This window comes from Marinobacter sp. LM1 (assembly GCF_042763285.1).
Lineage (GTDB): Bacteria > Pseudomonadota > Gammaproteobacteria > Pseudomonadales > Oleiphilaceae > Marinobacter > Marinobacter nauticus.
In genome coordinates this window covers 3,613,048-3,840,530 of the sequence record NZ_CP114373.1, presented here as the reverse complement: position 1 = coordinate 3,840,530, position 227,483 = coordinate 3,613,048, and the positions used below count along the sequence as shown (strand labels likewise).

The window sequence follows — 227,483 nt, the reverse complement described above, 5'->3', positions numbered from 1 at the left end:
ACGTCGACCAAATCGCTTCCATTCTGAAGCAGAACCCGACCTGGAACGCCATCAACCCGAAGCACGCGGCCCGCATGCGCGCCCAGAACAAGTTCAAGACTGGTCTGGACATCGCCAAGTACACCGCCAAGATCATGCGTGAAGACATGGCTGCTTACGATGCCGATTCTTCCAAGTACACCCAGTCTCTGGGTTGCTGGCACGGTTTCATCGGCCAGCAGAAGATGATCTCCATCAAGAAGCACTTCGGTACCACCAAGCGTCGTTACCTGTACCTGTCTGGCTGGATGGTTGCTGCCCTGCGTTCCGAGTTCGGCCCGCTGCCTGACCAGTCCATGCACGAGAAGACTGCTGTTTCTGGTCTGATCGAAGAACTGTACACCTTCCTGCGTCAGGCCGATGCCTGGGAACTGAACCACCTGTTCCGCGCCCTGGAAGAAGCTGAAAACGCTGGCGACACTGCCAAGGCCGAAGAGCTGATCAAGCAGATCGACAACCACGAAACCCACGTTGTGCCCATCATTGCGGACATCGACGCTGGTTTCGGTAACGCCGAAGCGACCTACCTGCTGGCCAAGCAGATGATCGAAGCCGGTGCTTGCTGTATCCAGATCGAGAACCAGGTTTCTGACGAGAAGCAGTGTGGCCACCAGGACGGCAAAGTAACCGTTCCCCATGCCGACTTCCTGTCCAAGATCAACGCGGTTCGTCTGGCGTTCCTGGAACTGGGTGTGGACGACGGCGTGATCGTTGCCCGTACTGACTCCCTGGGTGCTGGTCTGACCAAGCAGATCGCTGTTACCAACGAGCCGGGCGACCTGGGCGACCAGTACAACAGCTTCCTGGACGGCGAGTACATCGACGACGCTTCCCAGATCGAGAACGGCGACGTTGTGATCAAGTCCAACGGCAAGCTGCTGAAGCCGAAGCGTCTGGCCTCTGGCCTGTTCTGCTTCAAGCCGGGTTCTGGCGAAGACCGTGTTGTTCTGGACTGCATCACCAGCCTGCAGAACGGCGCTGACATGCTGTGGATCGAAACCGAGAAGCCGCACGTTGGCCAGATCGCTGGCATGGTTAACCGCATCAAGGAAGTGGTGCCCGACGCCAAGCTGGTTTACAACAACAGCCCGTCCTTCAACTGGACTCTGAACTTCCGTCAGCAGGTATTCGATGCCATGCAGGAAGAAGGCAAAGACGTATCTGCCTACGACCGTGCCAAGCTGATGAGCGCCGAGTACGACAACACTGAGCTGGGTCAGCTGGCTGACGAGTGGTGCCGTAACTTCCAGCGTGATGCGTCCCGTGAAGCTGGTGTGTTCCATCACCTGATCACTCTGCCGACGTACCACACTGCGGCTCTGTCTACCGACAACCTGGCCAAAGGCTACTTCGGTGACGAAGGCATGCTGGCCTACGTTGCTGGCGTACAGCGTCAGGAAATCCGTCAGGGCATCGCTACCGTGAAGCACCAGGACATGGCCGGTTCCAACATCGGTGATGACCACAAAGAGTTCTTCGCTGGTGAAGCGGCTCTGAAAGCCGGTGGTAAAGACAACACCATGAACCAGTTCGGTTAATCGACCGGTTCAGGTTGTCCGGCAGGCACCCGCAGGTGCCTGCCAGCTACCAGAAACCCCGCATGGCTATCGCCCTGCGGGGTTTTGTTTTTTAACACTGGCGGATTTTTCCAGGTTGCTGATATTGGGGGACAAAAGCGAAATGGCTGATATGTAGCCACCGTTTGCTGTTTCACCAGCGCAACAGTTCGTCAGTTCACAGTTGTTTTCTGGTGTTCTTGAAATTTTTATTTCTCTTTATTTTTCAATGTCCTGAGTAATTTATTTGGCTTCTGGCACGGGAATCGCTCTTGTCTTCGGCGGGTCTGGACCTTGGCTTACCCGAATGCTGGCGGGATGGGTTGGACCCCTTTAAGCCAATACCATCAAAAGGACATGACATCATGAATACCAAGAAGAATCTGCTAGCCGCTGCCATCGCCATGAGCATGGGTATCTCCGGATTTGCACTGGCTGACCAGGGTGGGGACGGTGACCCCAACAACAATGCCAACGACAACTCCGCTGCCAATACCAACTATTCCGGTAACGCGGACTCTGGCAACGACAACTCCACCAACAACTCCGATAACTCGGACAGCTCCGATAACTCCAACAATTCAGACAACAGTACCGATGTGGCGGACTCTTTCAAGATCGCCGACAGTGGAAACGACATGTCTGATAACTCGAATAATTCGGACAACTCCAATAACTCCGATAATTCGAACAACTCGGATAATTCAGACAATTCGGACAGCAGCACCAACCTGAATGACGCCTTCAAGATTGCCGACAGCGGCAATACCGATGCGTCTGACAACTCCGATAATTCCGATAATTCGGACAACAGCACCAGTGTCAACGATGCCTTCAAGATTGCCGACAGTGGCAATACCGATGCGTCTGACAACTCCGATAACTCGGATAACTCTGACAACAGCACCACCGTCAGCGATTCGTTCAAGGTTGCTGATAGTGGCAATGACATGTCAGACAACTCGGATAACTCCGATAATTCGGACAACTCAGATAACTCTGACAATTCCGATAACAGCACCAACGTGAACGATGCCTTCAAGATTGCCGATAGTGGCAACACCGATGCATCGGATAACTCGGATAACTCCGACAATTCGGACAACTCAGATAACTCTGACAACTCCGATAATTCAGACAACAGCACCAACGTGAACGATTCGTTCAAGATCGCGGACAGTGGCAACAGTGACAGTTCTGACAACTCCACCAACGCTACCGATTCCTACAACAGTGACAGCAGTGACAACTCAGACAACAGCGCCACCACGCTGAACCTGTCGTTGGAAGTGTTCATGAACGATGCAGAGCTTAACGGCTCGGTCTCTGGCACCAATGTCACCTATGGCAGCGCCAACGGTGAAGGTTCCTATGTGGATACCCGCACTGGTAACGAGATCAGTGGTGGCTCCGCCAACTTCACCGGCGTCGGGGCATTTGCCCAGAATGCTGGCGTTGGCAGCGTAACCCAGGCCAATGTAAGCGTAATGTCCAACCTGAGTACCGGTGGTGGCAGCAACTGAGACAGGTCGGGCTGCCCGGCCAGGGCAGCCCGGTTTTGTCGGGAGATGTGTCATGGCCAGATTCATCAACAGGATGCTGATGGCTGCGCTGGTGTCTGTGGCGTCCGCAAGCTGGGCCGGGGATTGGCCTGATGCGGAACCAATGAGTGCTGATCAGTTGGAGGCTGCCAGCGGGCGACAGGGAATTCCGCTCCAGTGGCAACTCAATGAGTCAGAACAGAACGCTCTGGTCTCTGGCAATGTGTTGTCTGGCCCGGTCAAGACGGGAGACAACCGTATCAGTGATCAGGCTTTCGGCAACATGAGCGGCATTGCCACCGTCATCCAGAACACCGGCAACCAGGTGGTCATTCAGGACAGCACGCAAATCAATATTCTCATCAACCATTGAGGAGGGGCGGCCGCCATGGCTACCAATCGCATCGGGAACCGTCAGGAACGCAGCCGTCAGGTGCGGTCGGCAACTCCCGTAGCGCCCAGGCGTGGCGGCCTTTCCCGCCGGTCGCTTTTCAGGTGTTGTCTGGCCGGTGTGATGGCCGGAATGTTGTCAACCGCCGGTCACGCCGGAACCGTGCTGGTCCCCGGGCCTGCCGGGGATGTTCCGGTGTCTGTCACCAGTTTTCAGAATCAGCGATTTTCGGCTGTGTTCCAGCAGGAATACGATTTCAGCTGTGGCTCGGCGGCACTGGCATCGTTGTTGTCTTTTCACTACGGCGATGAGGTCAGTGAGCAGGAAGTATTTCAAGGCATGTGGACTCTGGCGGATCAGGACAAAGTGCGTCAGCAGGGCTTCTCCATGTTGGATATGAAGCGTTATCTGGAGTCCGAAGGTTATCTGGCGGACGGATTCCGCATGCCGCTAGCCGGCCTTCGGGATCAGGTTCGCGTTCCGGTAATTGCTCTGGTAACGCTGGGAGGTTATCGGCATTTTGTGGTGATCAAGGGCATCAGTGATCAGGAAGTGCTGGTGGGCGATCCGGCCCGGGGGCTTAAAGCCTACAGTTGGGCAGAATTTCAGGAGCATTGGGATGGCTCCGCCTTCGTGATACGCAGCCATCTGGATATGGGGCGAGCCAGTTTTCTGGATCGGGACGACTGGCCGGGCCTGGCCCGGGCACCTCTATTCAAGGGGCTTGGCTCGCCGGCATTGGGACATACCCTGCCATACTGGCCCAGTACACAGGAGTGGTAAGACCATGGTTAAAGGATGGGCTGTTCTGATTACTCTGAGTCTGCTAGCCGGGCCGGTTCATGCCGAGCTGAGACTACCTGTTACCAGCCTGGCGGATACCGAGCTGGATCAGCTCCGGGGCGGCTTTGTGATGAACAATCTGGAGATCTCCATTGGCCTTGAGCAGGTACTGGCCGTGAACGGTCAGACCCTGGTTGTAAATCGCCTGACCATTCCGAATTTGAACGATCCCATGGCCGCAGACCGCCTGAGCACCCAGTTGGCATCCATTCGGGGAGCCTGGGAGAGCGAAGCAGGGCAGCTGGCGCTTGATACCGCCGTGGCCGGCTCGGTTGGCTGGATGACGGTTATCCAGAACAGTCTGAACGGAACCACCATCCAGAATATCCGGCAGTTGAATATTGAACTGAACAACCTCGGCGGCGCCTATCGGTTGCCACGGGATTTCAGTCTGCCTATGTTGCCGTGATCAGTTTCAGAGATTGATCGGTAGCTTGAGGGTGATCTCACTGTTCGGTGCGTTGTCGGTGACTCCCACCGCCACCGTCAGGCTCATGGTGGTTGAGGACGAAAGCCGGTGCGACAGCCCAAAAGACAGTGAACCCACCTGAATTCGGTCGAAGTTGGACGAGAACAGGTCGTTGCCATGTTCAAAGGTGGTTTTGCGAATGACCGAGTGATCATAGCCCAGGCTGAACGAAGTGCGTTCATTAAACGCAAAGCCCATTCCGAAGCCGAATCTCACCACGTCGCCGGGGTCGACGGTGCCACCGTTTTCAAAGCCCTGCTCTTCCTTGATAGTCCAGGCGTAACTCAGGTTTCCGAACAGAACTGCCGGGTCGCTAGGGTAGATAAAGGAAAGTCCCGGTTCCACTGCCCAGAAGCCTGAACCGGTGGGGCGGTTGGCCAGCTCTACCCCGATGGGGTTGCCGCTGCTGTCGGTAATGATTCGCTGGTCGACATCGTAGGGGCCTTCGCCGGTGGGTGCCCGGGTCCGGAAAGTACCGATCAGGTAGGGCCAGCCATCGAGGCCATCGTTGAGCTGGTAACGTATCGATAACTCGGCATCACCGATGCCATCACCGGACGATTCCCGGACGGTATCGACTGGCGTTCCCTGAAACACTTCCCGTTCCCGAAGGTCTTCCCGAATGCTCAGGTAGGGCACCCGCAGGCTGCCTTCCAGCCGGCTGGTGAAACCGTATTTCAGGGACAGCGCGCTGACAAAGATATCGCGCTGGATCTCGGAGATATTGATCAAACCCACCAACAGGGCCGGAATGACTGTGTACCCCTCAACCGCCACGCGGGTGGCGTTACTGTGGGCATGGGAAAACGATGGCTCGATGGTAAATCGCCCGGGCCGGGTGACGATACCCCGGTCTGCGGTAATGGAAGCAATGGTAGTTGCGCTGTCCTGGGCCGCAGCTTCCCGCTGCTCGGCGGTGCCGGTGGTGCGTTCATCCGGGGCAGGGGGGGCGGCCAGGGCGAGCGGGGTGAGGCATAGGCTGAAGCTGAACAGGGCCAGACGTTTCATGACAGATCTCCATGATCGCGTTTCTTGGAAAGGCCGTGGTTCGATGGTGGTTGCAGCTGGTGTTTTTCCAGCAGTCGGTAAAACGAGACTCGGGAAATATTCAGAAGCCTCGCGGCCGCCGAGACGTTGTGATGCGTCAGGGCGAGGCTGGTCGCGATGGCCTCCTGGTCCGCCCGGGCTCTGTATGCCTCCAGGCTGAACTGATCGATGTGTGTGGGTAATTTGACCGGGGGCAAGCCCAGGTCTTCGGGCTGGATGCTTAATTGCCGGGCAAGCAGGACGGCTTGCCGAAGCCGGTTCTGCAGTTCCCGCAGATTACCCGGCCAGGAATGTGCGGCCATGGCCAGCAAGGTGGCGTTGCCAAGCCGGTAGTGTTCTCCCTCCGATGTGCCCAGGGCCCGTTGGGCCAGATATGGCAGGTCTTCCAGACGGTCTCTGAGCGGTGGCAGGGTTACCGTGAGGTTGCCAAGCCGATAGAACACGTCGCTTCTGAAGCTGCCCTCTGCGACTTTCTGGTCCAGTTGGGTATTACAGGTGGCGATCACCCGCACATCGACTCGCACGGCATGATTCGAGCCCACGGGTTCGATTGTGCCTTCCTCCAGGAAGCGCAGGATGGCAGATTGCTGCATAAGGCCAAGCTCATCGGCACCCAATAGCACCAGGGAGCCGCCGTTGGCGGCTTCGATACGACCTTTTCTGGATTTCAGTGCGTGCGTGAAGGCACCGCGCTCATGGCCGAACAGTTCGCTCTGGGTCAGGGGCTCGGGTAGCGCGGCGCAGTTGATGACCGCTATGGGGCCATGGTGGCGCGGCGAGTGTTCATGGATAAACCGGGCTGCTGCCTCCTTGCCGGTGCCGTTTTCCCCGTAGACGATGACGGGTTCCTGAGTTGCGGCGAAGCGTCGCAACAGGCTGCGGGCCTGACGAATAGCCGGTGACGGACCATCCAGTACATAGTCCTGGTAACTGAGCAGTTCCGGGCCAGTCAGGTTCGCGCTCAGGGCGTGCATGCCCCACATATGGCCAAGGCTATTGATCAGTCGTTGATGATCCAGTGGAAGAGTGTGGTAATCCTGGCAGTAGTCGCGGATCAGGCGGCACACCATCGCGTTGTTCAGTTGCTGTCGCCCGACCACCGCCAACCAGGTGGTTACCGGTAGCATTTCCAGCCAGCCTTTGGTGTTTTCCAGGGTGGGTGGGTCCTGGTCGGCGAGAACACAGACCCCAACGGGTTTGCCCAGGTAGTCGGGCATTGGGAGCACGGGGGCATGCTGACTATTGATGACGGTCATCTGCCAGCCAGGAAGGTTGGGCAGCTGTGTGTTTTCAGCATCAGGGGCCGCCGACAACCAGACAAGCGGTCGTTTCTGTTCCATAGCTTTGCTCCGGCAAAGGGACTGAACAACCGACAACGCTGTATTCGAAAACGAGAGGGGACTGCTGCGGGAACTGCTATAGTCGACCACGACCCTGTGACCTGCCTGGGCTTCCATGCAGGTAATGTCTCAGCTGATCGATAGCAGGTTTTGCACCAGAATCGGGTAATCCCGTTAATACAGATGCTTGCTAATGGTTCCCGAGCTGGCGCGGGCTCGATCTGTAAAACTTATTGACGGTTATGGAGGAAGTCGAGGGGCATGGTAGCGGATCAATGGATTGTATTTGCCGTTCTGCTTGTCACCCTGGCAGCGTTTATCTGGAACCGGTTGCGGTTTGATGTTGTCGCCATGCTGGCGCTGCTGGCGGTGGCCATTGCGGGACTGGTGCCGGTTGACAGCGTATTCGCCGGTTTCGGACACCCGGCCGTGATTACCGTGGCGGCGGTGCTGGTTATCAGCCAGGGGCTGGTTAACGGTGGTGTGGTAGACGAGGTGGCGCGGCTGCTGGCCCGGGTGGGGAACAATGCCGTGATTCAGGTGCTGACCCTGACCCTCGTGGTGGCCGTGTGTTCGGCATTTATCAACAATGTGGGGGCACTGGCGCTTCTGATGCCGGTCGCCATCTGGATGTCCCGGGAAGCCGGGCGGTCGCCTTCACTGCTGCTCATGCCTCTGGCGTTCGGGTCGCTGCTGGGCGGCACCATTACGCTGATCGGTACCCCGCCCAACATCATCATTGCCAGCTATCGAGAGGCGGGCACCTTCGGGCTATTTGACTTTGCGCCGGTGGGGCTGGCCATTAGCCTGGCGGGTATCGTCTTTATCGGATTGATCGGCTGGCGTCTGACACCGAAACGGGAGGACCCGGCCGCCGGCGAGAAACTGTTCAGCGTGGGCGATTACCTGACGGAGCTGAAACTGACCGAAGGTTCTGACTATGCCGGTAGCACCCTGCACAACCTGCTGACGGCCGGAGATAGCCAGAACAATCTGGTGGTCTTGTCGTTGATCCGCGATGACAAAACAACGCCGGCACCCTCAACTTTTACCATTCTGCGTGAAAACGATGTCCTGCTGGTGGAAGCCGATACCGAGAGTCTGGGCGAGTTTCTGGAGATCACCGGTCTGACGTTGGCTTCGGGCGCCCCGAACGAGGAAGAAAAGGATGGCACCGGAGGCAAAGGGCGTCGGCAACAGGCGGAGGATGAGCTGGTTGCCGGCGATGCCCGCTTGATCGAGGCGGTTGTGACACCCGGTTCACAGCTGGTCGGCCGTACCGCAAACCGTCTGAATCTTCGGGAGCGCTACAGTGTCAACGTCGTGGCCGTCGCCCGGCAGGGCCACCGTCTCAAACAGCGGCTGGCGGATATCCGTTTTCGTTCCGGTGATATCCTGCTGGTGCAGGGCTTCGAGGAGACGCTTCCGGCTAATCTGAGGACGCTGGGCTGTCTGCCGCTGGCTGAACGGGGGCTGGCGTTTGGCCGGGAGAAACGCCTCGGACTGGCCGGTGGGCTGTTTGCCGTTGCCATCCTCGTTATTGTCGCCGGCTGGGTGACGCCTCCCGTTGCGCTGGTGGCGTGTGCGGTCGCCATGGTGCTGGCCGGACTGCTGGAAGCCAGTGATGCCTACAAGGCCATCGACTGGTCGGTGGTGGTATTGCTGGCGGCGATGATTCCGGTGGGGCAGGCCCTGGAGACCACCGGCGGCGCCGATCTTATCGCCCGTCAGATTCTGGCCATCGGTGAGGGACAGGCGCCCTGGCTGGTGCTGTCGATTATTCTGATTGGCACCATGTTGTTATCCAATGTGGTGAACAATGCCGCGGCGGCCATTCTGGTCGCACCCATTGCCCTGGGTGTTGCTGGTCAGTTGGGGCTGTCGTCGGACGCAACGCTGATGGCCGTCGCCATCGGCGCATCCTGCGCGTTTCTGACCCCGATAGGGCATCAATCCAATGCTCTGGTCATGGAACCCGCGGGTTACCGGTTCGGCGATTATTGGCGCCTGGGGTTGCCACTGTCTGTGGTGGTCACCGCCACGGCGGTGCCGGTTATTCTCTGGGTATGGGGCTGACTGGAGCTCAGGCGTCGGGCTTGCCCAGCAGACCGCTGAAAACGGTTTCTACCAGCACCGGCGCAACCTCCCCCAGAGGCAGGCGTTCAGGTTTGGCGAGCCAGTCAAAGAACAGTCCCAGCATCTGGGTATGCACCAGATAGCCCGCCAGTTCCGGGCTCAGGCCCGGACGCAGTTTTTTCGCGTTTTCAGGACTGCGGAAAATGTCGGTCACAAAGGCAATTCCCTCTTCCGCGAGCTCCCGGTGTTTGTTCAGCGCCTGATCAGATTCGTTGCGGTGGAAGAGGATGTAGTACACCCGGAAGTACTGTTCGTCTTCGGCCAGCTTGCTGAGAGCGATAACGCAGAGATGCTTCAGGTTGGTCAGGCTGTCCTGGCTGATGGCCGCTTCATCGAGCATTTCGCCGAGCGGCGCGCGAACCCGCTCCAGCATGGCATCCAGGATGTCCTGCTTGTTGCGGAAGTGCCAGTAGACCGCGCCCCGGGTTACACCGGCGGTACGGGCAATTTCTTCCAGCGATGCCCGGGCAACGCCTTTCTCCATGAACATGCTCTCGGCGGCATCGAGCAGGGATTCGCGGGTGGCTTCCGCCTCGGCTTTTGTCTTTCTCGCCATGATGAAGTCTTCCGGTGGTGTGTTGCGCCGGCTTTGTCCCGGCCCGTCAGGGTATGAACCGCTTGCGGGAACTACGTAAGTATACCTGAAGACAGTTTACATACATACATGGATGAATGTATCTTGCCTGATCTTACCGATTGCCACTCCGGGCTGGCTGGCCCGGACACATTTACATAATTGATGACACGATCTGTTTCGGTGTTCAGGAGAGCGCGCCATGCCCGTTGAAATGTCTCATCGCCCTAACGCCCGCAAGGGGCTGCTTTTTGCTGGTTTGTCGACACTGCTGATGCTAACGGGGTGCAGCGGTCAGGATGGTGAAGGCCAGCAGGCCGGCGCGGGCGGGATGCCTCCGGCGGCGGTTGTGGTGCAACAGGCGACGCTGGCCGATGTCACGGTGAGGCAGGATTACGCCGGCCGTGCCCGGGGTGCCCGGGAGGTGGAAGTCCGGGCTCGCATCAGCGGCATTCTGGAACAGCGGCTATACGAAGAAGGCCAGATGGTGCGGGAAGGTGATGCCTTGTTCCGCATAGATCGCAAGCCCGCAGCGGCGGCACTGCAGCGAGCCCGGGCCCAGCGCCAGGTTGCCGAAGCGGATGTTCAGCAAGCGGAGCGGGAATGGAACCGTATTTCCTCCTTGTTTGAGCGTAACGCCGTCAGTGAACGGGATCGGGATTCAGCCCAGTCTGCACTGGAACTGGCCCGGGCCAACCTGGCGGTGGCCAATGCCGGCGTGGCCCAGGCTGAACTGGATCTCGGCTACACCGATGTCACGGCGCCAATCAGCGGCGTGACCAGTCTGGAGGATTTTCCGGAGGGTAGCCTGATCGATACCGGCACCCTGCTGACCACCATTGTTCAGCTGGACCCGGTTCACGTTCGCTTTGCGCTGCCGGAAAACGACGCCAACATTCGCCGTGCTGCTCGTGAGGGCATGGTACGGGCAGACCAGGAACAGAATGTCTCGGCGCGCCTGGTTCTGGCCGACGGCAGCGAATACGGCCTTGATGGCCGCATCGACTTTACCGCTTCAACCCTCGACCCCCGCACCGGCACGGTGTCGGCCCGAGCCGTGTTCCCGAATCCGGAGCATGTGATTGTGCCAGGGCAGTTTGTCCGGGTACGGGTGGAACTGCAGAGTTTTGACGATGTGATTACCGTGCCCGAGAAGGCGGTAACCCAGGGGCAGAATGGCCCCGTGGTCTATGTGGTTGATGAAGAAAGCAAAGCCCGGGTCCGGCAGGTGGAGCTTGGGCCGGTGAGTGATAGCCGGCAAATCCTTCTGAGCGGCCTGGAAGCAGGCGATCGCTACATTGTCAGTGGTCTGGTGAACCTCCGTGATGGCGCCGCCGTCAACGTCACCAATCCGGATAGCCCGGAGGAGGCCAAGTGATGCTGAGAACATTCATCGACCGGCCGATCTTCGCATCGGTTATCTCGATCATCATTACCCTTGGCGGGGCGCTGGCCCTGCTGGGTTTGCCGGTGGAACAGTACCCCAACGTGGTACCGCCTCAGGTGGTGGTGGACGGCCGCTTCCCGGGAGCCAGTGCAGATGTGATTTCAGATTCGGTGGTGGCGCCGCTTGAGCAGGAAATCAACGGCGTGGACGACATGATCTACATGGAATCCAGTGCCACTGACTCCGGCAGTTTTCGGGTGACGGTGTCGTTTGAAATCGGTACCGATCCGGACCAGGCTACGATCAACGTCAACAACCGCGTGCAGCAGGCTTTGGCCCGGTTGCCCCAGACCGTCCGGGACCAGGGCCTGAAGGTGGAATCCCGTTCCACCTCAATCCTGCAGGTGATTACCCTGTCCTCACCGGACAACTCCATGGATGTGGTGGAGATTTCCAACTACGCGCTGCTGAACGTGCTGGATGAGCTGGTGCGCCTGCCCGGCATCGGGGACGCCTCGCTGTTTGGCGCCCAGGATTACTCCATGCGTATCTGGCTGCGCCCGGACAAACTGGCCCAGTTCGAGCTGACGCCGGCGGATGTGGCCGGAGCGTTGCGGGCCCAGAATGCCCAGTTTGCCGCTGGCCGGATCGGGGCAGAGCCGGCGCCGGAAGGCCAGGCGTTCACCTTCAGCGTGTCCGCTCCGGGCCGGCTCACCAGCCCGGAAGAATTTGGCGAAGTGATTCTTCGCAGTGATGATCAGGGCGCGTCGTTGCGCCTGAAAGATGTGGCACGGATAGAGCTGGGTGCCCAGAACTACGATTTCGCCGCCATCTACAACGGCGGAGCCACCGTGCCTATGGGGGTGTATCTGCAGCCGGGCGCCAATGCGCTGGATGCAGCGGAAGCCGTCAACGAAGCCATGAAGGAAATTGCCGACCGTTTCCCGGAAGGCCTCGAATACAATGTTCCCTACGACACCACCCGCTTCATTGATATCTCCATTCAGGAGGTGATCTCCACCTTCATCGTGGCGGTGCTGCTGGTGGTTGTGGTGACCTTCCTGTTCCTGCAGCATTTCAACGCCACGCTGATTCCGTTGATCGCCATTCCGGTATCCCTGGTGGGCACTTTTGCCGGCATGCAGGCCATGGGGTTCTCGGTCAACCTGCTGACCCTGTTTGGCTTGATACTGGCCATCGGTGTGGTGGTGGATAACGCCATCATCATCATGGAAAACGCGGAACGGCTGATCAAGGAAGAGGGCATGTCGCCCTACAATGCCGCCGTGACTACGGTCAGCCAGGTATCCGGGGCCGTGGTGGCGTCCACACTGGTGCTGGTGGCGGTGTTTGCACCGGTTGCGTTCCTGGGTGGGCTCAGCGGTGAACTCTACCGGCAGTTTGCCATCACCATTGCGGTATCTGTGGTGATCTCCGGTGTCGTGGCTCTGACGCTGACACCCGCCATGTGTGCCCTGTTGCTCGGCCATGAAGGCAAACAGCTCACCGTATTCCGCTGGTTTGATGCCGGTTTCGACAAGGTCACCAATGGTTTCTCGGCGGTGGTGGACTGGCTTCTGCGCCACGCTGTGATCGGCGTGCTGCTGTTTGCCGCCATGATTGGTGGTACCGTTTTCCTGCTCAACAAGATGCCGTCCGGGCTGGTGCCCCAGGAAGACCAGGGTTTTGTGCTGACGGCTTATTCATTACCGGCCACGTCCTCCCTCAGTCGCACCGAAGCTACCCGGGACGAGCTGGCGCAGAACATGCTGCAGCTGCCTGAGGTGAAAGACGTTGTCGCCTTTGCCGGTTTTGACATTATTTCCAGTGCCTTGCGCACCAACAGCGGTGTCGCGTTCGTAACGCTGGAGGACTGGGCTGAGCGGGAAGGCGAAGGTCAGGGCGCGGCCGATATTGCCAACAAGATTATGGGTATCGGGTTTGGCATGCCGGAAGCCTTTGTTATTGCCTTCACCCCGCCACCGATCCAGGGGCTGTCGACCACCGGTGGCGTGGAAGGTTACATCCAGGCCCGTGGTGGCCGGACACCGGCCGAGATCAAGGCGATGGCCGACCGGTTCAGCCAGGCTGCGAATCAGCGCCCGGAACTGACCAACGTCCGGGTGACCCTGGATACCGGCATTCCCCGCTATCAGGCGATTGTTGACCGGGAAAAAGCCCAGGCGGCAGGTGTGCCGGTTGATCAGATATTCACCACCATGCAGAGCACGTTTGGCGGCCTGTATGTGAACGACTTTACCCTGCAGGGGCGGAACTGGCAGGTGACACTGCAGTCTGAAGGCGAATTCCGAAGCCACCCGGATGACCTGCGCAAGGTGTTTGTGCGTTCCTCCTATGGGGAGATGATTCCCCTGAGCTCACTCGTGGAGCTGGAGCGGGTGAGCGGACCGGACATCCTGAACCGCTTTAACGTCTACCCCGCGGCCAAACTGCTTGCGGACCCGACGCCGGGCCACACCACGGGCGAAGCCCTGACCGCGCTGCAGGAAGTTGCCAATCAGCAGTTTGACCGAAACACGTTGCTGGGTTGGACCGGTGAAGCCTATCAGCTGCAGGACTCTGCGGACTCCGGCACGCTCGCCTTTGGCATGGGGCTGCTACTGGTGTTTCTGATCCTCGCCGCCCAATACGAGCGCTGGGGTTTGCCGGTGGCAGTGGCTACCGCGGTACCCTTCGGGGTATTCGGGGCAGCACTGGCCTCGCTGTTGCGTGGCTTCCCCAACGACATCTACTTCCAGGTAGGGTTGCTGGTGCTGATTGGCCTGGCGGCGAAAAACGCGATTCTGATCGTTGAGTTCGCCGCCCAGAACCGGCAAACGGGCATGAGCTCGTTTGAGGCGGCCAGCACCGCAGCCCGCCAGCGCTTCCGGGCGATCATGATGACCGCGCTGACGTTCATCGTGGGTTCTTTGCCGCTGGCATTCAGTACCGGCGCGGGTGCCGTGAGCCGGCAGGAAATCGGTACCGTGGTGGTTGGCGGCATGCTGGTGGCCAGTACCCTGGCCCTGTTCTTCGTGCCCTTGTTCTACAAGCTGATCGAAGACCTGGCGGACTGGCGGCGCAAACGCAAGAAGACCGCCTGAGGTGGCCTGATTTCCGTCGCCTATCGTGCTGATAGCGACCGAACCGCCGTGGGTTTTTGCCCTCGGCGGTCTTTTTCTTTGGTACTCTTCACTGGAGTATGAAGCCGCGTCGGGAAGGCGTGTCCAAAAACCGCTCCTTGCGGCACATCCATGTGGCGCTTCTGCTCCGCCATCCATGGCTCCGCACATTTTCGGACACGCCTTCCCGACACGTCTTCCCATACCTTGGGAATAACACGAGAGAGCGTGGCACTAATGGCGGTTGACGACATGAAACCTCAGCTTCTGGCCGAACTTGAGCTGGCTCGCAGCCGGACCGAACAGCTGATTATTACCTTGCCTGAAGAGAAACTGAATGTTCCGTATCATCCGGGCGTGAACCCACCGCTCTGGGAAATGGGCCACGCCGCCTTCTTCTACGAAGTCTTTGTCTTCAACCTGCTGGACGGAACGACCAGCTATGATCCTTCCATGGATGACCTTTGGGATTCATTCCATGTCGATCACAAAGATCGCTGGAGTCGGGATCTGTTTCCGGGCCGGGAGGAAACTCTCAAGTATTTCAACACCATCTACGACCGGGTTGCCGAACGCATCAAGGGTGGGGAGCTGAGCGACCAGGAGCTGTATCTCTACCGCTACGCCATTTATCACCAGAACATGCACATCGAGTCGCTCATCTGGTGTCGGCAGACAGTCGGCTATCCGGCGCCTTTGGATTACAAAGGTGATCGGCCTGCTCCGGGCGAGTCGATCAGCGGTGATGCTCAGATCCCGGCCGGTCGCTGGGTGATTGGCATGCCCGGTGAGTCGCAACAGTACGCGACCGAAGACTTTGCCTTTGATGCCGAGAAGCCCCGTTTTGAGGTAGAGCTGCCGGCGTTTGCCATCAGTCGCACGCTGGTGAGCAACCGGGAATTCCAGGCGTTTGTAGACGATGATGGTTACAGGCGTCCCGAACTCTGGTCGTTCGGCGGCCGCAAGTGGCTGGAATCGGAGCAGGACGTCAACCTGATCCATGGGGTTGGCGAGCCAATGATGCGGCTGCCCCGACATCCGCAGTATTGGCGGTGGCATGACGAACAGTGGCAGGTACGGGTGTTCGACCGCTGGCTGCCGTTGCAGCCAGACGCCCCGGTTAGCCATGTCAGCTACTGGGAGGCGGAAGCCTTCTGTACCTGGGCCGGGAGGCGGTTGCCGACCGAGTATGAATGGGAAGTGGCGGCGCTGGGCAATAAACCCGGTGAGCCGTTCAGGCGTTTTCCGTGGGGTAATGAGTCACCGGATGCTGTGCGGGCGGATATGGATGCCCGGACCATGGCTCGCAACCCGGTGTCGGATTACCCGGCCGGCGATAGCCTGTTTGGCTGCCGGCAGATGGTGGGTTCGGTGTGGGAATGGACCAGCAACGAGTTCCTGCCCTATGACGGCTTCAAGGTGGATATGTACCCGTTCATGTCGACCCTGCAGTTTGCCACGCACAAAGTCACCAAGGGCGGTAGCTGTGCCACCTCATCCAACCTGATCCGTGGCACCTACCGGCAGGCGTATCTGCCGTTTCGCAGTGATGTTTACACCGGGTTCCGCACCTGCGCCGCCTGAATTCCTGATTTGTCCATAAGGTGACTTGCCAGGGCCACGCCGGTCTCACTCATCGTGAGGTAGGCATCATTGGCGCCGGCTTCGCGAATTTTTACGGCTTCATCGGCATACATGGTGTGCGCCACGATATAGCCCTCGAAGCCGAGCTTGCGCAGCATCCGCGCGGCGATAAGCTTGCCTTCGATGTCACTCATTGCCAGTACCACCGAGTTGAGTTCCGGCATGTGCAGACCTTCCCAAAAGGTGGTGTCTTCGGCGTCTGCAAAGACGACATTGCGCCCATCTTTCTGGTGTTTCTCGGTTTTGGCAGGGTCTGAGTCGATCCCCATGATTCGCGTTTCATGGGGCGCAAGCCAATCGTAAGCCGCAGTGCCTGTTCGCCCCATGCCCATCACCAGAACCCGTGTAGTACCCAGCGAGATAGGTTGCTCATCAGGATGACGTTTCTGACTCTCGAAACGAACCAGCTTGTGGGCAACATGCTCGTAAATACTGTGGGAAAACCGGTTGAGCGGCGCCGAAAATACAAACGACAGGGAAACCGATATCGCCAGCGGAACCAGCCATTCTGGCAGGGCAACACTGGCGACAATGAGCCCGAATTCACTGTAGTTTGTGAGTGACAGCGAGGTGAGGAAGCTACTGCGAGCCCGCAGGCGGAAAGCCAGCAGCAGGAAGTAGAACAGGATGCCTTTGAGTGGCAAGAGCAAGGCTGCTACTGCCGCAAAGATCAGAGCCTGCTGGTCTGGCAGGCCGTCAATGCCGATCTGCAGGAAAAAACCGACCAGGAAGATTTCTTTCACGCTCCAAAGGGACTTGGCCAGTTCCTGGGAACGGGGATGGTTGGCCAGCATGGCACCGAACACCAATGCACCCAATTCCGAGCTCAGACCCACGGCCTCAAACCCAAGGCCACCAACCACCAGGGCCAGCAGAAGCCCGAGCAGTACCAGCAGTTCGTCGTGCCCGCTGGCATCCAGCAGCCTGTAAAGCAGCGGCCTGAGCAACGGAAGGCCGAATACAATGACGGCCCATTCTGAGGGGGTTTTGCCGGCCGCGAGACTCATCACCACCAGTGCAATCAGATCCTGCATAATCAATATGCCAATAGCGACCCGGCCGTGGAAGGCTCTGAGTTCCCGTTTGCTTTCCAGTACCTTGGCGGCCAGTACGGTGCTGGAAAAGGACAGGGCGATCGCCAGCATCAGGGCCGTTGTCCAGTCCAGGTCAAAAATCAGGTAGAGGCCGGGGGCAAACACCACACAGGTAATCGCAAAGTGGAGCAGACTGCCGCCGATGACTTCCGGGCTGACAATGGAGCGTAGCTTCAGCTTCAGGCCGACTGTAAACAAGAGCAGCAAAACGCCAAGATGAGCAATGTGGGCCAGTACATCGGTGGGCTCTGCAGTGATGCTGGTAGTTGCGCTGAGGCCGCTGAGCACAAAGCCGGCGGCCAGATAGCCCACCAGCGGCGGCAAACCGATTCCCTTGACGAGAAGGCCGATAACAAAGGCAAAACTTATCCAGATGGCTTCAGGCATGGGCGAATCTTCTGACGACGGAATCCAAAGCTCTGAAGCCTACCTTTTTTTCGGGCTTAGCTGTAGTGGCGAATGGTTTCAGGGCTGCCGGTCGGCAAGAAAGTCCCGGAACAGGGCTGCCGATTCCTCCGGCGCCTCCACCATCGGCGCGTGGCCGATATCATCGAGAATGGCCTTGCGCGCGTTCGGGATAGCCTCAACAAAGACATCGGCATTGCGATAGTCAATTACCCGGTCGAGTTTGCCCCAGACCACCAGAACCGGCGCCTGGATGTTGGTGATGGCGTTGCGGAAATCCGGCTCGAAGCCGGTGTCTCGGATGGCCCGGAAAATGACTTCGTTGACTTCCCGGTTGGCGATGGCCTTTTCTTCCATCACGTCAAAGATCGGCCAGGGCACGAAAGGGCGTTTTTCCAGAGCGAAGTCCAGCAGGCGGTCGAAATCGCCTTCCCGTTTCGGGATGAGCGGGTTGTCGCCATCCATGACCAGGTCCACCAGCTCACTTTCATATTCGAAGATACCGGCAGGGTCGAACAGTACGGCTGTGTGAACCTGTTCTGGATGGGTGGCAGCGTAGAGGGCAGTGATGGCGCCGCCCATGGAGTTGCCCATCATGTGGAAGCGTTCCACCCCGAGCTCCTTCAGTATCTGGTGGACGTAATCTACCTGATCCTCAAAACGGTAGCCGATGTCCAGGGGTTTACTGCTGTCGCCATGGCCTGGCAGATCGAGGGCATAGATGTTGAACTCACCCTGGAACTCTTTGGCCAGACGGGTCCAGTTATCCTTGTTGGCGCCGAAGCCGTGAATCAGCACCAGGGTGTCGCCATCGACCGGTTCTTCACTGCGAAGGTAGGCAATGTCCAGATCGCCAACGGTGACCTGTGCGGCCTTCAGGCCGGCGCTTGAGCGTTCCCAGCCTATGGCGTTTTCGTAGATGCTCTGGCGGGAGCAGGCGCTGACCAGCAGGGTAACGGTCAGCAGCAGGAACAGCTTCAGGTGAGTGCGGCGCACAGGGAACTCCTTTTCGTTATGGCTATTATTGAATGCCAACACTAACCCATAAAAAAGCCCGGTCAATGACCGGGCTGACGCTGTTACTCGGCGAGCCGGAGCCTCAGCTCTGCTCCCGGGCAATGGCCCGGTAGGCAATGTCGTTGCGGTAGAACATGCCGTTCCAGCTGATTTTCTTTGCCAGCTCATAGGCCCGTTGCTGGGCTTCGGTGACGGTGTTGCCCAGAGCGGTAGCGCAGAGCACGCGGCCCCCGGCAGTGACGACATCGTCGCCGTTGAGTTTGGTGCCGGCGTGGAAGACCTTCTCACCTTCTGTTTCACCGTCCGGCAGGCCGGAGATGGCATCGCCCTTGTCGTAGCTGCCGGGATAGCCACCGGCAGCGAGTACGATGCCGACAGAGGCGCGTTCATCCCACTCGGAATCGCACGCGTCCAGCTTGCCATCCACGGCGGCCTGGCACAGTTCCACCAGGTCGGACTTCATGCGCAGCATGATCGGCTGGGTTTCCGGATCGCCAAAGCGGCAGTTGAACTCAATGACCTTGGGGGCACCGCTGGTATCGATCATCAGGCCGGCGTACAGGAAACCCTTGTACGAATGGCCTTCCGCCGCCATGCCGTTGACCGTGGGGTAGATCACCTCGTCCATGATCCGCTGGTGCACATCGGCAGTGACCACCGGGGCGGGAGAATAAGCTCCCATGCCACCGGTGTTGGGGCCGGTGTCGCCGTCGCCTACGCGCTTGTGGTCCTGGGACGTGGCCATGGCCAGTACGTTCTTGCCGTCGACCATCACGATGAAGGAGGCTTCTTCGCCGTCCAGAAACTCTTCCACCACCACGCGGCTGCCGGCATCGCCAAAGGCGTTGCCTGCGAGCATGTCGCGGATGGCATCTTCGGCTTCTGCCAGGGTCATGGCGACGATTACACCTTTACCGGCAGCCAGGCCGTCGGCTTTAACCACGATGGGTGCGCCTTTTTCACGCACGTAGGCGAGGGCCTCGTCGACATCGGTGAAATTGGCGTAGTCGGCGGTGGGAATCTTCTGGCGGGCCAGGAAGTCCTTGGTGAAGGCCTTGGAGCCTTCCAGCTGGGCGGCGCCAGCGCTGGGACCGAAGATGCGCAGGCCGCGCTCTTCAAACTTGTCCACCACGCCGGCCACCAGCGGGGCCTCCGGGCCAACGATGGTCAAGCCGACGTTGTTCTGCTCGGCGAAGTTGGCCAGGCCGTCCAGGTCCATCACGTCCAGGTCGACGTTTTCCAGATTCGGTTCCCGGGCGGTGCCGGCGTTACCCGGGGCGACAAACACTTTATCCGCTTGCGGTGACTGGGCGGCTTTCCACGCCAGAGCGTGCTCACGTCCGCCACTGCCAATAACCAGAATGTTCATGTGTTACTCCTGAGTTCTTTGATCAGTGACGGAAATGGCGCATGCCGGTGAAGACCATGGCAATGCCATGCTCGTTGGCGGCATCGATCACTTCCTGGTCGCGCATGGAGCCGCCTGGCTGAATCACGGCGGTAATGCCGGCTTCGGCCGCGGCATCGATGCCGTCACGGAACGGGAAGAATGCATCCGACGCCATGACGGAACCCTTCACTTCCAGGTTTTCGTCGGCGGCTTTGATGCCTGCAATCTTGGCGCTGTAGACGCGGCTCATCTGGCCGGCGCCGACGCCGATGGTGCGACCGGCTTTGGCATAGACAATAGCGTTGGATTTAACGTACTTGGCCACTTCCCAGGCGAACAGCAGGTCGTTGAGTTCCTGTTCGGTGGGCTGGCGCTCGGTGACCACTTTCACGTCTTCCATAGCTACCATGCCCAGGTCACGATCCTGCACCAGCAGGCCACCGGTCACCCGCTTGTAGTCCATGGTCTGGGCGCGTTCACCGTCGAATTCGCCGCAGGCCAGCAGGCGTACATTCTTCTTGGCGGCCACAATCTCGACCGCTTCCGGCGCTACGCTCGGGGCAATGATCACTTCCACGAACTGACGGTCCACGATGGCTTTGGCGGTTGCCGCATCCAGTTCCCGGTTAAAGGCGATGATGCCACCAAAGGCGGAGGTGGGGTCGGTGGCAAAGGCCAGGTCGTAGGCCTGCAGGATGTCGGCACCGATGGCCACGCCACAGGGATTGGCGTGCTTGACGATGACGCAGGCCGGGTCGGCGAAGGGTTTGACGCACTCCAGCGCCGCATCGGTGTCGGCCACGTTGTTGTAGCTCAGTTCCTTGCCCTGAAGCTGTTTGGCGGTGGCGACACAGGCTTCCTTCGGGTGGCGCTCGGCGTAGAAGGCAGCGCGCTGGTGCGGGTTCTCGCCGTAACGCATATCCTGAACTTTCACGAACTGGGCATTGAAGGTGCGGGGGAAGTCGGCGTTGTCGTTATCCGGGGTACGCCCGCCCAGATAGTTGGCAATAGCACCGTCGTAGCCGGCGGTGTGCTCGAAGGCCTTCACGGCGAGGTCGAAGCGGGTGCTGTAGGTCAGCTCGCCGTCGTTGTCCGCCAGTTCTTTCAGAACGCGGTTGTAGTCGGATGCGTTCACGACAATGGCAACATCGTTGTGGTTCTTGGCGGCGGCACGGACCATGGTAGGGCCGCCAATGTCGATGTTTTCAATGGCGGTGGCCAGGTCGCAGTCCGGGTTGGCCACGGTGTCCTCGAACGGGTACAGGTTCACCACCACCATGTCGATGGGGTTGATTCCGTGCTCAGCCATGATGGCATCGTCGGTGCCACGACGGCCTAGAATGCCGCCGTGGATTTTCGGGTGCAGGGTTTTGACCCGGCCATCCATCATTTCCGGGAAACCGGTGTAATCGGACACTTCGGTGACCGGTACCTTGTTTTCCTTGAGCAGGCGGAAAGTTCCGCCGGTGGAGAGCAGCTCAACGCCGCGTTCGGTGAGGGCACGGCCGAAATCGACGATGCCGGTTTTATCACTCACGCTGATCAGGGCGCGACGGACGGGGGTGTTTGCCTGGTTTGCCATGGGTCACTTTCTTCGCTGGTCAGATAAGCCGGATTGTAAGCCTGGGTGCAAATAACAAGGGCCTCGCGAACGCATCCGGGAGGCCCTTGTGGGGTCAGGTCTGATTATAGCAGACCGTATTGCTTGAGTTTCTTGCGCAGGGTGCCGCGATTCAGCCCGAGCATGGTGGATGCCTTGGTCTGGTTGTTGCGGGTGTATTTCATCACCTGCTCCAGCAGCGGGGCTTCCACCTCTGACAGTACCAGCTGGTACACGTCGGTTACCGGCGCGCCATCAAGTTGCTCAAAGTAGTTCTTCAGGGCAACTTCTACGCTGTCACGCAGGGTGACGCTGTTGCCGCTGTGGTTTACCGTGTGCAACTGATGCAGATCATCGTTGGCCGGGGTGCTTAGGGATTGATTTGCCAAAGTCTCAGCGGTCATGCTGCGAATACCTCTTCATTTCGTAAGCCTGCAAAATACTGTGCGATGCTGTCTTTCTGCTCCAGCGCATCATCGATGGCGTTGAAGCGTTGTCGGAACTGTTTGCTGTCATCATGGGACTGCAGATACCAGCCCACGTGTTTTCTGGCGATACGCACGCCCATCAATTCGCCGTAGAAACGGTGCAGTTCTTCCAGGTGCCCGGCGAGAATGCGCTCCACTTCATCCATGGGCGGTTGCGGCAGGTGTTCTCCGGTTTCCAGATAATGAAGTATCTCCCGGAAAATCCAGGGCCGGCCCTGGGCACCCCGGCCAATCAGCAAGCCGTCGGCACCGGTATGGCTGAGTACCTGCCGGGCCTTCTCCGGCGTGGTAATGTCGCCGTTGGCGAACACCGGTATGCCAACGCTGGCCTTGACCTGAGCGATGGTGTCGTACTCCGCGTCGCCGTTGTATTTGTCCGCGCGGGTGCGGCCGTGTACGGCCAGAGCCTGAATGCCGGCATCTTCCGCCATCCTGGCGATGACCGGGGCATTGCGGTTGTCTCTGTCCCAGCCGGTTCGCATTTTCAGGGTCACCGGCACATCTACCGCCTTCACCACGGCTTCCAGAATTTCCCGCACCAGCTTCTCGTCTTTCATCAGGGCCGAACCGGCGGCCTTGTTGCAGACTTTCTTGGCGGGACATCCCATGTTGATGTCGATGATCTGAGCACCGAATTCAGCGTTTTGCCGGGCGGCATCGGCCAGCATTTCGGGGTCGCCGCCAGCGATCTGGACCGATCTGGGCTCCGGTTCGCCTTCGTGATTCAGGCGAGTCCGGGATTTACGCGTATGCCAGAGCTTGCTGTCCGCTATGACCATTTCCGATACCGCCAGCCCGGCCCCCATTCGCCGACATAACAGCCGGAAAGGGCGATCGGTTACACCGGCCATGGGTGCAACAATCAGTGGGTTGGGCAGGGTGTACGGCCCGATTTTTGCCGTTGGCAGCATGATCTGAGTCCGTGTCACAGCGGGTTAAGCAAAATTCGGCTGGAGCGGCTGTTCAATTTCTGACCGCTCCGGTCTCCGAAGGGCGGTAATGATACCGCCGGGGGCAAGCTGATTGAAGGGGCGAAAGCGTTAAAAAATTGATTATTTTTCGCGCTTTCTGGTTGACTTTTGCGCTGTCAACTGTCGGCCCGCAGGCTATTGATTGGCGTCAAGGTGCCCAGGAGCGAAAGCTCAGATTGTAGTTGACGGCATCCCGCCCGGGGTCGCGTATCCGGATGGCGATCCGCACTGGCGTCTCCACCGGCATACTGGCAAGTTCTGCGGCCTCACCGGCCAGGTACTCTTCCGGTGTAAAGGTGCTTTGGGCCACCACATCGCCATTGAGGTTGGAGAAGGTCAGTGCGATGGCGGGGAATGGCTGCTCGAAGCCCGCGCGGTTGAGGATCACGGCATCGACAATGAGTTGATCCCGGTTCTCCGGGTCTGTGCGCACCACCAGCTTACGGCTCTGGATAGCCTCGACATTCACCAGGGGTTTGAGTTCACACCCGGCAATTTCGCAGCCCTTCTCGTAGAACGGGCGCAGCTGGGGAATGGCGGAAAGCCGGTCAAACTGGTACCAGGTAACCTGGGCAATCAGCACGCCCAGCAGGGCCACTACCGCCAGTACCCAGAACACGGTTCTGAGCCGGCCGCCGCCGTTCCCGATGGAGACCGGGTCGCGCCGCAGGTCATGGTAGAGGGTGTCTGGTGCCGCTTGCTTGCGGGTACGGCTGACAATCGGGTCGCCCACACGATCGTCATCTGCCAGGCTGAGGTCCGTGATATCCGGTTCCGTGGACGGCTCCGCTGAAGTGACCTCGTTGGCGGGCAGGGTTGTTTCATTGGACTCGCTGTCCTCACGGCGCAGCGGCTCCGGCCGTGTTTCGGCAGCAGGGGGCGTCTGAAGCGATGCCTGTTCCGGTTCGGGCTGCGGCTGGGCAGGACGCTGAGGCTTCGCTGATTCTGGCTGAGCCGATGGCTTGGCGGGCTCGTCGTCGTTGAGCATGGCCTCGGCCCAGCTCTCGTCGATATTCTGGTTTTCCGGCGTCAGGTCGTCGTCGCTGAAGCTGGATTCCTCGGGCTCGTCGAAATTGCGGAAGCTGTCGCTGAGCTCATCATCTGAGAACGTCAGTTTGCTGCCGGCATAGCGGCCTTCGGTGGCATCTTCCTCGGGGTTGTCCGCAAAGATCAGTTCCTCTTCATCGTCGAACCGGCCGGGCTTTGCTGCTTCGGTTTCAGGAGCGGATTTCGAGGGTGGCTGGCTGGTCCCGGCTTTATCCTTGCCGGAGACCACCTGATGTTCGACCGCATTGAAAATCTTCATGCAGTTCCCGCAGCGTACCTTGCCCCTGGCGACGCTCAGCTGTTCGTCTGTTACCCGAAAACGGGTTTCGCAGTTGGGGCATTGGGTCTGCAGGCTGCTCTGGGTCATGCTTCGTTCCTGAAAGCTCGATCTCTGGTCGATCACTACGATGGAGGCAGTTTAGACATAAACGCCTGTGTCGTCATCCGTCCTTGCGCCGTCCTGTGAGGCGTATCCAGTCTTCTTTCTGTTCCGGCTCGTCCATAATGAACCAGGGCTCATAGGCTTCCATCACGTCACGGGCCTGATTGAACAGGATGCCGGACAGTACCAGATCCCCGCCGGGCCTGGTCAGTTCGGCCAGTCTCGGTGCCAGGCCGATCAGCGGCTGGGCAAGGATATTGGCCAACATGATATCGGCTCGGGTGTCCGGATCGTTGCCGGGCAGGTACAAATCCAGGCGGTTATCTTCAACGCCATTCCGGCGGGCGTTGTCACGGCTGGCTTCCAGGGCTTGGGGATCGGTATCGACGCCAACGACATGTTCTGCCCCCAGTAACAGGGCGGCCAGGCCCAGAATGCCGGAGCCACAACCGTAGTCGGTCACTTGCTTGCCCGCGACATCCTGGCCGTCAAGCCATTCCAGGCACAGCGCGGTGGTCGGGTGGGTGCCGGTGCCGAAAGCCAGGCCGGGGTCGAGCAACAGGTTGGCGGCGTCCGGGTCTGGCGCCTCGTGCCAGCTGGGCACAATCCACAGGCGTTCACCGAACTGCAGCGGGTGGAAGTCGTCCATCCAGGCCCGCTCCCAGTCCTTGTCTTCCACCAGGGTAACGTCAATGTCGGCCAAAGACTGTTGGGTCTGCTGGTGCCAGGCGTCGCGAATCTCCGCCAGTAACTGTTCGATATTGCGATCAGACTGGAACAGGCCAGTGACGGTGGTCTGGCTCCAGAGGGGGGTGGTGCCCGGGTCGGGCTCGTACAGCGGCTGGTCGGCGGCGTCTTCCATGGAAACGGCGTCGGCGCCCATTTCCATTAACAGATCTTCCAGCTGATCCGCAGTGTCCGGATCAGCTGGAATCTGGAGTTGTATCCAGGGCATGGTTAATCCCGCATCAGTTTCTCAAGGTAGTGGATGGTGAAGTCTACCTGTTTAAAGCCACCATCGCGTACCAGTTTTCGATGCAGGGGTTGGTTGGTCTTGATGCCCTCGACCAGCATTTCGTCCAGCGCATTCTTCATGCGCCGGCGGGCGATCTCCCGGTCGTCGCCCCAGGTGATCAGTTTGGCCACCAGGGAATCGTAGTACGGCGGTACGGTGTAGCCGCTGTACAGGTGGGAATCCACGCGGATGCCGTTGCCGCCAGGAGCGTGGAAATGACTGATCTTGCCAGGGCTGGGAACGAAGGTTTTCGGGTCTTCGGCGTTGATCCGGCATTCAATGGCATGGCCGGAAATGTGGATCTGGTCCTGGCTGTATTGCAGTGGCAGACCGCTGGCAATACGCAGCTGCTCGCGCACAATGTCCACACCAGTGACCATCTCAGAGACCGGATGCTCAACCTGTACCCGCGTGTTCATTTCAATGAAGTAGAACTCGCCGTCCTGATACAGGAATTCGAAGGTGCCGGCGCCGACGTAGCCGATTTCCTTGCAGGCATCCACGCAGGCCTTGAGCGTTCGCTCGCGGGATTCCTGGTTGATGTTTGGCGCCGGCGCTTCTTCAATGACCTTCTGGTTGCGGCGCTGCATGGAGCAGTCCCGGTCACCCAGATGGATGACGTTGCCGTGCATGTCGGCCAGAACCTGGACTTCCACGTGGCGTGGGGTTTCCAGGAACTTCTCCAGATACACGGTGGGATCGCCGAAGGCATTCTTGGCTTCGCTCTGGGTGATCTGTACTGCTTTCAGCAGGGCGGCTTCAGAGTGCACCACCTGCATGCCTCGGCCACCACCACCAGAGGCCGCCTTGATCATCACCGGGTAGCCAATCTGCTTCGCCAGCTTGAGGGTGCGTTCGTCGTCGTCCGTTAGCGGGCCGTCGGAGCCGGGAACGGTGGGTACGCCGGCCTTTTTCATGGCTTCGATGGCGGACACCTTGTTACCCATCAGGCGGATGGTCTCTGCACGGGGGCCGATAAAGCGGAAACCGCTTTTTTCGACCTGCTCCGCGAAGTCGGCATTCTCGGCCAGGAAACCGTAACCCGGGTGAATGCCCACGGAATCGGTCACTTCAGCGGCGCTGATGATGGTCGGGATATTGAGGTAGCTGTCTGTGGCACTGTTCGGGCCAATGCAGACAGATTCGTCGGCAAGGCGAACGTGCATCAGGTCGCGGTCTACCTGGGAATGTACCGCCACCGTTTTGATGCCCAGCTCCTTGCACGCACGGAGAATACGCAGGGCGATTTCACCGCGGTTTGCGATCAGAACTTTTTCTAACATGGCCATGGTTAGCAATCACCGAATTCAGGAAATGACGACCAGGGGCTGGTCAAACTCAACCGGCTGGCCATTCTCGACCAGGATTTCGGTAACGGTACCGGCCTTGTCGGCTTCGATCTGGTTCATCATCTTCATGGCTTCAACGATGCAGATCACGTCGCCCACGTTAACTTTCTGGCCCACTTCAACAAAGGAGCTGGCGGTGGGGGACGGCGCACGGTAGAAGGTACCAACCATCGGGGATTTCACGGCGTGGCCGGAGAGCGCTGCTGGGGCTGAAGATTCCGCAGCCGGAGCGGCTTCAGCCGCAGGTGCCGGAGCTGGGGCAGCCTGGGGGGCTGGTGCCGCGTAATGGCTGACGTAATGTCCACCGGCGGCGGGCTCGCGACGGCGGGAAATGCGAACCGAATCGTCGCCTTCCTGGATCTCCAGTTCTTCGACGTCTGATTCCTCAAGGAGCTCAATGAGTTTCTTGATTTTGCGAATATCCATAACTGTTCCAGTCCCGTTTCTGTGTTCTATCGGTGAATTCGTTGCAGGGCTGCCTTCAGGGCGAGATCGTAGCCCTGGCTGCCCAGCCCGCAGATAACGCCTTCGGCGATATCTGAAAAATAAGAGTGATGGCGGAAAGGTTCCCGCGCATGCACGTTTGAAAGATGCACTTCAATAAAGGGAATGCCCGACGCCAGCATGGCATCCCGAAGGGCCACGCTGGTGTGGGTGAAGGCGGCGGGATTGATGATGATGAAATCCACCCCTTCAGCCCTGGCTTCATGCACTCTTTCTATCAATTCATATTCCGCGTTTGACTGCAGGTGTAACAGATGATGGCCTTTCTCAGCCGCCTTGCTGCGCAAGCGGTCGTCTATATCGGCCAGGGTTTCGTGGCCATAGACCTCGGGCTCTCGGGTTCCGAGCATATTCAGGTTCGGGCCGTGGAGCACAAGAATGGTCGACATGGTTCTGTCTGCCTTGATGGTTTTTTAACAGGATCGCCGAAGATGACGGCACGTTACCCCAATGGTGCGTGCTTGTTATCCCCAGATCAACACTTTTTGACAATCCTGCCGGTTGTCCATTGCTCTGAAAAGGTTACACAGCAACCTGCTGTCACGCGATGACATTTCGTTGATGACAATCATTGTTGATCATGGCGGTGAATGTCGGTATTCGACATTGGTTTCATGGGCCGGGCGATTGCCCGGCCCGGAAGGTCAGGTCTCAGCCAGGGTCACGCAGTTGCGGCCGTGCTCCTTGGAGGTATACAGGGCGCGGTCTGCGCGCTCGCACAGGGCCTGGGCGGTTTCACCCTGCCAGTCGGCAATACCGCAACTGAAGGTGACATTGAATTCCCGGTCGCCGGCCTGCTGGGTGAGCTCGGAGAAGCGCTCACGAATTTCGTTGAGGACATTGCGGGCATCGCCCGGGCGGGTGTTCGGCAGGATGATGGCGAACTCTTCTCCACCGTAGCGGCCAATATGATCGGTCTTGCGCAGACGTTGTTTCAGGAACATGGACAGGCTGCGCAGAATCCGGTCGCCAATCGGGTGGCCAAAGGTGTCGTTTACCTTCTTGAAGAAGTCGATATCGATCATGGCAAAGCACATGGGCTGATCTTTCTGGCGCGCACGCACGATTTCCTGCTCCAGCAGGTGCAGGGTGTGGGTGTGATTGAACAGGCCGGTCAGGCTGTCGCGGATCATCAGTGCCAGCAGTGAGCGGGCCCGCCGACCCCGGTTGTGCAGGGTCGCAATCAGGTGCTTGGGATCGATGGGCTTGGTCAGGAAGTCGTCACCGCCCAGGCTCATGGCGTGCAGCTGTTTGCTGACGTCCTCTTCCGCCGACAGGTAAATGATGGGAACACTGTGAAAGCGATCCTGCTGGCGGATGACACGGGCAATCTCCATGCCGGTGCAGCCGGGCATGTACATGTCCAGGATGATGATTTCCGGCGAGAACTCCTCCAGGGCATGAATGATCTGCATCGGGTCGGTGATGATGTGAGCGGTCATTCCCGCCTTTTTCAATACCGTTTCCATGTATTTGGCCTGGGCCCTGGAATCGTCCAGGACCAGAACCTTGTAGGGCTCGACAGTGTTGCCGTGGGTATAGGTTTCGATCTTTTCTATCAGTTGGCCGGGGTCCACCGCCGGGTAGAAGAACTCCTCCCCGCCGCAGCGGGAGGCGCGCAGCCGGGTTTCAATGCTGCCGTCCTCGTCGCTGACAAAAATGATGGGGATCGGAGTGTCGTGTTGCTCCTGCAGCTGTTCCACGGTCGCAATGCCGTCATTATCTCTGCCGCCGAAGCTGACATCCATCAGGATGGTTTCCGGTTTGCTGAGCGCACAGGCCTCAATCAGGTCTGCTGATGCGCTGAAGGCGGAAGCGCGAAAACCGAAAAATTCCAGTTGCCGGATCAGTCGTGAGGCCATCTCTTCGTTCGACAGGGCAATATAAACTGGTGTTCGACGATACTGCTGGGGCGCGCTGGAGGTGTCCTGGTCGGTGCGACGCTGGGTGGATAGGCGCAGATTCTCGGTGGCATCTTCCAGTGCCTTGGCTTTGGCATCGTCCAGGGGGGTGTCCTGATGCCAGTCCGTCAACAGGGACAGGATCAGCTCGCCGGCAGCCGCGTGGCTGTCCATCTCGAAACGCCGGGCATAACGAACGAGTTTGTCGGCTGCGGCAATCAGATCGTCCCGATGGGCTGGCGCCTGACTGCGGTCGTCGCGGATTTTCTGCCAGGTATCAAGCACCACCCGGGCCTGGGTGGTGACACGGCGGGCGAAATGCTGCCTGAGTTTCTCTTTCTGGCTCTCGTCGTTCATGGTGCTCCGGCCTGTCTGTCCAATTGTTGATCGCGATATCCGTCTGCGCGAATTTTTGCCATTTATGAGTTATACAGAGGCTTTATGGTCCTTGTGTAGAGTCTATAGTGTTTAATGTTGTGGGCGTAGGTTGCGCTATGTAAATGTTTGTCAACTCTGCGGCCCGGGTCACAGCTAACCTGATACTCGTTTCTCTGATGGAGCCCCGATGTGATGGCAGGGATGCTCGACAACTTTTATAACCGCAGGCAGCGAGGGGAAATTACCTTGCAGACCTTGCTGTTGCTATTCGCCGGCACTCTGCTGACGCTCACGCTGGTGGTTGCGTTCGTGACCAGCTATGGCTATTTCCGGGGCTATGTTGCCGATCAACTGTCCGCTCATGCCCGCGATGGTGCCACCGCAACCGGGCTTTCACTGTCCAATGCCATTGACGGTTCTGATCCGGTGGCCTCGGCGTCACTGATTGATGCGGTATTCGACAGTGGTCGTTACCTGGCTGTCGAATATCTGGGGCACGATGGTGAGATGATTGCCGGTCGGCGCATGCCGCTGCAGGCTAACCGCGCGCCAGAGTGGTTTGTTTCCCTGGCGGCATTGCCCTTGCCGGTAGCGGAAGCGGAGGTGGTCAGGGGCTGGAGCCGGTTGGGCAAGGTGCGGGTGGTGAGTCATCCCGGGCGGGCCTACGACGACCTCTGGCATATTTCTCTGGGGCTGCTGCTATCCGCCCTGGTGATCGCCACTGGTGGCTTGCTGGGGCTGTTTCTGTTACTCCGGAGGACTTTGAGGCCCTTGAAAGAGGTCGAGGCCCAGGCCCGGGCGCTTGGCCAGCGGGATTTCCGGAAGCGAGTGAGTATTCGCTCCACCCGGGAGCTGAACCGGGTGACAGAGGCTATGAACCAGATGGCGGATGACCTGGGTCAGTTATTCGAGGGGCAGGGCAAGCTTATCCAGCACTTGCGGCGCGTGAACAATGAAGATCCGGTGACCGGGTTGGCAAGCCGCAGCGCCTTTGACCAGCGCATGAAGGTGGAAGTGGAATCGGAAGAAAAATCGGCGCCCGGTGTTCTGATCATGCTCCAGCTGGCCTACTTCGCGGATTACAATCTGGCCTATGGCCGGGACGAGGGGGACCGATTGCTGCGTCAGGTTGCTGCCGGTATCCGTGCCTTTGTTGCCCGCCATGCTGAATCCTTCGCCGGGCGCAGAACCGGCGCGGAATTCGCCGTGTTTGTGCCCGGGGCTTCGGCAGCGGATGTGCGTATCTGGGCCGAGCAGCTGGTGCAGGAGTTGGATGGCATTTACTCCGATCTTTCCGCCCCGATGGATGCCCATGTGCATGCGGGCCTGGCTGTGGCGAGGCCTGATGAAGGTGTCAGAGCCTTGTTGGCCGCCGCGGATGAAGCCCTCCGGGCCGCCCAGCAACGAGAGGAGTCCTGCAGCCTGTTGCTTCCCGATTCCGGTGTTGAGAACCATCATAATATGGAGACCTGGCGCACCATTATTGCTCAGGCGATTCGGGAAGATAACCTGTCGCTCTGGCTCCAGCCAATGGTGCATGGTAACGATCAGTCACTGGTCCATTATCAGGTGTTCTCCCGTATTGATACCGCAGAGGGTGCTCTGAAAGCCGGGTTGTACGTGCCTGTGGCAGAACGCCTGGGGTTGTTGGCAGACATCGACCGAATGCTGATTGCCCGCGCGCTGGAGTGTCTTGAACGTCATCCGGAACGCGCGCTGGCGGTCTCACTGGGTAGCAGTTCGGTAGCCAGCAAGGACTTTCGAGACAATCTGGTGGCCATGCTTGCTCAGGCTGGGGGCGTAGCTGCTCGTTTGTGGGTGGGCATTGCGGAAGTGACCATTCACCACCACCGCAAAGCGGTCAGTGCCCTGGTGCGGGAGTTGTCTCGCCTCGGGGTGCCGGTATTGGTGGACCGGTTCGGCGTGGGCGGTGTGCCGTTCAGTTATCTCAAGCGGTTGCCGTTCAGGGCCGTTCGGATTGATCACAGCTTCATCCACAACCTGGACCGTCATGATGAAAACCGGTTCTGGCTGGAGTCGGTTGTGGGTATTGCCCATAGTCGGGGGGTGAAGGTGTACGCTACGGGAGTAGAAACCGCGGCGGAATACTCGGTACTCTGTAGACTGGGTATTGACGGCGCCATGGGCTACCATCTTGGCAGACCATTTGCCGCAGACACGTAATCAACAGGAGATCAGGAGTCTTATGCCTGGCAAGATCAGACAGTACTTCAGGGACAAGAAAGACGATGTGCAGGATTACACCGGCGGTAGCGGTGTTATTGGCAAGTTGGTGGTTGCCTTGCTGGTGGTCTACCTGCTGATTGCGATGGTTCTGGGTATCTACTGGAGCAGTGAGCCAGATACCTTTTCTGTACGTGATCACACCCGTACGCTGGCAAGCACCATGGATAGGGAGCCGGTGACCGGTTTTGCCTCCACCGCCACCATGATCCGTATTGCCGAGACCCTGCTGGATAAGCCCGGCGGTTATATTTCCAACGACATCGCGCCTCCCGGTCTGTGGATGGACAATATGCCGAACTGGGAATATGGCGTGCTGGTCCAGTTGCGGGATCTTTCCCGGGCGATGCGTAAGGATATCAGTCGTTCCCAGAGCCAGTCAGCGGAAGACCCGGATCTGACCATTGCCGAGCCCCAGTTCCACTTTGACAGTGAAAGCTGGGCCATTCCATCGACCGAGAACGAGTACCGGCGTGGTATCAATGCGCTCAAGCGCTATCTGAATCGCCTGTCCGATCCGGCCCAGGCGGACGCCCAGTTTTTTGCCCGGGCGGATAACCTGAACAACTGGCTGGCGGATCTGGAAACCCGGTTGGGTAGCCTGTCCCGCACGCTCAGCGAAAGCGTGGGCAAGGCGTCGGTGTCGGATGCCGTGGCTAATCTGAATCCGGATGATCCTCTGGCGGAAGAGACCGGTGGCGAGGATGTCAAAACCTCGTGGACCAAAATTGATGATGTCTTTTACGAGGCGCGAGGCAGTGCCTGGGCGTTGCTGCATATTTTCCGGGCGGTGGAAGTGGACTTCCGGAAGGTGTTGCAGGACAAGAACGCCATGGCGAGCGTAAAGCAGATCATTATCGAACTGGAGGGCACCCAGGCTTCCATGTGGAGTCCGGTGATTCTCAATGGCAGTGGTTTCGGTGTGCTGGCCAACCATTCGTTGACCATGGCGGCTTATCTGTCACGGGCGAATGCTGCGATCAGTGATATGCGGGACCTGTTGTCGCGGGGCTGATAAGCGCCGTTGTCTGAGCTTTGGCTCAGTGTCTAGTCCTGAAATAGGTTGACACCTATTTCTATTGAAACGCCCGGTGCACCGCATCGGGTGTTTTGTATTTCAAGGCAAGATGTGGTCGCCTTGTGTTATAGGTCTGAACGGACTGATCGACCATCTTTTGAGCTTCTGCAAGGTCTTTGGGGCGCGCCAGCAATAACTCCGTTTTTAGGATGCCGTTAACCCTCTCGGCCAGTGCATTTTGATAACAGTCATAGCCATCGGTCATTGAACAACGAATGCCGTGTTTGGCATGCAGCTGTTGGTATGCCATGGAGCAGTACTGGATTCCCCGATCCGAGTGATGAACGAGTTCTCCAGAGAGTTTCCTTCCCTTCAATGCCTTACGCATAGCTTGTATCACAGAATCCGTATGAAGGGTGTCATGGACATGGTAGCCCACGATTTTGCGAGAGAAAGCATCCGTAATCAGGCTGAGATAGGCCAAGCCCTGGTGAGTAGGTAAGTAGGTAATATCTGCCACCCAGACCTGCTCAGGCGCGGCTGGCACAACCTGCTCCGGACCCGGCTTAATAAGGTTGGGATGACAGCGAAAGTGGTGATGGCTATGCGTGGTTTTATGATAGGCCCGCTTTCGGGGAACCAGTTGTCGGTGTGCTCTTAGGAGGTCGAATAGTCGGTCCCGGCCCATGCGCAAAGGGGCATTCAGTTTCAGTAGCGAATGCAGTTTGCGGGTTCCCAGCCGAGGCTGATGCAGGCGCTCTTCCCGTACAAAGTCCAGCACCAAGAGATTGTGCGCCTTACGAGCCGCATCCGCTTTGAAGTACTGATAATAGGCCTGACGGGAAAAACCTAGATATCGGCAAGCCCGACTAACGTTCAGGCCTTGGATTTGTCTTTGTGCGAGGACTTGCCGGACCGCTTTTTTACAACGCGACAGCCATAGTCTTTTTGAAGCACATCCACAACGGATTCAAAGAATTGCGCTTTCTGGTTGGCCTCATCTAGCTGCTGCTCCAGCTCTTTGATGCGCTGCTCTGGTGTAAGTGGAAGATCCGATTTGTTCATCGCAGCCCCCTTGCGTACCAAGAGCATGGCCGCCGGGCTCCAATCCTGCTGACCATGCTTACGTAACCACGTTAGCACCGTCGAGCGTCCCTGGATACCATATCGTTCCTGGGCTTGCTTGTAAGTCATCTCGCCTTTTTCAACCTGGCCTACCACCGCCAATTTAAAGGCCAGGGAATAATCTCGCTGACTCCTCCGCCTCTTCGTGTTCATAACACCCTCCACAATTTCCAGTGAGAAGGTGTAAACCTTATTCAGGACGGGTCACAGGCACAAAAAAAGCCGGGCAGTCGTTAGACTTGCCCGGCTTTTTTATGTTCGAAGCGTGATCAGCCCTTGTAGGCGTTGATGGCGTCTTCGATAGCTTTCTTGGCGGCTGCAGCGTTGTCCCAGCCCTGCACTTTCACCCACTTGCCGGGCTCCAGAGTCTTGTAGTTCTCGAAGAAGTGACGGATCTGATCACGCAGCAGTTCCGGCAGGTCTTCGATTTCACGAACGTTGTGGTAGGTCTGGGTCAGCTTGTCGTGGGGCACGGCCACCAGTTTGGCATCACCACCGGCTTCGTCTTCCATGTTCAGTACGCCTACCGGGCGGCAACGAATAACCGAGCCAGCCTGCACCGGGTACGGGGTGACCACCAGGACGTCCAGTGGGTCGCCGTCGTCGGCCAGGGTGTGGGGGATGAAGCCGTAGTTGGCCGGGTAGAACATCGGAGTGGCCATGAAGCGGTCAACCAGCAGGGCGCCCATGTCCTTGTCCAGTTCGTACTTGACCGGAGAGCTGTTGGCCGGGATTTCGATGGCAACGTAGATGTCTTCTGGCGGGTTCTTGCCAGCGGGGATGTTGTCGAATTGCATGTGCGATCCTTCCTGGTACGTTAGGGTTCGTTTAACTGCGTTTAAAAAGTGGGCGCAATTATACGGAAGTCTCTTGCCATTCGAAACTAAACCTTGGTCGGTCCGAAAATAAACGAAATGCAATCTTTCGGGAATTTGATTGATCCTGGTGAACTGCTAATCTTGAGCAAGTTTTGATCGCCATTGAGCTCGATGAATCATGGCTTTATGTTTCATCAGGAAGAAGCTTGAATCAAGCAAAGGATGCACGGAATGCAAATTGGAAACGGACTCCAGTTTTCCTTGACGATTGGTGAACAGCCAGTCGACCTCTTTAAGGTTTTCGATTTCGAAGTGCGGGAAGCCTTGTCTGAGATTTTTTCTCTCACCATCAGCGCATTCAGCCAACAGTCAGGTATAGCTGCAGCCGACTTGCTTGAGCAGGAAGCCGAGTTGAGTGTCTTCCAGGACGGCGAGTTGCTTAGCCGGTTCCGTGGAGTGGTTGCAGAATTTGGCCGAGGTTCTGCGGGCCACCGGAGAACCGCTTATCGCCTCACTGTCCGCTCGCCTATCTGGAGGCTGGGGCTAGGGCGAAACAGCCGGATTTCTCAGCACCAGACGCCGGAACAGATCATTGGCGCTATGCTCGAGGAGCGCGGCATCACCGGTACTCGCTTCAATCTACTGCGCACGCCGGAAGAGCGGGAGTATTGTGTTCAGTATCGGGAGTCGGATCTGGCGTTTATTCAGCGACTGGCTGCAGAAGAAGGCTGGCACTATCGTGCTGAGCATGGCTCCGATGGCACCGAACTGATCCTGGCGGATCATCACCGCGAGGCGTTAGCGCTGCCTTCCGCTCTCTATAACGCAACGGCGGGTGGGGGCTCCAGGCAGCAGTGTGTGTTCGCCTTTGATACCCTGGATCGTGTCAGCGTTGCAGGGGTCGCCATGAAAGACTACACCTTCACGAATCCCGCCTACGGGCTGGATCACCTGGAGGTAGCTTCGGACCTCTCGAAACAGCGCCCGGATTATGAACATTTCGATTATCCGGGGCGGTATAAACAGGATGCGTCTGGCGCCCCATTTGCCAAGGCCCGCCTTGAGTCTCTGCGGAGCAATGCCTGCACCGCATCGGGCAAGAGTAACCGACCGGATTTCACTGCTGGCGGTCGGGTTGGTCTTGAGGGGCATTTCGATGATGCGGTCAATGGGGACTGGCTGTTGACCGAAGTGGTTCACCGAGGGGTTCAACCGCAGGCCTTGGAGGAGGATGCCGGCCAGGAGCCAACCACCTATACCAATGAGTTCAGCGCGGTTCCGGCCACCGTGAACTGGTGCCCGCCAAGCGACAACTGCCGCCCAATCATGGATGGGCCTCAAATAGCTCGAGTCACTGGACCTGAAGGCGAAGAAATCTATTGCGATCGCTATGGACGGGTTAAAGTGATTTTTCCCTGGGACCGGTATGGCCAGGACAACGAGCACAGCAGCGCCTGGTTACGGGTAAGCCAGGGTTGGGCTGGCGGGCAGTACGGTGTGGTGGCGCTGCCGCGGGTGGGGCATGAGGTCATCGTGAGCTTTCTGGATGGTGACCCGGATCAGCCTATTATTACAGGGCGAACCTATCATGCCACCAATATGCCGCCGTATAGCTTGCCCACCAACAGAACCAAAACGGTCCTCCGCACCCAAACCCACCAGGGTGGTGGTTACAACGAACTCAGCTTTGAGGACGAAAAAGACAAGCAGCTCGTTTATCTGAGGGCCCAGAAAGATCACGAGCTGGAGATATACAACAACCAGACCTGTTCCGTTGGTAATGATCGTGAAAAACACATCGGCAACGACCAGCGCCTGAACGTAACCCGTGACGAGCAGATAGATATTGGCCGCGACCAGAAAACCACCATTGGCCAGGATCAGACTCTGGATGTTACCCGTGATCGGTTTACCAACGTTGGCCGCCACTACCGCCTGGAAGTGACCGATCGCCGGCACGAATACAGCCATACCAATCATGACCTGGAAGTGGGTGGCCACTACACCCAGAAAGTGCAGGGCAAGGTATTGGTAGAGGCTGGTGAGAGCGCACTGATTCACACCCGGAATCTCACCCTCACCGGTAGCGAAAGTGTTGTGATTCAGGGCCCGGGGGGCAAAATCACCATTGGCTCCGGTGGCGTGACCATTGATTCACCGTCCATCAAACTGAACGGTCCGGTTGCGGTCTCAACCGGTGCGGTCTCTCAGATCAAAACCCTGGAAAGCGCGGCTCGGGAGGGGACGCCGCTGGTTGATATCTGCTCCGCGTGCGGGGACGGTGCATGAGTAACGCCAAGCGACGGCATGCGCTGATCCTCCAGGGCGTGCAGTGGTTGATACTGGATGCCGCCGCCTGTCCCGAACCCCTGTGGTTTGCCCGTGGTGCTGGCTTGGACACGCTTTCCCTGTTCCGTCAGCAGGACGAAGAGCTCGCCGACAGCGGCCCCTGGCTCATTGCGGTTGACGGAGAACCCGGGGCAATCGATGTGTGTTTGCAGAAAGATCCGCTGGGCCACGCCAGCCTTTGGATTGCGAGCTCCCTCGGACAGAAACAACTGGCGGATGCCTTGCGGGCGCGGGTGTATGCCCGTTTGCCTGGCGGAGAAACAACGCGGTTTCGGTGGCACGACCCGCGAGTGCTCAGCCCCTACCTGGAAGATTTGCCGCCTCTTCGCCGGGATGAGTTCCTGGCTCCTTTTGATGTGCTGATTCATGCCGATCTCAATCCGTACCAGCACCCATACCAATATCAGTTTTGGCAGCGCGACAAAGTCGGAGATAGTTTCGTGCGTGGTCACCTGTCGTTCATGGAGGAAATCTGATGGGTATTCCCGTTTCATTGAAAGGTCATTACCACATGTGCCCGATGTTTTCGGGTAACACGCCCCACGTTGGTGGCGGCATTGCCGAGGGCGATGGGGCCTTTACCGTCAACGGTACGCCGGTTGCCCTGCAGGACCATAAGTGTAACTGCAAAGTCGGCGGGCCCGACACCCTGAGCCAGGGTGCTCCCGGGTTGACCGTGAACGGCGTGCCAGTTGTGTTGCAGGGGAGCGCTACGGCTCACGGCGGCGTGGTGCTCGAAGGTGATCCAGCAGTAACGGTGGCCTGATGATGGCATGGACATTGACTCAGGAAGAGCTAGACCGCATGCCCAGCCAACAGCAACGAGTTCGCCAATATGCGTTGGCGCGCCACCTGTTGGAGTTGCCCGATCCACCGGAAGATTGGCCCGAATGCAAGGCGCAACTGGATACAGGCTTGACCCTCGCGGCAGAAGCCGGTTTTACGAGCCTGCCCGCAGTCACGCTCCTGCTGGAAGCGCTGCACTCCGTGCCTGACGCATTCGAGCATGCGGAGGTGCAAGGTTATCTGTATTCCGGAGCGCTCGAGCAGTTTCGGGCAGAGCGGGTACTGGAATGGGCAAGGGAGCACAAGCAACACAAGGAGAAAGTGGATGAGTTGTCATGAGGATTGCCAGTGCCGCCCGGGCGTTGTGGCTCTGGTGTTTGTGCCAGGGATTATGGGAACGAGGTTGAAAAACCGCAGGAGCGGGAGCTCTGTTTGGGATCCTGCTGCGGGCGCAGCTTTTGAAGGCCCCAGTGGTGCGGCCATCGAAATCAAAGCGCAGCGGGAACAGGAAATGGCTGATGCCCGGGCGGAGGACGACGACGGAAAGCTCGAAGCTATCGGTAAATGGTTCCGGCGCCGCTGGATTGGTGTGAAGGAACGTGGTGACGGCTTGGTTGAAAGAGGCCGGACGGCCCGCCGTTATGTGGGAGTGGTTCCTCGAGTCAGTGATTTTGTGTTTGCCGGGCCGGTAAAACGTAAGCAGTTATTGGTAAACGGTGATGCCAAGCGTCGAGGCACGCCTGTTGTTGAGCGCGATGATGACTTACTCGACGTGGATGAAGGTGCGGATGACTATTTTCGTACCTATACCGCGGTTCCCCCTGCCCAGATAGACGAAAAGCGCCAGCATGGTTGGGGTGAGGTGCACTGGGACAGCTACGGCCCCTTCCTGAAGTTTCTGGAGAACAAGGCCCGCACTTTGTCACGACTGTATCCTGGCTTGCGGTTCCCTGTGTTCGCTGTGGGCTACAACTGGATGTTGAGTAACGAAGCTGCGGGCGAGCGCCTGAAAAACCGGATTGGCGACTTCCGTCAACAAATCGTGGACCAGGACGAGCGTGGTATCGGCCCGGCAGACGTCAAGTTTCTGGTGATCAGCCATTCCATGGGTGGCTATGCCTCGCGGGCGGGCTTTTCCATGGCAGGGCTGGAAAGTGAGGTAGAGGCGGTCATACACGGCGCGATGCCGACTCATGGTAGCCCGGCGACTTATAAAAAGTTCCGGGCGGGTGAATCTGGAGCCGCCAAATTGGTGCTTGGTAAAAATGCTGCAGATGTGACGGCTATCCTCGGGTTCTGTCAGGGCGGGCTTGAGCTTTTGCCCAATCAGCTATATCGCACAGCGGATAACCAAGCGGAATGGCTGTACCTGAGAAGCGGGGATCAGGAACCGGAAATGATGGACATTGGGGTCGGGAGTTCGGTTTTTGATTTTTATTCCCGGTTTGATGTTTGGTATCGGATGATTCAGCCGGAGTTGTTGGCGCCGGAGATTGGGCGTGCTTACTCAGAAGGTAATCAGCTAGATGACTATGAATTCGCAATGGACCTGAGATTAAAGGAATGTTCTGATTTTCATCAGACGTTAGCAGATAGCTTCCATAACACCACTACCCTGGTCTACAGCAATAATGATAACGATCTTTCGTTTGACCGATGTACATGGGACGGTGGTGAAGTCTCAGACGGCGAAAGGGATGAATGGCAAGTTTACCGCAATGAGAATCATGCTGTTTTCTTCGGCGATGGTACGGTGAGTCTGTACGGGCCTCAGGAAAAGCAAAGACACGAGGCGGCTGTGGATGCTTGGTTGGAACAGGCTAAGTATGAGTACCATCCCCCACCCCCGCCTCAGGCCAATACGACGGAATATAAGCTGCAATCAGAAACGGCGCCGGGAGACGGCACCGTTCATGCGGGTGCGGGTGATCATCCCAGGTCTGCTAGTGGCCTCAAGCGGCTGGGTCTGCCCGCAACGGAGGAGCATCAGGGCTTTTTTAACTGCCCGGATGTCCGGGATCTGGTTATGGGGGAGTTGCAGATCCTGTTGCCGGACATACACCGAAAACTGGGAGGCTGAATGTCGCCGATTACCCGCAGTGCCCTGACTGGGCTTCTATTGCTGATACAAACTACACAAGGACTGGCCATGAGCAAGATGGAAATGCGAGAAGACGAACTCCCGGTATTCGAGTTTACGGAACACTGCGCAGGGCGATACCAGTTAGAGCTGCCTGCGGATATGAAACTGATCGATAGCGGTTACAACGACGAGTTGATTCTGGCTTCGGTGTACCCACCAGACGAAGTGCGTCACGATACGGCGTATCGGGGGGAGTATCGGGTTGACGAGTGGCGATCGCGAGTGGAAGAAGTGCGCAATAAGGAAGTTGTCGAAACCCATTACGTGCATTCGGAACCGGAAGGTGACCTCAAAACCTTGGTTTACTATGCAGACAGACGAAAAATTCCAGGGATGCGAGAAAAGCCTGATCGCAGTCACAAGTTCGAAACTCACTTTCTAAAGGACTTCCCGCCCGCAAAAGCCGCCATTGCCATCCAAGGGCAGGGTGCACTGGGAAATGTCTCTCGAGATGAAGCTGATTACAAAGCCATCTACCACGAACGCCTGACCCAAATGCAAGAACGGGCGAACGCTCTGGAATACCACCCCTGGCCCCACAACAAACCAGGCGTGTGTCTGGACCGGGAGTTTGTGGTGGTGAACACGGTGACGCCCGAGCGAGAGGGCTATGCCATGGAGTTCTTCAACGGTAAACGTTCCCGTTTTGTGCTCATGGCTGGTACCTACCAAAGTGAGGCAGAACTGAAGGAAGAGAAGAGCCGAAACACCGGGATGCTGTCTTTCCTGGCCTCCAGCAAAATGACCGTCGCCGGACGCAAGGGTCGCCTGTTTATCAGCGATGGCAAGTACAGTGATACCGAGCGGGAATTCCGCTGGGTAGCCACGGACGGCGAGGTGAACAGCTTCCGCCACGGTCACTTTGAAATCGAAGGGTCGATCGAAATGAAAGACTACCCGGAGATGGCGCCGATGAAAGGCACGGATGTGATTGTCGGATTGTTAAAGGGTGTTCGGGAACGCCCTTACGGCATGCTGGATGTTAAGAAGTAGTTGGTTCGCTCCACATATTATCGCTTTGACAAGGATCGGTTGTGATGCAGTGGTTTATGGTGTTCATTGGAATAGTTTTCGGTTTAGTCATTGGAGCTGTGGCGGGCTGGTTTGTGGGATTGACACCGGTGGTCATCGAAACGTTTAATAGTCTGTTCTCACTGAAAAGGTCCGGTGACTTTTTTGGTGGCAATCTGAATGCTGTTGTTTTCACGCTGCCGGCACTGGCTATTCTGGGCTCAATAGTGGGTGGATATTTAGGATATCGTGCCGGTTGAAAACTGAAGACCAAACAGATCAGCCCTAAAGCCGGATCTGTTTGGCAATCAGCTCCTTCATGATTTCCGTGGTGCCGCCGCCGATCGACAGGATTTTGGCATCCCGGTACAGGCGCTCCACCACCGACTCCCGCATATATCCCATACCACCAAACAGCTGCACCGCCTCGCGGGTGACTTTTTCGCATACGTCCACAGAGAAATTCTTGGCCATGGCGACCTGTTTAATGGGGTTTTTACCGGCCTGCATCAGCGCCGCGCACCGATAGGTGTATTCCCGGGCGATGTCGATCTGGGTGGCCATGTCCACCAGCTTGTGGCGGGTTACCTGGAAGCCGGCAACGGGGCGGCCGAAGGCCTGGCGTTGTCTGGTGTAATCCAGAGCGGCTTCGTAGGCGATCTGGGCGGTCATGTAGGCCATGATGGACAGGCTCAGGCGTTCGGCCAGGAAGTTGCTCATGATGGCGATAAAGCCGGCGTTTTCGGCGCCGATCAGGCGGTCGGCCGGTACCCGGCAGTCCTCGAAGAAGAGTTCGGCGGTGTCGCTGGCCCACCAGCCCATTTTCCGGAGCTTGTTGCCGGTGGTGAAGCCTGGGGTGCCTTTGTCGATCAGCAGCAGGCTGATGCCGCCGTGGCCTTCGCCCCCGGTGCGCACGGCGACGGTGTAATGGTCGGCGCGGATACCGCTGGTGATGAAGGTTTTGCTGCCGTTGACGATGTAGTGGTCGCCGTCTTTTACGGCACGGGTTTTCAGGTTGGCGACGTCGGAGCCGCCACCGGGTTCGGTTACGGCCAGGGCGGCGATTTTTTCACCGCGCAGGACGGGCGGCACGATCTGTTCGCGAATGTCTTTTTTGGCCCACTTGGCCACCGGCGGCAGGCCGATATCCAGGGAGCCGATACTGGCCACGAAGCCGCCAGAGGTGGATCGCATCAGTTCCTCGGAAACCGCGACTTTCATAAAAATGTCGCCTTCACCGATGCCGCCCAGAGCTTCGGGGAAACCGATACCCAGCAGTCCGGCGTCGCCGGCGAGTTTATAGATTTCACGGGGGAATTCGCCGGCTTCTTCCCAGTCGTCGATGTGTGGCCGTACGTGGGTTTCGATGAATTTCCGGGCGGTTTGGCGCACCTGTTCATGGGTTTCGTTGAAGTAGTCAGACACGGATTGGCTCCCTGTGTTCTTGTTTTGCGATAAGGTGAGTGTCGCGCAACCCTGGTCACCAAGCAAGCGCTTGGTTTAGTTTTGTTCAGACAATAAAAAAGCTGGCCCGAATGGCCAGCTTGTCAGGCGGAGTGCCTTACTGGGGTTTATGCACCGCGGACAATGCTTTTCACGCCGTCACGGGTGCCGAGCAGCAGCAGGTCGGCCGGGCGGCGCGCGAACAGTCCGTTGGTGACAACGCCGACAATGTTATTGAGTTTTTCTTCCACCACCAGCGGGCGGGAGATATCCATGTTGTGGATGTCGATGATGATGTTGCCGTTGTCGGTGACAAAACCATCCCGGTAAACCGGATCGCCCCCGAGTTTTACGATCTCGCGGCCGACATGGCTGCGGGCCATGGGGATAACTTCCACGGGCAGCGGGAATTCTCCCAGGATGCCTACTTGCTTGGACTCATCGGCGATGCAGATAAAGGTCTTGGCGACGGCGGCCACAATCTTTTCCCGGGTCAGGGCACCGCCACCGCCTTTGATCAGTTCCAGGCTCTCGTTGGTTTCGTCGGCACCGTCGACGTAAAACTCGATTTCGTTGACGGCGTTGAGGTCGTATACCGGGATGCCGTGCTTTTTCAGTCGTTCGGCGGTTGCCTCGGAGCTTGCGACGGCGCCGTCGAAGTCGTTGCGGTATTCCGCCAGATAGTCGATGAAAAAGTTGGCGGTGCTGCCGGTGCCCACCCCGACAATGCTGCTCGGTTCCAGGTGAGGGGCGATGTGATCCACTGCAGCTTTGGCAACGGCTTGTTTCAGTTCGTCCTGGGTCATGGGGGGCTCCCGGAGGTTTGCGTTGAATTTGGGCACTATTATACGCCTGCAGCAACTCTGCTTATAGACGGCAAGCGTGCAAACTTTCTACACTGTGGGTTTTTCCTGATCACTCACCAGCAACCGGAACCATCATGCCGCAACGCTATATCAAGAAGATACTCGATGCGCGCGTCTACGACGTGGCCATCGAAACACCCCTGACTGAAGCCCGTAGTCTTTCCAAGCGCTTTGGCAACAATATTATGCTCAAGCGTGAAGACCTTCAGCCGGTGTTTTCCTTCAAGATTCGCGGCGCCTACAACCGGATTGCTCAGCTGTCGGAAGAACAAAAGGCCAAGGGAGTTATCTGCGCCTCCGCTGGCAATCATGCCCAGGGCGTGGCTCTGGCCGCCAAGAAGCTGGGCATCAAAGCCGTTATCGTGATGCCGCAGACGACCCCGGAGATCAAGGTACGCTCAGTTCGCGACCACGGTGCCAGAGTGGTTCTCAAGGGGGATGCTTTTGACGAGGCTGCGGCCCACGCCCAGGAGCTGATCCAGAAACACGGGTACACCTACATCCCGCCCTACGACGACCCGGACGTTATCGCCGGTCAGGGTACCGTGGCCATGGAGATCATGTGGCAGTTCAGCAAGCCGATTCACGCCATCTTTATCTGTGTTGGCGGCGGCGGGCTGATTGCCGGCATGGCCGCTTACATCAAGTACCTGCGCCCGGAAATCAAAGTGATCGGTGTGGAGCCGGAAGACTCCAACTGCCTGCAGGCGGCGATGAAGGCCGGTGAGCGTGTGGTGCTGGATGAGGTGGGCATCTTCGCCGATGGCGTGGCGGTCAAACAGATCGGTGAGTATCCCTGGGAAATCTGCAAGGATCACGTAGATGAAGTGATCACAGTGTCCACGGATGAGATCTGTGCGGCCATCAAGGATGTGTTTGAAGATACTCGCTCCATTGCCGAACCGGCAGGTGCTCTGGGTGTAGCGGGTATCAAGAAGTACATCGCGAGGGAAAAGATCGAGGATGAAAACCTGATTGCCACCCTCAGTGGTGCCAACATGAACTTCGACCGACTGCGCTATGTGTCCGAGCGCACCGAAGTGGGAGAGAAGCGCGAGGCGATTCTGGCGGTAACGATCCCGGAGAAGCCGGGCGCGTTCAAAACGTTCATCAATGCGCTGCACAAGCGCAGCATCACCGAGTTCAACTACCGCTATGCGGATGCTCAGAACGCCACCATTTTCGTGGGAATCCAGATTGCCGCTGGCGGACATGGCCGGGAAGAACTGGTGCAGGATCTTCGGGAAAGCGGGTACTCGGTGGTCGACCTTACCGACAGCGACCTGGCCAAGCAGCATATTCGCCATATGGTCGGGGGCCATGCACCGACGATTACCAATGAAAAGGTGTTCCAGTTTGAATTTCCCGAGCGCCCGGGAGCTTTGCTGAAGTTCCTGATGTCGCTGGGAACGCGCTGGAATATTTCCATGTTCCACTACCGCAATCATGGTGCGGCCTACAGCCGGGTGCTATTGGGCGCGCAGGTTGAGGACAATGAGGTGGCGGACTTTGAGGGCATGCTCGACAAGGTCGGTTTTCGTTATGAAAACATGACTGACAACGAGGCCTATCGGCTGTTTTTGGGAGCAGGCAACGGGCGTTCCACCTGAGGGTGGAACGCTACAACTCTTACATAACGGTAATCTGTCAAAAATTGTAAAAATCAAGTTACGTGTTAGTCTTTCGTCTAATTCTGCGAATCAGTAATAGTTGTCTGATTTTCCTGCCAATTGAATGAAAGAATAACGGGAATCCAAGAAATGGGGAGCAAGCCTGACATCATTCGTGCCATTGTGCTCATCTTTGCTGTCGGCCTTGTGATTACGGGTTTTACGTCCATTCAGGCGTCTGAGGACAAGCGTACCGACCGCGAAGCATCTGCAGTAGGCTATGTTCTGTCTGCCAATCAGGGTCTGAAACGGTAACAACGCTTATCCGTTACCACACCGTGTAAAGGCACATCCCAGGGCTCAATTGGCAACTGTTCCACGCGCTGAAAATCGTGGGCCAGGCCAACCAGCTTTGGTGCCATGCAGGGCCTGATCCGGCTGAACGCGAAGGTTCGGTCGTAGAAGCCGCCGCCCATACCCAGTCGCCCTCCGGTTTCGTCAAACCCTACCAATGGAAACAGCACCGCATCCAGTGCCCAGGCCGGCTTGCGTCTTGAGCGCGGGAACGGGGGTTCTGGAATGCCGAAGCGGTTTGCCGTCAGTTGCACTCCATCAAAATAGGGGCTGAAAACCAGCTTGCCCGTGTAGATCGGGTGCAGAATGGGCAGGTAGAACCGGATGCCTTTTTTGCGAGCCAGATCAATATACAGGGACGGGTCAATTTCGCCGTCGTTGGCCAGGTAGATGCCAATGTGGCGTGCCCGGTGCAGGTCGGGGTGCCTCAGCAGGTTAAGGGCGAGACGTTCGGAAGCTTGCCGCTGTTCTTCAAACGACAGACTTCTCCGTTTCTGGCGAAGAGTTTGGCGGAGCTGGCGGCGTGAGGCCCGATCATTGCCGGCGTCAAACGTCCTTGCTTGATGATGCGGATTCAAGATGGCGATTACCTGCTGCTGCGTCGTGAATTCGGCCTATGTTGTATCACATCAATAACGCCCCGTTAAAATTCTGCTAGTCTGCAGTCCGTTGTTTTTTCAGAGGCTGTATTCTGCCATGGATTTCCCCCGATACGCTCGCCTGTTGCTTCCTGCGGTTTTGATTGTTGCTTTGTCTGGTTGCGCGACCGGATCCCCCGAGGTTTACCGGGTGGGTGTTCGTGCGTTGGCTTCTGCTGAATATTCCGGTGCCCGCCACCATCTCCAGAGTTACCTTGACGGTGAGACCGAGAGTTATGAAAGCAGTCGGGCGCGCTATGAACTGGCTCGCTTAATGTATCTTGGCCTGGGCGGGCCAGCGGATGAGCAGGCAGCTGCCGAGTTGCTGGAGCGAGAGCTTCAGAAACCGTTTTCGGTCTACGAGCGCGAAGCGCGGCATTTGTTGGCGGAGATCTATCGGCGAGGGCAGGCAGAGAACCGTGATGTGTCCAGGTCGTTAGTGCTTCTCCGTGCGGCGGACTATCCGCGAGCCTTGATTGATCTCGCGATGATCTATTGGTCCGGGGAGCTGGTCGAGCAGGATCGCAAACAGGCGGTGGCACTGATCCCCGAAATCGGTGAGGTAGATAATGCTTCGAATCTGTTTCATCACCGGGCTCTGGCTGAATACTGCGGCTCCGACACCCGGGACAGGGTACCTGCCTGGGCCTGTCTGGATGAGGAAGGCGAGTTTATTCTCCAGAGTGCAGACGAGGTATGGCGCGCAAGTCGTCCGGACACCGATGCAGGCACCATGCGCTACCTGGCTACATTGTATCCGGCCCTGGTGGATCCCAGTGCGCAACGCCGGATAGCGTGGTACCGGTATGCCGGAGATAAAGGCAGCGCCCGCGCCCAGTACATGATGGCCCAAATATACGGAGCGCCAGATTCACCTTGGTTTAACCCTGCCGAAGCAGAGCAATGGCTGCAACGGTCTGCCGATCAGAACTACCCGAAAGCACTGCTGGCCCGAGGTGTGGCGCTGGCTCGCGGAAAGCAGCGTTCCGAGGCTGATTATCTTGAGGCGCTCGATCAGCTGGAGCGTGCGGCCGACCGGGGCGAGAAAGAGGCGAATCTCTGGTTGGCTCACCTGTATCTGAATCCCGAAGACGGGCGCTCGATGCAAGTGGGTCTGGCCGTTGCGCGTCTTGAACAGATAGAGCGAGAAGACGATCGGGCCAAGCACTTGCTGGCCGATATCTATCTCTCGAGCCTGCCGGGTATGGCCGAAGAACAGCATCGCCGAGCCTTGGATCTGTTGGAAAGCATGGCTTACCGGGATGCGGAGGCGGCCTACAAACTTGGTGCGATCTACAGTCAGGGGCTGGCCAGTATTCCGCCCAGTCTGGTGGATGCTGTAGGTTGGTTGAGGCGCGCCGCTGATAAGGGCCACCTGCCCGCACAGCTGCTTTTGGCGCGAGAGTTGCAGCAGGATGGCCGGGATGAGAGCGCTGCGAAAGCTCGCGAGCGGTTTGTATTTATGCCGGTTGCCGATGTGCCGGATAATCTGCGTCAAGCTGTCTCAAATGCGCGCTATAGACAGGCAATGTATTACGCCGGTCAGGCTGAGGTTCATGCAGAAGAAGTTCGACAGCTTCTGGAGAGGGCGGCGGAGGAGGAGAACATGGCCGCCCTGGCGTACCTCGGGCTGATGTACTACCGGGGTGAGCAGGTGGCCCCGGATGATGAGCTGGCCTATCAGTACCTGGAACGCTGGGATTCGCTGTATCAGCAACGAAAGGATCAGGCCAGGTCGGACGACTCAGTGTGGTCTGGACTGTTGTTCGATGAGCGGTTCGGTAACCAGGAGGTTCAGGACGCTTTGCTGCACTTGAGATTCAGGAAGTCGCAATCGGAGTAACGGTGAAAAGCTTCCCGGGCTGCCGTTATCGGATGTAGCCCTTGAACCCAGAAGTTCAAGGTCGGTGGCCGCTGTGACATATTAGGCTTTCCCCCTTGGGGGACATGCTCACAATGCCCTGAAGTAGCCACCTGGGTAATGCGCATCGGCTCGAGGACGTACCCGACCAGCGAACAGCCCAGGAAGTTGGTTCCATTATACGGGCAGGGCCGGGGAGGATTGCAACCCCGTTTCCGGATTCTTTCCGGATCAGTTGTCCGAAGGCTCTCCCAGCGCTTCATCAAGCCGGTTATCCATGGCACGCAGGATGCTGCTGGTGGCGTCTGACATGGTGTCGCGTTCCAGCAGTTCATGGGTGATGTTCAGGGCGGCCATCACGGCAATGCGCTCGGTACCGAATACCTTGCCGCTGGAGCGGATTTCACGCATTTTGGTGTCCAGATGCCGGGCCGCACGTAGAAGGGCTTCCTGCTCTTCCTGCGGACAGGCCACCAGGTATTCCTTGTCGAGAATCCTGACTTCCACGGTGGTTGGGGTCTGTGACATCAGTGGTGCTCCAGTGCCCGAAGACGGCCGATCATGGCTTCGATCTTGTTTTTGGCAAGATCGTTTTTGTGCATTAGCTGGGCCCGTTCCCGGTTCCAGTCGTCCTGCAGCTCCCTTAGCAGGGCGTTGTCTTTCTCCAGCTTGTCGCAGCGCTCGATCAGCTTGTCCAGCTTGTCCGCTAATGCCTGTACTTCGGACTGTTCCATGACCTGCCCAACATCGGTGATTTTGATGAGAGTTACTATAAGTGCGCGCGCCAGACCGGTCAATTTACCGCATTGTCATGGCGTGCCCGCCGTGAGGCCTGTCACCTTTTGCGTCAGTTCAGCTGGAATCCTGTGCCCCGAACCCCTGTTGTCGGCCTGCTCGCCAGGTGTTCAGTGCGGGCAGGGCGGACACTGCCAACGCAGAGAGCGGCACTGCCACCAGTAACAGCCACTCCTCCCGGGCCAGCGGCCGAAGCCGGATTTGCAGTCCGTAGTGTTCCAGTAGCCAGGGGCTGAGGCCGGCGATGGCGGCAGCGCCGAGCAGCAGGGCGAACAGGCAACTGGCCAGGGCAAGCCCGACGCACTCCAGGCTGTACAGGCCGGCAATCAGCCCCGGTGAAGCTCCGGTCGCTCGCAAAACGGCAATCTCCCGTTGCCGCTGGGCTTGCAGGGTGAGCAAAACCGCAATCAGTCCCACCAGGCTGGTGATCACGACAAAGCCGCTGATGCCCAGCAGGGCTTTTTCAAATTGCCCCATCATCCTCCAGAGCTCGCTCAGGGCCACACCCGGCAGGATGGCCGACAGAGGTTCCTCGCGGGCCTGGTTCAGCTCCCGTTGAACCTGGAAGGTGAGGATCGGGCGGTCCAGGCCAATGAACACGGCGGTGATGGTGTCCGGTGTGTAATCCCGGTTACGGGCCTGGTCGGCCGACAGGGTCCGGCCCGGGATGGCCACGCCGGATTCCCAGCCCACATGCATGGCTTCCATGGCTTCAAGGCTGATGTAAACCGCCTGGTCGACGGGCGTGCCGGTTGGCGCGAGAATGCCGGATACCCGGAATGGCAGGTCCTTGTGATTCGAGAAGCTGGTGCGGCCACCGCCATGGGAAAGGACCAGGTCGTCGTTCAGTTTATGGTCAAGCTGCCGTGCCACGCCGGCGCCGATCACCACGTCAAACAGGTCAGAAAACCAGTCTCCGCTCGCCAGGGTCAGCGGTTGGTCGTTGCCATAGCGGAAGCGGGCCAGGAACTGCTCGTTGGTGCTGACAACCCGAAAGCCGCGGTAGCTGTCGCCCAGGGAAATAGGTATCAGCCAGTCGATGCGGCTGTCCTCAGTCATGGACTGATAGGTGGACCAGCGAATGTTGTTGGTGGCATCACCGATGTGGAACACCGTGTAAAGCAGCAGATTCAGCTGGCCACTGCGGGCCCCTACGATAAGGTCGGTGCCGCTGATGGTACTGGTGAATGATTGTCGGATTTCTGTGCGCAGGTACTGGATGCCAAGCAGCAGGGTTACGCTCAGCGTCAGGGTCAGGCAAACGAGAGCCAGTACACGGCGCCGGTACCACAGACTGGCGGCGGAGAGGAAGATGGTGAGCTTGAGCTTGTTCATGGCGCCACCTCCAGGGCCATGCGATGATGAAAGTGCCTGGCCAGTGACTGATCGTGGCTGACAAATACAACCGAGCTGTTACTGCGCTCGGCCAGAGTTAGCAGTAGTTCAAGAAAGCGGTCCCGATTGTCGCTATCCAGAGCAGACGTGGGCTCATCTGCAAGAACGATCTCCGGAGCGCCGATCAGCGCGCGGGCGGCAGCCACCCTCTGCTGCTGGCCGATCGATAGCCGGGTCACTCCCTGGTGCCAGTGGCTTTGCGGAATGCCCAGTTGTGTCAGCAGGTGTTGGGCAGCTTCGGTGGCGGAGGGTATCGCACGCGAATGGCGCAGATTTGATAGCCGGCAAGGCAAAAGTGCATTGGTCACAGCGCTCAGATAGGGCACCAGGTTGAACTGCTGGAAGATGACGCCCATATGATCGGCGCGAAGTCGATCCCGGGCGCCGGCCTTCATGGTGGTCAGTTCCTGATTCAGCAGCTGAAGGCTGCCACGGCTGGGCGTGTGCATGCCTGCGAGTAGTCCCAACAGCGTACTTTTACCCGTACCACTGGGGCCGTGCAGGAACAGGTGTTCACCCCGTGTCAGCTGAATATCGGGGAAGGCCAGTTCTCGAGCCTGGTTTTGCCATCGGAAGTGCAGATTCCGGGTTCGGATGGCCAGAGTGTCCGGGCGGGAACTGTCCGGCGGTTGTCGTGTCTCGCTGTTCATATCCGTATCGTGCTCGCCGTTGTATGATGGCGCCGGTTGCTGATCTGGTTTTTTGGAGAACCCGTGTTGATGTTCACTGATGTTCTGTCCCGCAAGCTGCTTGCCTGTCTTGGACTGGGCTTGTTGTTATTGGTTTCCCTGGCGGTCCGTGCCGAGCCCCGGGAGATCGACTGGCTTGAGTTAATGCCTGCGGAAGATCTGGCGCTGCTCGAGACTATGCCGGAAATCGAACATGAGGGCGATGGCCCGCCCCTGTTGCCGGACGAAATCATGACCGGGCGGGTGGTTCCGGAAATGGGCAACGTCGTGGGCCGGATTCCGGGCTTTGTGGTACCTCTGAAAACCACGGACGATATGCGCATTCTCGAGTTCTTCCTGGTGCCCTACTACGGCGCCTGCATCCATGTGCCGCCACCACCCCCAAACCAGATCATCCACGTAAAATACCATGAAGGGTTTACCCTGGAGGCTCTATACGACCCGGTCTGGATCGAGGGGGAGCTGGTGATTGAGCGAACCGAGAATGATCTCGGCACTTCCTCCTATTCCATGGTGGCGCAGTCGGTAGAACCTTACACCGAGTAACGGTTCAGCGGCCAACCCGGAATTGCTGGTCGCCGGCTTCCAGTCTTGTGGCGCCTTGGCCTTCAGGGCCGATCCACTGAACATCCAGGTGTTCCAGTGCCGGAAAGTGCTTCGCCATCGGTGTGGTCAGTGTCTGGTGATCGGCAAGTCCGTCACAGGTCAGTGATTGGGTAATCTCGATATCGCTGTGGTCGTTTGCTTGCCCGTCCTCGTGGTCGTGGTCATGGTGTTCGTGCGCATGGTCACTGTGATGGCGGGTCGCCTCGGGCCACGAGCTGTGAACGCTGGCATCTTCCACGTTGCAGTTGCCATCCTCAGTGTTAATCAGAGGGGTCGACATCAGCCACTGCTCCAGATCCGCCAGTTGCCGATGCTGTTGCTCTGTGCGTGGCTCGTGCTCGAAGCCAAGCAGATTGTATGCGGGTGAGCGAAGGAAGACATCGGCGGTGTTGGTGTCTATGGCTACCTGGAGCTCCGCGTGGCCATGTTGATGGGCGCTGGGGTTGTTGGCCGCGCCCGCGGGCAGCGGAGCCAGTACGGCGCTTGCCAGTGCCACGGTCATGAGAGGCATAACGTATCTGCGCATCGGGTCATCCTGTCCATATCTGATATGTTATAACATTTTTGTCTGACGTGAAGATAAAAGCAACCCCGCCTGCCCGGGTATTCGTGCCAGGATTTCCCCAGAATGCTAGGATACGGTATTCGTCGGGGCACCGCCCCGGCGCGTATCTGAACGTACACCACCGATTTAAGGAAACGGCAGCTTCATGTCCGAAACCGATACCTCCGCCGCCCGTGCGGCTGAATTTGAACGCTGGGCCAACGTGTTTACCGCGCACAAGGCGTTCAGCCACCCCTCTGAGCTGCATGGCGTGCTCTGTGGCCGGCTGGCGGCAGGCTCCCGTATTGACGAGCCCGAGTGGCTGGCTATGGTTTGCGAACACATGGGGCTGGCTGATGAAGCGGCTGAAGAGTCGGATGACCTGGCCCCCTTTATGAACAGCGCCTACGGTAAAACGCTCAAGCAATTGCAGTCCACCGACATGAGTTTTCAGCCGTTGTTGCCAGATGACGACTATGCCATCGAACAACGACTGGAAGCCCTGGTGGCCTGGGTTCGAGGATTTCTGGAAGGAATGGCGCTGGCGGCCGGCGCTTCCCTTGGCCAGGCTCCGGATGAGATCCGGGAGCTGATCGAGGATATGGTGGCCATCAGCCAGCTGTCGGAGGACGAAGAATCCGACGACGAAAGTGAACAGCAACTGCTTGAAATTACCGAGTACGTGCGCCTTGGCGCGCTGGCGGTGTTCACCGAGTTCAATGAGCCGGAGAAGCCGGCAGGCGATTCGCCCACCCTGCACTGATCAGGAGCTATCATGGCTGTGACCATTCCCGTGAAAGAGTTTGCCGAGCGCCGTCGCAAGTTGATGGACCGGATGGCCCCGGACAGCATCGCCATTCTGCCTGCGGCGCCGGAGCGGGTGCGTAACCGCGATGTGTTACACCCGTTTCGTCAGGACAGCGATTTCCAGTATCTGACCGGCTTCGGCGAGCCCGAAGCGGTGTTGGCCCTGATTCCAGGCCGCGAGCATGGTGAAGCGGTTCTGTTCTGCAAGGAGAGGAATCCGGAGAAAGAGCTCTGGGATGGTTTTCTGGTGGGCCCTGAGGGCGCCATCGAACGTTACGGCTTCGATGATGCTTTCCCCATTGCGGATATCGACGATATTCTGCCCGGCATGATTGAAGGCCGAAGCCGGGTCTACTATCCGCTGGGCAAGGATCCGGCATTCGATAACCGGGTGATGGACTGGCTCAAGGTGATTCGCAGCAAGGTTCGTTCCGGAGCGCACCCCCCTGGGGAGCTGGTGGCGCTGGAGCACCTGCTGCATGATATGCGGCTGTACAAGAGTGCTGCCGAAATCAAGGTGATGGCAAAGGCCGGCCAGATCAGTGCCGAGGCCCACTGCCGGGCCATGAAGCGGGCTCGTCAGGGCGGGTATGAGTACAATCTTGAAGCTGAACTGATTCATACCTTTATGGAGCATGGTGCGCGCTCTACCGCTTATCCCTCCATCGTAGGTGGTGGTGCCAATGGCTGCATCCTGCACTACATCGAAAATGCGGCACCGCTGAAAGACGGCGACCTGGTACTGATAGACGCGGGTTGTGAGCTGGAATGCTACGCCTCGGACATCACCCGCACCTTCCCGGTCAGCGGCAAGTTCAGCCCGGAACAGAAGGCGCTTTACGAAGTGGTGTTGGCGGCCCAGTATGCGGCGATCGATGCGGTGAAGCCGGACAATCACTGGAACCAGCCCCATGAAGCGGCGCTGAAGGTGCTGACCCAGGGCCTGATCGATCTGGGCCTGCTCGCAGGCACCCTGGACGATGCTCTGGCCAACGAATCCTACAAACCTTTCTTTATGCACCGCACAGGCCACTGGCTGGGGCTGGATGTCCATGACGTTGGCGATTACAAGGTCGGCGATGCCTGGCGGGTACTGGAACCGGGGATGGCGTTGACCGTTGAGCCAGGGCTGTATATTGCGTCCGACAATACCGACGTCGAGCCGCGCTGGCGGGGTATTGGCATCCGTATTGAAGACGATGTGGTGGTCACCAAAGAGGGTTGCCGAAACCTGACCGAGGGCGTGCCGAAGACCATTGCCGATATTGAAGCTCTGATGGCGGACTGATTCAGTGAATACCGAGCGCGTGGATACTGACCTGATCATTGCCGGTGGCGGCCTGGCCGGGGCCACTCTGGCCCTGGCCCTGGCGCGCCTGGTGCCGGAACTGAAGGTAACGGTAGTTGAGGCGTTTCCGCTGTCACCAGAGGCGTTGCCGGAGGATTACCAGCCCAGCTATGACAGCCGGTCGACGGCACTGGCCTGGGGCTCCCGCCTGATCTTTGAGCAGTTGGGGCTGTGGCGGCAGTTGTCTGAGCACGCCATCCCGATCCGCCACATTCATGTTTCTGACCGGGGCCGTTTTGGTGCCACCCGCCTGCATGCCAACGAACACGGCCAGGATGCCCTGGGTTATGTGGCAGACAACCGCTGGATGGGCCTGTGCCTGATGCGGGCTTTGCTTGATACCAGAGTAAGCTGGCAGGCGCCGGCTCAAGTGGAAGGCATGAAGCCCGTGGCTGGCGGTGTCCGGGTGTCCATCCGTAAGGATGGCGCACAGAAGGAACTGACCGCTCGTTGTCTGGTGATCGCCGATGGCGGGCGTTCCGGGCTGCGGGAGAAGCTGGGCTTTGTAGCCCGCACCGAAGCCTATGGTCAGAACGCGCTGATAGCCAATGTCTCCACCAGTGACAGCCACCAGTTTACGGCTTACGAACGTTTTACCGAGGCCGGCCCCATGGCTTTGCTGCCTCATGGTTCACCTCAGCGGCCGGGGCATCAATCGGCCCTGGTCTGGACCCTGGAAGACGAGGCTCTGGACGAGATCCTGTCACTGTCGGATGAACAGAAATGCCGGAAACTGCAGGAACGGTTCGGCTGGCGCCTTGGGCGTTTTACCCACATTGGCCAGTGCCATCATTATCGCCTGAAACTGACCACGGTCGATGAACCTGCGCGCCCGGGTGTTGTGCTGGTTGGTAATGCCGCTCATGCCCTGCACCCGGTGGCTGGTCAGGGCTTTAACCTCGCCCTCAGGGGGTTGATGACCTTAGTGGAACAGTTTCGTCGGGCGGTTGATGAAGGGATTTCCATTGGTGAACTTTCGGTACTGGGGCGTTACCAACAAATGCATCGGCAGGACTGGCAGCAGACGGTGCAGTTCTCCGATTCCCTGATCCGGATATTTGGGCAGCCGCTGGCGCCCGTTGCCGCGGCCCGGGATGCAGGGCTGGTGGGGCTGGATCTGTTGCCGGGGGCCAAGCGCTGGTTCGCCCGCAAAGCCATGGGCACCGGTGGGCGCAAGCCGCTGGTAGGCTCCGGAGTGTCATCTTTCGAGGCGGAAAACCATGACAGGTGAGTCGGTGGGTGCGGCGTGTTTTGACATTCTGGTGGTTGGTGGCGGAATGGTCGGCTCGGCCCTGGCTCTGGGGTTGTCTCGGCAAGGCTGGAATACCGGGCTGGTGGAAGGAGCCCGGGTTCAGGATCTGTTGGCCCCGGGAGCGACCGCCAGCCATACCGATGACTTCGAGCCCCGGGTCAGCGCCATCTCCCTGGCCAGTGAGCAGCTGCTGGAGCGTCTACGGGCCTGGCGCCATGTCCAGGCCGGCAGGCATTGCGGCTATCGTGGCATGACGGTCTGGGATGCCGACGGCACCGGTCGAATTCGCTTCGATGCGGCTGAACTTCATGCTGATACCCTGGGTACCATTGTTGAGAACCGGTCGATTGTCCGCGCTTTGTTTACCGAGCTGGCGGACAGTAACGTTACGGTGATTGATGGTGTGCGTGTGCAGGGCTGGAGTGCCGGAGCCGGAATCCAGTTGGACGATGGCCGAACGCAGTCCGCCAAACTGGTGGTCGGGGCCGATGGTGCCCAGTCGCGGCTGCGCCAGTGGTCGGGACTGGCTACCCGGGAATGGGATTACGATCAGCAAGCGATTGTGTGCACCGTCCGTACCCGGCAGCCGCACCAGTACACTGCGTGGCAGCGTTTTTCGCCCACCGGGCCTCTGGCGTTTTTGCCGTTGTTGACGGAGTCTGGAGACGAGCACTATTGCTCTATCGTCTGGTCACAGGATACGGCGGAAGCCCGCCGCCTGATGGCGTTGGAGACCGAGCAATTCCGGTTGGAGCTGGAGCGGGCGATTGAGCAGCAGCTCGGGGTTATCGAATCCGTTTCGCGCCGCTTTGCGTTTCCGCTGCGTCAGCGTCATGCCAAGGAGTATGTTGCCGACGGCCTGGCACTGGTGGGCGATGCTGCCCATACCATTCACCCGCTCGCCGGCCAGGGTGCAAACCTTGGCTATGGCGATGTGTCGGCCCTCATGGGCGAGCTGGGGCGGGCCAAAGAGCTCGCACTTTCGCCGGCAGACCAGACCGTGTTGGCTCGTTATCAGCGCCGCCGTAAAGGCGAGAACCTGGCGATGATGGCGGCCATGGAGGGCTTCAAGCAGTTGTTTGCCCGGGATGAGCTGGCTATCCGGTGGTTGCGCAATACCGGTATGCGCTGGCTGGACAACCTGGCGCCGCTGAAGAACCGCATTGCCGCCGAGGCTATGGGTATAAAACGCTAACGGTTGTCCATTCTGAGTCGCCGGAACTGTTTTCCGGCGGCCTGTTTTCGTAAACTCCTCGCCTTCGTGTTCAATTTGCAAAGGAACTGTCTATGGCCGGCTCCAGCCTGCTCGTATTACTTGATGACATTGCTGCCGTACTGGATGACGTGGCGGTGATGACCAAAGCTGCTACCAAGAAAACCGCCGGTGTGCTGGGCGATGACCTGGCGTTGAATGCGCAGCAGGTTACCGGTGTTCGACCTGCCCGGGAAATCCCGGTGGTGTGGGCGGTCGCCAAGGGTTCGTTTATCAACAAGGCGATTCTGGTGCCGGCGGCACTGGCCATCAGCTTTTTTGTACCCTGGCTCATTACCCCGCTGTTGATGCTCGGTGGTGCTTTCCTGTGCTTTGAGGGGGCCGAGAAGCTGGTTCACAGGTTCCTGCACAAAGAGCAGGAAGAAAAGCACCGGCAAGAGCTGCGGGAGGCTCTGAAAAAGCCGGAGGTGGACCTTAAAGCTGTTGAGAAAGACAAGATCAAGGGCGCTGTCAGGACCGACTTTATTCTCTCCGCCGAAATCATCGCCATCACGTTAGGAACCGTGGCCGACAAGAGCTTCGGAATGCAGTTTGCGGTGCTGACCGTCGTGGCGTTGATGGTGACCGTCGGTGTGTATGGGCTGGTGGCGGGTATTGTGAAGCTGGACGACGCCGGCCTTTACCTGAGCCAGAAAGCAAGTGCCTTCGCCCAGAAGCTGGGGCAGGGCATTCTGTGGCTGGCGCCCTGGATGATGAAAACCCTGTCGGTACTGGGCACCATTGCAATGTTCCTGGTGGGCGGAGGTATTCTGACCCATGGTATACCGGCGGTGTACGGGGCCATTCACCATGCGGCCGGACTGATTTCTTCAGTGCCGGAAGTGCTGGTCACCACGGTCGGGGATGGCCTGTTTGGCCTGCTGGCCGGTGCTCTTCTGGTTCTTGTTATTACGCCCGTTGCGAAGCTCTGGGAGCGCCGGGCGGCGTAACCCTCGGCCGCCTGCCCGTTCACAGGCAGGCGTCAAACAGCCGGCTGATCAGCACCGGCACAGCGGTTTCCACCCGAAGAATCCTCGGGCCCAGATGCACGCTCTGGCAGCCGGCTTCCTCCAGCTTTCCGACTTCGTAATCGGTAAAGCCCCCTTCCGGACCAATGCACAGGGCGGCCGGCTCATTGAGGTGGGTGGGGCAGGGTGCCGCCATGCCCGGATGCGCCACCAGTGCCCGTTTGCCCTCTAGCAGTGTCGGTAGTTCATCCTCCACAAAGGGTTTAAACAGCTTGCGGATATGGACCTGAGGCATCAACGTGTCTTTGGCCTGTTCCAGGCCCAGGGTCAGGTTCTCTCTCAGATGATCCTCGGTTAGCCAGGGCGTTTGCCAGAAACTCTTTTCCACCTTGTAGCTGTTGATCAGCCAGAGATCCTTCACACCCAGAGAGGCGCAGGTCTGCAGTACCCGCCGGAACATCTTGGGCCGGGGCATAGCCAGTATCAGCGTGAGCGGCAAGGGAGCAGGGGGTTGCTGATCCAGGGTTACCAGCAATTCGGCCTCGGTCTCTGTCATTGACAGCACTTCAGCATGGCCCATCAGGCCGTTTACCCGGCCAGCCGGTATGCGATGGCCGGTGCCGGCTTTGAGCACCGTTTTCAGGTGCTCCAGCCGACGGCCGCGGAGACGCACCCGGTCCGGGGCGACGAAGTCTTCCTCAAACAGCAGGGCCAGATTCATCAGGCTTCGGGCTCTTCTCCGTCGGCCTCTGCCCGTTCCCGGTAGGCGAGGCGACCAAATATGATGCCGAACTCGAACAGAATCCACATGGGCACGGCCAGGAGCGTCTGGGAGATGATATCTGGTGGGGTCAGCAGCATGCCGATGATGAAACAGGCCACGACCACATAGGGGCGCTTGGCGGCCAGGTCTTGCGGAGTAGTGGCGCCGGTCAGAATCAGCAGTACCGTCGCAATGGGGATTTCAAACGCAATGCCGAAGGCAAAGAACATCTTGAGCACGAAGTTCAGATAACTGCTGATGTCAGGCAGTTCGACAATGCCCTCCGGGCCGATGGCGGTAAAGAAACCGAACACCAGCGGAAAGACCACGAAATAGGCGAAAGCCGCGCCAGCGTAGAACAACAGCACGGAAGTAAACAACAGCGGGAAGGCCAGGCGCTTTTCATGGGCATAGAGCCCGGGCGCCACAAAACTCCAGAGCTGGTAGAGAATGATCGGAATGGCGACAAATACCGCCAGAACCAGCGCCAGCTTCAGGGGCGCAAAGAAAGGCGAGGTGATGTCGGTGGCGATCATGGTCTGGCCGACCGGCAAAAGTTCGCGCAACGGCTGGGATAACAGCAGGTAGAGCTCGTTGGCAAATGGATAGATGACGGCGAAACAGATAATCACCGCCAACACCATTTTCAGTAGCCGGTTGCGTAGCTCGAGCAAATGCTCGATCAGGGGCATTTCCTGCTGTTCAGACGATGTCTGCTGGCCGTCTTGGGTGGCGCTCATGAATGCTTGTCCGAGGGGCTGGTCGGTGAGGATTCACTGGGTTGATCGCTGGCCGCCGTCTCATCCCTGACGGGTTCATGCGGAGGTTCGGGCTGTTCGCCCGCCTCCGGAGAGGGGGGCGTAACCCGCCGGGTTGCCGGTGCCGGCCTGGGCTTGCGGGTCTGATCGTCCGGCAGGATCATGTGCTCGTACTTTTTCGCCTCATCCAGGGCGCCGCGCACGGTCTTCTCCACATCGTCCAGGCCCACATCACCCGCCTTGCGCAGCTCCTCCCGGAGTTCTTCGGCCTTCAACTGCCGGTCCAGTTCACTGGTGAACTGGCTGACCATGCGCCGGGCGCCACCGATCCAGCGGCCAGCCGCCCGCGCCGCCGTAGGCAAACGCTCCGGGCCGAGCACGAGCAATGCAATCACGCCGCAGATCAGCAGCTCTAGAAAGCCGATGTCGAACATTCAGGGGGTGCTCAGCCTTGCTTTTCTTTGGGCTTGTCTTCCGCCTGGGCTTGTTGCTCGGCGTTCTGTTTTTCCAGCGGTTGCTGTTCGGCGTTCTTCTCTTCCTCGTCGTTCATGGATTTCTTGAATCCACGGATGGCGCCGCCGAGATCGCTGCCGATGTTCCGGAGTTTCTTGGTTCCGAATAACAGGATGACGATGCCAAGTACGATAAGAAGTTGCCAGATGCTGATACCCATGAGGGTTCCTCGTTCAAATGTTGCTGTTGCATGACATTGTACGCCAACCGCTACCCCTTGCGGAAATACCCCTTGGGGGTACTCCTTTACGGATTCCGGGAGGCTTTTTCTTCCAGGCCTGACAGGTCGAAGCGGCTGGCCAGTTCATCCAGAATATCCTTCGGGCCCAGGCCTAACCGTGACAGCATCACCAGGCTGTGAAACCAGAGGTCGGCCGTCTCGTACACCAGGTCCCGGGTTTCGCCGGAATGCTCTGCATCCTTGGCAGCGAGCAGCGTCTCGGTGCACTCTTCGCCCACCTTCTCCAGAATCTTGTTCAGCCCCTTGGCATGCAGGCTGGCGACGTAGGATGTGTCGGGATCCGCGTCTTTGCGGGCTTCCAGTACCTGTGCCAGGCGTTCCAGTACATCACTCACGGTGTCTGCTCCTCAGTTGCTGCCGTAGATGGTATTCGGGTCTTTGAGAACCGGATCGGCGCTCACCCACTGGCCATCTTTCAGGGTTCGGTAAAAACAGCTTCGCCGGCCAGTATGGCAGGCAATGCCACCTTTTTGTTCCACTTTCAGCAGCACCACATCGGCATCGCAGTCGAGCCTGATATCCCGGAGCACCTGCTGGTGCCCGGAGCTCTCGCCCTTGCGCCAGAGTTTGCCACGGGAACGGGACCAGTACACCGCCTGGCCTTCCTCAACCGTGAGCCGGAGAGATTCCCGGTTCATCCAGGCCATCATCAGGACATCGCCATTATCGGCGTCCTGGGCAATGGCTGGCACCAGGCCGTCTTCTGTCCATTGGATGTCGTCGAGCCAGTCAGGCTGTACGACGTTAGCGGGAGAATCTTGCATTTTTATGAATCCTGAATCTTTGATGGTTCAGCGACTGCCCCGGAGCATGACGCCTGCCGCTCCGGCAAGCAAGGCCCAGCTCCAGGCCGGCAGATCGGCCAGCCACTGCCCGGCGTGAGGCTGGCTCCCCACCAGGGCCGCGCCTGCCAGAACCAGGGCGATGAAGCCCCGGCGCCAACGGCGTTCGCTGCGCATTTGCTGCTCTTTCATCAGCGCCAGGGTTGCCCGGTTTTGCGCTTCGGTGGGGCCGCTGGAGCGTATCTGTAGTAGTGCGTCGTGAACCAACTGGGGCATCTCTGGCGATTGCTCGAGCCATGATGGCAGGTGGTTCTGCAGAGACTTGATCAGGCCGGACGGACCGATGCGTTTACGCATCCAGTCTTCCAGAAACGGCTGGGCGGTACTCCACAGGTCCAGGTCCGGATAGAGCTGGCGGCCAAGGCCTTCGACATTGAGCAGGGTTTTCTGTAACAGCACAAGTTGTGGCTGCACTTCCATGTTGAAGCGCCGAGCGGTCTGGAACAGGCGTAACAGGAAGTGACCAAAGGAAATATCCTTCAGGGGGCGCTCGAAGATGGGTTCGCACACCGTCCGAATGGCGGCCTCAAACTCGTTGACGCGGGTTTCCGGCGGCACCCAGCCAGACTGGATGTGCAGTTGTGCTACCTGGCGGTAATCCCGGCGGAAGAAGGCCAACAGGTTGCGGGCGAGATAGCTCTGGTCGTCGGGGGCCAGAGTGCCGACGATGCCGAAGTCGATGGCAATGTACTTCGGGTCGGCGGGATTGCTGACATCGACAAAGATATTGCCCGGATGCATGTCAGCATGGAAAAAGCTGTCACGGAATACCTGGGTAAAGAAGATCTCCACCCCTTTTTCCGCCAGTACCTTCATGTTGACGCCCGCCTTTTCAAGGGCGGGTACATCGGCAATAGGAATGCCGTGAATGCGTTCCATCACCAGCACCGATTTTCGGGTGTAATCCCAGTCGATAGAGGGGATGTAGATCAGCGGGGAGTTCTCGAAATTCCGGCGCAACTGGCTGGCGTTGGCGGCTTCCCGTTGCAGATCCAGTTCGTCATGGATGGTGGCGTCATAGTCTGCCACCACCTCCACGGGGTGCAGGCGCTTACCTTCAGACCAGTACTTTTCGAGCAGGCCGGCCATCAGGTACATCAGGCCCAGATCCTGGCGGATGACTTTTTCGATGCCGGGGCGCAAAACCTTGACCACCACCTTCTGGCCGTTGGGTAGGGTTGCGGCGTGCACCTGGGCCACCGACGCCGAGGCCATGGGGTCTGGACTGAACTCGGCAAACAGTTCCGAGACGGGCGCAGCCAACGATTTCTCGATAATGCCTCGGGCCTGTTCACTGGGGAACGGTGGAACCCTGTCCTGCAGCTGTTTCAGGGATTCGGCCATGTCATCCGGCAATAGATCCCGGCGCGTGGAGAGAATCTGTCCGAACTTGACGAAAACCGGGCCCAGCTCTTCCAGGGCCAGGCGCAGGCGGTCACCCCGGCTCAGTTTTGGCTGCGGGAACAGGTGCCAGGGTGCCAGCAAAAAAAAGATTTTCAGCGGTGTGGGCAGTTCAGACAAGGGCAGAAACGTGTCCAGCCGGTAGCGGCAGAATACCCAGGCAATTCGGAACAGGCGTTGCAGGCGGGTCACAGGGTCTCCGTATTGTTATCGCTGCCGGGAGCTTGCAGTTGCTTCAGCCGAGCCTCCAGGCGTTCGGTGCGCAGGCTCAGCTCATCGATATCCTGAAAGGTGGCCTCCAGCTCCCGCCGGCCGGGCAGAGTGCGGCTCTCTTCGTGGACATATTCCTCCACATTGGCGTTCATGGTGCTGAACGCCTGGCGGCTCCATTTGACCGCCTGGCGGATGCGTTTGCCGATGAAATGGGCCGGCACATCGCCCAGGTGGTTTGCCATGGCCGCTTCCCAATCCGGTTGCAGCTGGTTCAGGGCGCGCTGTAGCTGGTGGGCCAGGGCCGTGTCGCCCTCCACCGTCAGGCGTTCGTCGGCAAATACCCTCTCATCGCCCAGTGCCAGGGCGGCAAAGGCGACCGGTCGCCCGGTGATGATTAACGCCGGTTGCGGATCCGGCTGGCTGCGAACCTGCACCCGTTCGCCAACGCGATTCAGGGTCCAGTGCATGGTGACCGGGGCCGTAACGGTGAACTGAACCGGCCCGCCCAAGGCACCCAGCAAGGCGCGCTGGCCCGCCGGGTCCAGTGTCAGCGCCCGGTTCAGGGCGCCCTCTATAATGGCGCCTGTCGCAGACAGCAGGGTCGGGCCGGGGAACATCAGGGCTTGATTCCCACGTGCAGGGCCACGATGCCGCCGGTCATGTTGTAGTACTTGCAGTTCACCAGGCCGGCAGTTTCCATCATGCCCTTCAGGGTTTCCTGATCCGGATGCATGCGGATGGACTCGGCCAGGTACTTGTAGCTCTCGCTGTCCCCGGCAATCAGCTGGCCCATCAGGGGCAGGGCGGTGAAGGAATACGTGTCGTAGGCCTTGCTCAGCAGCGGGTTGGTGGGCTTGGAGAATTCCAGCACCATCAGCTTGCCGCCCGGCTTAAGTACCCGGGCCATATCCCGCAGGGCCTGATCCTTGTCGGTCACATTGCGCAGGCCGAAAGCAATAGACACCGCCTGGAAACTGTTGTCCGGGAACGGCAGGTGTTCGGCATCGGCCTGTACGTATTCGATGTTGCCGGCGTAACCCCGGTCGGTCAGGCGGCTGCGACCCACCTGCAGCATGGAGGCGTTGATATCGGCCAGCACCACTTTGCCGGACGGGCCCACAAGATCGGAAAACTTCATGGTCAGGTCGCCGGTACCGCCGGCAATGTCCAACACCTGATGGCCCGGGCGTACGCCGCTCAATTCAATAGTAAAGCGCTTCCACAGGCGGTGAATGCCCATGGACATCAGGTCGTTCATGAGGTCGTACTTGCCGGCGACACTGTGGAAAACCTGGGCCACCTGACCGGCCTTCTGGCTTTTCGGCACATTGCGAAAGCCGAAGTGGGTAACGTCGTCCTGGCCGTTGCCTTGGGTGCCCGGTGCTTGCTGCTCGCTCATGGAAGTTGGTCCTGTCAGAATCTAAGCCCTGTATTCTAACCTTTGAGGGGTTGGCTACAAGTTTATTGCCGGCTTACACTGTAAAACCGTTTCCAAATCACTGAGAAAACTGATTCATGTCTGTTATCGATATCCATCGCGCCCATTCCCTGGACAAGGAGCACGCCCGCGAGGCGGCCGAAACCCTGGCCAAGGATTTGTCCAAACAATTCGATGTCAATTACCAGTGGGAAGGCGATCTGCTGAAGTTCAAACGCAGCGGTGTCAAAGGGCAGCTGGATATTTCCGAGAACGACCTGCATATCCGGCTGGAGCTGGGGTTGATGCTTCGGCCCTTCAAATCCCGCATTGAGCAGGAGATTCACTCCCAGCTGGACCAGATCATCCAGGCCTGAATCCCGCTACAGGTCGTCCGGCAGGGAGAAAGGGGTCCGGTGGCCCGCCAGAATGTTGTTCATCACTCGTTGTTCCCGGCTGAGCAGGCGATCAATCAGCAGGTCGACCCGATCCATTTTCCGAAAGGCGCTGTAGCCCCGGTGCAGAAAGCTGTGCAAATCACCCAGATCGGCCATCTCGGCCGGGCCGCGGGTCATGGACAGTAGCCAACCGAGGGTGCGGTTGCGAACGTAGCGATCCAGTTCCTGCCCGGTTTCTGCCACCAGAGCCAGTTGTCGTTTGCGAATCGTTAGCTGGTTGCCGGCGCGATAAGCCTCGCAGTAACGCTCATCATCAAGACCTGTTGCCGAAAAGCCCTGCTGCGCAAGTATCTCTGCCAGCTCAAGATCGAGGCTCTGGGTAATCAGGTTGAGCTCGACCAGGCCGGCAAAGGTGGCCAGCAGGTGGTCGGGAAGCCATTTCACCATCTTCGGGAACACCCGATCGATGTTGTCGTCCCGGCGGGTCATGCCGGCAGGGGCATAGAGGTCGGTCAGCAGAAATTCCAGGCCGGTGTGGTAGCCCGGGTGACGGTATAAATCCTGGTGGGTGTTTTTTAGCCGCTCTGCCTGCCAGTCCGCCACCTGGTGGGCCTCGTCCCGAAGAGGATGCCTGGCCTTGTGTTGGCGGAAATCGTGGTATTCCAGCAGCAGGCGTTTCAGGCGGTGGGCGTTCTCAGTGTGCACATCCGTGGCAACCAGCCGCTCACGATACATTAAAGGCTCCATTCAACCGGGCAGAAAAGCGCCAGTTTAACGGAGCCTTGGATCTGGCGCACCTGCCCGTTACGGTTGAATTCAGCCCTGGGCGGCGGCCTCCAGGGTTTCCAGACCCGGCACCCATTCCTTGCTGTCCAGCGTGATGAAATGGCTGGGAGCTTCGGTTTCGACAATGCGCATGGTGGTGGGGCTGGTGCGGGCGCTGGCCAGCATGGCCTGGCGATCCAGTATTCGGTCGGTGGCCGGTATCAGGAAAGTCCCGTGGCGCACATGGCGATAGACCGAGGTGTCGGTGCGGGCCATCCATTCCATGATGTTCTCGATGTTGCGAACAATGGTCAGATGGTCTTTGGTGGCATAGAACAGTTTGCTCAGCAATTGGCGCTTGCGCGGGTTCATCTTGCCGAAGAAGGTCTGACCATAGGCCGACTGGGGGGCGCTGTTGATCAGACGAATCAACCAGGGCCACATGCCATGGCTGACTGGTTCGAGCAATGTGGTTACCAGAGCATGCAGTTTGCCCTGGGGTAAAACCGGCGCTTCCAGTACCACTTCCACGTTTTCGTAGAGCTCCGGCCACTGCCGGATAGCTTCAAGAATGACCGCGCCACCCCGGGAGTGGCCATGGATCCGGATGTTCTCGGTGCTGGGCAGGTTCTGCAACGACTGATTCAGGATGCAGGCGTCGTATTCGATGGTGCCTTCCAGGTGCTTGATGGGCACTTCCCAGGCCGGATTCTCTGGCGTTACACCGTTCACCGGGATGTGATAGTTGCTGCAGGTGAGCAAAATCAGTTCGGTGGTGGGGCCATCGTAGGCCTGGGTAAAGTAACAGTGATTCTCAAGAAAGCCATGCACGCCAATAACGGTGTGCTCTGCTGTGCCACTGTGATTACGCACAGACACAGCACCCCGGCCCACGCGGTAAACCCGGCCGGAAAACATTTCGGAATAGGCGCTTTCGATCGGTTTGATCAGCTTGCGAACATGACTGGCTTTCATGATTCATCTCCCTCCGGCCGCTTTTCGTTGTGTTATTGGTTTTGCTGAGCCGGTATGACATTTGTACCGTGAATGCCGAACGGGTTTAGTGGCGCCAGTGCCTTCAAAAATGGTGTGTTGAGGCCAATTGGCCGATCCGGGACACGGTTTTATAGCCATCGCACCGGACCATGTAGCCAGTATAGGACTGAACAGTTACTCACGTGTAATTTTTTGTAACTGTGCGCATGGTGTCCGAGGATGGAGCCGGTATCCGGACTCTGGCACAATGCCGGATTGGTTTTCTTTCATACAGGCACGCTATTGATCGGGGATAATCGGGTTTGAGCCAGGAGCAATCGCATCTCATGCTGCCTTCGGATTCAGCCTGGCTGGCTCTGGAACGGCCCGAAAACCCGATGACCATCACCATCATGCTGAGGATCGACGGGCTGACGCCGGGCCGTTTCCGGGAGTTTCTGGAGGTATACTGGCTGGCCTGGGAGCGGTTCCGTTGCCGCCCGGTATGGCGTGCCCCCGCCTGGTATTGGGAAAAAGACCTGACCTTCTCCGCGCCCCAGCATCTTGACGTGGCGCTGGACCGGTTCGAGCCGGAACAGTTGCAGGACTGGGTCTCGGAGCGCCTGAACGAGCCCTTACCGCTGTATCGTCCACGCTGGAAATTCTGGTTGGCCCCCAACGCACAGGGTGGCGCTGCGTTAGTTTTGAGGCTGCATCACTGTTACGCTGATGGCTTGTCCCTGCTGGGTATTTTTGACCGCCTGTGCCCGGCATCGCCGCGCCAGTATCCGGCCGTTTATGGATCAAAGGAGGAGCCTCGCGCAGGAGCCTGGATGGCGGCTGCCCAAAGCTGGCTGGAAGCTCGGATGGCAGAGGCGATTCCGGCTGTCTCAGGTTCTGTCGATACGCCATCAATGCCAGGCACTGGCAAGAGCATGGCAGGCCGTGCCCTGGAAAACAGTCTGCGCCTGGTGCACGAATTCAGTGAGTTTCTGGTGAGCCCAGAGGACTCTCCATCTGAGCTGAAGCGTCCGCTACTGGGCCGACGCAGCTGCCGCTGGTCCTCCCCGGTACGTTTGTCCCGCTTCCGAACCATTGCCCGGGCAACCAGTACAACCATCAACGATGTCCTGCTCGCCTGCGTGGCGGCGGCAGTCAAGCCCCGACTGGGCATGACCCCGGAGCAACTGGATGAGGCGGTGATGCACGCGGCCGTGCCGGTCGACATCCGGGCTCGCCTGCCCGACGGCGTGCGGCCGGAAGAGGGCGAGCCCGGTAACTGCTTCGGCACAGTGTTCGTGCCTTTGCCGGTGGATGGAGAGAGTGCCCTGGAGCGGTTGTTCCGGATCAAGCATGAAACCCGGAAACTGAAGAAAAGCTGGCAGCCTGGCCTGGCCTGGGGGCTAACCAGCTGCGCGGCACTGATTCCCGAACCGGGACGCAAGCCCCTGGCTGACCTGTTCTTCCGGAAGGCTTCGGCGGTGGTATCTAACGTTCCTGGCACTCCGGACACCCGCTATCTGGCTGGATGTGAGATCACCGAGCAGATGTTCTGGGTGCCTCAGGCCGGGGATATAGGGCTGGGTGTCAGCATTGTCAGCTATGGCGGACAAGTGCAGTTTGGTGTTGTGGCGGACGAGGCTGTGATGGCGGATCCTGCAGCCTTTGTTGAGGATTGCCTGAAAGAGCTGGAGCAGTTTCCCGGATAAACATGGAATGTTTCACTTCTCAGTTTGAATTGAGGTTGGGGTCAGTCAAACAAAGTCGCCGCTTCTGCGAACATCAAATCTGAGCGGCTGCCGGCGCGCTTCATAACAGCCAGTTGTTGCCCGAGTTTTCTCTTGAAGCTCGCCATGTCCGCTTTCGGTATCGCCGCGGCGGTGGGTATGTTGGCGGTAAGGGGGTCAACAGGTCGGCCGTTAATGTGAAACTCGAAGTGCAGGTGGGGGCCGGTGCTGCGCCCGGTATTTCCTGACAACGCAATTTTCTGGCCGCGCTCTATTGCGGCACCTTTACGAACCAGGATCTTATGGAGATGCAGGTACCGTGTGGTGTGCGTGCCCCCATGATCAATGTCGATGTACTTGCCCGCGTAAGGATGATTGCCGATCCGGGCCACAATACCGTCTCCGGTGCTGAGAATGGGCGTGCCTGTTGGCGTGGCAAGATCCACACCGTTGTGGGGGGAGATGCGTCCGGTCACCGGGTGCAATCGCCTGGGGTTGAAATGGGAGCTCACACGGTAACGCTTTGGGGTGGGCAGTCGCAGAAAAGCGGGCGTCACACTCTCGCCATTCTCATCGTAATAATTACCATCGTCATAAAGAAAGGCGTAATGAGTTCTGGCACTGCGATCCAGGGACAGGGCTTCGATGCGGGTCTTCCCGGTGCTTTCGGTGCCCGTCATTTCGTGGCCAATGATGACGGAAAACCGATCGCCAGCCCGGAGATCCCTGCGGAAATTGAGTTGGCTTCCCAGAAGCTGGTCAATCAGAAGAATCTGCGCCTGGGTTACGCCTGCTTGCATAGCTGAGGCGTAGAAACTGCCATTGATGGTGCCCCTGAGCACCTCGGAGACCCAAAAAGTCTCTTCTTCGAAGGTCTGATGCACGAAGGCGCCATCGGGTTGGCGCGAGTAGGTAACGTGGCGTGCCGGGTCAAGAAACAGGACCAGCTCTGAAAATTGTCCCTGCGCATCGAAGTTCAGGCCGATTCGGGTTCCGGGCCTCAGCGTTTCCAGATGCAGATACTCGGCGTCTGCTGCCAGAATCTCCTGAAGATCCTCCATGGGCGCGTTGTTTGCCCGGAAAATCCAGCTCAATGTGTCTCCGGGTTTGACGCGCCAATCAATGGTTTTTCCCGTCGGGGGCTCCGCCATCTGGTTCGCCTTGGTGGCTGCGGGATCGATGGCTCCGGACCGTGGCGTGGGGGCGTGGCTCGCGTTTTCCTTCTGGGCCGAGGACAGGTCGGCCAATGCCGGCGATGATTTGAGTGGCGTCAGGTTTAATACCAGCAGAGCGGCGGCCAGTGCACCAAGCACCAGTTTATGGGGCGTTGAAAACATGGTTTATAGCTTCATTAAAAGGGTCTTCATGCGGTGTTCTGTTTGCTCCGCACCAATGGCAAGGGCGGGGATTATAACAGTTGTGATCTCTAGCGTTATGATGACTTATCTCCAGGCAGGAAAGGGATCATTGAGGGTCTGCCAGAACTCCTTGCCCGCGCGGTTGGTGAGAATGTGGTTGAGAGCGGTGGTTTTACTCCTGCCTTTTCGCTATATGCCGCATGCACGGCCCTTTACTTGGGATATGTTATAACATAACATTCCGGCTTCGAAATGTTAGTGAATTTAATTTCATTCCTGTGTGCGGCAGGCGCGGAACACCGTATCCAGGTCATGCCAACCGGCTCGGTTGCGACTCTGAAGTGCAAAGTCTGGACCGGCTTTCCTGAAGCACTAGAAGTAATGTTATAACATTCAATAAGGAGTTCTTGATGTCTGATCAATTCCGCCAATTTCCCTTCAGCCTTCGACCGATCGCTACCTCTGTGCTGCTGCTCTCGGCAGCGATGCTGGCGGCCTGCGGCGGTAGCAGCAGCTCTGATGATGAGCACGAGCATACTGATATCGACACGGCGGGTCGTCTGGCCCTGTTCGATACAGACGCTTCGCAGCTCAAGGTTCTGGACCTCGACAACAGTGAAGTGATCGCATCCATGGCGATGGATGGCGAGGCCCCACGCCTCTATGCCTCCCCCGGCAACCGGTATGCCGTCGCCATTCAGCGGGGCGACGATCTGGTGTCGTTTGTTGACGGTGGGCTTTACACCGAGGACCACGGAGATCACATGCATGATTACGCAGAGACGCCGAGCATGCTGTCCCTGACCCTGAACGATCACAAACCGACGCACTACTCCTCTGGTGAAGCGGAAGGTGTCGTTTTCTTCGACGGCGGTGAGGCCGCAAGCTCAAAAGTGACCGTGTTTTCAGATGCGACGCTGGGAAGCGGCGCCACCGTGGCCAGCCTGCCGTTGGATAACAACATGCACGGCGTTGCCAAGATGATCGATGGCCACCTGTTTGTGACCTACCGGGACAGCTCGATTACGGACACCACTCTGCCGGCGGCTGTCGAGCGTTACCACCTGGACGGTTCCGACTTCGAATTTGAGGAACGCTACAGCCAGGCTTGCCCGAGGCTTCATGGCGCTGCCGCCAACGCCCATAGTCTTGGCTTCGGCTGCAGTGATGGCGTTCTGGTTATTGATCTGCACGAAGCTGGTTACCCCGCTACCAAACTGGCAAATCCCGAAAGCCTGGCGGAGGGCTCTCGCATCGGAACCGTGGTTGCCAATCACGATGTTGAGGAGTTGGTCGGCATTGCCGGTGACCGTCTGTTCGTGATCCATCCCAAATCAACCACTGAGGTTTACCACGAACTGGAACTTGGCGAGGGCGTGGGCCGCCTGGCCCAGGGCTTTACCACCCACGGCGACGTCTTCTATGTGCTCGGCGATGATGGTGGCCTGAGGCTGTTCGACCCCGCCAGCGACTGGGTGCTGATTACCACGGCTGAGCTGATGGACGCGCCGGGCGAAGGTGACACCCTCGCTGTCGCCGTATCTGCGGCTCAGGAACGCCTGTTCGTGCTGCACAACCAGTCTGTGCATGAGGTGGATGCCACCGATGGTGATGTGGTCCGGACCATCGATCTTGGATTCAGTGCTTCTGCAATCGTATGGCTGGGTCTGGCGGAAGAAGGCCACGACCACGGCGACGAGCACGACCACGATCACGAAGAAGAGCACTCACACTAATCTGCTTTGAATCCAGCAGGGCGCGTCGACACCTGGTGGCGCGCCCTGCGTTTTATCTCCGGAGTACCTATGTTTAAACGTTTTGCACCCTTTGCCATTCTCCCATTGGTCATGACAGCAGGCGGCGCAACCGCCAACGAACTTAATCCCGACGTCAGTGTGACACTGGACGGATACTACAAACAGAACGAGACCGCGCTGTCCCACCGTGAACAGGGCTTTGGCCTGGGCCACACAGAGCTGTCCCTGTCTTCCCCGATCGATGACCTGTTCTCCGGCCGACTCACCGCCGTGTTCGAAGAGCATGACGGTGAGAGTGAAGTGCTGATAGAGGAGGCGTATCTGCAGACGAACGGCTTGCCTTACGCACTCAATGTGCGGGCAGGGCGGTTCCTGTCGCAGGTTGGCTACCTGAACGGTCGCCACATGCACGAAGACGACTTCGTCGAACGCCCGGCTGCTTATCGCGCGATGCTTGGTAGTCATTACTACGATACTGGTGCGCGCCTGAATGTGCTGTTGCCAACCCCCTTTTTCTGGCAGGTCGGCGCAGAAGCCTTTGCCGGCGACCAGCTGACCGAGGGTGACGAGGACATTGGCGTTTACACGATTAATACACGTCTCGGTGGTGATATCAGCCTGTCCCAAAGCTGGCAGCTGGGTCTTTCCTGGCTCCGGAATCGCCACGCGAAATCAGCGGATACCGGAGACGGCAGCCACGATCATGACCATGGTCATGAAGAAGGGCATGACCACGGCCACAGTCATGGTGCCGGCTACACCAGCGAAAACCTTTACATTGCCGATCTGGTCTGGAAGTGGGCTCCCAATGGCAACAACCGTGAACAACAGCTGACACTCAGCGGCGAATACCTCTACGGGGACGAGCTGAACCAGTTTGCGGCGTCTGATGATACCAATGAAGGCTGGTACGTTTCCGGCGTTTACCAGTTCGCACCCCAGTGGTCGGCGGGTGTTCGTTATGGTGAGGTGGATCTTCAGGAAGCCCACGGTGATCACTTTCACAACCAGACCCTGGAAGAAACTGACGTGATGCTGTCCTGGTCCCGTTCCCATTTCTCCACGGTACGGCTGCAGTACACCCATCAGGAAGCGACCGGCTTCAGCAACGCCGACAATACCGTGATGGTGCAGTACATTATGTCGCTTGGTGCCCACGGCGCCCATGGGTACTGATATGACACTTCGTAACGCGGTTGCGGCACTTATGTTGATAGTGGCATCCGTCCCGGCCCAGGCCCAGCTTCGTGTGTTCGCCTGTGAACCTGAGTGGGCGGCCCTGGTTCGGGCGCTGGCACCGGATGCCGAGATCACCGCGGCGACCAGTCATCTCCAGGATCCGCATTACATTGAGGCACGGCCAAGCCTGATTGCGGCGGTGCGGCGCGCGGATATTGCTGTGTGCACCGGCGCTTCTCTGGAAGCCGGCTGGTTGCCCATGTTGCTTCAACGGGCGTCGAACGCGGACATTCAGACCGGACGCGTGGGACTGTTCTTTGCGGCCGACCATGCACAGCTGCATGCGCCCCACGATCACGTGGATCGCAGCATGGGCGACGTCCACCCTGAAGGTAATCCTCATGTGCACCTGTCGCCGGATCAGTTGCCAGAGATCGCCCGGGCTCTGGCCCAGCGCCTTGGCGAGATTGAGCCGCAGCAAGCGGCGGCGATCCAGGGCCGGTATATCCGCTGGCGGGGTGACTGGAATCGGGCCAGAACCGAATGGCGGGCCAGGGCAGAGGCGCTTGAAGGGCGATCCCTTGTGGTTCAGCACTCCAGCTTCAGCTACCTGTTACGCTGGCTGGGTGTGGAGGCGGCAGCGGATCTGGAACCAAAGCCGGGGCTGCCCCCCAGTGCCAGCCACCTGAGTCAGCTTCTGGCCGATCCCGCTCTTATGGAGGCGAGCGCCATCCTGATTACCAGCTATCAGGACCCTCAGCCTGCTGAATGGCTGGCGGAGCAAACCGGGCTGCCGGTTGTGGTGGTGCCTGGCACCGTCACGGGTGAAGCACCTACAGCGACCCTGAGCGGGCTGATCAGTGAGATTATCCGTCAGATTGAGTCGGCCGAACAGGGAGCCTCTGATGGCGGAATATGAATGGCTGCTCTTGCCAGCAGCCGGCAGTGCCATGCTCTGCCTGCTGCTGGTCCCGTTGGGTTACCAGGTGATTGCCCGAGGCGTGATCTTTGCCGACCTGGCCATTGCCCAGTGGGCGGCTCTCGGCACCCTGGCCGGGCTCTATTTCCTGCCCAACCACACGCTGGCCGGGGCACCGGTCAGCAGTCTGATGTTCGCGCTTCTCGCGTCCCTGGCTGTGCACCTGATCTTCAGGTTCCTGGCGGAAGCGAAAGAAGCCTGGATCGGTATCCTCTACGTGGTCGGGGCGAGCCTGGCCGTGCTTCTGGTCAGTGGCGATCCCCATGGGGCCCAGGCGCTGCAAAGAGCTGCTTCAGGTGACCTGCTGTGGTCAAGCCTACAGCTTGTGATCGCTATGGCAATATTGGCCGCGCTCGTGTGGCTACTTGGACTCTGGCGATCGGATTGGATGGCCGGAACCACATTCCTGCCGATTTTTGCTGTTGCAGTGACCTATGCCGTCTCACTGGCTGGCGTCTACGTGGTGTTTGCGACTCTGATCATTACGCCTTTGATGGTTGGCCTGCACCTGGGCCGGCGACCATTACAGGCGGCCTTGTGTGCCATCCTGGGCCATGGTTGCGCTATCGGGGTCTCGGTGATGCTTGATGTTCCGGTGGGTCCGGCCATTGTAGTGGGGGTTCTGGCAGTGGCGGGAATGTGGATTGCAGTGTGCGGTTTTAAGTCTACATTGAATCTGTAGGCGCACAATCGCGTTGATGGTCCACAAGCATAACAAGAGGTCATTGAGATGATTTACGCACAACCCGGAAAAGAAGGCTCCGTCGTTTCCTTCAAATCCCGTTACGAAAACTACATTGGCGGTGAGTGGGTGGCCCCGGTCAAGGGCCAGTACTTCGACAACGTCACCCCGGTAACCGGTGCCGTGTTCTGTGAAGCACCCCGTTCGACGGCCGAAGACATCGACCTGGCACTGGACGCCGCCCACAAGGCCGCACCGGCCTGGGGCAAAACGTCGCCCACCGAACGTTCCAATATCTTGCTGAAAATTGCCGATCGCATTGAGGCCAACCTGGAAAAGCTGGCGGTGGCTGAAACCTGGGATAACGGCAAGGCGGTTCGCGAAACCCTGAATGCCGACATCCCTCTGGCGGCCGACCACTTCCGTTACTTCGCCGGTTGTATCCGGGCCCAGGAAGGGCACATGAGCGAAATCGACCACAATACCGTGGCCTACCATTTTCACGAACCGCTGGGTGTGGTTGGTCAGATTATCCCCTGGAATTTCCCGCTGCTGATGGCCGCCTGGAAACTGGCCCCCTGCCTGGCTGCTGGTAACTGTACTGTGCTGAAGCCTGCCGAGCAGACTCCGGCCAGTATCCTGGTACTGATGGAAATCATCGGCGACCTGTTGCCACCGGGCGTAATCAACATTGTTAACGGCTACGGCATTGAAGCTGGCCAGGCCCTGGCCACCAGCAAGCGCATCGCCAAGATCGCCTTTACCGGCTCCACCCCGGTGGGTTCGCACATCCTCAAGTGCGCGGCTGAAAACATCATTCCGTCCACGGTTGAGCTGGGTGGCAAGTCCCCGAACATCTATTTCTCTGATGTGATGAAGGCAGAGCCGGAATTCATCGATAAGTGTGTGGAAGGCCTGGTGCTGGCATTCTTCAACCAGGGGGAGATCTGTACCTGCCCATCCCGGGCCCTGGTCCAGGAAGACATGTTTGAGGAGTTCATGCAGAAGGTTATTCAGCGCACCAAGGCCATTAAACGTGGCAATCCGCTGGATACCGACGTTCAGGTGGGTGCCCAGGCCTCGAAGGAGCAGTTCGACAAGATCATGTCGTACATGGAAATCGGTCGCCAGGAGGGCGCGGTGGTGCTGACCGGCGGTGACCGTGAGCATCTGGAAGGCGAGTTCAACAACGGCTTCTACATCCAGCCGACCTTGTTCAAGGGCGACAACAAGATGCGTGTGTTCCAGGAAGAAATCTTTGGGCCGGTGGTGGGTGTCACCACCTTCAAGACCGAGGAAGAAGCCCTGGCCATTGCCAACGACACCGAGTTCGGCCTGGGTGCCGGCGTGTGGACCCGCGATACCAACCTGGCCTACCGCATGGGCCGCAACATCCAGGCCGGCCGGGTCTGGATGAACTGTTACCACGCTTACCCGGCTCACGCCGCGTTCGGTGGTTACAAGAAATCCGGTATTGGCCGGGAAAACCACAAGATGATGCTGGAGCACTACCAGCAGACCAAGTGTATGTTGACCAGCTACGACACCAACCCTCTCGGGTTCTTCTGAATAATGTGGGTGCGCGGCCGCGGGTTTCCGTGGCCGCTTTGTTCGTCCAACTTTATATTTTGTAGACACTTGGTCTAATTTTTGGGATGTTAATTAGACGATCGGTCTAATTAAGGGTGATGGATGAATCAGCTACCAGTAAAGCGCCGACGGGGCAGACCGCCCAAATTCTCGGCAGCGAGTTATCAGAACACCCGGGATGCCTTGATTCAGGTGGGCCTGGGGGTGCTGACAGAGAAGGGCTACTCCTACACCGGCATAGACGAAATCCTGCGCCAGGCGGGAGTGCCCAAGGGCTCCTTCTACCATTACTTTGACAACAAGGAAGCTTTTGGCGCGGCTCTGATTGAAGCCTACGGGCGTTTTTTCGCCAACAAGCTGGAGCGTTCTTTATCCGACAGCAATCTCAGCCCCCTGGCGCGCATCCAGGCATTCGTAGACGATGCCAGGGCCGGTATGCACAGGTTCGGTTACCGGCGGGGTTGCCTGATCGGCAACCTGGGCCAGGAAATGGCCGCACTGCCGGAAAGTTTTCGAAGCTTGTTGCGCGAGGTATTTCAAGACTGGGAAGCCCGGGTCGCCCGGGTTCTCGAAGAAGCCCGACAGGCTGGCGAAATCTCAGGACATACTGAGCCGGAGCAGATGGCAAAGTTTTTCTGGATTGGCTGGGAAGGCGCAGTTTTGCGCGCCAAGCTTGAGCAATCCCCGCAACCGCTGGATCAGTTTGCCGAGGGTTTTATGGCGCTGGTTCGCAGTTGCTGATTCACGAAGTTCAATTCACGTTACTAGAATCCCTGGAGGCAACATGTTCAAAGCAATCCTGATTGAAGGCAGCCGTGGCGACCAACAGGTATCGCTGAAGTCCGTAGACGAGGCTCAGCTACCCGAAGGCGATGTGACCATTGATGTCGCCTACAGCACCCTGAACTACAAGGATGCCCTGGCCATTACCGGTCGCGCGCCCATCGCGAAAACCTATCCGATGGTTCCGGGCATCGACTTGGCTGGCGTGGTGACCGAATCGTCCAATCCCGACTTCAAGGCTGGAGACGAAGTGGTTCTCAACGGCTGGGGCGTGGGTGAGAAACACTGGGGCGGGCTGGCCCAGAAAGCCCGGTTGTCAGGTGACTGGCTGGTCCCGCTGCAGGCGCCATTCACGGCCCGCCAGGCCATGGCCATCGGCACTGCTGGTTACACCGCCATGCTGTGTGTCATCGCCTTGGAAAAGCACGGCGTTAAGCCAGAATCCGGCGACATCCTGGTAACCGGTGCTACAGGTGGTGTTGGCAGTGTGGCGGTCGCCATTCTGACCAAGCTGGGCTACTCGGTGACTGCGGTAACGGGCAGGCCGGAAGAGGAAGCCTACCTGAAATCCTTGGGCGCCAAACAGATTCTGGACCGGGCCGAGCTGAGTGAGCCGGGCAAACCGCTGGCCCGGGAAACCTGGGCCGGTGCAGTGGATGTGGCCGGCGGCCAGGTACTGGCCAATGTTTGTGCGGGTATGAAGTATCACGGGGTAGTGACCGCGTGTGGTCTGGCGGCCGGCATGGATTTCCCGGCGACGGTGGCGCCTTTCATTCTGCGTGGCGTGACCCTGTGTGGCATCGATAGTGTGATGGCGCCGAAAGCAGACCGGGTGTATGCCTGGAAGCGCCTGGCCGAGGATCTGTCTCCGGAACTGCTGGACAGCATGATCACCGAAGTGGCCTTTGATGATGCCATCGACGCCGCTGGCCGGCTGATGGATGGCAAGATTCGAGGCCGGATTGTGATTCCCGTGGCCGGGTAATTCCGGCCCGTCTCCCTAACGATACAAAGAAACAGAGGACGTACCATGCCAGCACAGAACGAATTGCCCATCAGCCGCTTCCCGGTGCCCGAGCTGGATGCTCTGCCGGAGGATATCCGCAGCCGCATTCTCAAGGTTCAGGAGAAGTCCGGTTTCATCCCCAATGTGTTCCTTGCGTTGGCGCACCGGCCAGCGGAGTTTCGGGCGTTCTTCGATTACCACGATGCCTTGATGGAAAAAGAGAGCAACCTCACCAAGGGTGAGCGTGAAATGATCGTGGTGGCCACCAGCAATCTGAACCAGTGCCAGTATTGTGTGGTGGCACACGGGGCAATCTTGCGGATCCGGGAAAAGAACCCGCTGGTGGCCGATCAGGTGGCCGTGAATTATCGCAAAGCCGATATCACCGAGCGTCAGAAGGCCATGCTGGATTTTGCTGTGAAGGTTTCCCAATCAGCGTACGAAGTCAACGACAGCGATTTTCAAACGCTGCACGAGCATGGCTTCACCGATGAGGACGCCTGGGACATTGCCGGCATCGCGGCCTTCTTCGGCCTGTCCAACCGCATGGCCAATGTCACCAGCATGCGCGCAAACCCCGAGTTCTACTCCCTGGGACGCTAGGTGTTAACGGCGCTCTCCCTCGATACTTTGTAATTTGTAGACGCTCTGGTATTCGGAGCGGCTACACTTACTGGCAGGCCAACCAGTAGGGAGAGCGTCCATGTATTCATCAGATAACAGCCTCACCAACCACGAAGTCACCATCTGCCTTGCCGGCGGCGCCGTGCTGGGGCCGTTCAATGCCACCTGGAGCCAGGACTCCGGCGGTGATGTGAGGGAGCTGGTGCGCCAGTACGATGCCTTTCTGCAGGGCGAGAAGCAGAGCCGCTTCAAGTTTCACCTGCACGACACCTACACCAATACCGTGCACACACTGATTCTGAATTTTGAGCAGGTGACCGGCATCTGCGACCATGTCCGCCTGAAATCCCATGGTAACGGCACCTGAGGGCCGCTGTGGGAAGCTATCGAGCGTGACATAAGGAGGATGTGATGACCGAGTTCAGAACTGAAAAAGACAGCCTGGGTGAGGTCCGGGTACCGGCCAGTGCGCTCTGGGGCGCGCAGACCCAGCGTGCGGTGGACAATTTTCCGGTCAGCGGGCAGCCGATGCCGCCCGAATTCATTGCCTCTGTGGTTCAGGTCAAACGTGCGGCGGCCCAGGCCAACGCGTCACTGGGCTTGCTGGAGCCGGAACTGCGTGATGCCATTTGTGACGCCTGCGACCGGTTGCTGAAAGGGGAACATGCGGATCAGTTTCCGGTGGACCGTTACCAGACCGGCTCCGGTACCAGCACCAACATGAACGTGAACGAGGTGATCTCGGCTCTGGCGCGCGAGCAGGGCGTGGAGGTAAATCCCAATGATCACGTCAACATGAGCCAGAGTTCCAACGACGTGATCCCGACTGCGATCCATGTCAGCGCAGTGCTGGCAGTGAAAAGCCGGCTGCTGCCGGCGCTGTCGCATCTCCGGGGAGTGATCTACGGCCGGGAGGCTGAACTGTCCGGGCAGGTGAAGACCGGGCGCACCCATCTGATGGATGCCATGCCGGTGACACTTGGCCAGGAGCTCAGAACCTGGCGGGAACAGGTCGCGGCGACCGAGCTTCGCCTTGAGCGGGCCATGGAGGACCTGGCGGCACTACCGCAGGGCGGTACCGCGGTCGGTACCGGGGTGAATGCCGCGTCGGAGTTTGCTGGCCAGTTTGTGAAGTTTCTGAAGCAGAATACGGGCTATCCGTTCCGGTCGCTGGAGCACAAGTTTCTGGGGCAGAGTGCGGTTGATGCGCCTGTGGCATTGTCTGCCCAGTTCCGTGGTGTGGCCGTGGTGTTCACCAAGATCGCCAATGACCTGCGCTGGATGAATAGTGGGCCGATCCATGGTCTGGCGGAAATCAACCTGCCGGCCTTGCAGCCGGGCAGCAGCATCATGCCTGGTAAGGTGAATCCGGTGATACCGGAATCGGTGGCGATGGTGAGTGCCCAGGTGACCGGGCTGGATGCGGCTGTCGCCATGGCGGGCCAGTCCGGCAACTTTCAGTTGAATGTAATGCTGCCACTGGTGGGCGCAAATCTGCTGGATATGTGCGGGTTGCTGGCCAATGCCTCGAACCTGCTGGCGGACAAGGCCCTGCAAGGGTTCACCGTTAACACCGAAAACCTGAACGCGGGGGTGGGTCGAAACCCGGTTCTGGTGACGGCATTGAACCCTGAAATCGGCTACGCCCTGGCCGCGGATATTGCCAAAGAGGCATACCGTAGCGGGCGCCCGGTTATCGACGTTGCCGAGGAGCGGAGCGGATTGAGCCGCAAACGGCTTGAGGAATTGATGAACCCGCTCAAGCTGACCCGGGGCGGACTGACCTGATCTGGCCGGCTGTTGACAGGGGAAAGCAGAGTGCTGTTGTCGCTTGAGTTGTTTGTCATGCTGGTGCTGGCCAACGGGTCTCCGGTGGTTGTGGCGCGGTTGTTTCATCAGCATGGCAGCTGGCCCCTCGATGGTGGCCGGCTGTGGCGCGATGGCCGACCGCTGCTGGGGCCCAGCAAAACCTGGCGTGGGCTGGTTTCTGGCGTTCTGACCTGCGCGCTGTTCGCCCTGTGGGTGGGTCTGGGCTGGTTGTTCGGAGCGCTGTTTGCTTTCCTGTCGCTGTGGGGCGATATGCTCAGCAGTTTCACCAAGCGCCGTATGGGATTGGCTTCCAGCGCCAGGGCGGTCTGGTTGGATCAGCTGCCCGAGGCGCTGTTACCTATGGTGATGGCCTGGTACTGGCTGCCGCTGCCACTGTGGGAGGCGGTCGCCGTTGCCCTTCTGTTCGCATTGTCCAATATGTTGTTCTCTCCGCTGTTTTACCGCCTCGGTATACGTAAACAGCCACACTGAACTCAGGGCCCGCGAGTGAGGGTGTGAATGGTCACTTCCGGGGGGCAGTTCAGACGCACATTCAGGACCGAAGTGCCGGCTCCCGGTGAGGTGTAACCCTGCATGCCGTTCACCTGCCAGAGCCCGCGGCCAAGGCGCCTCGGGCAATCGGAGTCGAGCGTCAGCGGGATGCCGCCAGGCAAACAGAGTTGCCCACCGTGGGTGTGGCCGCAGAGGAACAGGTCGTAACCGGCATGGGCGGCTTCCCGCCAGATTTCCGGCGTATGACTGAGTAACAGGCTGATTCCCCCTGCGGGTATATCGTCGCCGGCCCGGTGCAGGTTGTGAACCTTGTAGTAGTGGGCATCGTCCACGCCGGCCAGGTACAGGCGACTGTCGCCCCGCTCCAGCGGCACCATTTCATTCATCAGCAGGCGATAGCCCATGTCTTCAAGAGCCGGCACCATTCGTACACTGTCGTGGTTGCCCAGCACGGCATAGGCGTCGCCGTGAATGGCCTGGCGCAGTCTGGCCATACCGTCCAGAGCATCGTCTACAGGGCCCCAGGTGCGTTGGCGGTAATCGCCGGTCAGAACGCACAGATCGTAATCCAGCGGGGCGATTTGCCGTATAACTGCCTGCAGGTTCGCTTCGTCCATATCGACATGCAGGTCGGTCAGGTGAAGGATGCGGAAGCCTTCGAAGGCCGATGGGAGATCGGGCAACACGAAGGTGTTGTGCTCGGTGGTCAGTTTCAAACTGTTGGCCTGAGCCCGGCGTAGCAGGCCCACGGCCTTCAGGCAGAAACGAATCAGTCCCGGAGCGTTGGTCAGGTTTTCCAGATGGAACGAGCGCTTGTCCCGCCCGAACACCCGGGCTTCGGTTTCCCGCTCAATGCCGAGGCGTTGACGGGCATGGACGGGCCCGAGCCTCAGGCTCAGGCGGTAGTGGAGCAGCTCGTCCTGATCTTCCGATACGCGAACCCTTGCGGTCATGCTGTTATCCCTGATGCCGAGCGGAACCTTATCAGTGGTTCCTGTCTTAATTATGGTTGTTGCCCTGGGTAGTGCAAATTACAGGTGCTGATTTGGCTTTTCAGTATTGAGACGCCACAATCAGTGATCATTCGACGATGTATAGTGTACGGAGTGGCCCATGACCGATGCATGTAATCTGCCCGGCCTGAGTGTTCCCAGGAGTCGTTTCCCGGACCCTGAACAGGATCTGCCTGAAGCGGCCGGTGAGTCCCGGCTGGTGTTGGCGGGGGGCTGTTTCTGGTGTGTGGAAGCGGTCTTTCTGGCGGTTGACGGTGTTCAACGTGTGACCTCTGGTTATGCCGGCGGTGAAGCCAGTACCGCGAATTACGAGGCGGTCTGTACCGGGAAAACCGGGCACGCCGAAGTCATCGAGGTGCATTATGATCCGGCACGGGTCAGCTTCGGCCAACTGCTGAAGCTGTTCTTCTCGGTGGCCCATGATCCCACCCAGCTCAACCGACAGGGTAACGATGTCGGCAGCCAGTATCGCTCCGCGATATTCTATGAGACCCCAGAGCAGCACGATGTAGCCGAGGCGTATATCCGCCAGCTGGATGCCGCCGGCGTGTATCAGGATCGCATCGTGACCACCCTGGAGCCCCTGGAAGCCTTTTATCCGGCCGAGGAGCACCACCAGAACTTTGCCGCCCGTAATCCCTGGCAACCATACATCATGGCGGTAGCGGCACCGAAGATGGAAAAACTGGCCAACACCTGGCCCGAACAGCTGAAGCCCGAATTCAGCAAAGACGACCTGGACCAGGCTTGAGGAGGCTCCGATGTCTGTATCTGCAGCAGGCTATGACCTGACACCGTTAACCCGGGCAGAAGTGGAAGCCCGGGCCGAGCATCTTTCTGAGGAAGAACGCCGGGTGCTGCTTGATCACGGTACCGAGCGTCCCTTCTGTGGCACGTTGCTGGATAACAAAACGTCCGGCACCTATCACTGCCGGTTGTGTGATCTGCCGCTGTTCAGTTCCGATTCCAAGTTTGATTCCGGCACTGGTTGGCCAAGTTTTTTCCAGCCCTTCGACCCGGAGCATATCCGATACCTGGAGGACTCCAGTCTTGGAATGACCCGTATCGAAATTCGTTGCCCCCGTTGCGACAGTCACCTGGGCCACGTGTTCCCTGATGGGCCGCCACCTACCGGGCAGCGTTATTGTCTGAACTCCATTGCAATGGTGTTCTCTGAATCGAACTAGAGTCTGAATATCGCGAGCTCTTTGTTGCGGCTATAATGCGCCTTTCTTTTTAGGGCCGACCATCTGAAATCGGCTCTGGTGAAAGGTGATCGATGGTCAGACTGAAATTAAACCCGCTCACTGAATCGGCTACCCTGCTCCGACGTGCCGGCGTCGTGATTGGCTCCGTGGGGCTGACGGCGCTGTATTCGCTCTTGATCCTGTTGCGGGCGCTTTTCGGACGCCTGAACCGGCCGATTGTCGACAAATATTGCCGGGAATGGTCGGCGGCGTTGTTGCGGCTGGTTCGGGCGAGCCTGGTTGTTCGCGGAGAAGTGCCGGATTTCAACGATGGCCGGCGCTACATCATCATGAGCACCCATGCCAGCCACTACGACATCCCGGTCAGTTTCGTGTCGCTGCCAGGTTCAATCCGCATGCTCGCCAAAAAGGAGCTGTTCAGCATTCCTCTGCTGGGGCAGGCCATGAGGGCTGCCGAGTTTCCATCTATTGACCGTTCCCGTCGAAACCGGGCGGTGAAGGATCTCGAGAAAGCCCGTCAGATGATGGAAAGTGGCATTGTGTTGTGGGCAGCCCCGGAAGGGACCCGCTCTCCGGACGGTCAGCTGTTACCCTTCAAGAAAGGCTGCTTTCACCTGGCCCTGGATACTCAGGCTGTGATTGTACCGGTGGCGATTCGGGGGATTCATCGGGTGCTGCCCGCGCGCACCTGGCAGATTAACCTGGGGCAGCCGGTGGATGTGCGGGTGGGCACCCCCATCGACACGGCAGGAAAAAGCAAGGACGACATTGCGGAGATTATGGCGGGCGTGCGGGAGAATCTGGAGGAATTACTGGGCAATGGCGAGGCAGAATAAGCTGCCCCGCCGGCGATGCTCAGGCGGCGGAGACCACGGTAGAGAACAGATAGCCGGTGTAACCGATGTAAACGGCCAGCAGCAGGGCACCGTCAACCCTCGATACGAGCTTGCGCCAACCGGTCAGGCCGAAGCCCATGACCAGAAGCGCCAGAGTCAGGCCCAGCATTAACGTCCAGTCCCGATACAGCACCTCAGGGTCTACCGACAACGGTTGAATCGCCGCGGCGAGCCCCACCACGGCCAGGGTGTTGAAGATGCCTGAGCCCAGGATGTTGCCCAGAATCAGGTCGTGCTCGTTCTTCTTCACGGCGGCAATAGCTGAGGCCAGCTCCGGCAGGGATGTGCCGATAGCGACAATGGTCAGGCCTATGATCAGATCACTCACACCCAGGCTCTGGGCAATAGCGACCGCACCCCACACCAGAAGCCTTGAACTGACAATCAGCAGAATCAGCCCGATCACCAGCCAGATAATTGCGGTTTTCAGGGGCATGGGGTGGGCAACGATTTCGGACTCAGCATCCCCTCCAAGCGGGTCAGCTTTGCCACGTATCCCCTGATAGATGGACCAACCCATGACCGCGGCAAAGACGCCCAGAAGCACCCAGCCATCCAGTCGGCTCAGCTCTCCGTCGATCAGTTGCGCACCGGCAATCAGAGTGAGTACGACCAGTAGTGGCAGTTCTTTGCGGATCACCTGTGAGTGCACAGCGATCGGCGCGATGATGGCGGTCAGGCCAACAATCAGGGCGATGTTGGTGATATTGGAGCCGTACCCGTTTCCGAGAGCCAGGCCGGGGTTGCCGTCAGACGCAGCCATGGCAGAGACCGCAAGTTCCGGAGCAGAGGTGCCGAAGCCGATAATGACCATGCCGATCAGTAGCGTAGGCATGCCCAGGTGTTTCGCGGTGGCGGCGGCTCCTTCCACAAATTTGTCCGCGCTCCAGACCAGCAGGATCAGGCCGGCAATAACGGCACCGATGGCCATCAACATAGAGAAACCTCAAAAAGATTAACGTCGGAAACTCCGGCCCATGGCCCGGAGGAAAGTGTTTGGCGCACAAGATACCGTATTAGGGGGCGATTGGTCAGCACTGAGATGCGCGCCGTTGCAGGTAACTACGGATGATCCAATGGTTGGGCGCCGGGGTATCAGACTAAAGTGGCGCTGATATTGTTAACAAAACACGAGACAATCCCGGCAAAACGATAAGATGACGGGCAATGTGCCAACATACCGGTAATCGCACCACTGGTGCCAGCCGTGCCCGCAACCGACACGCATCAATTGATAATCGCAATTTATTCTTTCGGCGAAAATCGGGATAATTGCGCGCAATTTCAGACCGGAAGCTCACGGCAGCGCCGTCTACCTCGCGCCAGGCCGGCTTCCGACAGGCCACTTTGCTGATCGTGGAGTGGCAGCAGGCTTCAACACTAAGCTAGGGTGAAAACCAATGGCCGTTAGACAGGCAGATGTAGTGCTGGTCGGTGGGGGCGTCATGAGCGCGACCCTCGGCATGATGCTCAGGCAGCTGGATCCGTCCCTGGACATCGTCATGGTGGAACGTCTTGACCACGTTGCCCATGAGAGCACCGACGGATGGAACAATGCAGGTACCGGGCATGCCGGTTACTGCGAGCTGAACTACACCCCCGAAACCGATGATGGCGATGTCGAGATTGAGCGGGCGTTGAAAATCAATGCCCAGTTCGAGGTGTCGTTGCAGTTCTGGTCTTACCTGGTGGAGCAGGGCATCCTGCCGGAGCCGACTTCTTTCATTAATCGTACGCCACACCAGAGTTTCGTCTGGGGCGAGAAAGACGTGGCGTTTCTAAAGCGCCGTTACGAGCGTCTGAGCGGGCACCACCTGTTCCAGGAAATGGAATACACGGAAAGCCCGGAGGATCTCGAAGAGTGGATGCCGCTGGTGGTTCGCCACCGTGATCCTATGCAGCGTGTGGCCGCGACCCGAATCAAACATGGTTCCGACGTGGATTTCGGTTCACTGACCCGAAGCATGGTGAAATGGCTGGAAACCCAGCCCAACTTTGAACTGATGCTCAGCAGCCCGGTGCACTACATTGATCAGCGCGACAATGGCCGCTGGAAACTGCGGGTGAAAAACCAGAAAACCGGCGAACTGACCAAGCTGGAAGCCGGTTTCGTGTTCCTCGGTGCTGGTGGTGGCGCGCTGCCGTTGCTGCAGAAGTCTGGCATTGATGAGGCCCGCGGTTACGGTGGCTTCCCAGTCAGTGGTCAGTGGCTGGTGTGCCAGAAGCCGGACATCGTCAAGGAGCACCATTCTAAAGTGTACGGTAAGGCACCGATTGGCGCGCCGCCGATGTCTGTCCCGCACCTGGATACCCGCATCATCAATGGCGAACCTGCCCTGCTGTTCGGACCGTTTGCTGGCTTCACCACCCGCTTCCTGAAGCAGGGCTCCATCTTCGATCTGATTGGTTCGGTGCGCGCTACCAACCTGCGCCCGATGCTGTCAGTCAGCAAGAGCAATATGGACCTCACCCGTTATCTGATCGGCGAAGTGTTCCAATCCCATGCCGACCGTGTGAATTCCCTGCGCAACTTCTTCCCGGATGCCCGTGAAGATGACTGGAAGTTGCAGATGGCTGGCCAGCGGGTGCAGATTATCAAGCAGACCGAAGAGGGTGGTGGCAAGCTTGAGTTCGGCACCGAGATTGTCGCAGCTAAAGACGGCACCCTCGCCGCCTTGCTGGGTGCCTCTCCCGGGGCTTCTACTGCGGCTAACGCCATGATCAATGTGCTTGAGCGCTGCTTCCCGGAGAAGATCAGGAGCGAGCAGTGGCAGTCCCGCATGAAGGAGCTGGTGCCATCCTATGGCCAGTCTCTGGTGGATAATGAGGAGCTGCTCAACAGCGTTCGTGAACGGACCCTGTCAACGCTCAAGCTCAGGTAATGCTATCCTCTTGATTTGAGAATTCTCAGATCAAGAGGACAGTTATGGCCAATGATCATCGACAGGCGCTTAACGGCGCCGAAGTGTTTATCCGGGCACTTGAGAATGAGGGCGTAAAATACATTTTCGCCGTGCCCGGTGAAGAGAATCTCGCGTTCCTGGAAGCGTTACGCAATTCCAGTATCCGTCTGGTGCTGAACCGGCACGAACAGGCTGCCGGCTTCATGGCGGCGACCTATGGGCGACTGACCGGCCAGGTGGGGGTTTGCCTGTCCACCCTCGGGCCGGGCGCCACCAATCTGGTGACGGCCGCGGCCTACGCCCAGCTGGGCGGCATGCCCATGATGATGATCTCCGGGCAGAAGCCCATCAAGTCCTCCAAACAGGGGCTGTTCCAGATTCTGGATGTGGTGGATCTGATGCGGCCGCTCACCAAATACACCCGCCAGATCAGTAACGCCAACACCATCCCCGCCAAGGTTCGTGAAGCCTTTCGCCTTGCCTCGGAAGAACGCCCCGGTGCTGTGCACCTGGAGCTGCCTGAGGACATTGCCGAGGAATCCGCCGAAGCGGGCATTCATATCTTTAATCCCAGTGATGCCCGCCGGCCAACGGCCAGCGAGAAGAGCCTGGATATGGCCTGTGACATGCTGCGCAGGGCCCATCATCCACTGATCATGATTGGTGCCGGCGCCAATCGTAAACGGGTATCCAAAGCCTTGCTGCATCTGGTGGATGTGACGGGCATTCCGTTCTTCACCACTCAGATGGGTAAGGGCGTGATTGATGAGCGTCACCCCCGTTACATGGGGAATGCGGCCCTGTCCGCCGGCGATTTTGTTCACTGCGCCATCGACCGGGCGGATCTGGTGATTAATGTTGGCCACGATGTGGTGGAAAAGCCCCCGTTCTTCATGACGCCGGGCGGTAAAAAAGTCATCCATGTGAATTTCAGCGGAGCCGATGTCGATCCGGTGTATTTTCCGCAGCATGAGGTGGTGGGTGACATTGCCAACAGTGTGGAGTACATGGCCGAGCACTGCGGACAATGTGCCAACCACGATTTCACCGGCCTGATGGAAGTGAAACAGGCGGTCGACAAGCATCTTCAGGAACGGGCCACCGATGACCGCTTTCCGGTGATCCCCCAGCGCATTGTCCACGATGTGCGATCCGTGATGCCGGATGACGGCATCATTGCGCTGGATAATGGTATGTACAAACTCTGGTTTGCCCGTAACTACCCGGCTTACGACAACAACACCGTGCTGCTGGACAATTCTCTGGCCTCCATGGGCGCGGGCCTGCCCAGTGGTATGATGGCGGCCATGCTCTATCCGGAACTGAAGGTCATGTCGATCTGCGGCGATGGCGGCTTCATGATGAACAGCCAGGAGCTGGAGACGGCTGTTCGCCTTGGTCTGAACCTGGTGGTGCTGATCATCAACGACAGTGCGTATGGCATGATCAAATGGAAGCAGGGCCAGGATGGCTATGAAGATTTCGGGCTGGATTACCGCAACCCGGATTTCGTGAAGTACGCGGATTCCTACGGTGCCATTGGCCACAGGGTTACCCGTACCGAGGAGTTGCGCCCGACCCTCGAGCGCGCACTGGAGGCCGGTGGTGTCCACCTGGTGGATGTGCCGGTGGACTACAGCGAGAACCGGCGGGTCTTTGATGAAGAGCTGGCGGAGCTCACCTGCCGGCTTTAGCCGGCCTGGGCAGCTCCACGCAGCATGGCCTGTAACAGTTCATCTGCGTCAAACTTGGTCAGGGCCTCGTTGGCCCCGACCTGATTGGCGTAGCTCAGGCTCATCTCACTGTTCAGTGAGGTATGCAGGATAATGTAGGGTTGCTTGAGGCTGGCGTTATCCCGGACATCGAAGGTCAGCTCGTAGCCATCCAGCCCCGGCATCTCGATGTCGCTTACCAGAATCTCGATCGGGTGCCCCAGCTCGTGCTCTCTGAGCATCACCTGCAGGGCTTCATCGCCATTGGTGGTGACGTGGTAGCTGATGCCTTTGCTGTCCAGTACATCGCTCAGCTGTTTACGGGCCACCTGGGAATCGTCTACCAGCAGGATATTCAGAGACTTGAGCGTTTCGCTCTGAAGATCTGACAGTACAACATCCTGGGCATCCAGGGATTCCGGATACACCTTGGCCAGCAGCAACTCCACATCCAGTAGCTGGATAATGTCGCCATCCACATCCAGCAAGCCAGTAATAAAGGCATTGGTGCCCAGAGCCTTGGGCGGCGGCATCACGCTCTTCCAGTCTGTCTCGATAATCTGCTGAACACTACGCACCAGAAAACCGATTTCCTGGCGCTGGATGTCGGTAACAATGATGGAGGCTTTTTCCTGCTCCTCGCGGGTAAGCGCCGGGTAGCCTACGGCCGCAGACATATCAATGACCGGCACGGCCGAGCCCCGGAAGGTTGCGGTTCCGATCACGGCATGGTGGCTGTGGGGCAGTTTGGTTAATCGCTGAAACGGAAGTATTTCCCGGATTTTCAGAGTGCCAATGCCAAACAGCCGCGAGCCGAACAGGCGGAACAGCAGGAGTTTCTGGGACTGCTTCGCTTTGCTGGACATAAACCGATCCTTGCAAAAAAGATAAAAGCTCCTTGCCGGAGCTCACGGTAATGATTCGTGCACTGACGACCACAAAACAAGGTGCCAGCGATCAAAAGGTTATGTAGCAATAGTAGCAGCTTTATACGCAGCCATTCGTTATCAGCTTTGTATCAAATGGTGACAGGTTTTCAGCCCGTTCGGCTACCAGGGTAGGCTGGTGATCACAAGCCAGCCGGTGCCACCGGTGGTGGCGACGGCAACCAGAGCCAGCAGCCCGTCCCGGGCGACAATGGACAGCCCGAACGCCATCAGCGCCAGGCCACCGCCATTGGCACTGAAGGGGATAAGTTCCATCATCGGCATGGCAGCGGCCACCGCCATGCAAATCAGTGCCATCAGATACTGGCCTGCCCCGGAAACCAACCAGGGTAAGCGCCGCCGGGTCCAGCGATCGACAAATGCCGCCGGTTTGTCTGCCCATTGCAGGCCTTTAAACAGTGTCTGTTTGGAAATATGGCGGTTCGATAAACGGGAGGGAATCCAGACTGAGCGACGCTGGAACAGCAGCTGCCCCAAGGTGAGCAGAACCAGCAAGCCCAGTAAGGTGGGTACGCCGGGAATGTCGCCAATAAGCGGCGCCACCGTTACCAGGCCGGCCAGCAGGACCAGCGGGCCAAAAGAGCGCTCACCCACTGCGGTCATCAGATCCCCAACCGACACTCGGTCCTGATCCCGGGTATGGTCACGGATTCTGGCCACCAGCTCTGTGAGGCTTTCCGGGTCGTCTGGATGATTCACTGGGTGGACTCCCTCAAAAGAAGGAAATGCTCAATCAGTCGGATCATCAAGGTTTTCTGATTTGGCAGACTTTCGGCCGCCAGCAGGGCCAGGGCCACAAGGGTGTTGTCGTTAATCAATTGTTCCACTGGTCTAGCCAACAAAGCGGCTTTACGGCGCAGGTACCACAAAAATAGAAATGAGCCGCAGCGTTTATTGCCGTCGGCCAGCGGGTGATTCTTGATTACAAAGTATAGAAGGTGAGCTGCGCGTGTGGCGACGTTCGGATAAAAGAGTTCATCACCAAAGCCCTGCTCGATAGTCGCCAAAGCAGATGCCAGACCGACACCCCGTAACTGGCCGAACAGTTCCGTGGCGTCGCCTTTGGCCATCAGAGTCTGTTTAAGCTCGTTGATGGCTTTCACTGCCTCGTCCAGCCCCAGAGTCTGTATATTTGGTTGCCTAATACCGACTTCGGCAAGCTGCTGCTCGTCATAGCCTTGCAGCAAGCTCCAAGAGCGGGCGTAATCGCTGATCACCCGGGCGACGGCTTCTCCCTCGTTGGATACCAGGCCCTGGTTAGTGAGAGTGCGGCTGAGCAGGTCAACGGCTTGCTCGAACTCGATGCCGTGCTCCGCCAGACGGCGCTGGTTTAGGGTATAACCCTGAATCAGGTGGTCCTTGAGTACCTGGGTAGCCCACTGACGAAACTGGACACCACGCTGGGACTTCACACGATAGCCAACGGAAATGATAACGTCCAGTGAGTAAGAGGTAACGGGCTTGTCTGATTCAGCCAAACGGTTTCTTGGCCAATTGCCACTTCCAGCTGTGCCTGATCATCTTTTGATGTGAAGATTCTTACTTGATTTTGAGTCATGACATTTCCTTGTCGCTTTTTGCAAATCGATCAGATGCTAAGGGAAAACGGAAGGCCAGAAACGAAAAAAGCCCCTGAAATCAGGGGCTTTTCTCTTGCAAGGTGGTGGTGGAACACGGAGCCGAACCCGCGTCCGCATCCCGATCCAGATAGTAATGCCTTGACCTTGAGGGTGCGGATTCGACGATCTGGCCGCGTGGTACATCACAGGGGCGGATCAGTTCGAGCGATCTCTCCCCAGTCATGTTCAAACGTGAACGGCCGGGCGTGGCCGACAGTGTGCTGGATTCTGAGCACGCGGGCTTGTCCTGGGTCGGTGGTGTGTTCCAACACGTAATTGACATGCATCAAGTCATTGGGGGAGGCGGCTTGATAGCTGGAAAAAAGTGCCCACAGTGTGTAAGTGTGTGCAATGATCTGCAACAGATGAGCCGGAATGACAGGGTGTGCGTGGTGGAGCCATGAAAACAAGCCAGGATGCAATCCTGACGCTCGACGAACTGGCGGCGTACTTGAAGGTCGGCAAGCGCAGGCTTTACCGCCTGGCCGCGCAAGCGGAGATGCCGGCGTTCAAAGTGGGTGGGACATGGCGGTTTCGGCGAAACGACATCGATCGCTGGATTGCAGAGCGATCGCGACCTGCGACGCGAAAAGGAGGTGATGCGCGAAGATGAACAGCTCTGCTCGGACAGGTGTGCCGTATTGCCTGCGGGCCTAACCGGTCTGAACAGGCAAGCGGATTCGGTTTTTTCAATTAGCTCTGGAGGTGTGACATGAGTTTCGATCTGAAGAAATTGGCTCCCTGGAACTGGTTCAAGAATGAACAGGAAGAGCTACAAGCTGCTGCCTCGCTGCCTGTGCAGCGTAGTGATCAGCCGGTGGCTGGAGGCGCGGTCAGTCCGATCTTGCAGTTGCATCGCGAGATTGACCGGCTGTTTGATGACGCATTCCGCGGGTTTGGTTTTCCGGCGCTGGCGATGCCGCGCTGGCCGGCAGAGTGGCCGGGCATGCTGAAGCCGGCCGTGGATATCCAGGAAACCGACAAGCAGTACAGGATTGCTTTGGAGGTTCCAGGCGTCGAGGAGAAGGATATTCAGATCACGCTCGACAACGACGTGTTGGTGGTGCGCGGTGAAAAGCGCCAGGAGCAGGAGAAGAAAGATGGTGGCTTCCATCGGATCGAGCGGTCCTACGGCAGCTTTCAGCGTGCCCTGAACCTGCCCGGTGATGCCAACCAGGACACGATCAAGGCGGACTTCAAGAATGGCGTGCTCACCATCACGATGGACAAACGCGAGGCCAGTGCACCCAAGCAGGGACGTTCCATTCCCATCAACAGCTGAGCTCCACTGGCTCTACTCGCGTACTTGATCCATCAACTCGCAGACGATGTGCCATGACACGTGGCACATCGCTGCCTCAACAACTTCAAGAGCATCAGCATGGCCAGAAAACAATGCCAAGTCTGCGGCCAGCCCGCCACGGTGCGAGTGGAAGCCAACCTCAATGGTCGCCACAGCACCATGCTGCTCTGTGACAATCATTATCGACAACGCGTGCGCCAGCAGAAGCGCACTGTTTCTCCGCTGGAAGCCTTGTTTGGCGCGCGCAGCGGTCTGTTTGAGGACTTTCTGGGCAACGACTTTTTCCGTATTGGTGACGAGTCGACGACTGTTGCTGCCGATGCCGATGCCGATGCCGATGATGTGGTCGATGCCTCCTTTGGCGAACCGGCTTCGGCGGGGTCAGGTGCACCGCGCCGTCGAGGCGGCGGACTCGCTAGCCGCATCAGCGAGCAATCAGAGGCGTTGCTTCAGGAAGCCGCCAAGTATGCGGCCGAGTTCGGTCGTCCGGAAGTGGATACCGAGCACCTGCTTTTGGCACTGAACCACAGCGACGTAATCAAGACCATCCTTGGTCAGTTCAAGATCAAGGTCGATGATCTCACGCGACAGATCGAATCCGAAGCCAAGCGCGGTGACCAGCCGTTCGAGGGCGAAATTGGCGTGTCGCCGCGCGTCAAGGATGCACTGAGTCGTGCTTTCGTGGCGTCCAACGAACTGGGTCACTCGTATGTCGGCCCGGAGCACTTCCTGATCGGCTTGGCAGAGGAAGGCGAAGGATTGGCCGCCAACCTGCTGCGCCGATATGGCCTCACACCGCAGGCGCTGCGTCAACAGGTGAGCAAGGTGGTCGGCAAGGGGGCCGAGGACGGTCGCGCTGAGACGCCGACCAACACACCTGAGCTGGACAAGTACTCGCGTGACCTCACCAAAATGGCGCGTGACGGCAAGCTCGATCCGGTCATCGGCCGCGCACAGGAGATTGAGACCACCATCGAGGTGCTGGCCCGGCGCAAGAAGAACAATCCGGTGCTGATCGGCGAGCCGGGAGTGGGCAAGACAGCCATCGTCGAGGGGCTGGCGCAGCGCATGGTAGCCGGCGAAGTGCCCGAGACATTACGTGACAAGCGCTTGGTGGAGCTGAATACCAACGCGATGGTCGCAGGGGCCAAGTACCGGGGTGAGTTCGAGGAGCGTGTACAGAAGGTGCTCAAGGAAGTGACCGAGCACCAGGGCGAACTCATCTTGTTCATCGACGAGGTGCACACCATCGTTGGTGCGGGCCAGGGTGGCGGCGAAGGCGGGCTCGACGTGGCCAACGTCTTCAAGCCGATGATGGCGCGTGGTGAACTCAACCTGATCGGTGCCACCACGCTCAACGAGTACCAGAAGTACATTGAAAAGGATGCCGCGCTGGAGCGTCGCTTCCAGCCGGTGATGGTGCCCGAGCCGACGGTAGCACAGACCATGATGATCCTTCGTGGTCTGCGCGACACCTTCGAAGTGCACCACAAGGTCAGCATTACGGAGGACGCGATCATTGCGGCCGCTGAGCTCTCTGACCGGTATATCACGGCACGCTTTCTCCCCGACAAAGCCATCGACTTGTTGGATCAGGCCGCCGCACGCGTGAAGCTGTCGGCCACGGCGCGCCCGGTGGCTGTGCAGGAGCTTGAATCCGAACTGCACCAACTGCGCCGCGAGCAAGACTATGTGGCGGCACGCAAGCAGTACGACAAGGCTGCTGAACTTGGCAAGCGCATCGAGGCCAAGGAAGCCGAACTCAAGAAGCTCGTCGAAGACTGGGAGCGAGAGCGTGCTTCGGGCAGCGCCGAGGTTAAAGCCCAGCACGTAGCGCAGATCGTGTCGCGGCTAACCGGCATCCCGGTCAACGAACTGACGGTAGAGGAGCGCGAAAAGCTGCTGCACTTGGAGCAACGTCTACACGAGCGTTTGGTGGGGCAAGACGAGGCCGTGCGGGCGGTGGCCGACGCGGTACGACTGTCACGGGCAGGGCTGCGCGAAGGCAGCAAGCCGGTGGCTACGTTCCTCTTCCTCGGCCCGACCGGCGTGGGTAAGACCGAACTCGCCAAGGCTTTGGCTGAAGCCATCTACGGCGATGAGGGGGCGCTCTTGCGCATCGACATGTCTGAGTACGGCGAACGCCATACCGTCGCACGTTTGGTAGGTGCACCTCCGGGCTATGTCGGTTATGACGAAGGCGGACAACTCACGGAAAAAGTACGTCGCAAACCGTACAGTGTGTTGCTGCTCGATGAGATCGAGAAAGCACATCCCGATGTCTACAACATCCTGTTGCAGGTCTTCGACGATGGGCGCCTTACCGATGGCAAGGGACGGGTGGTGGACTTCACCAACACCATCATCATCGCCACATCTAATCTCGGCTCTGACATCATCCAGCGGCGCTTGAAGGCTCGCGATGCCGCAGGTGAGGAGTACGAAAAGACCAGGGCCGAAGTGATGGACGTGTTACGCGGGCACTTCCGCCCCGAGTTTCTCAACCGCATCGATGAGATCATCGTATTCCACGCCCTGGGCAAGGAGGAGATTCGCCATATCGTCGGCCTGCAGCTTGAGCGCGTGGCGCGCAACGCGGCCAGCCAAGGAGTAACACTGACTTACGACCAGGCGCTGATCGACCACTTTGCCCAAGAAGGCTACAAGCCCGAGTTTGGGGCGCGTGAACTCAAGCGATTGATTCGCAGCGAGTTGGAAACCGCGCTGGCGAGGGAAATGCTCGGTGGAGGCATCGGCAAGGACGATCACGCCAATGCACGCTGGGACGAGAAAGCTGAGCGCGTGAGCTTCGAGCGCAAGGAGCCGCCGGAGGCCCAGGTCGGGACGGAGAAACCCGACGAAGCCAAGACCGCCGAAGAGCCGCAGAGCGATACGGGCAAGACAGCGCGCAAGAAGAAACCGTCGAGCGGGCAAAAATGATGCATCGGGAGGCTCTAGTGGCCAACTCTAGCGCAGGGCTGGTACGGGTAGTCTCCCTTTCATCACTCGCGGCCACTGTCACCAAGGCGACGGGACATTGCGCCTTCGTGCAGTGGGTGGCGCGGCTCCTTACTGGCGGGTGCTTGCGCATTGAGTCAGCCTATGCGAGTGCCTGGGAACGCTGCGTACGCCCGCTTCCGATCCGGTTGGGCAACGGATTGGCGCGTCTGTTCGCACCCAATCCTTAGCGACTCGATTCTTGAGGGATGCCGATTATGGAGAAGAAAGATCAATGGAATATCGGTTACTGGATCGTCGCGATCCTCTTGTTGCTCATGTTGCAGGACTACTGGCAGGCGGCTCAGACGATCGAGCCCGTACCATACAGTGATTTCGAGAAGGCGCTGGCGGAGGGGCGTGTCGCCGAAGTGCTGGTGTCGGATCGCACGGTCACCGGGCGCCTGAAAGCGCCTGACAGCCGCGGCAAGACCACGATCGTAGCGACCCGCGTCGAACCCGACCTCGCAGATCGCCTGTCGAAATATGACGTGCCCTATGCCCGTGTGGTGGAAAGCACCTGGCTGCGTGATGTGCTCTCCTGGATTCTGCCGGCGGTGGCCTTCTTCGGCGTCTGGTTCTTTCTGTTCCGCCGCTTCGCCGAGAAGCAGGGCATGGGTGGCTTTCTGAGCATCGGCAAGAGCCGTGCCAAGGTATTCATGGAGAAGAACACTGGCGTGACCTTTGCCGATGTCGCTGGCGTCGATGAAGCCAAGGCGGAGTTGGTTGAGATCGGCGATTTCCTCAAGAATCCGCAGGAGTATGGACGGCTCGGGGCGCGCATCCCCAAGGGCGTGTTGCTGGTCGGCCCACCGGGCACCGGCAAGACATTGCTGGCCAAGGCTGTTGCCGGCGAGGCGGCGGTGCCCTTCTTCTCCATCTCCGGATCAGAATTTGTCGAGATGTTCGTGGGCGTGGGTGCGGCCCGTGTGCGCGACCTGTTCGAACAGGCGCGTGCGCAGGCGCCGGCGATCATCTTCATTGATGAGCTGGATGCTTTGGGTCGCGCACGCGGTGCCGGAGGACCGATCGGTGGACACGACGAGCGTGAGCAGACGCTGAACCAGTTGCTCACCGAAATGGATGGCTTCGACAGCTCGGTCGGGCTGATCATCCTTGCAGCCACCAACCGGCCGGAGATCCTCGATCAGGCCTTGCTTCGCGCCGGTCGCTTTGACCGTCAGGTGCTGGTGGACCGTCCCGACAAGACAGGTCGCCTGGAAATCCTGAAGGTCCATGTCAAGAAGATCACCCTGGCCCAAGGTGTAGATCTGGAACAGGTGGCGGCGCTGACCACCGGCTTTTCCGGCGCTGATCTGGCCAATCTCGTGAACGAAGCAGCGCTGAACGCGACGCGGCGCAAGGCGCAGGCTGTGGAACTGCAAGACTTCACCGCCGCCATCGAGCGCATCGTGGCCGGTCTGGAGAAGAAGAACCGCGTGCTCAATCCAAAGGAGCGGGAAACCGTGGCCTATCACGAGATGGGGCATGCACTGGTGGCGCTGGCGCTGCCCGGCACCGATCCGGTACACAAGATTTCAATCGTTCCGCGTGGCATCGGTGCACTCGGCTACACCCTGCAGCGGCCCACCGAAGACCGATTTCTGATGACACGTGCCGACCTGGAGCACAAGATCGCCGTGCTCCTGGGCGGGCGTGCGGCTGAGAAGCTCGTGTTTGGCGAGCTGTCCACAGGGGCTTCAGACGATCTCGCGCGGGCCACCGACATCGCCCGCGACATGATTACGCGCTTCGGCATGGATGAGAGCTTGGGGTACGTTGCTTTTGAGGCACAGAGGCCGCGTTTTCTTGATGCGCCTGAACTGGCACAGGGTGGCTGCCGGGTAGCCGAATCGACTCAGGCACGCATCGACCAAGCCATCCGTGACATTGTGATGGGTGTGTTTGATCGTGCATACCGAATTCTCGAAATTAACCGAGATGTGCTGGAGCGGTGCGCGCGCGAACTGCTCGCACGGGAAACGCTGGATGAATACAGCATCCGGGAACTGACGCAAGGGCTACAGCTCGAATCCCCAGGCCCAACTGCCGGAGCCATGACTTCCTCTGTGTCCCAAGGACCCACCTCATGAGTGACAGCGTTCATATCGTCTGCCCACACTGCCAATCCATCAATCGCGTGCCAGCCAACAAGTTGGCAGAGAAGCCCAATTGCGGGCGGTGCCAGCACCCGCTTTTCACCGGGGAACCCATCGAGCTGACTACAGCGACGGTAGAGGACATCACCGATCTCACGAGGGTAGAGCAGGCGCTGAACTCTATGCGCCGACAGCGAGAAGAGTTGGCCAGCCACGTTCCCGGTATGCTTTACCAATACCGTCTTCGTCCTGACGGCAGCTCGCACTTCCCTTATGCCAGTGCGAAGATACAGGACATATACGGGGTTGCACCGGAGGATGTTGTTGAAGATGCCACTCCTGCGTTCGCTGCGCTCCATCCTGAAGACCGCGACCGTGTGCATGAAACCATGCAGGCGTCGGGGCAGTCACTCGCGCTTTGGCATGACGAGTACCGGGTGCAGTTTCCAGACGGTCGGGTGATCTGGGTCGAAGGCGAGGCGTCGCCTGAAGCCATGCCTGATGGGAGCATCCTCTGGCACGGCTATATCCATGATGTCACCTCACGCAGAAGATCCGCGGAAGAGCTTCGCCTTGCGGCTACAGTTTTTGAGCACGCAGGAGAGGGCATCCTCGTTACGGACACTCAAGGCCACATTGTCAACGTCAATCGGGCGTTTACCGTGATCACTGGTTATGCGCGGGAGGAAGTAGTGGGTCAGACACCTCGTCTGCTCGAGTCCGATCGCTATGACGATGAGTTCTATCAGACCGTTGGGCAGGCTCTACGTGAGCACGACTATTGGCACGGAGAGCTCTGGTGCCGACGCAAGAACGGCAGTCAGTTTGCCGCGCTGCTGACGATCAGTGCGGTCCCGGATATGCGGGGCAATATCGAGCATTACGCCGCCATGTTTTCCGACATCACAGCGCTGAAGGAGAACCAGCAACAGCTTGAACGCGTTGCTCATTACGACCTGCTCACCGGCTTGCCCAATCGACTATTGCTTGGAGACCGCCTTAAGCAGGCCATTCGTCAGACACGTCGGCGTGGCATGCACCTGGCGGTTGTCTTCATCGATCTGGATGGATTCAAGAAGGTCAACGACCAGCACGGCCACGCAGTCGGCGACAAATTGCTTTCCGTCCTGTCCAGGCGTATGACGCAGGTGTTGCGCGAAGACGATACCTTGGCCCGCCTTGGTGGTGATGAGTTTGTCGCTATTCTGGTCGACCTGCCGGATAGTTCCGTCAGCGTACCGATTCTCGAGCGCCTGATCGAGGTGGCTTCACAGCCCGTACCGATTGGTGACGCACTGTGCGAGGTGAGCGCGAGTATCGGTGTGAGCTATTACCCGCAAGGCGAAGATATCGACGCCGACCAACTGCTGCGGCAGGCAGATCAGGCTATGTATCGTGCCAAGCAAGCCGGCAAGAATCGATATCACGTTTTCGATACGGAGAAGGATTGTACGCTGCGCACCCGTCACGAAGGATTTGACAGCATAGAGAATGCACTTGCCAATGGGCAGTTTCTGCTTTATTACCAACCTAAGGTCAACATGCGCACCGGTGAGGTGCTGGGCGCCGAAGCCTTGATCCGCTGGCAACATCCGACGCGTGGCTTGTTATCTCCTGCCTCCTTCATACCCATCATTGAGAACCATCCGCTCGGGATTGACGTGGGGGAATGGACCATCGAGGCTGCGCTGACCCAGATCGAAGTTTGGCGCAAGGCCGGCCTACATGTCCCGATCAGCGTGAATATCGGTGCGCGACACTTGCTGCAACCGGACTTCATCATGCATCTACGGGGTATGTTGTCACGACATCCCGGCGCCCGGCCGCAAGACCTTGAACTGGAAATCCTCGAAACCAGCGCCGTGGAGGACTTCGTTCAGGTGTCTCAGTTGATGGCCCAGTGCGGGAGGATGGGATTGCGTTTTGCCCTCGACGATTTCGGCAGCGGCTATTCATCGCTGACCTATCTGAAGCGCCTGCCCGCGTACCTGCTCAAGATCGACCAGGGGTTTATACGCGACATGCTCGAGGATCCGGACGATATCGCCATCCTGGATGCGCTACTGGCACTGGCAAGGTCGTTTGGCAGAAACTGCATCGCGGAGGGAGTCGAATCCATTCAGCATGGTGAAATGCTGCTGCGTCTGGGATGCGAGTGGGGCCAGGGTTATGCCATCGGGCATCCGATGCCGGCGCATGAATTCGAGCAATGGCTACACACCTGGCAGGTACCCTTATCCTGGAAGGGATTCAAACCTGACAGTCGCTCCGCGCTGCCCGTGCCGTTCACATACGCCGACCACCGGGTCTGGATTTCCCAGATGATCGACTATCTGTCAGGTAAGACCCAAGTGCCGCCTCAACCCGAAGCACTCCAATACTGGCGGGATCAAAGTGGCCGCCCTACGTTCTTCGGCAAGGACCCTGATGATCAGGTCGATGTCCTGCATCAGAGCATCCAGCAGTTAGCGAACACCCTGAGTGAAATGAAAAATGCCGGCCGTGTCGAGGCATTGAGGGCTGGCATCGACAAGTTGCAACATTTGCAGGCGGATCTGCTGGGATTGCTGCCGCCAGACCAGAAGCCGGCTTGATGCCATGCACGGGACAAAGGGTTGACGTGCAAAAGGCTGATCGAGTCGTCTTCTCGCACTCCCCGTTCCATTAAGGTTTCATCGAAAGAGAGAGCAACGCTTATGCATAAAGAATCTGGCCACACGACCCTTGACGAGATACGCTCCCAGTGGCGGCTGATGACGGTTTACGAGCGCTTCGAGCAGGTCGTCGCCCTCGTTCTGTCAGCGGTAATTGCCGTCATCATCGTGGTGTCGCTGTTCCAGCTCATCGCTATCGTCTTCACGCTGCTGGTCCTCGATGCCTTCAATCCCCTGGATCACAAGGTATTCCAGAATGTGTTCGGCATGATCATGACGCTCCTGATCGCGATGGAATTCAAACATTCGATCGTCAGAGTGGCGCTGCGTAAGGAAAGCATCATCCAGGTCAAGACCGTCATTCTGATCGCGATCCTGGCACTGGCCCGCAAGTTCATCATCCTTGGCCCTGACGTTGATCCTGCCAAAGTGGCCGCCCTGGCGGGGACGATACTGGCCTTGGGTCTGACCTATTGGCTCATGCGTGAACGCGACGACCGGATGAGCGAGCAATTGGACCATGGCTCTTTATAGTCTAGACGATCGACACGATGCCAGGTCGAGGCACCGCTGGCTCAATCGCTTTCAAACCGCGCTGCTGGTTTTGACCCTGGTGGGGATCGCAGCAACCGCTGGTAGTCTGCTGTTCGGCGAGATTGGCCTTTGGCTGGCACTGGCAACCTGCGCATTGACCCTGCTGATCGAGCCTGTCGCCGCCCCTGCGATGACCTTGCGCCTCTATGGCGCCCGTCCCTTGCATTACCAGGAAGCCCCCGCAATCTGGTCGCTGTTGCGGGAGTTGGCCGTGCGCGCCGGATTACCGAATACGCCGGTTCCCCACTATGTGCCCAGCGGCATCGTCAACGCTTTTGCTACTGGTTCGCGACGCCATGCCTCTATTGCCCTCACTGATGGCCTGCTCCGCAGCCTGAGTATCCGGGAACTGCAAGCCGTGCTGGCGCATGAGGTCGCGCACATCGCTCAAGACGATCTGCGTGTCATGGGTCTGGCTGATTCGATCAGCCGGCTCACGAGCCTGCTGGCATTGCTGGGTCAGATTACGCTCCTGATCAGTATGCCGGCGCTGTTGGCCGGTACCGTAGAAATTAACTGGCTTGGCTTACTGCTGTTGGCCGCTTCGCCGCAACTGGCACTGCTCGCGCAGTTGGGCCTGTCACGCGTGCGAGAGTTCGATGCCGACCGGATGGCCGTAGAGCTGACGGGGGATCCGCACGGACTCGCCTCGGCGCTGGCGAAGATCGAACGGGTGAGCCGCTCGTGGCGCGCCTGGATGTTGCCCGGTTGGGGCAATCCCGAACCGTCCTGGTTGCGCACGCATCCGACGACAGAGGATCGTATCGCGCGCCTGATGGAGTTGGCGCCTCAGTCATCGCAGACCCTGCCGTTCCAAACGGAATATCTCGTACCAAGGTCGTTCGCCCCGATGCGCCCACCACGCCGGGGCCTGAGCGGCCTTTGGCGCTAAATCACTCGAAAGGAACCCCCGTCATGGCTTACCCCGATCCTTACCCACAACGCCCAGCTCCGGATCAATTCGTCCGGCGGTGGCTCTTCATCACTACGTGCGTTGCCGCACTCATGCTGTTCTGGCAGTTCCTGCCCGCCATCGAAGCCTGGTTCAGCCCGCGCGAAGCCGCTGAGCGCACCGTCACGCCGCGTGGCGATCTGGCCGCAGACGAACAGGCCACCATCGAACTGTTCGAGAAATCCCGAGCATCGGTGGTCTACATCACCACCGCGCAGCTGGTGCGCGACGTCTGGACGCGCAATGTCTTCTCCGTGCCCCGTGGCACGGGATCGGGCTTCATCTGGGACGACGCCGGCCACGTCGTCACCAACTTCCATGTTATCCAGGGCGCGTCCGAAGCCACCGTCAAACTCGCCGATGGCCGCGACTACCGGGCCGCACTGGTGGGGGCTAGCCCAGCACACGACATCGCCGTACTCAAGATCGGCGTCGGCTTCAAACGCCCGCCTGCAGTGCCGGTCGGCACCAGCGCCGACCTCAAGGTGGGACAGAAAGTGTTTGCTATCGGCAACCCCTTTGGCCTGGACTGGACGCTCACCACCGGCATCGTCTCCGCGCTCGACCGCTCGTTACCGGGAGAAGCGGGCGGCCCGGCTATTGATCACCTGATCCAGACCGACGCCGCCATTAACCCCGGCAACTCGGGCGGCCCCCTGCTCGATTCGGCCGGGCGGCTTATCGGCATCAACACGGCGATCTACAGCCCCTCCGGCGCCTCGGCCGGGATCGGTTTTGCAGTGCCGGTGGACACCGTCATGCGGGTAGTGCCGCAACTCATCAAGACCGGCAAATACATCCGCCCGGCGCTTGGCATCGAGGTGGACGAACAGCTCAATCAGCGCCTGCTTGCACTGACCGGAAACAAGGGCGTGTTCGTGCTGCGTGTCACCCCCGGCTCTGCAGCACACAAAGCCGGGCTCGCTGGGGTCGAGATTACCCCGCAAGGCATCGTGCCCGGCGACCGCATCGTTCGCATCGACGGCACGGCGATCGACGATGTGGCCAACCTGCTCGCCTGGCTCGACGACAGGAAGGTCGGCGATGTGGTGGTCTTGTCCGTGGAACGGGCCGGCAAATCGCGAGAGGTGCAGGTGGAGTTGCAGCCCGGGATTTGATTCAGTTGAATCTCTGGTTCATGCGGCGTCGCAGAGGTGGCCGTACCCAATCGTCCAGAACCCTGCCGGGCAGATCTAGGGGACGGCAGTGATCTCGATTCCGCGTTTCACCTTACGTTCGAATCCCTCGGTATAGTAATTCATTACTCACCTTGTCCAGTGGTTAGATAAGGCTTCCGCCTGCTCCATAATCAACTCAATCGCCGCTGGCGCCTTGTCTGGCGGGTACTTGTACCGCTGCAACGTCCGCCGCACCAGAATCCTAAGCTTGGCCCGCACGCTCTCCCGCACCTGCCAGTCTACCGTGGTGGATTTGCGCAGCTTGTCGGTGATCTCCACGGCGATCTTTTTAAGGGTTTCGTCGCCCAGCTCCCGCACGGCGCTTTCGTTGCTGGCCAGAGCGTCGTAGAAGGCCACTTCGTCCGGGTTCAGACCGAGGGCGGCATCCCGCTCCATTTCTGCCTGGAACTGCTTGGCCATGGCGATCAGCTCTTCGATCACCTGGGCTGTCTCGATGCCCCGGTTGTTGTACTTGCGCAGCGTCTCCTGCAGACGGTCGGCGTACTTCTTCTCCTGGACCACGTTGTTGCGGGTCTTGGCCTTGATGTCGTCTTTGAGCAGCTTTTCCAGCAGTTCCACGGCGAAGTTCTTGTAGGGCATCTGCCGAACGTCTTCCAGGAACTCATCAGAGAGCAGGCCGATGTTGGGCTTGTCCAGGCCGCACAGGGCGAAGACATCCGTTACCCCTTCGGCCACCAGCGCGTTGTCCAGGATCTGCTTCAGGGCGGTGTTCTTCTCTTCCTCGGTCAGCTTCTTGTCTACGCTGGTGAACTTGGTGATGGCCGTCTTCACCTGAGACAGGAACGCCACCTCCTTCTGAAGCGCCTGGGCTTCGTCCAGGGTGGCGCACAGGGAGAAGGCTTTGTTCATGGCCAGCACGGTATCCAGGAAGCGCTTTTTGCCGTCTTCCAGGCTGAGCACATAGTTCGCGGTGGCCAGCAGAACCTTGCGGGGCTCGGTGTCAAAACCGCTATAGCTGAATCCCTTACCTTTGGGGCCGGGCGCAAACATGCCGTGGATGATGTCCAGCTTTTCCAGCAGGATGGCATAGGCTTCCTCGGCACTGTGGGTGGGGGAGCCCTTGCCCTTGGCGTCGGTGTAGGTTTTCAGGGCCTGCTTGAGCTCGTTGGCGATGCCGATGTAATCCACCACCAGCCCGCCGGGCTTGTCCTTGAACACGCGGTTTACCCGGGCGATGGCCTGCATCAGGTTGTGGCCTTTCATGGGCTTGTCCACATACATGGTGTGACAGCAGGGCGCATCGAAGCCGGTCAGCCACATATCCCGAACGATCACCAGCCTGAGCGGGTCGTTGATGTCCTTGAAGCGCTTCTCGAACCGTTTTTTGGTCTGCTTGTTGTGGATGTGCGGTTGCAGCAGCGCGCGATCAGAGGCGGAGCCGGTCATCACGATCTTGATGGCGCCTTTCTCGGGATCATCGTCGTGCCATTCCGGGCGCAGGGCGACAATCTCGTTATACAGGTGAACCGCAATCTCCCGGCTCATGGCCACAATCATGGCCTTGCCGTCTATGGTGCTGGAGCGGGTTTCAAAGTGGTTTACCAGGTCTTCCGCCACCTGCTTCAGGCGCGGGCCGGCGCCGACCAGCTTCTCCAGCCGGCTCCACTCGCCCTTGGTTTTCTCGCGGCTGCCAACGTCTTCGTCGTCTTCAACCACTTCCTCCACCTGATCCGACAATTCCTCGATCTGTTCGCGGTTGATGTCGAGTTTGGCCAGGCGGGATTCGTAGAAGATGGGCACGGTCGCACCATCGTCCACCGCGTCCTGGATGTCGTAGATCGACACGTAATCGCCGAACACGGCCCGGGTGTCTTTGTCTTCGCTCTCGATGGGGGTGCCGGTAAAGCCGATGAACGAGGCATTGGGCAGGGCATCGCGCATGTGGCGGGCGTAGCCGAACTTGTAGGTGCCGTCCTTCTTGAGGGTGGCTTTCAGGCCGTACTGGCTGCGGTGGGCTTCGTCTGAGATCACCACGATGTTGTGGCGGTCGTTCAGAATCGGGTGGCCGGATTCGTCATTCAGGAGGGCAAACTTCTGTACCGTGGTGAAGATGATGCCGCCGGATTCCCGCTCCGCCAGCAAGCGGCGCAGGGTATCCCGGTCATCGGCCTGCACCGGTTCCTGCTTCAACAATTCCCGGGCCGCGCTGAAGGTGGCGAACAACTGGCCGTCCAGATCGTTTCGGTCGGTGACGACGATCAGCGTGGGGTTGTTCATCTCCGGCTGTTGCAGCAGCTTGCCGGCGTAACAGCACATAGAAATGCTTTTGCCAGAGCCCTGGGTGTGCCACACCACGCCGGCCTTTTTGCTGCCGGGCAGAACCTCGTCGCCGTAGGTGGCGCGCTTCTCTTGAATACCATTGCCACTCATATCCCGGGCGGCAATTACGGTTGCGCGAACCGCCTCACGCACCGCGTGGAACTGGTGGTAGCCGGCAATCTTCTTGATCAGCTTGTCGGAGTCCGTCTCGAAGATCACGAAGTAGCGGATGTAATCCAGAAACAGCTCCCGGTCGAAGAAGCCTCGCACCATGGTTTCCAGCTGCCACTCCAGCAGGGGCTTGTCGTCCTCATGCTTGATGGTGCGCCAGGGCATGTAGCGTTCCTGGCTGGCGGTTAGGGAACCCACACGGGCCAGATAGCCGTCGCTGATGATGGCCGCCTCGTTGTAGGCAAACAGATCGGAGCATTCGTCTTTGTAAGTCTGGATCTGGTTGTAGGCATCCCAGATGTTCACGTTCTCGGCGCCGGGGCTCTTCAGCTCCAGCACTGCCAGGGGCAGGCCGTTGATAAAGCAGATCACATCCGGCCGGCGGAGCTGCTTGGAGCCTTCTAGGGTGAACTGGTTGATGGCCCGGAAGCGGTTGGCGGACAGGTCGCCGAAGTCCACCAGAAAGGCCTGATCGTGAACTACCTTGTCGTCGCGCTTGTACTCCACCGGTACACCATCCAGCAGCAGGCGGTGAAAGGCCCGGTTGCTGATCACCACATCCAGGCTTTCCGGTTTGCGGACAACGGCCACAGCTTGCTCAACGGCGCTCTGGGGCAGGTGAGGGTTGATGCGGCGAATAGCCGCCTCAAGATCCGCCAGCAACAATACCTGCCGGTAATCGGCCCGTTCCGGGGCCTCGCCATCCGGTGCCAGGTCTGGCCCGTGGGCGATCTCCCAGCCGCCTTCGGCAAACCATTCCAGGCATTGTTGTTCCAGCTGATCTTCAGTCACTCCGTACTTCCTTACTTAAACGGATTCATTCAGGGCGCGGCCAAGAAAACACGCGCAATTTCAAGAGAGTTGGCCAGAGTATGGTCGATAGCAGGCTAAACGGCCAGAGTCTGCATCTGGTTATAGCGGAACCGTCTATTTCGATTGTTTCGTTTGTTTCGTTTAGGACGCATAATATGGCCATACCGTTTGTTGTTTACTTTAAGGGGGCTGCGATGTCTGCTCAAAAAATTGTACATTTGCCGACGGCGGCCGAGGTGGAACAGGCCAAGCTCTCCAGTCGCACCTTATCCAAGTACGCGGATGCGGATCGGGTTCAGCTTTCGCTCCGTGGCAGTAACGGCGAGACTGACGAGCTGGTGCTGCCCGGGCATGTGCTACAAATTCTGCTGGACGTGCTGGCGGAAGTGTCCCAGGGCAATGCCATCAGCCTGATCCCCTATCACCAGGAAATCAGCACACAGGATGCGGCTAACCTCTTGAACGTCAGTCGCCCCTTCCTCGTGAGGCTGCTGGAGTCTGGTGATATACCCTTCCGGAAGGTGGGTGCCCATCGACGGGTTAAGCTGCAGGATGTCCTGAGCTACAAGGAACAGATAGATCGCCAACGGCACGCCGCACTGGATGAATTGGCCGAACTGTCACAGGACGAGGGAATGGGGTACTGACAGGCAATGAGCAAATTCACCGTCGTTTACGATGCCTGCGTACTCTATCCCGCCCCCTTGCGGGATGCGCTGATGCGACTGGCATTGACAGATTTGTTCAAAGCGCATTGGACGGACCACATACACGACGAGTGGATCAACGCGCTGTTGAGGGCGAAGAAACATTCGCCGGATAGCTTGTTGCGGGCGAGGGAACTGATGGATCGGCATGTGCGCGATGCCAAAGTGTACGGTTACGAGCCGCTGATCGAAGGGCTAAGCCTGCCGGACCCGGACGATCGCCACGTGCTGGCCGCTGCCATCCGTTGTAACGCCAACGCCATCATTACCTTCAATTTGAAGGATTTTCCTGAAGCCGCGCTTCGCCAGTACGATATCGAAGTTATCCACCCGGATGACTTTATTCTCTACCAGATCGACATGGCGCCAACACTGTGTTGCCGCGCCTTTCAGGCCCAGCGGTCGGCGCTTAAGAATCCGCCACTCAGTGTCGATACCTTTTTGGCAACGCTGCAAAAGCAGCAATTGCCCCAGACGGTTTCGAAGCTTCGGGAGTTTGCGGATTTCCTTTAGCCATGGGTTCCAGAATGGAACCTATGCTCTTTCAGCTCTTCGGCGCGAGTGGCGCAACTACCGAGAGATCCTCGGTGGTTGCCGGTTTCGAATCTGCGCGTTTGGTCGCTGATCGAACGTTCCGGAAATACCGGAGAGTTCCCGCCCCCTTTATTTCGGCAGTAAGTGCAAAATTTGCAACAACTGAACTCCTAAGGATTCTTTAGTAGTTCCCGGCTTGTCTGATTCAGCAATATGCAGTTTGTGCATATTACTCATCTTTTCCCTCGACAGTAATTCGGGCATCAGTCATCCGCCGCCACCACCGTCCAGACTCGTTTTAGCGGCAGCTGGGCTTTCAGCTCATCGTCCAGCTTGTCGTATACCGCGAACAGCTCATCCAGCAAGTCATCCTGAGACTATAACCGCAGACGGAAGAAGCTGCTGGCCATGTCCTTCTGCACATTCTGTTTGAACCCGCCCCAGGCGACAAACAGACCATGGTCGGCGTTGAACTTCGACATGGCTCCCAAGAGCTTGTCCACAGTGGGCCTGTCCACCGTTCCAGTGCCGGACTTCACCTCCACACAGATGGTTTGGCTACCGAAGCCCATCATGCCGTTGGAAGCCAGAATATCTGCACCTCCGTCCGCGCCTTCGGGGCTCTGCCAAATGGTGTAGCCCTGCGCTTTGAGGATGGCTCCTACCAGTCTGGTTAACTCATGGCCTTTGAATTTCTGCTCAATCAGACTGACCACCTGTTGCTTGGCCAGGTCTGCCAGATTGAAATCGAATCCGTCATCACCGGATACATCATCGGCATCGTGGTTAGTAGACTGGCCGGTGTGCTGGATCACTGACTTGGTGTTCTCAGCCTGCCAGCCAGCCTTGTGCATGGCCTGCAGGCGCAGCAGTGCGTTGTTGCGCCTGATGCGGCAGATAGTCATGAACGCGCCGAAGCTGTAGAGCAGGTCTTGCCCAAAGTGAGAGCGGGGGATCTCCTGCCCAAACCACTCGACGGACCGCCAGTGGAAGAAGGGATCCGGGCCTTTGGCGTTATGAACGTAGTCCCCCGTTATCTTCCCGACATACACCACAGGCTGTTTTTTGGAGGGGAGCACCACCCAGTCACCGGCTTGCATCGTTTTGACGAATGGCCAGATTTGGCTGCTGTGGTTCTGTAACCGCTTCAGCTTTTCATTCGGGTAAGTCTGCTCAAGCAGTTCCAGGAGGGACTGCCGGTTATCCAGTTTCGACAGATCTTCACCAAGCTCATCCCAAGTCAGATAGATTCGGCCTTCGTCGAGAAATTTTTGCTCGAATTCGCCATGAGATCCTGCTCGGGTTAACCACAGTTCCATTAGTTGATCTCCTCTTGCGGAATCAGCTCTTCTTCCGTCATTTGATACTCTGCATCACTAACGGAGAGTTCGCCGGATAGGAGCTTGGGTAGCAAAGTATCTCTGAGACTTGCCAGTGATTGGGCTTGCCATATGTTTTTTGACTGCATGCGATACATCGCCTCAGTATGCTGTGAGTAAACAGCTCTGAGTTCGCTTTTTGGAAGAATTACGTCCATTGCCGCAACTTGCTTTGGCTGAGCTCTTTGTCTGCTACCAGTCGAACCTGTTACACGAATCATAATCCCGCTTTGGAAAGGCTCAGAGGTAATCATTCCGGCTATGAACGCTCTATGCTGAGGTTCTAGCGGTACAAACTGCATGAATTCTGTGGAGCAGATTGCAGCGTCTGGATTCTGTACATCAGGTATCCACGTGCGAGGAAAGTGTGGATTCAACTTGGACGAAAGCACCGCGGTTGGGTAGACCTTGTACTTGTTACTTTTGATGTCAGCTCCAGTCTCAAAAGCTGGCGTCGCTCCTTCGTCGAAAGCAGGGATGCTGTAGTGCTCCCAGGCCTTCTCTGGATCTTGGGCGGGCTTAACCGAAGTGGTGTCTAATCTAGCGATGCTCAAGAAGGGCGCGATCGTCCACCCCTCCGGAATCTCCCCCAACTCACTGTCCTGCATAGCCGACGGAAACAGCTCGGCGGTGGCGCGGAGTTCGGCGTATTGCTCGGGTCGTTCGGCCTGGAGGCGGGTTAGCTCTGCTTCACTTTTGCCGGAAATGGCCTGCATGGCGGCGAGCAGGGCATCTTCCTCGCTGCCGCCGGCTTCCAGTGCGGCGATCTTGGCTTTGACCGGCTCGAAATCGACAAACCAGCTTTTGAAGATGGCCTGGGCCATTTGTTCGAGGGTTTGGTTGATATGTGAGTTTAGGATCTCTTTTTCATCGAGAGCAGTTGCCGTAGTCACAATCTTTCGTTGTTCGTGCCAAGGGGGTAGCTCTATCTCGAGGTTCTGGAGCCGTTTTGTATCGAGTTTTCCGGCTCCAATACCTGTGTGTTCGACCATTTCCAGCAGCAGCTGCTCATTGGCTTTTAGCCAATAATACAAATACAGTTCGTCAGTTACTTGGCCTGCAATCAGCTCTGGTTTTACTCTGATTGCCTTTACATCCTGATTGAAGGCAACCTCGCGCTCAGCAATGCCAACAGGAATTCGTTTATGAAGCGTGCTCCCTCTTACAAGCAGAAGAATTGACCCTTTAGGGGCAAGCCGAGAACCAGCCTCGAGACCTTCCGTTGTGATTTTCAGGTCAGAGTCAAAGTAGCGAGAGCCGCCCATGGATGAGGCGCTAATCCACGGTATGTCTTCACCCCAATATTCAGGTTTTTTCTTTGAGGGTGTGCCCCCAGAGAACCAGTCGGTGAGATCGCCAAGCCTGTGAGACATTGCTACAGAACTCATTCGTAGTCTCTCCTTGCAGCTCTGTAAGCTTGTTGCGGCGAATTCGGAGTGTCGGGCAACGTCATCACAATGCGCTTCTCAGCTAGCAGAGGGCGAAGATAATTCTGTCGAATGGTTTCCGCGTTACGCGAGAGTAGCAGTGCAAGTTCCTCAACTCGCCAGTCACGTTGTTCGCAAAGTGCTACGACCAGATCCCTTACTTGTTCCGGAGGGTGTCGCTGACCGAGCGCTCCGACCCGAGCGGCCAGGTTTCCCGGCAGCTGGTCAAATAACGTGTCCCGAGCTTCCTGATCAGGGTTACCGGATTGTAGTTCCGGCTTACTGGATAACGGCTCTGACTTACTAGATAACGGCGTTTGCTTACTAGATAACGGCTCTGACTTACTCGATAAGCCGTCTTCGGAACCGATTAATTTGCCTGTTGGCTGGTAGTAAGTGGCTGACCCACGCCCCTGTTGAGTAAGTAGCCCGAAATCCCGAAGTCGTCGCAGGGTAGCGCTTGCGGTCAGGGGGTCTACTTTGTTGAGGGCGCGATAGGTGGCATTGTCGATAACACCGGCTTCCCTAGCTACGATCAGCGCCCGGGCCTCCTCGTCAGAAAGGTGAAGATCTTTAAATCTTGCCAGCCACCGGATGTCGTCCTCTCCAAGAAAGTGGTGGAACAGGAATTGTGTGACGAACTGGTCCTGACCTCGGTCAGACTCGAACAGTGGAGGTGCAAGACCTGCGGCATCCATTACCTCGCGAATGGCTCGAATCCCGCTACCTTTGGTTTCTGCAAAACGGGTTTCATGTAGAACAGCGGCGAGTACCGGGTTCCTCGGCATGGAACCGGGCTCCCCCAGGTGCTCGGGTGATTTCAAAGAGAAGCCCGGATTGCGGATTTCCAATCGGTTTGCGTAGCGGATGATTTGTACTGGTGCCTGTGTTCGGTAGCTGCGGTGCATCAGAGCGTTAACCAAGGCTTCCCGCAGAGCTCTCTGTGGAAGAACCGGTTTATCAACACGCTGTAACTCCCCTTCTTCGAGGCCAAAGGCTTTTGGGAGGTCATCGAGAACCGCTGCCTGTGCCCGTCTGAGGAGGCTGAACATGGGGGCCCGAATTTCCACTGTATCAAAGCGCCGGTCCGGATTCGGCACCCATTCGCGGCCGGGTACCCGAATATAATCAACGCGCGTCATCGGGAAGCAGCGTCGTAGGGCTATCGATTTTCCAAACAGCAGCAGGCCCGCAACGGTTGGTTGCCATTGCCCGTTTCCGTTGCGACGAACCGCTTTCAGAGCCTGCAAAAGTTCACTATCTGACCAACGCAGTTCTTCCGCGTCCGCGTTAACCTCTGCCCGGGCCTTTCGATAGTCTTCGACGGCTGCATCGTCAATGTCTTCCATTGAGGCATCAGAGACGATTCCGGCATCAAAGCTCTCTTGCTGACGCGATTGGTAGAAAACAGCCATGTCGTCTTCGGTGCATCGCTGGTCTGTGCTACCAATGCGACGGAATGCCCCGCGTGGGAGTCCGGTTGCCGTAAAGTAAATGGGCTTGTCCTGTGGGGAGGCTTCCGGAACACTAACGACGATAACCGCCTTATCGTTTAGCCACTCTGTTGTGATATCAACTCTAAGAGGGAGGTTGAACTTTGTTGCGCACTGGCTCGCGATGTCACTGCTGACCTTGTCTGGGTCAGTTATTCCCTCGACCTCGTAGCCCGGGAAAAGTGCCATTTCCTCCCGTACGACACCCAATAGCAACCAACCGCCCCCCAGATCTGGTTCATTTGCCAGTGCGCAGATCGTTTCGAGAATCGACTTGCCGGCTTCGCTTGCACGTTTGGCTTCTATCTTTTCATGTTCGTCCAGGAGGTTCAGGTTCTCCAACAATTGGGCGGCGTTCATGATTCAGTACCCCATAGGCCCAGAGCGGACAGGTTCGACTTAATCTCAATTTCCAGCCGCTGACTCTCCGAAAATTGCTCCCGCAGCTGCCCGGTCAACCGCGCCATCTTCTCGGCAAACGGCTCGCCGTCGTCTTCCTGCTCCTGAGCACCCACATAGCGCCCCGGCGTCAGCACAAAGTCGTGCTTTCTGATTTCGTCCAGGCTGGCGGATTTGCAGAAGCCGGCGACGTCCTCATAACCCTCACCACGCTGCCAGGCATGGAAGGTGTCGGCGATCTTGGCGATGTCGTCGTTGGTGAAGTCCCGCAGCACCCGATCCCGCATGAAGCCCAGGTTGCGGGCGTCGATGAACAGGAACTCTTCCCGGCGGTCGCGCTTTTTCTCGTTGCGCACCATGCCGTTGGCTTTGTCTTTGGTCAGAAACCAGATACACGCCGGGATCTGGGTGTTGGTGAACAGCTGGCCGGGCAGGGCGACCATGCATTCCACGAGGTCTTCCTCTACCAGGCGCTTACGGATTTCGCCTTCGTTGTTAGTGTTGGAACTCATGGAGCCGTTGGCCAGCAGCAGGGCCATGCTGCCCGTGGGCGCCAGGTGGTGGAGCATGTGCTGCATCCAGCCGAAGTTGGCGTTGCCCTTGGGCGGGGTGCCGTACTTCCAGCGCACGTCGTCGGCCAGGGATTCGCTCCACCAGTCTTTGATGTTGAACGGCGGGTTGGCCATGACGAAGTCGGCACGCAGGTCTGGGTGCTGGTCGTCCAGGAAGGTATCGGCGTTCTTCTTGCCGAAGTTGAAGTCGATGCCCCGGATGGCCATGTTCATGGCGGCCAGCTTCCAGGTGGTGGGGTTGGACTCCTGTCCGTACACGGAGATGTGCTTTTTCTGCTCGCTGGCGTCGTAGTGCTGTTCGCTGGCGTGTTCTTCGATGAACTTGTCGCTGGAGACAAAAAATCCGCCGGAGCCCATGGCTGGGTCGTATACGCGGCCTGAGTAGGGCTGCAGCATTTCGACAATCAGGGTGACGATGCTCTTGGGGGTGTAATACTGGCCGCCCTGCTTGCCTTCAGCCAGAGCGAACTGGCCCAGGAAGTATTCGTACACATGGCCGAGAATGTCTTTGCTGTGCAGGTGCAGTTTCTCGCCTTCGAACACCGGCCGGGTGAATGAGGTGTCGGAGAAGGTGTTGATCAGGCCCAGCAGCTTGTCGTTGTCCAGCTGGTACTGGCTGATGCGGTTGAGAATGCCCTTGAGCTTGGCGTTGCTCTTCTCGATTTCTTCCAGGGCGTTGTCGATCAGCCAGGACACGGAGCGCAGCTTTACGTCGTTACCGGCATCGTCCTGCCAGAGCACAGTGCCCACGGGCAGCACGGCTTTCTCTTTCAGGGTGCTCCAGCGGGCCGGCTTGGGCACCCAGAACACGTTGGCTTCGCGGTAGTAATCTAATACTTCCAGCTCTTCCAGCAGGGCTTGTTGGTAGTCCTCGTCGCCGTCGTAGTCTTCCGGCGGCAGGTAGTAGATGTCGTCGTTCTCGTCCTTGAACCGCTCCAGCAATTCTTCCTGGCGCTCCTCGAAGGCATCGGAGACGTACTTCAGGAAGATCAGGCCCAGCACTACGTGCTTGTAGTTGGCGGCATCCAGGTTGGCGCGGAGCTTGTCGGCGGCTTTCCAGAGTTTGTCGTCCAGGGCTTTGAGGAATTGCTGTTCCGTGTTGTTCATTGCTCGGTTGTTCCCTATGAGAAGTTACGGCTTTCGTTCTCTGTTAAAGCGTAAAGGCACGGAGCGACAGGCTGTGTCGGTTCGTGCCTTGGATTGTTCCGGAGCGTAACGGGCAATACCGGGGGTGTATTGCTTGCTAACCACTCGATATAGGGTTGTTTTACGTCAGTTGGTGGGGTTAGGCAAGGTTAAGCGCCGATGACACCTGAAGAAAAAACGGAAGGTCAGAAACGAAAAAAGCCCCTGAAATCAGGGGCTTTTTTCTGGAAGGTGGTGGAGACGGCGGGAATCGAACCCGCGTCCGCCAGCACTAGGCCTTGAGATCTACATGCTTAGTGTCCTTCTATTGTTTTAACCTCAAGCGACCCGAAGGCCAGGGTGCAAGAGGCGAGCTCTTTAATCTTAGCCGAACACCAGTGAGCTCTGGTGAACGGAGCAGCCTATAAGCGATGACGTCCTGGGATGTTGCTACTGAGTTATAGGCGCCTCAGCCAGGACGACTGGAACGGCTTACGCCGCCAGTGCGTAGTTTTCGTCGTTTGCGACTATTACGTTGCAGCTTTGGATTTACGAGATTCGCTGCCATCTCGGCATGCACCCAAGGGTTCGTCACCGGCGTCGAAGCCAAGTCGTCCCCTTGTTATTTCAGTATATGTGTCCGGATTGCCAGACTTCAAGGCTTCTTTGTGTAACGGCGTTACTATTTGTACCTACGCCCGGCCTTGGTGAGCCTAGGAGGCCTGACGGAAACCGCCGGCGCCGGCTTTCGTGAGAGCAGCCTGATGCAGGTTCTCGAAGCTGTCACGGAAATAATCCATCACCTCGCCCGGGTCGGCTTTGATGCCTTTGTCGACGGTTATGCCGAACTGTACCGTGCCGGCGTAACTGAAAATGCTCATGCCTATACCTATGTTGCCGCTCTGGGGGACCCAGAACATGGGTTGAATCAGTTTGCTGCCCACCAGGTAAACCGCATGGCGTGGTCCGGGAACGTTGGTCAGAACTGCTGAGGCCTTGTTGCTGAGCAGGTCCAGTGCCCGGCGTTCGAGAATGTCCGGGCCGCGGCCAAACAGGTCCAGCAGGCTATAGGTTACCTGGGCTTGGTATGACCGTTTGAGCCGGTTCATGTTTTCCTGAACCTGGCGGAAACACATGATCGGATCCGTTACCTCAATAGGCAGGCACACCAGCACCAGGCCAAACTGATTGCCGAGGGTTTCGATGGGCTGGTCCAGTGGCCTCAGGTTGAAAGGAACGGCAACCCGAATGCCGCAGTCCGGAATGCTCTGGCCGTGCTCCGTAAAATGCCGGGTCAGCGCACCGGTCGCGGCGCAAAGCAATACGTCGTTGACGGTTCCCCCCAGTGTCCGCGCGCACTGTTTCACGGTTTCCAGTTCAAGGGGCTCGGCCCAGGCCACTTGTTTGCGGCCCAGCAGCGGGCTTTTCAGGCTGGTTTTCGGCTCGAAGGGGGCAAGTCCCAGTTTGGCCAGGTCCAGAACAATACCGCCGGCGGTGGTGGCCAGCTTCAGTGGGTAGTCAGGCTCTTTGCGAATGGAATCCACGAACAGGTTGGCCTGTCCCCAGGCCGCCTGAGTGCTGTCTACAATCCGGTGCAGGAACCGGCTGGCGGCGGTGCCGTTGGGTTTTGTGGGTAGCTTTGGGTGTGCAACGCGCTCTAGCTTGGGTTCAGGAGTGCGATCGGTCAGCGAAAGCAGTACCCGCACCAGTGAAATGCCATCGGCAATACAGTGGTGAATCCTGATTAACAGGGCGCAGCCGTTCTCATAGTTGTCGATGTAGTGTATCTGCCAGAGTGGCCGGCGGAAATCGAGAGCGGTGCTGTTGAAATCACTGGCCAGGGCCTGAAGCTCTCGCTTGCCGGCGTTTCCCGGCAGAGCGATGGTGTGCAGGTGGTTGTCCAGATCGAACAGGGGGTCGTCTTCCCAGTAGACCTTGTCACCTTTGTCAACGATGCGTTGCCGAAAGCGCCGGAATTTCAGGAAACGTTCTTCCAGGGTGCGCTTGAGTCGCTTGAGCGGAATGGGGTGTTCAAAGGCCAGTACCGCGGAAATCATCATGGGATTTTCCGGGGTATCCATGCGTAACCAGGAGCGATCGACCGAGGTCATGGCCGTCCGTTTTGCTGACATAAGCCCTCCCTAGGCTCTGAACCGGAGTCCGGGCCGCCTGGTACTGCCATCGGGGCCAACTGACGAAAGGCCTAAAAGTATAGGAGGCTTTTTGAAATCAGCAAAGAGGGTGCATATGCGACACAGTTTTGGTGTCAGGTGTTGGCCTCGCGCATGATGCGCTGTTTCTGGCGGTTCCAGTCACGCTCTTTCTCGGTAGCGCGTTTGTCGAACAGCTTCTTACCCTTCACCAGGGCGATCTCGCATTTTACCTTGTTCTTTTTCCAGTACAGGGCGAGGGGAATGCAGGTGTAACCCGCCTGATTCACCTGGCCGACAATCTTGGCGATTTCCTTGGCGTGCAGCAGCAGTTTGCGGGTGCGGGTCGGGTCCGCAATCACATGGGTAGAGGCGGTGTTCAGAGGCGTGATGTGGGAGCCCAGCAGCCAGGCCTCGCCATCCTTCAGCAGCACATAGGCATCAACCAGTTGTGCCTTGCCCGCACGCAACGACTTCACTTCCCAGCCAAGCAGGGCCAGGCCAGCCTCGAAGCGCTCCTCAATATGGTATTCGTGCTTCGCCTTCTTGTTCAGGGCGATGGTGTTGCTGGTTGGGGCGTTTGCTTTCTTCTTGCTCATGAATCCTGTCCGGGATCGGAAGAATGACGGTGCTGGTCTTGTCGGTACGCCAGCAAAGCGCGCATTGTAGCGCAGGAGTGCAAGAAGGGTCACGGATTCGCCGTCTGGCTAGGGTTTAGTGTCGTTCCTGCAGGCTTGCTTCGGCTACAATGATGCGCTCGTCACTGCCTGGGGAAGTAATGCTGCGCAAGTATCAGACGTCAATAGGGTCGTTTACCCGAAGATCCACCTTTTTCTGGGCTTCTGTGGGTGCCACGGTCGGCCTGGCCAATCTGTGGCAGTTTCCCTATCTGGCCAGTATCCACGGCGGCGGCTTGTTTATCTTGCTGTACCTGGCCTGTCTGCTGATTGTTACCCTGCCGCTGATGGTGACGGAGGCTGTGATTGGCCGTCATGCCCGGCATGGGATTGTGCTGGCCATGGACGGTATGGTGAAAAACGCTGGCTGCTCACCGTTCTGGCGACTGGCGGGGCCGCTTAGCATTCTTGCGGCGTTCGTGGTGCTCTCCTTTACCGCTGTTTTTGGCGGTATTGTTCTGGCTTACATCTTTTTCGGTGCAACTGACCGTTTCGAGGGTGCTTCGGCGGCCTCAGCAACTGCTGTTCTGTCGGAGCTGGTGTCGGACCCGGGCCACTATCGGCAGTTTATGGCCTGGCATGTTTTCTTCATGATTCTCGTGGTTGCGGTTTCTGCCCGTGGGGTGGTCAAGGGCCTGGAGCGATCGATGCGCATGATCGTACCCTGCACCCTGCTGTTGATGTTGGTGCTGTTCGGGCTGGCAGCAATGCGGGGGAGCTTGCAGTCCGGGATAGATCACGTTCTGGTGATGCGGCCGGAGCAGGTAACAGCGGCCAGTATCAAGGCAGCGTTCTTCCATGCTTTTTATACCTTGGGTCTCGGAATGGGGGTGTGGGCCATATTTGGCGCCTATTCCACCAGCCATACCCGCCTGAAACGCTCAATACTGGCTGTGGTGTTGATGGACACCCTGGTCGCCATCATGGCCGGATTGATGATGTTTTCAGTTGCAGCGGACGGTAGCAGCCTTGAGGGTGAACGGGGTTTCAGCCTGCTTTTTGTTTCCCTGCCGGTCGCGCTATCAGGCTTACCCTACAGTCAGGTGGTGATCGCGTCGGTTTTCCTGCTGGTGGTGCTGATTGTCTGGGCGACGGGTTTGTCTCTGCTCGAACCGGTGGTGGGATGGTTCCGGGAGTGGACCGGGGCGCCTCGGGGCTGGTCTGCGGTCATTGTCGGGCTTGCAGTCTGGTTCGCCGGGCTGGCTTCCCTGTTCTCCTTCAATCTGTGGGCCGATTACCGCATAGGCGGTGCCACTGTATTTCGATGGCTGGAACTGGTCGCCGGTGGCATTGTGATACCGGCGGTGGCTATTCTCATTGCCACATTTGCCGGCTGGTGTATCACCCGGCGCTTCGCGGCAACCATTCTGGGCAATGCGCCGGTTGTGTTCCGGAGAATCTGGTTCTGGGTCATGCGCCTGGTGCTTCCTGTTGTGGCGGCCTGGATCGGGCTACAGTACACGCTTTTCTCACTCGGCAGCCTGTGTGACAACGGCAGTGCTGCTATCTGGTGCCAGCAACCTACAGCGTCTGCTGAGGCGCAGAATAGGGCGCCTGAAGACAGTCCGGTTGAGGAAGATGTACCTCCGAAGACACCCGAAGAGGCCGTGCTGCCCGCGGAAAACGGGCAGCCCGAACCAGATGAAAATGCCCCCAAAGAGGGCGATATCCTTTATCATAGTGTCTGACTGGCCCGGCAGGGCTGGAACGAAGTCTGAAACGCAGGAAATCCGGTTTACATGGCACATCAGATCGACAAGACCGCATTGGTTATGCACTCGGCGGAGCGTATGTTCCACCTGGTCAATGACGTTGCCCGTTACCCTGAGTTCTTACCCTGGTGTGCCGGGGCAGAGGTCCACGAACAGAACGACGCTGAAATCATGGCTTCACTGGATATTTCCAAAGGGGGCGTTCGCCACCGGCTGACCACACGAAACCAGTTGCTGATGCCAGAGACCATTGAAATGAAGCTCGTGGACGGCCCGCTCAGAAATCTTACGGGGCGCTGGCACTTTCGAGCTCTGGACGATAACGCCTGCAAAGTAATCCTGACCCTGGAGTTCGAATTTTCAGGCTCGCTTTCACGAATGACTTTTGGCCCGGTATTTAATCAGGCGGCCAATACCATGGTGGATGCTTTCTGTCGTCGCGCAGATGAGGTTTATCGCGGAGGGATCGTGTGATGGAAGTGGAAGTGGCCTATGCCCGCCCGGACAAGCAGCAGATTGTGCCCGTGGTGGTGCCTCCGGGCACTACAGCCCTTGAAGCCGTGAAGCTCTCCAGGATTATCGAGATCTTTCCGGAGATTGATCCGGACACTATCGATATGGGGGTGTTCGGCAAGGTGGTAAAAACCCCGGCCGAGCATGTTCTGAGAGAAGGCGACCGGGTGGAGCTGTATCGCCCGCTCAAGATTGATCCCAAGCAGGCGCGCCTGAACCGGGCTAAAAAGAAAGCGTAAGCGCTAGTGTCCCGTCTGGCTAATTCCTTAATCTACTGCTTGCCTCTGAGGACTCTGACCAAGGCGCCAGTCTGCAGATGTGGTGGTTCCACATCAAGGACTGGCAACACAGGGCTCAGAGTCCTCAGAGACAAGCCCTCCGGGAGCTTCTGAAAAACCGAAGAACGTCGTTCTGCTGGCTCGATTTGGAACCACCAAACCTTCACCAGCACGCCTAGCTCTTCGGTTTTTCAGAAGCTCAGTAGGTTAAGGAATTAGCCAGACGGGACACTAGTAGGCTGGTGTTTCTTCCAGGAGCTGGGCTTCGTAGTGGCTCAGTTGATCATTCTCGTAGTAAACGATGATGCGCTGTTCTTCGATATCGTTGCCCCGGCGCTGAAAGGTGTAAACAAAGTATTCCCGGGACGGGTCGACGGGGTTCAGCATCAACGGGCTTCCCAGCAGAGCGTGAACCTGACTTCTGGGCATGCCTTCGGACAGCTCCTTCAGCTCCTCATCGGTGACAATGTTGCCCTGCTGGACATTGATTTTGTAAACGCCCGGAAAAACACAGCCGGACAAGGATAAAATGCTAATAAGAACGATAGCGGGGAGCTTTTGCATCGCCGGGGGAAATCCTCTATCTTGAATTCGCCTGCGTTGAGCAGGTGTGAAACGGGTCATCCGTCGTACTGCGGCTTTATCATACCGGAAGCCGTGAGGCACACCAAAGAGCGAATGGTAACATGTCATCTGAAAACGCCGAATTACGAAAAGTCGGTCTGAAGGTTACTCTGCCAAGGGTCAAGATCTTCAATATCCTTGAGAATGCCGAAGAACATCACCTGAGTGCTGAAGACGTTTATAAAAAGCTGCTGGACCAGGGCGATGACGTGGGCCTGGCGACAGTCTACCGGGTGCTGACCCAGTTCGAAGCTGCAGGCCTCGTGTTGCGTCATAATTTCGAAGGCGGTCACGCGGTGTTCGAGATGGCCGGCGATGATCATCACGACCACATGGTCTGCACCCAAACTGGCGAAGTTGTTGAGTTCGTCGATGAGGTTATCGAGGAGCGCCAGCAGAAGATTGCGGCAGAGCACGGCTATGAGATTGTCGATCACAGCCTGATCCTTTACGTGAAGCCACTGAAGTCCGATAAGAAGTAAAAAAAAGGGCCAGCGACAAGGCTGGCCCAGAAGCTCTCCGAAACGAGAGGGGGATTAGTGATGGGTTGCCTGGCCCTTTACAAACATCTCCCGGGCATGGGCTATGGTCTGTTCTGTCATGTCCACTCCGCCAAGCATCCTTGCAACTTCGCTGATCCGGCCCTGGTCATCCAGGGATTCGATGCGTGAATAGGTCGCGTCTTTTTCCGTAAATTTGCTGACGAACAAATGCTGATGGCACTGGGCCGCCACCTGCGGCAGGTGCGTGACGCACAGTACCTGGCCATTCTCGCCGAGTGCTCTCAGCAGGCGGCCTACGACCTCCGCGGTGCCGCCACCGATGCCGACATCCACCTCATCGAATACCAGAGTCGGTGTGGTGGAGGTTTGTGCCACAACCACCTGAATGGCCAGGCTTATGCGGGAAAGTTCACCGCCGGAAGCCACCTTGGCCAACGATCGGGCGGGTTGGCCCGGGTTGGCACTCACCAGGAATTCCACCTCTTCCATGCCGTGAGGGGCAGGTTCGTCATCACTGTTCCGGCTCAGGTGGCTGACAAACTGCACCGATGGCATGCTCAATTGTGCCAACTCCCGGGCGATTCGCTGGTCGAGCTCCATGGCGGCATTCCGGCGTGTTTCTGTCAGTTTGGTGGCCAGGGCGTCAAACCGTGCCCGCAGGTTTTCCAGCTCGGCCTGAAGCTGTTCCAGGCTGCCTTCACCGCCATCCAGTTCGGCCAGCTCCTGGCTCAGGCGTTGATGCAACTCCGGCAACTCCTCCGGGGTGATCCGGTGTTTGCGTGCCATCTGATAAATGGCGCTGAGCCGTTCTTCCACTTCGTTCAGTCGGACCGGGTCGGCTTCGTAGTCGTCTACGAAGCGGCGCAGGTTGTCGCCGGCTTCTGAAATCTGAATCTGTGCTTCGTTCAGCATCTGGATGGTGTCGGTCAGTGCCGGGACATCAACCGGCAGTTGCTCCAGTTGGAGCAGTGCCTGGCGCACCAGGTCTGCGGCCGAAACCTCATCTTCAGTGCATAGCAGGGCGGCCTGGTGGCTGCTGTGAAGTACGGCGTCGGCCTGGCTGAGCTGTGCCTGTTCGGTTTCCAGGGTTGTCTGTTCGTCCTCGCCCAGCGCCAACCTGTCCAGCTCTTCCACCTGATAGCGCAGCAGCTGCAAACGGGCCTCGGCCTCATCAGCATTGTGCTGGCGTTGCAGTAGTTTCTGGCGCGTCTGGTGCCAGGCTTTCCATGCAGATCGGGTTTCGTCGGCCAGGCTTTCCGCGCCGGCGAACTCGTCCAGCAGCTTTCGGTGGGTTTCCTTGCGCAGCAGGGATTGATGCTGGTGCTGACTGTGGATATCCATCAGCAGGCTGCCCAGTTCTTTCAATTGTGACAGCGGGCAGGGCTGGCCATTAATGAATGCCTTGGAGCGGCCGTCCTTGCTGATGGTCCGGCGCAGGATGCAATCGTCCTTGTCGTCCAGCTCATGGCTGTCCAGCCAGGACCGGGCTTCGGGGATGCGGGATATATCGAAGCTGGCGGTAATGTCGGCACGCTTGGCGCCATGGCGAACGGCGCCGGCATCGGCCCGGCCACCCATGGCCAGCCCCAGGGCATCGAGTACAATCGACTTGCCGGCGCCGGTTTCACCGGTCAGGGCTGTCATACCGCGGTTGAACTGCAGTTCAACCCTTTCTGCAATGGCGTAGTTCGATACCGTGAGTTGTGTGAGCATGCCGCAACCTCCGCTCGTTCTTGAGCAAGTGATAACTCTGACCACTGTTCGTTCATACAGTTGCTGTGAATATATACAGGGTTTTTCCGGTTTGCAAACAGGAATTGATGAAAACATCAAAGATTGCGTGGGTGACGGTTGAAACCCGGGAAGCGGGCCCCATATCGGTTCGCAAAGCGATTCTTTCCTGCTTTCTGGACAAGCGGGAGTGGTTATTTCTGCAGGCCTTCGTGGCCGTGAAAACGTTATCAGGAGTTGTCATGAGTGCTGACGAAAAGCGCAACGAACAGGTAGAAGAACGCAACGAGGCAGCAGAAGCTGCGGCGGAAGAGCAGGCTGCAGGTAACCAGGATGCCGAGCAGTCACCGGATCAGGGCTCCGAGCTGGATGTGCTGCAGCAGAAACTGCAGGAGTACCAGGAGCAGGCCTTGCGGGCACAGGCGGAGATGCAGAATGTCCGTCGCCGGGCCGAGATTGATGTGGAAAAAGCTCACAAGTTTGCGCTCGAGAAGTTTGTGAAAGAGCTGTTGCCGGTGGCCGACAGTCTGGAGAAGGCGGTCGAAAGCACCGAGGGTCACGAAAATGCAGGCGAGCTGGTTGCGTCCATTCGCGAAGGTGTGGAAATGACCCTGACGCTGTTCATGAACAGCCTGAAGAAATTCAACGTTGAACAGCTCAACCCGGTGGGTGAGCCGTTCGATCCGCAGCAGCACGAAGCCATGTCCATGGTGCCGGCGCCGGATGCCGAGCCTAACAGCGTGGTTGCGGTTGTGCAGAAAGGTTATCTGCTTAATGGCCGGGTGGTTCGTCCGGCGATGGTCGTAGTGGCCAAGGCAGAAGATGCGCCAAAAATCGACGAGCAGGCTTGAAAAGTCGAGCAGAGCGCCAATATAGCGATTAAACAGCAAAGGCCGGGGTAGGCATTCTCCGGAACAGCATTCAGAAAGATTTGGAGTGATTCGATGAGCAAGATTATTGGTATCGACCTGGGAACCACAAACTCCTGTGTGGCGATCATGGATGGCGACAAGGTAAAGGTGATTGAAAACGCAGAGGGTGATCGCACCACCCCGTCCATCATCGCCTACACCGATGACAACGAGACTCTGGTTGGCCAGTCAGCCAAGCGTCAGGCGGTGACCAACCCGCACAACACTCTTTACGCCATCAAGCGTCTGATTGGTCGTCGTTTTGAAGATGACGTGGTTCAGAAAGACATCAAGATGGTGCCCTACAAAATCGCCAAGGCAGACAACGGTGACGCCTGGGTTGAGGTAAAGGGTCAGAAAATGGCGCCGCCGCAGGTGTCTGCAGAAGTTCTGAAGAAAATGAAGAAGACTGCAGAAGACTACCTGGGTGAAAAGGTAACCGAAGCGGTGATCACCGTGCCTGCGTACTTCAATGACAGCCAACGCCAGGCGACCAAGGATGCTGGCAAGATTGCTGGCCTGGAAGTGAAGCGGATCATCAACGAGCCGACTGCTGCGGCCCTGGCTTATGGCCTGGACAAGAAGAGCGGTGATCGTACCGTTGCTGTGTACGACCTGGGTGGTGGTACTTTCGATCTGTCCATCATCGAAATTGCGGACGTAGACGGAGAGCACCAGTTCGAAGTACTGGCCACCAACGGTGACACTTTCCTGGGCGGTGAAGACTTCGACCTGAAAGTGATTGAATATCTGGCCGACCAGTTCAAGAAAGACAGCGGCATCGATCTTCGCGGCGACTCTCTGGCCATGCAGCGTCTGAAAGAAGCGGCCGAGAAGGCCAAGATCGAGCTCTCCAGCAGCCAGCAGACCGACGTAAACCTGCCGTACATCACTGCAGATGCGTCTGGTCCCAAGCACATGAACGTGAAGCTGACCCGTGCCAAGCTGGAGTCGCTGGTGGAAGACCTGGTTCAGCGCAGTCTGGAGCCCTGTAAGGTTGCTCTTCAGGATGCGGGCATGAAGGCTGGTGAAATCGACGAGGTTATTCTGGTCGGTGGTCAGACCCGTATGCCGCTGGTGCAGGAGAAAGTAAAAGAGTTCTTCGGCAAAGAGCCGCGTAAAGACGTGAACCCGGACGAGGCTGTAGCCATGGGGGCAGCGATTCAGGGCGCGGTACTGTCTGGCGACGTGAAAGACGTACTGCTGCTGGACGTAACCCCGCTGACCCTGGGTATCGAAACCATGGGTGGCGTGGCCACTCCGCTGATCGAGAAGAACACCACGATTCCGACCAAGAAATCGCAGACCTTCTCTACAGCGGATGACAACCAGACTGCAGTGACCATTCACGTGGTTCAGGGTGAGCGTAAGCAGGCGGCACAGAACAAGTCTCTGGGCCGTTTCGATCTGGCCGACATTCCGCCGGCACCGCGCGGTGTGCCGCAGATCGAAGTAACCTTCGATATTGATGCCAACGGTATCCTGAACGTGTCTGCCAAAGACAAGGCGACCGGCAAGGAACAGTCCATCGTGATCAAGGCCTCTTCTGGTCTGAACGATGACGAGATCGAGAAGATGGTTCGCGATGCCGAGGCCAATGCCGAGGAAGACCGCAAGTTCGAGGAGCTTGTCCAGGCCCGTAACCAGGGTGATGCCATGGTACACGCCGTGCGCAAGACCTTGAGTGAAGCCGGTGACAAGGTCTCCGACAGCGAGAAGGAGTCCATCGAGGCCGCCATTAAGGATCTGGAAGAGGCCCTCGAGGGTTCTGACAAGGAAGCGATCGAAGCCAAGACTCAAAAGCTGACCGAAGTGTCCTCTGAGCTGGCTCAGAAGATGTACGCGGATCAGGCCGACCAGGCTCAGCAGGCCGGTGGCCAGGAAGAAGGTCAGGCCAAGAGTGCTGACGACGCCGTCGATGCCGAGTTCGAGGAAGTCAAAGACGACGACAAGAAGTAATTCCGAGGTACATCAAGTAGTTGGGGAAACGCGGGCCGGGCTCGCGTTTTCCTCGTTATAAAAACAGGGTTTTGAAGCATGGCCAAGCGCGATTATTACGAAGTACTCGGGATCTCCCGGGATGCGGACGAAAAGGAAATTAAGCGGGCGTATCGAAAGCTCGCGATGAAGTACCACCCGGACCGTAACCCGGATGACAAAGATGCCGAGAACAAATTCAAAGAGGCCAGCGAAGCCTACGAAATCCTGGCGGACTCCAGTAAGCGCGCCGCCTACGACCAGTTTGGTCATGCCGGCGTAGACGGTCAGGCTGGCGGCGGCTTTGGTGGCGGTGGCGCCAGCTTCTCCGACATCTTTGGTGATGTGTTCGGTGACATCTTCGGTGGTGGTGGCCGTGGCCGAACCACCCGCGGTGCAGATCTTCGCTACACCCTGGAGCTGGATCTGGAAGAGGCCGTTAAGGGCAAAACCGTCAAGATCAACATCCCTGGCCATAAAGAATGTGAAGCCTGTGACGGCAGTGGCGCTGAAAAAGGCTCTCGCCCGGAAACCTGTGGCACCTGCCAGGGCATGGGTCAGGTCCGGATGCAGCAAGGCTTCTTCACCGTACAGCAAGCCTGTCCTACCTGTCGTGGCTCCGGTCAGATCATCAAGAACCCGTGTAAGAGCTGCCATGGCCAAGGTCGGGTGCGCCAGGAGAAAACCCTCTCCGTCAAGGTGCCGCCAGGTGTTGATACTGGCGACCGTATTCGCTTGTCCGGCGAAGGTGAGATGGGTGTAGATGGAGGGCCTCCTGGAGACCTTTATGTACAGGTCGCCGTTCGTGAGCATTCCATTTTCACCCGTGACGGTCGCAATCTTTACTGCGAAGTGCCCATCAGCATCGTCGACGCCACCCTCGGTGGCGAGCTGGAAGTACCAACGCTGGATGGTCGGGTAAAGCTCAAGATTCCGCCTGAGACCCAGACCGGCAAACTGTTCCGTCTGCGCAACAAAGGCGTCAGCCCGGTCCGCGGTGGCCCGGCCGGTGATTTGTTGTGCCGGGTGATTGTGGAAACGCCGGTGAACCTCACCAAACGCCAGAAAGAACTGCTGGAAGAATTCCAGCAAACCCTGGATGGTAACAACGGAACTCATCATGCCCCCAAGAAAACCTCATGGTTTGAGGGTGTGAAAAACTTCTTCGACGAAATGAAATTCTGAGGGTAGAGCAGATGAGGGTAGCGATCATCGGCGCCGCCGGGCGCATGGGTAAAGTGCTGATCGAAGCTGTCGACGGTACCGAAGGCCTTGAGCTCGGCGCTGCCATCGTCGAGCCGGGCAGCAGTCTGATTGGCGCCGACGCCGGTGAAATGACCGGCATCGGCAAAACCGGCGTAAAAATGGCCGCCAGCCTGGACGACGTCAAAGACGACTTCGACGTACTGGTGGACTTCACCTTCCCGGACCTGACCCTGGAAAACGCGAAGTTTTGCAGCGCTAACGGCAAAATGCTCGTGATCGGTACCACCGGCATGACCGACGCCGAAAAAGAGCAACTGGCCCTGGCCGCCGAAAACACTCCGGTCGTTTTTGCGCCCAACATGAGCGTGGGCGTCAATGTCGTCCTCAACCTGCTGCGCACCGCCGCCGCAACCTTGGGTGATGACTACGACGTGGAAATCATCGAAGCCCACCACCGCCACAAAAAAGACGCCCCCTCGGGCACAGCCCTGCGTATGGGTGAAGTGGTGGCTGATGCTCTCGGTCGCGACCTGAAAGAATGTGCGGTCTATGGCCGCGAAGGCTTCACCGGCGAACGCACCCGCAAGGAAATCGGCTTCGAGACCATCCGCGCCGGCGATGTGGTGGGTGACCACACCGTTCTGTTCGCCACCGAGGGCGAGCGCATTGAGATTACCCACAAGGCGAGCAGCCGGATGACGTTTGCTAAAGGCGCCATGCGTGCGGCGTTGTGGCTGAAGGGTAAGGCGGCAGGTCTTTACGACATGCAGGATGTTCTGAACCTGAAAAGTTGAGGTTGAGCTACATACTCAGAGGCTGCGGGAGCAGGGCACCTTCCCGAAAATTTCGAAGGCCATGGATGGCCGGAGAGAAGCGCACATGGAAGTGCTTGTAGCGGTTTTCGGGAAGGTGCCCTGCTTCCGTGGCCGGAGTTTGCGTCAGGCCGAGAGCAATTCGGCGTGGACAAAAAACGCCAAAATCGCTTACAATAAGGCGATTTGACTGCACCAAGCGTACCTTTGAAAAGTTTATAAAAGCGGGACCGGGTTTTTACCTTGTCTCGCTTTTTTGCAACCTGAGATTATGCGCTTGCGTTCCTGTTCGTGACGAACTTACGCCACTCGATGAGGATACAAGCCTTGAGCACACCAGCAATCCTTGCACTCGCAGACGGAAGCCTCTTCTACGGCACCGCCATCGGCGCAGACGGAGAAACCAGCGGCGAGGTAGTTTTCAACACTGCCATGACCGGCTACCAGGAAATCCTGACCGATCCGTCCTACTCCCGCCAGATCGTTACCCTGACGTATCCGCACATTGGCAACACCGGTGTTAACGAAGAAGACGTAGAATCCGACCGCATCCAGGCCGCTGGCCTGATCATCCGGGATCTGCCCCTGCTCGCCAGCAGCTGGCGAAACAAGGGTAGCCTTGATGACTACCTGCGAAGCAACAACATTGTTGGCATTGCGGACATCGACACCCGCCGTCTGACCCGCATCCTCCGGGACAAGGGCTCCCAGAATGGGGCCATCGTCGCTGGTGAAAACGCTACTGCCGAACGCGCACTGGAACTGGCTAACGCCTTTCCCGGCCTCAAAGGCATGGACCTGGCCAAAGAAGTCACCTGCAGCGAAGCCTACCAGTGGAATCAGGCCGAGTGGGATCTGGTAAGCGGCTACAGTGACCGCTCCGAAGGCAAATTCAAGGTGGTGGCCTGGGATTACGGCGTAAAATACAACATTCTCCGCATGCTCGCGGCCCGCGGTTGCGAGATCACCGTCGTGCCCGCGCAAACCCCGGCCTCTGATGTGCTGGCGATGAATCCCGATGGCATCTTCCTGTCCAACGGCCCGGGTGACCCCGAGCCCTGCGACTATGCTATCAAGGCCATTCAGGAAGTGCTGAAAACCGAGATTCCGGTATTCGGCATCTGCCTGGGCCACCAGCTGCTGGCCCTGGCCAGTGGTGCAAAAACCATGAAAATGGGTCACGGCCATCACGGTGCCAACCATCCGGTGCAGGACATTGCCAAAGGCACTGTGATGATTACCAGTCAGAACCACGGCTTTGCTGTGGATGAAACAACCCTGCCCGCCAATGTGGAAGCGACTCACAAATCGCTGTTTGACGGCACTCTGCAGGGCATTCGCCGCACCGATAAGCCGGCCTACAGCTTCCAGGGTCACCCGGAAGCCAGCCCGGGCCCCCACGATGTGGCTCCGCTGTTTGACGAGTTTATCCAGCTGATGGAAGCGCGATCTGCCTGAGGGCAAGGCCATCAACGATAGCTCACCGGCGCTGAATACCGCGCTGCAAGAATTCAAAAGTTGCTGACAGGTTTACCAAGACATGCCAAAACGTACCGACATTAAAAGCATCCTGATCCTGGGCGCCGGCCCCATCGTGATCGGGCAGGCGTGCGAATTCGACTACTCCGGAGCCCAGGCCTGTAAGGCGCTGCGCGAAGAGGGCTGCCGGGTGATCCTGGTGAACTCCAACCCGGCCACCATCATGACCGACCCGGCCATGGCCGATGCCACCTACATCGAACCGATCACCTGGAAGACGGTCGAAAAGATCATCGAAAAGGAAAAGCCGGACGCCCTGCTGCCCACCATGGGTGGTCAGACTGCACTGAACTGTGCGCTGGACCTGGAAAAGCACGGCGTGTTGGAGAAGCATAGCGTTGAAATGATCGGCGCTAACGCTGACACCATCGACAAGGCCGAAGACCGCGACCGCTTCGACAAGGCCATGAAGAAAATCGGTCTGGAGTGCCCGCGCGCGGCCATCGCCCATTCCATGGACGAAGCCTGGAAGATCTCCGAAGACATCGGTTTCCCGTGCATCATCCGTCCATCGTTCACCATGGGTGGTTCCGGCGGTGGTATCGCCTACAACAAGGACGAGTTCGAGGAAATCTGTACTCGTGGCCTGGACCTGTCGCCGACCAACGAACTGCTGATCGACGAATCCCTGATCGGCTGGAAAGAGTACGAGATGGAAGTTGTTCGCGACAAGAACGACAACTGCATCATCGTCTGTGCCATCGAGAACTTCGACGCCATGGGCGTGCACACCGGTGATTCCATTACGGTGGCCCCGGCCCAGACCCTCACCGACAAGGAATACCAGATCATGCGGAACGCCTCCCTGGCGGTCCTGCGGGAAATCGGTGTGGAAACCGGCGGCTCCAACGTCCAGTTCGGCATCAATCCGGACACCGGCCGCATGGTCGTTATCGAGATGAACCCCCGGGTGTCCCGTTCCTCAGCGCTGGCGTCCAAGGCCACTGGCTTCCCGATCGCCAAGGTGGCGGCCAAGCTGGCCGTGGGTTACACCCTTGATGAACTGCAGAACGAAATCACCGGCGGCGTCACCCCGGCCTCGTTCGAGCCGTCCATTGATTACGTGGTTACCAAGATTCCCCGGTTTACCTTCGAAAAATTCCCCCAGGCCGACGCCCGCCTGACCACCCAGATGAAGTCTGTGGGTGAGGTTATGGCCATTGGTCGGACCTTCCAGGAGTCGGTGCAAAAGGCATTGCGTGGCCTGGAAGTGGGTTCCGAAGGCTTCGATGAAAAGCTGGAAGATCTGGACTCCGAAAACAGCCGCGAAACCCTGACCCGGGAGTTGAACGTGCCTGGTGCCGAGCGAATCTGGTACATTGGCGATGCCTTCCGCGCCGGCATGACCGTGGACGAAGTGTTCCGCCATACCAAGGTAGACCCCTGGTACCTGGTGCAGATCGAGGACATCGTGCGCGAAGAACAGGCCCTCAAGTCGGCCGGTAAGGCCGATATCGACAAGGCCACCCTGTTCCGCCTCAAGCGCAAGGGCTTCTCCGATGCCCGCCTGGCCAAGCTGCTGGGCATTTCCGAAGTCAGCCTGCGCAAGCTACGCCATGATCTTGGCATCCGCCCGGTGTACAAGCGCGTGGATACCTGTGCGGCGGAATTTGCCTCCGATACCGCCTACATGTACTCCACCTATGAGGAAGAGTGCGAGGCAGAGCCGAGCGATCGCGAGAAGATTGTGGTCATCGGCGGTGGCCCCAACCGCATTGGTCAGGGCATCGAATTCGACTACTGCTGTGTGCACGCGGCCCTGGCCATGCGCGAGGATGGCTACGAGACCATCATGATCAACTGCAACCCGGAGACCGTGTCGACCGATTACGACACCTCCGACCGGTTGTATTTTGAGCCGATCACCCTGGAAGACGTTCTGGAAATCATCAACGTCGAGAAACCCAAGGGTGTGATTGTCCAGTACGGCGGTCAGACTCCGCTGAAACTGGCCCGTGGTCTGGAAGCCGCCGGTGTGCCCATCATCGGCACCAGCCCGGACGCCATCGACCGCGCCGAAGACCGCGAGCGCTTCCAGCAGATGATCCAGCGCCTGGGTCTGAAGCAGCCGGAGAACGCCACCGTGCGCAGCCACGAGGAAGGCATCGTGGCGGCCCGCGAGATTGGCTACCCGCTGGTGGTGCGCCCGTCGTACGTACTGGGTGGCCGGGCCATGGAGATCGTCTATGACGAAACCGAACTGGTGCGCTACATGCGTAACGCGGTGCTGGTCTCCAATGACAGCCCGGTTCTGCTTGATCACTTCCTGAATGCTGCCATCGAGGTGGATATCGATGCCATCAGTGACGGCACTGATGTTGTGATCGGCGGTATCATGCAGCACATTGAGCAGGCCGGTGTTCACTCCGGTGATTCCGCCTGCTCCCTGCCGCCCTACAGCCTGAGCAAGCAGGTGCAGGACGACATGCGCGAGGCCGTGAAGAAAATGGCCATCGAGCTGGATGTTATCGGCCTGATGAACGTGCAGCTGGCCTATCAGGATGGTGAGATCTACGTGATCGAAGTGAACCCCCGGGCTTCGCGTACCGTGCCGTTCGTGTCCAAGGCCATTGGGGTGTCGCTGGCGGCGGTCGCGGCCCGGGTTATGTCCGGCAAGAGCCTGAAAGAACTGAACTTCACTCAGGAAATCGTGCCGACCTACTACGCGGTGAAAGAGTCGGTGTTCCCGTTCAACAAGTTCCCGGCCGTGGACCCGATCCTCGGGCCGGAAATGAAATCCACCGGTGAGGTGATGGGCCTGGGCGACAGCTTTGATGAAGCCTTTGCCAAGGCCGCTCTGGCCGTGGGTGAGCGCTTGCCGGCCCAGGGTGTGGCCTTCATGTCCGTGCGCGATGTCGACAAGCCGGGTGCGGCCAGTGTCGCCCGCGACCTGGTGGATGCTGGCTTCAGGATCATTGCCACCACCGGCACCGCCAAAGCGCTGGAGGCGGAAGGCATTGCCGTTGAAAGGGTGAACAAGGTTCGTGAGGGTCGCCCGCACATTGTCGATGCCATCAAGAATGGTCAGGTTCAGCTGATTATCAATACCACGGAAGGTCGCAAGGCGATTTCTGACTCGGCGCAGATTCGCCAGTCTGCCTTGCAGACCAAAGTAACCTACACAACCACACTGGCAGGTGGCGAAGCTTTCTGTCGGGCCATCAAATTTGGCCCGGAACGCACCGTTCGTCGCCTCCAGGAACTACACGCAGGAAAGTAAGGCTATGGCTGACAGAGTACCGATGACCAAGACGGGCGAAGCCCGTCTGCGTGAGGAGCTGAAAAAGCTGAAGTCCGAGGATCGGCCGCGGGTGATTGCGGCCATTGCCGATGCCCGTGAGCACGGCGATCTGAAGGAAAATGCTGAGTACCATGCGGCCCGGGAGCAGCAGAGCTTTATCGAAGGTCGCATCCAGGAAATCGAAGGCAAGCTGTCCGTGGCCCAGGTGATTGATGTGACCACCATGGAGAACACCGGCAAGGTGATCTTTGGTACCACCGTGCATCTGGTTAACATGGAAACCGACGAAGAGGTTACCTACCAGATCGTGGGTGAAGATGAGGCGGACATCAAGGCGGGCAAGCTGTCGGTGTCCTCGCCGATCGCCCGCGCACTGATTGGTAAGAACGAAGGGGATGTGGTGGCGATCCGCATCCCCTCAGGTACCGTGGAGTACGAGATTTCCGAAGTGGAATATATCTGACTCGGTTGTGCTGATCGGGCACAAAGAAAAAGCCGGCACTGGGGAACCAGTCCGGCTTTTTCGCGTCTCAGCTTACGCTTATTTGTTGCGCAGCAGATTCGACAGCTTGGGGTTCGGTTTCTTCGCACGACGCAGAATGACGGCGATTTTACCGATCGTCTGGACCAGTTCGGCGCCGGAGCTTTCGCACAGAGCCTGAATGGCTTCCTGGCGGACTTCGCGATCCTGGCTGGCGACTTTGATCTTGATCAGCTCATGGTCGTTCAGGGCACGGTCCAGTTCGTCCTGCAGCCCTTCAGACAGGCCTTTGTCGCCAACGATGATGACGGGCTTCAGGTTGTGGGCAATAGCCCGGTATTCCCGGCGCTGTTCCGGTGACAGACTCATGATGTAATCTCTTAATAGGTGCAATTAACAAAAGGTCAGCGGTGAATCCGCTGGCAACCACGTATAATTCAGCGATTGTAACAGATAGCGACTCATGACAAATGGCCGTATTCACTTACAGAGGGTGTTGTAATTCCGGTCATGGCGTCCCATATAGGTAGTATCGCGATCGGTTCCGGATGGGCCGTTTCTGGTTTACCGGCGTACAATTGGTGTAAGGTGTCGGAAAAGGGTTGGCGGCCTTCAGGCGCTGATCCTGCAATTCACAGGTGATGATCCTTGAACGATATGGCAAAAAATCTGGTTCTCTGGCTAATCATAGCCGCCGTGCTGCTGATGGTGTTTCAGAATTTCTCTCCCACCACCACCGGCCAACAAGTTAACTATTCCCAGTTTGTCGAGATGGTCCAGCAGGGCCAGGTACGGCAGGTGACCATTGACGGTCTGCAGGTGCAGGGTGTCCGCAACGACGGCTCCCAGTTCCAGAGCATCCGGCCGCAGGTGTCTGACAACAAGCTGATGGATGACCTGCTCGCCAACAACGTCGAAGTGATCGGCAAGGAGCCCGAGCGCCAGAGCCTGTGGACGCAGCTGCTGGTAGCCGCGTTCCCGATTCTGATCATCATTGCATTGTTCGTGTTCTTCATGCGCCAGATGCAGGGCGGCGGTGGCGGCAAAGGCCCCATGTCGTTCGGCAAGAGCAAGGCGCGCCTGATGAGTGAAGACCAGATCAAAACCACGTTTTCCGATGTCGCGGGTGTCGACGAAGCCAAGGAAGACGTGAAAGAGCTGGTGGATTTCCTCCGGGATCCGAGCAAGTTCCAGCGCCTTGGTGGTCGCATCCCGAAGGGCGTATTGATGGTGGGCCCTCCCGGTACCGGTAAAACCCTGCTTGCCAAGGCCATCGCGGGCGAGGCCAAGGTGCCGTTCTTCTCTATCTCCGGCTCCGACTTTGTGGAAATGTTTGTGGGCGTGGGTGCCTCCCGTGTTCGCGACATGTTCGAGCAGGCGAAAAAACAGAGCCCCTGCATTATCTTCATCGATGAGATCGATGCGGTTGGCCGTCACCGTGGTGCTGGTATGGGTGGTGGTCACGACGAACGTGAGCAGACCCTCAACCAGCTACTGGTGGAAATGGACGGCTTCGAAGGCAATGAAGGCGTTATCGTGATTGCCGCCACCAACCGTCCGGACGTACTGGACCCGGCACTGCTGCGCCCGGGCCGGTTTGACCGCCAGGTGGTGGTGAGTCTGCCAGACATCATTGGCCGTGAGCAGATTCTGAAAGTGCACATGAAAAAAGTGCCGCTGGCCGACGGTATTGATCCTGCGGTTATTGCGCGGGGCACGCCGGGCTTTTCCGGTGCCGATCTTGCCAACCTGGTCAACGAAGCTGCGCTGTTTGCGGCCCGTCGTAATCAGCGCCTGGTTTCCATGGAAGAGTTGGAGCTGGCCAAGGACAAGATCATGATGGGCGCCGAGCGCAAGTCCATGGTGATGAGCGAAAAGGAAAAGCGGAATACGGCTTACCACGAGTCGGGGCACGCGATTGTGGGCCGTCTGATGCCTGAGCATGACCCGGTCTATAAAGTGAGTATTATTCCTCGTGGCCGCGCCCTGGGCGTGACCATGTTCCTGCCGGAAGAGGACAAGTACAGCCATTCCAAACGCTATCTGATCAGCTCGATCTGTAGCCTGTTTGGTGGCCGTATCGCGGAAGAGCTGACCCTGGGCTTCGATGGTGTCACCACTGGTGCGTCCAACGACATCGAGCGGGCCACGAGCCTGGCCCGGAATATGGTGACCCGCTGGGGGCTGTCCGAGAAGCTTGGTCCTCTCCAGTATGACACAGACAGTGAGGAACCCTTCCTTGGTCGTTCTGCGGGGCAGGCGCACACGGTGTACTCGCCAGAGACTGCCCAGCGGATTGATGAGGAAGTTCGCAATATCATTGATGAGTGCTACGAGAAGGCCAAGCAGATCCTGATTGATAACCGGGACAAGCTGGACATGATGGCCGAAGCACTGATGAAGTACGAAACCATTGATCGTTACCAGATTGATGACATCATGGCTGGCAAGGAGCCTCGCCCGCCCAAAAACTGGGGTGACAGTGGTCCCGCCGGAGGCGTGAAGGCTGAAGAGCCTGAGCAGGCGCCGGAGCCCAGAAGCTCCGACGATGGCCGGCAGCCCGGCGTAGGGCGTCCTGCCGGCGAGCACTGACGCGCCGTCAAAGCCTGAGTAACTGAATGCGCCGCCCGGGCCCCCGGGCGGCGTTTGTTTTTGTCTCTCCGAAAACTCTGCCTGTGGAAGTTGCGTTATGAAAATGAACTTTGCCGGTCGCGAACTGGATCTGTCTCGTTGCCACGTGATGGGTATTCTGAATGTCACCCCCGATTCGTTTTCCGATGGCGGACGCTTTAATTCCAGAGAATCGGCGCTTGTGCGGGCCAGGCAGATGGTCAATGACGGCGCTTCTTTTATTGATGTTGGAGGTGAGTCGACTCGCCCCGGCGCAAGCGAAGTCTCGACCCAGGAAGAGCTTGACCGCGTATGCCCGGTGGTCGAAGCCATTGCCAAAGAGCTGGATACCGTGATTTCGGTGGATACCAGCAATCCTGTGGTGATGGCTGAAACCGCCCGGCTTGGTGCGGGACTGATCAACGATGTTCGTGCCCTGCAGCGCGAGGGTGCGCCGGAAGTGGCTGCAAAAGCAGGCATTCCGGTGTGCATCATGCATATTCAGGGTGAGCCGGATACCATGCAGGACGATCCCCGGTATCGTAATGTGCGTCGGGACGTCAGCTCTTTTCTGACGGAGCGTATGCGGGTGGCTGAGCAGGTCGGTGTTCGTGCCGATAACATTATTCTTGATCCCGGCTTTGGCTTCGGCAAGAGCGTGGAGCATAACTATCAGCTGCTCGCTACCCTTGAGCAGTTGCATATTCTCGGACACCCGTTACTTGTCGGGGTCTCGCGAAAGTCCATGCTGGGAGCGGTCACGGGTCGCGATGTGAATGAAAGGTTGCCGGCCAGCCTCGCTGCCGCGACAATATCGGCCATGAAAGGGGCGAGCATCCTCAGGGTGCACGACGTTAGGGAAACTGTGGACGCCGTCAGGATCGTAACGGCAGTGAAGGAGGCAATCTGATGACCCAGCGCAAATACTTTGGTACCGATGGCATTCGTGGCCGGGTCGGAGACAGTCCGATTACGCCGGAGTTCATGCTGCATCTGGGTTGGGCTGCGGGGCAGGCATTCAAGCGTGCGGGCCAGCGCAACAGCGTACTGATCGGCAAGGATACCCGTTTGTCTGGCTATATGTTCGAATCGGCGCTGGAGGCTGGTCTGGCCGCGGCGGGTGTTGATGTGAAGTTGCTGGGGCCGATGCCGACACCGGCGATTGCCTACCTCACGCGAACTTTCCGGGCATCTGCCGGAATTGTCATCAGTGCCTCCCACAACCCTCATCATGATAACGGCATCAAATTCTTTTCTTCTGCCGGTACCAAACTGGACGACGCACTGGAAGCCGAGATTGAGCGCTGGCTGGACCAGCCTATCGAAGTGTGTGAGCCGGAAGAGTTGGGCAAGGCGAGCCGGGTAGACGATGCGCCCGGTCGCTATGTGGAATTCTGCAAAAGTACCGTGCCAAACGAGTTTACTCTCGACGGCATGCACCTGGTGCTTGACTGTGCTCACGGTGCTACCTACCACGTGGCGCCCAAAGTGTTCCGTGAGCTGGGGGCGAAAGTGACGGTGATTGGCGCGGAGCCAGATGGCCTGAACATCAACCTGAATGTTGGCTCTACCCATCTGGGCGCGCTGAAACAGGCGGTTGCCGAGAAAAAGGCTGATCTTGGTATTGCCTTCGACGGTGACGGCGACCGGGTGTTGATGGTGGATCGTGATGGTTCCGAAGTGGATGGCGACGAACTGTTGTATATCCTGGCTTCCCAGCGCCAGGCAGAAGGACGGCTGAACGGTGGTGTGGTTGGTACGTTAATGACCAACCTTGGTGTTGAGTTGGCTCTGCGCGAAATCGGCGTCGAGTTCGAGCGGGCCAAGGTTGGCGATCGTTATGTGATGGAGCGCCTGTTGGCCAATAACTGGCTGATTGGAGGCGAGGGTTCCGGGCATATGGTCATCCGGGATTGCACCACCACGGGTGACGGTATTGTCTCTGCGTTGCAGGTACTGCTGGCAGTGCGGAAGTCCGGCAAGACCATGGGAGAATTACGGGCAGGTATGAGCAAGCTGCCGCAGAAAATGATCAACGTACGCGTTGCCGAACGGTTTGATCCGTTGGGTAGGGCGGATATTGTTGAGGCCATGGCGCGGGCAGAGGCTTCGCTGGGTGATGCCGGGCGCATTCTGCTGCGGGCATCCGGCACCGAGCCGCTGATCAGAGTGATGGCCGAGGGCCAGAGCGCGGACGATATTACCCGGGTAGTGGAAGAGCTTGCCCTGGTGGTGGAGCGCTCAACACCCTGATTTCGAAGGGTGGTTGTGTACCGCGGGTGACTGCTGTATAGTTCCGCCTCCCTTTTGCTCGGGACTGTCGAGGACAGAGATGCGTCGCAGAATTGTTGCCGGAAACTGGAAAATGAACGGGTCGAAAGATCTGGTGAAACAGCTGGTTGGCGCAGTTTGCGAGCAGTCCGGTAATGTTGGCAAAGATGTGGAGGTGGTTATTATCCCTCCTGCGATCTATCTGGGCCAGGTTGCCGAGCAGGGAGGCGGGCGGATCACTACCGGTGCACAGAACGTGTCCCAGTGGCAATCTGGCGCATACACCGGAGAAATCTCCGCCGAAATGGCCCGCGATATGGGGTGTGGTTATGTGCTGGTGGGGCATTCCGAGCGCCGGCAGTTGTTTGGTGAGACGGATTCTGTGGCAGCCGCCAAGGTTGAGCAGGTTCTGTTGAGTGGCTTGGTTGCGGTGCTGTGTGTAGGTGAAACGCTCGCGGAGCGGGAAGCCGGTCAAGCCGAAGCGGTGGTTGCCGAGCAGGTTCGCAGTGGGTTGTCAGTTGTGGCTGATGATCAGTGGTTCAGGGTTGTTGTGGCGTATGAGCCGGTCTGGGCTATCGGAACCGGAAAAACCGCGACGGCAGACGATGCCCAGGCCATGCATTCGGAAATCCGCAAGGTGCTGGATGGTATGAATGCACCGGCTAATGAGATTTCGGTACTTTACGGCGGCAGTGTAAAAGCGGATAATGCTGCCGCTTTGTTTGCAGAGCCGGATATTGATGGCGGTCTCATCGGTGGTGCATCGTTGAAGGCCGAAGAATTTATCAGCATTTGCCGGTCTTTCCCGGCAGGTGTCTAAGCCGACACGTTTACGAGAGTCTGTATGGATTGGTTGGAAACACTGGTAGTTGTTGTTCACGTCGTGATCGCCGTGTCGCTGGTGGGCCTGGTTCTGATCCAGCAGGGCAAGGGTGCAGACGCCGGAGCGGCTTTCGGTGGTGGTGCGTCCCAGACCGTGTTTGGTAGTCAGGGCAGCGGAAGCTTCCTGACGCGGATGACCACTTTTATGGCGGTTATCTTTTTTGTGACAAGTTTTTCGCTGGCAATTTTTGCCAAGCAGCGCGCCGAAGTGGCTGGCGAGGCAGGTATTCCGGTTGTTCAGGAATCGTCTCAGTCAGGTGCGCAAGCTGAGCAGGCTCCCTCTGCTGATGAGCCTGCAGCTAACAGCGAATCCGAGGGTGGGGACGCGCTCCCCGAACTCGAGTAAAGAATGATGCCCGGGTGGTGAAACTGGTAGACACGCCATCTTGAGGGGGTGGTAGCGAAAGCTGTGCCGGTTCGAGTCCGGCCCCGGGCACCATATTAAAAGAAGACGGCTTGGCAAACCCAGGCCGTTTTTTTTGGTCAGTCCTTGACCAGTCCGCGTGGCGTCACTATACTCCCGCGGATATTGGAGCCTGCGAGCATCGAGGCTTCCAGGCAGGCCAGGTGTCTGTCGGCAGAGCGCTTGAAAGGGTTGGCGCTTTGCGAATTCTTGCAACAAAAGGCCCCATGTTTCAGGGGCTTTTTGATTAAGGGGCCTGGCGCAAAGGGCCCTGGTGCATAAAAGGGCTGATTAACAGCCCTTTTTTTGTTTTTGTACCCTGAAAATTCGGAAACGGAGGCGGCGACACTTGTCAGCCAAACTGAAACAACTGGAAGACATCCTGCGCCCGGTGGTCGAGGGTCTGGGTTATGAGTTCTGGGGAATTGAATTCCGCTCCCATGGACACCATTCCAAGCTTCGGGTGTTTATTGATGATGCCGAGAACGGCATCGCGATCGACGACTGCGAGAAAGTCAGTCGTCAGGTCAGCGGGGTAATGGATGTGGAAGACCCCATCCAGACAGAATATACGCTGGAAGTGTCTTCGCCCGGTATGGACCGGCCGCTGTTCCGGCTGGAGCAGTACGAGGCATTTATTGGTCATAAAGTGCAGATCAAGCTGCGTATGGCGTTTGAGGGCCGGCGCAAATTCCTGGGCCTGATCAAAGGGGTGGAGGGCGACGACGTGGTAGTTGTAGTAGATGGCCACGAATACCTGTTGCCCTTCGACAGTATCGAAAAAGCCAACATCGTGCCGGTTTTCGAGTGACACATTCGAATAAATCTATAGATGTATCGTTTATTTTGAGGGCAGGGCAATCCCATGAGTAAAGAGATCTTGCTGGTAGTGGAATCCGTCTCGAACGAGAAAGGTGTCGAGAAGGATGTGATTTTCGAGGCGATTGAACTCGCACTCGCTACCGCTGCCAAGAAACGTTATGAAGACGAAGAGGCGGATATCCGGGTTGCCATTGATCGCCGCACCGGAGAATACGAAACCTTCCGCCGCTGGCTGGTGGTCGATAATGATGCCGTTCCTGCGTTGGGCACTGAGCTGACCCTGCAGGAAGCGGAAGAGATCGACACCAATCTGAAGCCGGGTGATATGTACGAAGAGAAGGTGGAGTCTGTGGCGTTCGGGCGCATTGGTGCCCAGGCGGCCAAGCAGATCATCTTCCAGAAAGTGCGCGAAGCCGAGCGCATGAAGATTGTCGACAGCTACCGCGATCGTATCGGTGAGCTGGTGTCCGGTACCGTCAAGAAGGTGACCCGGGACAATGTGATTGTGGATCTGGGTGGCAACGCAGAAGCTCTGCTTCCCCGTGAGCACCTGATTCCCCGTGAAACCTTCCGGATGGGCGACCGCGTTCGTGCTCTGCTGCTGGAGATTCGCACCGATCATCGCGGACCACAGCTGATTCTGAGCCGTACCGATTCGCAAATGCTGATCGAGCTTTTCCGCATCGAGGTTCCCGAGATTGCCGAGGAACTGATCGAGATTCGCGGTGCCGCTCGCGATCCGGGCTCCCGGGCCAAGATTGCGGTGAAGACCAACGACCGCCGTATTGATCCGGTTGGCGCTTGTGTTGGTATGCGGGGCTCCCGCGTACAGGCAGTGTCTAATGAGCTGGGCGGTGAGCGTGTGGATATCGTGCTTTACGACGATAACCCGGCTCAGTTGGTCATCAACGCGATGGCGCCTGCTGAGGTCGCCTCCATTGTCATGGATGAAGACCGTCACACCATGGATGTAGCCGTTGCCGAAGATAACCTGGCGCAGGCCATTGGCCGGAACGGCCAGAACGTTCGTCTGGCGACCGAGCTGACCGGTTGGACCCTGAACGTGATGACGGAAGAAGAAGCCGGTGAGCGCCAGGAGCAGGAATACAACCGCCTGCTTGAACACTTTACCGCTCATCTGGATGTTGATGAAGAATTTGCCGGTGTTCTTATCGAGGAAGGCTTTACCTCCATTGAAGAGGTGGCCTACGTACCGATGGAAGAAATGCTGGCGATTGAGGGCTTTGACGAGGAAACCGTCACTGAATTGCGCCGTCGTGCCAAAGACGTATTGCTGAACCAGGCGCTGGCCAGTGAAGAAGCCCTGGAGGGCGCTGAGCCCGAAGACGATCTTCTGAACATGGACGGCATGGACCGGGCGCTGGCATTCAAGCTTGCCGGCATGGGCGTGCGCACAATGGAAGATCTGGCGGAGCAGTCGATTGATGAGCTGCTCGAAATTGAAGGTATGGATGAAGAGCGTGCTGGTCAGTTGATTATGACTGCGCGCGCACCCTGGTTTGAAGACCAGGCCTGATTCGGGAGAGGAGGACCAGTATGGCTGAAGTAACGGTAAAACAACTGGCCGCAGATGTAGGCGCTCCCGTGGATCGTTTGCTGAAGCAGATCGTGGAAGCGGGCCTGAAAGCCCGCAGCGAAAACGACGCTGTCACCAGCGATGAGAAGCAGCAGTTGCTGGCCTATCTGAGAAAAAACCATGGCGAGGCGGAAGCTGAACCGCGGAAGATTACACTCAAGCGCAAGACCACGACGACGCTTAAGGCCGGCAAGGCCAAGACTGTCAACGTAGAAGTGCGCAAGCGCCGCACCTATATCAAGCGTGCAGAGCTGCAACCCGAACCGGAAGCTGAGGCGCCGGTAGCGGAAGAGCCGGTACAGGCACCGGCCGAAGAGCAGGCACCGGTGGAAGAAACGCCGAAGGTCGCAGCGGAAGCTGCACCTGCCGAAGCCCCCGAAACGGAAGCTCCGGCCGCAGCGGAAACCGAAGCCAAAGCTGCTCCGGAACCTGCTGCAGAATCCGCAGAGCCTGCCATCGCGCCGGAGGATATTCCCATGCCTCCGCCTGAGGATGAAGGTCGGGATCGCAAGCCGAAGAAGAAAAAAGAGAAGGTGCGTGAGCGCGGCGATGATATTGAAGAAGGCAAGCCGAAGAAGAAGCAGGCTGGCCATCGCGGTCCTCGCAGCCGTCCGGTAGAAGAACCGGTAGTACTGAGCGAAGACGAAGAGGAAACCACTCTTCGCAAGCCGCTGCGGGCCAAAAAGAAACCGAAAGAAAAGCGTCATGCTTTCGAGAGGCCCACAAAGCCCATGGTCAGAGAAGTACAGATTCCGGAAACCATCACCGTTGGTGATCTCGCCCAGCGCATGGCCGTCAAGTCCGCTGATGTTATCAAGACCCTGATGGGTATGGGGGTGATGGCAACCATCAATCAGGCGCTGGATCAGGAAACGGCGATCCTGGTTACCGAAGAGCTGGGTCACAAGCCCAAGGCGGTGAGTGAGGATGCCTTCGAAGAGGAAGTTCTGAGCGAAATCACCGGCCCGGATGAAGGCAAAGAGAAGATCAAGCGCGCGCCGGTTGTCAGTGTTATGGGTCACGTTGACCATGGCAAGACCTCGCTGCTGGACCATATCCGCCGCGCCAAGGTTGCTGCCGGTGAGTCCGGTGGTATTACCCAGCACATTGGTGCTTACCATGTAGAAACTGAACACGGCATGGTGTCCTTCCTGGATACCCCGGGCCACGCCGCATTTACCGCCATGCGTGCTCGTGGTGCCCAGTGTACCGACATCGTTATCCTGGTGGTGGCAGCCGACGACGGTGTTATGCCTCAAACCAAGGAAGCCGTTGAGCACGCCCGTTCTGCCGGCGTACCGATCGTGGTTGCCATCAACAAGATGGACAAGGAAGAAGCCGATCCGGACCGCATCAAGAACGAGCTTTCAGCTCTGGAAGTCATTCCGGAAGACTGGGGCGGCGACGTTCAGTTCGTGCCTGTTTCTGCACACACCGGAATGGGTATCGATGACCTCTTGGAAGCCGTCTTGCTGCAGGCTGAAATCCTTGAGCTGGAAGCGTCCCCGGATGCAGCGGCGAAAGGGGTTGTGGTTGAATCCAGCCTGGAACGCGGCCGTGGTTCTGTTGCTACCGTGCTGGTTCAGAACGGTACGCTTCGCCAGGGCGACATGGTGGTGGCCGGTTCCTTCTTCGGTAAGGTGCGCGCCATGACCGACGAAGCCGGGCGCCAGGTCAAAGAAGCCGGCCCGTCGATTCCGGTCGAGATTCTGGGCCTGAACGGCACGCCAGACGCCGGTGACGAATTCTTCGCTGTGGCAGACGAGAAAAAAGCCAAAGAGCTGGCTGAATTCCGTCAGACCCGCGAGCGTGAGCAACGTCTCCAGCGCCAGCAAGCTGCCAAGCTCGAGAACATGTTCGAGAATATGGGCAAGGACGAGGTCAAGACCCTCAACGTTGTGCTCAAGACCGACGTGCGTGGTTCTCTGGAAGCCATTACCAAGGCTCTGCAGGACCTGGGCAACGACGAGGTTCAGGTGAAAATTGTTTCGTCTGGTGTTGGCGGTATCGCCGAGACCGACGTCAGCCTGGCCATGGCCACCAACGCCGTTATTTTCGGCTTCAACGTGCGTGCGGATACCGCATCCAAGCGTCTGGTTGAGCAGGAAGGTCTGGATCTGCGCTATTACAGCATCATCTATAACCTGATTGATGATGTGAAAGCGGCTTTGACAGGCATGCTCAAGCCGGAATTCCGCGAAGATATCGTGGGCATTGCCGATGTGCGTGACGTATTCCGTTCGCCGAAATTCGGTCAGGTGGCTGGCTGTATGGTGACTGAGGGCACCGTATACCGTAATAAGCCGATCCGCGTACTGCGTGACAACGTGGTGATCTTTGAAGGCGAGCTGGAATCCCTGCGTCGCTTCAAGGACGATGTGGCGGAAGTTCGCAACGGTATGGAATGTGGTATCGGTGTTAAAGGCTACGACGTGAAAGTGGGCGACCAGATCGAAGTATTCGATCGCGTCCGTGTTGAACGTCAGCTTGAGTCCACGGGGGCCTGATGGCACGGGAATACAGTCGCGTAGATCGCATCGGCGATCAGATGCAGCGAGAGCTGGCGCAGCTGATCCAGCGCGAGGTGAAGGATCCTCGCGTTGGTATGGTCACGGTTAATGATGTGAAAGTCAGCCGTGACCTAGGCTATGCCGATATCTATATTTCGTTGCTGTCCACCGAGGAGCTCACCGAAGATTCACCCGAAGTGCAGGACTCCCTGACGGTGTTGAACAAGGCCTCCGGGTTTCTGCGCGGGCAGGTTGGTCGCGCCATGAAATTGCGTGTGGTGCCCCATCTGCGGTTTCACTTCGACAAGCTGTTGGGGCAGAGCCGCAAGATGGATCGCCTGATCCGCGAAGCGGTTGGCGACAAGCCTGCCGTGCCCCGGGACGATAATGATGACCCGGTTTCCGATAACCCGGAGCGTGACGCTTGAGCCGAAGACGCAAAGGCCGTGACGTAAACGGCATCCTGGTAATCGACAAGCCCCAGGGCGTTACCTCCAACGGGATTTTGCAGCAGGTCAAGCGCCTGTATGGTGCGGCGAAGGCCGGCCATACCGGTGCGCTTGATCCGCTCGCCACTGGCGTGCTGCCCCTGTGTTTTGGCGAGGCCACCAAGTTCTCCCAGACCATGCTGGACAGCGACAAGGCGTATATCACCACCGCTCGCCTGGGCATCCGGACAGAAACCGGAGACAGCGAGGGGGCTGTGGTGGAAGAAAAGCCTGTGCCGTCGTTGAGTGAAGACGAAGTGGAAGCCGTGCTGGCCCGTTTCCGAGGCGACATTCAGCAGGTGCCCTCCATGTACTCGGCTCTGAAGCATCAGGGCAAACCTCTGTACGAATACGCCCGCGAAGGTATCGAAATTGAGCGCCCGGCCAGGCCGGTGACCATTTACGAGCTCAAGCTATTGGCGGTTCGGGAACAGGAGTTGGATCTGGCGGTTACCTGTACCAAGGGTACGTATATCCGCTCACTGGTTGAGGATATTGGCGAGGTTCTGGGCTGCGGAGCTCATGTCAGTGCTCTGCGCCGTACCCTGGCCTCCGGTTACACCCTGGCAAATGCCCACGATGTCAAAGACCTGGAAGCCATGCGCGAGCGCGGGGAGAGCCTGGATGGCCTGCTGCTGCCGCCGGAAACCGCCCTCACCATGTTTCCCGAGTACCGATTGTCCGGCGTGCCGCTGGTATCGATCTTGAACGGACAACCGGTTAGAATACCGGGTCAGCCTTTTGAAGGTTTCGTCCGCCTGTATGGCGAGCATTCCTTCGTAGGGCTGGCAGAAGCATTGCCGGAAGGCGATGGCACTCAACTGGTGCCTCGCCGTCTGGTCAAGAACAGCAAACGGTAAACGCCTTTTGCTGATTAGCCGGGCTGTAGAGATGCGCGGTTCGGCTGAATAGGTATGCATCGCAACCAATGAGGTGAAATATGGCACTGTCTGCCAGTGAGAAAGCTCAGATCGTTAAAGATTTTCAGCAAGGTGATGGCGATACCGGTTCCCCTGAGGTTCAGGTAGCTCTGCTGAGCGCCAACATCAACAAGCTGCAGGATCACTTCAAGGCCAACAAGCAGGATCACCATTCCCGCCGCGGCCTGATCCGGATGGTAAACCAGCGTCGTAAGCTGCTGGACTACCTCAAGCGTAAAAACGCTGACCGTTACCTGGACCTGATCCAGCGTCTGGGTCTGCGTCGCTAATCCGGTTTAGCGACCTGATGGCTGGCCCGGGGGTTCCCGGGTTCAGCCGTGCTTCTCTCCCGCTCCCTGCCTTGCTCATTCCGAACAAGCAGGAAGCGTTTTTTGCTGCAGTTGATTTGTCTGTGAAACCGAAGGATTTTCCCTGTCACAATGGAAAGCCGCTATTGATAGCAGGTTGTTGAAAAGCCCGGGAACTCTGGCCGGGGTTTTGCAACAGCCTGTTAGCTTTCAGACGGGTTGCCTTTCGGTTCACTGATCAGACTGCTGCAGTTGTTGGAAAATGGCGAATGAATGGGTCATTGGCCAGAATCAAAACCGCTGAAAATGCAGGAGTTTATTGTGGAACTGCAACCACGTATCAAGACATTTGAAATGGGTGGGGAAACCTTCACCCTGGAAACCGGTCGTATTGCCCGTCAGGCAACCGGCGCGGTACTGGTAAGCACCGGCGACACTGCCGTTCTGGGCACCGTTGTTGGCGCCAAAGAGCCCAAGCCGGGCCAGGGCTTCTTCCCCCTGACTGTGAACTACCAGGAAAAAACCTACGCCGCCGGTAAAATCCCGGGTGGCTTCTTCAAGCGTGAAGGTCGTCCGTCCGAGAAAGAGACCCTGACCTCCCGCCTGATCGACCGTCCGATTCGCCCGCTGTTCCCGAACGGCTACATGAACGAAGTTCAGGTTGTGCTGACGGTTATGTCTGCCAGCAAGAACCACGATCCGGATATCGCTGCCATGATTGCTGCATCTGCAGCCCTGGCCATCTCCGGTATCCCGTTCGACGGCCCGATTGGTGCTGCCCGTGTGGGTTACACCAACGAGAAAGGCTACTTCCTGAACCCGACCTTCGAAGAGCTGGGCAGCTCCCTGCTGGACATGGTTGTGGCCGGTACCGACGAAGCGGTACTGATGGTTGAGTCCGAGGCCAAGGGCCTGACTGAAGACCAGATGCTGGGCGCCGTACTGTTCGCCCACCAGGAAATGCAGACTGCCATCAACGCCATCAAGGAATTTGCTGCTGAAAACGGCAAGCCGCGTTGGGAATGGCAGCCTGAGGCAGAGAACACAGATCTGCTGAGCGCCATCAAGGCCGAATTCGGTGGTGCCATCGAAGAAGCCTACGCGATTCGCGACAAGATGGCCCGTTACGAGCGTCTGGGTGAGATCAAATCTGCTGCCGTTGAAAAACTGGCCGGTGAAGAAGAAGGCCAGCCTTCCGAAGAGGAAGTGAAGAAGTACTTCGGCAAGGTCGAGAAGTCTGTCGTTCGTCTGCAGGTTATCGAAGGCAAGCCGCGTATCGATGGCCGTGACAACAAGACCGTTCGCCCGATCAAGGTGGAAGTTGGCGTACTGCCGTCCGTTCACGGTTCCGCCCTGTTCACCCGTGGTGAGACTCAGGCTATCGTTACCGCCACGCTGGGTACCACCCGTGACGTGCAGATCATCGATGCCCTGGAAGGTGAGCGCAAGGACCCGTTCCTGTTCCACTACAACTTCCCTCCGTACTCCGTAGGTGAAGCTGGCCGTATGGGTAGCCCGGGCCGTCGTGAAATTGGTCACGGTCGTCTGGCCAAGCGTGGTGTAGCCGCGGTTATGCCGACCATCGAAGAGTTCCCGTATGCCATTCGTGCGGTGTCCGAGATCACTGAATCCAACGGTTCCAGCTCCATGGCTTCCGTGTGTGGTTCTTCCCTGGCGCTGATGGACGCGGGTGTGCCTCTGAAGGCGCCGGTCGCCGGTATCGCCATGGGTCTGGTCAAGGAAGGCGACAAGTTCGCGGTTCTGACTGACATTCTGGGTGACGAAGACCACCTGGGCGACATGGACTTCAAGGTTGCCGGTACCAAAGACGGCGTCACGGCCCTGCAGATGGACATCAAGATTCAGGGTATTACCGACGAAATCATGGAAATCGCCCTCGAGCAGGCCAACGCTGCGCGTCTGCACATCCTGGACGAGATGAACAAGGTGATCGCAGAGCCCCGTGCCGAGCTGTCTGATCGCGCTCCGAGCATCACCACCATCAAGATTCATCCGGACAAGATCCGTGATGTAATCGGTAAGGGTGGCGCAACCATCCGTGGTATTTGCGACGAGACCGGCGCTTCCATCGACCTGGACGACGACGGCAACGTGAAGATCTACGCCGACAACGCTGCGGCCGCACAGGCTGCCGTGAATCGCGTGAAAGAAATCACTGCCGAGATCGAAGTGGGTGCTATCTACAAGGGCCGCGTTGAGCGGATTGTGGACTTCGGTGCCTTTGTTAACATCCTGCCCGGCAAGGATGGTCTGGTGCACATTTCCCAGATCTCCGAGCGCCGTATCGAGAACGTCACTGACGAGCTGAGCGAAGGTCAGGAAGTTCTGGTCAAGGTGCTGGATGTGGACAACCGTGGTCGCGTTAAGCTGTCCATGAAGGAAGTCAATGAAGGCGAGCAGCCGACTGACTTCACTGACTAAGATGATTCTTGGTTAGAAAAACCCGCCCGGCTTCAAGCCTGGCGGGTTTTGTCGTTTATGGGCCTTGTAGTTTTAGTGCCTGCAGCGGTTGTGGGAAGCCTTTCCAAAAGACGCTACGAGCACATCCATGTGCGCTTCTTTCGGGCCGTCCATGGCCCTCAAGACTTTTGGAAAGGCTTCCCACAACCGCTGCGCTAGACCTTGTGCTTGCCTCTAAAGGCCTTTTTCCATGAATTCCAGTACTGCCTCCCTGTATGCGGGAATCACAAACGTCGCTGCATGGGGCGTATCGGTCTGCAAGAACTCCTTGGGCTGCTCCGCCGCTTCATACAACCGCACGCCATGCTCGAACGGAATGATGCCATCCCGAACGCTGTGGATAATCATCACCGGCACCGGTGATACACCGGCGATCCTGTCGGTGCCTTCGTAGTCATCCGGGATGGTCCAGCTCAGGGGGTACTGGAACGGCCAGGTGAGCCAGAACAGGTCGAGCTTTTCCCGGGCGATGTAGCGGAAGCCGGAGAAGGTGCCGTCGAGGATGATGCCGTTTAGCTCTGGTTGTTCGTCTCGCTGCACCCATTCGCTGGCTAGGGTGATACCGAGGGCGCCGCCGAGGCTTTGGCCGAGGATATAGAGCGGGTGTTCACTATCGGCGCGGCGTTGGGCCAGCCAGCGCAGTCCGGTTTCCACGTCGTGCAGTGCGCCTTCGATATCGGGGGCGCCGGTGGATTGGCCGTAACCGCGATAATCGATGGTGAACACGTTGTAGCCCTGTTCCGGCAGCCAGGCTGCGTTGAGGATGTGGGCGCTGACGTTCTGGGCGTTGCCGTGCAGGAAGTAGATGGTGCCCTTGGCGGGTTCGTCGGTGAGGGCAGGGAGCCACCAGCCGTGGAGGGTTTCGCCGTCCGCGGTCTTGAGGTAGATGTCTTCGTATTCCAGGTTGAGTCGGTCCGGGGTGATGTAAGTGGCATTGTCCGGATAGAAGAACACGCTGCTGCATCCGGTTTGCAGCAGCGTGGTGATGGCCAGCAGGGTGATGAGAGCCGTCTTGGTATTCAGAAGTAAGCGTGCAGGCCGGCTTGCCATGTGCTTTGGTACCTGTCGTAGTGGTCTTCGCGGGTGAATTTGGCGAATAGGCTGAATTCCCGGCCAATGTGCCAGTTGCCTTCGGCGTAAAGCTGGTCTTGCCGGTGTTGGCTGCTGATGATCCAGGCTTTGGTTTTTACGCCGGTCAGCAGGCTGAACCGGTTGTTCTGGTGCAGCAGGCCTAGGTCTGCGCCCGGGGCGAAGTCGTAGCCCCGTTTGATGTCATCATCGATTTCTACATCGGCTGTGGCAATGGCAAAGGCCTGTGTGTTCTGGCCCAGGCTCCAGCTGCCGCCGGCTCCGCCTTCGAGATAGGGGGCCAGTACGCGGTCATTGCCGGTGTCCGTGCGGCGGCCGCCGAAGCCAACTTGCCAGGAGATCGGTGCAAAGAACTGGTTCCGGGGGCTCAGGGAGCGTATCTCGACGCCGGTGATCTGTTCCACCTGAAGTTCGTCGTTGTCGTGGTAAAGCCGGGCGTCCAGGCGCAGGAACTGCAGTTGTGCACCGGTACGGTAACCGGCGGGCGGATCCAGTACGTCGTGATAGGCCGGCCGGATGGTCAACTGCGTGAATTCGTTGTGGGCCTGCTGGCCGGAACCGAGGCTCAGGCGAAAGGTGTCATGCCCCTGATCGTCGCGGATCTCCGGTTCAGGAACGTCTGGAAGTTCTGCCGCATCCTCAATTTGGCTGCGGGCGACCAGTAGCTGATGAGACAGCGGCGCCGCGTGTTCCCGGGGCCAGCCTTCGGCTTCGCTCTGGTAGCGGACGTAATCGTAAGTGGCATCCAGGAGTTGGGCGCGGTCGTTTTTAGCCAGCTCGCGAACTTCCGGGTCGTTCACTGCCACGTAGCCATTGGCTAAGGCAGCGGCGATGGTCTGGTGGTCTGAGGGCAGGCTTTCCAGGCTATGGGCTACAGAGGTGGCGGCAGACGGGCGGTAATGGATGCTTTCAAGCAGCCCGGCATCCCTCACCCAGCGCACGGTGTCAGAGGGGATGGCGTGAGTGCTTACTTCGTCGAGCAGGTTCGTGCCCGGGCGGGCGGCGTCGATCAGGGCCAGCAGGCGATAGGCGCAGTTCTCATCGAAGAAATAGTAATCAAAGTTCTTGTCCTGAATTTCCCAGGTATGGGCCAGCAGGGTGTCAACCTCCTGTTGGTCGAGATTCAGGGTGTACTCCCAGAGATCCCGGTGTTCGATGTCGTTGTACAGCCGGATCATTTCGTAATAGGGCTTGATGGAGGTAATGCCTGGATAGCCCCCGAAAATACCCCGATAGGCAAACAACAACTCGCTGTCATGTTCAGCGGCATCGGCTGCGTAGGAAATAGTGTTGGCAAGCAGAAGATCGGTTTCTTCGTCATCCTGGGGGGGATCGAGCCGCAAGAAGGTGTGTCCGAACATGGATGAGGGACTGTTCAGATAGGACGCAGCAAACACCAGGGTGACTTTCTCGGTATTCAGTGTGCCTGCCCATTCCTCGAAAGCGGGGCAGTTTACCGGTGTATCCGGCAACTCCAGTTGCTCTCTCAGCCAAGCATCCCGGGCCGGGAATCGACAGCGGGCGTGGCTATCACCACCTCCGGGACGTTGTATGGCCTCCAGGGTGGCTTCCAGCTCGGCTCTGGGCGATGTTTTGCCCTTTTCACTCAGAAAGAACGCCGGGTCATCGGCCTGGCTGATGTAATCGGAACCGAACCTGTCCTGATGATAGTGGCCGAGGGTCAGCCAGGTTGGATGAAGGTGAAGGTTGTCAGGCAGTGTAACGGTTTCTGCCTGTGCCCAGGCGGTACTGCATGCAAGCCATAAAACGGCCTGCCCGGTGCGAAGGGTAAAGCCCATGGAGTTGGTAGTTCCGGATTGGTGGCTCTGGGGTTTGTTCGCCGTCCCTGGCGCCATTCTGTTCCATTGTCGCCAGTGATCAGGCGGCCACGTATTTGCTCAGAGCGTCGTTCTGCTCCAGCAGGGCCACGATGGCGTCTACGGCTTCACCTGAGGTGGTATCAGCGTTGGGGAAAATGGAAGCAAAGTTGTCTTGCAGTACTTTGCGGAAGGTATCACGGTCAGTTTCTTCTACACCCAGCAGGACTGCCAGAGTATCCAGGTTTTCGCCAGAACCGCGGGACATGTCGCGGGCAACCTTATCGATGTTGCTGTCCATGTACATGGCCATGGATTGAACAGACTGGTTGGTCTGGCAACCCAGAGTGCCGGTGGTCATGCCGAAGGTCTGGTTACCGAAGGTTCCGTTGGTGGTAGCGGCCAGGACATGTGGAGCAATGCCGGACTGCCCTTTCCAGATCATGGCACCCACGCCACAGCCGGGCTGTGCGAACGCCATGGAGGAAGCACCAAGAAGAATTGCACCTGCGATCAGTTTTTTCATTATCCACTCCTTTCTGTGGTTATAGCTTTGTCGCATACCCTGCAGCGTTCGAATTCCGTGGCTGCAAGACAACGGCCAGTATCTGGTTTGGTTAAAAGACCGTCTGTTTGAGTATAGATCAAAACCTGAAATCGCAAGTTAAGCCACTGTTAAAAAAGGTAGCGGCCTGATACACGGAAATGTGAACATGTGTTCATATTTCTAAATCGAACAAAAAATCATCTGTTAGCCGCTATTGTTATATAGAGTGTATTTCAGTATAGTGCGCGCGGCCATGAGGGCCATGCAACAACATATGGAGAGTTTGTTTTGAAAAAAGCGCTTATTGCATCAACACTCGTTCTGGCCGGCGCAATGACCGGTTGTTCTTCCCTCAACACCAGCGCTCCTTCGCTGCCGCTGACTGGCGCCGTTCAGAGCGACGTCAAAGCTGACATCGAAGTTGGTGAGAAGATTACTGGTAAGGCTTCTGTAACCCAGCTGTTTGGTCTGCTGACTCTGGGTGATAGCAAGAAATACGCTGACGGCGTTGCCTACGGCGTGGGTTCCACTGGCGGTGCTCTGCCCCTGCCGATCGGTGGCGCCAGCCTGGTAGAGAAGGTTAAGTCTTCTGCTGCCTACAACGCTGTGACCGAATCTGGTGCAGACGTGATCGTGGCTCCGCGTTACACCGTTGAGCAAAACGGCTATGGTTTCTTCGGAACCATCGACGTAACCGTTGAAGGCTACAAGGGCACCATCAAGAGCATCAAGTAAGCTGCTTTTGTGAGTCTGTCTAGTCCTGAAATAGGTTGACACCTATTTCTATTGAAACGCCCGGTGCACCGCATCGGGTGTTTTGTATTTCAAGGCAAGATGTGGTCGCCTTGTGTTATAGGTCTGAACGGACTGATCGACCATCTTTTGAGCTTCTGCAAGGTCTTTGGGGCGCGCCAGCAATAACTCCGTTTTTAGGATGCCGTTAACCCTCTCGGCCAGTGCATTTTGATAACAGTCATAGCCATCGGTCATTGAACAACGAATGCCGTGTTTGGCATGCAGCTGTTGGTATGCCATGGAGCAGTACTGGATTCCCCGATCCGAGTGATGAACGAGTTCTCCAGAGAGTTTCCTTCCCTTCAATGCCTTACGCATAGCTTGTATCACAGAATCCGTATGAAGGGTGTCATGGACATGGTAGCCCACGATTTTGCGAGAGAAAGCATCCGTAATCAGGCTGAGATAGGCCAAGCCCTGGTGAGTAGGTAAGTAGGTAATATCTGCCACCCAGACCTGCTCAGGCGCGGCTGGCACAACCTGCTCCGGACCCGGCTTAATAAGGTTGGGATGACAGCGAAAGTGGTGATGGCTATGCGTGGTTTTATGATAGGCCCGCTTTCGGGGAACCAGTTGTCGGTGTGCTCTTAGGAGGTCGAATAGTCGGTCCCGGCCCATGCGCAAAGGGGCATTCAGTTTCAGTAGCGAATGCAGTTTGCGGGTTCCCAGCCGAGGCTGATGCAGGCGCTCTTCCCGTACAAAGTCCAGCACCAAGAGATTGTGCGCCTTACGAGCCGCATCCGCTTTGAAGTACTGATAATAGGCCTGACGGGAAAAACCTAGATATCGGCAAGCCCGACTAACGTTCAGGCCTTGGATTTGTCTTTGTGCGAGGACTTGCCGGACCGCTTTTTTACAACGCGACAGCCATAGTCTTTTTGAAGCACATCCACAACGGATTCAAAGAATTGCGCTTTCTGGTTGGCCTCATCTAGCTGCTGCTCCAGCTCTTTGATGCGCTGCTCTGGTGTAAGTGGAAGATCCGATTTGTTCATCGCAGCCCCCTTGCGTACCAAGAGCATGGCCGCCGGGCTCCAATCCTGCTGACCATGCTTACGTAACCACGTTAGCACCGTCGAGCGTCCCTGGATACCATATCGTTCCTGGGCTTGCTTGTAAGTCATCTCGCCTTTTTCAACCTGGCCTACCACCGCCAATTTAAAGGCCAGGGAATAATCTCGCTGACTCCTCCGCCTCTTCGTGTTCATAACACCCTCCACAATTTCCAGTGAGAAGGTGTAAACCTTATTCAGGACGGGTCAGTCCCAAAAAAAAAGCCGGAGCGCTGATGGCCTCCGGCTTTTTTGGTTTCTGGATGGGTTAACCACCCAGGTAGGCATCCCTCACTTCCGGATTGGCCAGCAGGTTCTTGCCGGTGTCGTGCAGGCGGATACGGCCGGTTTCCAGCACATAGCCCCGGTCTGCCAGGCTCAGGGCCTGGTGAGCGTTCTGCTCCACCAGGAACACCGTAATCCCTTCCTCTCTCAACTGGCCGATGATCTCGAAGATCTGCTGAATGATGATCGGCGCCAGCCCCAGAGATGGCTCGTCCAGAATGATCATTCTGGGTTTGCTCATCAGTGCCCGGCCGATGGCCAGCATTTGTTGTTCGCCGCCGGACATAGTGCCGGCCCGCTGATGTTCACGCTCTTTCAGCCTGGGGAACAGCTCGTACACGTGATCCTGGCTTTTGCGGATTTCCGATTTGGTGTTGAAGAAACCGCCCATGTGCAGGTTCTCTTCCACCGTCAGCCCGGGAAACACGCGGCGGCCTTCGGGCACAATCGCAATGCCGGAACGCATGATGTTGGAGGTGGCGTCATTGGTAATGTCGCGGCCCTCCAGAATCACCCGCCCTGCGCTGGCTTGCGGGCTACCACAAACGGTCATCAGCAACGTGGTTTTGCCGGCGCCGTTGGCGCCGATCAGTGACACAATCTCGCCCTTCTTTACTTCCACGGATACGCCGTGCAGGGCCTCGATTTTGCCATAGTGGGTATGTACGTCTTCCAGTACCAGCATGGTGTCTCCTCAGGCCTCGCCCAGATAGGCTTTGATCACATCGTCGTTCTGGCGAACTTCGTCCGGTGTGCCGGCAGCCAGGGGGCGGCCCTGGTTGATGACGGTAATCCGGTCTGAGATGTCCATAACCAGGCTCATATCGTGCTCAATCAGCAGTACGGAAACGTTGTAGTCCTCTTTCAGGCTGACAATCAGCTGGTTGAGGTCTTTGGTTTCCGCCGGGTTCAGGCCTGCGGCTGGTTCGTCCAGCATCAGCAGTTTCGGTTCGGTCACCATGCAGCGCGCAATTTCCAGCCGGCGCTGCTGGCCATAGGCCAGGTTGCCGGCTTCCCGGTTGGCCAGTTCCAGCAGGCCAACCCGATCCAGCCAGTACGCGGCCCGGTCAAGGGACTTGCGTTCCCGCTCCCGATAGTCGGGTGTCTTGATCAGGCCGGATATCAGGTTGGTGTTCAGGTGCCGATGCTGGGCCACCAGCAGGTTTTCCACTACGGTCATCTGGCCGAACAGGCGCACGTGCTGGAACGTTCGCACCATGCCCAGTCGGGAAATCTTGTAGTCCGGTTTACCCTGGACTTCATTACCTTCAAACAGGATCTTCCCGCCCGTGGGCTTGTAAAAACCACTGATGCAGTTGAAGACCGTGGTTTTGCCGGCCCCGTTGGGGCCGATGATGGAGACTATTTCGTGTTCCTGCACGTCCAGGCTTACCTGGTCGACTGCCAGCAGGCCGCCGAAGCGCATGGACAGATTCTGTACTTCTAGCATGTCTGTCACTCCTGGCGTCTGAGTTCAATGTGAATGCGGCGCATGGGCATCAGCCCCTGTGGCCGCCAGACCATCATCAGTACCATGGCGGCGCCGAAAACCAGCATCCGGTAGTCGGAAAACTCCCGGGCCAGTTCCGGCAGGATGGTCACGGCGATGGCGGCAAGTACAACGCCCAGCTGCGAGCCCATGCCGCCGAGCACCACAATGGCCAGGATGATGGCCGACTCAAGGAACACAAACGACTCCGGGCTGATAAAGCCCTGTTTGGAGGCAAACACAGTGCCGGCAAACCCGGCAAAGAACGCGCCAATGGTAAAGGCAGAGAGTTTTACCGCGGTGCGGCTCAGGCCCAGGGAGCGGGCAGCAATCTCGTCTTCCCGCAGGGCTTCCCAGGCACGACCAACAGGCATGCGCATGAACCGGCGGATGATCAGGGCGGTGATCACGGCCAGGACCAGAGCAATCAGGTAGAGGAAAATCACCTTGTGCTCGCCGCTGTAGGCGATACCGAAGGTCTCATGGAATGACGTGTTACCTTCTTCCCGAACCCGCCGGCCGAATTCCATGCCAAACAGGGTGGGATCGGGAATTCCGCCAATGCCGTTGGGGCCGCCGGTAACGGCAGTCCAGTTGTTGAGCAGAATCCGGATGATTTCGCCGAAGCCAAGAGTGACGATAGCGAGATAGTCACCCCGTAACCGCAGTACCGGGAAGCCCAGAACCAGTCCAAATAAGGCCGCCAGGCAAGCCCCGATAGGCAGAGCCATCCAGAAGGAGATGCCGGCGTATTGGGACAGCAGGGCAAAGGTGTAGGCGCCAACCGCGTAGAACGCCACGTAGCCAAGGTCCAGCAGGCCCGCAAGACCCACGACGACGTTCAGGCCCAGCGCCAGCATGACGTAGATCAGCACCAGCGTCGCCAGATCCACAGCGCCACGGGAGACAAAGAAAGGCCAGAACAGGGCCAGAACGACAATGCCTGTGAGTACCCAGGATTCGATTTTGGCCCGTTTGTTCTCGGCCATCGGCTCCTTCTGGGTTTTGGGCAGCGGGCTTGGGATGCTCTTGAGCCCGCCCATGATCTGATCCCGGAACAACTGGAACAGGAACACGATCACCGCGGCCAGCAACACGAGGATTACTGTGCTGGTGTCGGCGCCGGTCAGGGTCACGCTGATGCCCTGGGCTTCCAGGTTAAAGCCGATGATGGGGTAGGAAATGATCAGTGTGATGATCGCGCAGAAGAGCGCGTGTCGAAAATTGTTGGCAGCCATCAGATCTTCTCAACCTCCGGTTTGCCCAGCAGTCCGGTGGGTTTGAACAGCAGAATCAGAATGAGCAGGCTGAACGACACCACATCTTTGTATTCACCACTCAGGTAGCCCGAGGTCATACTCTCGGCAACGCCGAGGATGAGGCCGCCCAGCATGGCGCCGGGAATGCTGCCGATACCGCCAAGGACGGCTGCGGTGAATGCTTTCAGGCCGGCAATAAAGCCGAAGAGTGGATCCACAGATCCGTAATACATGCCAAGCAACAGGCCGGCGACGGCTGCGAGGGCTGCACCAATCACGAAGGTGGCCGAGATGATGCGGTTGGTATCGATGCCCAGCAGGTTTGCCATGCCCAGATCCTGCGAGACCGCGCGACAGGCCCTGCCGATACGGGAGCGGGAGATGAACAGGGAAAGTGCGGTCATACAGATCAGGGTAGTGATGAAGATGGTGATCTGAATGTAGGAGATGGACATCGGGAAGGTATCTTCGGAGCCGAACTGGAAACCACCTTCGATCAATGCCGGAAAGCCGATGTTGCGGGAGCCTTGGGCCAGGTGGACATAATTCTGCAGGAAGATGGACATGCCAATGGCGGAGATCAGCGGGATCAGCCGGTGCCGCCCGCGTACCGGCCGATAGGCTACCCGTTCCACGGCCCAACCCATGGAGCTGGAGACAATTACCGCGCATATCAGCGCCACGATCAATATCAGGGGTAGCCAGGCAATCCCCATGGTTGCCAGGCCGGTTATGGCGATCAGCGCGGTGTAGGCACCGATCATGTAAACCTCACCATGGGCAAAGTTGATCATGCCGATGATGCCGTAAACCATCGTGTAGCCGATGGCGATCAGGGCGTAGGTGCTCCCGATCGTCAGCCCGTTAATGAGCTGTTGAAAGAAATACAGGAGGTCTTGCATGTTTGTGGAACTCCGAAAGCCCGCTCCCTCGCCTGGCTGCAACCGGCCACCGGTGTCGCCGGTGCGGATGCAGTGAGGGTCTGCAGGAGCCCAGAAAAACACCTTCCCCCGGATCGCGGTGGGAAGGTGCTCTCATTATTACCGTTAGTTAACGATTTTGGCTCAGTTTACCGGAGTTTTACTGCCGTCTGAATGCCATTCGTACACCACAAACTCGAACGACTTCATGTCGCCGGCTTTATCGTACTGAACAGTGCCGATGGGGGTCTCGAAGCTTCCGGCACGAAGAGCCTGGGCCACGTCGAACGGATCTTTCGAATCGGCGGCTTCAATGCCTTCCGCAATCAACTGCACGGCGGCATAGGAGGTGAGTACGAAGGGGCCGGAGGGATCTTCACCTTTGGCATCAAAGGCGGCGATCAGCTCCTGGTTTTCTTCTTTCTGGTCGAAGCTGGGGGGGAGGGTAACCAGCAGGCCTTCAGCGGCTTCGCCGGCGATGGTGTTGATGTCTTTGTTACCGACGCCTTCCGGGCCCATGAACTTGGCATCTACGTCAGACTGGCGTGCCTGGCGGAGGATCAGGCCCAGCTCAGGGTGGTAACCGCCGTAGTACACGTAATCGACATCGGCCTGTTTGATTTTGGTGACGAGGGAAGAGAAGTCCTTGTCACCGGCGGTAATGCCCTCAAACATGGCAATTTCGATGCCGGCATCCTGCAGGGTGTCGCGTACGGCGGTGGCAATACCTTCACCGTACTGCTGCTTGTCGTGCACGATGGCCACGCGCTCGGGGCTCTGGCTGGCGATGTAGTTGCCGGCAACCGGCCCCTGCATGCTGTCCAGGCCGATGGTGCGGAACACCAGTTCGTAGCCGCGCTCGGTGATTTCCGGGCTGGTGGAGGCCGGCGTGATCATCAGAATGCCTTCGTCTTCATAGATGTCAGACGCCGGTTGGGTGGAGCTGGAACACAGGTGACCCACCACGTAGCGAACACCTTCATTGACCAGGCGGTTGGCAACGGTGACGGCCTGTTTCGGGTCGCACACGTCGTCCACTTCCACGGCCACCAGGTCTTCACCCATAACACCACCGGCGGCGTTAATGCGCTCGATGGCCATGCGGGCACCAGAGAACTGCATGTCGCCGTACTGGGCAACGGGGCCGGTCATCGGGCCGGCAATACCAACTTTAATTTCAGCGGCGGCCTGGCCGGCAGCCATCAGAGCAACGGACGCGCCTACAGCGGTAGCGAGTTTCTTTACGGAGGTTTTCATCGTGTTTTTCCTGTTTGTGTCAGGGTTATTCTTATGTTCTCAGAGACTTACACAAACACCACAGTCTGTTGCTTGTCAAGCAAATCAGGCCAGGGTGTCTGCTCTGGAACACGGCGCAGCTATCGGGAAAGAATTAGCAAACGCCGTGCCGTCCTGAGCAGTGTCACGCGTCCGTGCTGTCGTCCTTATCTTGAAAGACAAGATTCCTGAAACTTTCGTGATCGTGCAGCTGTTCGAAGCTAGGGTCAACCGATGCGTCGTCCCGATAGGCTTCCGCGATTTCAATGGCTTTATCCAGATTGCTGACGGCATCTTCCCAACGGCCGATCTCGGCATAGGCGCACGCCAACTGGTAGTGGGCGTGGCCGTTGTCCGGAGCCAGTTTCAGTGCCCGCTGGCACAGGCTGATGGCCCAGAGGGGCTCCTGCATTTCGAGTACAGCGTCGGCTTTATAGCTCAATGCCTCAACATCGTCGGGGCGCAGGTCAAGAATCTGGTCGTAGGCGGCGATCTTGTTCTGTTGCGAGGTCTCCTGGCTTGCCTTCAGCCAGAGCGCATGCACCTCGTTGGTGCGCTCAATCTCAGCCTGGTTCTGATGAATAATCTCGGACTTCTGCTGCAGTTGTTCCTCAATGGACTTCAGGCGCTGTTCATATTCCACCACCAGCTCGTTTACCCGTTTCTCGGCCAGGCTGGTCAGCTGGTTGCGCATGTCGCGGATGGAATTCCAGCCAATCACCACCAGAATGGAGGTGGCGCCGGCGATCAGGTAGAAAAAGTAAGTCACCGTGTCGGTGGCGTAGGACATGGTTTTGTCGGCCACGGACAGTTCCTTGTCCACCACTTTCTCGATCAGTTCCGCCCGGGTATTCTGCATCTCCTGGCGCAGTGCCTTGGTCTCCTCCAGCAGGTAAAGCTCCACAAACGGGGTATACATGGGTTTTTCCAGGGTTCGTGTGCTTTCCTCTACGTCTTCCGCGGTCAGCTCTTCTTCCGGGCCGAGCTGTTGTTGCTGGGCATTAGCCTGGCCGGCAAAAGTGAGCGCGAGTGCGAACATGAGGTAATACCTGATCATTAACCAGATCCATCAGTCAGTGAATTGAAGCGATTGCTGACCTTAGCATAGTGGCTGGCAGAAATAATGCTGCATTGCCCACCTGAAAGCCCTAAGGCCAACAAGAAAGCAAGCTAGTAAAACTGCACACTTGCAATCCTTGGTGCAAAGACCTCTAATAATTAGTGGTATAAATAATGGTCAGAAATCTCTTCCGGGGGACGGATGTGAACAGCTATGAGCAGGTTTTGGTGGCATTGCGCCGGGTAATCCGGGCCACGGATCTTCATTCCAAGCGACTCAGCAAGCACGCCGGGCTTACCGGCCCCCAGTTGCTGATCATGCGCACTATCCGGGATATGGGTGAGGTTACGATCGGCACGATTGCCGAGAACGTGAGTCTCAGCCAGGCCACGGTGACGACCATTCTCGACAGACTGGAGCATCGCAAACTGGTGTACCGGGTTCGCAGCACGAGAGACAAGCGCAAGGTTCACGCCCATCTTACGGAGGAAGGTGCTGAGATACTGGCTCGTGCGCCCAACCCTCTGCAGGAGGACTTCATCCAGAAGTTTCAGAGCCTGGCGGAGTGGGAGCAGACCATGATTCTGGCCTCGTTGCAGCGCGTGGCCAACATGATGGATGCCGATGATATTGATGCTTCACCGGTGCTGACCGTTGGCTCGGTTCTGAAAGACGACGGCTGGAAAGAAAAGCCCTGAACTGGTTTTGAGGCCAGCCCTGATCAAGGGCCGGCCTCAGGAGTTCATTAATGAACGCTTGATCCCTGCTTCGGCTTGTTGCCAAAACACACCTGGAACACATCGTTGTAGTGTTTGGCAAAGCTCACCGAGATACCTTCTTTCAGATAATCGGGAAGCTCCTCGTAATCCCCGCGGTTCGCTTCCGGCAGGATCAGGTTATTGATCTTCTGTCGGCGTGCCGCAATCACCTTTTCCCGAATGCCACCCACGGGCAAGACCTGCCCGGTTAACGTCAGTTCCCCGGTCATGGCCAGGTTCTGTTGCGGTGCTTCCTTGCGGGCAATGGACAACAGTGCGGTGGCCATGGTGATGCCGGCGCTCGGCCCGTCTTTTGGCGTTGCACCCTCGGGCACGTGCAGGTGGACAAAGGATTTGTCGAAGAAAGTCGGGTCACCCTTGAACCGCTTGAGGTTGGAGGACACGAAGCTGTAGGCGATTTCGGCCGATTCCTTCATCACATCTCCCAGTTGTCCGGTGAGCTTGAAGCCCCGCTGGCTGCTGTGAATGCGTGAGGCCTCAATGCTGAGAGTGGCGCCGCCCATGGCGGTCCAGGCCAGGCCCGTCACCACGCCGGTGCCTTTCAGGGATTTCTCCTTCTTGAACGCCGGCTGGCCGAGATAGTCGGTCAGATCGCCAACACCCACTCGAACCGGGTCATCCGGGTTTTCCAGCAGGCGCACGATGCCCTTGCGGACAATCTTGTGCAGCAGCTTCTCCAGATTCCGCACGCCGGCTTCCCGGGCGTAGCCCTCAATCACCTGGCGAATGGCGGCGTCGCTGATGTTCAGCTGCTTCTTCAGCAGGCCCGCCCGTTTGAGCAAGCGAGGTACCAGGTAATGTTTGGCAATGGCCAGTTTTTCTTCGCCGATGTAGCCGGACAGGCGGATCACGTCCATCCGGTCCAGCAGCGGCCGGGGGATCGTGTCCAGCTGGTTGGCGGTACAGATGAACAGCACTTTCGAGAGGTCCATCCGCACATCCAGATAGTGATCCAGGAACTCCTTGTTCTGCTCCGGATCCAGGGTCTCCAGCAGGGCCGAGGCCGGATCGCCCTGGTAAGAGCTGCCGATCTTGTCGATCTCGTCCAGCATGATCACCGGATTGGCCACTTTACTGTCTTTCAGAGCCTGTACGAACTTGCCGGGCATGGCACCAATGTAGGTGCGACGGTGGCCCTTGATCTCTGCTTCATCACGCATGCCGCCCACACTGAAGCGGTAAAATTCCCGGCCGAGGGCATCTGCCACAGAATGGCCGATGGAGGTTTTACCGACCCCGGGCGGGCCGACCAGCAGCAGTATGGAACCACTCACTTCGCCCTTGAAGGTGCCTTCCGCCAGAAATTCGATGATGCGATCTTTCACATCGTCCAGGCCGTCGTGGTCCCGGTCCAGAATCTTGCGGGCCTCGGCCAGATCAAAATGATCCTGTGAATGCACGCCCCAGGGTACCTGCGTTATCCAGTCCAGATAGTTGCGGGTTACCCCGTATTCCGGTGAGCCCTGCTCCAGCACCTGCAGTTTCTGGATTTCATCCTTGAATCGCTCCTGCACGGCTTCCGGTGGGTTCAGTTTCGCCATTCGCTCTTCGAAGCGTTCCACGTCCGCCGTCTTGTCATCCTTGGCAATGCCCAGCTCCCGCTGGATCACTTTCAACTGCTCGCGCAGGAAAAACTCCCGCTGGTGCTTCTGCACCTTCTCGTTTACTTCCTCGTTGATCTCGGATTGCAGGCGGGCGACCTCCTGCTCCTTACGCATCAGCAACAGTACTTTTTCCATGCGCCGGAGCAGGGGCACGGTATCAAGAACATCCTGCAGTTCGCGACCCGGAGCGCTGGTCATGGATGCGCCGAAGTCCGCAAGGGGTGAGCTGTCATCGGGCCCGAAGCGGGACAGATATTGCTTCACTTCTTCGCCATAAAGCGGGTTGGTGCGCAGCAGTTCCTTGATGGCGCTGATGATGGCCAGGGTGTAGGCCTTGAGTTCGTCGGCCGGTTCTTCGGGCTCCTGTGGGTATTCGACTTCCACCAGATAAGGTGGGCGACGGCGAAGCCACTGGACAATTCTGAACCGTTGCAGACCCTGGGCAATGAACTGAACCTTGCCACTCTCATTCTGGGCTTGATGCACGCGCACGGCGCAGCCCATGGTCTCAAGGTCTTCACTCTCCGGAATGCCGTTTTCGGCTTCTGGATTCTCGACAAAGCAGATGCCCAGAACCCGATGATCGGTTTCACCAACCCGCTTCAGGGTTTCCTGCCAGGGGTCCTGGTTGACCATGACCGGCTGCACCTGTGCAGGAAAGAACGGCCGGTTGGAGACCGGCAGAATATACATGCGCTGCGGCATAACCTGCTGTGGCAGCGCCAGGCTCTTGCTGTTTTCGTCTTTGCCGATGTATTCGGTCACGTCTTCTTCAAATTCTTCCAGGGAGTCTTTGCGGTTCTCGTCATTCATACCGGATTGCTCTCAAGGCGTGAGTGGTTAAAGACCTATGTAACGACAAAAGCCGGGTTTTCAAGCTGGCTTGATTTTTCCGCCGCTGGCTCCATATCTTCAGACAATTTCATTCATTCTGGTTCAGGTTCCCGACATATGAGCAATTCGCCGCATATCTTTGATGCCACCGCCGACAACTTTCAGCAGAAAGTGATGGAAGCCTCTGCCACCACGCCGATTCTGGTGGATGTATGGGCGGAGTGGTGCGCGCCCTGCAAACAGCTGATGCCGATTCTGCAAAAGCTGGCGGAGGAATATCAGGGTAACTTCCAGTTGGCCAAGGTGAATGCCGACGAACAGCAGGAACTGACGGCCTCCCTGGGAGTGCGCAGTCTGCCGACCATCATTCTGGTGAAGAATGGTCAGGCTGTGGACGGTTTTAATGGCGCCTTGCCCGAGAGCGAAATCCGCAAGATTCTGGAAAAGCACATCGAAGCCCCGGCGGAAGATCCTTACGAGAAAGCCCATGCTCTTTGGGAAGCCGGTGATGTGGACGGAGCTCTGGCCATCCTCACGGAGCTGAACCGGAAAGACCCGGAAAACCTGGATGTGCTGATTGATCTGGCCCAGTTGAAGGCCGAGCAGGGCGATCTGGATACCGCGGAGCAGGTGCTCAACAGCCTGCCGCCGGAAGAAAAAATGCAGCATAAAGCCAAACAGCTGGCGGCGAGGGTGAAGTTCCTCAAGCAGTCGGGTGAACTGCCCGCGCAGGCGGAGTTGGAGGCAAAACTGGAGGTCAATCCGAAAGATCCTGAGGCTCTGCATCAGTTGTCCCTGCACATGGTTTTGCAGGATAAAAACGCGGAAGCCATGGATTTGCTGATCCGGCTGATGCAGGCCGATAGCACCTACAAGGACGGCGTCGCCAAAACCACATTGGTGGAGCTGTTTGAAAAACTGGGCAACAACAATCCGGATGTGCGCACGTATCGTAGGAAGCTGTATACCCTGATGCACTGAACCGGTTAGACGGTGAGCCGGTCGGTAGCATCGCTGACTGGCTCAATTATCTCTCCACGATGCTGAAACTCCCTCCCCAGCCCGACCATTGTGAGCTTTGCGAACGCCCGGTGGCAAAGCTCACAAGACATCACCTGATACCCAGGCATCTGCATCGCAAGAAGCGCTTTCAGAAACTGTTTTCCAGGGAAGAGTTGATCACCCGTACGCTTTGGGTCTGTCGCCCGTGCCATAACGCGATTCACAGGGCGTGTTCGGAGTATGAGCTGGGGCTGAATTACAACTCTAGGGAGAAGCTGCTGGAGCTCGAAGAGGTGAGGGTGTTTGTTGAATGGATTCGGGAAAAGCCAGCGGGGTTTGTGCCTAAGAAGGGGCGGTAAGCAGGCCCGTCACGGGGACGGGCCTGATCTTAAGTCAACGCCTCAGGTGTTACCGTTCTTCATGGCTTCAAATTCATCTTCAAAGAAGAATTTTTCCTCTCCGAAGGCGGGCTCGAGCTCATGCAGCCAGGTGGCCGTTTCGCTGTATTTGGCGAAGAACGGTCGCTGCACCCAATCCGGGTTGCGGCCTTGCAGGAAGCGCAGTACGAAGACTTTCTCTCCCTTGATCTCGGTAATGCCCTGGATCTCCACCTTGCCGGGGCCGGCGCTCATGCTGGGGCCTCGGGCAGTTCGGGCAAGGCCGCTGACCTGCTTCATGGCTTCTCGGTAGATGTGGTAAGCCTCGGCCAGGGGCACCTCGAAGTAGTTCTTGGCACCGGTATCCCGTTCTACAAACATGTAGTAGGGGATGATGCCCAGCTTCACTTCTTTCTTCCACAGCTTGGCCCAGGCATCGGCATCGTCGTTCACGTGCTTGATCAGCGGGCCCTGGGCGCGGACCTCGGCACCGGTAGCGCGGATGCGGCGGATGGCTTCTTCCGCGATGTCGGTGGTGATTTCCTGCCAGTGGTTGTAGTGGGCCATGATGGCCACGTGCTTGCCGCCATCAACCAGCTTGGCGAACAGCTCAATCAGTTCGTCGGCATCCTTGTCGGTCACGAAACGATAGGGCCAGAAAGTCAGGGCCTTGGTGCCGATGCGGATGGTCTGGATATGATCGAACTCTGGCTGCAGCAGCGGTTCCAGGTACTGCACCAGGTTTTTGGTCTTCATTACCATCGGGTCGCCGCCGGTGACCAGCAGGTCGGTCACTTCGGTGTGCTCCTGCAGATAGCCGTGCAGTTTCTCGGCGTCGGTGCTGGCCATCTTAAGGTCCTTGTCACCGACAAACTGCGCCCAGCGGAAACAGAAGGTGCAGTAGCTGTGGCAGGTCTGGCCCTGGGACGGGAAGAACAGCACGGTTTCGCGGTACTTGTGCTGCACGCCGTCCAGCACCTCTCCGTCCAGTTCCGGCATGTTCATTTCCATCTGCCCGGCCGGGTGCGGGTTCAGTGCGTCGCGGATTTCCTTGGCAGCGGCCTGGATGTCTTTCTTGTCGGCGCCTTCCCGGTGCAGTTGCGCCATGCGCTCGTAGTGTTCGTCCTTGAGCATGCCTTTCTGTGGAAAGACCAGCTGATAGATCGGGTCGTTGGGCACCTTGTCCCAGTTGATCAGTTCGTTGATCACATATTCGTTAACCCGGAAGGGCAGCACGCTGGCCACCACTTTCATTTCAAACAGGGTTTCCTCGGGGAGATTCTGGATCGCCTCAATCTTGTCGAGCTGGCGGTCGGTAAAAACCTTGAACCGGCGCTCCTCGAATTCCTGAACCGGAATTCGGTTCGGAAAGGTGACGATGGAGTTCATGGATCGCCCTCTGTTGTGAGCCAAAGACAAAAGGAGGTGTGCCTCCTTCACTGGTTAAAAAACGGGCAGGCAAGTATACATAAATCATAATTTATTTTCAGGTCTAATTAATAAAACGGAGGTCCGGGCGAGGGTTTTCGGTCGTTCAGTCGGTATTAGCGCCTATTTGTCGTTAAAGGCTGCGAAAAGTCGTGAACGACAGTTTTAGATTATTCTTAGTGTGTTGATGTAAATGAGCGCTGGGAGAGGGTTCGACCTTGGTCGGAGATCGGTTGTTTCGTGATCGGAATATCGCCATTATTGCGTAAGTAATCTAAATAAATGGCGGATATCTGCCATTCAAACAGGTGTTTGTTTGTTTCTTAGTGTCATTTTGTAGTAAAAGAACGAAAGTTTTGCTTCTGCTGGATAGTCAGGGCTGGCAGAACCATTCTCCGCGCAATCGGTCCGTGCCAAAAGCCATACCGATAACCGTTCGCGCGGCAGGAAAAATGAGAAAGCTGTTCTATGCTTGAGAGAGGTCAATCACGTAGCTCAGCCTTTCTTACAAGCTGACGTTTCCACAAAAAAATACTGCATACCATCGCAGCTTATCGACTTCGCACCGTCTTTGGCCGCTGATCGTGGCCGGCGTTGCACCTTTTGATGCCAAGGGGAGGGTTTGATGTACCAGGATGATGATCCCATTGAAACCAGTGAATGGCTGGATGCGCTGGAATCTCTGATCGAGAACGAAGGCGTAGACCGTGCCAAATACATTCTTGAACGGCTTTCCGAGCGAGCCAGCCGCGATGGCACTGAACTGCCTTATTCCATAACCACGCCATTCCGTAACAGCATCCCTGTGACCCAGGAATCTCGCATGCCGGGCGATCTGTTCATGGAACGCCGTATTCGCTCGCTGATTCGCTGGAATGCCATGGCCATGGTGGTGCGTGCTAACAAGCGCCCGGGTGACCTTGGCGGCCATATTTCCACTTTCTCCTCGGCAGCCACTCTGTACGATGTGGGCTTCAACTATTTCTTCCATGGCGGTGGTGAAGAGCGCGCCTCAGACCTGGTGTACTTCCAGGGCCACGCATCGCCGGGCATATATGCCCGCTCCTTCCTGGAAGGCCGTTTCAGTGAAGAACAGCTGGACAAGTACCGCGAAGAAGTAGATGGCGAAGGCCTGTCTTCCTACCCGCACCCCTGGCTGATGCCAGATTACTGGCAGTTCCCGACCGTTTCCATGGGTCTGGGGCCGATCCAGTCCATCTACCAGGCCCACGTCATGAAGTACCTGCACAGTCGCGAGCTGATCGACATGGACGGCCGCAAAGTGTGGGCGTTTGTCGGTGACGGCGAGTGCGACGAACCGGAAACTCTGGGCTCCATCTCCAAGGCGGGCCGCGAGAAACTGGATAACCTGATCTGGGTGGTCAACTGCAACCTGCAGCGCCTGGATGGCCCGGTTCGGGGTAACGGCAAGATCGTACAGGAGCTGGAAGGTGTGTTCCGTGGCGCTGGCTGGAACGTTATCAAGGTGGTCTGGGGCCGAATGTGGGATCCGCTGTTCGACAAAGACGAAGACGGCGTGATGCAACGGGCCATGGACGAGCTTTGCGATGGCGAACTTCAGAACCTGACGTTCAAGGGCCCCGCCTATACCCGCAAGGAATTCTTCGGCAAGCATCCGGAGCTGGCCAAGCTGGCGGAAAACCTGTCGGACGAGGATATCAGCAAGCTGAACCGCGGCGGCCACGACCCTTACAAGGTCTACGCGGCTTATCACAAGGCCGTGAACCAGGCCAACGGCAAGCCGACTGTGATTCTTGCCCACACCATCAAGGGCTATGGTTTTGGTGCGGCGGGCGAAGCCCAGAACACCGCGCACTCTTTGAAGAAGCTGGACATCGATACCCTGAAAGCGTTCAGGGATCGTTTCGGCGTGCCGCTGAAAGACGAAGAACTGGAAGACGTACCTTATTACCGTCCGGCGCCGGACAGCCCGGAGCTGGTCTATATGAAGAAGCGCCGGCAGGAGCTGGGTGGTTTCTATCCCAAGCGCAACAAGGATTGCCAGCCGCTGCAGATTCCCGAACTGGATATCTTCAAGCAGGTGCTGGAAGGGTCTGACGGCCGTGAGATCTCTACTACCATGGCCTTTGTCCGCATTCTGAGTGCCCTGGTCAAAGACAAGCGCATCGGCAAGCGCGTCGTGCCTATCGTGCCGGACGAAGCCCGTACTTTCGGTATGGAAGGCATGTTCCGTCAGTTGGGTATCTACACGGCGGAAGGCCAGAAGTACGTGCCTCAGGATCGTGACCAGATCATGTACTACCGGGAAGACAAGAAGGGGCAGATCCTGCAGGAAGGCATCAATGAAGACGGTGCCATGTCCACCTGGATGGCGGCGGCTACGTCATACAGTACCAACAGTTTCCCGCTGATTCCGTTCTACGTGTTCTACTCCATGTTCGGCTTCCAGCGGGTAGGAGACCTGGCCTGGGCCTCGGGCGACATGCAGGCCCGCGGCTTCCTGATCGGCGGCACTGCCGGCCGGACTACTCTGAACGGTGAGGGCTTGCAGCACCAGGACGGCCACAGCCACATTTTGGCCAACACCATTCCCAACTGTAAGGCCTACGACCCGGCTTACGGCTACGAGATGGCCGTGGTGATCCGTCATGGTATGAAGGAGATGTTTGAAGACAACCAGAACGTCTTCTACTACCTGACCATCGAAAACGAGAACTACGAACAGCCGGCGATGCCGAAAGACTCTGAAGACGGCATCATCAAGGGTATGTACAAGTTTGAGTCTGTGGAAACCAAGGGCCGCAAGAAGAGCCCGCGGGTTCAGCTGCTTGGCTCCGGCGCGATCATGAACGAGGTCCGTGCCGCGGCGCAGATGCTGAAGGACGACTGGGGTGTGGCCTCGGATGTCTGGAGTGTCACCAGCTTCAACGAACTGGCCCGTGATGGCCAGCATGTGGAGCGCTGGAACCACCTGCACCCGGATGACAAGCCGCGCAAGGCCTACGTCACGCAGTGCCTGGAAAAGGCTCAGGGCCCTGTGGTGTCGTCTACCGACTACATCAAACTGCACTCCGAGCAGTTGCGGGCATTCATCCCGAAAACCTACATGACCCTGGGCACCGACGGTTTCGGCCGCAGCGATACCCGTGAGAAGCTCCGTAACTTCTTCGAGGTGGATCGTTACTATGTGGCGGTGACTGCACTGGCCGCCCTGGCTAAAGATGGTGAGATCAAACAGGAGCAGGTTCTCGAAGCCATGCGCAAGTACGGAATCGATCGCAACAAACCGAACCCGGTGCTGAGCTAAGGAGACCGCCATGAGTGAACAGGAAATCAAGGTTCCCGATCTCGGCGGTGCAGATGAAGTCGAGATCATCGAAATCATCGTCAGTGAAGGGGATTCGGTAGAGGAAGAAGATCCGATTCTGACCGTGGAATCCGACAAAGCCTCGGTAGAACTGCCGGCCCCCGTCGCCGGCAAGATCAGCAAAATCACCGTCAAGGTGGGTGACAAGGTGAAAGAGGGCGACGTGATCGGCATGCTGGCCGCCAGCGGTGATGCTGGGGGCTCGGACGATGCCGCGGATGATAAGTCGGAACAGACCGAGGAAAAATCCGAGGCGCCATCTGAGGCCAGATCGGAAGACGCCAAGCCGGCTCCGAAAAAGAAGAAGTCTGGTGGCTCTCGCACCGAAGTGGTGAAAGTGCCGTCGCTGGATGGCTTTGAAGATGTGCCGGTGATTGAAATCAACGTGGCTGAAGGCGATACGGTTGGTGAGGAAGACCCGCTGGTAACAGTGGAGTCCGACAAGGCCACCATGGAAATCCCGTCACCCTACGCGGGCAAGATCGGCAAGATTCTGGTGAAGGAAGGCGACAAGCTCTCCGAAGGTTCAGACCTCCTGGAAATGACCATCGAAGACGATGGTGACGACGAGGGCGAATCGGAAGATTCCGGTGACAGCGCCCGGGCAGACAGCCAGGAAAGCAAACCGGAGAAATCCCAGGGCAAACAGGAGTCCGAGCCTCAGCCGCAGGGCTCTACCTACGAGCCGCCGTCACCTGGCACCAAGGTGCACGCCGGTCCGGCCGTGCGTAAGCTGGCCCGGGAACTGGGGGCAGACCTCACGCGCGTGAAAGGTTCAGGCCCAAAAGGCCGGATCGTGAAAGACGATGTCCACGCCTACGTGAAGAGCCAGTTGCAGCAGGCCCAGCAGGGCAGTGGCGTAGCCACTGGCTCTGGCATTCCGGGCGTGAAACTGCCGGACTTCAGCCAGTTCGGTGAGATCGAGCGTGAAGGTATGTCCCGCATGATGGCAGCCACCGCCACCAACATGCAGCGCAGCTGGCTGAACGTGCCTCACGTGACCCAGTTCGACGATGCCGATATCACCGAAATGGAAGACTTCCGCAAGGCCCAGAAAGCGGCCGGCGAAAAGCGTGGCGTGAAGATGACCCCGCTGCCGTTCCTGCTCAAGGCCTGCGCCGCCGCGTTGGCGGAACTGCCTCAGTTCAACGTGTCCCTGGACATGGAACGCAAAGAGGTGGTGCGCAAGAAGTACATCCACATCGGCATTGCGGTGGATACACCACACGGCCTGATGGTGCCGGTGATCCGGGATGTAGACCAGAAGGGCCTGTGGGAATTGGCGGCCGAAAGCGCAGAGTTGGCCCAGAAGGCGAGGGACAAGCAGCTGAAGCCGGCAGAAATGCAGGGCGCCTGCTTTACCATCACCAGCCTGGGTGGCATTGGTGGCACCGCGTTCACACCCATCGTGAACACACCGGAAGTGGCCATCCTGGGTGTGTCCAAAGCCTCCATGAAACCGGTGTGGGACGGCAAGGAGTTCCAGCCGCGGCTGATGCTGCCGCTGTCGCTGTCTTACGACCACCGCGCGGTGAACGGAGCGGATGCTGCCCGGTTTACCAACCTGCTGACGCAGCTGCTCGGGGATATTCGGACCCTGCTGCTGTGATGTAGCCTTGTTGGTCGCACTGCGACGGTGTCGTTGCAGTGCGACCACTCTTCCGCTCGGGCCTGGTCAGCTCGGCCAATGTCTGCACGTTATGAGCCACCCACCATCAGTGTCACAACAAACGACTGTGATACGAGGCTCCCATGACTCCCTCAGAACTGATGTCCAGGCCATTCACGCTGCCGAATGGATCGGTTATCCCCAATCGCTTTGCCAAGTCCGCAATGAGCGAAACGCTGGGAAGCATTGATAATCATCCGACTAAAGAATTGATCACCCTTTACAGAGCCTGGGCAGACGGGGGTGCCGGGCTGTCGATCACTGGCAACGTGATGATTGACCGGAGGCACATCGGGGAGCCGCAAAACGTCGTGGTCGAGGATGAGGCCGATCTGGATCTTCTCAAATCCTGGGCCAGGGCCGGGCGGGGTGGCGGGAAACAGATCTGGATGCAGCTCAATCATCCAGGCAAGCAAAGCCCGAAGATGCTTAATAGAGACCCGGTGTCTCCAAGCGCGATTCCGTTCAAGAAGGACCTGCGGGGGATGTTCGCAACTCCGCGTGCGCTCACGGGGCCGGAGATTGATGACATTATTCGTCGCTTTGCGCAGGCCGCAGCCGTCGCCAAAAAGGCGGGATTTGATGGTGTACAGATTCACGGAGCCCATGGGTATCTGGTTAGCCAGTTTTTGTCTCCCCATCACAATCAACGCACCGACGAGTGGGGTGGTTCTGCGGCGAACCGGCGGCGCTTTGTACTGTCTGTGTATCGAGAAATCCGCAAGGCTTGTGGCAGGGAATTTAATGTTGGTATCAAACTGAATTCGGCTGATTTTCAGCGCGGGGGCTTCACTGAGGATGAGTCTCTGGCTGTGATCAAGGCGCTGGTGGCAGAGGGCATTGATCTGGTGGAAATCTCAGGAGGAAATTATGAAAACCCCGCCATGGCGAAAGGTGCCGGAAGCGAGGAGGTGAAAGCCAGCACCCTGGCACGGGAAGCCTACTTCCTGGAGTTTGCTGAAAAAGTCCGTGAATTGACGGACGTACCCTTGATGGTCACGGGCGGGTTCCGCACAGAGCGGGGGATGGCACAGGCCATCGATTCTGGTGCCACGGACCTGGTGGGGCTGGCAAGGCCCTTGGTTGTGGAACCTGATCTGCCGACTCGTATTATGGCGGGCGATCCGGTTACCAGTGCGGTCAAGCCTATTAAAACCGGCCTTCGAATGATCGACGATATGGCTCTGATGGAGGTCAGTTGGTACACCCGTCAGATCGGAAGAATTGCCCGTGGCAGGGCTCCAAAACAGCACGACCGGGGCCTGTTATCCCTGATGGAGGTGCTGGCGGTTATGGCTACCCGAGGCGTTCGAACACGGTTACGGGCGGGCAGCTAATCGGAGAGCCGGCTGTCCCCGGGGGCCAGCCGGCCGCCTTTCTGATCAGTTGGCAAAGAACATCCAGTCAAAATAATCGTGCAGATCCTGCATGGCCCAGGCTTCCGCAGGTTGGGTCAGTTCAAACAACAGGTTTTGGTCTTTGGCGAGTTTCATGGCGTTACCTCACGTCGTTGCGATAGGAATGCGAGTTCGCTGTCGCCAGCGTATCCAGGCTTTTGCATTGGCCGTGCCAAATCTTCTGGCAGAAGGTAAGTCTATGAAAATGTTAAGTAAGGAATAATTGGCTTTGAGGCTGGAAGATAAGAGCTGAGCAGGAATGGTGCCGGCGCACCATCCTGGAACGAAAAACCCCGGCCGAAGCCGGGGTAATTCTGAGTTAACTTCTGATAGGAAGGATCAGAAGTTGTACTGTGCTGCGAACATCAGGCGGTTAGCGTCTTCGCTGTCACCACCTTTGGTTTCAGTTTTCCAGTACTGGTATTCAACGCCCATCATCACGCTCTTGACCGGCGTCCACATGTAGTTGGCAATGATGTTGGAGCGGGTTTCTTCGTCTCCATCATTTTCAACATCCAGTTCCACCATACCGTAGGTCAGGTTGACGCTGCGGCCGTTACCGAGGGACAAGCTGGTGCCGATTGAAGCGCCGTAGCCTGAGATGGTTTCGAGGTCTTCACCGTCGAGGTAGGCATCAGCTGAACCGGACTGGTACAGATAGGCATTGGCGCCGTCTGTATAGTTCAGGGCGCCTTGGATAGACACCATGTCAGAGGCCTTGAATTTGGCAGCGCCAAACATGCCGTAACCCATGGCTGTATCATCAGTGTCGTTGACTTCGTTTTCATATGCGTTTTGCTTGAGGAGACCTGCAACCGCGAACGACAGAGCATCAGCAGAGCCCTCGTAGCGAGCAGTGAAGGCCGGCATGGTGTCTTTGTCGGTGTCAACCTCATCCCCGTTGACTACAATTGTTGTTCCGTCCAACGAACCCTTGGGATCCTCTACTGAGACGGAGAGACCGCCCGTGGTATAACGAAGCTGTGCGGTCCGAAGCTGATATCCTGCCCAGCCGGCGCTGCCGTTAAAATCCAGGGTCGGCGTATTGCCGGTGAAGCTGTTGTAGTTTGACCAGGTCTGCCCTGCCAGAATGCCGTTATATTCGCCAAAAGCATGGCGGAGGCGGAAGTTTCCACCACTGGCAAAGTCACCTTCGACGGTGATCTTGAAATCCTGTGGCAGGCTCGCTTTAACACCAATACGACTTTGAGTTGCTGAGGCGTCGAAGTGGCCTTCATTATCGGAGCCAGAAACCTTACCGAAATCACCAGCCAGAGTACTGTTGTCACCGGTGATCTTTTCGTTGATATCGTAAGTGGCAGTCAGTCGCGCGTAGCCGTAGATGTCGGCATTCACATCGCCGGCCTGGATTTCAAACGCCTGTGCCTGAGAAGCCAGACCCAGAACTGTCATAGCAGCCGTCGCACGAATTGCCATTCTTAATTTGGGGTATACGGATTTAATGGTTGATGGGGCACCTTCACCCCATCAATCTGATACCACCCTCAGATGGTTGATAGATCGACTCCGTAGTTGAGTTCCTCTGCGAAGTCCGGCAGTCCGTAACCGATGGTTTTCTTGTAGAAAGGAGAGACCTTCGCAGTCGGTGCCTTCTTCTTGTGCTTCGTGGTGTAGAGCATTCGTGCCCGCATCACCTCGAAGGAGTAACCGCGCCCTTCACGGTTCTTGTCCTTGGCCAGTCGGTTGATGGACTCCGTGTAAGCGTTGGTGACGGGCATGTCCGTCTCGAAGTAGGTCATGGTCTCTTCGCGCCAGTTTCCCACTGCCCTGACCAGATCGCTCCAGACTTCCTTTTGGCCCTTCGGGATGGTGGCTATCCACTCGTCCAGGGCGGCTTCTGCCTGGAGCCGTGTGGTGGCGTCCCAGATGCCGTAGAAGCGCTCCTTGTGCTCGTAGGCGGCCAGCAGTTGCGGGAACGCGCCTGTCCAGGTCTCCATGATGAGGCGCTCCCGGTCTGAGACTTCGTGAGCGCGTTTCAGCAGGATTTTCCGGTCTCCCTTGAGAGTCCGGCTCTGGGACGGTTTCAGCTCCTTTCTGAGGCCCTTGCGCACTCTCTCTAGGGCATCGTTGGCCATGCGCACCACATGGAACTTATCGACCACGATACGGGCCTGGGGCAGCACAGCCTTGACCGCTGCCCGGTAGGGGTTCCACATGTCCATGCTGACGATCTCGACCTTCTGCCGGTCTTTCAGCTTCATCAGGTAGTTGGTCACCACGTCCTGGCGGCGGGTGGTCAGCAGGTCGAGCAGGGTTCGCTCCTCAATGTTGGTCAGAATGCAGCGGTAGCGCTTGTTCAGGTATAGCTCGTCAATGCCCAGGATGCGGGGCGTCTCGAAGCGGTGCCAGCGCCCCAGGAACTCGGCGCGGGCGTTGAAGATGTCGCGCACCGTCTTCTCGTCCAGGCCGGTCTGTGCCGCCACAAAGGTGTAGGGGTGGTTGAAGGATTCCTTCTCCACGTACTCATGCAGCCGCAGTGTCATACGGAATCCGTCCACCATCTCCGGTAGCTGGGGCCTGAATGTTGTCTTGCAGGCCCGGCAGGTGTATCGGCGGCGGACCACCCAGAGAGTGACCCGCTTGCCGTGGATGGGCAGATCACGATAGGGAACGTCACGCTTGCCGAACCGTACGAACTCACCCTGCACGCCGCATTCCTCGCAGGCGATGGGATCGGGCACGTCCACCTGGAAGTGCATTTCGTCGTCGGTTGATTTGCAGCCCAGTACTTGGTATTGCGGCAGGTGAAGGATGTTGTCGGGAAGTTCGGTCATGGTGTTGTATAGGCGTAGGTGTCAGTCAGATCCATCCGACTCGGCATTGGTGTTTGCTTTTTTACCCAACAAGCTGCTGGAAACGAAAAGTAAGGCACCGAGGACAATTGCAATATCAGCCAGGTTGAAGGCCGGCCAATGCCAGTCTCGCCAATAGAAATCAAAGGAATCCACAACATAGCCGCGAAAGACCCGGTCAATCAGGTTGCCCATGGCGCCACCGAGGATAAGACTGTAAGCGATGGCTTCTCCTTTATGACGATTTTCAAGGATCAGCTTGATCAGAAAAATCGAGACCACTACCGCGATTCCGATAAAAAAGTAGCGCTGCCAGCCTCCACCATTCGCAAAAAGACTGAATGCGGCACCGGTGTTCCATAGGTGCACCCAGTTAAAGAACGGGGTCACCGAAACATACTCGCCATAGGCCATTGATTGCTGCACCAGCCACTTTACAGCCTGATCAGACGCTGCCAGCAGGCCCGATATGGACAATAGGGCATACGGCGAGAGCTTTTTGCCAATAATGAGCATTATTTAACCCTTCAACGCCAAAATGCGTCTGGCACCGTTAAGTACAATGCCCCCCGCGATGGTGCCGATAATCAGATCCGGATAATTGGAACCGGTCCACGCGACCAGGGCGCCGGCGGTGATGACCCCCAGGTTGATCACCACGTCGTTGGCCGAGAATATCCAGCTTGCCTTCATGTGCGCCCCGCCTTCCCGATGTTTGGATATGAGCAGCAGACAACTGGTATTGGCAATCAATGCGACGAATGCGATAGCCATCATCACCAGCGATTCAGGCTCACTACCGAATACAAAGCGTCTCACCACCTCTACGAGCACGCCCACAGCCAAGATCAGTTGCAGTACACCAGCAAGATGCGCGGCACGTACCTGCATTTTCACGCTATGTCCAACCGCATAAAGGGCAAGCCCGTACACCGCCGCATCGGCAAAATTGTCCAGGGATTCTCCAATCAGGCCGGTGGACCGGGCGATCAGACCGGCAGTCATTTCCACCACGAACAGAAGTGCATTGATGCCGAGCAACCAGCGCAGGGTCCCGGATTCTTGCTTAGCAGAAGCTGCCGAAAACTCGGCGGCCTTGATGGTCTCCGGATTTGCAGCGACGGTTTCCTGAAGCGAGGCGCCTAGCCCCAAGGTCTTCAGTTTCGAGGTGACGGGCTCGACCTCGCCGTCATGCACGACCTTCAGCCGGCGGTTCGACAAGTCGAAGGACAGCGCCCGAATCTCCTCAAAGCCGTTCAGGGCTAGGCGAATCATTCGTTCTTCTGATGGACAGTCCATCTTCGGCACGGCATAAACACTGACCCATCTCCCTGGCGCCTCGGAGGAGGCCTGTATATCGGTATCCGCTGCGGACGTTGCATCACCGCCACAGGCGCCACCACAGGATTTGCTCATGATACGACTCCACTTGAACAATGTTGTGGTACCATTTAAAACTATAAAGCTACTATAAGGTCAATAGAGTAAAGAATCCGTTGGGGAGGAGGCTGATGCGCATTGGTCAGTTGGCGCAGTTGGTAGGGGTCGAAACACAGACGATCCGCTTCTATGAACAGCAGGGCTTGTTGCCGCCGCCTGATCGGCAGGACAACGGTTACCGTGTCTATACCGAGAAGCATGGTGAGGGGCTGGCCTTCATCCGTCGCTGCAGAATCCTGGGCCTGTCACTGGCTGAGATTCACGAACTACAGAGCTATCAGGACGACCCTCATCAGCCTTGTACCGCCGTCAACACCTTGCTCGATGATCACATCTCTCATGTGCGGTCGCAGATAACCGCTCTGCAAGCGCTTGAGAAACAACTCGTTTCACTGAGAGCGAGTTGCAACGATGACCGGGAAGTTGAGGCGTGTGGGGTTCTTGCTGGAATTAGCGAAGGAAACATGCACCAGCAGTAGGTGAAGCATCAACCAGATAATCCGATGAGATGCCGGTCTGTCTCACTCTCATGCAAAGGTAAGATCAACCATTTAATCCGCTTACCCTTAATTTGTTGCTTTGCATTGTTGTTGTCTCCACACGTTTATTGTTGTTGGACCCACAGACAAAGTAGTTACGAATCTATGACAATTCAAACAGAATCGGTGATTATTTAGACGAATGACTATAGGCCTTCGATTCAGTCATGGTGGCATCCGGAGGAGTACTTTGGTCGTAATGGGCAAGATGATTTTCAAACACGAGATGCTATCTGAACCTACGTTTGCCTTCGTCGATATTGAAACCACCGGCGGCAATGCCCAGCGGGATCGGATCACCGAAATTGGTATCCGCTTCTGGCGTAACGGGGTCGTTGTGGGGGAATGGCAAACGCTCCTGAACCCGGAAGCCCGGATCTCCGGGTTCATCGAACGACTGACGGGTATCTCCAATGCCATGGTGGCGAGTGCCCCTCGTTTTGAGACCGTTGCCGACGAGCTGGAGCGGCACCTGGACGGGTGCATTTTTGTCGCCCATAACGCACGCTTTGATTACGGTTTTATCAAAAGTGAATTCCGCAGGTTGGGGCGTCTGTTCAGTGCCCGGGTGCTTTGCACCGTTCGACTTTCCCGGGCGCTCTATCCGGAGGCCGAACGCCACAACATGGATGCGTTGATCGCCCGGCACGGATTACCAGCCGTTGAGCGCCACCGGGCCATGGGTGATGTCACTGCCATGCTGGCGTTCTTTGAACACACCTTGCTTGAGCAGGGCGAAGACACCGTTGGTGCCACCATCAACCGCCTGCTCCAGCGCCCCAGCACACCCTCCAACGTACCCGCGGAAATGCTCGCTGATTTGCCGGCGGGGCCCGGTGTGTACCGGTTTTATGGAGATAACGATGTGCTGCTGTACGTGGGCAAAAGCACCAATATTCGCCAGCGGGTGGCCTCGCATTTTTCCGGTGATCATCAGAGCAGCCGTGGAATCCGGCTGTCCGAAAGCCTGCGCCGGGTGGAGTACACCGAAACTGCCCGAGAGCTGGGTGCCCTGTTGCTGGAACTCAAACAGATAAAGACCATGAGCCCGCTGTACAACCGTCGCTCACGGGCGGCGAAAAGCCTGGTCAGCATCGCCCTGCACCCGGACAGCTCCGGCTACCTGAATGCCGAGTTGGCCAGAACCATCACACCGGACCGGTTGGGAGATTACTTCGGCCTGTTTCGCAGCAAGCGGGACGCGTTAAGTGCGTTGCGGGGCATCGCCAGCAAAAACGACCTGTGCGGCAAACTCCTGGGACTGGAGCCGGCAACCCCTGGGCCATGCTTTCAACGATCCCTGGGGCGGTGCAAAGGTGCCTGTGAAGGCGCGGAAGACGTCACCCGTTTCAACCTGCGCATGCAGATCGCTTTCCATAATCTGCGTCTGAAAACCTGGCCCTGGCCCGGCCCAGTCGCCCTGGCCGAAGAAAACCCGGAAAACGGACGCACGGACTGGCTGATCATCTGGAACTGGATTCATATAGAAACGCTGCGCAGCGACCGGCACACCGAGGCCGATCTGCACGACTATCAGCCCGGGGAAGACCCGGTCACCTTTGATCTGGATTCCTACAAGCTGCTCATTAAAGCGCTCCTGGGGAAAGATCGAAACCACCATCGCATCATCGAGTTACATGCTATAACACGACCGGCTGTTCTTATGCCCTGAGTGGCGTATTATGGGGAGGAATTCATCCACTCAGAGAGAGATCCATGAACAGAGAACCTGTCTCCCGCGAACTTTTTGATGAAGTCATGGTGCCCAACTACGCCCCCGGAACCATTATCCCGGTGCGAGGCGAAGGCTCCCGCGTGTGGGATCAGGAAGGCCGGGAGTTTGTGGATCTGCAGGGCGGCATTGCCGTCACCAGCCTGGGTCATGCCCACCCGGGGCTATTGGGAGCGTTGCAGGAACAGTCAGAAAAAATCTGGCACCTGTCGAACGTCATGACCAACGAGCCCGCTCTGCGGCTGGCCAAAACCCTGTGCGATCTCACCTTCGCTGAACGGGTGTTCTTTGCAAACTCCGGCGCTGAAGCCAACGAAGCTGCCTTCAAACTGGCCCGTCGCTACGCCTGGGAACACTACGGTCCGGAAAAACACGAGATCATTTCGTTCAAGAACTCCTTCCACGGCCGCACCCTGTTCACCGTCAGCGTGGGTGGCCAGCCCAAATACCTGGAAGGCTTCGAACCGGCCCCCGGCGGCATCCATCACGCCGAGTTCAATAACCTGGACTCAGTAAAAGCGCTGATCTCCAAAGAGAAAACCTGCGCTGTCGTGGTCGAGCCGGTCCAGGGCGAAGGCGGCGTACTGCCGGCGGATCCCGAATTCCTGCAAGGGCTGCGAGAGCTCTGCGACGAACACAACGCCCTGCTGGTCTTCGACGAAGTCCAAAGTGGCGTAGGCCGCACCGGCTACCTGTACGCCTACGAAATGTACGACGTAACACCAGATATCCTCTCCAGCGCCAAAGGCCTGGGCGGCGGCTTCCCCGTTGCCGCCATGCTCACTACCGCCAAAGTCGCGGCCAGCCTGGGCGTAGGTACCCACGGCAGCACCTACGGCGGCAACGCGCTGGCCTGCGCTGTGGCCCAGAAAGTCATCGACACCGTCAGCCAGCCGGAAATCCTCAAGGGCGTCAAAGCCCGCTCCGAGAAACTGCGCAAAGGCATGATGGACATCGGTGAACGCTACGGCGTGTTCTCCGAAGTACGCGGTGCTGGTCTACTCTTGGGTTGTGTGCTGACCGAACAGTGGCAGGGCAAGGCCAAAGACTTCCTGAACGCCGGTCTGGATGAGGGCGTGATGGTCCTGGTGGCCGGAGCCAATGTGGTGCGACTGGCGCCTTCGCTGATCATTCCGGAAACGGATATTGAAGAAGCGCTGGAAAGGTTTGAAGCTGCAGTGAAGAAGATCACGGCTAAGTAAAATGTAGCCCCTGGGGCTGGGTTCCCCTTCCGGAAATTTCGGAGGCCATGGATGGCCGGAGAGAAGCGCACAGGGGTTCGGCCGAGCGCTTATGAAGCAAAGCTTCATGCGACAGCCGAACGACCACAATCTGCGATTGTGGGCCGGACCCCGGAGGGGGGCTCGTAGCGGTTTCCGGAAGGGGAACCCAGTTCCAGGGGCGGGCGAGCCTGCTCCAAAAATCCTGATGGTTCGATAGAGGAGCGCACCATGTGGCGAGTCAGACCAGCCAAACTGGATGACCTGCAACAAATCCTGGACATAGCCGGCGCCCAAACCGCCAGGCTCTCGTCCACCCTGCCCAAAACCGAAGAAACCCTGGCCCGGAAAATCAAACACGCCCAAGCCTCCCTGGCCGACAACGCCCCCGAAGGCACTCCGCGCCGCTTTCTGTTCGTGCTCGAAAACACCGACACCGGTGAAATCGCAGGCACCGCAGGTATCGATAGCCGCGCCGGCAACGGCCACCCGTTTTACAATTACCGGCGCGACTACCTAATCCACGCCTCCCACGAACTCAACGTCTCGCGCCGCGTCGAAGTCCTGTACCCGAGCCACGCCCTGACCGACCTGACCCTGCTGTGCTCCTTCACCCTGAAAGAACAACACCGCAACACCCCGGTATTCGAGCTGCTATCCCGGGCCCGAATGATGTTCATTGCCAGCCACCGGGAATGGTTCACCAACCGAACGGTGGTTGAAATCCAGGGCATACAGCACGAAAACGGCAGCGTGCCCTTCTGGGACAGCCTGGGGCGACATTTCTTCAATATGGACTTTGAAACCGCCGATCAATACTCCGGGCAGCTCAGCAAAACCTTTATTGCCGAACTCATGCCGCCGAACCCGGTGTACGTCACCCTGCTCAGTACCGAGGCTCAGGAAGCCCTGGGCCAGCCACATCCGCTGACCGAGCCAAACTATCAGTTGCTCCAGCGCGAAGGTTTTCAGCCCGGATGCTACGTCGATATCTTTGACGGCGGACCGGTGATGGAAGTGCGCACCGACAGCCTGAGAACCCTGGTGACCAGTCAGCCCAAAACACTGCACGGCAGCCACCAGAACGATGGTGAAACCTGCCTGATCAGCGCCGGCGAAGGTGAGCACTTCCGTTGCCTGTTGACCCCGGTGGCAGAAACGTTGGCGGATGATGTGAAAGTGCCGGTGAGCACCTGGCATGGCCTGGAAAGCAGCGCCGGCGACCCGGTAAGGATTTCACCGTTATGAGCATGCAAATACAGGGGAGGGCGTAACATGCTGGTGATCCGCCCGCTTCAGTCTGACGATCTGGAAGACCTCTATGCCATGGCCCAGAAGGCCGGCAAAGGCCTGACCACACTGCCCGCCGACCGGGAACTGCTTCAGCGCAAGATTGATCGCGCCCGTGAATCCTTCAATCAGCGCTGTGCGCCGGAAGCGGCCCTGTACCTGTTTGCGCTGGAAGATATTCAGGCCAGGAAGACCGTTGGCATCAGTGGTATCGAGGCCAGGGTTGGCCTCGAAGAAGTGTTCTACAATTACCGGCTGAGTGTCACGGTCAATGCATCGAAAGAGCTGGGTGTGCATGTGCGCACGCCCACGCTGAACCTGTCCAACGACATGACCGACACCACCGAAATCTGCTCGCTGCTGCTTTCCGACGAGTATCAGGGGGGTGGCAACGGGCTGTTGTTATCCCGCTGTCGTTTTATGTTCCTGGACGATTTTCGCAAACGTTTTTCCGACAAGGTTTTCGCGGAAATGCGTGGGGTCTCGGACAAAGATGGCAAAAGCCCCCTGTGGGACGCCCTGGGCAGCAAGTTCTTTGACATGGAGTTCAGCCAGGCCGACATGCTCTCCGGGCTCGGCAATAAATCGTTCATTGCTGAACTGATGCCGAAATACCCCATCTACCTGCCGATGTTGCCAGACGCCGCGCGGGCGGTCGTTGGCATGGTGCACGACAATACCCGGCCGGCGCTGAAGATGCTGCAGGCCGAAGGTTTCAACTTCAACGGCATGGTGGATATTTTCGATGGCGGGCCTGTGGTTGAAGCCTTTGTCCATAACATTCGTACGGTGAGGGAAGCGGTCAACCGGCATGCCATGGTAGTTAATCACAGCATGGATCTGGATGTGCCGGCAGAGCAACGGGTGATGATCTCGAACCGGTCGTTCCGGGACTTTCGGGTAACCACCATACCCATGAACTGCATCGGGCCCGACACTGTCAAAATTCCTAGAGTGCTGGCCGAGGCTCTTTTAGTGGAGTCGGGTGATCCGGTGCGTATTGCCCCCTTGAAGGAGGGTGCTTTGTCGCCGATCCGGCCAAACAATTCCGAACCGGGAGGTGGTAAATAATGGCAAACCTGACAGGCAATGTGTACATCGACGGGCTCTGGCTGCAAGGCCACGGAGCGCCCTTCGAATCGGTGCAGCCGGTAACAGGTGAAACGGTCTGGGATGGCAATGCCGCCAGTCTCGAAGATGTGGACGCAGCGGTTCGGGAAGCTCGAAAGGCGTTTTTGGCCTGGCGCCGGAAAAGTCTCGCAGAACGCCAGGCGGTGATTGAGGCCTTCGGGGAACTGCTTGAGGCCAACAAGGAAGAAATGGCCCATCAGATCGGCCTGGAAACGGGAAAGCCTCTCTGGGAGTCCCGCACCGAAGTGGCGGCCATGATGGGTAAAATTCCGATCTCCGTGAAAGCCTACAACGAGCGTACGGGGCACACTGAATCTGACGTGGCCGGCGGACATGCGGTGTTGCGCCACCGCCCCCATGGCGTGGTCGCCGTATTTGGCCCCTATAATTTCCCGGGCCATCTGCCCAACGGGCACATTGTGCCGGCCTTGCTGGCCGGCAATACCGTGGTGTTCAAACCCAGTGAACTGACCCCGGGGGTGGCGGAACTCACCGTCAGGCTCTGGGAAAAAGCCGGTCTGCCGGATGGGGTGATCAATCTGGTTCAGGGCGGTTCCGATACCGGCAAGTGCCTGGCCCGCCACCCGCTGATTGACGGTTTGTTCTTTACCGGCAGTTCCACCGTTGGGCACCTCCTGCACGAACAGTTCGGCGGCCAGCCGGAAAAGATCCTGGCTCTGGAGATGGGCGGTAATAACCCGCTGATCGTTCAAAATGTGTCAGACCTGGATGGCGCCGTGCACCACGCACTGCAGTCCGCGTTCCTTTCGGCCGGACAGCGCTGTACCTGTGCTCGCCGGTTACTGGTGCCCAAAGGCAAGAAGGGCGAAGAATTCCTGGCACGGCTGGTGGAAGTCGCGGCCCGCATCACCGTAGCGGAATTCGATGCCGACCCGCAGCCGTTCATGGGCTCGGTGATCTCAGCCGAAGCGGCGAACCAATTGCTCAAGGCCCAGGCCGCAATGCTGGAAAAAGGCGCGACCTCTCTGCTGGCAATGAAACAGCTCAAGCCCGATACCGGCCTGTTGTCGCCGGGGATTGTGGATGCGACCGGGGTAGAGCTGGAAGACCAGGAGTTTTTCGGCCCGCTGCTGACGGTGTATCGCTACAAAGGCTTCGATGAGGCTCTGGAACTTGCCAACAACACCCGCTACGGCCTGTCTGCCGGCATCCTCAGCGATGACCGCAAACTCTATAACCGCCTGGTGGAGGAAGTGCGCGCCGGTATTGTGAACTGGAATCGGCCACTTACCGGGGCCAGCAGTGCCGCACCGTTCGGTGGTGTCGGCGCCAGCGGTAACCATCGTGCCAGTGCCTATTACGCGGCCGATTACTGCGCCTGGCCGATGGCCTCTCTGGAAGCCGGCAAGAGTGAGCTGCCGGATAGCCTGGCCCCGGGCCTGAATTTTGACTGACAGGAACAGCTGCCATGGTTAAACATGCGGTAGAAGCAAACTTCGATGGCCTGGTGGGTCCGACCCATAACTACGCCGGGCTGTCCTGGGGCAATGTGGCCTCAAAATCCAACGTCAATGCGGTGGCCAACCCCAGGGAGGCGGCACTCCAGGGACTGGCGAAGATGAAGCGGCTGGCGGACCGGGGCTATGTGCAGGGCATTCTGCCACCCCACGAGCGCCCGCACATTCCCACTCTCCGTGCGCTGGGCTTTGAAGGCAATGAGCGCCAGATTCTGGAAGCCGTAGCCAAGGCAGATCCCGCCATTCTGGCGGCGGTGTCGTCGGCGTCCTGCATGTGGACCGCGAACGCGGCTACCGTCTCTCCCAGTGCCGACACAGCCGATCACCGGGTGCATTTCACCCCGGCCAATCTCAGTGCCAAGTTCCACCGCTCCATTGAACACCAGGTCACGGGTCGTTCGCTGAAAGCGATTTTTGGTGACGAAAGCTACTTTGCCCATCATCCGGCGCTGCCGTCAGTCAGTCATTTTGGCGATGAGGGGGCGGCCAATCACACCCGCCTGTGCAGTCGCTACGGGGAGCCGGGCGTTGAGCTGTTTGTGTATGGCCAGGTCGCGTTCAATGAATCCGCTCCGGCGCCAGGCAAGTACCCGGCGCGCCAGACCCTGGAAGCGTCACGCGCCATTGCCCGCCTGCATGGCCTGACCGATCGCCATGCCGTGTTTGCCCAGCAGAATCCGGCGGCTATCGATGCCGGCGTGTTCCACAACGATGTGATTGCGGTCGGTAATGGCAATTGCCTGTTCTATCACGAGCAGGCTTTTCTTGAGGAAGCCCGGGTGCTGGCAGACATCCAGGAACGCCTGACCGGTGCCGAGCTGGAAGCCGTGCGTGTTTCATCAGCGCAGGTGCCCATCGAAGATGCGGTGGCTTCCTATCTGTTCAACAGCCAGTTGTTGAACACTGCCGATGGTATGCTGCTGGCTGTACCGGGTGAGTGCCGCGAAGTGGCCTCGGTCAGCCGGTATCTGGATGAACTGGTGAAAGCCGACACGCCGATCACCGCGGTGGAAGTGTTTGATGTCAAACAGTCCATGCGCAATGGTGGCGGGCCTGCGTGTCTGCGCTTGCGGGTGGTGCTCAACGACGCCGAGCTGCACGCTATCAACCGGGGTGTGATCCTGACCGATGCGCTCTATGAGCGACTGACCTCCTGGGTTGAAGCCCACTACCGCGACCAGCTCAGCCAGCAGGACCTGGCCGACCCGATGTTACTGGAGGAAGTGCGCAAGGCGCTGGATGAACTGACCGGTATTCTTGGTCTCGGCAGCATCTACGATTTTCAGTTGTAAGGCTGGTCAGCTCAGTGTACCGGCTCGCTGGAGATAGAGCGGGTGAGCATATCCATGGTATGACGAATGAGTGCTTCGGAAGGAAACTCCCCGGCCTCGGTGGATTCCGCCTGGCACAACATGATCACGCCATGCAGGGCGCCGCGCAGGTAAAGCGCGGTTTGCGCTGGCGACTGGATACGGTCGCGGCTGATGGTGCCGTCTTCCAGGCCAAGATGAATCGCCGCTTCCATCAGCACCATCAGTTCGTTCTTTGAACACAGCATCTCCCTGGCCTGGTCTTCTTCCGCATCGGCGATGGCGGTGGAAGCCTTGGTCAGAGCGGTGAAGTAGTCCGGAGCTTCCACAAAGAAACGGTAATAAGCCTCTCCCATGGCCCGGATCTTCCCGAGCCCGGTATCGGTTGCCTGCATCGCCCGCTCAAACCGGGTCACCAGATCCTGCCCGGCCCGCAGCATGATGCCTCGCTGGATGGCGGCCTTATCCTTGAAATAGACATAGAGCAGAGCCCGGCTCAGACTGGCTGTGCGCGCAATGTCGTCCATGGAGGTGCGGTCGTAGCCCTTTTCTGAGAATACCAGTTCGGCGGCGTCCAGAATGGCGTCGTACCTTGCCTGTTTTTCCCGTTCCCGTCGTGATTTCAGCGGTTCATTCATTGTGATCCCGAGCTTTCCGGCTTTGGCTGCATGATAACTGATAACCGATGAAAGCCGATTATTGACAATTTGTCAAAGAGTGACATGATGTCGGAAACAATGGGCAACCTCCGATGGACCGGAGGTCACAATCAACCTGTTCAGGGAAAGGGGCTGGAACACTATGTCTCTCACACTACGTCACTCTCCGTTTGTTCTGGCCAGTGCGCTGCTGGCCGTACTGTCTGTCTCCGGCTGCCGCGGTGGCGGTACCGAATCCGGCGAAAACGCTGAAAATACGCCGGTCTCCGTGCGGGTATCCGCTGTCACCGGTGGCCAGATGGAAGAAATTCCTCTGCGGTTTTCCGGCATTGTCCGTGCAGCCCAGCGTGCAACCCTCACATTTCAGGTCAGCGGGACGCTGAAGGAACGCCCGGTTGAGCTGGGGCAGACGGTAAAGCCCGGTGATGTGCTGGCGCGTCTGTACAATCCGGCGCTGGAACCGGCGCGGGATTCCGCAGCTGCCCGCCTGGATGAGCTGAGAACCCAGTTTGAACAGGCCCAGCGGGAGTGGGAACGCTCCAGCCGGTTGCATCAGCGAGGCGTGGTCTCGGAGCAGACGCTGGAACAGATTGCCGCCCGCCGGGATTCCCTGAGGGCGAGCATGGCGACAGCCGAAGCCTCACTGGCCGAAGCCACGAGGCTGCTTGAGGAAAGTGTTCTGAAAGCGCCCTTTGCCGGGCAGGTGGAAGCATTGCTGGTGGAGCGGGATGAGTTCGTGGGGGCGGGGCAGCCGGTCATGCGCTTGTCCTCGCCGCTGGGGCGGGAAGTGGAAGTGCGGGTGCCCGCGCACTTGCTCGGCCATGTCCGGATTGGTCAGGAGTTACCGGTTTGGCTGGTGCAGGACCGCAACCGTGAACCTGCCACCGGCACTGTGGTGGAGATTGCCCAGGGCAGTTCCATCCGCGGGGAACTGCATCCGGTACTGGTCAGCCTGCCACCAAATTCCCTGTCCTCCGGTGAGCCGGTGGAAGTGGGCATTGCCCCGGTGCGGGAATCTGCCATTACCGTGCCCCTGCTGGCGGTCGTTCGCGACAGTACCGGCACCAGTGTGTTCCGGGTGCAAGACCAGGTAGCTCAGCGGGTTCCGGTACAGGTCGACCGGGTCATCGGTGAGCGCGTCATGGTGCACCCGGGTGCATTGAGCCCGGGAGATCAGGTGGTGTATGCCGGTATGACCCGGCTGGTGGATGGTGACACCGTGGAGGTGCGCTGATGACCCGCCGACTGCTTAACTGTCAACGCTTGCTGGGCATGGTGGTGACCATGCTCTGCCTGCTCGGTATTGCCGCCTACAGCACCATGCCCCGTCAGGAAGATCCGAGTTTCCCATACCGGGCCGGTATGATCACGGTGAGTTATCCCGGTGCCAGTGCCGAGGCGGTTGAGCGCCTGGTGCTTCAGCCGCTGACCGATGAATTGCGTCAGGTCGAAGAGCTGGACTGGAGCCAGGGCACCGCCAGAACCGGCGTGGCACTGGCCCGGCTGAAACTCCGGGACCGCATCTACGACACCGATTCGGCGTGGGATCGGGTTCGTCAGGCCATGGAGCGGGCGCGCCAGGATTTCCCCGATGATGTGGGCCTGATGGAGCTGGATGACCGTCTGATCGACATCCCGGCCGTGGTGCTGGCCGTGGGCGGTTCACCCTCAGTGACTGAGCTTTCGGAGGTGGCCGAACGCCTGAAACAGAACCTTCTGGATATCCCTGGCATCTCCCGCATTGAACTTGAAGGGGATGCCGACGAACAGATTACCCTGGCACTTGACGACGCCGCGCTGTATCGGCTGGGAGTTCCGCCCAAGCGGATACTCGACACCCTGGCCCGGCGCAACCAGACCATCCCCGGTGGCTTCGTGGTGGTGGAAGGCAAGCGCCTATCAGTATTGCCGAACACTGAGTTCACGGACATAGACGCGATTCGCGCGACGCCCATTGAGCTGCCAGATGGCTCCCAGGTGCCCCTGGCAGCGGCCGCAGAAGTCTGGCGTGGGCCGGCCGAGCCCCGGCAGCCAGAGACCTGGTTCGACGGCGAGCGGGTGGTGTTGCTGTCAATTATCATGGAAGAAGGTTCCACCGACGCCATCCGCTTTGGCGAGCGGATCCGGGAACGGCTGGACCAGGTGCGTCCAGACTTCGAGCCGTACCAGCTCCGCGAGATGTTTTTTCAGCCCGACAAGGTGTCTGACCGGCTGGATGATCTGGCCTGGAGCCTGGTGCTGTCGGTACTGATCATTGTGGCGGTGGTATTTACCGGCATGGGTATCCGCATGGGCCTGCTGGTGGCGTCCATCCTGCCCATGGTGGCCCTGATCAGCGTGGGGCTCTATGACCTCGGGGGTGGGGTGTTGCATCAGATTGCCGTTATCGGGATGGTCATTTCCCTGGGTATCCTGATCGACAACGCCATTGTGATTGTTGAAAACATACAGGGCCATCTGGATGAGGGCATGCGCCGGCTGGATGCCCTGCGCAAGGCGGTCGGTGAGCTGGCCGGGCCGTTGGGTGCGTCTACCGGCACAACACTTGCCGCCTTTGCGCCGCTGTTGATGGCCAGGGGCGGCGCCGCGGATTTCACCCGGGGCGTGCCGGTGATGATCATGCTCACCCTTTCTGTGAGCTATCTGCTGGCAATTTCTGCCGTGCCCCTGCTGGCGGCGCGTTTTCTGAAGCCCCGGAAAAATATTCACAAAGACCGGCTTATCGGCCTGGCCAGCTACCTCGGTGGCCTGGTGTATCGGCACCCGGCCCGGTTGATCACCGCCGGCGCCCTGCTGGTGGTGATCAGCCTGGGCATGACCCCGTTCATGGCCCAGCAGTTTTTCCCCAACGCCGACCGACCTCGTGTCATCGTCGAAATGTACATGCCCGAAGGCACCGATCAGGCCCGAACCGCTGAAGTGGCCGCGGTTCTGGAACAGGCTATCCGGACCCGGCCAGAGGCACTGGAAGTGCACCGCTTTGTCGGTTTTACCGGGCCGTCGTTCTATTACAACCTGCAGCGCTCGCCACAGGCGCCTAACCGGGCAAGGTTGGTGGTTCGAACGCCAACGCTGGCCGATACCACCGACCTGGTGAAATGGATCCGCCACGAGGCCGCCCGGTCGCTGCCGGAGCTGGATATCACCGCCGGGATTCTGGGGCAGGGACCACCGCGGCCTGCGCCGGTAGAAGTCCGTGTCTTCCATCCGGACGACAACGCCCGCGCCCGAGCCACCGAGCAGGTCTATTCCATTCTCAGGGGTGTTGAGGGCACGGTGGATGTTCGCCATGATCTCGACATTGGTGTGCCCAGCATCGCCATCAATGTGGACGACGCCACCGCCGCCCGCTATGGCCTCACCCGAGCCGATGTTGCCCAGAGCCTGTATGGCCAGAGCTACGGCGCCGTGGCTGAGCGTTATCGACAGGAGGACGACCCGATACCCATCGTGTTGCGCTCCCGCGAAGGCACGTCGTTGTCACTGTCGCGCCTGCTGTCTGTGAATACCTACAACGACCAGGGCGATGCCATTCCACTATCGGCCGTGGCCACGGTGGAAACCACCTGGGAACCGGCGGCGGTTTACCTGCGCAACGGGGTACGGGTGAATACGGTCAGTGCCAATCTGGAGGAAGATTACAGCTTCAGCCAGGCGCTGGACGGCCTGTATGCGGGCCTGGAACAGAACTCGTTGCCGGCGGGCACGCGACTGGACATGGGAGGAGATGCCGAAGGTTCTGACCGTGCCAACTCCGCACTGCTGACCGCGGCCCCGATTGGCATGTTGCTGTTGCTGTTCTTCCTGCTGTTGCAGTTCAACTCCTTCCGGCGGGTGGGCATTATCCTGCTGACCGTACCGCTGGCAACCGTGGGCATCTTTCCGGGGCTGGTTCTGTCCGGTTCGCCCTTCGGTTTTCAGTCGCTGCTGGGGGTGATTGCTCTGGTTGGTATCGTGGTGAACAACGCCATCGTCCTGCTGGACGTAATGGATCGGGAGCTGGAACGGGGCCGAGCCATTGCCGATGCGGTACGCACCGCTGTGGAACGCCGTACCCGGCCCATCCTGCTGACCACCGCAACCACCGTGGCCGGCCTGCTGCCGCTGGCGTTCTCCAGCTCCACCTTGTGGCCACCGATGGCCTGGGCCATTATCAGCGGTCTGCTGGCTTCGACGGTCCTGACCCTGCTGGTGATCCCGGCGGTCTGCACCAAGCTGATCAAACTGCCGGTGGCCGAACCGGAAAACGCGCCGGCCTGATCCCGGTGCCATGTTCAGGGTCGCTCACAAAGAGCTGGCCCTGAACACCTCCTTGGCCCGAATCATCAACCCGACGCGCTGGCCCACAGGCACTGCCGGGTTCGGAAACACCACCGCCTCCGGCGCAGTGCCGACCCGGTAGTCATCCTGATCATCCTCCCAGATCACCGTGCCGGGCTGATACTCGGTAAAGTTCGCTACATTGTCCGGCACATGAAACCGGAAAGCCGGCCCGGTATTGAGCACCTCATGCACCACCTCAAACACCGTCAGATGATCAAACGGTGGCAGCACTGCCGGTGCTGCCTCACCCCGGAAACGCCGGCGCAAGGCTCGCTTAATGCCTTTGAACCGTCGAAGATCATTCCGGCCAAACGGCTCCACCTTGCCCAGCTCAATGGTAAAGCTCTCCGCCTTCAGAGTGCTGGCAGTGAACGATGAAAACACTGTCGATTCCTTATGCTGCAGCAACAGGGTTTCCACCTCGGCCTCCAGCAGGAACGCACACTGGCCTGCCGGAACGGACCGCCCTTCCACGAACGGGTACAACGCAAAGCGCTCCCGTTTGGACGGGCGAATAGCGGTATGCAGATCATAATGGCTTAACGCCAGACCCTGATGCGCCATCGCAAATTGCCGACACATTTCCTCCAGAAACCGAGCCCGCCGGCCCTCCGCAAGCCCGGAATATTCCGGTTTGCCATGGGCGCCATTGAACAACCGGTTCATGTTCACATCCAGAAACCGCTCACCCGCCACCATGGCAGGAGGGTTGCCCAGGATCAGCAGCAGCGGGCACGCCAGCGACCACTCCCCGGAAAACAGCTCCGAAACCAGCGTGTTGAGCACTTCAATCGGCGCCGTCTCATTGCCATGCACGCCGGCGGAAATGATCAGGGCTTCCTGATTCGGGTTAGCCCTGTCAGCCGGTGGCGTCAGCCACAGAACCCCGTTGGCCTTGCGGGAAACCTGGGTGCCATCGGGCAGGGCGGTTTTGGTTTCGGGGAGATCAGTGGAAGCGTTGGCGAGGGTATGGCTCAGCCAGTCCGGGTGAAAGTCAAAGAGTTGATTGGTTGCCTTCATAGACTCCCCCAGTACGGTTCGGGGTCAGACGGCAGGGATGTCCTTCCGGGAATGTCGAAGGCCAAGGATGGCCTTCGAGAAGCGCACAGGGATGTGCTCGTAGCGGTTCCCGGAAGGACATCCCTGCCGGCTGGCCATGCACCAGACTTGAATGACTGATATCCAGAGGTCAGGAATTAACCGGCCGCTGATGCCGCAAAAGATGATTTTCCAGCTTGCGGAAAGCAAACACCAGAATAAACGTCAGCGCCATATAGCAAAGCGCCACGAAAATAAACGCATCAAACGGCGCATAAAACCGCGAATAAATGTTCCGCGCCGCCCCTGTCAGATCAACAATGGTGACCACACTGGCAATCGCACTGGCGTGCAGCATGAAAATCACCTCATTGGAATAGGCCTGAACCGCCCGTCGCGCCGCACTCGGCAGAATGATCCGGCGCATCCGCAGAAACCAGTTCATACCATAGGCTTTCGCCGCCTCAATCTCACCATGGGGCGTCGACATGATCGCCCCCCGGATAATCTCCGTGGTGTAGGCTGCGGTATTCAGCGTGAAGGCCAGTAGGGCAGGATAAAGAGGTTCCCGGAAGATCTCCCACCAGAAAGTCTCCTGAATCCCCGGAATCTGCGCTACTCCATAATAGATAATGTACAGCTGGATCAGCAGCGGCGTGCCCCGGAACAGATAGGTGTAGATCCAGATTGGCCCGGACACCAGCGGATTCCGGACCGTACGCAGAATCGCCAGCGGCACCGCCACCACCAGGCCGATGACCAGCGACAGAAACACCAGGTGTACGGTCGTAACCAGACCGTCCCAGTACTCCATCAGCGTCATGGCCGTGAAAATTTCGTTCTTGTTCAACCACTCGGCAATGAAATCAGGCATCGTTTAATTCCCCTGAACCACGCCGACATTGGCTCGACGATCAAGCCACTTGATAAACAGCTCCGACCCCGCCGTCAGCGCCAGATACACGGCAGCCACCGGTACGAAGAAGTGGAAAGGCATGCGCTCCGCCTTGGCGGCTTCCTCCGCCACCCGAACCATATCGGTCAGGCCAATGATGGACACCAGCGCTGTGGTCTTGAGCAACACCTGCCAGTTATTGCCGATGCCCGGCAGGGCATGGCGCAACATCTGCGGGATCATCACCCGCCGGAAGGTATGCCAGCGGGAAAAACCATAGGCCTTGGCCGCCTCAATCTGACCGACATCCACTGCCAGAAAGGCGCCGCGAAAGGTTTCGGTCATATAGGCACCGAAAATCAGACCGATGGTCACCACGCCGGAAATGAAAGGATCAAACTGGAAGAAAAAGTCGATACCGCGGGTTTCCCACAGATAATCCGAAAGCATGTTCACCGCTACCTGGCCGCCGTAATAGAACAGCAGCATCATTACCAGGTCCGGAACCCCGCGAATCAGCGTGGTATAGGCGGTTGCGATGCCGGCGGCAACACGGCTGCCGGAGAGTTTTGCGCTGGCACCAACCAGGCCAAGCGCCAGGGCCAGGGCCAGAGACAGGAAGGCCAGCTCAATGGTGATGACCGCTCCTTCTGCGAGGGCCGGGCCATAGCCTTTCAGATCAAACATGGGAGTATCCGGTCAGCGGGGGCGACGTGGCGCCGCCCCCGTGGTCATTACATCTTGATATCGTAGTTAAAGTACTTCTTCATGATGGTGTCGTAGGTGCCATCTTCCTTCAACGTGCGCAGGGCGGCGTTTACTTCATCGGCCAGGTCGGCATCACGCTTGCGCATGGCAACGCCCACACCTTCACCCAGTTTCACAGGCTCGCCCACTTCCTTGAAGCCGTCTTTGGACAGAACAGTCTGCTCACCCACCGGATAGTCGACAAAGACCACGTCCAGGCGCTGCCCTTCAAGGTCCAGCACCATGTCATCAGCGGTGGTGTAGCGCTTGATTTCAACAATGCCACCCATGTTCTCTGTCACGTAGGTGTCCATGGTGGTACCGCGCTGAACACCGACAGTCTTGCCTTTCATGGCATCCATATCAGTGACGTCGGTGCTGAAATCGTTCGGGCCGAACCAGCCGCCCGGGGTATTGTAGTACGGCTCGGAGAAGAGCACGCGCTCTGCACGCTCCGGTGTAATCGACATGGAAGACATGATCAGATCAAACTTACGAGCCAGCAGGCCCGGAATCATGCCGTCCCATGCCTGGATGACGAATTCGCAGTTGGCGTTCATCTCTTCACACATGGCGTCGGCCAGTTCCACTTCAAAACCGGTCAGCTCACCGTTTTCGTCTTTGTATTCGAATGGCTCGTAGGGCACATCAAAAGCAATGCGCAGGTTTCTTTCCTGAGCCTGGGCCGTGCCGGCAACCAGGGCCAGGGCGCAACTTGCTGCAACAATCAGTTTTTTCATGTGTCACTTCTCCGGTAATTCGCCACAAAGGCTTTATTTTTTATGGAAGTTTCGGGAGCTATTCTTCAACGCCTCGTCCAACACCGATTCAAGATAGCACTGGTGTTCAGAACTTGGGAGCAAGAAATTGCTTCATACGCTCGGAATCCGGGTTGTCAAAAACCTTGTCCGGGGTTCCCTGCTCCTCAATCACGCCCTGATGCAAAAACAGGACCTGGCTCGACACATCCCTCGCAAACGCCATCTCGTGGGTGACCACGATCATGGTTCGGCCTTCCTCGGCCAGACTCTGCATAACTTTCAGGACCTCGCCCACCAGCTCCGGGTCCAGGGCCGAGGTTGGCTCATCAAACAGCATCACTTCGGGTTCCATGGCCAGCGCCCGGGCAATGGCCGCCCGCTGCTGCTGTCCGCCGGACATCTGGGCCGGGTAATAGTCCTTGCGTTCGTAGATGCCGACCTTGTTCAGGTAGGCCTCTGCGCGCTCAATCGCTTCTTTTTTCGGAATCTTCAGAACGTGAACCGGCGCTTCGATAATGTTCTCCAGCACCGTCATATGGGACCAGAGATTGAAGCCCTGGAAGACCATGGAGAGGCGAGCCCGGATCAGTTCCACCTGGCGGTTATCGGCGGGTACCCGTTCACCTTTTCGGTTTTCGGTGAACCGGATTGGGTCGCCGTGCACAATAATGTCACCGGAGGTGGGGGTTTCCAGCAGATTGATGCAGCGCAGAAAGGTACTCTTGCCGGAACCGGAACTGCCAATCAGGGAAACCACATCACCCTTACGGGTTTCCAGAGAGATGCCCTTGAGAACTTCCAGCTTGTTAAAGGTCTTGTGGATGTCCCTGCAAATAAGAGGCGCTGGTTCCGCCATGGCTGGCTCCTGAGACTGTCATACAAAGGCGCATGTTTTACGGACTGTTGCCGTGGAAATCAATACCGCTTTGTTGGGTTTTCGTGAAAGTTGTTGGACTCGAGTGAGACTCGAATGACCTCTGCCCCCTGGTTTTCCAGGCTTCTCAATGAATCCTGAACAAAACGTACGTGGGCCATGGCCACCTTGCGGGCGGTTGTGGCCTTGCCCGCCATAATGGCCTGATAGATCTGCTTGTGCTGCTTCATGATTAACTGGCGCATCTCCGCCCTTGGATTCAGGTTGGCAACGGAGGCATGCACGGTCAGCAGCATCATGTTTTTCAGACCATTGAGCACATGTACCAGTACCGGGTTATGAGATGCTTCAATTATAGCCTGGTGAAAACCGTGGTCGGGTTTGGCGTTGCTGAGCGGGTCGGTGTCTTCCAGGGCACGGTAGGCTTTGGTAATCCGGTGTAGATCACCTCGGGTGGCGCGCTGGGCTGCAAGTTCGGCCGCCTGGCCTTCCAGCTGTTCGCGCACTTCCAGCAGGTCATAAAGGGTGCGGGGGTGGCCGGCAAACAGGTGCATCAACGGGCTGTTGTCTTCCAGATCGTCTGTGTTCGGGACAATGCTGGCAACAAAAGATCCCCGTCCATGCTGGGTTTCGATGACGCCCCGCCCCTGGAGTTCATGCAATGCTTCACGAATGATGGCCCGGGAAACCCCCAGTCTGGTCGAAAGCTGGCGCTCCGAGGGTATCTTCTGCCCCGGTGCCAGGCCGCCGTCGAGAATCAGCCGCTCTAGCCTGAAGGAAATTTCCTGCGATATCCCCATGTTTTCTACCTGACGGGTCTTGCTGGTCAGACCAGTTGCTGTTGTTCAAGTGATCAGGAAGTCCTTCTCGAGTGTTGCCCTCCAGACCGCTAACTATGGCCTATAGCACCGAATTCGTCCATTTTGCCGCAATTAAAAACTGGTCTGACCAGTTGGCAATTCTCTGGACTAAACCGCACCTGCCTACGAATATCTTTTTAATGCTGGCATTTGCTGGTGTTGGATTACCTCTGCATAACAACAAAGTGAACGGAGATGTTTCGATGAACATCAATGATAACAACGACAAGCATTGTGATTCAGACGCAAACCCACCACGCCGGAGTTTTCTCAAAAAAATGGCGGTTGGTGCAGCCCTGGCAGGCGCGCTGACACTGGGCGCCGGTCAGGCCCAGGCCGCGACTACCTGGAAAATTCAGTCGGTGTGGGATGCGGGCACGGTTGGCTATGACCTGTTCGAGGAATGGTGCAACAGCATCAAGGAAAAATCCGGCGGAGAACTTATTTTCAGGCCGTACCCCGCAAAGGCGGTCGCGGCCGACAACAACGCCCTGTTTGATGCGGTACGTAATGGCGTACTGCAGGGTATGAACCCGTTTACCCTGTACTGGTCAGGCAAGATTCCGGCATCGGTGTTCCTGTCGTCCTACCCGGCTGGCCCGGATCAGCCACACCAGTGGGACACCATGTTCTATTCCCTGGGCATGCTGGAAAAAACCCGGGAGATCTACAAAAAATACGGGCTGTTCTACGTGGGCCCGATTCAGCACGACGCCAACATCATTCATTCCAAGAAGCCGGTGAACAGCCTGGCGGATCTCAAGGGTATGAAGATCCGGGTGCCAGGCGGCATGGTGGCTGAAGTATTCCAGCAGTTCGGGGTATCCACTGTCAGCCTGCCGGGTTCCGACATCTTCCCGGCTCTGGAAAAGGGCACCATCGATGCGGCGGACTACGTGGGCCCGGCAGTGAACTATGAGCTGGGCTTCTCCCAGGTGACCGATTACATCCTGTTCGGGCCTCCAGGGGTGATGTCTATTTACCAGCCGGTGGATCTGATGGACCTGACGGTAAACCTGCGTGCCTGGAACGCCCTGGATCCGAAACTGCAGCAACTGGTTGAGGAAGAAGTGCGCAATTACTCCCAGAAGCACTACCTGACCATCCAGAAGCGCAACATCGAAGCCATGGAGAAGTTCAAGGCGGATGGTGACACCGTCACGCGTCTGAGCCAGCAGGATCTGCAGGAGTTCCGTCGCGCGGCAATTCCCATCTGGTACAACTGGGCGAACAAGAACGAGGATGCCAAGGCCATCTTCGATATGCAGCTCGAGTACATGATGAACGACACCGTGGGCTACGTCACCGAGGAAGACCTCAAGGCGGCTGGCAAGTAAAGCGGCACTACCAACAACAATCAAAAAAGCGGGGAAGGGCAGGGAAGCCTTGGTTCAGGGCGCTCTCTCCCTTCCCCGCGTTGTCACTGACGAGAGGACAGTATGTCTGATCTGAGCAACTTTGGCTTTGTGCTGCCGCACTGGTTCTACTGGGGTTGGCTGGCGGTAATGCCGCTGCTGATGATGGCGTGGGACCGTTGGTCCAGTAGCCGTGGCGTGCAGGCGATTGACAAGAATGCCCTGGCAAACGAGAAGCTTCAGCAGATCGAAGCCGAAATGTCGAAAACCATCGAGTCGGATTACGCGAACTGGTTTACCCGGATCATCGACTGGATCAGCGAAAAATCTGGCGTGTTTATTTCCTTCTGGACCGTAAACGCCGTTGTTTTCTACTTTTTTGAAGTGGTTATGCGCTACATCTTCAATATGCCGACCATCTGGGTGCATGAGGCCAGCTTTCTGCTGTTCGGCATGCAGTACCTGCTGGCGGGCGCGTTTGCCCTGCTGCATGGTGCCCATGTGCGGGTCGACGTGATCTACAACCTGTTGCCCGTGCGGGGCCGGATCGGCATGGATATCTTCACCTCCATGTTCTTCTTTATGTTTGCGCTGGCACTGGTGATTACCTCCTGGACCTTTTTCCAGAACTCCTACTCGATGGATGAACGTACCGTCGAGACCTGGGGCATCCAGTACTGGCCGGTCAAGGCCATGATGCTGCTGGGGGCTGTTCTACTTACCTTGGCGGGCCTGTCCAAACTGATCAAGGACATTGCCCTGTTCGTCAAGCTTGGCCGGGAGCAACACGCATGACTACCACTACAGTGAACAATCCGGGCCAGGGCAACCTCAAAGGCAAGCTTGGCACCTGGCTGATGATTCTGGCCACCGCTGCGCTGGCCTTTGTGATGTTTGTCGAGTTCGTCAACATTCTGTTCTACGACCCGTTCAGCGATGAGAAATTCCTGTTCAAGCTGGCCGGAAGCCTGGCCGATGTGAACATCGGGCCGCTCACCTACCTGATGTTCGGCTCCCTGTTGGTGGCTTTGATGATGGGTCTGCCACTGGCGTTTGTTACCGGTGGTCTTGGGGTTGCCTTCATTTATCTGGTGGGCGACTCGCTGATGCTGAACATCATCCCCAGCCGCATCTTCCCGATGATGACCAACTCGGATCTGGCCGCTATTCCGCTGTTCATCTTCATGGCGGCGATGCTCGAACGGGCCGGGCTGATCGAGGAGATGTTCAACGTCGTCTACAAGTGGATGGGTGGTGTTGGCGGCGGCCTGGCCATTGCCACTATTGTGGCCTCTACTATTCTTGCAGCGATGGTCGGGGTTATCGGTGCGGCGGTCGTGACCATGGGTATCATTGCCCTGCCGGCCATGCTCAAACGGGGTTACGACCACAAAATCGCCCTTGGCTCCATCATGGCGGGCGGCACCCTGGGTATTCTCATTCCGCCCTCGATTCTGGCGATCCTCTATGCCGTGGTTGCCCAGCAATCGGTGGGTGAATTGTATCTGGGGTCGGTGATTCCTGGCGTTCTGCTGTCCAGCCTGTATGTGTTCTATGTCTGGATCCGGGCGAAGCTGAACCCCGAACTCGGGCCTCCCATTCCCAAGGAGGAACGCATCGGCCTGAAAGACAAGCTGCTGCTTCTGAAAGACCTGATTGCGCCTCTCATTCTGGTGTTCCTGGTGCTTGGCCTGCTCTTTGGCGGCATTGCCACACCGGTTGAGGCGGCCGGCATCGGCTCATTTGGCGCCATTCTCGTGGCCATGAAACACAAGGTGTTCACCATCGCGACTCTGCGGGATGCCTCGGTGACCACCGCGAAGGCTTCCGCCATGGTGCTATGGATCATGTTTGGTGCCTCGGTGTTTGTAGGTTTCTACATTCTCCAGGGTGGTCAGGACTTTATTACCGAATCCATTCTGGGCACAGGCCTACCGGCCTACGGCATCCTGTTCCTGCTGATGGTGTTGTTGGTGGTCCTGGGCATGTTCCTGGACTGGGTCGGCATCCTGCTGCTGGCGGTGCCTATCTTTATCCCCATTGTGGAAGCCCTGGAGTTCCCGGGTCTGTTTGGCCTGCCGGGCGTGTCTGGTGACGACGTGGTGCTGTGGTTCGGGGTGTTGTATCTGGTGAATATGCAGATGTCGTTCCTGAGCCCGCCCTTCGGCTATGCGCTGTTCTATATCCGCGGCGTGTGCCCGCCGGAAATTTCCATGGGCACCATCTTCAAGTCATCCCTGGTGTTCCTGGCCATCCAGGCCCTGGGCGTATTCCTGTGCATTGTGTTCCCGGCCATCACTACCTGGCTGCCCAATCTCGCTTATGGCTAACCAAGAGGAGTAAATCGTTATGTTGACCATTCATCGTCTCGACCTGTCTGATGCACGCATCCTGATTGAGGGTGCGGCGGCCAAGGCCCGTGAAATCGGAGTGCCCATGTGCATCGCGGTGGTGGACGAGTCCGGCACGCTGATCGCCTTTGAGCGTATGGACGGGGGCAAAGTGACCAGTGTTACCATCGCACAGGACAAGGCATATACCGCTGCGGCCGCGCGCAAAGCGACCCATGACTACAATGCCGCCAATGTGCCGGGCAACCTCGCCTTCGGTATACATACTGAAGTGGGCGGTCGCCTGAGCACGGTAGGCGGTGGCCTGCCGGTGATGGTAGACGGTGAAGTGGTCGGCGGTATCGGTCTCAGCTCGGGCACTCCACAACAGGACATGGACTGTGCCCAGGCTGGCATCGACCATTTTGAAAGCAAACGCCAGTAACCGGTGCCTCTTATGAATACTCAATCCCGTATCAGCAAATCCCGGCTGGCGGAGCAGTTCCGGGCCTTTATTGACCCGGACTTCGTCATCACCGATGACGAAACCCTGAAACCTTATGAGTGCGATGGCCTGGCCATGTACCGGGAAATGCCCATGCTGGTGGTGCTCCCGGAAACCGTGGAACAGGTGCAGCGGGTCATGCGCATTTGCCACCAACACGGTGTGCCGGTGGTGGCCCGTGGTGCCGGTACCGGTTTGTGTGCCGGTGCCATGCCGCATAAGGAAGGGGTTGTGCTTTCGCTGGCCAAGTTCAACCGGATTCTGAACATTGATCCGATTGGTCGCACCGCACGCCTGCAGCCGGGTGTCCGTAACCTGGCGATCAGTGAAGAAGCCGCACAGTATGGTCTCTATTACGGTCCGGATCCTTCTTCTCAGATCGCCTGCACCATTGGCGGCAACGTGGCCGAAAACTCCGGTGGCGTGCACTGCCTGAAGTACGGCCTGACCGTGCACAACATCCTCAGTGTGGAAATGATCACCGCCGAGGGTGACCGGGTAACGGTCGGCAGCGATGGCCTGGACAGCTACGGTATGGATCTGCTGGCGCTGCTCACCGGCTCTGAAGGACTGCTGGGCGTGGTCACCGAGGTGAAGGTGAAACTGCTGCCCAGGCCGGAAGTGGCACAGGTGATCATGGCGGGCTTCGACAGCATCGAGAAAGCGGGCGACGCGGTGGGTGGCGTGATTTCCCACGGCATCATCCCCGGTGGCCTGGAAATGATGGATGGTCATGCCATTGTCGCGGCCGATGACTTCTGCGGTGCCGGGTATCCCCGGGATGCCAAGGCCCTGCTGCTGTGTGAAGTGGACGGCACCGAAGAGGAAGTGCACGAACACATCGCAGAGGCCGAAGCGCTGTTCGGTAAGCTGGGCGCGACCTCCATTCGCACCTCACAGAGCGAGGAAGAGCGGGCTCTGCTGTGGAAAGGGCGCAAGTCGGCCTTCCCGGCGGTGGGGCGGATCTCGCCGGATTATTACTGCATGGATGGCACCATTCCGCGTCGCTATCTGGCCAAGGTATTGCTGGAAATGGAAAAGATGTCAGAAGAGTTCGGCCTGCGGGTGGCGAACGTGTTTCATGCGGGCGATGGCAACCTGCACCCGCTGATCCTGTTTGATGCCAACGTGCCAGGCGAATTTGAGCGCACCGAGGCGTTCGGCAGCAAGATCCTGGAACTCTGTGTGGAGGTGGGTGGCTGCATCACCGGTGAGCATGGCGTGGGCGTGGAGAAAATTCGCCAGATGGCGGTGCAGTTCAATGATGACGAGCTGCAGCAGTTCCACGATGTGAAAGCGGCCTTCGACCCCACCGGAATTCTGAACCCGGGCAAAGGGGTGCCCACCCTGAAATTCTGTCAGGAATACCGCTCCATCGAGCACAAGCAACACAAGCACGAAGAGGCGGACACTGCCCATGGCTGATCAGATCCAAACGATACAGGAGCAGGTGCTCAAGGCCCGCAGTAACGGGCAGAAACTCAACATTGTCGGCGGCGGCAGCAAGTCCTTTATGGGGCGCCAGAGCGATGCTGATGCCAGCATTCTGAGCCTGGCCGAGCACACTGGTGTGGTGGAATACCATCCGGTAGAGCTGGTGCTGACGGTACGTGCCGGTACCACCCTGAAAGAAATTGAAGCGGTGCTGGCGGAGCAGGGCCAGTGTCTGCACTTTGAGCCGCCGCATTTTGGCCGCGCATCCACCATCGGCGGCACAATGGCCTGCAACCTGTCCGGCCCGGCCAGACCCTGGGCGGGATCGGTGAGGGATCAGGTGCTGGGTATTCGCCTGCTGAACGGCAAGGGCGAACACCTGCGTTTTGGTGGCCAGGTGATGAAAAACGTGGCGGGATATGACGTTTCCCGTTTGCAGGCCGGCGCCATGGGAACGCTCGGGGTGATCACCGAAATCAGTCTGAAAGTCATGCCGAAGCCGGCGGCCACCGTTACCCTGGTGCGGGAGATGGCCATGGACGAGGTGGTGGAATACATGAACCGCCGTGCCGGTGAGCCCAAACCCATCACCGGTGCCTGCTGGGTCGATGGCAAGGTGTACCTGCGCCTGGCCGGTGCAAAATCAGCGGTTGAGGCGACCGCCGAGAAGTGGGGTGGCGAGGTTATGGCTGAGGGTGACCAGTTCTGGCGAGAGGTTCAGGACATGCGGCACGGCTTCTTTGACGATCCGGAAGCACCTCTCTGGCGGTTCTCCCTGGATTCCACCGCCAGAACGCCGAAGCTGGACGGCCCCTGGATGATCGACTGGGTTGGCTCCCAGCGATGGTATCGCGGCCAGGCCTCACTCAGCGATCTGGAGCCACTGGCTCGCGCTGCCGGTGGTCAGGTCAGCCTGTTCCGGGGTGGTGATCGCACTGCCGAAGTGATGCAAAGCCAACCCGAGGCGTTGAAAACCATCCAGCGCCGCGTGAAACACTCGTTCGATCCCGACGGCATTTTCAATCCTGGCCGTCTCTATAGCTGGTTGTAATTATGCAAACGAATCTGGTTCAACAATTTGCCAATGATCCCGAAGGTCAGGAAGCGGAGGAGATCCTCAGGGCCTGTGTGCATTGCGGTTTCTGCACCGCAACCTGCCCAACCTACCAGGAACTGAACGACGAGCGGGACGGGCCCCGTGGCCGCATCTATCTGATGAAGATGTTCCTGGAAGGCGGCGAAGTGACCGAGAAAACCCGTGAACATCTCGACCGCTGCCTGACGTGTCGAAGCTGTGAAACCACCTGTCCCTCCGGCGTGAAATATGGCCGTCTGGTGGATATCAGCCGTGGTTTGATGGAGAAAGAGCTGCCGCGTAAGCCGCAGGAAAAATGGCTGCGCTGGGCGCTGACCCGCTTCCTGCCGGATCGCCGGCTGTTCGGGTTGATGCTGCGTCTGGGCCAGGCCTTCCGGCCGGTCCTGCCGGAAAAACTGCGCACCAAGGTGCCGCCCCGCCGGCACGCAAGCCCCTGGCCCTCGTCGAGCCACAGCCGTGTGGTTCTGGCCCTGGCCGGCTGTGTTCAGCCGTCGGCTGCGCCCAATACCAACGCTGCCGCCGCCCGGGTGCTGGACAAGCTCGGCGTGACCATGGTGGAAGCCCCCGAGGCCGGATGCTGTGGCGCGGTGAACTACCATCTTTCCGAACATGAGCGCGGTCTGGAACAGATGCGCCGCAACATCGATGCCTGGTGGCCCGCCATTGAAGCCGGAGCCGAGGCCATCATCATGACCGCGTCAGGTTGTGGTGCCATGGTCCAGGATTACGGCCATCTGCTGAAAGATGATCCGGTCTACGCCAACAAGGCAAGGAAGGTCAGCGAGCTGTGCACTGATCTCGGGGCGTTCCTGTTGAAGGAAGACCTGGAGCCTCTGAAGGCCAGTGCCCAGGCTGGCAAGGTGGCGTTCCACTGTCCGTGTACCCTGCAGCACGCCATGAAACAGAATGGAGTAGTGGAGCAGGTGCTCACCAAAGCGGGAATCGACCTGGCGGCCACCAAAGACAAGCACCTGTGCTGTGGCTCGGCGGGTACCTATTCCATTACCCAGCCGGAGATGAGCCAGAAGCTGCTGGATAACAAGCTCAAGGCGTTGACGGTGGAGAACCCGGTGCGGATTGTCACGGCCAACATTGGCTGCCAGTTGCACCTGGAGAGCAAAGCAGACGTGCCGGTGAACCACTGGATCGAGTTGCTGGACCGCTGACCCGTTCCTGAAAGTGGCGCTGGTTTTCGGTATAGTCCCCAGCGCCTGTCCCGCTGCCGTGATGGCAGCGGGAATGTTGCGATAACTCTTTCACAGGATGTGATCCCATGCCAAGGAGACTGGCCCTGAGCCTGCTTTTCGTTGCCGCGGCAGCGCCCGTCACTGCCGAAATCTACCGTTGGACCGATGCCAACGGGTCCATTCACTTTTCCGATACGCCTCCCAGGCAGCTGCGACATTCCAGTGTTTCGGTGAAACCACCGGTGACCGTCCCCATGGGCGAAAACATCCGCCAGGCTGACCGAGTGCGGCAAAGCCGGGCCGAGGTGAGTCGCCTGCTGGCCCCCGGCAGCACGGATCGCTACGCCCAGGCCAGAGAGGCGAAAAAGCAGGCGGCACAGTGCGAGAAATATCGGAAGCAGCTGGACCGGATTCAGGGCCAGTTGCGAGCCGGCTACAGCAATGATCGAGGCAATGGCCTGCGCCAGAAACGACGCAAGCTCAGTCAGCTTTATAGCCGGGAGTGCGTGCTCGATTAGGCCTGAGTAGCTGAGTTCTGCCCGGGCTTCGGAAACCGCGCATTGTGGTTTCTCCTTGATTATTGTTAGCTATCTACCTAGTCAGCGGAGGTAGCCCTTGTCTCATTTTCAGCTCGCGTTATTACTTGGTATGACCGTCGCCCTGGGGCCTCTGGCTCTGGATGCGTATTTGCCAGCGTTCCCCGATATTGCCGACGGATTTGGTATTCCCCACGCGGATGTGGGCCTGACTCTGAGTGCCTATGTCGCCACCCTTGGTCTCGCCCAGCTGGTGGGCGGGCCTTTGTCGGATCGCTATGGTCGCAAGCTGATACTTTTCGTTGGACTGACCATTTTCGCCATTGCCGCGATGATGATTGCTGGTGCTGATACCCTGGCGGAGTTGGTGGGCTGGCGGATCGTGCAGGGCATCGGCGGTGCTTTCTGTGCGGTCTCGGTGCCGGCGATTGTCCGGGACCAGGTGGGCGGACAGGAAGCCGCGCGCCTGTTCGGCCTGATTGGCCTGATCATGTTTATTGCCCCGGCTGCGGCACCTTCACTCGGTGCGTTGATGCTCGCGCTCGGCGATTGGCACTGGATCTTCGTATTTCTGGCCGGCTACGCGCTCTTGCTGGCGGTCGTGCTGCAAATTGCCCTGTTTCCCAGGTTGAAACCCAGGCCCCAGGCCACGACGCCGGTGAAAACTCTGGTGACCAACTACCTGCTGGTGCTTCGCCACAGCACAACCATGCGCTTTATCGGTATTCAGGTGATGTGCTTCAGCACCATGCTGCTGTTCATTACCCACTCGTCGTTTATCTACCAGGAGTGGTTCGGTCTGTCGAACGCCAGTTTCTCCATGCTGTTCGCGGCCAATATCGGATTGATGGCGGTGCTGAATCTGGTCAACCGGCCGCTGTTGCGACGTTTCCCATCGGTAATCCTGTTGCGGGTACAGGTCATGCTGCAGTTCCTGATGCTGGTCGGGCTGGTTACCGTGGTAATTCTGGACGGCCCGTTCTGGGCGGTGGCGTTGTTCATCATTGGCGCCATTGGCTGTCAGGGCGGGATCGTGCCTAACAACATGGCCAATGCGCTGGAGTTCTTTCCGCATCTGGGCGGAACCGCCGCCGCTATGCTGGGCGCCTCTCAATTCACCCTGGCCGGAGGGATCAGTGCGCTGTCATCGGCCTTCGGAGGTGATGCGCTGCTGCCCATCGTGCTGAGCATGCTGGCCTGCTCGGCTGGTGCGGTGGTGCTGGCGGCCGGAGCGCCAGCCGCTATTGCCCGGGAAAAGGCCAGGGCCGAAGCCCAGGCCTGATACCGCTCAGGGATTGCGGCGCACGTTGACCAGTAACGGGCTACCGGTGGCCGGGTCGTGAATCAGATCGCAGCTGACGCCGTAGAGTTCCTGCACCAGCTCCGGTGAGACAATCTCCGCCGGAGCGCCCTCCTCAATAATGGTTCCATTTTTCATGGCCACCATATGGTCCGCATAGCGACAGGCACTGGCCAGGTCGTGCACCACCATGGCGATGGTCTTGCCTTGTCCGCTCAGCGCCCGGATTAACTCAAACACCTCAATCTGGTGACCCAGATCCAGAGCCGACGTGGGCTCATCCAGCAGCAACAGCGGCGTTTGCTGGGCCACCGCCATGGCAATCCAGGCCCGCTGTCGTTGCCCGCCAGAGAGGGTGTCCAGTGCACGGTCAGCCAATCCGGCAACATCGGCGGCCTGTATCGCCTGATCGAAGGCCCGTTGGTCTTCTTTCGACCACTGTGTCATCCAGCCCTGATGAGGCTGGCGGCCAAAGCGTACCAGGTCGGCAACGGTGAGACCTTCCGGGGCGGTGTTGTCCTGGGGTAGCAGGGCCAGTTTCCGGGCGACTTCTTTGGACGGCAGGCGATGGATATCCTTGCCGTCAAGAAGCACCGAGCCGCCCTTGGGCGTATGAATCCGGGCCAGACCATTCAGCAAGGTGGATTTTCCGCAGCCGTTGGGGCCCACGATGGCGGTGACCTGGGCCGTTGGCAGATGAAGGCTCAGATTCTCCGCTACCACAAACTGACGGTGCGCCAGGGTGATGTCGTCGGCGGCAAGGGTCGCGGTTTGGGGTTGGCTCATGTCAGGCTCCGTGGCGAAGGTCTCAGCAGTATCCAGAGCAGGTAAGGGCTGCCGACGATGGCGGTAATGATGCCTACCGGAATTTCCAGCGGCGCAAACAGCGTGCGGCCTAACAGGTCGGCAATCAGCATGAAGCTGGCGCCCGCCAGGGCCGCAGCCGTGAGCGGAACCTTGCCCGGGCGGCACAGGGCCCGGGCAAGCTCCGGCGCCAGCAGGGCAATCAGGCCAACCGGCCCGCAGACCGATACTGCCAGGCCCGTGAGCATCACCGACAAACCCAGGCCGATTATGCGGGTGGCTTTCAGTCGGGTGCCCAGGGCAATGGCCACCGCATCCGTGAACTGCAAGGTATTGAGGGCCCGGCTGAGACTCATAAGAACCAGGTAGCCGGCCGCAAGGCCCATTCCGAGTACCAGCACACTCTGGCCGGAACGGGCATTCAGACTGCCCACGGTCCAGGGATAGGCCGCATTGGCGGCATCAATCGCCACCCGACTGAGCATTACCTGGGTAACAGCGCCCGCGATGGCGCCAATGCCAATTCCGGCGACGATAAAGCGATAGCCGCGGGTACCATTGGCGCCCGCCAGACCAAAGGCGATCGCCGTGGCGGCTGCCGCTCCGGCCAGAGCCATGGCTGATGGCGCCAGCGATAGCCCCACACCCACTACCGACGCGACGGCAAAGGCGGTAGCCGCGTTATCGATGCCGATAATGCCCGGTGTCGCCAGACGGTTACGGGCCAGGGTCTGCATCAGGCATCCGGCCATGGCCAGCGCCGCGCCACTCAGTAGTCCCGCAATTACCCGGCTCAGACGAAGCTCGTTGATCACGAAATCGGTTATTGGGTCTGCGTTACCGGCTAATGCCCTGAGGGTATCGAACAGGGAAACCTGCACGGTACCGGTGGCCAGCGAGATGATGGTTGCCAGGACTAACAGCCCGAGCAGGGCGGTATTAACCAGAGCGTTACGTTTGTCCGGCATGGCGAATCCTGCGGTCATAGCGAAGGCATCCGGCCGGCCCGGACAATGGCCAGCAGCACCGGAGCGCCAATCAGAGCGGTAACCACCCCCAGAGGCATTTCGGCGGGCGCGGCAATCAACCGGGAAACCACGTCGGCACCCAATACCACGGCAGGGCCAACAGGCACACACAGCCAGAGGGTCTTGCGGATATCCGGGCCAGAAAAGGCCCGGGCAATAAACGGCACCACCAGCCCCACAAAGATCAGCGGCCCGGCCAGGGCCGTTGCCGAGCCCACCAGAAGAGCAACCGTGAGGGTGATCAGGAAACGGATTCGCCCCGGGTGATGTCCCAGCCCAACGGCCGCCTTTTCGCCCAGGGCCATGGCTGCCAGTGGTCGTGCCACGGTAGCCATCAGAACCAGCGCGAGTGTGATGGAAGGAAGCGTTGCCCAAAGTATGGATAAGGGTTTGCCGGCCACGCTGCCGGTAATCCAGAAGCGAATCTCATCGGCGGCTCGCTGGTCTATCAACATCAACATGGAGGTCAGCGCCAGCAGCAGTCCGGTCAGGGTGGCCCCGGCCAATACCAGGCGCACAGGATCATTGCCCAGCCCCTGCACCCGGGTGGCGGCGATCACCAGGGCGCAGCCGGCCAGCGCCCCGAGCTGGGCGACCAGAGTGGTGAGTGTGGCTGTGGTGGCTCCCAAGAGGATGGCCAGGGCCACTGCAAAGCCACTGCCAGCGCTGACGCCCAGCAAGCCAGGCTCGGCGAGCGGATTGCGGGTCATGGACTGGAGCAGGGCACCAGCCAGGCCCAGTGCGAGGCCGGTGACCAGGGCAATGATGGTGCGGGGTAGCCGAAGTTCGGTGACCACAAACCAGGCTTCCTCAGTGCCATTGGCCATCAGCGCCGCAATGGCATCGCTGGCAGACACCGGGCCGGCGCCATAGAGCAGGCTGGCCAGTACCACCAGCAACAATAAAAATCCCGCAGCCAGAAGCGGCGGGAAAAAAGCGCGAGACGCAACCACGCTAGTCGGGGATAGAGCGTTTAACATTGGGCGCTTCAGGGCTGAATGGCCGTGACCGCAGCTTCGATGTCATCAAGAATGGCCAGTACCGCCAGAGGTCCGGTAGCGCTGGTCCAGAGTTGCCCGCTGACGGTGATCACCCGGTCGTGTTCAACCGCATCCAGGCGGGCAAAGGCCGGGGATTGGCGGGCTGCCTCCAGTGCTTTATCGCCATCTGCATTCAGTGTCGCCAGGAATACCCAGCTTTGATCCATGCTGGACAGGTTCTCCAGGCTCAGTGGTTCGCTATGGGGGCGACCTTCTTTAACCAGATCATTGTCATCTATCCGGAAGCCTACTGCCTGAAGAATCGAGGCCGAGAACAGGCCTTCCGCCATCACCAGGGGGCCCTGGGGCATCCAGCGAACCAGGGTGGCATCTCGCTGGGCTTCCGGGATGCGGGCCTCCACAAGGGCGGCAACTTCGGCAATGCGTGATTCGACTTGGGCAATCACCTGCTCAGCGGCTTCTTCCCGCCCCAGGGCTTTGGCGAACAGGCGGGTTTCCCGTTCCCAGCTGTCTGATTGGAACATGGGAACATCTGACACGATCACCGGCGCAATCCGCGACAGCAACTGGTATTGCTGCTCATTGGTGCGTGGCGCCGCCAGAATCAGATCGGGCCGGACGGAGATAACCGCTTCAATATTGGTTTCGGCCGGAGCGCCCACAATAGCGATATCACCCGCCCGGGACTTGATGTAATCGGCAACGTCGCTGCCGCCACGGGTAATCACTGCGCCCACTGGGTTGGCATCTACGGCCAGTGTCGTGTCCAGGGCACCCTCATACAGTGTGACTACTCGCTCTGGCTGGCCGTTGACCGTTACCGGGCCATAGGCCGTTTCCACAGACCGGGTATCCGCGAGACTGGCACCCACGCCCATGGCGGAGAGAGCCAGTACGGCAATGGAACGGAGAAGCGTCTGTTTAGGGGGGTGAGTGCGGCATGTCATGGTCAGTGCGCTCCGGCAGCGGGGTGTTAGATAGCTTGCAAATTTTAATGGAAAATAATGATAATGGTTCTCGTTAAGGTTTTAAAGTGATAAATTGGAACGGTCAGTTGCAAATAATGGAACCAAATCATGTATGACTTGCAGGAGCTGGAGGCCTTTGTGTCCGTGGTGCGTACTGGCAGCCTGACCGCCAGTACCCTGGATCTGGGACTACCCAAGTCCACTCTCAGCCGCCGGATTCGGCAACTGGAGGAGAATGTGGGGCAGCCACTGCTGTTGAGGCAATCCCGGAAGATCGTGCCGAACGATGCCGGGCGTGTGTTCTACCGCTATTGCAACGACATTCTCGAGTTGGTGGTGCAGGGGCGGGAGGCACTGGACGAACTCAAAGCCGAGGTAACCGGCAAGCTGGAATTGCGTTGTCACGAATCTTTTGTGCGTGGCTGGTTTTCCGGGGTGGTTGAGTCCTTTATGGCTGACCATGACGACCTTCGTGTTGCGATTCACACCCAGAGGAACCTGCCGGAAGCGGTCGAGGACGGTGTGTGTATCTGGCTGGGCGAGGCCGGTGAGACAGCGCTGCGCCACGAGGTGCTCGGTGTGCTCAAACAGGGTATTTTCGGTAGCCCGGCCTATTTCCGGCAGCACGGCAAGCCGGCTTCACCGGGAGAGCTTGCCCATCATCCCTGGGTGGATCTGCTGGGTATGGCAGACACCGGGGTGATACTGCATCACTCCCGCCAGGGCAATTTTCCGCTGTCGCTACCGGATCGCCGGTTTACCGTGGATCAGTTCAATGTACAGGGTGACGCCATTGCAGCGGGCCGCGGCCTGGGGTTGATGCCGGCCTGGCTGGTAGAGCGCCGGCTGACGGCTCACCCCGGTAGCTTTCAGTCCTGTTTACCGGACTGGTATGGACCCGACCTGCCAGTAACCTTGCTTTATCCTCATGGTGTTCTTCCCCGTCGGGTGCGGGCCTTTATTGCTCATTTACGAAGCTGTATCCCGGAGGAATGGACGGGGGGTGCTGGAACTGCCACACAGGCTGTTCCGAAAAGCGGAACGCATCATTCCAACACCTGAACCCTTGCGTTGTGTTAATGTTCACGCCACTGATAATGATTCGCAAATGCGAAAACTGATACATCGTGAACGTTGCACAACACAAGGAGTTATTCATGCGCCGTCGTTTTCCTTTGCTGGCGTCAGCAGTTGCCCTGGCCAGTGCCAGCACCGCGAGCCTGGCCCAGACTGAGCCCGTTGAGCTGGGTGAAATTGTGGTGACTGCGGCTGGTTTCGAGCAGAACATCTCGGATGCGCCTGCCAGTATTTCGGTGATCTCTGGCGAGGAGCTGGCGAAGAAGTCCTACAAGAGTATTGTCGATGCGGTGAATAGCATCCCGGGAGTGTACGTAACCGGTGGCGGTGGTGCGCAGGACATCAGCATTCGGGGGATGCATGACAGTTACACGCTTTATCTGGTCGACGGCCGGCCGGTCTCAGCGGGGCGTTCGGTAAACACCAACGGCCAGGACGGTGGCAAGCAGATTGCTCTGCCGCCCATTTCCATGATCGAGCGGGTTGAAGTCATCCGTGGCCCGATGTCGTCGCTGTACGGTTCTGAAGCCATGGGCGGCGTCATCAACATCATCACCCGCAAAAACCGTGGTGAATGGGCGGGCACTATCTCATCCGAGTACACCAAATCCCTGAACGATGTCAGCAACGACAGCCGGCAGACCAGCCTGTTTGCCGGCGGCGCACTGGTGGAGGATCTGCTCAGTGCCGAAGTGAATGCCGCCTGGGGGGGTGACGATGAGAGCGATTTTGCCGGTGCCGATGACTCCGCACGCAGTACCCCGGAAAGCAAGCGCAAGCAGGGTGGCGCCAAGCTGATTCTGACTCCGGATAGTCGCAACGAATTTGCCCTGAGTTACGACAGCTCCCGTCTGGAAGAGACCAGCACACCCGGCAAGAGTGTCGCAGAGGATGAAACCGGCTCAAACTACATCTACGACAAAGATGTATACGTGCTGTCTCACGCCGGCAACTATGGCGATTGGTTGACCCGGAGCTTTATCCAGCACGACCTGTCCGAGCGGGTACAGGATCAGACCAAGAAAGAGAAAGTATCCATGCTGGATACCCAGGCTACACGGTTCTGGGGCGACCATGTGCTGACAGTGGGTGGCCAGTACAAGAAGGAAAAGCTGACCGACGAAACCAATGGTTTGCTGACATCCAACATTCCAGGCGCCGTACGCAGTGTTGATCGCTGGATCGCTGCGGTGTACTCAGAAGTGGAGTGGGGGCTGACCGAGAAGTTGTCGGTGACCACAGGGCTGCGCTACAACGACGATGAGCTGTTTGGTGGTGAGTTTTCACCAAGGGTTTACGCACTTTACGATCTGACGCCAGAGCTGACCCTCAAGGGTGGGGTGTCTACCGGGTATCGTCAGCCGGGTCTGGCCGATGTGACCGAAGGCTTCGGCCGCGGCACTGGCGGCGGTGGCTCACCTGCGCCGCATCCACGGGCATTGATCATCGGCAACCCGGAACTGGATCCGGAATCCAGTATCAGCTACGAGGCGGGTATGGTGTTTGATAGCCGGGCCATGGGACTGAACGCCAGCGTGATGCTGTTCCAGACCGATTTCAAAGACAAGATTGCCGAGGACCGGCTTTGTGAGTCTCCCAGTGGGGATCGCGATGACCCGGCCACCTGGACCTGCAGCTTTCAGGGCAACGACTACCTGTTCCTGAGTACCCGGGCCAACATCGACGAAGCCGAAATGCGAGGCGTCGAACTGACGCTGGATTACCGGCTGACCGACTCGGTCACTCTGAATTCCAGCTACACCTACACCGATTCTGAACAGAAGACCGGCGAGTACAAAGGCGAACCGCTGAACAAAATTCCTGAGCACATGGCTAACGCCAACCTGGACTGGCAAGCGAATAACCGGCTGAATCTTTGGTTCCAGGCCAACTATCGTGGTGAAACCAGCGATTACCTTGGCCGCCGTAGCATGTCAGATGGCACGCCGGGTTACACGCTGATGGATGCCGGCTTGCTTTATCAACTGACCGATTCTGCCCGGGTGACCGCGGGTCTGTACAACCTGGCTGATAAAGAAATCACCAATGATGACTATGGCGTGGTGCTGGATGGCCGTCGCCTGAACCTTGGCCTGGCGGTCGACTTCTGAGGATAGTAACCATGACTTCAATGAAACGGATTATGGCTTTTGCTCTGGCTGGCATGACCCTGACCGGATGCGCGACCACGACGGAAGTAACCGGCCCAACCGTGATCAGCTACGATCACGGTGCACTGGACACCTTGCTGGAGCTGGGTCTGGAAGAAAAGGTTGTGGCCATTCCGCACCAGAGCCTGCCGGATTACCTGGCGGACCTGGGCGCAAGGCTGCCGGATGCAGGTGGTCTCAAGACACCCGACCTGGCATTGGCCACTGACCTGAAACCAGGATTGGTACTGATGACCGGGCGCCAGGGGGCGGAAGCCCTTACGTCCTTTGCGAAGGTGGCTCCAGTACGTGATGTCACGCTGGAGGGGGATGGTCTTCAGGCAGCGGTGAATGACCGTGTGCTCAGCCTGGCTGGCTACTACGGCCTTGAAGAGGCGGCTGGCGCAGAGCTGGACGCGCTCTGGCAGCACGTCGAGGCGCAAAAGGCGACGTTGGCTGACGCAGGTACCGTTACCGTGGTGACCCATAATAACGGTAACTTTTCACTCCGGCAGGAAGCATTAGTCTACGAACTGTTGGCATTGACGCCAGCGGCTGTACCAGACAGTGTGCAGCCGGTGATGCGTGGAGAGCGTACCTTCTATCCGGTGACGGCCGACGTTCTCGCGCAAATGGCGCCGGATACCCTGCTGGTGGTTGATCGCAGCGCCGCGATCGGGGCTGAACCGCTGGCGCCGGAGACGTTGAAAGCTTCGTTGGCCGAGGCGGGTGTGTCTGCCGAAGTCGTGGTGCTTAACCCAGGCCTCTGGTACCTGTCCGGTGGCGGCTTGCAGAGCGTACGGCTGCAAGTGGACGAAGTGGTGAACGCGGTGCGGTAACTTCCGCGCAGCAGAATCTTAAGGCCTGCCGGCAAACGCCGACGGGCCTTTTTTGTTTGCGCCGCTTTGGTCAATAATGCTCGGCTATGAAACTGATCCTCAGCAGAAAAGGCTTCGACAGTTCCGCAGGTGGCTGTCCCAATCCGGTCTTCCCGGATGGCAGCTGCCTGGCGCTGCCCATTCCGGACGACCAGTCGCCCATTCGCTATAGCCAGGTCCGGCGCCACGGAGAAAGCATTGGTTCGCTGGTGTCGCAGCTTACCGGGCAGCAGGCGTTTTCCAGACGTGGTGCGCATCTGGATCCCGATGTTATCGAAAGTGCCTATCCCCGGCTGCCAGGCTGGCGCCCGGTGCTTGGCCAGCACAGTTCGGCCCAGGCGCACCTGGCCAATCATTGCATTGGTCCTGGTGATCTTTTTCTGTTTTTTGCGCTGTTCCGACCGGTGGAACGTTATCGTAAACGATGGCGCTTTGTGCCAGGTAGCCGACCGTTTCACGCTGTCTGGGGCTGGTTGCAGGTGGCAGACGTCTGGCCTCTGGGTGACGTGCCGTCAGTACCGGAGTGGGCGCGCTATCATCCACATCTGCATGGCGAGCGATCAGTACGGAACTGTCTCTATGTCAGCGGCGACAGGCTTCAGATTCCAGGCTTGCGTGAGGATTTGCCAGCTGCTGGAGCCGTGCAGGCTTTGTCAGACCAACACCGGCTGACCGCGCCCGGAGCTGCAAAGGTCACGGAGTGGCGATTGCCGGCAGCCTTCATGCCCCAACCTGGTAAGTCGTCCCTGAGTTATCACCACAATCCGGAACGCTGGCGCCTGGAGGATTCCGGGGAATACTGCCGCTTAAAGTGCGCGGCACGTGGTCAGGAGTTTGTCCTGGACCTGGAGCAGTATCCGGGAGTCAGTGAATGGTTGCTGACCCCGGGACTGCTCTCTTAAAAGGTGGTGCTTAGCAGGTAGGCCGTATAGCCCACGAAGATGGCCAGCAGCCCAACACCTTCCACACGATTGATACGCCCGGGCCCGCGAAATCCATAGCCTAGCACAAACAGGGCGAGGGTCAGGCCCACCATCACTGGAATATCCCTGATCAAGACTTCATTGGCCACCGCCATGGGGGCAATGGAGCCGGCAATACCGACCACGGCCAGGGTGTTGAACAGGTTGGAGCCCAGAATATTACCCAAAGCCAGATCATGCTCGCCCTTGCGGGCCGCAATGATTGAAGAGGCCAGTTCCGGCAGGGACGTGCCAATAGCCACAATGGTCAGGCCGATCACAAGGTCACTGACGCCAAAGCGAGTGGCTAGGTCGACCGCCCCCCAAACCAGAACGTGGGAGCTGATAATCAGCAGAACCAGCCCCACCACCAGCCAGAGAATCGCCTTGCGAATGGGCATGGGATGAGCGGCAAGCTCGGCATCCATTTCGGTGGCGAAGGCATCATCGGTTTTTCTCATGCCAGACCAGATGCTCCAGCCCAGTAACAGGGCAAACAGCACCAGCAGGCCGGCCGCATCCAGCCGGCTGAGTTCGCCATCAAACAGCAGCCAGGCCGCCGCCAGGGTAACCAGGGCCAGAATCGGCAGTTCCTTGCGCATCACCTGAGAGTGCACGGCAATCGGGGCGATCACGGCGGTGATACCCAGAATCAGGGCGATGTTGGTGATGTTGGAACCATAGGCATTACCCAGCGCCAGTCCCGGGTTGTCCTGAGAGGCCGCCAGCGCGGAAACCACCATCTCCGGTGCCGAGGTGCCAAAGCCAACCACCACCATACCGATCAGCAATGGTGGCATTCCGAAGTGGCCGGCCGCAGCGGCGGAGCCCTCAACAAAGCGGTCTGCACTCCAGACCAGAAGGGCAAGACCGGCAAGAATGGCGAGAGAAGCAATCAGCACGTTGTTGGCTCCCAGGTTGATGTCGGAGTATTTGACGGCAATCGCAGTGGCCGCACAATTACACAGAACTACCTATCAGCCAGTGGCAATTCAGGCTCTCTTGAAACTGGCCAGGGCCACCGCTGCGGTCACGAACAGGCCACCAAAAACCCGGTTCATTTGCCGCTGGCGCGCAGGGGTGGTCATGAACCGGAACAGCTGGCTGGCGAGAATGGCATAGCCTACCATCACCAGGATATCGACAAAGATCAGCGTGGCCCCCATGGTGGCCAGTTGAGGGCCGTGGGGCGCGCCCGCCACCAGAAACTGAGGGAACAGGGCAATCAGGAAGATGGTGGCCTTCGGGTTGGTGAGGTTTACCAGAGCTCCGTTCCAGAACTGTTGTCTTGGACTGAACGCGGAGAGGTCCGCCCGGGATGCTTCAATAGGTGGCTCCCTCCATTTCTGGATGCCGAGCCAGATAAGGTAAACCACGCCAATCCATTTGATCACTGCCAAAGCAGTATTGGAGGAGGCGACGATTGCGCCCAGCCCGGCGCCTACCAGCACGATCTGTGCGCCGTAACCGAATTGCTGACCGGCAATGGTGGGCAGAGATTTACGCACCCCGTAGCGAAGCCCGCTGCTCATGGAATTCACCGCGCCGGCGCCAGGCGAAATACTGATAAAAACAGCTGCGACCAGAAAGGTCAGCCAGACAGTGAGTGTCATTGCTTACGCTCTTGCTGAATCCGAAGATGTTATACTAGCCGCCACAAAACACCGGCCAGAAGAGGAGACTGTGACATGGCCAGAAAACGGGCGAAAGCCACGCAGCATAGTGCTGTGCAACGTGAATTGAGAACGCCAAAATACCAGATGCGTGTGGTTGAGGACAAAACCAAATACAAGCGCAGCCGGGACAAGACGGTTCGGTCGGAGGGCTTTCGCAAAGCCGCTTGAAAGTGGTTTTACGAAAGCCTTTCATACCCTCCTATCCCGGACAGTTAGTGCCAGTCGTCGCTTGCTGGTTGTCATAAAAGCTTCATGAATAGCCCCTGGGTCGCTGTTATCCTGTAGTGTTTACTGACATGGAACACGGCAGGAGCCGCACAGGATGAGAATCATCGCCTTCTACAGCCCCAAGGGCGGGGTTGGAAAGACCGCCGCTGCGGTCAACACCGCTTACCTGGCCAGCCGGGACAATCTGAGGACCTTGCTCTGGGATCTGGACCCACAGGGGGCCTCCAGTTTCTACCTTGCCGGAGCAGAGCCCGTGAAGGGCCGGAAACTCTCCAAACTGCTGGAGGGGAAATCGCCTATTGCCCGCTTTATTCACGAAGACGTTTATCCCAACCTGGATTTTATCCCCGCCCATTCCAGCTTTCGAAATTTCGACATCAAGCTCGAACAGGAGCACGATGGCAACGCGTTGAAAGACCTGTTGGCACCTTTGTCGGAAGACACCAGTCTGGTAATTCTGGATTGCCCGCCCACGTTATCCCGGCTTACCGAGCAGGTGCTGGATGTGGCTGACAAGGTGTATGTACCGGTGGTACCCACCTGGTTGTCCCTGAACAGCTGGGATCAGTTGAAAGACTTTGTAAAAGATAAAAAACTCGGTGTTAAGAAGCTGCGTCCGTTCTTTTCAATGGTGGATAGGCGTAAGAATCTGCATCGGGATGTGTTGGCAAGGGGAACGGAGCTGCTGACGAATCCGATGCCGGTCGCCGTTCCCTATGCCAGTGTGGTGGAACGAATGGGGGAGGAGGGGCAGCCTCTGGAACGATTGGCGCCTCGCAGTCCTGCAGCCGAGGAATACCGGAAAATATGGCAGGCGATTCAGGCCGATCTTGGTCTCAGCCGGAAACGAATGTTTCGCTAGTTTGTTCAGCCTTCAGGGAAGGTTGCTCACATGTACAACGTAGCTTTTACTAAGCCGATCATGCAGTAGCCGGCCGCGCAGAAACGCATTGACCAGCCAGATGCCTTTCCAGAGCAACGCGGTGGTCACAACGAATGTAAAAATGCGCCCCAGGCTGTGGCGTTTTGATAGCGGCATCAGTTCGCGATTGACCACTTTGAGCCCAAGCAGTTTTTTCCCGGGGGTGGCCTGCCAGCGTGACCCCTCGAAGAGCAGAGCCGCCAGTGGGTAAGTTGCCGGAGCTAAAATCCATAGAGGCAAGCCCGCTTTACCCGTAATGGCGGTTAACAGGAATTGGCCAATGGCCAGAGCAACTGCTATGGCAATCGTATCCAGTGCAAACGCCAAAGCCCGCATTCGGTAGCTCGCCACTGGGGTATCTTCAATCGGTGGTGGTGCCGCGGTGCTACGTCCGCCCCGGATAAACCGAAAGATTTTTTCGCCGGGAACGGGTTTGGCCGGATCAATATCCGTCTGTGGCGGCGGTTCGGTTTCAAGTGTGAGCTTTGTGTTTTCGAGGGACTCGGGCTTGTTGTCCGTGTTGTCGAAAAAAGGCTTGTTGTCTGGAGGAGGCTCATTGACCTGAAGTGGTTGCTGTCCCGCAGGCTGACCCGGGAATGGGTCAGCGTTTGGCGGTGGCGTGTTGCCAGAGTCATTCAGCGGTTGAAACAGTTTTGATGCCGCAGAGGGTTCTTCTGGCGTCTGTATCGGCTCTGACGGCGCCGGCTCACCAAACTTGGGAGCCGGGTGCTGGTTCTTTGGTTGTGCGCTGGCCAGAGCCTCTTTGTAGGCCTGATGCAGGCGCTGGAAGGCTTCAGGGTGTTCGTCGGGTCGGGTCTGTTTCAGAAGCCTGGCATAGGCTTTCTTGATGGCCCGGACATCGTCGGTAGATTCCAGCCCGAGCTCAGACCAGGGCCACATCAGAACCAGTGCTCGCTTTCCAGCTGATCCAGCATGTCTTTCATATAGGTCTGTGCTTCCTCTATCTCATGAGGAAGCTGCCGGTCCAGAGCGTAATGAAAGCGATCGAGCAATTTGCCAACAAACTCTCGCCGGTGGTCCAGACTCGATTCGTAGAGGCGTTCCGCCCTTGCCACGAGCATCCGGTTCTCTTCACCGTCCCGGGGATGGAACTTGAGCCCGGCGAGTTTAGCTCTGGCGGCCTCTTTTTCAGCGTCACTGAGAGCTCCCGGGGCACGTTCTATAACCAGTTGTTTGTTCACTCCGGTGGAGACCACTGTAACATCCACTTCCAGAATGCCGTTGGCATCGTAGCTGTAACGCACATCCACAGCTTCAACGCCTTTGGGGCCTTTTGGTACCCGGACCTTTATCTCACCCAGGAATATGTTCTTGTTTATGTTCGGGCTTTCGCCCTGGTAGACCTTAACACCCACCACCGACTGGTTGTGGCTTGCCGTATAGAGTCTTCGAACGATACTGATTGGAACCACGCAGTTGCGTTCAATGATCGGAAAGTAGCTGAGTTCATCGACATAGGGTTCATTGAAGGCAGCCGTACCCAATGTGAACGGGCAGACATCGGTCAGCACGATATCGTCCAGGGCTTCGTCCCGCATTACCAGTCCGGCCTGGATGGTGGCGCCCATGGCAACCACAGTATCCGGATCAATATGGCAGGAGGGCAGTCTGCCGAACATACGCCCGACCATGGCGCGGAAAGGAGCCAGCCGGGTTGACCCGCCCACCAGGATGACATCGTCTATGCTGGCTACGGGTATCTTTGCATCACGCAGTGTTCTTTCGATAGGTGCCTTGGCGCGTAGCAAAAGTGGGGTGCAGATTTCGATAAACCAGTCCTGGGTTACTTCGAATTCCACCGTTTTCTTCCCAAGCGTCAGTGTGAGCGTTTGGCCCGGCCCCAGCTTGCGTTTCGCACCCTCCATCTGGAGATACAGGTTCTGCAGATCAAGGGGTGGAATAGCTTCCTGGGACAGGCCGTTGCGCGCCAGCACATCCGCCACCATGACGTCGACAAAATCCTCGCCACCCAAGTGGTTATCACCGGCGCTGGCATGAACTTCCATAACACCGTCAAAATATTCGAGCAGGGAGACGTCGAAGGTGCCGCCACCAAAATCCAGAATCAGGAACATGCCTTCCTGCTTTTCATGCAGACCATAGGCAATCGCGGCGGCTGTGGGCTCGTTAATCAGGCGCTCCACCTTCAGGCCGGCAAGCTCTGCGGCTTGTCGGGTTGCCTGGCGTTGGTTGTCGCTGAAGTAGGCAGGAACACTGATGACGGCGCTGGATACCGGTTCTCCGAGAAAGGCCTCCGCGTCTTCTTTCAGAGACCTTAGAACCAGCGAAGACAGTTCCGTCGCGTTGAACCCCATGCGGCCAAGAAAAACGGTATGGTCCGTACCCATCAGTCGTTTGAACGTGGCCACGGTACGATCGCTGTGATTGATCAGACGTTGCCTGGCGCCCCGGCCGACAAGCAATTCGTTGTTGGTGTCAAGGCTGACCACGGAGGGTGTCAGGATTTCGCCAAGGCGATTGGGAATTAGTTTTACGCCGTCTTTCGTCCAGACGCCGCAGGCACTGTTGGTGGTGCCAAGGTCGATACCAATGGTTGTCATTGTACGTCCATGTTCCTTTATAGTGGGCTGCCGAATTCAAATCGGCAGGCTGTGCGCTCGCTGTATCCATCAGGCCGAGCGTGGCAAGGACTGGAAAATTATCGAATCTACAGGCGGATGACAACCTGTTACTGACATAACGGAGAACGGATGGGCACTCTGAATACTTTGCAAATCGACACCGGCGACAACCCGCAAACCACCATAATCTGGCTGCACGGTCTTGGCGCCAGCGGTCACGACTTCGAGCCGGTGGTTCCGGAGTTCCGGTTCTCGCGGGAGCAGCCCGTCCGTTTCATTTTTCCCCATGCACCGGAGCTGCCAGTTACCATCAATGGCGGAATGGTGATGCCTGCCTGGTACGACATTCTTGCCATGGACGTCGATCGTAAGGTTGATGCCGAACAGCTTCGCGCGTCCGCAGCCATGGTGGCAGAGCTGATCCGGGCCGAGCAGGAGCGGGGCGTTGCCAGTGAAAACATTATCCTGGGTGGATTCTCCCAGGGCGGTGCGGTGGCCTATGAACTGGCTCTCAGCTATCCGGAACGTCTTGGTGGCCTGTTTGCGCTGTCTACTTACTTTGCCACGGCTGATACCATTGAGCTGAGCGAAGCCAACCGCAAGTTGCCGGTATTTATCGGCCATGGTCGCTTCGACCCTATCGTGGCCGATACACTTGGCCAGGCGGCACTTCGGAAACTTCAGGATCTCGGGTACGAGCCGGAGTATCAAAGCTATGGAATGGAACATAGCCTGTGCCTTGAAGAGGTAAGAGACCTGGACGCTTTCCTGTCTCGTTTGACCTCGGGAGACCGCTAACTCGGACGGGGACTCATCTTCCCCGTTCTATTCGCTGGCGGACTGGTCGGAGCTGTCCGATTCCGAACGACCTCTGCATTTGGGCTGAAGCTCTTCCTCAAGCCAGCGGCGTACCTCGTTGCGGTCTCTGCGCCGGTTTAGCTGCTCGCTGTGAATGTTGTGCGGGAATATTTTGGGTCTGCCATCGTGGCGCAAAGTGAAGCTCCGGCGCACACCTACGGGGTAGGTGCTGGGGCCGTGAATCACGGCTGCCCGAAGTTCAAATCCTGTAATGTCCTCGAAAAGATAGTCGCTGTCTTCGTCCTCGCTGTTCTTGCCGAGAATCACATTCCGGAACGAGCCCAGAACCAGGTAGCCACCGGAAGGCACCGGGCCTTGCCGCAGAGCATGCTGTACGTTGGAGTCATCCGGTGCGACGCTCTCGTATTGCGTAACCGTCAGGGTTTTCTCTTGCCCAGCCCGGGTATGCACCACAACCTGTACACACTGAATATGCACCGTTTCCTGCCCCATGTTCACCAGCAAACACAGTGCATCCGGGTTCTCGTTCTGGGCATGGTGGATGACCAGATAGGGGCGGTTATTTCGTTTGTATTGCAGGAAAAACAGCTGAAAGTAGACGATCCAGACAACCGCCATTATGGCGCTGCTGATCGGGCTGACGTAGTCCATTGGGGTAGCCTCCGGTTCCTGTTTTCGGAACTAACATAGCAGCCAGCCGGTCCAGGGTTCAAAGACATGGATTGTGACAGTCTGCTGAACACGGAAACGGTCTTGAGGTGTGTCAACGCAGCGACACAAATCCTGCCTACACTGGCCGTGACGGATCGAAACCGGTCCCCTGCCTGAATGCCCGAAGAGGTTTTGCCATGAACTCACATCTGCTCGATATCGCACTTCCCGGAAACCCGAACCTGAAGCTTCAAGAAGTCGCTCCTGACAGTGATGATGAACGCATTACCCACGAGAAGAACACCTCCTTTGAAATGATTGCCGAAGATGGCCAGGTGGTCGGTTACGTTAAGACCTGGCATGAATCCGACGGCTATTCTGGCTATGTTCAGTTTGATTCCGAGGGAAATGTTCTGGACTGGAAGGTGCTCCGGGATCGTCAGTAAAACTGAACAATTACTGCAGAAGCTTGTGTTATCTATCGCCTGGCGCTGAGGCTAGACTGATCAAGACTACATAACGGCGTGAACCGGTATTGCTGTACGGTTTGCGTTGGTGGATCTGTTTATTCAGCAAAAGGAAACCTGCCATGTCCCTCAAGTTACAGACAATCATCTGCAGTACTCGCCCCGGCCGTGTAGGCCCCGCCATCGCTGAGTGGTTCAACGGTTTTGCCAACGAACAGGGTGCTTTTAACAGTGAGCTGGTGGATCTGGCGGATTTTAACTTGCCGGTTTATGACGAGCCCAATCACCCGCGTCAGCAGCAGTATCAGCACGAGCACACGAAAAACTGGTCGGAGAGTGTGTCCGGCGCAGACGCCTACGTGTTCGTGCTTCCGGAGTACAACTTCTGCCCGCCGCCTTCCTTCATCAACGCGATCAACTACGTGTACAACGAGTGGAATTATAAACCGTGTGCCTTTGTCAGCTATGGCGGCGTCTCTGGCGGGCTTAGGTCTGCCCAGATGGCAAAACAACTGGTGACCACCGTTAAAATGATGCCCATGGTGGAGGGCGTGATGGTGCAGATGCCCTGGGAACTTCTGGACGAAAATCGCAAGTTCCAGGCGGCCGAGCATCATACTGGATCGGCCTCGACCATGCTGACGGAGCTGGCCAAGTGGGCCGAGGGAATGAAGGCCATGCGCTAACTCACCGGGCGCTCTGATTTCCGATCATTATTTGCCACAATTCAAGCATAAAGCTTTCGGGATTCTACCTCCGTGGGTCGTTTATGGTGAACGCATACCTAACGAAAACGGAGGTGAACCATGAGCACAGTAGAGCTTATCGAACAGTGGCTGGAGAAGTGCGATCTGGCGCATCAGGCGCAGACACGCTATGACCGGGAACCGACCCCAACCAACTATTCCCGCTTGAAAAGAGCCCAGGAGGAACGTGGGGAGGTGGAGCGGAAGATGTCCCCTCTGCAGGCCCGGGTCGGCTAACAGTCTCTGGCGTCAGCGAGCTCCTAATCGATACCTCGAACCTCGCTGCCCGCTTCAAGTTGTTGTCGTTCATGATCGGAAGGCCCGCTGGGTTGATCAGTACCGGAATTGCGCGATTTGCGTGTGAAGCCCTTCGGCTAGTCTTGCCAGCTCCTCGCTGGCCGCCGATACCTGCTCCGTGGAGGCCGCAGACTGGTCTCCAATATCCCGGATCTGAGTCATATTCTTGTTCATGTCTTCGGCAACCGAAATCTGTTGATCAGCGGCGGTAGCGATCTGGCTGTTGTAACGGCGAATCTCTTCAACAGCTTCCGCAATGGCCTGAATGGCTGTGCCTCCCAGTTCTGCCCGTTCCAGTGTTTGCTTGGCTAATTGGTGCCCGCGCCCCATGTCTGATACGGCCGCTTCGGCGCTGGCGAGAAGGTTGCCGATCAGGGACTCGATTTCCACTGCAGACGTTTGGGTTCGCTTGGCAAGTGATCTTACTTCATCCGCCACTACGGCAAAGCCGCGCCCCTGGTCTCCGGCCCGGGCAGCCTCGATCGCAGCATTCAGCGCCAGAAGGTTGGTCTGCTCAGCAACTGCTTTGATAACGTCCAGCACCGTGCCGATATTGTCGGTTTCCGCTTTCAGGGTATTGAGTTGCTGCATGACCGAGGTGCTTTGCGAGTTCAGCTCGGATACGAAGCTGAGGGTCTCGTTGGTAGCCGCAGTACCACTTTCTGTCCTGTCGCTGCAGTGATTTGCGGACTGAAAGGCGGCTTCGGCGCTTCGAGCAACTTCAGTGACCGTCGCGACCATCTGATTCAGCGCTGCGGCGACCTGATCTGTTTGCGACTTCTGCTCGGCGACTCCCATGTTTGTCTGGTGGGTGACCGCGGAGAGTTCCTCTGACGCCGAAGCGATGCTGGCCGCACCCTGATTGATTTCCTGAATCAGTCCCCGGAGGTTGGTGACCATGATGCCAAACGCTGCCAACAGCTGACCAAACTCATCGCCACGACTACTTCGGCTGTCTACGGTGAGGTCGCCCGATGCAACCTTGTTGGCAATACTCAGGGTTTCGCTGATCGGACGTGTTATTGAGCGAGTGAGGGTCCATGCCACGATCGCCGCCACAAACATGGCCAGTGCGGTTATAGCGATGATTTCGATAACCGTCAGGTCATAACGCTCTTCCATCAGAATCCGCTCGCGCTCTTTCAGTTCCTCGGTCTTGCCAATGGCATTGTGAGCGGCTTTGTATAGTTGTTCTTCGAGGGACGACGTATCAGCAGCGCCTGCGGATAGGCTTGCCGTATAGGTGTTCAGGAGAGACTGATAGTCTTCGATATCGGCGCGTATCTGTTCAACCAGTTGCCGGTCGCTTGCGTTTTGGATCAGTGTCATCAATGTGGCCAGAGCGGCTTTGGTTTGCACCAGGTAGTCGGCGGCTCGATCAATGGATTCGGGGGTTTCGTGTATCCGATAGTTCTTCTCCTCCCGCTCAGCCTCCAGCAACGAGATTTCAGCTTGGTTGGCCTGTTTTAATATCGATACGCGATGGTTGTAGTCGTTGAGTGAGGTGATGCTGACGACCGCGACGATCAGGATGAGCAGCACCAGAATCGCAAAGCTGGAAGCCAGCTTCTTTCCCACCGCAAGGTTTCCCCAAAAAGCACGCATCGATTTTTCCTTTGGTAACCGCCTCCCTGCGAGTCATTTAATGGCCTGTTGGGACGGTATACGGCATTTTCTCCTGAATTTTTGGTTGAGTTTGAAAAAGATTTGTAAATTTAATTGTGAGAATGGCTAAGGATGGTGTTTGCGCCAGGACCGGCTGAATAATCGCCCGATTGTTAATAGGGCAGAGGGCGGACGCCAGCGACATGGTAGTCTGACCATTGGATATCAACGCCTATGGTCATTACCTGGGCAAATCTGTTTTCATGCGAGTTGGGGCGCTATTGGGGCAGGCACGTTGAGACAATTTATTCCGGATTTTGGTTTCGCGAATCCAAAGCAACGGACGTTAACGTTGCTGATGGTCTTCTTTTTATCGGTCTTGTTGTCGGCCTGCGCATTGCCAATCGCTGACCGATCGGAGTCCAGCGCCCTGGACCTGGATGAGGCCGCCGATACCCGGCTCGGACAGGCCATTGCGCCGCAGCTGGAGAGCTATCCTGGTAATAGTGGCATCCATACCTTGGCAAACCCTCGGGATGCCTTTGCTGCCCGCGTTCTGCTGGCGCGCGCCGCCGATCGAACTCTGGACGTTCAGTATTACATCTGGCATGGCGATATAACCGGAACACTGCTGTTGGAAGAGCTGCATACGGCGGCTGAGCGGGGAGTGCGGGTCCGGTTGCTGCTGGATGATAACGGCACCTCCGGGTTAGACGCCGAACTCGCTGCCTTGGCAAGTCATCCTTCCATTGAAGTACGACTCTTTAACCCGTTTGTGATCCGTAATCCCAAATGGTTGGGGTACCTGACGGACTTCTCGCGGGCTAACCGGCGCATGCACAACAAGTCATTCACGGCGGATAACCAGGCCACCATTGTCGGTGGCCGGAATATCGGCGATGAGTATTTTGGTGCCACCGCCGGCGTTCTTTTTGCGGATCTGGACGTGCTGGCCATTGGCCCGGTGGTGCCTGAGGTATCGAGTGATTTTGATCGCTATTGGGCCAGTGCCTCCGCGTATCCCGTTGAACAGCTGTTGCCCGCCGCTTCCGATGCGGATTTGCGCGAGCTGGAGCGTCGTGCGCTGAAGCTTGAGAACGACCAGGCGGCGACAGACTATGTGAAGGCAGTTTCCGAATCTGATTTTGTGCGTCAGTTGTTGTCTGGGGTACTGGAGTTCGACTGGGCCAGAACCCGAATGGTCAGTGATAGCCCCGCCAAAGGGCTTGGGAGATCTGAAAGGGAAGATCTGCTGGCGTATAAGCTTGGCGAGATTCTTGGAGAACCAGAATCCCGGGTCGCATTGATTTCCCCGTACTTCGTGCCAACCCGGGCGGGTGTTGATGCGTTTGCGGCTTTGGCGAACAAAGGTATTGAGGTAAGCATACTGACCAATTCTCTTGATGCCACCGACGTAGCCGCTGTTCATGCGGGTTATGCCAAACGTCGCAAGGCTCTGCTTAAGGCCGGTATCCATCTGTATGAGATGCGGCGGCTCTCGCCTGATGTTGAACGGAACCAGAGCGCCGGGCCCTTCGGTAGTTCGGGCTCCAGCCTGCATGCAAAGACCTTTGCCGTTGACGGCGAGAGACTGTTCGTTGGCTCCTTCAATTTCGATCCCCGCTCAATCAACCTGAACACCGAGCTGGGCTTTGTGATTGAGAGCCCGGCGCTTTCAGAAAAGATCCACGAGGCCTTTGAAGAAAGCATCCCGTTGCGGGCTTACGAAGTTCGACTAACCGAGAACGGTGAGCTTTATTGGGTAGAGCACGTTGATGGCGATGTCATCCGCCATGAGCAGGAACCCAATACAGGATTTTTGCAACGCACGGGGATTTTCCTGTTGTCGATACTGCCAATTGAGTGGCTGCTTTGAATAAGGAAAAGACAATGAACTCAGCTGTACATCTCGGCTTTGCGCTGTCTCTGTTGCTTGGCGGGACTGCTGTGGCCCAGGAAGCGACACCGCTGTCTGCGCCGGACTCCACTCCAGACGCTCTCGGCCTGATGCAAGGTTTTCCTCCGGCGCCCGACAAAACGATTCGCTTCACGGATCCGGACTATTTTGCCTTTCCTAAACTGCGCTGGACGGTCTGTCATTTCCGGGAGCTGATGCCGACGACGGTGGTACGTAATGGCAGCGAGGGTGTCAGTGAGCTTCCCGTAGACATCGACGCCGGTATAGACGGGGTCGAGTTCTTGCCCCTGGGAGGTAAGGCGCCGATGACCTGGCGCGACGCCTTTGACGCGAATTACACCGATGGCATCCTGGTTCTGCACCAGGGCAGGGTGGTTTATGAGCGTTACGATGGCTGCCTTGATGAGCACACTCTGCACGGCGCAATGTCCGTTACCAAAAGCCTGACGGGGCTTCTCGGCGAGGTGTTGATGGCCGAAGGCACGCTGGATGAAGCCGCTTTGGTGGGAGACATCATTCCCGAACTGGGGCGCAGTGCATTCGGTGATGCAACGGTTCGCCAGGTTCTGGATATGACCACCGCGCTGGACTACTCGGAAGACTACTCTGATCCTGATGCCGAAGTCTGGACCTATGCCAGGGCCGGGAGCCCGTATCTGGTGAGCGAACAACGTGAAGGGCCCCGAAGCTACTTCGATTACCTGAAAACGGTCAGAAAAGACGGAGAGCATGGTGAAGCGTTCGGCTACAAAACCATTAATTCAGATGTGGTGGGCTGGCTGATCGCAAGAACGACCGGGGTTTCGGTTGCCGACTACTTTTCCGAGCGTATCTGGTCAAAGATCGGGGCAGAGCGTGAAGCTTTCTATACGGTCGATTCCATAGGTACTCCATTTGCGGGTGGCGGATTCAACGCCACGTTGCGTGATATGGCGCGAATCGGTCTACTCGTGCTGAACGAGGGCAAGTGGGCCGGCGAGCAGATTATCCCGGCTCAGGCGATTGCCAGTATTCGCAATGGTGGCGACCGGGCGGTGTTTGCCAAAGCCGGATATGAACTTCTCGATGGCTGGAGCTATCGTGGCATGTGGTGGGTCAGCCACGACGACCACGGGGCGTTCGCGGCGCGCGGTGTGCATGGCCAAACGATCTGGATAGATCCTGCTGCCGATATGGTCATCGTCCGCTTTGCCTCCAACCCGGTTGCCGGCAATGCGGCGAATGATCCGACTTCCTTGCCGGCTTACCGGGCTGTGGCGGATTATCTGATGGCTCAACAGTTTGTTGGCTCTGGTACCAAACCTCTGCTGGATGACCTGTAGTTATTTCAGGAGCGGTCCCGAACCTTTTGCGAATTGGTTCAGAAATTTTCTAAGAGCAGGCTACTCATTCGTTCCGCAACTGGTGACCACAGAGCGAGAGTAGTCGCGTAGCACATCCAAACTAGGGTCATTGAACTCAGACCGGTAGGTTTCGTTGAAAAGGTTCGAGAGATCTTTGTACGAATTATTCTTCGTTCCGTCAGAAAGGGCGATGTGCTCGAATATTTCGGTCATGGTATTTCTAAGGCACTCAGCTTCTGGCTGGGTCGACTCGCGACAGTATTGAGTCAACTCCTGGCGGGCGCCGTTGCGGTCGCTACCATTAGCAATTGCTAGAAATCGAAGGACGCTAATATATCGGGAGATAATAAGTTCTGGATCGTCGGCTGACGCTGGTTTCATCGCACTCAACACGGCATTGGCTTCGTCAAAGTCGTCAACGTTGCCGGTATCAGCACCCCGTAGAATTAGAAACCGCGCCACATTGTTGCCTACCACGTAGTCGTGTTCGTCACCGATCTGACGCACGACGGCGATCGCAGCATCGGCGCCCGACGTGTTGTATTGATACTCTGCCGTGCAAAGAAGTTCGCTTCGGGCATTGTTATCACAGGCGGTGAGAGCGGTCAGAAGGGAAAGTAAGCCGAGTATTTTCCAGTATGGCATGAAGAATTCCGTTTCCAGTGTTGTTGCGAGGCGCCCTTTAGCTGACGGACTGTACACGTGCAGCGCGGAGTTCCTACGTGCGGTGCAAGACACGGTCAATGCTGTATGAGAGTGGCGAGTGGTCCAGAAACAACAAAGCCCGCACAAGGCGGGCTAAGTCATTGAATTCATGGTGCCCGGAGGCGGCACTCTCACCTCAGTAATGACGAGGTTTCCGGAGCAATTGTCGTGATTTTGTCGTGACTTTGGAGCGACTGGTTTCATGCTTCTCGGATCTGGGGGCGGAACAGCTGCTTTTTGAAACAGCCAGTTGGTGCGTTAATTGACACATAGCTTCCACCTAGATTGCCAAATGCTCTCGCTACATAGCATTCTTCTCGGCCCGATCGCGGAATTTGATCCAAGTGTCATCAAAATTGCGAGCATCTGTTTTCAGTGTCACCTTTGTTGGTGACCTCATGATAGCAAACTGTACGCTATGAGAGGGCTGGTTGAAGGTAAAAAGGTATGCGCTAGCGAGCGTGTCGCTATTTACGCCCGGCCGAAACCGAACCGAATATGACCTGCACCTGTTTTCACTTCAACTGGGGCGTCATCTCGGTTTAGCTTTAGCTGCAGGCGCCGCTCCTCTGGCCGTGTGTATACATTGATAGCGAGGTGCAGAAGGGTAAATGTACTCGCCATGATGACGATCAATGCAAATGCGAGTGCTCGAATTTAAACAAAAGCGAACATTCACACCCCGCAACTTGAAGGTGAGCAACGTGCCGCCCGCTGCAAGACGTCTAGTTCCGTTGGAAGGCAGGAAATAGTGCTCATTGTTGGTAACGATTTCTTTCAGCATTGTAATGCGAATTATTATCAGTATTATACGCATGCATAAGTATACCCACTGCTGGAGATCCCAATGCCAACACCCGGTCAATCATCTTCGCCAAATCGGCGTCTTCGCGTGAGCCTGTCCGCTGGCTCAACCTTTCTTTCGTTTTCTTTTCTTGCAACGGTTGCCTCCCCCGCGATAGTACAAGCGCAAGAACAAACACCCGGTCTGTTACCCGGCCTTGAGGTTACTGCTGATTGGCTGGGACCGCCGACGGAGGAATCCGAAAGAACTTACTCGGGTGCCCGCACGGTGGTGGAGGAAGAGGAGTTTCAGGAGACCGGCGCTCTGAACCTGGAGGACGCCCTGCGCCCGGTACCCGGTGTTACAGTGCTTGATGAAACCGGCACGGGCATTCTTCCCAATATCGGCGTGCGTGGTCTGAATCCGCTGCGCAGTGAACGGCTTCAGATTCTGCTGGACGGTTACCCGATTGCCATCGGGCCCTACAGCAACGTCGGCGTGTCG

At 58.1% G+C, this 227,483-nt stretch carries 204 protein-coding genes, 1 tRNA gene, 2 other RNA genes and 1 pseudogene (2 of these 208 only partly in view); 119 read left to right on the top strand and 89 right to left on the bottom strand.

The window, feature by feature from the left end; translation table 11 throughout:
- From OZ656_RS18000 to OZ656_RS17980, 5 genes are all read left to right on the top strand, one after another.
- Positions 1-1,577: the 3' portion of an isocitrate lyase gene (locus OZ656_RS18000; RefSeq protein WP_113879193.1), read on the top strand. Its footprint begins 16 nt before the window's first position; only the last 1,577 of its 1,593 coding nucleotides appear in the window; the start codon falls outside the window, past its left edge; the stop codon is at positions 1,575-1,577.
- A gap of 383 nt (positions 1,578-1,960) precedes the next feature.
- On the top strand, positions 1,961-3,118 hold the full coding sequence (locus OZ656_RS17995; RefSeq protein ID WP_121207736.1) for a hypothetical protein: 1,158 nt from the start codon (positions 1,961-1,963) through the stop codon (positions 3,116-3,118).
- 52 nt (positions 3,119-3,170) lie between these two features.
- Entirely contained in the window at positions 3,171-3,509 is a 339-nt protein-coding gene (locus tag OZ656_RS17990) for a hypothetical protein (RefSeq protein ID WP_011786875.1), read from the top strand.
- Between the two features lie 15 nt (positions 3,510-3,524).
- Positions 3,525-4,310, top strand: a complete 786-nt coding sequence (locus OZ656_RS17985; RefSeq protein ID WP_153740499.1) for a C39 family peptidase — start codon at positions 3,525-3,527, stop codon at positions 4,308-4,310.
- A 4-nt stretch (positions 4,311-4,314) separates the two neighbouring features.
- A complete protein-coding gene (locus tag OZ656_RS17980) occupies positions 4,315-4,779 on the top strand; it encodes a hypothetical protein (protein WP_153740500.1) in 465 nt (154 codons plus the stop codon).
- Positions 4,780-4,785: 6 nt separating this feature from the next.
- On the opposite strand, the gene OZ656_RS17975 is transcribed toward OZ656_RS17980, so the two are convergent.
- A complete protein-coding gene (locus OZ656_RS17975; RefSeq protein WP_153740501.1) occupies positions 4,786-5,847 on the bottom strand; it encodes a transporter in 1,062 nt (353 codons plus the stop codon).
- Entirely contained in the window at positions 5,844-7,226 is a 1,383-nt protein-coding gene (locus OZ656_RS17970; protein ID WP_153740502.1) for a sigma-54 dependent transcriptional regulator, read from the bottom strand. The genes OZ656_RS17975 and OZ656_RS17970 overlap by 4 nt, the downstream gene beginning before the upstream one ends.
- Before the next feature lie 261 nt (positions 7,227-7,487).
- Here OZ656_RS17970 and OZ656_RS17965 point away from each other — a divergent pair, with 261 nt between their 5' ends.
- On the top strand, positions 7,488-9,302 hold the full coding sequence (locus OZ656_RS17965; protein WP_379944770.1) for an SLC13 family permease: 1,815 nt from the start codon (positions 7,488-7,490) through the stop codon (positions 9,300-9,302).
- 7 nt (positions 9,303-9,309) lie between these two features.
- On the opposite strand, the gene OZ656_RS17960 is transcribed toward OZ656_RS17965, so the two are convergent.
- Complete coding sequence (locus OZ656_RS17960; RefSeq protein WP_379944769.1) at positions 9,310-9,918, bottom strand: TetR family transcriptional regulator; 609 nt, start codon at positions 9,916-9,918, stop codon at positions 9,310-9,312.
- Positions 9,919-10,138: 220 nt separating this feature from the next.
- Between OZ656_RS17960 and OZ656_RS17955 the strand changes: the two genes are divergently transcribed.
- From OZ656_RS17955 to senA, 3 genes are all read left to right on the top strand, one after another.
- Entirely contained in the window at positions 10,139-11,314 is a 1,176-nt protein-coding gene (locus OZ656_RS17955) for an efflux RND transporter periplasmic adaptor subunit (RefSeq protein WP_286714494.1), read from the top strand.
- Positions 11,314-14,427, top strand: a complete 3,114-nt coding sequence (locus OZ656_RS17950; protein WP_379944768.1) for an efflux RND transporter permease subunit — start codon at positions 11,314-11,316, stop codon at positions 14,425-14,427. The genes OZ656_RS17955 and OZ656_RS17950 overlap by 1 nt, the downstream gene beginning before the upstream one ends.
- Before the next feature lie 270 nt (positions 14,428-14,697).
- Positions 14,698-16,029 (top strand): selenoneine synthase SenA, encoded by a 1,332-nt coding sequence (gene senA / locus OZ656_RS17945; RefSeq protein WP_379944767.1) that lies wholly within the window; start codon positions 14,698-14,700, stop codon positions 16,027-16,029.
- Here the strand turns inward: senA and OZ656_RS17940 are convergent.
- The 12 genes from OZ656_RS17940 to OZ656_RS17885 all read right to left on the bottom strand — a co-directional run bounded on the left by OZ656_RS17940 (position 15,999) and on the right by OZ656_RS17885 (position 29,609).
- Complete coding sequence (locus tag OZ656_RS17940) at positions 15,999-17,570, bottom strand: cation:proton antiporter (RefSeq protein ID WP_379944766.1); 1,572 nt, start codon at positions 17,568-17,570, stop codon at positions 15,999-16,001. The genes senA and OZ656_RS17940 overlap by 31 nt on opposite strands.
- Before the next feature lie 78 nt (positions 17,571-17,648).
- The gene (locus tag OZ656_RS17935) at positions 17,649-18,584 is read right to left on the bottom strand and encodes an alpha/beta fold hydrolase (protein ID WP_379944765.1); all 936 of its coding nucleotides are present in this window, start codon (positions 18,582-18,584) and stop codon (positions 17,649-17,651) included.
- 103 nt (positions 18,585-18,687) lie between these two features.
- Positions 18,688-19,974 (bottom strand): phosphoribosylamine--glycine ligase, encoded by a 1,287-nt coding sequence (gene purD / locus OZ656_RS17930; protein ID WP_379944764.1) that lies wholly within the window; start codon positions 19,972-19,974, stop codon positions 18,688-18,690.
- A gap of 22 nt (positions 19,975-19,996) precedes the next feature.
- Positions 19,997-21,577, bottom strand: a complete 1,581-nt coding sequence (purH, locus tag OZ656_RS17925) for a bifunctional phosphoribosylaminoimidazolecarboxamide formyltransferase/IMP cyclohydrolase (protein ID WP_379944763.1) — start codon at positions 21,575-21,577, stop codon at positions 19,997-19,999.
- 104 nt (positions 21,578-21,681) lie between these two features.
- Entirely contained in the window at positions 21,682-21,999 is a 318-nt protein-coding gene (gene fis, locus OZ656_RS17920; RefSeq protein WP_011786861.1) for a DNA-binding transcriptional regulator Fis, read from the bottom strand.
- Positions 21,996-22,994: a tRNA dihydrouridine synthase DusB gene (gene dusB / locus OZ656_RS17915; protein WP_379944762.1), complete on the bottom strand. Its 999-nt coding sequence runs from the start codon at positions 22,992-22,994 to the stop codon at positions 21,996-21,998. Before dusB ends, fis begins: the two co-directional genes overlap by 4 nt.
- A gap of 208 nt (positions 22,995-23,202) precedes the next feature.
- Positions 23,203-24,468, bottom strand: a complete 1,266-nt coding sequence (locus OZ656_RS17910) for a DUF3426 domain-containing protein (RefSeq protein WP_379944761.1) — start codon at positions 24,466-24,468, stop codon at positions 23,203-23,205.
- Between the two features lie 73 nt (positions 24,469-24,541).
- On the bottom strand, positions 24,542-25,438 hold the full coding sequence (gene prmA, locus OZ656_RS17905; protein WP_022993098.1) for a 50S ribosomal protein L11 methyltransferase: 897 nt from the start codon (positions 25,436-25,438) through the stop codon (positions 24,542-24,544).
- Positions 25,439-25,440: 2 nt separating this feature from the next.
- Positions 25,441-26,787: an acetyl-CoA carboxylase biotin carboxylase subunit gene (accC, locus tag OZ656_RS17900; protein WP_011786857.1), complete on the bottom strand. Its 1,347-nt coding sequence runs from the start codon at positions 26,785-26,787 to the stop codon at positions 25,441-25,443.
- An 18-nt stretch (positions 26,788-26,805) separates the two neighbouring features.
- Complete coding sequence (gene accB, locus OZ656_RS17895) at positions 26,806-27,273, bottom strand: acetyl-CoA carboxylase biotin carboxyl carrier protein (RefSeq protein WP_022993097.1); 468 nt, start codon at positions 27,271-27,273, stop codon at positions 26,806-26,808.
- A gap of 26 nt (positions 27,274-27,299) precedes the next feature.
- A complete protein-coding gene (gene aroQ / locus OZ656_RS17890) occupies positions 27,300-27,740 on the bottom strand; it encodes a type II 3-dehydroquinate dehydratase (RefSeq protein ID WP_011786855.1) in 441 nt (146 codons plus the stop codon).
- Positions 27,741-27,995: 255 nt separating this feature from the next.
- Positions 27,996-29,609, bottom strand: coding sequence for a diguanylate cyclase (locus OZ656_RS17885; protein ID WP_141067453.1), 1,614 nt, complete (start codon positions 29,607-29,609; stop codon positions 27,996-27,998).
- 213 nt (positions 29,610-29,822) lie between these two features.
- On the opposite strand from OZ656_RS17885, the gene OZ656_RS17880 reads away from it, so the two are divergent.
- On the top strand, positions 29,823-31,814 hold the full coding sequence (locus OZ656_RS17880) for an EAL domain-containing protein (RefSeq protein WP_379944760.1): 1,992 nt from the start codon (positions 29,823-29,825) through the stop codon (positions 31,812-31,814).
- A gap of 22 nt (positions 31,815-31,836) precedes the next feature.
- A complete protein-coding gene (locus OZ656_RS17875; RefSeq protein ID WP_286714501.1) occupies positions 31,837-32,889 on the top strand; it encodes a DUF2333 family protein in 1,053 nt (350 codons plus the stop codon).
- A gap of 61 nt (positions 32,890-32,950) precedes the next feature.
- Here OZ656_RS17875 and OZ656_RS17870 read toward each other — a convergent pair.
- Together OZ656_RS17870 and ppa are read right to left on the bottom strand one after the other, a co-directional pair.
- Positions 32,951-34,170 (bottom strand): IS3 family transposase gene (locus tag OZ656_RS17870; protein ID WP_379944743.1). Its coding sequence is split into 2 segments (ribosomal slippage): positions 32,951-33,807 and positions 33,807-34,170, totalling 1,221 coding nucleotides; the frame shifts between segments, so codons are not numbered across the junction.
- 116 nt (positions 34,171-34,286) lie between these two features.
- Complete coding sequence (gene ppa, locus OZ656_RS17865) at positions 34,287-34,814, bottom strand: inorganic diphosphatase (protein WP_014422707.1); 528 nt, start codon at positions 34,812-34,814, stop codon at positions 34,287-34,289.
- Between the two features lie 252 nt (positions 34,815-35,066).
- Between ppa and OZ656_RS17860 the strand changes: the two genes are divergently transcribed.
- The 7 genes from OZ656_RS17860 to OZ656_RS17830 all read left to right on the top strand — a co-directional run bounded on the left by OZ656_RS17860 (position 35,067) and on the right by OZ656_RS17830 (position 41,384).
- Positions 35,067-37,124 (top strand): type VI secretion system Vgr family protein, encoded by a 2,058-nt coding sequence (locus OZ656_RS17860; RefSeq protein WP_153740516.1) that lies wholly within the window; start codon positions 35,067-35,069, stop codon positions 37,122-37,124.
- Entirely contained in the window at positions 37,121-37,660 is a 540-nt protein-coding gene (locus OZ656_RS17855; protein WP_153740517.1) for a DUF4123 domain-containing protein, read from the top strand. Before OZ656_RS17860 ends, OZ656_RS17855 begins: the two co-directional genes overlap by 4 nt.
- The gene (locus OZ656_RS17850; RefSeq protein ID WP_153740518.1) at positions 37,660-37,950 is read left to right on the top strand and encodes a PAAR domain-containing protein; all 291 of its coding nucleotides are present in this window, start codon (positions 37,660-37,662) and stop codon (positions 37,948-37,950) included. Before OZ656_RS17855 ends, OZ656_RS17850 begins: the two co-directional genes overlap by 1 nt.
- A 38-nt stretch (positions 37,951-37,988) precedes the next feature.
- Complete coding sequence (locus OZ656_RS17845; RefSeq protein ID WP_379944758.1) at positions 37,989-38,309, top strand: hypothetical protein; 321 nt, start codon at positions 37,989-37,991, stop codon at positions 38,307-38,309.
- Positions 38,296-40,050 carry a hypothetical protein gene (locus OZ656_RS17840; RefSeq protein WP_153740520.1) on the top strand — a complete coding sequence of 585 codons (1,755 nt, stop codon included), beginning with the start codon at positions 38,296-38,298 and terminating at the stop codon, positions 40,048-40,050. Before OZ656_RS17845 ends, OZ656_RS17840 begins: the two co-directional genes overlap by 14 nt.
- 69 nt (positions 40,051-40,119) lie before the next feature.
- The gene (locus OZ656_RS17835; protein ID WP_153740521.1) at positions 40,120-41,106 is read left to right on the top strand and encodes a hypothetical protein; all 987 of its coding nucleotides are present in this window, start codon (positions 40,120-40,122) and stop codon (positions 41,104-41,106) included.
- Between the two features lie 44 nt (positions 41,107-41,150).
- Positions 41,151-41,384: a hypothetical protein gene (locus tag OZ656_RS17830; RefSeq protein WP_044389240.1), complete on the top strand. Its 234-nt coding sequence runs from the start codon at positions 41,151-41,153 to the stop codon at positions 41,382-41,384.
- Between the two features lie 25 nt (positions 41,385-41,409).
- Here OZ656_RS17830 and OZ656_RS17825 read toward each other — a convergent pair whose 3' ends face one another.
- Both OZ656_RS17825 and rpiA read right to left on the bottom strand, forming a co-directional pair.
- The gene (locus tag OZ656_RS17825; RefSeq protein ID WP_379944757.1) at positions 41,410-42,549 is read right to left on the bottom strand and encodes an acyl-CoA dehydrogenase family protein; all 1,140 of its coding nucleotides are present in this window, start codon (positions 42,547-42,549) and stop codon (positions 41,410-41,412) included.
- Between the two features lie 146 nt (positions 42,550-42,695).
- On the bottom strand, positions 42,696-43,373 hold the full coding sequence (gene rpiA, locus OZ656_RS17820) for a ribose-5-phosphate isomerase RpiA (protein ID WP_286714503.1): 678 nt from the start codon (positions 43,371-43,373) through the stop codon (positions 42,696-42,698).
- A 134-nt stretch (positions 43,374-43,507) separates the two neighbouring features.
- Here rpiA and ilvA point away from each other — a divergent pair, with 134 nt between their 5' ends.
- Positions 43,508-45,043 (top strand): threonine ammonia-lyase, biosynthetic, encoded by a 1,536-nt coding sequence (ilvA, locus tag OZ656_RS17815; protein WP_014422705.1) that lies wholly within the window; start codon positions 43,508-43,510, stop codon positions 45,041-45,043.
- A gap of 150 nt (positions 45,044-45,193) precedes the next feature.
- The gene (locus tag OZ656_RS17810) at positions 45,194-45,358 is read left to right on the top strand and encodes a hypothetical protein (RefSeq protein ID WP_199454051.1); all 165 of its coding nucleotides are present in this window, start codon (positions 45,194-45,196) and stop codon (positions 45,356-45,358) included.
- On the opposite strand, the gene OZ656_RS17805 is transcribed toward OZ656_RS17810, so the two are convergent.
- On the bottom strand, positions 45,340-45,975 hold the full coding sequence (locus OZ656_RS17805) for a 5-formyltetrahydrofolate cyclo-ligase (RefSeq protein WP_014422703.1): 636 nt from the start codon (positions 45,973-45,975) through the stop codon (positions 45,340-45,342). The two genes, OZ656_RS17810 and OZ656_RS17805, sit on opposite strands and share 19 nt — an antisense overlap.
- Positions 45,976-46,093: 118 nt before the next feature.
- Between OZ656_RS17805 and OZ656_RS17800 the strand changes: the two genes are divergently transcribed.
- Positions 46,094-47,878, top strand: a complete 1,785-nt coding sequence (locus tag OZ656_RS17800) for a tetratricopeptide repeat protein (protein ID WP_199454053.1) — start codon at positions 46,094-46,096, stop codon at positions 47,876-47,878.
- Between the two features lie 7 nt (positions 47,879-47,885).
- Here OZ656_RS17800 and ssrS read toward each other — a convergent pair.
- The 5 genes from ssrS to OZ656_RS17775 form a co-directional block, all read right to left on the bottom strand.
- Positions 47,886-48,066, bottom strand: a non-coding RNA gene (ssrS, locus tag OZ656_RS17795) — 6S RNA.
- Between the two features lie 61 nt (positions 48,067-48,127).
- Complete coding sequence (locus OZ656_RS17790; protein WP_023009596.1) at positions 48,128-48,424, bottom strand: cell division protein ZapA; 297 nt, start codon at positions 48,422-48,424, stop codon at positions 48,128-48,130.
- Positions 48,424-48,630, bottom strand: coding sequence for a TIGR02449 family protein (locus OZ656_RS17785; RefSeq protein WP_011786845.1), 207 nt, complete (start codon positions 48,628-48,630; stop codon positions 48,424-48,426). The genes OZ656_RS17790 and OZ656_RS17785 overlap by 1 nt, the downstream gene beginning before the upstream one ends.
- A 118-nt stretch (positions 48,631-48,748) precedes the next feature.
- Positions 48,749-50,026: an ABC transporter permease gene (locus OZ656_RS17780; protein WP_278351107.1), complete on the bottom strand. Its 1,278-nt coding sequence runs from the start codon at positions 50,024-50,026 to the stop codon at positions 48,749-48,751.
- The gene (locus tag OZ656_RS17775; protein WP_278351108.1) at positions 50,023-50,736 is read right to left on the bottom strand and encodes an ABC transporter ATP-binding protein; all 714 of its coding nucleotides are present in this window, start codon (positions 50,734-50,736) and stop codon (positions 50,023-50,025) included. Before OZ656_RS17775 ends, OZ656_RS17780 begins: the two co-directional genes overlap by 4 nt.
- A 69-nt stretch (positions 50,737-50,805) precedes the next feature.
- Between OZ656_RS17775 and OZ656_RS17770 the strand changes: the two genes are divergently transcribed.
- The gene (locus tag OZ656_RS17770) at positions 50,806-51,321 is read left to right on the top strand and encodes a DUF3299 domain-containing protein (RefSeq protein ID WP_278351160.1); all 516 of its coding nucleotides are present in this window, start codon (positions 50,806-50,808) and stop codon (positions 51,319-51,321) included.
- 4 nt (positions 51,322-51,325) lie between these two features.
- Here the strand turns inward: OZ656_RS17770 and OZ656_RS17765 are convergent, their stop codons facing one another.
- A complete protein-coding gene (locus OZ656_RS17765; protein ID WP_222179521.1) occupies positions 51,326-51,907 on the bottom strand; it encodes a DUF2796 domain-containing protein in 582 nt (193 codons plus the stop codon).
- A gap of 184 nt (positions 51,908-52,091) precedes the next feature.
- Between OZ656_RS17765 and OZ656_RS17760 the strand changes: the two genes are divergently transcribed.
- The 5 genes from OZ656_RS17760 (at position 52,092) to OZ656_RS17740 (ending at position 57,534) form a co-directional block, all read left to right on the top strand.
- Positions 52,092-52,688, top strand: a complete 597-nt coding sequence (locus OZ656_RS17760; RefSeq protein ID WP_011786840.1) for a UPF0149 family protein — start codon at positions 52,092-52,094, stop codon at positions 52,686-52,688.
- Positions 52,689-52,700: 12 nt separating this feature from the next.
- On the top strand, positions 52,701-54,020 hold the full coding sequence (gene pepP / locus OZ656_RS17755; RefSeq protein WP_278351109.1) for a Xaa-Pro aminopeptidase: 1,320 nt from the start codon (positions 52,701-52,703) through the stop codon (positions 54,018-54,020).
- Positions 54,021-54,024: 4 nt separating this feature from the next.
- The gene (gene ubiH / locus OZ656_RS17750; protein WP_278351110.1) at positions 54,025-55,311 is read left to right on the top strand and encodes a 2-octaprenyl-6-methoxyphenyl hydroxylase; all 1,287 of its coding nucleotides are present in this window, start codon (positions 54,025-54,027) and stop codon (positions 55,309-55,311) included.
- Entirely contained in the window at positions 55,301-56,527 is a 1,227-nt protein-coding gene (locus OZ656_RS17745; RefSeq protein WP_278351111.1) for a UbiH/UbiF/VisC/COQ6 family ubiquinone biosynthesis hydroxylase, read from the top strand. Before ubiH ends, OZ656_RS17745 begins: the two co-directional genes overlap by 11 nt.
- 92 nt (positions 56,528-56,619) lie before the next feature.
- Complete coding sequence (locus OZ656_RS17740; RefSeq protein ID WP_278351112.1) at positions 56,620-57,534, top strand: DUF808 domain-containing protein; 915 nt, start codon at positions 56,620-56,622, stop codon at positions 57,532-57,534.
- 19 nt (positions 57,535-57,553) lie between these two features.
- On the opposite strand, the gene OZ656_RS17735 is transcribed toward OZ656_RS17740, so the two are convergent.
- The 9 genes from OZ656_RS17735 to ubiE all read right to left on the bottom strand — a co-directional run bounded on the left by OZ656_RS17735 (position 57,554) and on the right by ubiE (position 63,682).
- On the bottom strand, positions 57,554-58,273 hold the full coding sequence (locus tag OZ656_RS17735; RefSeq protein WP_222196588.1) for a 16S rRNA (uracil(1498)-N(3))-methyltransferase: 720 nt from the start codon (positions 58,271-58,273) through the stop codon (positions 57,554-57,556).
- Positions 58,273-59,055, bottom strand: a complete 783-nt coding sequence (tatC, locus tag OZ656_RS17730) for a twin-arginine translocase subunit TatC (protein WP_113879210.1) — start codon at positions 59,053-59,055, stop codon at positions 58,273-58,275. The genes OZ656_RS17735 and tatC overlap by 1 nt, the downstream gene beginning before the upstream one ends.
- Positions 59,052-59,507, bottom strand: coding sequence for a Sec-independent protein translocase protein TatB (gene tatB / locus OZ656_RS17725; RefSeq protein ID WP_023011245.1), 456 nt, complete (start codon positions 59,505-59,507; stop codon positions 59,052-59,054). The genes tatC and tatB overlap by 4 nt, the downstream gene beginning before the upstream one ends.
- Before the next feature lie 11 nt (positions 59,508-59,518).
- Entirely contained in the window at positions 59,519-59,746 is a 228-nt protein-coding gene (tatA, locus tag OZ656_RS17720) for a Sec-independent protein translocase subunit TatA (protein WP_014422690.1), read from the bottom strand.
- 86 nt (positions 59,747-59,832) lie between these two features.
- Entirely contained in the window at positions 59,833-60,162 is a 330-nt protein-coding gene (locus OZ656_RS17715; RefSeq protein ID WP_022993078.1) for a phosphoribosyl-ATP diphosphatase, read from the bottom strand.
- A 12-nt stretch (positions 60,163-60,174) separates the two neighbouring features.
- On the bottom strand, positions 60,175-60,591 hold the full coding sequence (hisI, locus tag OZ656_RS17710; RefSeq protein ID WP_379944756.1) for a phosphoribosyl-AMP cyclohydrolase: 417 nt from the start codon (positions 60,589-60,591) through the stop codon (positions 60,175-60,177).
- A gap of 27 nt (positions 60,592-60,618) precedes the next feature.
- Positions 60,619-62,262 carry a ubiquinone biosynthesis regulatory protein kinase UbiB gene (gene ubiB, locus OZ656_RS17705; protein ID WP_379944754.1) on the bottom strand — a complete coding sequence of 548 codons (1,644 nt, stop codon included), beginning with the start codon at positions 62,260-62,262 and terminating at the stop codon, positions 60,619-60,621.
- Complete coding sequence (locus OZ656_RS17700; protein WP_273030513.1) at positions 62,259-62,900, bottom strand: SCP2 domain-containing protein; 642 nt, start codon at positions 62,898-62,900, stop codon at positions 62,259-62,261. Before OZ656_RS17700 ends, ubiB begins: the two co-directional genes overlap by 4 nt.
- A complete protein-coding gene (gene ubiE / locus OZ656_RS17695) occupies positions 62,900-63,682 on the bottom strand; it encodes a bifunctional demethylmenaquinone methyltransferase/2-methoxy-6-polyprenyl-1,4-benzoquinol methylase UbiE (RefSeq protein WP_014422685.1) in 783 nt (260 codons plus the stop codon). Before ubiE ends, OZ656_RS17700 begins: the two co-directional genes overlap by 1 nt.
- 116 nt (positions 63,683-63,798) lie before the next feature.
- On the opposite strand from ubiE, the gene OZ656_RS17690 reads away from it, so the two are divergent.
- The gene (locus tag OZ656_RS17690; RefSeq protein WP_011786826.1) at positions 63,799-64,077 is read left to right on the top strand and encodes a polyhydroxyalkanoic acid system family protein; all 279 of its coding nucleotides are present in this window, start codon (positions 63,799-63,801) and stop codon (positions 64,075-64,077) included.
- 6 nt (positions 64,078-64,083) lie between these two features.
- On the opposite strand, the gene OZ656_RS17685 is transcribed toward OZ656_RS17690, so the two are convergent.
- Positions 64,084-64,833, bottom strand: a complete 750-nt coding sequence (locus tag OZ656_RS17685; RefSeq protein WP_288589651.1) for a hypothetical protein — start codon at positions 64,831-64,833, stop codon at positions 64,084-64,086.
- An 81-nt stretch (positions 64,834-64,914) separates the two neighbouring features.
- Positions 64,915-65,838 (bottom strand): alpha/beta hydrolase, encoded by a 924-nt coding sequence (locus tag OZ656_RS17680; protein ID WP_153740537.1) that lies wholly within the window; start codon positions 65,836-65,838, stop codon positions 64,915-64,917.
- 347 nt (positions 65,839-66,185) lie between these two features.
- Here OZ656_RS17680 and OZ656_RS17675 point away from each other — a divergent pair, with 347 nt between their 5' ends.
- Positions 66,186-67,547, top strand: coding sequence for a WS/DGAT domain-containing protein (locus OZ656_RS17675; RefSeq protein WP_379944753.1), 1,362 nt, complete (start codon positions 66,186-66,188; stop codon positions 67,545-67,547).
- A 41-nt stretch (positions 67,548-67,588) separates the two neighbouring features.
- On the opposite strand, the gene OZ656_RS17670 is transcribed toward OZ656_RS17675, so the two are convergent.
- A complete protein-coding gene (locus OZ656_RS17670) occupies positions 67,589-68,902 on the bottom strand; it encodes a peptidoglycan DD-metalloendopeptidase family protein (protein WP_278351120.1) in 1,314 nt (437 codons plus the stop codon).
- A 431-nt stretch (positions 68,903-69,333) separates the two neighbouring features.
- On the opposite strand from OZ656_RS17670, the gene OZ656_RS17665 reads away from it, so the two are divergent.
- The 11 genes from OZ656_RS17665 to OZ656_RS17615 all read left to right on the top strand — a co-directional run bounded on the left by OZ656_RS17665 (position 69,334) and on the right by OZ656_RS17615 (position 79,824).
- Positions 69,334-70,659, top strand: a complete 1,326-nt coding sequence (locus tag OZ656_RS17665; RefSeq protein ID WP_278351121.1) for a hypothetical protein — start codon at positions 69,334-69,336, stop codon at positions 70,657-70,659.
- A 69-nt stretch (positions 70,660-70,728) separates the two neighbouring features.
- A complete protein-coding gene (locus tag OZ656_RS17660; protein WP_278351122.1) occupies positions 70,729-71,856 on the top strand; it encodes a hypothetical protein in 1,128 nt (375 codons plus the stop codon).
- A gap of 1 nt (position 71,857) precedes the next feature.
- Positions 71,858-72,778: a metal ABC transporter solute-binding protein, Zn/Mn family gene (locus tag OZ656_RS17655; protein ID WP_278351123.1), complete on the top strand. Its 921-nt coding sequence runs from the start codon at positions 71,858-71,860 to the stop codon at positions 72,776-72,778.
- A complete protein-coding gene (locus OZ656_RS17650; RefSeq protein WP_278351124.1) occupies positions 72,765-73,520 on the top strand; it encodes a metal ABC transporter permease in 756 nt (251 codons plus the stop codon). The genes OZ656_RS17655 and OZ656_RS17650 overlap by 14 nt, the downstream gene beginning before the upstream one ends.
- 48 nt (positions 73,521-73,568) lie before the next feature.
- A complete protein-coding gene (locus tag OZ656_RS17645; protein ID WP_379944752.1) occupies positions 73,569-75,089 on the top strand; it encodes an aldehyde dehydrogenase family protein in 1,521 nt (506 codons plus the stop codon).
- Positions 75,090-75,212: 123 nt separating this feature from the next.
- Positions 75,213-75,851 (top strand): TetR/AcrR family transcriptional regulator, encoded by a 639-nt coding sequence (locus tag OZ656_RS17640; protein ID WP_379944751.1) that lies wholly within the window; start codon positions 75,213-75,215, stop codon positions 75,849-75,851.
- A 43-nt stretch (positions 75,852-75,894) separates the two neighbouring features.
- Entirely contained in the window at positions 75,895-76,878 is a 984-nt protein-coding gene (locus OZ656_RS17635; protein WP_379944750.1) for an MDR family oxidoreductase, read from the top strand.
- A 45-nt stretch (positions 76,879-76,923) separates the two neighbouring features.
- Positions 76,924-77,502 (top strand): peroxidase-related enzyme, encoded by a 579-nt coding sequence (locus OZ656_RS17630; protein ID WP_379944749.1) that lies wholly within the window; start codon positions 76,924-76,926, stop codon positions 77,500-77,502.
- 100 nt (positions 77,503-77,602) lie between these two features.
- On the top strand, positions 77,603-77,890 hold the full coding sequence (locus OZ656_RS17625; protein WP_379944748.1) for a hypothetical protein: 288 nt from the start codon (positions 77,603-77,605) through the stop codon (positions 77,888-77,890).
- A 44-nt stretch (positions 77,891-77,934) separates the two neighbouring features.
- On the top strand, positions 77,935-79,311 hold the full coding sequence (locus OZ656_RS17620; RefSeq protein WP_286714514.1) for a lyase family protein: 1,377 nt from the start codon (positions 77,935-77,937) through the stop codon (positions 79,309-79,311).
- A 30-nt stretch (positions 79,312-79,341) separates the two neighbouring features.
- Entirely contained in the window at positions 79,342-79,824 is a 483-nt protein-coding gene (locus OZ656_RS17615) for a CDP-archaeol synthase (RefSeq protein WP_011786816.1), read from the top strand.
- Positions 79,825-79,826: 2 nt separating this feature from the next.
- Here OZ656_RS17615 and OZ656_RS17610 read toward each other — a convergent pair whose 3' ends face one another.
- On the bottom strand, positions 79,827-80,798 hold the full coding sequence (locus tag OZ656_RS17610) for a metallophosphoesterase (protein ID WP_023009663.1): 972 nt from the start codon (positions 80,796-80,798) through the stop codon (positions 79,827-79,829).
- Between the two features lie 160 nt (positions 80,799-80,958).
- Here OZ656_RS17610 and msrA point away from each other — a divergent pair, with 160 nt between their 5' ends.
- The 3 genes from msrA (at position 80,959) to OZ656_RS17595 (ending at position 82,902) form a co-directional block, all read left to right on the top strand.
- Positions 80,959-81,609 carry a peptide-methionine (S)-S-oxide reductase MsrA gene (gene msrA, locus OZ656_RS17605; RefSeq protein WP_286714515.1) on the top strand — a complete coding sequence of 217 codons (651 nt, stop codon included), beginning with the start codon at positions 80,959-80,961 and terminating at the stop codon, positions 81,607-81,609.
- Between the two features lie 10 nt (positions 81,610-81,619).
- Positions 81,620-82,045 (top strand): peptide-methionine (R)-S-oxide reductase MsrB, encoded by a 426-nt coding sequence (msrB, locus tag OZ656_RS17600; protein ID WP_114433894.1) that lies wholly within the window; start codon positions 81,620-81,622, stop codon positions 82,043-82,045.
- A gap of 92 nt (positions 82,046-82,137) precedes the next feature.
- Positions 82,138-82,902, top strand: coding sequence for a 1-acyl-sn-glycerol-3-phosphate acyltransferase (locus tag OZ656_RS17595; protein WP_199452746.1), 765 nt, complete (start codon positions 82,138-82,140; stop codon positions 82,900-82,902).
- Between the two features lie 19 nt (positions 82,903-82,921).
- Here OZ656_RS17595 and OZ656_RS17590 read toward each other — a convergent pair whose 3' ends face one another.
- On the bottom strand, positions 82,922-83,899 hold the full coding sequence (locus OZ656_RS17590; RefSeq protein ID WP_011786811.1) for a calcium/sodium antiporter: 978 nt from the start codon (positions 83,897-83,899) through the stop codon (positions 82,922-82,924).
- 463 nt (positions 83,900-84,362) lie between these two features.
- Between OZ656_RS17590 and mqo the strand changes: the two genes are divergently transcribed.
- A complete protein-coding gene (gene mqo / locus OZ656_RS17585) occupies positions 84,363-85,844 on the top strand; it encodes a malate dehydrogenase (quinone) (RefSeq protein ID WP_286714516.1) in 1,482 nt (493 codons plus the stop codon).
- A 44-nt stretch (positions 85,845-85,888) separates the two neighbouring features.
- Positions 85,889-87,559, top strand: a complete 1,671-nt coding sequence (locus OZ656_RS17580; protein WP_199452740.1) for an acetolactate synthase large subunit — start codon at positions 85,889-85,891, stop codon at positions 87,557-87,559.
- Here the strand turns inward: OZ656_RS17580 and OZ656_RS17575 are convergent.
- The 3 genes from OZ656_RS17575 to OZ656_RS17565 form a co-directional block, all read right to left on the bottom strand.
- Positions 87,556-88,443 carry a chemotaxis protein gene (locus OZ656_RS17575; protein ID WP_199452738.1) on the bottom strand — a complete coding sequence of 296 codons (888 nt, stop codon included), beginning with the start codon at positions 88,441-88,443 and terminating at the stop codon, positions 87,556-87,558. The genes OZ656_RS17580 and OZ656_RS17575 overlap by 4 nt on opposite strands.
- A 183-nt stretch (positions 88,444-88,626) precedes the next feature.
- On the bottom strand, positions 88,627-89,223 hold the full coding sequence (locus OZ656_RS17570) for an exopolysaccharide biosynthesis protein (protein WP_379944747.1): 597 nt from the start codon (positions 89,221-89,223) through the stop codon (positions 88,627-88,629).
- Entirely contained in the window at positions 89,220-90,002 is a 783-nt protein-coding gene (locus OZ656_RS17565; protein ID WP_272999227.1) for a virulence protein RhuM/Fic/DOC family protein, read from the bottom strand. The genes OZ656_RS17570 and OZ656_RS17565 overlap by 4 nt, the downstream gene beginning before the upstream one ends.
- Before the next feature lie 541 nt (positions 90,003-90,543).
- On the opposite strand from OZ656_RS17565, the gene OZ656_RS17560 reads away from it, so the two are divergent.
- The 9 genes and pseudogenes from OZ656_RS17560 to OZ656_RS17520 all read left to right on the top strand — a co-directional run bounded on the left by OZ656_RS17560 (position 90,544) and on the right by OZ656_RS17520 (position 101,860).
- Positions 90,544-90,756 carry a helix-turn-helix domain-containing protein gene (locus tag OZ656_RS17560; RefSeq protein WP_272999226.1) on the top strand — a complete coding sequence of 71 codons (213 nt, stop codon included), beginning with the start codon at positions 90,544-90,546 and terminating at the stop codon, positions 90,754-90,756.
- Between the two features lie 99 nt (positions 90,757-90,855).
- Positions 90,856-91,425 (top strand): Hsp20/alpha crystallin family protein, encoded by a 570-nt coding sequence (locus tag OZ656_RS17555; RefSeq protein ID WP_272999225.1) that lies wholly within the window; start codon positions 90,856-90,858, stop codon positions 91,423-91,425.
- A gap of 99 nt (positions 91,426-91,524) precedes the next feature.
- The gene (gene clpK, locus OZ656_RS17550; protein WP_379944746.1) at positions 91,525-94,386 is read left to right on the top strand and encodes a heat shock survival AAA family ATPase ClpK; all 2,862 of its coding nucleotides are present in this window, start codon (positions 91,525-91,527) and stop codon (positions 94,384-94,386) included.
- A 275-nt stretch (positions 94,387-94,661) separates the two neighbouring features.
- Positions 94,662-96,536, top strand: coding sequence for an ATP-dependent zinc metalloprotease FtsH (ftsH, locus tag OZ656_RS17545; protein WP_278351131.1), 1,875 nt, complete (start codon positions 94,662-94,664; stop codon positions 96,534-96,536).
- Positions 96,533-96,676: pseudogene (locus OZ656_RS17540) on the top strand (thiol reductase thioredoxin); the annotation flags it as partial. The gene ftsH (OZ656_RS17545) and the pseudogene OZ656_RS17540, both read left to right, overlap by 4 nt.
- A 48-nt stretch (positions 96,677-96,724) precedes the next feature.
- Complete coding sequence (locus tag OZ656_RS17535; protein WP_379945222.1) at positions 96,725-99,136, top strand: putative bifunctional diguanylate cyclase/phosphodiesterase; 2,412 nt, start codon at positions 96,725-96,727, stop codon at positions 99,134-99,136.
- A gap of 102 nt (positions 99,137-99,238) precedes the next feature.
- Positions 99,239-99,730, top strand: a complete 492-nt coding sequence (locus tag OZ656_RS17530; RefSeq protein ID WP_023011421.1) for a phosphate-starvation-inducible PsiE family protein — start codon at positions 99,239-99,241, stop codon at positions 99,728-99,730.
- Complete coding sequence (locus OZ656_RS17525) at positions 99,717-100,682, top strand: zinc metalloprotease HtpX (RefSeq protein WP_011786800.1); 966 nt, start codon at positions 99,717-99,719, stop codon at positions 100,680-100,682. The genes OZ656_RS17530 and OZ656_RS17525 overlap by 14 nt, the downstream gene beginning before the upstream one ends.
- Before the next feature lie 23 nt (positions 100,683-100,705).
- On the top strand, positions 100,706-101,860 hold the full coding sequence (locus OZ656_RS17520) for a S1C family serine protease (protein ID WP_278351132.1): 1,155 nt from the start codon (positions 100,706-100,708) through the stop codon (positions 101,858-101,860).
- Positions 101,861-102,007: 147 nt separating this feature from the next.
- Here OZ656_RS17520 and OZ656_RS17515 read toward each other — a convergent pair whose 3' ends face one another.
- Positions 102,008-105,163 (bottom strand): type I restriction endonuclease subunit R, encoded by a 3,156-nt coding sequence (locus tag OZ656_RS17515; protein ID WP_278351133.1) that lies wholly within the window; start codon positions 105,161-105,163, stop codon positions 102,008-102,010.
- 215 nt (positions 105,164-105,378) lie between these two features.
- On the opposite strand from OZ656_RS17515, the gene OZ656_RS17510 reads away from it, so the two are divergent.
- Positions 105,379-105,831: a helix-turn-helix domain-containing protein gene (locus OZ656_RS17510; protein ID WP_278351134.1), complete on the top strand. Its 453-nt coding sequence runs from the start codon at positions 105,379-105,381 to the stop codon at positions 105,829-105,831.
- 6 nt (positions 105,832-105,837) lie between these two features.
- Positions 105,838-106,404, top strand: a complete 567-nt coding sequence (locus tag OZ656_RS17505) for a putative toxin-antitoxin system toxin component, PIN family (protein WP_278351135.1) — start codon at positions 105,838-105,840, stop codon at positions 106,402-106,404.
- A gap of 398 nt (positions 106,405-106,802) precedes the next feature.
- Here the strand turns inward: OZ656_RS17505 and OZ656_RS17500 are convergent, their stop codons facing one another.
- From OZ656_RS17500 to smpB, 7 genes are all read right to left on the bottom strand, one after another.
- Complete coding sequence (locus OZ656_RS17500; protein ID WP_278351136.1) at positions 106,803-107,744, bottom strand: restriction endonuclease; 942 nt, start codon at positions 107,742-107,744, stop codon at positions 106,803-106,805.
- Positions 107,744-109,192: a restriction endonuclease subunit S gene (locus OZ656_RS17495; protein WP_278351137.1), complete on the bottom strand. Its 1,449-nt coding sequence runs from the start codon at positions 109,190-109,192 to the stop codon at positions 107,744-107,746. Before OZ656_RS17495 ends, OZ656_RS17500 begins: the two co-directional genes overlap by 1 nt.
- Complete coding sequence (locus OZ656_RS17490) at positions 109,189-111,084, bottom strand: ATP-binding protein (RefSeq protein WP_278351138.1); 1,896 nt, start codon at positions 111,082-111,084, stop codon at positions 109,189-109,191. Before OZ656_RS17490 ends, OZ656_RS17495 begins: the two co-directional genes overlap by 4 nt.
- On the bottom strand, positions 111,081-112,802 hold the full coding sequence (locus tag OZ656_RS17485; protein WP_278351139.1) for a class I SAM-dependent DNA methyltransferase: 1,722 nt from the start codon (positions 112,800-112,802) through the stop codon (positions 111,081-111,083). Before OZ656_RS17485 ends, OZ656_RS17490 begins: the two co-directional genes overlap by 4 nt.
- A 271-nt stretch (positions 112,803-113,073) precedes the next feature.
- Positions 113,074-113,439: a transfer-messenger RNA gene (gene ssrA, locus OZ656_RS17480) on the bottom strand.
- Positions 113,440-113,533: 94 nt separating this feature from the next.
- Entirely contained in the window at positions 113,534-114,952 is a 1,419-nt protein-coding gene (locus OZ656_RS17475; protein ID WP_278351140.1) for a wax ester/triacylglycerol synthase family O-acyltransferase, read from the bottom strand.
- Positions 114,953-115,086: 134 nt separating this feature from the next.
- A complete protein-coding gene (gene smpB / locus OZ656_RS17470) occupies positions 115,087-115,569 on the bottom strand; it encodes an SsrA-binding protein SmpB (RefSeq protein ID WP_011786782.1) in 483 nt (160 codons plus the stop codon).
- Positions 115,570-115,748: 179 nt separating this feature from the next.
- Here smpB and OZ656_RS17465 point away from each other — a divergent pair, with 179 nt between their 5' ends.
- The 3 genes from OZ656_RS17465 to OZ656_RS17455 are packed head-to-tail and all read left to right on the top strand — an operon-like array spanning position 115,749 to position 118,111.
- Positions 115,749-117,335, top strand: coding sequence for a sodium-dependent transporter (locus tag OZ656_RS17465; protein WP_278351141.1), 1,587 nt, complete (start codon positions 115,749-115,751; stop codon positions 117,333-117,335).
- A gap of 51 nt (positions 117,336-117,386) precedes the next feature.
- A complete protein-coding gene (locus tag OZ656_RS17460; RefSeq protein ID WP_014422610.1) occupies positions 117,387-117,833 on the top strand; it encodes a type II toxin-antitoxin system RatA family toxin in 447 nt (148 codons plus the stop codon).
- A complete protein-coding gene (locus tag OZ656_RS17455; protein ID WP_278351162.1) occupies positions 117,833-118,111 on the top strand; it encodes an RnfH family protein in 279 nt (92 codons plus the stop codon). Before OZ656_RS17460 ends, OZ656_RS17455 begins: the two co-directional genes overlap by 1 nt.
- 270 nt (positions 118,112-118,381) lie before the next feature.
- Here the strand turns inward: OZ656_RS17455 and OZ656_RS17450 are convergent, their stop codons facing one another.
- Positions 118,382-118,714, bottom strand: a complete 333-nt coding sequence (locus OZ656_RS17450) for an outer membrane protein assembly factor BamE (protein ID WP_278351142.1) — start codon at positions 118,712-118,714, stop codon at positions 118,382-118,384.
- Positions 118,715-118,836: 122 nt separating this feature from the next.
- Here OZ656_RS17450 and fur point away from each other — a divergent pair, with 122 nt between their 5' ends.
- Entirely contained in the window at positions 118,837-119,256 is a 420-nt protein-coding gene (gene fur / locus OZ656_RS17445) for a ferric iron uptake transcriptional regulator (protein ID WP_014422607.1), read from the top strand.
- A gap of 54 nt (positions 119,257-119,310) precedes the next feature.
- Here fur and recN read toward each other — a convergent pair whose 3' ends face one another.
- Positions 119,311-120,990: a DNA repair protein RecN gene (gene recN / locus OZ656_RS17440; protein WP_278351143.1), complete on the bottom strand. Its 1,680-nt coding sequence runs from the start codon at positions 120,988-120,990 to the stop codon at positions 119,311-119,313.
- Positions 120,991-121,250: 260 nt separating this feature from the next.
- Between recN and grpE the strand changes: the two genes are divergently transcribed.
- The 7 genes from grpE (at position 121,251) to greA (ending at position 131,157) form a co-directional block, all read left to right on the top strand.
- On the top strand, positions 121,251-121,859 hold the full coding sequence (gene grpE / locus OZ656_RS17435) for a nucleotide exchange factor GrpE (protein WP_278351163.1): 609 nt from the start codon (positions 121,251-121,253) through the stop codon (positions 121,857-121,859).
- Between the two features lie 93 nt (positions 121,860-121,952).
- Positions 121,953-123,878, top strand: coding sequence for a molecular chaperone DnaK (gene dnaK, locus OZ656_RS17430; RefSeq protein ID WP_023011656.1), 1,926 nt, complete (start codon positions 121,953-121,955; stop codon positions 123,876-123,878).
- A 78-nt stretch (positions 123,879-123,956) separates the two neighbouring features.
- The gene (gene dnaJ, locus OZ656_RS17425; RefSeq protein ID WP_014422603.1) at positions 123,957-125,081 is read left to right on the top strand and encodes a molecular chaperone DnaJ; all 1,125 of its coding nucleotides are present in this window, start codon (positions 123,957-123,959) and stop codon (positions 125,079-125,081) included.
- 11 nt (positions 125,082-125,092) lie between these two features.
- Positions 125,093-125,896, top strand: a complete 804-nt coding sequence (dapB, locus tag OZ656_RS17420) for a 4-hydroxy-tetrahydrodipicolinate reductase (protein ID WP_023011654.1) — start codon at positions 125,093-125,095, stop codon at positions 125,894-125,896.
- Positions 125,897-126,241: 345 nt separating this feature from the next.
- Positions 126,242-127,372 carry a glutamine-hydrolyzing carbamoyl-phosphate synthase small subunit gene (gene carA / locus OZ656_RS17415; protein WP_278351146.1) on the top strand — a complete coding sequence of 377 codons (1,131 nt, stop codon included), beginning with the start codon at positions 126,242-126,244 and terminating at the stop codon, positions 127,370-127,372.
- 82 nt (positions 127,373-127,454) lie between these two features.
- Positions 127,455-130,673, top strand: coding sequence for a carbamoyl-phosphate synthase large subunit (carB, locus tag OZ656_RS17410; RefSeq protein WP_379944744.1), 3,219 nt, complete (start codon positions 127,455-127,457; stop codon positions 130,671-130,673).
- A gap of 22 nt (positions 130,674-130,695) precedes the next feature.
- The gene (greA, locus tag OZ656_RS17405) at positions 130,696-131,157 is read left to right on the top strand and encodes a transcription elongation factor GreA (RefSeq protein WP_031210355.1); all 462 of its coding nucleotides are present in this window, start codon (positions 130,696-130,698) and stop codon (positions 131,155-131,157) included.
- 78 nt (positions 131,158-131,235) lie between these two features.
- On the opposite strand, the gene yhbY is transcribed toward greA, so the two are convergent.
- Positions 131,236-131,544, bottom strand: a complete 309-nt coding sequence (gene yhbY / locus OZ656_RS17400; protein WP_011786768.1) for a ribosome assembly RNA-binding protein YhbY — start codon at positions 131,542-131,544, stop codon at positions 131,236-131,238.
- A 279-nt stretch (positions 131,545-131,823) separates the two neighbouring features.
- On the opposite strand from yhbY, the gene ftsH (OZ656_RS17395) reads away from it, so the two are divergent.
- The 13 genes from ftsH (OZ656_RS17395) to pnp all read left to right on the top strand — a co-directional run bounded on the left by ftsH (OZ656_RS17395) (position 131,824) and on the right by pnp (position 146,428).
- A complete protein-coding gene (gene ftsH / locus OZ656_RS17395; protein WP_181800037.1) occupies positions 131,824-133,767 on the top strand; it encodes an ATP-dependent zinc metalloprotease FtsH in 1,944 nt (647 codons plus the stop codon).
- A gap of 97 nt (positions 133,768-133,864) precedes the next feature.
- Positions 133,865-134,695 carry a dihydropteroate synthase gene (gene folP / locus OZ656_RS17390; RefSeq protein WP_014422597.1) on the top strand — a complete coding sequence of 277 codons (831 nt, stop codon included), beginning with the start codon at positions 133,865-133,867 and terminating at the stop codon, positions 134,693-134,695.
- On the top strand, positions 134,695-136,038 hold the full coding sequence (gene glmM / locus OZ656_RS17385; RefSeq protein WP_011786765.1) for a phosphoglucosamine mutase: 1,344 nt from the start codon (positions 134,695-134,697) through the stop codon (positions 136,036-136,038). Before folP ends, glmM begins: the two co-directional genes overlap by 1 nt.
- A gap of 79 nt (positions 136,039-136,117) precedes the next feature.
- Positions 136,118-136,876 (top strand): triose-phosphate isomerase, encoded by a 759-nt coding sequence (gene tpiA, locus OZ656_RS17380; protein WP_278351148.1) that lies wholly within the window; start codon positions 136,118-136,120, stop codon positions 136,874-136,876.
- A gap of 24 nt (positions 136,877-136,900) precedes the next feature.
- Positions 136,901-137,284, top strand: coding sequence for a preprotein translocase subunit SecG (secG, locus tag OZ656_RS17375; protein WP_278351149.1), 384 nt, complete (start codon positions 136,901-136,903; stop codon positions 137,282-137,284).
- A gap of 8 nt (positions 137,285-137,292) precedes the next feature.
- A tRNA-Leu gene (locus OZ656_RS17370) sits at positions 137,293-137,377 on the top strand.
- Between the two features lie 313 nt (positions 137,378-137,690).
- The gene (gene rimP, locus OZ656_RS17365; RefSeq protein ID WP_278351150.1) at positions 137,691-138,152 is read left to right on the top strand and encodes a ribosome maturation factor RimP; all 462 of its coding nucleotides are present in this window, start codon (positions 137,691-137,693) and stop codon (positions 138,150-138,152) included.
- Between the two features lie 54 nt (positions 138,153-138,206).
- Entirely contained in the window at positions 138,207-139,700 is a 1,494-nt protein-coding gene (gene nusA, locus OZ656_RS17360) for a transcription termination factor NusA (RefSeq protein ID WP_011786761.1), read from the top strand.
- A 20-nt stretch (positions 139,701-139,720) separates the two neighbouring features.
- Positions 139,721-142,267, top strand: a complete 2,547-nt coding sequence (gene infB, locus OZ656_RS17355; RefSeq protein ID WP_014422593.1) for a translation initiation factor IF-2 — start codon at positions 139,721-139,723, stop codon at positions 142,265-142,267.
- Positions 142,267-142,698, top strand: coding sequence for a 30S ribosome-binding factor RbfA (gene rbfA, locus OZ656_RS17350; RefSeq protein WP_011786759.1), 432 nt, complete (start codon positions 142,267-142,269; stop codon positions 142,696-142,698). Before infB ends, rbfA begins: the two co-directional genes overlap by 1 nt.
- The gene (gene truB, locus OZ656_RS17345) at positions 142,695-143,618 is read left to right on the top strand and encodes a tRNA pseudouridine(55) synthase TruB (protein WP_278351151.1); all 924 of its coding nucleotides are present in this window, start codon (positions 142,695-142,697) and stop codon (positions 143,616-143,618) included. The genes rbfA and truB overlap by 4 nt, the downstream gene beginning before the upstream one ends.
- 80 nt (positions 143,619-143,698) lie before the next feature.
- Entirely contained in the window at positions 143,699-143,968 is a 270-nt protein-coding gene (rpsO, locus tag OZ656_RS17340) for a 30S ribosomal protein S15 (RefSeq protein ID WP_014422591.1), read from the top strand.
- Between the two features lie 345 nt (positions 143,969-144,313).
- On the top strand, positions 144,314-146,428 hold the full coding sequence (pnp, locus tag OZ656_RS17335) for a polyribonucleotide nucleotidyltransferase (protein ID WP_278351165.1): 2,115 nt from the start codon (positions 144,314-144,316) through the stop codon (positions 146,426-146,428).
- A gap of 213 nt (positions 146,429-146,641) precedes the next feature.
- On the opposite strand, the gene OZ656_RS17330 is transcribed toward pnp, so the two are convergent.
- The 3 genes from OZ656_RS17330 to OZ656_RS17320 all read right to left on the bottom strand — a co-directional run bounded on the left by OZ656_RS17330 (position 146,642) and on the right by OZ656_RS17320 (position 149,899).
- Positions 146,642-147,517, bottom strand: coding sequence for an alpha/beta hydrolase (locus OZ656_RS17330; RefSeq protein ID WP_278351152.1), 876 nt, complete (start codon positions 147,515-147,517; stop codon positions 146,642-146,644).
- Positions 147,487-149,355 (bottom strand): DUF4105 domain-containing protein, encoded by a 1,869-nt coding sequence (locus OZ656_RS17325; protein WP_278351153.1) that lies wholly within the window; start codon positions 149,353-149,355, stop codon positions 147,487-147,489. The genes OZ656_RS17330 and OZ656_RS17325 overlap by 31 nt, the downstream gene beginning before the upstream one ends.
- A gap of 79 nt (positions 149,356-149,434) precedes the next feature.
- Positions 149,435-149,899 carry a DUF3015 domain-containing protein gene (locus tag OZ656_RS17320; protein ID WP_011786753.1) on the bottom strand — a complete coding sequence of 155 codons (465 nt, stop codon included), beginning with the start codon at positions 149,897-149,899 and terminating at the stop codon, positions 149,435-149,437.
- Between the two features lie 309 nt (positions 149,900-150,208).
- Here OZ656_RS17320 and OZ656_RS17315 point away from each other — a divergent pair, with 309 nt between their 5' ends.
- Complete coding sequence (locus tag OZ656_RS17315) at positions 150,209-150,655, top strand: hypothetical protein (RefSeq protein ID WP_226538126.1); 447 nt, start codon at positions 150,209-150,211, stop codon at positions 150,653-150,655.
- 48 nt (positions 150,656-150,703) lie between these two features.
- Here OZ656_RS17315 and OZ656_RS17310 read toward each other — a convergent pair.
- From OZ656_RS17310 to OZ656_RS17280, 7 genes are all read right to left on the bottom strand, one after another.
- Positions 150,704-151,923 (bottom strand): IS3 family transposase gene (locus OZ656_RS17310; protein WP_379944743.1). Its coding sequence is split into 2 segments (ribosomal slippage): positions 150,704-151,560 and positions 151,560-151,923, totalling 1,221 coding nucleotides; the frame shifts between segments, so codons are not numbered across the junction.
- Positions 151,924-152,035: 112 nt separating this feature from the next.
- A complete protein-coding gene (locus OZ656_RS17305; protein ID WP_199451850.1) occupies positions 152,036-152,737 on the bottom strand; it encodes an ABC transporter ATP-binding protein in 702 nt (233 codons plus the stop codon).
- Between the two features lie 9 nt (positions 152,738-152,746).
- Positions 152,747-153,502 (bottom strand): high-affinity branched-chain amino acid ABC transporter ATP-binding protein LivG, encoded by a 756-nt coding sequence (livG, locus tag OZ656_RS17300; protein WP_011786750.1) that lies wholly within the window; start codon positions 153,500-153,502, stop codon positions 152,747-152,749.
- A 5-nt stretch (positions 153,503-153,507) separates the two neighbouring features.
- Positions 153,508-154,779, bottom strand: a complete 1,272-nt coding sequence (locus tag OZ656_RS17295; protein WP_199451849.1) for a high-affinity branched-chain amino acid ABC transporter permease LivM — start codon at positions 154,777-154,779, stop codon at positions 153,508-153,510.
- Positions 154,779-155,702 (bottom strand): high-affinity branched-chain amino acid ABC transporter permease LivH, encoded by a 924-nt coding sequence (livH, locus tag OZ656_RS17290; RefSeq protein WP_153740566.1) that lies wholly within the window; start codon positions 155,700-155,702, stop codon positions 154,779-154,781. Before livH ends, OZ656_RS17295 begins: the two co-directional genes overlap by 1 nt.
- Positions 155,703-155,864: 162 nt before the next feature.
- Positions 155,865-156,977 carry a branched-chain amino acid ABC transporter substrate-binding protein gene (locus tag OZ656_RS17285; protein WP_153740567.1) on the bottom strand — a complete coding sequence of 371 codons (1,113 nt, stop codon included), beginning with the start codon at positions 156,975-156,977 and terminating at the stop codon, positions 155,865-155,867.
- Between the two features lie 163 nt (positions 156,978-157,140).
- Positions 157,141-158,034, bottom strand: coding sequence for a tetratricopeptide repeat protein (locus tag OZ656_RS17280; protein ID WP_227548870.1), 894 nt, complete (start codon positions 158,032-158,034; stop codon positions 157,141-157,143).
- 194 nt (positions 158,035-158,228) lie between these two features.
- Here OZ656_RS17280 and OZ656_RS17275 point away from each other — a divergent pair, with 194 nt between their 5' ends.
- Positions 158,229-158,753 carry a MarR family winged helix-turn-helix transcriptional regulator gene (locus OZ656_RS17275; protein ID WP_221277504.1) on the top strand — a complete coding sequence of 175 codons (525 nt, stop codon included), beginning with the start codon at positions 158,229-158,231 and terminating at the stop codon, positions 158,751-158,753.
- 47 nt (positions 158,754-158,800) lie between these two features.
- Here the strand turns inward: OZ656_RS17275 and lon are convergent, their stop codons facing one another.
- Positions 158,801-161,251 carry an endopeptidase La gene (lon, locus tag OZ656_RS17270; protein ID WP_278350061.1) on the bottom strand — a complete coding sequence of 817 codons (2,451 nt, stop codon included), beginning with the start codon at positions 161,249-161,251 and terminating at the stop codon, positions 158,801-158,803.
- Positions 161,252-161,389: 138 nt separating this feature from the next.
- On the opposite strand from lon, the gene trxA reads away from it, so the two are divergent.
- Entirely contained in the window at positions 161,390-162,253 is an 864-nt protein-coding gene (gene trxA, locus OZ656_RS17265) for a thioredoxin (protein WP_023009687.1), read from the top strand.
- Positions 162,254-162,312: 59 nt separating this feature from the next.
- Entirely contained in the window at positions 162,313-162,633 is a 321-nt protein-coding gene (locus OZ656_RS17260) for a hypothetical protein (protein WP_041657046.1), read from the top strand.
- 42 nt (positions 162,634-162,675) lie between these two features.
- Here the strand turns inward: OZ656_RS17260 and OZ656_RS17255 are convergent, their stop codons facing one another.
- Entirely contained in the window at positions 162,676-164,040 is a 1,365-nt protein-coding gene (locus OZ656_RS17255) for a KamA family radical SAM protein (protein WP_278350062.1), read from the bottom strand.
- 664 nt (positions 164,041-164,704) lie between these two features.
- Here OZ656_RS17255 and aceE point away from each other — a divergent pair.
- From aceE to OZ656_RS17240, 3 genes are all read left to right on the top strand, one after another.
- Positions 164,705-167,368, top strand: coding sequence for a pyruvate dehydrogenase (acetyl-transferring), homodimeric type (aceE, locus tag OZ656_RS17250; protein WP_278350063.1), 2,664 nt, complete (start codon positions 164,705-164,707; stop codon positions 167,366-167,368).
- A gap of 10 nt (positions 167,369-167,378) precedes the next feature.
- Positions 167,379-169,037 carry a dihydrolipoyllysine-residue acetyltransferase gene (gene aceF / locus OZ656_RS17245; RefSeq protein WP_278350064.1) on the top strand — a complete coding sequence of 553 codons (1,659 nt, stop codon included), beginning with the start codon at positions 167,379-167,381 and terminating at the stop codon, positions 169,035-169,037.
- 143 nt (positions 169,038-169,180) lie between these two features.
- Complete coding sequence (locus OZ656_RS17240) at positions 169,181-170,434, top strand: NADH:flavin oxidoreductase/NADH oxidase family protein (RefSeq protein ID WP_153740573.1); 1,254 nt, start codon at positions 169,181-169,183, stop codon at positions 170,432-170,434.
- 399 nt (positions 170,435-170,833) lie between these two features.
- Here the strand turns inward: OZ656_RS17240 and OZ656_RS17235 are convergent, their stop codons facing one another.
- The 4 genes from OZ656_RS17235 to OZ656_RS17220 form a co-directional block, all read right to left on the bottom strand.
- Positions 170,834-171,907, bottom strand: coding sequence for a DcaP family trimeric outer membrane transporter (locus OZ656_RS17235; protein ID WP_227548871.1), 1,074 nt, complete (start codon positions 171,905-171,907; stop codon positions 170,834-170,836).
- Positions 171,908-171,999: 92 nt separating this feature from the next.
- Positions 172,000-173,289, bottom strand: coding sequence for an ISL3-like element ISPpu12 family transposase (locus tag OZ656_RS17230; protein ID WP_011784406.1), 1,290 nt, complete (start codon positions 173,287-173,289; stop codon positions 172,000-172,002).
- Positions 173,290-173,310: 21 nt separating this feature from the next.
- Complete coding sequence (lspA, locus tag OZ656_RS17225) at positions 173,311-173,823, bottom strand: signal peptidase II (protein WP_003821921.1); 513 nt, start codon at positions 173,821-173,823, stop codon at positions 173,311-173,313.
- A gap of 3 nt (positions 173,824-173,826) precedes the next feature.
- Positions 173,827-174,723: a cation transporter gene (locus OZ656_RS17220; protein ID WP_004364974.1), complete on the bottom strand. Its 897-nt coding sequence runs from the start codon at positions 174,721-174,723 to the stop codon at positions 173,827-173,829.
- Positions 174,724-174,818: 95 nt separating this feature from the next.
- Here OZ656_RS17220 and cadR point away from each other — a divergent pair, with 95 nt between their 5' ends.
- The 7 genes from cadR (at position 174,819) to astB (ending at position 183,429) form a co-directional block, all read left to right on the top strand.
- On the top strand, positions 174,819-175,226 hold the full coding sequence (cadR, locus tag OZ656_RS17215; protein ID WP_007148576.1) for a Cd(II)/Pb(II)-responsive transcriptional regulator: 408 nt from the start codon (positions 174,819-174,821) through the stop codon (positions 175,224-175,226).
- 268 nt (positions 175,227-175,494) lie between these two features.
- The gene (locus tag OZ656_RS17210; RefSeq protein WP_379945221.1) at positions 175,495-176,958 is read left to right on the top strand and encodes an exonuclease domain-containing protein; all 1,464 of its coding nucleotides are present in this window, start codon (positions 175,495-175,497) and stop codon (positions 176,956-176,958) included.
- A gap of 44 nt (positions 176,959-177,002) precedes the next feature.
- Positions 177,003-178,220 carry an aspartate aminotransferase family protein gene (locus OZ656_RS17205; RefSeq protein WP_278350536.1) on the top strand — a complete coding sequence of 406 codons (1,218 nt, stop codon included), beginning with the start codon at positions 177,003-177,005 and terminating at the stop codon, positions 178,218-178,220.
- A 249-nt stretch (positions 178,221-178,469) separates the two neighbouring features.
- A complete protein-coding gene (locus tag OZ656_RS17200; RefSeq protein ID WP_278350537.1) occupies positions 178,470-179,486 on the top strand; it encodes an arginine N-succinyltransferase in 1,017 nt (338 codons plus the stop codon).
- A gap of 27 nt (positions 179,487-179,513) precedes the next feature.
- A complete protein-coding gene (astA, locus tag OZ656_RS17195; protein WP_113879245.1) occupies positions 179,514-180,599 on the top strand; it encodes an arginine N-succinyltransferase in 1,086 nt (361 codons plus the stop codon).
- Positions 180,599-182,074, top strand: a complete 1,476-nt coding sequence (astD, locus tag OZ656_RS17190; RefSeq protein WP_278350538.1) for a succinylglutamate-semialdehyde dehydrogenase — start codon at positions 180,599-180,601, stop codon at positions 182,072-182,074. The genes astA and astD overlap by 1 nt, the downstream gene beginning before the upstream one ends.
- 14 nt (positions 182,075-182,088) lie before the next feature.
- On the top strand, positions 182,089-183,429 hold the full coding sequence (astB, locus tag OZ656_RS17185) for an N-succinylarginine dihydrolase (protein WP_278350539.1): 1,341 nt from the start codon (positions 182,089-182,091) through the stop codon (positions 183,427-183,429).
- Positions 183,430-183,440: 11 nt separating this feature from the next.
- Here astB and OZ656_RS17180 read toward each other — a convergent pair whose 3' ends face one another.
- Positions 183,441-184,085 carry a TetR/AcrR family transcriptional regulator gene (locus tag OZ656_RS17180; RefSeq protein WP_141067961.1) on the bottom strand — a complete coding sequence of 215 codons (645 nt, stop codon included), beginning with the start codon at positions 184,083-184,085 and terminating at the stop codon, positions 183,441-183,443.
- A gap of 163 nt (positions 184,086-184,248) precedes the next feature.
- On the opposite strand from OZ656_RS17180, the gene OZ656_RS17175 reads away from it, so the two are divergent.
- The gene (locus OZ656_RS17175; protein ID WP_199451841.1) at positions 184,249-185,340 is read left to right on the top strand and encodes an efflux RND transporter periplasmic adaptor subunit; all 1,092 of its coding nucleotides are present in this window, start codon (positions 184,249-184,251) and stop codon (positions 185,338-185,340) included.
- Complete coding sequence (locus OZ656_RS17170; protein ID WP_278350540.1) at positions 185,340-188,366, top strand: efflux RND transporter permease subunit; 3,027 nt, start codon at positions 185,340-185,342, stop codon at positions 188,364-188,366. Before OZ656_RS17175 ends, OZ656_RS17170 begins: the two co-directional genes overlap by 1 nt.
- A 24-nt stretch (positions 188,367-188,390) precedes the next feature.
- On the opposite strand, the gene OZ656_RS17165 is transcribed toward OZ656_RS17170, so the two are convergent.
- From OZ656_RS17165 to OZ656_RS17140, 6 genes are all read right to left on the bottom strand, one after another.
- On the bottom strand, positions 188,391-189,449 hold the full coding sequence (locus OZ656_RS17165) for a succinylglutamate desuccinylase (protein WP_278350541.1): 1,059 nt from the start codon (positions 189,447-189,449) through the stop codon (positions 188,391-188,393).
- A gap of 169 nt (positions 189,450-189,618) precedes the next feature.
- The gene (locus OZ656_RS17160; protein ID WP_014422561.1) at positions 189,619-190,341 is read right to left on the bottom strand and encodes an ABC transporter permease; all 723 of its coding nucleotides are present in this window, start codon (positions 190,339-190,341) and stop codon (positions 189,619-189,621) included.
- 3 nt (positions 190,342-190,344) lie between these two features.
- Positions 190,345-191,049: an ABC transporter permease gene (locus OZ656_RS17155; RefSeq protein WP_014422560.1), complete on the bottom strand. Its 705-nt coding sequence runs from the start codon at positions 191,047-191,049 to the stop codon at positions 190,345-190,347.
- 47 nt (positions 191,050-191,096) lie between these two features.
- On the bottom strand, positions 191,097-191,849 hold the full coding sequence (locus OZ656_RS17150) for a transporter substrate-binding domain-containing protein (protein ID WP_023008671.1): 753 nt from the start codon (positions 191,847-191,849) through the stop codon (positions 191,097-191,099).
- Between the two features lie 106 nt (positions 191,850-191,955).
- On the bottom strand, positions 191,956-192,726 hold the full coding sequence (locus OZ656_RS17145) for an ABC transporter ATP-binding protein (protein WP_153740585.1): 771 nt from the start codon (positions 192,724-192,726) through the stop codon (positions 191,956-191,958).
- 59 nt (positions 192,727-192,785) lie between these two features.
- Positions 192,786-193,544 (bottom strand): FCD domain-containing protein, encoded by a 759-nt coding sequence (locus OZ656_RS17140; protein ID WP_153740586.1) that lies wholly within the window; start codon positions 193,542-193,544, stop codon positions 192,786-192,788.
- Between the two features lie 338 nt (positions 193,545-193,882).
- On the opposite strand from OZ656_RS17140, the gene dctP reads away from it, so the two are divergent.
- The 9 genes from dctP (at position 193,883) to OZ656_RS17095 (ending at position 203,329) form a co-directional block, all read left to right on the top strand.
- A complete protein-coding gene (gene dctP / locus OZ656_RS17135; RefSeq protein WP_014422556.1) occupies positions 193,883-194,941 on the top strand; it encodes a TRAP transporter substrate-binding protein DctP in 1,059 nt (352 codons plus the stop codon).
- Positions 194,942-195,043: 102 nt separating this feature from the next.
- A complete protein-coding gene (locus tag OZ656_RS17130) occupies positions 195,044-195,754 on the top strand; it encodes a TRAP transporter small permease subunit (RefSeq protein WP_014422555.1) in 711 nt (236 codons plus the stop codon).
- The gene (locus OZ656_RS17125; RefSeq protein ID WP_014422554.1) at positions 195,751-197,289 is read left to right on the top strand and encodes a TRAP transporter large permease subunit; all 1,539 of its coding nucleotides are present in this window, start codon (positions 195,751-195,753) and stop codon (positions 197,287-197,289) included. The genes OZ656_RS17130 and OZ656_RS17125 overlap by 4 nt, the downstream gene beginning before the upstream one ends.
- Positions 197,290-197,308: 19 nt before the next feature.
- Positions 197,309-197,734, top strand: coding sequence for a heme-binding protein (locus tag OZ656_RS17120; protein WP_278350542.1), 426 nt, complete (start codon positions 197,309-197,311; stop codon positions 197,732-197,734).
- 12 nt (positions 197,735-197,746) lie between these two features.
- Positions 197,747-199,219, top strand: coding sequence for an FAD-linked oxidase C-terminal domain-containing protein (locus OZ656_RS17115; protein ID WP_278350543.1), 1,473 nt, complete (start codon positions 197,747-197,749; stop codon positions 199,217-199,219).
- On the top strand, positions 199,212-200,279 hold the full coding sequence (gene glcE, locus OZ656_RS17110; RefSeq protein WP_153740588.1) for a glycolate oxidase subunit GlcE: 1,068 nt from the start codon (positions 199,212-199,214) through the stop codon (positions 200,277-200,279). The genes OZ656_RS17115 and glcE overlap by 8 nt, the downstream gene beginning before the upstream one ends.
- A 2-nt stretch (positions 200,280-200,281) precedes the next feature.
- Positions 200,282-201,490: a glycolate oxidase subunit GlcF gene (gene glcF, locus OZ656_RS17105; protein ID WP_228224037.1), complete on the top strand. Its 1,209-nt coding sequence runs from the start codon at positions 200,282-200,284 to the stop codon at positions 201,488-201,490.
- A 107-nt stretch (positions 201,491-201,597) separates the two neighbouring features.
- Complete coding sequence (locus tag OZ656_RS17100; RefSeq protein ID WP_153740590.1) at positions 201,598-202,029, top strand: DUF4124 domain-containing protein; 432 nt, start codon at positions 201,598-201,600, stop codon at positions 202,027-202,029.
- 97 nt (positions 202,030-202,126) lie between these two features.
- Entirely contained in the window at positions 202,127-203,329 is a 1,203-nt protein-coding gene (locus OZ656_RS17095; protein WP_278350544.1) for a multidrug effflux MFS transporter, read from the top strand.
- Between the two features lie 6 nt (positions 203,330-203,335).
- Here OZ656_RS17095 and OZ656_RS17090 read toward each other — a convergent pair whose 3' ends face one another.
- From OZ656_RS17090 to OZ656_RS17075, 4 genes are read right to left on the bottom strand one after another with little or no spacing between them, the layout of a single operon-like run.
- Positions 203,336-204,133, bottom strand: a complete 798-nt coding sequence (locus OZ656_RS17090) for an ABC transporter ATP-binding protein (protein WP_153740591.1) — start codon at positions 204,131-204,133, stop codon at positions 203,336-203,338.
- Complete coding sequence (locus tag OZ656_RS17085; protein WP_286715572.1) at positions 204,130-205,137, bottom strand: iron chelate uptake ABC transporter family permease subunit; 1,008 nt, start codon at positions 205,135-205,137, stop codon at positions 204,130-204,132. Before OZ656_RS17085 ends, OZ656_RS17090 begins: the two co-directional genes overlap by 4 nt.
- Positions 205,134-206,159 carry an iron ABC transporter permease gene (locus OZ656_RS17080; protein WP_278350546.1) on the bottom strand — a complete coding sequence of 342 codons (1,026 nt, stop codon included), beginning with the start codon at positions 206,157-206,159 and terminating at the stop codon, positions 205,134-205,136. The genes OZ656_RS17085 and OZ656_RS17080 overlap by 4 nt, the downstream gene beginning before the upstream one ends.
- 8 nt (positions 206,160-206,167) lie before the next feature.
- Positions 206,168-207,127 carry an iron-siderophore ABC transporter substrate-binding protein gene (locus OZ656_RS17075; protein WP_227548872.1) on the bottom strand — a complete coding sequence of 320 codons (960 nt, stop codon included), beginning with the start codon at positions 207,125-207,127 and terminating at the stop codon, positions 206,168-206,170.
- A 129-nt stretch (positions 207,128-207,256) separates the two neighbouring features.
- Between OZ656_RS17075 and OZ656_RS17070 the strand changes: the two genes are divergently transcribed.
- From OZ656_RS17070 to OZ656_RS17055, 4 genes are all read left to right on the top strand, one after another.
- Positions 207,257-208,210: a LysR family transcriptional regulator gene (locus tag OZ656_RS17070; protein ID WP_278350547.1), complete on the top strand. Its 954-nt coding sequence runs from the start codon at positions 207,257-207,259 to the stop codon at positions 208,208-208,210.
- A 95-nt stretch (positions 208,211-208,305) separates the two neighbouring features.
- The gene (locus OZ656_RS17065) at positions 208,306-210,336 is read left to right on the top strand and encodes a TonB-dependent receptor domain-containing protein (protein ID WP_278350548.1); all 2,031 of its coding nucleotides are present in this window, start codon (positions 208,306-208,308) and stop codon (positions 210,334-210,336) included.
- An 11-nt stretch (positions 210,337-210,347) separates the two neighbouring features.
- Complete coding sequence (locus OZ656_RS17060; RefSeq protein WP_153740596.1) at positions 210,348-211,214, top strand: ABC transporter substrate-binding protein; 867 nt, start codon at positions 210,348-210,350, stop codon at positions 211,212-211,214.
- Positions 211,215-211,300: 86 nt separating this feature from the next.
- Complete coding sequence (locus OZ656_RS17055) at positions 211,301-212,155, top strand: hypothetical protein (protein WP_199451831.1); 855 nt, start codon at positions 211,301-211,303, stop codon at positions 212,153-212,155.
- On the opposite strand, the gene OZ656_RS17050 is transcribed toward OZ656_RS17055, so the two are convergent.
- Both OZ656_RS17050 and rhtB read right to left on the bottom strand, forming a co-directional pair.
- On the bottom strand, positions 212,152-213,117 hold the full coding sequence (locus tag OZ656_RS17050) for a calcium/sodium antiporter (RefSeq protein ID WP_199451830.1): 966 nt from the start codon (positions 213,115-213,117) through the stop codon (positions 212,152-212,154). The two genes, OZ656_RS17055 and OZ656_RS17050, sit on opposite strands and share 4 nt — an antisense overlap.
- 90 nt (positions 213,118-213,207) lie before the next feature.
- On the bottom strand, positions 213,208-213,828 hold the full coding sequence (gene rhtB, locus OZ656_RS17045) for a homoserine/homoserine lactone efflux protein (protein WP_113879266.1): 621 nt from the start codon (positions 213,826-213,828) through the stop codon (positions 213,208-213,210).
- Between the two features lie 75 nt (positions 213,829-213,903).
- On the opposite strand from rhtB, the gene OZ656_RS17040 reads away from it, so the two are divergent.
- A complete protein-coding gene (locus OZ656_RS17040) occupies positions 213,904-214,059 on the top strand; it encodes a hypothetical protein (RefSeq protein ID WP_022990772.1) in 156 nt (51 codons plus the stop codon).
- A gap of 154 nt (positions 214,060-214,213) precedes the next feature.
- Positions 214,214-214,981: a ParA family protein gene (locus tag OZ656_RS17035; RefSeq protein WP_153740599.1), complete on the top strand. Its 768-nt coding sequence runs from the start codon at positions 214,214-214,216 to the stop codon at positions 214,979-214,981.
- A gap of 12 nt (positions 214,982-214,993) precedes the next feature.
- Here OZ656_RS17035 and OZ656_RS17030 read toward each other — a convergent pair whose 3' ends face one another.
- Together OZ656_RS17030 and OZ656_RS17025 are read right to left on the bottom strand one after the other, a co-directional pair.
- Positions 214,994-215,941, bottom strand: coding sequence for an RDD family protein (locus tag OZ656_RS17030; protein WP_153740600.1), 948 nt, complete (start codon positions 215,939-215,941; stop codon positions 214,994-214,996).
- A complete protein-coding gene (locus OZ656_RS17025) occupies positions 215,941-217,623 on the bottom strand; it encodes a molecular chaperone HscC (RefSeq protein WP_153740601.1) in 1,683 nt (560 codons plus the stop codon). Before OZ656_RS17025 ends, OZ656_RS17030 begins: the two co-directional genes overlap by 1 nt.
- 150 nt (positions 217,624-217,773) lie before the next feature.
- On the opposite strand from OZ656_RS17025, the gene OZ656_RS17020 reads away from it, so the two are divergent.
- The gene (locus OZ656_RS17020) at positions 217,774-218,442 is read left to right on the top strand and encodes an alpha/beta hydrolase (protein WP_153740602.1); all 669 of its coding nucleotides are present in this window, start codon (positions 217,774-217,776) and stop codon (positions 218,440-218,442) included.
- Between the two features lie 27 nt (positions 218,443-218,469).
- Here OZ656_RS17020 and OZ656_RS17015 read toward each other — a convergent pair whose 3' ends face one another.
- Positions 218,470-219,114, bottom strand: coding sequence for a hypothetical protein (locus tag OZ656_RS17015; RefSeq protein WP_023008653.1), 645 nt, complete (start codon positions 219,112-219,114; stop codon positions 218,470-218,472).
- Positions 219,115-219,311: 197 nt separating this feature from the next.
- Here OZ656_RS17015 and OZ656_RS17010 point away from each other — a divergent pair, with 197 nt between their 5' ends.
- The 3 genes from OZ656_RS17010 (at position 219,312) to OZ656_RS17000 (ending at position 220,564) form a co-directional block, all read left to right on the top strand.
- The gene (locus OZ656_RS17010) at positions 219,312-219,560 is read left to right on the top strand and encodes a hypothetical protein (protein WP_153740603.1); all 249 of its coding nucleotides are present in this window, start codon (positions 219,312-219,314) and stop codon (positions 219,558-219,560) included.
- Positions 219,561-219,703: 143 nt separating this feature from the next.
- A complete protein-coding gene (locus OZ656_RS17005; RefSeq protein ID WP_153740604.1) occupies positions 219,704-220,267 on the top strand; it encodes an NADPH-dependent FMN reductase in 564 nt (187 codons plus the stop codon).
- Between the two features lie 120 nt (positions 220,268-220,387).
- A complete protein-coding gene (locus OZ656_RS17000; RefSeq protein ID WP_153740605.1) occupies positions 220,388-220,564 on the top strand; it encodes a hypothetical protein in 177 nt (58 codons plus the stop codon).
- A gap of 96 nt (positions 220,565-220,660) precedes the next feature.
- Here OZ656_RS17000 and OZ656_RS16995 read toward each other — a convergent pair whose 3' ends face one another.
- A complete protein-coding gene (locus tag OZ656_RS16995) occupies positions 220,661-222,229 on the bottom strand; it encodes a methyl-accepting chemotaxis protein (RefSeq protein WP_153740606.1) in 1,569 nt (522 codons plus the stop codon).
- Positions 222,230-222,463: 234 nt separating this feature from the next.
- Here OZ656_RS16995 and OZ656_RS16990 point away from each other — a divergent pair, with 234 nt between their 5' ends.
- The 3 genes from OZ656_RS16990 to OZ656_RS16980 are packed head-to-tail and all read left to right on the top strand — an operon-like array spanning position 222,464 to position 225,469.
- Entirely contained in the window at positions 222,464-222,640 is a 177-nt protein-coding gene (locus OZ656_RS16990) for a hypothetical protein (protein WP_162132545.1), read from the top strand.
- The gene (locus OZ656_RS16985) at positions 222,588-224,105 is read left to right on the top strand and encodes a phospholipase D family protein (protein WP_153740620.1); all 1,518 of its coding nucleotides are present in this window, start codon (positions 222,588-222,590) and stop codon (positions 224,103-224,105) included. The genes OZ656_RS16990 and OZ656_RS16985 overlap by 53 nt, the downstream gene beginning before the upstream one ends.
- A gap of 14 nt (positions 224,106-224,119) precedes the next feature.
- Positions 224,120-225,469 carry a serine hydrolase gene (locus OZ656_RS16980; RefSeq protein ID WP_153740607.1) on the top strand — a complete coding sequence of 450 codons (1,350 nt, stop codon included), beginning with the start codon at positions 224,120-224,122 and terminating at the stop codon, positions 225,467-225,469.
- A gap of 60 nt (positions 225,470-225,529) precedes the next feature.
- Here OZ656_RS16980 and OZ656_RS16975 read toward each other — a convergent pair whose 3' ends face one another.
- Together OZ656_RS16975 and OZ656_RS16970 are read right to left on the bottom strand one after the other, a co-directional pair.
- Entirely contained in the window at positions 225,530-226,135 is a 606-nt protein-coding gene (locus tag OZ656_RS16975) for a hypothetical protein (RefSeq protein WP_153740608.1), read from the bottom strand.
- A gap of 815 nt (positions 226,136-226,950) precedes the next feature.
- Entirely contained in the window at positions 226,951-227,136 is a 186-nt protein-coding gene (locus OZ656_RS16970) for a hypothetical protein (protein ID WP_199452704.1), read from the bottom strand.
- 131 nt (positions 227,137-227,267) lie between these two features.
- Here OZ656_RS16970 and OZ656_RS16965 point away from each other — a divergent pair, with 131 nt between their 5' ends.
- Positions 227,268-227,483: the beginning of a TonB-dependent receptor family protein gene (locus OZ656_RS16965; protein ID WP_379944741.1), read on the top strand. 1,677 nt of this gene lie beyond the right edge of the window; only the first 216 of its 1,893 coding nucleotides appear in the window; the start codon lies at positions 227,268-227,270; its stop codon lies beyond the right edge, outside the window.

What these genes read in the sequence shown, in the direction of transcription:
- OZ656_RS17995 (WP_121207736.1), top strand. Translation starts at nt 1,961, where the DNA reads ATGAATACCAAGAAGAATCTGCTAGCCGCTGCCATCGCCATGAGCATG.
- OZ656_RS17990 (WP_011786875.1), top strand. Translation starts at nt 3,171, where the DNA reads ATGGCCAGATTCATCAACAGGATGCTGATGGCTGCGCTGGTGTCTGTG.
- OZ656_RS17985 (WP_153740499.1), top strand. Translation starts at nt 3,525, where the DNA reads ATGGCTACCAATCGCATCGGGAACCGTCAGGAACGCAGCCGTCAGGTG.
- OZ656_RS17980 (WP_153740500.1), top strand. Translation starts at nt 4,315, where the DNA reads ATGGTTAAAGGATGGGCTGTTCTGATTACTCTGAGTCTGCTAGCCGGG.
- OZ656_RS17975 (WP_153740501.1), bottom strand. Translation starts at nt 5,847, where the DNA reads ATGAAACGTCTGGCCCTGTTCAGCTTCAGCCTATGCCTCACCCCGCTC.
- OZ656_RS17970 (WP_153740502.1), bottom strand. Translation starts at nt 7,226, where the DNA reads ATGGAACAGAAACGACCGCTTGTCTGGTTGTCGGCGGCCCCTGATGCT.
- OZ656_RS17965 (WP_379944770.1), top strand. Translation starts at nt 7,488, where the DNA reads ATGGTAGCGGATCAATGGATTGTATTTGCCGTTCTGCTTGTCACCCTG.
- OZ656_RS17960 (WP_379944769.1), bottom strand. Translation starts at nt 9,918, where the DNA reads ATGGCGAGAAAGACAAAAGCCGAGGCGGAAGCCACCCGCGAATCCCTG.
- OZ656_RS17955 (WP_286714494.1), top strand. Translation starts at nt 10,139, where the DNA reads ATGCCCGTTGAAATGTCTCATCGCCCTAACGCCCGCAAGGGGCTGCTT.
- OZ656_RS17950 (WP_379944768.1), top strand. Translation starts at nt 11,314, where the DNA reads ATGCTGAGAACATTCATCGACCGGCCGATCTTCGCATCGGTTATCTCG.
- senA (WP_379944767.1), top strand. Translation starts at nt 14,698, where the DNA reads ATGAAACCTCAGCTTCTGGCCGAACTTGAGCTGGCTCGCAGCCGGACC.
- OZ656_RS17940 (WP_379944766.1), bottom strand. Translation starts at nt 17,570, where the DNA reads ATGCCTGAAGCCATCTGGATAAGTTTTGCCTTTGTTATCGGCCTTCTC.
- purD (WP_379944764.1), bottom strand. Translation starts at nt 19,974, where the DNA reads ATGAACATTCTGGTTATTGGCAGTGGCGGACGTGAGCACGCTCTGGCG.
- purH (WP_379944763.1), bottom strand. Translation starts at nt 21,577, where the DNA reads ATGGCAAACCAGGCAAACACCCCCGTCCGTCGCGCCCTGATCAGCGTG.
- fis (WP_011786861.1), bottom strand. Translation starts at nt 21,999, where the DNA reads ATGACCGCTGAGACTTTGGCAAATCAATCCCTAAGCACCCCGGCCAAC.
- dusB (WP_379944762.1), bottom strand. Translation starts at nt 22,994, where the DNA reads ATGCTGCCAACGGCAAAAATCGGGCCGTACACCCTGCCCAACCCACTG.
- OZ656_RS17910 (WP_379944761.1), bottom strand. Translation starts at nt 24,468, where the DNA reads ATGACCCAGAGCAGCCTGCAGACCCAATGCCCCAACTGCGAAACCCGT.
- prmA (WP_022993098.1), bottom strand. Translation starts at nt 25,438, where the DNA reads ATGCCCTGGATACAACTCCAGATTCCAGCTGATCCGGACACTGCGGAT.
- accC (WP_011786857.1), bottom strand. Translation starts at nt 26,787, where the DNA reads ATGGCCATGTTAGAAAAAGTTCTGATCGCAAACCGCGGTGAAATCGCC.
- accB (WP_022993097.1), bottom strand. Translation starts at nt 27,273, where the DNA reads ATGGATATTCGCAAAATCAAGAAACTCATTGAGCTCCTTGAGGAATCA.
- aroQ (WP_011786855.1), bottom strand. Translation starts at nt 27,740, where the DNA reads ATGTCGACCATTCTTGTGCTCCACGGCCCGAACCTGAATATGCTCGGA.
- OZ656_RS17885 (WP_141067453.1), bottom strand. Translation starts at nt 29,609, where the DNA reads ATGAACGACGAGAGCCAGAAAGAGAAACTCAGGCAGCATTTCGCCCGC.
- OZ656_RS17880 (WP_379944760.1), top strand. Translation starts at nt 29,823, where the DNA reads ATGGCAGGGATGCTCGACAACTTTTATAACCGCAGGCAGCGAGGGGAA.
- OZ656_RS17875 (WP_286714501.1), top strand. Translation starts at nt 31,837, where the DNA reads ATGCCTGGCAAGATCAGACAGTACTTCAGGGACAAGAAAGACGATGTG.
- ppa (WP_014422707.1), bottom strand. Translation starts at nt 34,814, where the DNA reads ATGCAATTCGACAACATCCCCGCTGGCAAGAACCCGCCAGAAGACATC.
- OZ656_RS17860 (WP_153740516.1), top strand. Translation starts at nt 35,067, where the DNA reads ATGCAAATTGGAAACGGACTCCAGTTTTCCTTGACGATTGGTGAACAG.
- OZ656_RS17855 (WP_153740517.1), top strand. Translation starts at nt 37,121, where the DNA reads ATGAGTAACGCCAAGCGACGGCATGCGCTGATCCTCCAGGGCGTGCAG.
- OZ656_RS17850 (WP_153740518.1), top strand. Translation starts at nt 37,660, where the DNA reads ATGGGTATTCCCGTTTCATTGAAAGGTCATTACCACATGTGCCCGATG.
- OZ656_RS17845 (WP_379944758.1), top strand. Translation starts at nt 37,989, where the DNA reads ATGCCCAGCCAACAGCAACGAGTTCGCCAATATGCGTTGGCGCGCCAC.
- OZ656_RS17840 (WP_153740520.1), top strand. Translation starts at nt 38,296, where the DNA reads ATGAGTTGTCATGAGGATTGCCAGTGCCGCCCGGGCGTTGTGGCTCTG.
- OZ656_RS17835 (WP_153740521.1), top strand. Translation starts at nt 40,120, where the DNA reads ATGAGCAAGATGGAAATGCGAGAAGACGAACTCCCGGTATTCGAGTTT.
- OZ656_RS17830 (WP_044389240.1), top strand. Translation starts at nt 41,151, where the DNA reads ATGCAGTGGTTTATGGTGTTCATTGGAATAGTTTTCGGTTTAGTCATT.
- rpiA (WP_286714503.1), bottom strand. Translation starts at nt 43,373, where the DNA reads ATGACCCAGGACGAACTGAAACAAGCCGTTGCCAAAGCTGCAGTGGAT.
- ilvA (WP_014422705.1), top strand. Translation starts at nt 43,508, where the DNA reads ATGCCGCAACGCTATATCAAGAAGATACTCGATGCGCGCGTCTACGAC.
- OZ656_RS17810 (WP_199454051.1), top strand. Translation starts at nt 45,194, where the DNA reads ATGGGGAGCAAGCCTGACATCATTCGTGCCATTGTGCTCATCTTTGCT.
- OZ656_RS17800 (WP_199454053.1), top strand. Translation starts at nt 46,094, where the DNA reads ATGGATTTCCCCCGATACGCTCGCCTGTTGCTTCCTGCGGTTTTGATT.
- OZ656_RS17790 (WP_023009596.1), bottom strand. Translation starts at nt 48,424, where the DNA reads ATGTCACAGACCCCAACCACCGTGGAAGTCAGGATTCTCGACAAGGAA.
- OZ656_RS17785 (WP_011786845.1), bottom strand. Translation starts at nt 48,630, where the DNA reads ATGGAACAGTCCGAAGTACAGGCATTAGCGGACAAGCTGGACAAGCTG.
- OZ656_RS17780 (WP_278351107.1), bottom strand. Translation starts at nt 50,026, where the DNA reads ATGAACAAGCTCAAGCTCACCATCTTCCTCTCCGCCGCCAGTCTGTGG.
- OZ656_RS17775 (WP_278351108.1), bottom strand. Translation starts at nt 50,736, where the DNA reads ATGAACAGCGAGACACGACAACCGCCGGACAGTTCCCGCCCGGACACT.
- OZ656_RS17770 (WP_278351160.1), top strand. Translation starts at nt 50,806, where the DNA reads ATGTTCACTGATGTTCTGTCCCGCAAGCTGCTTGCCTGTCTTGGACTG.
- OZ656_RS17765 (WP_222179521.1), bottom strand. Translation starts at nt 51,907, where the DNA reads ATGCGCAGATACGTTATGCCTCTCATGACCGTGGCACTGGCAAGCGCC.
- OZ656_RS17760 (WP_011786840.1), top strand. Translation starts at nt 52,092, where the DNA reads ATGTCCGAAACCGATACCTCCGCCGCCCGTGCGGCTGAATTTGAACGC.
- pepP (WP_278351109.1), top strand. Translation starts at nt 52,701, where the DNA reads ATGGCTGTGACCATTCCCGTGAAAGAGTTTGCCGAGCGCCGTCGCAAG.
- OZ656_RS17745 (WP_278351111.1), top strand. Translation starts at nt 55,301, where the DNA reads ATGACAGGTGAGTCGGTGGGTGCGGCGTGTTTTGACATTCTGGTGGTT.
- OZ656_RS17740 (WP_278351112.1), top strand. Translation starts at nt 56,620, where the DNA reads ATGGCCGGCTCCAGCCTGCTCGTATTACTTGATGACATTGCTGCCGTA.
- OZ656_RS17735 (WP_222196588.1), bottom strand. Translation starts at nt 58,273, where the DNA reads ATGAATCTGGCCCTGCTGTTTGAGGAAGACTTCGTCGCCCCGGACCGG.
- tatC (WP_113879210.1), bottom strand. Translation starts at nt 59,055, where the DNA reads ATGAGCGCCACCCAAGACGGCCAGCAGACATCGTCTGAACAGCAGGAA.
- tatB (WP_023011245.1), bottom strand. Translation starts at nt 59,507, where the DNA reads ATGTTCGACATCGGCTTTCTAGAGCTGCTGATCTGCGGCGTGATTGCA.
- tatA (WP_014422690.1), bottom strand. Translation starts at nt 59,746, where the DNA reads ATGGGTATCAGCATCTGGCAACTTCTTATCGTACTTGGCATCGTCATC.
- hisI (WP_379944756.1), bottom strand. Translation starts at nt 60,591, where the DNA reads ATGCAAGATTCTCCCGCTAACGTCGTACAGCCTGACTGGCTCGACGAC.
- OZ656_RS17700 (WP_273030513.1), bottom strand. Translation starts at nt 62,900, where the DNA reads ATGTTCCCCGGCCCGACCCTGCTGTCTGCGACAGGCGCCATTATAGAG.
- ubiE (WP_014422685.1), bottom strand. Translation starts at nt 63,682, where the DNA reads ATGAGCGAGCAGCAAGCACCGGGCACCCAAGGCAACGGCCAGGACGAC.
- OZ656_RS17690 (WP_011786826.1), top strand. Translation starts at nt 63,799, where the DNA reads ATGTCTGTTATCGATATCCATCGCGCCCATTCCCTGGACAAGGAGCAC.
- OZ656_RS17685 (WP_288589651.1), bottom strand. Translation starts at nt 64,833, where the DNA reads ATGTATCGTGAGCGGCTGGTTGCCACGGATGTGCACACTGAGAACGCC.
- OZ656_RS17680 (WP_153740537.1), bottom strand. Translation starts at nt 65,838, where the DNA reads ATGAAAGCCAGTCATGTTCGCAAGCTGATCAAACCGATCGAAAGCGCC.
- OZ656_RS17675 (WP_379944753.1), top strand. Translation starts at nt 66,186, where the DNA reads ATGCTGCCTTCGGATTCAGCCTGGCTGGCTCTGGAACGGCCCGAAAAC.
- OZ656_RS17670 (WP_278351120.1), bottom strand. Translation starts at nt 68,902, where the DNA reads ATGTTTTCAACGCCCCATAAACTGGTGCTTGGTGCACTGGCCGCCGCT.
- OZ656_RS17665 (WP_278351121.1), top strand. Translation starts at nt 69,334, where the DNA reads ATGTCTGATCAATTCCGCCAATTTCCCTTCAGCCTTCGACCGATCGCT.
- OZ656_RS17660 (WP_278351122.1), top strand. Translation starts at nt 70,729, where the DNA reads ATGTTTAAACGTTTTGCACCCTTTGCCATTCTCCCATTGGTCATGACA.
- OZ656_RS17655 (WP_278351123.1), top strand. Translation starts at nt 71,858, where the DNA reads ATGACACTTCGTAACGCGGTTGCGGCACTTATGTTGATAGTGGCATCC.
- OZ656_RS17650 (WP_278351124.1), top strand. Translation starts at nt 72,765, where the DNA reads ATGGCGGAATATGAATGGCTGCTCTTGCCAGCAGCCGGCAGTGCCATG.
- OZ656_RS17645 (WP_379944752.1), top strand. Translation starts at nt 73,569, where the DNA reads ATGATTTACGCACAACCCGGAAAAGAAGGCTCCGTCGTTTCCTTCAAA.
- OZ656_RS17640 (WP_379944751.1), top strand. Translation starts at nt 75,213, where the DNA reads ATGAATCAGCTACCAGTAAAGCGCCGACGGGGCAGACCGCCCAAATTC.
- OZ656_RS17635 (WP_379944750.1), top strand. Translation starts at nt 75,895, where the DNA reads ATGTTCAAAGCAATCCTGATTGAAGGCAGCCGTGGCGACCAACAGGTA.
- OZ656_RS17630 (WP_379944749.1), top strand. Translation starts at nt 76,924, where the DNA reads ATGCCAGCACAGAACGAATTGCCCATCAGCCGCTTCCCGGTGCCCGAG.
- OZ656_RS17625 (WP_379944748.1), top strand. Translation starts at nt 77,603, where the DNA reads ATGTATTCATCAGATAACAGCCTCACCAACCACGAAGTCACCATCTGC.
- OZ656_RS17620 (WP_286714514.1), top strand. Translation starts at nt 77,935, where the DNA reads ATGACCGAGTTCAGAACTGAAAAAGACAGCCTGGGTGAGGTCCGGGTA.
- OZ656_RS17610 (WP_023009663.1), bottom strand. Translation starts at nt 80,798, where the DNA reads ATGACCGCAAGGGTTCGCGTATCGGAAGATCAGGACGAGCTGCTCCAC.
- msrA (WP_286714515.1), top strand. Translation starts at nt 80,959, where the DNA reads ATGACCGATGCATGTAATCTGCCCGGCCTGAGTGTTCCCAGGAGTCGT.
- msrB (WP_114433894.1), top strand. Translation starts at nt 81,620, where the DNA reads ATGTCTGTATCTGCAGCAGGCTATGACCTGACACCGTTAACCCGGGCA.
- OZ656_RS17595 (WP_199452746.1), top strand. Translation starts at nt 82,138, where the DNA reads ATGGTCAGACTGAAATTAAACCCGCTCACTGAATCGGCTACCCTGCTC.
- OZ656_RS17590 (WP_011786811.1), bottom strand. Translation starts at nt 83,899, where the DNA reads ATGTTGATGGCCATCGGTGCCGTTATTGCCGGCCTGATCCTGCTGGTC.
- mqo (WP_286714516.1), top strand. Translation starts at nt 84,363, where the DNA reads ATGGCCGTTAGACAGGCAGATGTAGTGCTGGTCGGTGGGGGCGTCATG.
- OZ656_RS17580 (WP_199452740.1), top strand. Translation starts at nt 85,889, where the DNA reads ATGGCCAATGATCATCGACAGGCGCTTAACGGCGCCGAAGTGTTTATC.
- OZ656_RS17575 (WP_199452738.1), bottom strand. Translation starts at nt 88,443, where the DNA reads ATGTCCAGCAAAGCGAAGCAGTCCCAGAAACTCCTGCTGTTCCGCCTG.
- OZ656_RS17560 (WP_272999226.1), top strand. Translation starts at nt 90,544, where the DNA reads ATGAAAACAAGCCAGGATGCAATCCTGACGCTCGACGAACTGGCGGCG.
- OZ656_RS17555 (WP_272999225.1), top strand. Translation starts at nt 90,856, where the DNA reads ATGAGTTTCGATCTGAAGAAATTGGCTCCCTGGAACTGGTTCAAGAAT.
- clpK (WP_379944746.1), top strand. Translation starts at nt 91,525, where the DNA reads ATGGCCAGAAAACAATGCCAAGTCTGCGGCCAGCCCGCCACGGTGCGA.
- ftsH (WP_278351131.1), top strand. Translation starts at nt 94,662, where the DNA reads ATGGAGAAGAAAGATCAATGGAATATCGGTTACTGGATCGTCGCGATC.
- OZ656_RS17535 (WP_379945222.1), top strand. Translation starts at nt 96,725, where the DNA reads ATGCGCCGACAGCGAGAAGAGTTGGCCAGCCACGTTCCCGGTATGCTT.
- OZ656_RS17530 (WP_023011421.1), top strand. Translation starts at nt 99,239, where the DNA reads ATGCATAAAGAATCTGGCCACACGACCCTTGACGAGATACGCTCCCAG.
- OZ656_RS17525 (WP_011786800.1), top strand. Translation starts at nt 99,717, where the DNA reads ATGGCTCTTTATAGTCTAGACGATCGACACGATGCCAGGTCGAGGCAC.
- OZ656_RS17520 (WP_278351132.1), top strand. Translation starts at nt 100,706, where the DNA reads ATGGCTTACCCCGATCCTTACCCACAACGCCCAGCTCCGGATCAATTC.
- OZ656_RS17510 (WP_278351134.1), top strand. Translation starts at nt 105,379, where the DNA reads ATGTCTGCTCAAAAAATTGTACATTTGCCGACGGCGGCCGAGGTGGAA.
- OZ656_RS17505 (WP_278351135.1), top strand. Translation starts at nt 105,838, where the DNA reads ATGAGCAAATTCACCGTCGTTTACGATGCCTGCGTACTCTATCCCGCC.
- OZ656_RS17500 (WP_278351136.1), bottom strand. Translation starts at nt 107,744, where the DNA reads ATGGAACTGTGGTTAACCCGAGCAGGATCTCATGGCGAATTCGAGCAA.
- OZ656_RS17495 (WP_278351137.1), bottom strand. Translation starts at nt 109,192, where the DNA reads ATGAGTTCTGTAGCAATGTCTCACAGGCTTGGCGATCTCACCGACTGG.
- OZ656_RS17490 (WP_278351138.1), bottom strand. Translation starts at nt 111,084, where the DNA reads ATGAACGCCGCCCAATTGTTGGAGAACCTGAACCTCCTGGACGAACAT.
- OZ656_RS17485 (WP_278351139.1), bottom strand. Translation starts at nt 112,802, where the DNA reads ATGAACAACACGGAACAGCAATTCCTCAAAGCCCTGGACGACAAACTC.
- OZ656_RS17475 (WP_278351140.1), bottom strand. Translation starts at nt 114,952, where the DNA reads ATGTCAGCAAAACGGACGGCCATGACCTCGGTCGATCGCTCCTGGTTA.
- smpB (WP_011786782.1), bottom strand. Translation starts at nt 115,569, where the DNA reads ATGAGCAAGAAGAAAGCAAACGCCCCAACCAGCAACACCATCGCCCTG.
- OZ656_RS17465 (WP_278351141.1), top strand. Translation starts at nt 115,749, where the DNA reads ATGCTGCGCAAGTATCAGACGTCAATAGGGTCGTTTACCCGAAGATCC.
- OZ656_RS17460 (WP_014422610.1), top strand. Translation starts at nt 117,387, where the DNA reads ATGGCACATCAGATCGACAAGACCGCATTGGTTATGCACTCGGCGGAG.
- OZ656_RS17455 (WP_278351162.1), top strand. Translation starts at nt 117,833, where the DNA reads ATGGAAGTGGAAGTGGCCTATGCCCGCCCGGACAAGCAGCAGATTGTG.
- OZ656_RS17450 (WP_278351142.1), bottom strand. Translation starts at nt 118,714, where the DNA reads ATGCAAAAGCTCCCCGCTATCGTTCTTATTAGCATTTTATCCTTGTCC.
- fur (WP_014422607.1), top strand. Translation starts at nt 118,837, where the DNA reads ATGTCATCTGAAAACGCCGAATTACGAAAAGTCGGTCTGAAGGTTACT.
- recN (WP_278351143.1), bottom strand. Translation starts at nt 120,990, where the DNA reads ATGCTCACACAACTCACGGTATCGAACTACGCCATTGCAGAAAGGGTT.
- grpE (WP_278351163.1), top strand. Translation starts at nt 121,251, where the DNA reads ATGAGTGCTGACGAAAAGCGCAACGAACAGGTAGAAGAACGCAACGAG.
- dnaK (WP_023011656.1), top strand. Translation starts at nt 121,953, where the DNA reads ATGAGCAAGATTATTGGTATCGACCTGGGAACCACAAACTCCTGTGTG.
- dnaJ (WP_014422603.1), top strand. Translation starts at nt 123,957, where the DNA reads ATGGCCAAGCGCGATTATTACGAAGTACTCGGGATCTCCCGGGATGCG.
- dapB (WP_023011654.1), top strand. Translation starts at nt 125,093, where the DNA reads ATGAGGGTAGCGATCATCGGCGCCGCCGGGCGCATGGGTAAAGTGCTG.
- carB (WP_379944744.1), top strand. Translation starts at nt 127,455, where the DNA reads ATGCCAAAACGTACCGACATTAAAAGCATCCTGATCCTGGGCGCCGGC.
- greA (WP_031210355.1), top strand. Translation starts at nt 130,696, where the DNA reads ATGACCAAGACGGGCGAAGCCCGTCTGCGTGAGGAGCTGAAAAAGCTG.
- yhbY (WP_011786768.1), bottom strand. Translation starts at nt 131,544, where the DNA reads ATGAGTCTGTCACCGGAACAGCGCCGGGAATACCGGGCTATTGCCCAC.
- folP (WP_014422597.1), top strand. Translation starts at nt 133,865, where the DNA reads ATGAAAATGAACTTTGCCGGTCGCGAACTGGATCTGTCTCGTTGCCAC.
- glmM (WP_011786765.1), top strand. Translation starts at nt 134,695, where the DNA reads ATGACCCAGCGCAAATACTTTGGTACCGATGGCATTCGTGGCCGGGTC.
- tpiA (WP_278351148.1), top strand. Translation starts at nt 136,118, where the DNA reads ATGCGTCGCAGAATTGTTGCCGGAAACTGGAAAATGAACGGGTCGAAA.
- secG (WP_278351149.1), top strand. Translation starts at nt 136,901, where the DNA reads ATGGATTGGTTGGAAACACTGGTAGTTGTTGTTCACGTCGTGATCGCC.
- nusA (WP_011786761.1), top strand. Translation starts at nt 138,207, where the DNA reads ATGAGTAAAGAGATCTTGCTGGTAGTGGAATCCGTCTCGAACGAGAAA.
- infB (WP_014422593.1), top strand. Translation starts at nt 139,721, where the DNA reads ATGGCTGAAGTAACGGTAAAACAACTGGCCGCAGATGTAGGCGCTCCC.
- rbfA (WP_011786759.1), top strand. Translation starts at nt 142,267, where the DNA reads ATGGCACGGGAATACAGTCGCGTAGATCGCATCGGCGATCAGATGCAG.
- rpsO (WP_014422591.1), top strand. Translation starts at nt 143,699, where the DNA reads ATGGCACTGTCTGCCAGTGAGAAAGCTCAGATCGTTAAAGATTTTCAG.
- OZ656_RS17330 (WP_278351152.1), bottom strand. Translation starts at nt 147,517, where the DNA reads ATGGCAAGCCGGCCTGCACGCTTACTTCTGAATACCAAGACGGCTCTC.
- OZ656_RS17325 (WP_278351153.1), bottom strand. Translation starts at nt 149,355, where the DNA reads ATGGGCTTTACCCTTCGCACCGGGCAGGCCGTTTTATGGCTTGCATGC.
- OZ656_RS17320 (WP_011786753.1), bottom strand. Translation starts at nt 149,899, where the DNA reads ATGAAAAAACTGATCGCAGGTGCAATTCTTCTTGGTGCTTCCTCCATG.
- OZ656_RS17305 (WP_199451850.1), bottom strand. Translation starts at nt 152,737, where the DNA reads ATGCTGGTACTGGAAGACGTACATACCCACTATGGCAAAATCGAGGCC.
- livG (WP_011786750.1), bottom strand. Translation starts at nt 153,502, where the DNA reads ATGCTAGAAGTACAGAATCTGTCCATGCGCTTCGGCGGCCTGCTGGCA.
- OZ656_RS17295 (WP_199451849.1), bottom strand. Translation starts at nt 154,779, where the DNA reads ATGGCTGCCAACAATTTTCGACACGCGCTCTTCTGCGCGATCATCACA.
- livH (WP_153740566.1), bottom strand. Translation starts at nt 155,702, where the DNA reads ATGCAAGACCTCCTGTATTTCTTTCAACAGCTCATTAACGGGCTGACG.
- OZ656_RS17285 (WP_153740567.1), bottom strand. Translation starts at nt 156,977, where the DNA reads ATGAAAACCTCCGTAAAGAAACTCGCTACCGCTGTAGGCGCGTCCGTT.
- OZ656_RS17280 (WP_227548870.1), bottom strand. Translation starts at nt 158,034, where the DNA reads ATGTTCGCACTCGCGCTCACTTTTGCCGGCCAGGCTAATGCCCAGCAA.
- OZ656_RS17275 (WP_221277504.1), top strand. Translation starts at nt 158,229, where the DNA reads ATGGTCAGAAATCTCTTCCGGGGGACGGATGTGAACAGCTATGAGCAG.
- lon (WP_278350061.1), bottom strand. Translation starts at nt 161,251, where the DNA reads ATGAATGACGAGAACCGCAAAGACTCCCTGGAAGAATTTGAAGAAGAC.
- trxA (WP_023009687.1), top strand. Translation starts at nt 161,390, where the DNA reads ATGAGCAATTCGCCGCATATCTTTGATGCCACCGCCGACAACTTTCAG.
- OZ656_RS17260 (WP_041657046.1), top strand. Translation starts at nt 162,313, where the DNA reads ATGCTGAAACTCCCTCCCCAGCCCGACCATTGTGAGCTTTGCGAACGC.
- OZ656_RS17255 (WP_278350062.1), bottom strand. Translation starts at nt 164,040, where the DNA reads ATGAACTCCATCGTCACCTTTCCGAACCGAATTCCGGTTCAGGAATTC.
- aceE (WP_278350063.1), top strand. Translation starts at nt 164,705, where the DNA reads ATGTACCAGGATGATGATCCCATTGAAACCAGTGAATGGCTGGATGCG.
- aceF (WP_278350064.1), top strand. Translation starts at nt 167,379, where the DNA reads ATGAGTGAACAGGAAATCAAGGTTCCCGATCTCGGCGGTGCAGATGAA.
- OZ656_RS17240 (WP_153740573.1), top strand. Translation starts at nt 169,181, where the DNA reads ATGACTCCCTCAGAACTGATGTCCAGGCCATTCACGCTGCCGAATGGA.
- OZ656_RS17235 (WP_227548871.1), bottom strand. Translation starts at nt 171,907, where the DNA reads ATGACAGTTCTGGGTCTGGCTTCTCAGGCACAGGCGTTTGAAATCCAG.
- OZ656_RS17230 (WP_011784406.1), bottom strand. Translation starts at nt 173,289, where the DNA reads ATGACCGAACTTCCCGACAACATCCTTCACCTGCCGCAATACCAAGTA.
- lspA (WP_003821921.1), bottom strand. Translation starts at nt 173,823, where the DNA reads ATGCTCATTATTGGCAAAAAGCTCTCGCCGTATGCCCTATTGTCCATA.
- OZ656_RS17220 (WP_004364974.1), bottom strand. Translation starts at nt 174,723, where the DNA reads ATGAGCAAATCCTGTGGTGGCGCCTGTGGCGGTGATGCAACGTCCGCA.
- cadR (WP_007148576.1), top strand. Translation starts at nt 174,819, where the DNA reads ATGCGCATTGGTCAGTTGGCGCAGTTGGTAGGGGTCGAAACACAGACG.
- OZ656_RS17210 (WP_379945221.1), top strand. Translation starts at nt 175,495, where the DNA reads ATGATTTTCAAACACGAGATGCTATCTGAACCTACGTTTGCCTTCGTC.
- OZ656_RS17205 (WP_278350536.1), top strand. Translation starts at nt 177,003, where the DNA reads ATGAACAGAGAACCTGTCTCCCGCGAACTTTTTGATGAAGTCATGGTG.
- OZ656_RS17200 (WP_278350537.1), top strand. Translation starts at nt 178,470, where the DNA reads ATGTGGCGAGTCAGACCAGCCAAACTGGATGACCTGCAACAAATCCTG.
- astA (WP_113879245.1), top strand. Translation starts at nt 179,514, where the DNA reads ATGCTGGTGATCCGCCCGCTTCAGTCTGACGATCTGGAAGACCTCTAT.
- astD (WP_278350538.1), top strand. Translation starts at nt 180,599, where the DNA reads ATGGCAAACCTGACAGGCAATGTGTACATCGACGGGCTCTGGCTGCAA.
- astB (WP_278350539.1), top strand. Translation starts at nt 182,089, where the DNA reads ATGGTTAAACATGCGGTAGAAGCAAACTTCGATGGCCTGGTGGGTCCG.
- OZ656_RS17180 (WP_141067961.1), bottom strand. Translation starts at nt 184,085, where the DNA reads ATGAATGAACCGCTGAAATCACGACGGGAACGGGAAAAACAGGCAAGG.
- OZ656_RS17175 (WP_199451841.1), top strand. Translation starts at nt 184,249, where the DNA reads ATGTCTCTCACACTACGTCACTCTCCGTTTGTTCTGGCCAGTGCGCTG.
- OZ656_RS17170 (WP_278350540.1), top strand. Translation starts at nt 185,340, where the DNA reads ATGACCCGCCGACTGCTTAACTGTCAACGCTTGCTGGGCATGGTGGTG.
- OZ656_RS17165 (WP_278350541.1), bottom strand. Translation starts at nt 189,449, where the DNA reads ATGAAGGCAACCAATCAACTCTTTGACTTTCACCCGGACTGGCTGAGC.
- OZ656_RS17160 (WP_014422561.1), bottom strand. Translation starts at nt 190,341, where the DNA reads ATGCCTGATTTCATTGCCGAGTGGTTGAACAAGAACGAAATTTTCACG.
- OZ656_RS17155 (WP_014422560.1), bottom strand. Translation starts at nt 191,049, where the DNA reads ATGTTTGATCTGAAAGGCTATGGCCCGGCCCTCGCAGAAGGAGCGGTC.
- OZ656_RS17150 (WP_023008671.1), bottom strand. Translation starts at nt 191,849, where the DNA reads ATGAAAAAACTGATTGTTGCAGCAAGTTGCGCCCTGGCCCTGGTTGCC.
- OZ656_RS17145 (WP_153740585.1), bottom strand. Translation starts at nt 192,726, where the DNA reads ATGGCGGAACCAGCGCCTCTTATTTGCAGGGACATCCACAAGACCTTT.
- OZ656_RS17140 (WP_153740586.1), bottom strand. Translation starts at nt 193,544, where the DNA reads ATGGGGATATCGCAGGAAATTTCCTTCAGGCTAGAGCGGCTGATTCTC.
- dctP (WP_014422556.1), top strand. Translation starts at nt 193,883, where the DNA reads ATGGCGGTTGGTGCAGCCCTGGCAGGCGCGCTGACACTGGGCGCCGGT.
- OZ656_RS17130 (WP_014422555.1), top strand. Translation starts at nt 195,044, where the DNA reads ATGTCTGATCTGAGCAACTTTGGCTTTGTGCTGCCGCACTGGTTCTAC.
- OZ656_RS17125 (WP_014422554.1), top strand. Translation starts at nt 195,751, where the DNA reads ATGACTACCACTACAGTGAACAATCCGGGCCAGGGCAACCTCAAAGGC.
- OZ656_RS17120 (WP_278350542.1), top strand. Translation starts at nt 197,309, where the DNA reads ATGTTGACCATTCATCGTCTCGACCTGTCTGATGCACGCATCCTGATT.
- OZ656_RS17115 (WP_278350543.1), top strand. Translation starts at nt 197,747, where the DNA reads ATGAATACTCAATCCCGTATCAGCAAATCCCGGCTGGCGGAGCAGTTC.
- glcE (WP_153740588.1), top strand. Translation starts at nt 199,212, where the DNA reads ATGGCTGATCAGATCCAAACGATACAGGAGCAGGTGCTCAAGGCCCGC.
- glcF (WP_228224037.1), top strand. Translation starts at nt 200,282, where the DNA reads ATGCAAACGAATCTGGTTCAACAATTTGCCAATGATCCCGAAGGTCAG.
- OZ656_RS17100 (WP_153740590.1), top strand. Translation starts at nt 201,598, where the DNA reads ATGCCAAGGAGACTGGCCCTGAGCCTGCTTTTCGTTGCCGCGGCAGCG.
- OZ656_RS17090 (WP_153740591.1), bottom strand. Translation starts at nt 204,133, where the DNA reads ATGAGCCAACCCCAAACCGCGACCCTTGCCGCCGACGACATCACCCTG.
- OZ656_RS17085 (WP_286715572.1), bottom strand. Translation starts at nt 205,137, where the DNA reads ATGACCGCAGGATTCGCCATGCCGGACAAACGTAACGCTCTGGTTAAT.
- OZ656_RS17080 (WP_278350546.1), bottom strand. Translation starts at nt 206,159, where the DNA reads ATGTTAAACGCTCTATCCCCGACTAGCGTGGTTGCGTCTCGCGCTTTT.
- OZ656_RS17075 (WP_227548872.1), bottom strand. Translation starts at nt 207,127, where the DNA reads ATGACATGCCGCACTCACCCCCCTAAACAGACGCTTCTCCGTTCCATT.
- OZ656_RS17070 (WP_278350547.1), top strand. Translation starts at nt 207,257, where the DNA reads ATGTATGACTTGCAGGAGCTGGAGGCCTTTGTGTCCGTGGTGCGTACT.
- OZ656_RS17065 (WP_278350548.1), top strand. Translation starts at nt 208,306, where the DNA reads ATGCGCCGTCGTTTTCCTTTGCTGGCGTCAGCAGTTGCCCTGGCCAGT.
- OZ656_RS17060 (WP_153740596.1), top strand. Translation starts at nt 210,348, where the DNA reads ATGACTTCAATGAAACGGATTATGGCTTTTGCTCTGGCTGGCATGACC.
- OZ656_RS17055 (WP_199451831.1), top strand. Translation starts at nt 211,301, where the DNA reads ATGAAACTGATCCTCAGCAGAAAAGGCTTCGACAGTTCCGCAGGTGGC.
- rhtB (WP_113879266.1), bottom strand. Translation starts at nt 213,828, where the DNA reads ATGACACTCACTGTCTGGCTGACCTTTCTGGTCGCAGCTGTTTTTATC.
- OZ656_RS17040 (WP_022990772.1), top strand. Translation starts at nt 213,904, where the DNA reads ATGGCCAGAAAACGGGCGAAAGCCACGCAGCATAGTGCTGTGCAACGT.
- OZ656_RS17035 (WP_153740599.1), top strand. Translation starts at nt 214,214, where the DNA reads ATGAGAATCATCGCCTTCTACAGCCCCAAGGGCGGGGTTGGAAAGACC.
- OZ656_RS17030 (WP_153740600.1), bottom strand. Translation starts at nt 215,941, where the DNA reads ATGTGGCCCTGGTCTGAGCTCGGGCTGGAATCTACCGACGATGTCCGG.
- OZ656_RS17025 (WP_153740601.1), bottom strand. Translation starts at nt 217,623, where the DNA reads ATGACAACCATTGGTATCGACCTTGGCACCACCAACAGTGCCTGCGGC.
- OZ656_RS17020 (WP_153740602.1), top strand. Translation starts at nt 217,774, where the DNA reads ATGGGCACTCTGAATACTTTGCAAATCGACACCGGCGACAACCCGCAA.
- OZ656_RS17015 (WP_023008653.1), bottom strand. Translation starts at nt 219,114, where the DNA reads ATGGACTACGTCAGCCCGATCAGCAGCGCCATAATGGCGGTTGTCTGG.
- OZ656_RS17010 (WP_153740603.1), top strand. Translation starts at nt 219,312, where the DNA reads ATGAACTCACATCTGCTCGATATCGCACTTCCCGGAAACCCGAACCTG.
- OZ656_RS17005 (WP_153740604.1), top strand. Translation starts at nt 219,704, where the DNA reads ATGTCCCTCAAGTTACAGACAATCATCTGCAGTACTCGCCCCGGCCGT.
- OZ656_RS17000 (WP_153740605.1), top strand. Translation starts at nt 220,388, where the DNA reads ATGAGCACAGTAGAGCTTATCGAACAGTGGCTGGAGAAGTGCGATCTG.
- OZ656_RS16995 (WP_153740606.1), bottom strand. Translation starts at nt 222,229, where the DNA reads ATGCGTGCTTTTTGGGGAAACCTTGCGGTGGGAAAGAAGCTGGCTTCC.
- OZ656_RS16990 (WP_162132545.1), top strand. Translation starts at nt 222,464, where the DNA reads ATGGTCATTACCTGGGCAAATCTGTTTTCATGCGAGTTGGGGCGCTAT.
- OZ656_RS16985 (WP_153740620.1), top strand. Translation starts at nt 222,588, where the DNA reads ATGGTCTTCTTTTTATCGGTCTTGTTGTCGGCCTGCGCATTGCCAATC.
- OZ656_RS16980 (WP_153740607.1), top strand. Translation starts at nt 224,120, where the DNA reads ATGAACTCAGCTGTACATCTCGGCTTTGCGCTGTCTCTGTTGCTTGGC.
- OZ656_RS16975 (WP_153740608.1), bottom strand. Translation starts at nt 226,135, where the DNA reads ATGCCATACTGGAAAATACTCGGCTTACTTTCCCTTCTGACCGCTCTC.